This window comes from Micromonospora sp. MW-13, from assembly GCF_003434305.1.
GTDB lineage: Bacteria > Actinomycetota > Actinomycetes > Mycobacteriales > Micromonosporaceae > Micromonospora.
In genome coordinates this window covers 633,001-821,499 of sequence record NZ_QKKX01000009.1, presented here as the reverse complement: position 1 = coordinate 821,499, position 188,499 = coordinate 633,001, and the positions used below count along the sequence as shown (strand labels likewise).

At 74.3% G+C, this 188,499-nt stretch carries 165 protein-coding genes, 6 tRNA genes and 5 pseudogenes (1 of these 176 only partly in view); 77 read left to right on the top strand and 99 right to left on the bottom strand.

Going from position 1 to position 188,499, the window contains the following annotated elements:
• The coding region (locus C5N14_RS33750) for a helix-turn-helix transcriptional regulator (protein WP_133305761.1) at positions 1–111 on the bottom strand (111 nt) is incomplete at its 3' end.
• Between the two features lie 469 nt (positions 112–580).
• Here C5N14_RS33750 and C5N14_RS31700 point away from each other — a divergent pair.
• Complete coding sequence (locus C5N14_RS31700) at positions 581–1,219, top strand: hypothetical protein (protein WP_128763530.1); 639 nt, start codon at positions 581–583, stop codon at positions 1,217–1,219.
• 2 nt (positions 1,220–1,221) lie between these two features.
• Here C5N14_RS31700 and C5N14_RS31695 read toward each other — a convergent pair whose 3' ends face one another.
• Complete coding sequence (locus C5N14_RS31695; RefSeq protein WP_128763529.1) at positions 1,222–2,016, bottom strand: hypothetical protein; 795 nt, start codon at positions 2,014–2,016, stop codon at positions 1,222–1,224.
• A gap of 2,337 nt (positions 2,017–4,353) precedes the next feature.
• On the opposite strand from C5N14_RS31695, the gene C5N14_RS07805 reads away from it, so the two are divergent.
• The 3 genes from C5N14_RS07805 to C5N14_RS07795 are packed head-to-tail and all read left to right on the top strand — an operon-like array spanning position 4,354 to position 7,306.
• Positions 4,354–5,892, top strand: coding sequence for a replication initiator (locus C5N14_RS07805; protein WP_371685811.1), 1,539 nt, complete (start codon positions 4,354–4,356; stop codon positions 5,890–5,892).
• Positions 5,889–6,086 (top strand): excisionase family DNA-binding protein, encoded by a 198-nt coding sequence (locus C5N14_RS07800; RefSeq protein ID WP_117667012.1) that lies wholly within the window; start codon positions 5,889–5,891, stop codon positions 6,084–6,086. The genes C5N14_RS07805 and C5N14_RS07800 overlap by 4 nt, the downstream gene beginning before the upstream one ends.
• The gene (locus C5N14_RS07795) at positions 6,086–7,306 is read left to right on the top strand and encodes a site-specific integrase (RefSeq protein ID WP_117666849.1); all 1,221 of its coding nucleotides are present in this window, start codon (positions 6,086–6,088) and stop codon (positions 7,304–7,306) included. Before C5N14_RS07800 ends, C5N14_RS07795 begins: the two co-directional genes overlap by 1 nt.
• A 77-nt stretch (positions 7,307–7,383) precedes the next feature.
• On the opposite strand, the gene C5N14_RS07790 is transcribed toward C5N14_RS07795, so the two are convergent.
• Positions 7,384–7,455 (bottom strand) — tRNA-Val (locus tag C5N14_RS07790).
• A gap of 50 nt (positions 7,456–7,505) precedes the next feature.
• Positions 7,506–8,081 (bottom strand): TIGR02611 family protein, encoded by a 576-nt coding sequence (locus tag C5N14_RS07785; RefSeq protein WP_117666847.1) that lies wholly within the window; start codon positions 8,079–8,081, stop codon positions 7,506–7,508.
• Between the two features lie 274 nt (positions 8,082–8,355).
• Here C5N14_RS07785 and C5N14_RS07780 point away from each other — a divergent pair, with 274 nt between their 5' ends.
• Complete coding sequence (locus C5N14_RS07780) at positions 8,356–8,787, top strand: SsgA family sporulation/cell division regulator (RefSeq protein WP_007457244.1); 432 nt, start codon at positions 8,356–8,358, stop codon at positions 8,785–8,787.
• A gap of 71 nt (positions 8,788–8,858) precedes the next feature.
• On the opposite strand, the gene C5N14_RS07775 is transcribed toward C5N14_RS07780, so the two are convergent.
• Positions 8,859–9,635 carry a glucose 1-dehydrogenase gene (locus C5N14_RS07775; protein ID WP_117667010.1) on the bottom strand — a complete coding sequence of 259 codons (777 nt, stop codon included), beginning with the start codon at positions 9,633–9,635 and terminating at the stop codon, positions 8,859–8,861.
• A 171-nt stretch (positions 9,636–9,806) separates the two neighbouring features.
• Between C5N14_RS07775 and C5N14_RS07770 the strand changes: the two genes are divergently transcribed.
• Together C5N14_RS07770 and C5N14_RS07765 are read left to right on the top strand one after the other, a co-directional pair.
• Positions 9,807–11,051 carry an AraC family transcriptional regulator gene (locus C5N14_RS07770; protein ID WP_117666845.1) on the top strand — a complete coding sequence of 415 codons (1,245 nt, stop codon included), beginning with the start codon at positions 9,807–9,809 and terminating at the stop codon, positions 11,049–11,051.
• 7 nt (positions 11,052–11,058) lie between these two features.
• A complete protein-coding gene (locus C5N14_RS07765) occupies positions 11,059–11,514 on the top strand; it encodes an Rrf2 family transcriptional regulator (protein WP_117666843.1) in 456 nt (151 codons plus the stop codon).
• A 117-nt stretch (positions 11,515–11,631) separates the two neighbouring features.
• On the opposite strand, the gene C5N14_RS07760 is transcribed toward C5N14_RS07765, so the two are convergent.
• On the bottom strand, positions 11,632–12,195 hold the full coding sequence (locus C5N14_RS07760; RefSeq protein ID WP_117666841.1) for a flavin reductase family protein: 564 nt from the start codon (positions 12,193–12,195) through the stop codon (positions 11,632–11,634).
• A gap of 570 nt (positions 12,196–12,765) precedes the next feature.
• On the opposite strand from C5N14_RS07760, the gene C5N14_RS07755 reads away from it, so the two are divergent.
• Both C5N14_RS07755 and C5N14_RS07750 read left to right on the top strand, forming a co-directional pair.
• Positions 12,766–12,945 (top strand): DUF4236 domain-containing protein, encoded by a 180-nt coding sequence (locus C5N14_RS07755; RefSeq protein WP_007075522.1) that lies wholly within the window; start codon positions 12,766–12,768, stop codon positions 12,943–12,945.
• A 112-nt stretch (positions 12,946–13,057) separates the two neighbouring features.
• Positions 13,058–13,579: a potassium channel family protein gene (locus tag C5N14_RS07750; RefSeq protein WP_117666839.1), complete on the top strand. Its 522-nt coding sequence runs from the start codon at positions 13,058–13,060 to the stop codon at positions 13,577–13,579.
• On the opposite strand, the gene C5N14_RS07745 is transcribed toward C5N14_RS07750, so the two are convergent.
• Both C5N14_RS07745 and C5N14_RS07740 read right to left on the bottom strand, forming a co-directional pair.
• A complete protein-coding gene (locus tag C5N14_RS07745; protein ID WP_117666837.1) occupies positions 13,545–14,549 on the bottom strand; it encodes a hypothetical protein in 1,005 nt (334 codons plus the stop codon). The genes C5N14_RS07750 and C5N14_RS07745 overlap by 35 nt on opposite strands.
• 60 nt (positions 14,550–14,609) lie before the next feature.
• Positions 14,610–15,131 (bottom strand): VOC family protein, encoded by a 522-nt coding sequence (locus tag C5N14_RS07740; RefSeq protein WP_117666835.1) that lies wholly within the window; start codon positions 15,129–15,131, stop codon positions 14,610–14,612.
• Positions 15,132–15,181: 50 nt separating this feature from the next.
• Between C5N14_RS07740 and C5N14_RS07735 the strand changes: the two genes are divergently transcribed.
• Positions 15,182–15,640, top strand: a complete 459-nt coding sequence (locus C5N14_RS07735) for a MarR family winged helix-turn-helix transcriptional regulator (RefSeq protein ID WP_117667009.1) — start codon at positions 15,182–15,184, stop codon at positions 15,638–15,640.
• A 60-nt stretch (positions 15,641–15,700) separates the two neighbouring features.
• Positions 15,701–17,473: a tetratricopeptide repeat protein gene (locus C5N14_RS07730; RefSeq protein ID WP_117666833.1), complete on the top strand. Its 1,773-nt coding sequence runs from the start codon at positions 15,701–15,703 to the stop codon at positions 17,471–17,473.
• 74 nt (positions 17,474–17,547) lie between these two features.
• Here C5N14_RS07730 and C5N14_RS07725 read toward each other — a convergent pair whose 3' ends face one another.
• Positions 17,548–18,174: an SGNH/GDSL hydrolase family protein gene (locus tag C5N14_RS07725; protein WP_117666831.1), complete on the bottom strand. Its 627-nt coding sequence runs from the start codon at positions 18,172–18,174 to the stop codon at positions 17,548–17,550.
• A 221-nt stretch (positions 18,175–18,395) separates the two neighbouring features.
• Between C5N14_RS07725 and C5N14_RS07720 the strand changes: the two genes are divergently transcribed.
• Positions 18,396–20,612, top strand: coding sequence for an AAA family ATPase (locus C5N14_RS07720; protein ID WP_207892644.1), 2,217 nt, complete (start codon positions 18,396–18,398; stop codon positions 20,610–20,612).
• A 78-nt stretch (positions 20,613–20,690) separates the two neighbouring features.
• Here the strand turns inward: C5N14_RS07720 and C5N14_RS07715 are convergent, their stop codons facing one another.
• Positions 20,691–21,098 (bottom strand): hypothetical protein, encoded by a 408-nt coding sequence (locus C5N14_RS07715; RefSeq protein ID WP_117667007.1) that lies wholly within the window; start codon positions 21,096–21,098, stop codon positions 20,691–20,693.
• Positions 21,099–21,388: 290 nt separating this feature from the next.
• Here C5N14_RS07715 and C5N14_RS07710 point away from each other — a divergent pair, with 290 nt between their 5' ends.
• Positions 21,389–21,760, top strand: a complete 372-nt coding sequence (locus tag C5N14_RS07710) for a hypothetical protein (RefSeq protein WP_117666828.1) — start codon at positions 21,389–21,391, stop codon at positions 21,758–21,760.
• Between the two features lie 67 nt (positions 21,761–21,827).
• On the opposite strand, the gene C5N14_RS07705 is transcribed toward C5N14_RS07710, so the two are convergent.
• Together C5N14_RS07705 and C5N14_RS31690 are read right to left on the bottom strand one after the other, a co-directional pair.
• Positions 21,828–22,880: a sporulation protein gene (locus C5N14_RS07705; RefSeq protein WP_117666827.1), complete on the bottom strand. Its 1,053-nt coding sequence runs from the start codon at positions 22,878–22,880 to the stop codon at positions 21,828–21,830.
• Between the two features lie 19 nt (positions 22,881–22,899).
• A complete protein-coding gene (locus C5N14_RS31690; protein ID WP_128763528.1) occupies positions 22,900–23,745 on the bottom strand; it encodes a hypothetical protein in 846 nt (281 codons plus the stop codon).
• 370 nt (positions 23,746–24,115) lie between these two features.
• Here C5N14_RS31690 and C5N14_RS33935 point away from each other — a divergent pair, with 370 nt between their 5' ends.
• Both C5N14_RS33935 and C5N14_RS32905 read left to right on the top strand, forming a co-directional pair.
• The gene (locus C5N14_RS33935; RefSeq protein WP_371685805.1) at positions 24,116–25,429 is read left to right on the top strand and encodes an ice-binding family protein; all 1,314 of its coding nucleotides are present in this window, start codon (positions 24,116–24,118) and stop codon (positions 25,427–25,429) included.
• 180 nt (positions 25,430–25,609) lie between these two features.
• Positions 25,610–25,948 carry an alpha-galactosidase gene (locus C5N14_RS32905; protein WP_243639243.1) on the top strand — a complete coding sequence of 113 codons (339 nt, stop codon included), beginning with the start codon at positions 25,610–25,612 and terminating at the stop codon, positions 25,946–25,948.
• Positions 25,949–26,090: 142 nt separating this feature from the next.
• On the opposite strand, the gene C5N14_RS07685 is transcribed toward C5N14_RS32905, so the two are convergent.
• Positions 26,091–27,449 (bottom strand): cellulase family glycosylhydrolase, encoded by a 1,359-nt coding sequence (locus C5N14_RS07685; RefSeq protein WP_117666821.1) that lies wholly within the window; start codon positions 27,447–27,449, stop codon positions 26,091–26,093.
• A 405-nt stretch (positions 27,450–27,854) separates the two neighbouring features.
• Between C5N14_RS07685 and C5N14_RS07680 the strand changes: the two genes are divergently transcribed.
• Positions 27,855–28,817, top strand: a complete 963-nt coding sequence (locus C5N14_RS07680; protein WP_117666819.1) for a TIGR03557 family F420-dependent LLM class oxidoreductase — start codon at positions 27,855–27,857, stop codon at positions 28,815–28,817.
• Positions 28,818–28,861: 44 nt separating this feature from the next.
• The gene (locus tag C5N14_RS31675; RefSeq protein ID WP_128763526.1) at positions 28,862–29,065 is read left to right on the top strand and encodes a hypothetical protein; all 204 of its coding nucleotides are present in this window, start codon (positions 28,862–28,864) and stop codon (positions 29,063–29,065) included.
• Between the two features lie 71 nt (positions 29,066–29,136).
• On the opposite strand, the gene C5N14_RS07675 is transcribed toward C5N14_RS31675, so the two are convergent.
• From C5N14_RS07675 to C5N14_RS07645, 7 genes are all read right to left on the bottom strand, one after another.
• Positions 29,137–29,820: a hypothetical protein gene (locus C5N14_RS07675; protein ID WP_117666817.1), complete on the bottom strand. Its 684-nt coding sequence runs from the start codon at positions 29,818–29,820 to the stop codon at positions 29,137–29,139.
• 82 nt (positions 29,821–29,902) lie between these two features.
• A complete protein-coding gene (locus C5N14_RS07670) occupies positions 29,903–30,706 on the bottom strand; it encodes an endonuclease/exonuclease/phosphatase family protein (RefSeq protein WP_117666815.1) in 804 nt (267 codons plus the stop codon).
• A 9-nt stretch (positions 30,707–30,715) separates the two neighbouring features.
• On the bottom strand, positions 30,716–32,206 hold the full coding sequence (locus tag C5N14_RS07665; RefSeq protein ID WP_117666813.1) for a phosphatase PAP2 family protein: 1,491 nt from the start codon (positions 32,204–32,206) through the stop codon (positions 30,716–30,718).
• A gap of 80 nt (positions 32,207–32,286) precedes the next feature.
• Positions 32,287–33,288, bottom strand: coding sequence for a YihY/virulence factor BrkB family protein (locus tag C5N14_RS07660; RefSeq protein WP_117666811.1), 1,002 nt, complete (start codon positions 33,286–33,288; stop codon positions 32,287–32,289).
• Complete coding sequence (locus C5N14_RS07655) at positions 33,281–34,285, bottom strand: diacylglycerol kinase family protein (protein ID WP_117666809.1); 1,005 nt, start codon at positions 34,283–34,285, stop codon at positions 33,281–33,283. Before C5N14_RS07655 ends, C5N14_RS07660 begins: the two co-directional genes overlap by 8 nt.
• Before the next feature lie 133 nt (positions 34,286–34,418).
• Positions 34,419–34,997, bottom strand: a complete 579-nt coding sequence (locus tag C5N14_RS07650) for a Clp protease N-terminal domain-containing protein (RefSeq protein WP_117666807.1) — start codon at positions 34,995–34,997, stop codon at positions 34,419–34,421.
• The gene (locus tag C5N14_RS07645) at positions 34,997–35,233 is read right to left on the bottom strand and encodes an HTH domain-containing protein (protein WP_117666805.1); all 237 of its coding nucleotides are present in this window, start codon (positions 35,231–35,233) and stop codon (positions 34,997–34,999) included. Before C5N14_RS07645 ends, C5N14_RS07650 begins: the two co-directional genes overlap by 1 nt.
• Positions 35,234–35,485: 252 nt before the next feature.
• On the opposite strand from C5N14_RS07645, the gene C5N14_RS07640 reads away from it, so the two are divergent.
• The 3 genes from C5N14_RS07640 to C5N14_RS07630 all read left to right on the top strand — a co-directional run bounded on the left by C5N14_RS07640 (position 35,486) and on the right by C5N14_RS07630 (position 39,763).
• Positions 35,486–36,349, top strand: coding sequence for a universal stress protein (locus C5N14_RS07640; protein ID WP_117666804.1), 864 nt, complete (start codon positions 35,486–35,488; stop codon positions 36,347–36,349).
• A gap of 122 nt (positions 36,350–36,471) precedes the next feature.
• Positions 36,472–38,874 (top strand): phosphoketolase, encoded by a 2,403-nt coding sequence (locus C5N14_RS07635; RefSeq protein ID WP_117666802.1) that lies wholly within the window; start codon positions 36,472–36,474, stop codon positions 38,872–38,874.
• 40 nt (positions 38,875–38,914) lie between these two features.
• Positions 38,915–39,763: a universal stress protein gene (locus tag C5N14_RS07630; protein WP_117666800.1), complete on the top strand. Its 849-nt coding sequence runs from the start codon at positions 38,915–38,917 to the stop codon at positions 39,761–39,763.
• 39 nt (positions 39,764–39,802) lie between these two features.
• Here C5N14_RS07630 and C5N14_RS07625 read toward each other — a convergent pair whose 3' ends face one another.
• Positions 39,803–42,124 carry a heavy metal translocating P-type ATPase gene (locus C5N14_RS07625; protein ID WP_117666798.1) on the bottom strand — a complete coding sequence of 774 codons (2,322 nt, stop codon included), beginning with the start codon at positions 42,122–42,124 and terminating at the stop codon, positions 39,803–39,805.
• A 201-nt stretch (positions 42,125–42,325) separates the two neighbouring features.
• On the opposite strand from C5N14_RS07625, the gene C5N14_RS07620 reads away from it, so the two are divergent.
• Together C5N14_RS07620 and C5N14_RS07615 are read left to right on the top strand one after the other, a co-directional pair.
• Entirely contained in the window at positions 42,326–43,399 is a 1,074-nt protein-coding gene (locus C5N14_RS07620; protein WP_207892628.1) for a nitroreductase family protein, read from the top strand.
• A gap of 115 nt (positions 43,400–43,514) precedes the next feature.
• Positions 43,515–45,188, top strand: coding sequence for a GAF domain-containing protein (locus C5N14_RS07615; protein WP_117667005.1), 1,674 nt, complete (start codon positions 43,515–43,517; stop codon positions 45,186–45,188).
• 76 nt (positions 45,189–45,264) lie between these two features.
• Here the strand turns inward: C5N14_RS07615 and C5N14_RS07610 are convergent, their stop codons facing one another.
• Entirely contained in the window at positions 45,265–45,903 is a 639-nt protein-coding gene (locus C5N14_RS07610; protein WP_117666794.1) for a response regulator transcription factor, read from the bottom strand.
• Between the two features lie 186 nt (positions 45,904–46,089).
• Here C5N14_RS07610 and C5N14_RS07605 point away from each other — a divergent pair, with 186 nt between their 5' ends.
• Positions 46,090–47,064 (top strand): nitroreductase, encoded by a 975-nt coding sequence (locus C5N14_RS07605; RefSeq protein WP_117666792.1) that lies wholly within the window; start codon positions 46,090–46,092, stop codon positions 47,062–47,064.
• A 7-nt stretch (positions 47,065–47,071) separates the two neighbouring features.
• Here the strand turns inward: C5N14_RS07605 and C5N14_RS07600 are convergent, their stop codons facing one another.
• From C5N14_RS07600 to C5N14_RS07585, 4 genes are all read right to left on the bottom strand, one after another.
• The gene (locus C5N14_RS07600; RefSeq protein WP_117666790.1) at positions 47,072–48,100 is read right to left on the bottom strand and encodes a reductase; all 1,029 of its coding nucleotides are present in this window, start codon (positions 48,098–48,100) and stop codon (positions 47,072–47,074) included.
• A gap of 97 nt (positions 48,101–48,197) precedes the next feature.
• A complete protein-coding gene (gene recQ, locus C5N14_RS07595) occupies positions 48,198–50,033 on the bottom strand; it encodes a DNA helicase RecQ (RefSeq protein WP_117666788.1) in 1,836 nt (611 codons plus the stop codon).
• Between the two features lie 145 nt (positions 50,034–50,178).
• A tRNA-Val gene (locus tag C5N14_RS07590) sits at positions 50,179–50,253 on the bottom strand.
• A 63-nt stretch (positions 50,254–50,316) separates the two neighbouring features.
• Positions 50,317–50,389: transfer RNA gene (locus C5N14_RS07585), tRNA-Gly, on the bottom strand.
• A gap of 193 nt (positions 50,390–50,582) precedes the next feature.
• Here C5N14_RS07585 and C5N14_RS07580 point away from each other — a divergent pair.
• Positions 50,583–50,822, top strand: coding sequence for a DUF6458 family protein (locus C5N14_RS07580; protein WP_117666787.1), 240 nt, complete (start codon positions 50,583–50,585; stop codon positions 50,820–50,822).
• Between the two features lie 176 nt (positions 50,823–50,998).
• Here the strand turns inward: C5N14_RS07580 and C5N14_RS07575 are convergent.
• The 3 genes from C5N14_RS07575 to C5N14_RS07565 form a co-directional block, all read right to left on the bottom strand.
• A tRNA-Val gene (locus tag C5N14_RS07575) sits at positions 50,999–51,073 on the bottom strand.
• Between the two features lie 13 nt (positions 51,074–51,086).
• A tRNA-Cys gene (locus tag C5N14_RS07570) sits at positions 51,087–51,157 on the bottom strand.
• 35 nt (positions 51,158–51,192) lie between these two features.
• Positions 51,193–51,265, bottom strand: a tRNA-Gly gene (locus tag C5N14_RS07565).
• Between the two features lie 402 nt (positions 51,266–51,667).
• Between C5N14_RS07565 and C5N14_RS07560 the strand changes: the two genes are divergently transcribed.
• Positions 51,668–52,339 carry a TetR/AcrR family transcriptional regulator gene (locus C5N14_RS07560; protein WP_117666785.1) on the top strand — a complete coding sequence of 224 codons (672 nt, stop codon included), beginning with the start codon at positions 51,668–51,670 and terminating at the stop codon, positions 52,337–52,339.
• A gap of 66 nt (positions 52,340–52,405) precedes the next feature.
• Here C5N14_RS07560 and C5N14_RS07555 read toward each other — a convergent pair whose 3' ends face one another.
• Positions 52,406–52,576: a hypothetical protein gene (locus C5N14_RS07555; RefSeq protein ID WP_243639241.1), complete on the bottom strand. Its 171-nt coding sequence runs from the start codon at positions 52,574–52,576 to the stop codon at positions 52,406–52,408.
• Between the two features lie 86 nt (positions 52,577–52,662).
• Between C5N14_RS07555 and C5N14_RS07550 the strand changes: the two genes are divergently transcribed.
• The 4 genes from C5N14_RS07550 to C5N14_RS07535 all read left to right on the top strand — a co-directional run bounded on the left by C5N14_RS07550 (position 52,663) and on the right by C5N14_RS07535 (position 56,513).
• A complete protein-coding gene (locus C5N14_RS07550; protein ID WP_117666783.1) occupies positions 52,663–53,331 on the top strand; it encodes a methyltransferase in 669 nt (222 codons plus the stop codon).
• A gap of 9 nt (positions 53,332–53,340) precedes the next feature.
• The gene (locus C5N14_RS07545) at positions 53,341–54,504 is read left to right on the top strand and encodes a cytochrome P450 (RefSeq protein WP_117666781.1); all 1,164 of its coding nucleotides are present in this window, start codon (positions 53,341–53,343) and stop codon (positions 54,502–54,504) included.
• A 243-nt stretch (positions 54,505–54,747) separates the two neighbouring features.
• The gene (locus tag C5N14_RS07540; RefSeq protein WP_117666779.1) at positions 54,748–55,716 is read left to right on the top strand and encodes an ABC transporter ATP-binding protein; all 969 of its coding nucleotides are present in this window, start codon (positions 54,748–54,750) and stop codon (positions 55,714–55,716) included.
• Positions 55,713–56,513 (top strand): ABC transporter permease, encoded by an 801-nt coding sequence (locus C5N14_RS07535; protein ID WP_117666777.1) that lies wholly within the window; start codon positions 55,713–55,715, stop codon positions 56,511–56,513. Before C5N14_RS07540 ends, C5N14_RS07535 begins: the two co-directional genes overlap by 4 nt.
• A 3-nt stretch (positions 56,514–56,516) precedes the next feature.
• Here the strand turns inward: C5N14_RS07535 and C5N14_RS07530 are convergent, their stop codons facing one another.
• The 4 genes from C5N14_RS07530 to C5N14_RS07515 all read right to left on the bottom strand — a co-directional run bounded on the left by C5N14_RS07530 (position 56,517) and on the right by C5N14_RS07515 (position 60,993).
• Positions 56,517–57,206 carry a response regulator transcription factor gene (locus tag C5N14_RS07530; protein ID WP_117666775.1) on the bottom strand — a complete coding sequence of 230 codons (690 nt, stop codon included), beginning with the start codon at positions 57,204–57,206 and terminating at the stop codon, positions 56,517–56,519.
• Positions 57,207–57,234: 28 nt separating this feature from the next.
• On the bottom strand, positions 57,235–58,935 hold the full coding sequence (locus C5N14_RS07525) for a sensor histidine kinase (RefSeq protein ID WP_243639239.1): 1,701 nt from the start codon (positions 58,933–58,935) through the stop codon (positions 57,235–57,237).
• Between the two features lie 84 nt (positions 58,936–59,019).
• Complete coding sequence (gene bioD, locus C5N14_RS07520) at positions 59,020–59,724, bottom strand: dethiobiotin synthase (protein ID WP_117667001.1); 705 nt, start codon at positions 59,722–59,724, stop codon at positions 59,020–59,022.
• 132 nt (positions 59,725–59,856) lie between these two features.
• The gene (locus C5N14_RS07515; protein ID WP_117666773.1) at positions 59,857–60,993 is read right to left on the bottom strand and encodes an 8-amino-7-oxononanoate synthase; all 1,137 of its coding nucleotides are present in this window, start codon (positions 60,991–60,993) and stop codon (positions 59,857–59,859) included.
• Between the two features lie 294 nt (positions 60,994–61,287).
• Here C5N14_RS07515 and bioB point away from each other — a divergent pair, with 294 nt between their 5' ends.
• The 5 genes from bioB to C5N14_RS07490 all read left to right on the top strand — a co-directional run bounded on the left by bioB (position 61,288) and on the right by C5N14_RS07490 (position 66,110).
• Positions 61,288–62,283 (top strand): biotin synthase BioB, encoded by a 996-nt coding sequence (gene bioB / locus C5N14_RS07510; protein ID WP_117666771.1) that lies wholly within the window; start codon positions 61,288–61,290, stop codon positions 62,281–62,283.
• An 11-nt stretch (positions 62,284–62,294) separates the two neighbouring features.
• Positions 62,295–62,486 (top strand): hypothetical protein, encoded by a 192-nt coding sequence (locus C5N14_RS07505; protein WP_117666770.1) that lies wholly within the window; start codon positions 62,295–62,297, stop codon positions 62,484–62,486.
• A gap of 11 nt (positions 62,487–62,497) precedes the next feature.
• The gene (locus C5N14_RS07500) at positions 62,498–63,004 is read left to right on the top strand and encodes a GNAT family N-acetyltransferase (protein ID WP_117666999.1); all 507 of its coding nucleotides are present in this window, start codon (positions 62,498–62,500) and stop codon (positions 63,002–63,004) included.
• Between the two features lie 339 nt (positions 63,005–63,343).
• Positions 63,344–64,120: an LPXTG cell wall anchor domain-containing protein gene (locus tag C5N14_RS07495; RefSeq protein WP_117666768.1), complete on the top strand. Its 777-nt coding sequence runs from the start codon at positions 63,344–63,346 to the stop codon at positions 64,118–64,120.
• Between the two features lie 424 nt (positions 64,121–64,544).
• Positions 64,545–66,110 (top strand): aldehyde dehydrogenase family protein, encoded by a 1,566-nt coding sequence (locus C5N14_RS07490; RefSeq protein ID WP_117666766.1) that lies wholly within the window; start codon positions 64,545–64,547, stop codon positions 66,108–66,110.
• Between the two features lie 112 nt (positions 66,111–66,222).
• Here the strand turns inward: C5N14_RS07490 and C5N14_RS07485 are convergent, their stop codons facing one another.
• Positions 66,223–67,284, bottom strand: coding sequence for a GNAT family N-acetyltransferase (locus tag C5N14_RS07485; RefSeq protein WP_117666764.1), 1,062 nt, complete (start codon positions 67,282–67,284; stop codon positions 66,223–66,225).
• A 252-nt stretch (positions 67,285–67,536) separates the two neighbouring features.
• Positions 67,537–68,244, bottom strand: a complete 708-nt coding sequence (locus tag C5N14_RS07480) for an amino acid-binding protein (RefSeq protein WP_117666762.1) — start codon at positions 68,242–68,244, stop codon at positions 67,537–67,539.
• 194 nt (positions 68,245–68,438) lie between these two features.
• Here C5N14_RS07480 and C5N14_RS07475 point away from each other — a divergent pair.
• Positions 68,439–69,554, top strand: a pseudogene (locus C5N14_RS07475) (phosphotransferase family protein); the annotation flags it as partial.
• Positions 69,554–70,765 carry an acyl-CoA dehydrogenase family protein gene (locus C5N14_RS07470; RefSeq protein WP_117666757.1) on the top strand — a complete coding sequence of 404 codons (1,212 nt, stop codon included), beginning with the start codon at positions 69,554–69,556 and terminating at the stop codon, positions 70,763–70,765. The pseudogene C5N14_RS07475 and the gene C5N14_RS07470, both read left to right, overlap by 1 nt.
• 174 nt (positions 70,766–70,939) lie before the next feature.
• Here the strand turns inward: C5N14_RS07470 and C5N14_RS07465 are convergent, their stop codons facing one another.
• The 5 genes from C5N14_RS07465 to C5N14_RS07445 form a co-directional block, all read right to left on the bottom strand.
• Entirely contained in the window at positions 70,940–71,986 is a 1,047-nt protein-coding gene (locus C5N14_RS07465) for a LacI family DNA-binding transcriptional regulator (protein WP_117666755.1), read from the bottom strand.
• Between the two features lie 84 nt (positions 71,987–72,070).
• Entirely contained in the window at positions 72,071–73,504 is a 1,434-nt protein-coding gene (locus C5N14_RS07460) for a GH1 family beta-glucosidase (RefSeq protein WP_117666753.1), read from the bottom strand.
• Positions 73,501–74,400, bottom strand: coding sequence for a carbohydrate ABC transporter permease (locus C5N14_RS07455; RefSeq protein WP_117666751.1), 900 nt, complete (start codon positions 74,398–74,400; stop codon positions 73,501–73,503). The genes C5N14_RS07460 and C5N14_RS07455 overlap by 4 nt, the downstream gene beginning before the upstream one ends.
• Before the next feature lie 13 nt (positions 74,401–74,413).
• The gene (locus C5N14_RS07450; RefSeq protein ID WP_117666750.1) at positions 74,414–75,400 is read right to left on the bottom strand and encodes a carbohydrate ABC transporter permease; all 987 of its coding nucleotides are present in this window, start codon (positions 75,398–75,400) and stop codon (positions 74,414–74,416) included.
• A 152-nt stretch (positions 75,401–75,552) separates the two neighbouring features.
• Positions 75,553–76,866, bottom strand: a complete 1,314-nt coding sequence (locus tag C5N14_RS07445) for an ABC transporter substrate-binding protein (RefSeq protein WP_117666749.1) — start codon at positions 76,864–76,866, stop codon at positions 75,553–75,555.
• Positions 76,867–77,308: 442 nt separating this feature from the next.
• On the opposite strand from C5N14_RS07445, the gene C5N14_RS07440 reads away from it, so the two are divergent.
• Positions 77,309–78,088, top strand: coding sequence for a pyrimidine reductase family protein (locus tag C5N14_RS07440; protein ID WP_117666748.1), 780 nt, complete (start codon positions 77,309–77,311; stop codon positions 78,086–78,088).
• A 160-nt stretch (positions 78,089–78,248) separates the two neighbouring features.
• On the opposite strand, the gene C5N14_RS07435 is transcribed toward C5N14_RS07440, so the two are convergent.
• Positions 78,249–79,775, bottom strand: coding sequence for a M4 family metallopeptidase (locus tag C5N14_RS07435; protein WP_117666746.1), 1,527 nt, complete (start codon positions 79,773–79,775; stop codon positions 78,249–78,251).
• 357 nt (positions 79,776–80,132) lie between these two features.
• On the opposite strand from C5N14_RS07435, the gene C5N14_RS07430 reads away from it, so the two are divergent.
• The 6 genes from C5N14_RS07430 (at position 80,133) to C5N14_RS07405 (ending at position 88,551) form a co-directional block, all read left to right on the top strand.
• On the top strand, positions 80,133–81,887 hold the full coding sequence (locus C5N14_RS07430) for an ATP-binding protein (RefSeq protein WP_117666744.1): 1,755 nt from the start codon (positions 80,133–80,135) through the stop codon (positions 81,885–81,887).
• A gap of 80 nt (positions 81,888–81,967) precedes the next feature.
• Positions 81,968–83,116 (top strand): exonuclease SbcCD subunit D, encoded by a 1,149-nt coding sequence (locus tag C5N14_RS07425; RefSeq protein ID WP_117666742.1) that lies wholly within the window; start codon positions 81,968–81,970, stop codon positions 83,114–83,116.
• A complete protein-coding gene (locus C5N14_RS07420) occupies positions 83,116–85,590 on the top strand; it encodes an AAA family ATPase (protein WP_117666740.1) in 2,475 nt (824 codons plus the stop codon). The genes C5N14_RS07425 and C5N14_RS07420 overlap by 1 nt, the downstream gene beginning before the upstream one ends.
• A gap of 50 nt (positions 85,591–85,640) precedes the next feature.
• The gene (locus C5N14_RS07415) at positions 85,641–86,594 is read left to right on the top strand and encodes a hypothetical protein (protein ID WP_117666997.1); all 954 of its coding nucleotides are present in this window, start codon (positions 85,641–85,643) and stop codon (positions 86,592–86,594) included.
• Positions 86,594–87,451, top strand: coding sequence for a spermidine synthase (locus C5N14_RS07410; protein ID WP_117666738.1), 858 nt, complete (start codon positions 86,594–86,596; stop codon positions 87,449–87,451). Before C5N14_RS07415 ends, C5N14_RS07410 begins: the two co-directional genes overlap by 1 nt.
• 182 nt (positions 87,452–87,633) lie before the next feature.
• Entirely contained in the window at positions 87,634–88,551 is a 918-nt protein-coding gene (locus tag C5N14_RS07405) for a DNA-3-methyladenine glycosylase (RefSeq protein WP_117666736.1), read from the top strand.
• A gap of 36 nt (positions 88,552–88,587) precedes the next feature.
• Here the strand turns inward: C5N14_RS07405 and C5N14_RS07400 are convergent, their stop codons facing one another.
• The gene (locus C5N14_RS07400; RefSeq protein ID WP_243639236.1) at positions 88,588–89,121 is read right to left on the bottom strand and encodes a DUF1990 family protein; all 534 of its coding nucleotides are present in this window, start codon (positions 89,119–89,121) and stop codon (positions 88,588–88,590) included.
• A gap of 53 nt (positions 89,122–89,174) precedes the next feature.
• Between C5N14_RS07400 and C5N14_RS07395 the strand changes: the two genes are divergently transcribed.
• Entirely contained in the window at positions 89,175–89,669 is a 495-nt protein-coding gene (locus C5N14_RS07395; RefSeq protein ID WP_117666735.1) for a GNAT family N-acetyltransferase, read from the top strand.
• On the opposite strand, the gene C5N14_RS07390 is transcribed toward C5N14_RS07395, so the two are convergent.
• Together C5N14_RS07390 and C5N14_RS07385 are read right to left on the bottom strand one after the other, a co-directional pair.
• Positions 89,644–90,066: an SRPBCC family protein gene (locus tag C5N14_RS07390; RefSeq protein ID WP_117666733.1), complete on the bottom strand. Its 423-nt coding sequence runs from the start codon at positions 90,064–90,066 to the stop codon at positions 89,644–89,646. The two genes, C5N14_RS07395 and C5N14_RS07390, sit on opposite strands and share 26 nt — an antisense overlap.
• Before the next feature lie 233 nt (positions 90,067–90,299).
• Positions 90,300–90,518, bottom strand: a complete 219-nt coding sequence (locus C5N14_RS07385) for a hypothetical protein (protein WP_117666731.1) — start codon at positions 90,516–90,518, stop codon at positions 90,300–90,302.
• A 134-nt stretch (positions 90,519–90,652) separates the two neighbouring features.
• On the opposite strand from C5N14_RS07385, the gene C5N14_RS07380 reads away from it, so the two are divergent.
• Entirely contained in the window at positions 90,653–91,771 is a 1,119-nt protein-coding gene (locus C5N14_RS07380) for an ATP-dependent DNA ligase (protein ID WP_117666730.1), read from the top strand.
• Between the two features lie 51 nt (positions 91,772–91,822).
• Positions 91,823–93,385 carry an alpha/beta hydrolase gene (locus C5N14_RS07375; protein WP_371685810.1) on the top strand — a complete coding sequence of 521 codons (1,563 nt, stop codon included), beginning with the start codon at positions 91,823–91,825 and terminating at the stop codon, positions 93,383–93,385.
• Between the two features lie 4 nt (positions 93,386–93,389).
• Here C5N14_RS07375 and C5N14_RS33745 read toward each other — a convergent pair whose 3' ends face one another.
• Positions 93,390–93,878: a potassium channel family protein gene (locus C5N14_RS33745; RefSeq protein WP_117666725.1), complete on the bottom strand. Its 489-nt coding sequence runs from the start codon at positions 93,876–93,878 to the stop codon at positions 93,390–93,392.
• A gap of 76 nt (positions 93,879–93,954) precedes the next feature.
• On the opposite strand from C5N14_RS33745, the gene C5N14_RS07365 reads away from it, so the two are divergent.
• Entirely contained in the window at positions 93,955–94,407 is a 453-nt protein-coding gene (locus C5N14_RS07365) for a GNAT family N-acetyltransferase (RefSeq protein ID WP_117666723.1), read from the top strand.
• Between the two features lie 162 nt (positions 94,408–94,569).
• Here C5N14_RS07365 and C5N14_RS07360 read toward each other — a convergent pair whose 3' ends face one another.
• From C5N14_RS07360 to C5N14_RS07345, 4 genes are all read right to left on the bottom strand, one after another.
• Entirely contained in the window at positions 94,570–95,286 is a 717-nt protein-coding gene (locus C5N14_RS07360; protein ID WP_117666721.1) for an ABC transporter ATP-binding protein, read from the bottom strand.
• Positions 95,283–96,275 (bottom strand): ABC transporter ATP-binding protein, encoded by a 993-nt coding sequence (locus C5N14_RS07355; RefSeq protein WP_117666719.1) that lies wholly within the window; start codon positions 96,273–96,275, stop codon positions 95,283–95,285. Before C5N14_RS07355 ends, C5N14_RS07360 begins: the two co-directional genes overlap by 4 nt.
• Before the next feature lies 1 nt (position 96,276).
• Positions 96,277–98,964 carry an FtsX-like permease family protein gene (locus tag C5N14_RS07350; protein ID WP_117666717.1) on the bottom strand — a complete coding sequence of 896 codons (2,688 nt, stop codon included), beginning with the start codon at positions 98,962–98,964 and terminating at the stop codon, positions 96,277–96,279.
• Positions 98,965–99,232: 268 nt separating this feature from the next.
• Entirely contained in the window at positions 99,233–102,406 is a 3,174-nt protein-coding gene (locus tag C5N14_RS07345) for an FtsX-like permease family protein (protein WP_117666715.1), read from the bottom strand.
• Between the two features lie 167 nt (positions 102,407–102,573).
• Here C5N14_RS07345 and C5N14_RS07340 point away from each other — a divergent pair, with 167 nt between their 5' ends.
• Positions 102,574–102,870, top strand: coding sequence for a hypothetical protein (locus C5N14_RS07340; protein WP_207892627.1), 297 nt, complete (start codon positions 102,574–102,576; stop codon positions 102,868–102,870).
• A 78-nt stretch (positions 102,871–102,948) separates the two neighbouring features.
• On the opposite strand, the gene ligD is transcribed toward C5N14_RS07340, so the two are convergent.
• Entirely contained in the window at positions 102,949–103,977 is a 1,029-nt protein-coding gene (gene ligD, locus C5N14_RS07335; protein ID WP_117666713.1) for a non-homologous end-joining DNA ligase, read from the bottom strand.
• Positions 103,978–104,024: 47 nt separating this feature from the next.
• On the opposite strand from ligD, the gene msrB reads away from it, so the two are divergent.
• The 4 genes from msrB (at position 104,025) to C5N14_RS07310 (ending at position 106,661) form a co-directional block, all read left to right on the top strand.
• Positions 104,025–104,435, top strand: coding sequence for a peptide-methionine (R)-S-oxide reductase MsrB (msrB, locus tag C5N14_RS07330; protein ID WP_117666711.1), 411 nt, complete (start codon positions 104,025–104,027; stop codon positions 104,433–104,435).
• A 250-nt stretch (positions 104,436–104,685) separates the two neighbouring features.
• Positions 104,686–104,946: a Prokaryotic metallothionein gene (locus C5N14_RS07320; protein WP_117666709.1), complete on the top strand. Its 261-nt coding sequence runs from the start codon at positions 104,686–104,688 to the stop codon at positions 104,944–104,946.
• A 45-nt stretch (positions 104,947–104,991) separates the two neighbouring features.
• Positions 104,992–105,447, top strand: a complete 456-nt coding sequence (locus C5N14_RS07315; RefSeq protein ID WP_117666707.1) for a GNAT family N-acetyltransferase — start codon at positions 104,992–104,994, stop codon at positions 105,445–105,447.
• Between the two features lie 128 nt (positions 105,448–105,575).
• Positions 105,576–106,661: a lytic polysaccharide monooxygenase gene (locus C5N14_RS07310; protein WP_117666705.1), complete on the top strand. Its 1,086-nt coding sequence runs from the start codon at positions 105,576–105,578 to the stop codon at positions 106,659–106,661.
• Between the two features lie 191 nt (positions 106,662–106,852).
• Here the strand turns inward: C5N14_RS07310 and hemQ are convergent, their stop codons facing one another.
• The 3 genes from hemQ to hemE are packed head-to-tail and all read right to left on the bottom strand — an operon-like array spanning position 106,853 to position 110,062.
• Complete coding sequence (gene hemQ, locus C5N14_RS07305) at positions 106,853–107,554, bottom strand: hydrogen peroxide-dependent heme synthase (protein ID WP_117666703.1); 702 nt, start codon at positions 107,552–107,554, stop codon at positions 106,853–106,855.
• On the bottom strand, positions 107,551–108,960 hold the full coding sequence (hemG, locus tag C5N14_RS07300; protein ID WP_117666991.1) for a protoporphyrinogen oxidase: 1,410 nt from the start codon (positions 108,958–108,960) through the stop codon (positions 107,551–107,553). The genes hemQ and hemG overlap by 4 nt, the downstream gene beginning before the upstream one ends.
• A gap of 10 nt (positions 108,961–108,970) precedes the next feature.
• On the bottom strand, positions 108,971–110,062 hold the full coding sequence (gene hemE, locus C5N14_RS07295; RefSeq protein ID WP_117666701.1) for a uroporphyrinogen decarboxylase: 1,092 nt from the start codon (positions 110,060–110,062) through the stop codon (positions 108,971–108,973).
• A gap of 134 nt (positions 110,063–110,196) precedes the next feature.
• Between hemE and C5N14_RS07290 the strand changes: the two genes are divergently transcribed.
• Positions 110,197–110,769: a DUF3000 domain-containing protein gene (locus C5N14_RS07290; protein WP_117666699.1), complete on the top strand. Its 573-nt coding sequence runs from the start codon at positions 110,197–110,199 to the stop codon at positions 110,767–110,769.
• Between the two features lie 108 nt (positions 110,770–110,877).
• On the opposite strand, the gene C5N14_RS07285 is transcribed toward C5N14_RS07290, so the two are convergent.
• Together C5N14_RS07285 and C5N14_RS32890 are read right to left on the bottom strand one after the other, a co-directional pair.
• Positions 110,878–111,945, bottom strand: coding sequence for a hypothetical protein (locus C5N14_RS07285; RefSeq protein ID WP_243639281.1), 1,068 nt, complete (start codon positions 111,943–111,945; stop codon positions 110,878–110,880).
• A gap of 76 nt (positions 111,946–112,021) precedes the next feature.
• On the bottom strand, positions 112,022–113,278 hold the full coding sequence (locus tag C5N14_RS32890) for a S1C family serine protease (protein WP_243639234.1): 1,257 nt from the start codon (positions 113,276–113,278) through the stop codon (positions 112,022–112,024).
• A 201-nt stretch (positions 113,279–113,479) separates the two neighbouring features.
• Between C5N14_RS32890 and C5N14_RS07275 the strand changes: the two genes are divergently transcribed.
• The 3 genes from C5N14_RS07275 (at position 113,480) to C5N14_RS07265 (ending at position 118,344) form a co-directional block, all read left to right on the top strand.
• Positions 113,480–114,820, top strand: coding sequence for a ribonuclease D (locus C5N14_RS07275; RefSeq protein ID WP_117666697.1), 1,341 nt, complete (start codon positions 113,480–113,482; stop codon positions 114,818–114,820).
• 204 nt (positions 114,821–115,024) lie between these two features.
• Entirely contained in the window at positions 115,025–116,245 is a 1,221-nt protein-coding gene (locus C5N14_RS07270) for a thiolase family protein (RefSeq protein WP_117666695.1), read from the top strand.
• A complete protein-coding gene (locus C5N14_RS07265) occupies positions 116,242–118,344 on the top strand; it encodes a 3-hydroxyacyl-CoA dehydrogenase NAD-binding domain-containing protein (protein WP_117666693.1) in 2,103 nt (700 codons plus the stop codon). The genes C5N14_RS07270 and C5N14_RS07265 overlap by 4 nt, the downstream gene beginning before the upstream one ends.
• A 156-nt stretch (positions 118,345–118,500) precedes the next feature.
• On the opposite strand, the gene C5N14_RS07260 is transcribed toward C5N14_RS07265, so the two are convergent.
• From C5N14_RS07260 to C5N14_RS07245, 4 genes are all read right to left on the bottom strand, one after another.
• The gene (locus tag C5N14_RS07260) at positions 118,501–118,884 is read right to left on the bottom strand and encodes a VOC family protein (protein WP_117666691.1); all 384 of its coding nucleotides are present in this window, start codon (positions 118,882–118,884) and stop codon (positions 118,501–118,503) included.
• A gap of 247 nt (positions 118,885–119,131) precedes the next feature.
• Positions 119,132–121,672, bottom strand: a complete 2,541-nt coding sequence (locus tag C5N14_RS07255; protein WP_117666987.1) for a malectin domain-containing carbohydrate-binding protein — start codon at positions 121,670–121,672, stop codon at positions 119,132–119,134.
• A gap of 312 nt (positions 121,673–121,984) precedes the next feature.
• Positions 121,985–123,166 (bottom strand): cell wall metabolism sensor histidine kinase WalK, encoded by a 1,182-nt coding sequence (locus tag C5N14_RS07250; RefSeq protein ID WP_117666985.1) that lies wholly within the window; start codon positions 123,164–123,166, stop codon positions 121,985–121,987.
• A gap of 71 nt (positions 123,167–123,237) precedes the next feature.
• The gene (locus tag C5N14_RS07245; RefSeq protein ID WP_117666689.1) at positions 123,238–123,906 is read right to left on the bottom strand and encodes a response regulator transcription factor; all 669 of its coding nucleotides are present in this window, start codon (positions 123,904–123,906) and stop codon (positions 123,238–123,240) included.
• A 147-nt stretch (positions 123,907–124,053) separates the two neighbouring features.
• Between C5N14_RS07245 and C5N14_RS07240 the strand changes: the two genes are divergently transcribed.
• Positions 124,054–125,250 (top strand): C39 family peptidase, encoded by a 1,197-nt coding sequence (locus tag C5N14_RS07240; RefSeq protein ID WP_117666687.1) that lies wholly within the window; start codon positions 124,054–124,056, stop codon positions 125,248–125,250.
• 63 nt (positions 125,251–125,313) lie between these two features.
• On the opposite strand, the gene C5N14_RS07235 is transcribed toward C5N14_RS07240, so the two are convergent.
• Positions 125,314–126,603: a PQQ-binding-like beta-propeller repeat protein gene (locus C5N14_RS07235; protein ID WP_117666685.1), complete on the bottom strand. Its 1,290-nt coding sequence runs from the start codon at positions 126,601–126,603 to the stop codon at positions 125,314–125,316.
• A 236-nt stretch (positions 126,604–126,839) separates the two neighbouring features.
• On the opposite strand from C5N14_RS07235, the gene C5N14_RS07230 reads away from it, so the two are divergent.
• Positions 126,840–128,651 (top strand): hypothetical protein, encoded by a 1,812-nt coding sequence (locus C5N14_RS07230; protein ID WP_243639274.1) that lies wholly within the window; start codon positions 126,840–126,842, stop codon positions 128,649–128,651.
• Between the two features lie 110 nt (positions 128,652–128,761).
• On the opposite strand, the gene C5N14_RS07225 is transcribed toward C5N14_RS07230, so the two are convergent.
• The 3 genes from C5N14_RS07225 to C5N14_RS07215 all read right to left on the bottom strand — a co-directional run bounded on the left by C5N14_RS07225 (position 128,762) and on the right by C5N14_RS07215 (position 132,989).
• On the bottom strand, positions 128,762–129,190 hold the full coding sequence (locus tag C5N14_RS07225) for a hypothetical protein (protein ID WP_117666681.1): 429 nt from the start codon (positions 129,188–129,190) through the stop codon (positions 128,762–128,764).
• A 170-nt stretch (positions 129,191–129,360) separates the two neighbouring features.
• The gene (locus tag C5N14_RS07220) at positions 129,361–131,202 is read right to left on the bottom strand and encodes a hypothetical protein (protein ID WP_117666679.1); all 1,842 of its coding nucleotides are present in this window, start codon (positions 131,200–131,202) and stop codon (positions 129,361–129,363) included.
• On the bottom strand, positions 131,202–132,989 hold the full coding sequence (locus C5N14_RS07215; protein WP_243639272.1) for a hypothetical protein: 1,788 nt from the start codon (positions 132,987–132,989) through the stop codon (positions 131,202–131,204). The genes C5N14_RS07220 and C5N14_RS07215 overlap by 1 nt, the downstream gene beginning before the upstream one ends.
• A 433-nt stretch (positions 132,990–133,422) precedes the next feature.
• Between C5N14_RS07215 and C5N14_RS07210 the strand changes: the two genes are divergently transcribed.
• Positions 133,423–134,616: a hypothetical protein gene (locus C5N14_RS07210; RefSeq protein WP_165878043.1), complete on the top strand. Its 1,194-nt coding sequence runs from the start codon at positions 133,423–133,425 to the stop codon at positions 134,614–134,616.
• A 123-nt stretch (positions 134,617–134,739) separates the two neighbouring features.
• On the opposite strand, the gene dxs is transcribed toward C5N14_RS07210, so the two are convergent.
• The 4 genes from dxs to C5N14_RS07190 form a co-directional block, all read right to left on the bottom strand.
• Positions 134,740–136,695 carry a 1-deoxy-D-xylulose-5-phosphate synthase gene (dxs, locus tag C5N14_RS07205; protein ID WP_117666673.1) on the bottom strand — a complete coding sequence of 652 codons (1,956 nt, stop codon included), beginning with the start codon at positions 136,693–136,695 and terminating at the stop codon, positions 134,740–134,742.
• A gap of 73 nt (positions 136,696–136,768) precedes the next feature.
• Positions 136,769–137,932, bottom strand: a complete 1,164-nt coding sequence (locus tag C5N14_RS07200; RefSeq protein ID WP_117666671.1) for an anhydro-N-acetylmuramic acid kinase — start codon at positions 137,930–137,932, stop codon at positions 136,769–136,771.
• A 5-nt stretch (positions 137,933–137,937) separates the two neighbouring features.
• Positions 137,938–139,239: a class I SAM-dependent RNA methyltransferase gene (locus C5N14_RS07195; RefSeq protein ID WP_117666669.1), complete on the bottom strand. Its 1,302-nt coding sequence runs from the start codon at positions 139,237–139,239 to the stop codon at positions 137,938–137,940.
• Positions 139,236–141,308: an APC family permease gene (locus C5N14_RS07190; protein ID WP_117666666.1), complete on the bottom strand. Its 2,073-nt coding sequence runs from the start codon at positions 141,306–141,308 to the stop codon at positions 139,236–139,238. The genes C5N14_RS07195 and C5N14_RS07190 overlap by 4 nt, the downstream gene beginning before the upstream one ends.
• Before the next feature lie 159 nt (positions 141,309–141,467).
• On the opposite strand from C5N14_RS07190, the gene C5N14_RS07185 reads away from it, so the two are divergent.
• Both C5N14_RS07185 and C5N14_RS07180 read left to right on the top strand, forming a co-directional pair.
• Positions 141,468–142,133, top strand: coding sequence for a TrkA family potassium uptake protein (locus C5N14_RS07185; RefSeq protein WP_117666664.1), 666 nt, complete (start codon positions 141,468–141,470; stop codon positions 142,131–142,133).
• 2 nt (positions 142,134–142,135) lie between these two features.
• Positions 142,136–142,825, top strand: coding sequence for a TrkA family potassium uptake protein (locus C5N14_RS07180; RefSeq protein ID WP_117666662.1), 690 nt, complete (start codon positions 142,136–142,138; stop codon positions 142,823–142,825).
• Between the two features lie 79 nt (positions 142,826–142,904).
• Here C5N14_RS07180 and C5N14_RS07175 read toward each other — a convergent pair whose 3' ends face one another.
• The 4 genes from C5N14_RS07175 to dut form a co-directional block, all read right to left on the bottom strand.
• Positions 142,905–143,588, bottom strand: a complete 684-nt coding sequence (locus C5N14_RS07175; RefSeq protein ID WP_117666660.1) for a DUF3159 domain-containing protein — start codon at positions 143,586–143,588, stop codon at positions 142,905–142,907.
• Between the two features lie 31 nt (positions 143,589–143,619).
• Positions 143,620–144,003 (bottom strand): OB-fold nucleic acid binding domain-containing protein, encoded by a 384-nt coding sequence (locus tag C5N14_RS07170; protein WP_117666658.1) that lies wholly within the window; start codon positions 144,001–144,003, stop codon positions 143,620–143,622.
• A gap of 179 nt (positions 144,004–144,182) precedes the next feature.
• On the bottom strand, positions 144,183–144,848 hold the full coding sequence (locus C5N14_RS07165; protein ID WP_117666656.1) for a DUF3710 domain-containing protein: 666 nt from the start codon (positions 144,846–144,848) through the stop codon (positions 144,183–144,185).
• A gap of 25 nt (positions 144,849–144,873) precedes the next feature.
• Positions 144,874–145,380 carry a dUTP diphosphatase gene (gene dut / locus C5N14_RS07160; RefSeq protein ID WP_117666654.1) on the bottom strand — a complete coding sequence of 169 codons (507 nt, stop codon included), beginning with the start codon at positions 145,378–145,380 and terminating at the stop codon, positions 144,874–144,876.
• 84 nt (positions 145,381–145,464) lie between these two features.
• On the opposite strand from dut, the gene C5N14_RS07155 reads away from it, so the two are divergent.
• Positions 145,465–145,956: a DUF3093 domain-containing protein gene (locus C5N14_RS07155; protein ID WP_117666652.1), complete on the top strand. Its 492-nt coding sequence runs from the start codon at positions 145,465–145,467 to the stop codon at positions 145,954–145,956.
• A gap of 46 nt (positions 145,957–146,002) precedes the next feature.
• Here C5N14_RS07155 and C5N14_RS07150 read toward each other — a convergent pair whose 3' ends face one another.
• Entirely contained in the window at positions 146,003–146,989 is a 987-nt protein-coding gene (locus tag C5N14_RS07150) for a hypothetical protein (RefSeq protein WP_243639232.1), read from the bottom strand.
• Positions 146,990–147,165: 176 nt separating this feature from the next.
• Positions 147,166–147,462, bottom strand: a complete 297-nt coding sequence (locus tag C5N14_RS07145; protein WP_007075406.1) for a DUF4193 domain-containing protein — start codon at positions 147,460–147,462, stop codon at positions 147,166–147,168.
• Positions 147,463–147,897: 435 nt separating this feature from the next.
• Between C5N14_RS07145 and C5N14_RS07140 the strand changes: the two genes are divergently transcribed.
• Positions 147,898–148,413 carry a LytR C-terminal domain-containing protein gene (locus tag C5N14_RS07140; protein ID WP_207892626.1) on the top strand — a complete coding sequence of 172 codons (516 nt, stop codon included), beginning with the start codon at positions 147,898–147,900 and terminating at the stop codon, positions 148,411–148,413.
• 114 nt (positions 148,414–148,527) lie between these two features.
• Here the strand turns inward: C5N14_RS07140 and C5N14_RS07135 are convergent, their stop codons facing one another.
• Entirely contained in the window at positions 148,528–149,352 is an 825-nt protein-coding gene (locus C5N14_RS07135) for an inositol monophosphatase family protein (protein ID WP_117666648.1), read from the bottom strand.
• A 502-nt stretch (positions 149,353–149,854) separates the two neighbouring features.
• On the opposite strand from C5N14_RS07135, the gene C5N14_RS07130 reads away from it, so the two are divergent.
• From C5N14_RS07130 to C5N14_RS07115, 4 genes and pseudogenes are all read left to right on the top strand, one after another.
• Positions 149,855–150,328: a hypothetical protein gene (locus C5N14_RS07130; protein WP_128763525.1), complete on the top strand. Its 474-nt coding sequence runs from the start codon at positions 149,855–149,857 to the stop codon at positions 150,326–150,328.
• A 136-nt stretch (positions 150,329–150,464) separates the two neighbouring features.
• A pseudogene (locus C5N14_RS34115) lies at positions 150,465–150,729 on the top strand (hypothetical protein); the annotation flags it as partial.
• A gap of 269 nt (positions 150,730–150,998) precedes the next feature.
• Positions 150,999–152,597 (top strand): RNA polymerase sigma factor, encoded by a 1,599-nt coding sequence (locus tag C5N14_RS07120; RefSeq protein WP_117666642.1) that lies wholly within the window; start codon positions 150,999–151,001, stop codon positions 152,595–152,597.
• A 244-nt stretch (positions 152,598–152,841) separates the two neighbouring features.
• Positions 152,842–153,075: a hypothetical protein gene (locus tag C5N14_RS07115; protein WP_074474066.1), complete on the top strand. Its 234-nt coding sequence runs from the start codon at positions 152,842–152,844 to the stop codon at positions 153,073–153,075.
• Positions 153,076–153,268: 193 nt separating this feature from the next.
• Here C5N14_RS07115 and C5N14_RS07110 read toward each other — a convergent pair whose 3' ends face one another.
• The 3 genes from C5N14_RS07110 to C5N14_RS07100 form a co-directional block, all read right to left on the bottom strand.
• A complete protein-coding gene (locus C5N14_RS07110; protein WP_117666640.1) occupies positions 153,269–155,002 on the bottom strand; it encodes a DEAD/DEAH box helicase in 1,734 nt (577 codons plus the stop codon).
• 208 nt (positions 155,003–155,210) lie between these two features.
• Positions 155,211–155,861, bottom strand: a complete 651-nt coding sequence (locus tag C5N14_RS07105) for a trimeric intracellular cation channel family protein (protein WP_117666638.1) — start codon at positions 155,859–155,861, stop codon at positions 155,211–155,213.
• Positions 155,862–155,901: 40 nt separating this feature from the next.
• Positions 155,902–156,120, bottom strand: a complete 219-nt coding sequence (locus C5N14_RS07100; protein ID WP_117666632.1) for a DUF3039 domain-containing protein — start codon at positions 156,118–156,120, stop codon at positions 155,902–155,904.
• A gap of 87 nt (positions 156,121–156,207) precedes the next feature.
• Between C5N14_RS07100 and C5N14_RS07095 the strand changes: the two genes are divergently transcribed.
• Positions 156,208–157,140: a pseudouridine-5'-phosphate glycosidase gene (locus C5N14_RS07095; RefSeq protein ID WP_117666630.1), complete on the top strand. Its 933-nt coding sequence runs from the start codon at positions 156,208–156,210 to the stop codon at positions 157,138–157,140.
• On the top strand, positions 157,137–158,036 hold the full coding sequence (locus C5N14_RS07090) for a carbohydrate kinase family protein (protein WP_117666628.1): 900 nt from the start codon (positions 157,137–157,139) through the stop codon (positions 158,034–158,036). Before C5N14_RS07095 ends, C5N14_RS07090 begins: the two co-directional genes overlap by 4 nt.
• A gap of 64 nt (positions 158,037–158,100) precedes the next feature.
• Here C5N14_RS07090 and C5N14_RS07085 read toward each other — a convergent pair whose 3' ends face one another.
• On the bottom strand, positions 158,101–158,457 hold the full coding sequence (locus tag C5N14_RS07085; RefSeq protein WP_117666626.1) for a DUF3099 domain-containing protein: 357 nt from the start codon (positions 158,455–158,457) through the stop codon (positions 158,101–158,103).
• A gap of 105 nt (positions 158,458–158,562) precedes the next feature.
• Between C5N14_RS07085 and C5N14_RS07080 the strand changes: the two genes are divergently transcribed.
• Entirely contained in the window at positions 158,563–158,850 is a 288-nt protein-coding gene (locus C5N14_RS07080) for a hypothetical protein (RefSeq protein WP_117666624.1), read from the top strand.
• Between the two features lie 12 nt (positions 158,851–158,862).
• Positions 158,863–159,174 carry a hypothetical protein gene (locus tag C5N14_RS07075; RefSeq protein WP_117666981.1) on the top strand — a complete coding sequence of 104 codons (312 nt, stop codon included), beginning with the start codon at positions 158,863–158,865 and terminating at the stop codon, positions 159,172–159,174.
• Positions 159,175–159,192: 18 nt separating this feature from the next.
• On the opposite strand, the gene C5N14_RS07070 is transcribed toward C5N14_RS07075, so the two are convergent.
• The 3 genes from C5N14_RS07070 to C5N14_RS07060 form a co-directional block, all read right to left on the bottom strand.
• A complete protein-coding gene (locus C5N14_RS07070) occupies positions 159,193–160,116 on the bottom strand; it encodes a hypothetical protein (RefSeq protein WP_117666622.1) in 924 nt (307 codons plus the stop codon).
• Positions 160,116–160,385 carry a hypothetical protein gene (locus tag C5N14_RS07065; protein WP_117666620.1) on the bottom strand — a complete coding sequence of 90 codons (270 nt, stop codon included), beginning with the start codon at positions 160,383–160,385 and terminating at the stop codon, positions 160,116–160,118. Before C5N14_RS07065 ends, C5N14_RS07070 begins: the two co-directional genes overlap by 1 nt.
• A 279-nt stretch (positions 160,386–160,664) precedes the next feature.
• Positions 160,665–161,249: an HhH-GPD-type base excision DNA repair protein gene (locus C5N14_RS07060; RefSeq protein ID WP_117666618.1), complete on the bottom strand. Its 585-nt coding sequence runs from the start codon at positions 161,247–161,249 to the stop codon at positions 160,665–160,667.
• A 145-nt stretch (positions 161,250–161,394) separates the two neighbouring features.
• Here C5N14_RS07060 and C5N14_RS07055 point away from each other — a divergent pair, with 145 nt between their 5' ends.
• Positions 161,395–162,879: a methyltransferase gene (locus tag C5N14_RS07055; protein ID WP_207892625.1), complete on the top strand. Its 1,485-nt coding sequence runs from the start codon at positions 161,395–161,397 to the stop codon at positions 162,877–162,879.
• Positions 162,879–163,301 (top strand): D-aminoacyl-tRNA deacylase, encoded by a 423-nt coding sequence (dtd, locus tag C5N14_RS07050; protein ID WP_117666616.1) that lies wholly within the window; start codon positions 162,879–162,881, stop codon positions 163,299–163,301. The genes C5N14_RS07055 and dtd overlap by 1 nt, the downstream gene beginning before the upstream one ends.
• 118 nt (positions 163,302–163,419) lie before the next feature.
• Here the strand turns inward: dtd and C5N14_RS07045 are convergent, their stop codons facing one another.
• Positions 163,420–164,208 (bottom strand): sporulation protein, encoded by a 789-nt coding sequence (locus C5N14_RS07045; protein ID WP_117666976.1) that lies wholly within the window; start codon positions 164,206–164,208, stop codon positions 163,420–163,422.
• A gap of 238 nt (positions 164,209–164,446) precedes the next feature.
• On the opposite strand from C5N14_RS07045, the gene sigB reads away from it, so the two are divergent.
• Entirely contained in the window at positions 164,447–165,463 is a 1,017-nt protein-coding gene (sigB, locus tag C5N14_RS07040) for an RNA polymerase sigma factor SigB (RefSeq protein ID WP_117666614.1), read from the top strand.
• 104 nt (positions 165,464–165,567) lie between these two features.
• On the opposite strand, the gene C5N14_RS07035 is transcribed toward sigB, so the two are convergent.
• From C5N14_RS07035 to C5N14_RS07025, 3 genes are all read right to left on the bottom strand, one after another.
• A complete protein-coding gene (locus tag C5N14_RS07035; RefSeq protein WP_117666612.1) occupies positions 165,568–168,126 on the bottom strand; it encodes a bifunctional GNAT family N-acetyltransferase/acetate--CoA ligase family protein in 2,559 nt (852 codons plus the stop codon).
• Positions 168,127–168,156: 30 nt separating this feature from the next.
• Positions 168,157–169,338, bottom strand: coding sequence for an acetoin utilization protein AcuC (locus tag C5N14_RS07030; RefSeq protein ID WP_117666974.1), 1,182 nt, complete (start codon positions 169,336–169,338; stop codon positions 168,157–168,159).
• Between the two features lie 161 nt (positions 169,339–169,499).
• Positions 169,500–170,348 carry a sulfurtransferase gene (locus tag C5N14_RS07025; protein WP_117666610.1) on the bottom strand — a complete coding sequence of 283 codons (849 nt, stop codon included), beginning with the start codon at positions 170,346–170,348 and terminating at the stop codon, positions 169,500–169,502.
• Positions 170,349–170,445: 97 nt separating this feature from the next.
• On the opposite strand from C5N14_RS07025, the gene C5N14_RS07020 reads away from it, so the two are divergent.
• Positions 170,446–171,126 (top strand): metal-dependent transcriptional regulator, encoded by a 681-nt coding sequence (locus tag C5N14_RS07020; RefSeq protein ID WP_243639230.1) that lies wholly within the window; start codon positions 170,446–170,448, stop codon positions 171,124–171,126.
• A 90-nt stretch (positions 171,127–171,216) separates the two neighbouring features.
• Here the strand turns inward: C5N14_RS07020 and C5N14_RS07015 are convergent, their stop codons facing one another.
• The 8 genes and pseudogenes from C5N14_RS07015 to nrdR all read right to left on the bottom strand — a co-directional run bounded on the left by C5N14_RS07015 (position 171,217) and on the right by nrdR (position 179,819).
• Positions 171,217–171,768 carry a hypothetical protein gene (locus tag C5N14_RS07015; protein ID WP_117666606.1) on the bottom strand — a complete coding sequence of 184 codons (552 nt, stop codon included), beginning with the start codon at positions 171,766–171,768 and terminating at the stop codon, positions 171,217–171,219.
• An 81-nt stretch (positions 171,769–171,849) separates the two neighbouring features.
• Complete coding sequence (locus C5N14_RS07010; RefSeq protein ID WP_117666604.1) at positions 171,850–172,092, bottom strand: DUF5522 domain-containing protein; 243 nt, start codon at positions 172,090–172,092, stop codon at positions 171,850–171,852.
• A gap of 289 nt (positions 172,093–172,381) precedes the next feature.
• Positions 172,382–174,040, bottom strand: coding sequence for a hypothetical protein (locus C5N14_RS07005; protein WP_128763523.1), 1,659 nt, complete (start codon positions 174,038–174,040; stop codon positions 172,382–172,384).
• Positions 174,041–174,536: 496 nt separating this feature from the next.
• Positions 174,537–175,058, bottom strand: coding sequence for a hypothetical protein (locus tag C5N14_RS32885; RefSeq protein WP_243639229.1), 522 nt, complete (start codon positions 175,056–175,058; stop codon positions 174,537–174,539).
• A 218-nt stretch (positions 175,059–175,276) separates the two neighbouring features.
• Positions 175,277–177,712 (bottom strand): annotated as a pseudogene (locus C5N14_RS34110) (vitamin B12-dependent ribonucleotide reductase); the annotation flags it as partial.
• A gap of 177 nt (positions 177,713–177,889) precedes the next feature.
• A pseudogene (locus tag C5N14_RS34105) lies at positions 177,890–178,771 on the bottom strand (LAGLIDADG family homing endonuclease); the annotation flags it as partial.
• A pseudogene (locus C5N14_RS34100) lies at positions 178,772–179,239 on the bottom strand (vitamin B12-dependent ribonucleotide reductase); the annotation flags it as partial. It lies immediately after the preceding pseudogene.
• A gap of 64 nt (positions 179,240–179,303) precedes the next feature.
• Positions 179,304–179,819: a transcriptional regulator NrdR gene (gene nrdR / locus C5N14_RS06990; RefSeq protein WP_117666598.1), complete on the bottom strand. Its 516-nt coding sequence runs from the start codon at positions 179,817–179,819 to the stop codon at positions 179,304–179,306.
• Positions 179,820–180,396: 577 nt separating this feature from the next.
• On the opposite strand from nrdR, the gene lexA reads away from it, so the two are divergent.
• Positions 180,397–181,182 (top strand): transcriptional repressor LexA, encoded by a 786-nt coding sequence (lexA, locus tag C5N14_RS06985; RefSeq protein WP_117666596.1) that lies wholly within the window; start codon positions 180,397–180,399, stop codon positions 181,180–181,182.
• Positions 181,183–181,344: 162 nt separating this feature from the next.
• Here lexA and C5N14_RS32020 read toward each other — a convergent pair whose 3' ends face one another.
• Positions 181,345–183,117, bottom strand: coding sequence for a hypothetical protein (locus C5N14_RS32020; protein WP_165878042.1), 1,773 nt, complete (start codon positions 183,115–183,117; stop codon positions 181,345–181,347).
• A gap of 166 nt (positions 183,118–183,283) precedes the next feature.
• Positions 183,284–184,735, bottom strand: a complete 1,452-nt coding sequence (gene hflX / locus C5N14_RS06980; RefSeq protein ID WP_117666594.1) for a GTPase HflX — start codon at positions 184,733–184,735, stop codon at positions 183,284–183,286.
• Positions 184,736–184,941: 206 nt separating this feature from the next.
• Here hflX and C5N14_RS06975 point away from each other — a divergent pair, with 206 nt between their 5' ends.
• Positions 184,942–186,408, top strand: coding sequence for an NAD-dependent malic enzyme (locus C5N14_RS06975; protein ID WP_117666592.1), 1,467 nt, complete (start codon positions 184,942–184,944; stop codon positions 186,406–186,408).
• Between the two features lie 51 nt (positions 186,409–186,459).
• On the opposite strand, the gene dapF is transcribed toward C5N14_RS06975, so the two are convergent.
• The 3 genes in view from dapF to C5N14_RS06960 are tightly spaced (at most 7 nt apart) and all read right to left on the bottom strand, a layout consistent with a single transcriptional unit that may run on beyond the window.
• The gene (dapF, locus tag C5N14_RS06970) at positions 186,460–187,299 is read right to left on the bottom strand and encodes a diaminopimelate epimerase (RefSeq protein WP_117666590.1); all 840 of its coding nucleotides are present in this window, start codon (positions 187,297–187,299) and stop codon (positions 186,460–186,462) included.
• Positions 187,300–187,306: 7 nt separating this feature from the next.
• The gene (gene miaA / locus C5N14_RS06965; protein WP_117666588.1) at positions 187,307–188,245 is read right to left on the bottom strand and encodes a tRNA (adenosine(37)-N6)-dimethylallyltransferase MiaA; all 939 of its coding nucleotides are present in this window, start codon (positions 188,243–188,245) and stop codon (positions 187,307–187,309) included.
• A protein-coding gene (locus C5N14_RS06960; RefSeq protein WP_117666972.1) for a hypothetical protein crosses the window boundary here: on the bottom strand, positions 188,242–188,499 show its 3' portion. Its footprint extends 462 nt past the window's final position; the window shows 258 of its 720 coding nt (coding positions 463–720); its start codon lies off the right edge, out of view; its stop codon occupies positions 188,242–188,244. Before C5N14_RS06960 ends, miaA begins: the two co-directional genes overlap by 4 nt.

The following is a 188,499-nucleotide window of genomic DNA, read 5'->3' as shown; positions in this document are numbered from 1 at the left end:
GATCATCGAAATGTAAGAGGCGGTCACACCTACCCGGTCGGCCAGTTGCTGTTGCGTCATCCCGGCGGTGTCCCGCCAACTGGCGACGCGCAGCCCAATGTAGTCAGCCATGACTCCTCCTGCACGAGGTCGACGACTTCCGGCGTAGAGCATGCACAACGGACGGTACGTGGGGTCACGCTTCGCGGCCAGCCCAACACCGCACGCGCGCTGCCAGGTCACCACCAACCGCCAGCCCTCCGGTGCGCCGACCTCTCGCTTGTAAGGGGCCTTGTTGCTGTCACTGTTGCTGTCGAGAACAACAGGGGCAGCATGCAGAGTCAGCGTTGCTCGTAGCAAGATCGCGGATGGCTGGCACAGTCGTTCGCTGGACGGCGCTCAGTAGAGTTGCTCTATGAGCCATGACGGCGTGCGCGAACACGCTGATGACCCAGTTTCTACATCGGCCACCCCTTCGCCACGGCCTGCGAGGGCCAATGCTGAGGCGTCGCAAGGCGCAGCGGAGTCCTTCTTCTCGACGCACCTCGCGTTGTCACTGTCAGCGATTCCCGTTCTCCTTGTCTTCCTGCGGGTCGGTCGAGTGGCGGGCTTCGAGCCGACAACGCTCATCATGCTCATTGAAACCGTGGACGTGTTTCGACTAGCTCTCACGACGCTTATCCAATGGGGACCGCCTTTGATCTTAATGGCCATCGGACTCTCCTTCGTCTCGATGTCTAGGCTCGAAGCCCCCCAAGCAAGCGATAACGTCAGAATTAACACGGCAGTTCGGCATCTGTTCGCAACGGGCCTTCTACTGTGCATCCTTACAACATCGCCCACTATGCTGGCCGCCGTGGCGGCGTTCGTTCTGATAAACGCGCTCACGGAAAGGATCTGGAAATTCATCGATCGCCGCCGCAGGAGGCCGCCAATCTACGCCGATCTCGGCGCCATCTACTTCACACTTGCAGCGCTGCTTTTGCTTGCGCCAAATTCAATGTGGCTGCCGGCCGAGAACATTCACACAGCAGGAAGTAGCGCCGTCACGGGCTACGTTTTGAAGGAGAATGACGATCGGACCACAGTCCTAGTTGACTCCGATCGCCGCATTATTGTCATCCCGAGTGATTCAATTACCACAAGGGAGCCATGCCGACTCGACCCGACCACAAAGCCACTTGCCGCCTACATAGGCGGCGCTACCGCCAGCGTTCCCCAGTGCCCGAAATCTAGATGAGACTATGGGAAGGGAATGAGATCGGACAGCTTATTTCCAATGACGCCTAGAATGAGAGCGCCAGCGACGCCCGCAATCGCCTTCGTCCGCTTATTGGCGTAAACCGATTTTGCTAGCACCCTCCACTGTTGCATCCGGTTATCGGGAACGCGCACAAGCAGCACGAGTGCCTGATTGACCTGGAGCCTTGGCCCACTGAAAGCAAAAAGCGAAAAGCCACTCAGAATTGCCACAGTCAAGAGCCCCAAACGCGCGGGTACACTCGCGTCACTTTGCTGCACAGCCCAAGATACTAGTATCATCGGGGCTATTCCGGAAAGCATCCAAAACAGCGCCCGTAGACCACCCATCCGGTCGACATATCCAACCATCATGCGTCGGAACGCCAGTTCAGACGCTCCCAGCACCGCAGCTGACTCATTGCCCTCCACCCGTAGCACGAGGCCAGGTAGCTTCTGTCGAGCCACGAGGGTCGCCTTGGTCCCGCTATCTGTCCTCACTGAGATGCGAACAGCCAAGACCTCGGCGAGACGCTCGGGAGCCAGAAGCTCTCGCAGGCTGTCAAGCTCATTTGCTGCCGAACTTGTTCCGTCGGTCCAGGAGACGCAGGCCAAAGCAGCCTCATCCTCGGAACCCATAGGGTTCCTGGATAGTTGCTCTAGGACGCTGCAAAGTTCGTCCACTGTCCCGCTCCAACACTCCACGTAAGCGCTGGCCCCGATTACTCCGGTGTTTTGCACACGGTCAAGGGCCGGTGCGCTTGCGTAGGCCCCACGGGTCCACTTGGGTTCCCTCATGGGAGGAGGATTGCATGGGCTCGATCAAGACGACAACACAGTGCCGCCCACGCTTGCCACCATCCCGATGCTCCTATGGATGTCAACCCAGCGACTCCTTGACCCCCAGGCAACCGACAAGACTCGCTGACCTGCCACACAGCACGCGGCTAGCTGCGACATCCGTCCACGGTCGTCCGTGCGCGTCCATCGTCGCTTGGGTCGGTGGTCACCCAGTTAGTCACTCAGGTATCTGGGAGCTGCTCTGACTGCTCCGTACGGCGGAGGCGAACGGGTTGAACTTCGCTCGACGGGATTCTTCTACCTCCAGGTCCCTGCTGAGCACTGCGATCGCACACCTCTTGGAGCAGGTCACAGCAGCAAGGTTCTTCTGAACGACATGACTGCCATTGTGACCATCCGTAACCAGCATTGTCTGCTCGACCTGGACCCAGCTCGTCCAACGGCTTGAGTCCCACCCCATGTCGTCGGGGCACTCGGGGTTTGCACAGGTGGCCACGTCACCCTCCCTAGTAGTGCGACAGAGCCTACCCCGCGTACCGCCACCATCCACGATGCCGCACGCTGTACGTGCGAGGCACCCCGCGCGGAAGCTCCCTGGTCACCCCTTCCTGACCAGTCTGCCTGGTTCGCAGCGGGAGCGAACGACGTAACGCCTCGACAGTGGTCTACCCTCGGCGCATGTCAGGAGCTGCGCCGGGATGGGTTGCGTACGTCGCCCTGGGGACATCCACGCTAGCTGTCCTTGTATCGGCGGTGGCCGCACGCGTCGCCTATCTAAGTTATCAAGCGAGCGGCCCAAGGCTCCGACTCCAAGTGGTCCACGAGAAGACAGATCCCTCGGCAAGGCGCGTCGTGATGGCCTTCACTGTCACCAACGAGGGTCGAGGAGACGTCAGTATTCAGGGCTTCCGCATCACGCCCTATGGCCACCGACGGCCTGTCCTGGACGTGACAGAAGTGGAAGGCCCTACGCTTCCTGCTCGCCTTGAGGGCAGCTCAAGGGCCACTTGGCATGCGAATGTCCTGCCAGTGGCACGCGAGTACGATCAGGCGCTAAGATCCGGAAAAATTAAGCCCTACTCGTCCTGGCCCTCGCAGTTCTATTTCACACTTTCGGCCGGAAACGGCACGAACGTGCACGATCGAGCACATCAGTTCGACGCCAGAAGGATCATCGCAGATGCCTTTCCGTCGGACTAATCGAGTGCTGAGCCAACACGTGTAGCCGTTATGACCATGCTCGCCGCTGTGCCATCCCGTCTGCCGTCGACCCGCACTCCATGTGGAGCGGGCCGCCGCCCGGCCCGCCAGTCAAGACGGCCTTGACGGCTCGTACGGACGCTGGCGGGTCGGGCGGTGGTCTGCTCGGCTCGCCCGGGTCGACGGCGGGCGGGATGGCTCCCCACCGCAACCACCCACGGACCGCGAGCCGCCGACGGCCCCCCGGCCATCCTGGAGCCGGAGCGCCCCCGCCGGAGGCGCAGTAACCGCAACCCCGCCAACCAGCCCGCCGGCCGCCGACGGACCCGGCGTCGCTCCCCCACGCCGCGCGGGTGTCGGCCGCGCGGCCCGGCCGGCTGCCGGCCCACCACCCCCACCGGGAAACGGCCGGTCGTCATGCGGCGGCCCACCGGGCTACCCGCTGTCCGCGCCAGCCGCCGGGCGTGTTGCGTGACCGGAGTCGGAGCGTCAGCGGAGCGACGGGCGCGCGCCCTGGTGGCGGCGCGTGCGGCCCGTTCAGGGCCGCCTTGATAGACGTACAGAAAGTCCTCCCACACCGGCTGGCAGGCTGGCAGCCCGGCCGGATCAGCCCCGGCACCGGACTCACGGCGGGTTGACGTGTCCGTACCCGGTGCTACTCTGGCCTTCGTCGAACACGCCAGCGCGGCCTTCCTGCCGGATCGCTGGACTCGACCCCGGAGATGCTGAGCGGCCTTCCTGCCGCTGATGCGGGCCACGTCCCGCCGGCTCTCGATCGCACCGGCCGCTGTGCCGGCCCCGGAATCCGCTGAGTGGTCCAGCACGGCCTTCCCTGCCGTCCACGATGGCCCGGGTTCGTTTCCCTCGACGGGTGGAGATCGCCTGCGGCAACTTCCCGGATGCCGACGATCAGGCACCCCCCCGTCCCGGCATCACACAACGTCCAGCAACCGGAAGGACGCATCCCAGCGGCGGTCGGTGGCCGATAGCCATGCTTCCGCCCTCCGGCGTCAGCCGCCCTCCCAGGCGGTGCCAGGAGACACCACGGACACCACCGACGGACACCGCTCCGGCGTCCGGTGGCAGTTCGTCGCCCGTCCCTGCCACCCGCCTTGAGGAGAATCCGTGTCCACCCTGCCCACCCTCGCCGCCGGCCGTGACGCCCAGGCCCTGCACCGAGCCGCCACGCCGGACTTCTTCGGCTGGCTGGAGCACACCCGCTCCGCCGGTGGCTGCACCCGCCCGATCCGCCTGACCGGCACCCTCACCGCCGTCGAGACCGACACCGGCCGCGTCCTGGAGCAGCGGCACACCGACGAACTGCCCGACCGCACGCTCTACAAGGCGTGCGGCAACCGGCGTGCCGCCCAGTGCCCCGACTGCGCCTGGGTCTACGCGGGCGACGCCTTCCAGGTCGTCCGCTGCGGCCTGACCGGCGGCAAGACCGTCCCCGCCACGGTCGCCACGCATCCGGTCGTCTTCGCCACCTTCACCGCCCCGTCCTTCGGCCCGGTCCACCACCGGCACATCCCCCGGCACACCTGCGCCGACCGGCGGCGCTGCGACTGCCGACCGGCCCCCTGCCACGCCCGCCGCACCGCCGGCACCTGCCCTCACGGGCAGCCTGCGGCGTGCTTCGCCCGCCACGACAGCGATGATCCGCAGCTCGGTCGGCCGCTGTGCCTGGACTGCTACGACCACGACCACCAGGTCGTCTGGAACGCCTTCTCCGGCGAGCTGTGGCGGCGCACCAAACAGGCCATCGAACGCCACCTCACCGCCCTGTGCCGCCAACGCGGCATCGGTCACGTCCAAGTCGCCACGGACACGGGCCGAATCCGCCGGGTGCCGCCGGTGCGGGTGTCACACGGCAAGGTAGCCGAGATGCAGCGCCGGGGCGCGGTGCACTTTCACGCCCTGCTGCGCCTCGACGGCGTCGACCCCCACGACCGGCACGCCCTGGTACCACCGCCGGCCGGGATGACCGTTGACGACCTGGACGCCGCCGTGCACGCCGCCGCCCGGCAGATCACCCTCACCACCCCACCGCACCCCGACCGGCCGCACGGCTGGCCAATCACCTGGGGCGAACAGATCGACGTCCGCCACATCGGCACCAGCGACGGCGACATGACCGACGGGAAGGTGGCCGCCTACCTCGCCAAGTACGCCACCAAGTCCACCGAGGCAACCGGCCACTGCTCCACCCGACTCACCGCCGACACGATTGACGCCTACGCCGACCCCGAAGGCGACCACCTCGCCCGCCTCATCGACGCCTGCTGGCGACTCGGCCGCCCAACTCACCACCACACCACCCCCAAGGCCACCCCGGCCGACGAGCGTCAAGGCGACCTTGACACCGAACCCAACGCCTACGCCGGGCTGCGCCGCTGGGCGCACATGCTCGGCTACGGCGGTCACTTCCTCACCAAGGCCCGCCGCTACTCGGTCACCTTCGGCCTGCTCCGCGACACCCGCGCCACCTACCGCCGCGCCGAGGAAGGCACCGCCGACACCGTCACCGTCGGCTCTCTCACCTTTACCGGCTCCGGCTGGCTGACCGACGGGGATGCCCTGCTCGCCAACACCGCCGCTGCCCAACACCGGGAACGCAGACGCATCGGCCGGGAAGAACTCGCCCACGAGGCGTGGTCGGGGGTGGCGGCTTGAGCAGGAACCTCACCCCGCGCTGGTACTCCCCCGCCGAGGTCGCCGTCCTGCTCGGCTTTGGCCTGTCCAAGGTCAAGATGAAGATCGCCACCGGCGAACTGCGCTCCATCAAGGACGGCAAGTACCGCCGCATCCTCCCCGAATGGGTCGACGACTACATCCACGAGCAGGTCGAACGGCAGGAGGCCGCCTGATGCCCGGACGCGCACGAGCCAACGGCGAAGGCTCCATCTACGCCTACCGAAACGGCTTCGCCGCCTACGTCTGGGTCACCAAGCCCGACGGCAAACGCACCCGCAAGTACGTCTACGGCCCCACCCGCGAAATCGTCCACGACAAGTGGATCAAGCTGCACCAGCAGGCCAAGGCCGGGCCGGTGGCGACCAGTGTCCCGACGGTCGGCAGCTTCCTCACCTACTGGCTGACCGAGATCATCGAGCCGAACCGGGCACCGCTGACCTACGCGACCTACGAGACGTTCGTCCGCCGATACCTCGCCCCGGGCCTCGGGGCCAAGCGGCTCGACCGGCTCCAGCCGCGCGACGTGCAGACCTGGATCAACCAGGTGGCCCGCACCTGCCAGTGCTGCGCCCAGGGCAAGGACGCCGCCCGTCGCAAGGACAAGCGGCGCTGCTGCGCGGTCGGCCGCTGCTGTCAGGCCGTCCCCTCGACGCGGACGGTCAGCGACATCCGGGCCGCGCTGCGGGCCGCCCTCACCCACGCCCAGGCCGAAGACCTCATCACCAGGAACCCGGCCGTGCCGGTCACCCTCGCCACGGTCCGCCGCCGACGCGGTAAGTCCTGGTCGAGCGACGAGGCCCGCAAGTTCCTCGAATCGGCTCGCGCCGACGAGGACCCGCTCTACGCCGCCTACTCCCTGGTCCTCGTCACCGGCCTGCGCAAGGGCGAGGCATTGGGGCTCACCTGGGATGACATCGACCTCGACTCCGGAGAGCTGACCATCGGCCGGCAACTGCAACGCGTACGGGGAAAACTGCTCCACCGCGACACCAAGACCCAGGCGTCCGACGCCACCCTCCCGCTCCCCGACATCTGCGTGACCGCACTCAAGCTGCGAAGCGCACAACGCGACGAGGCACGAGAAGCCGCCGGAAAGGCGTGGCAGGAATCCGACCTCGTATTCACCACCCGTTATGGCACGCCCATCGAACCGCGCAACTTCCAACGCTCCTGGCGGACCCGGTGCGACAAGGCGGGAGTCAAGCCGATCACCGTCCACGACGCCCGCCGCACCTGCGCCACCCTGCTCGCCGACCTCGACGTACACCCGAGAGTCGCCATGCAGATCCTCCGGCACGCCCGTTTCTCCGTGACGATGGAGATCTACACCCAGGTCTCGTCGAAGGCGACCCGGGAAGCCCTCAAGCGCCTCGGCGACTCGCTCGGCCGCTGACGCCGTTGCTGTACTTCGCTGCTGTACGACAGCAGAAAGGCCACCTCCCGTTTCCGGGAAGTGGCCTTTGACCTGCGTGGGCGATGCTGGTATCGAACCAGCGACCTCTTCGGTGTGAACGAAGCGCTCTCCCACTGAGCTAATCGCCCTCAGCGCCGATGACTCTACCCGATCGAGGGACCGGACTGCGAATCCGGGGTCAGTGCGTCGCGAGGTAGTGCAGCAGCCGGGCCAGCAGGTCGATGCCGAGGCTGTACTTGAGCGAGAGCCAGAACACCACGGCGACGAAGACCAGGCCCACCGACCCGAGCACGAACCGCACCGGCAGGGACCGGCTGGTGGCCCACCGGGTCCAGCCCTGCACGTGCCGGCGGGTGAAGTTGAGCAGCCGGCGGGCCCAGTGGAACTCCACGGCCCAGATGCCCAGCCCGGCGATCACCAGCAGCCAGCCGGGGCCGGGCAGCGGGATCAGGGCGACACCGATGGTGACGACCAGGGCGCCGGCGATGGAGATGAAGATCTTGAGGGTGACCCGGCCGGTGGGGTTGGCGCGGATCAGGTCGAGGGTGCTGACCAGCCGCTGCCGCCAGCGCCTCGGGCGCCGCTCCGCGACCGCCGTCCCGCCCCCGGACGAGGAGGCGTCGACGCCACCCCGACCGCGCCGGTCGCGCTGATTCTTCGGCACTGCGTACCCCCGCCTTTCGGCTGCTCGGACCCCTCCTTTCGGGGGGCTGGGCCGGGCCGGCCCATCCACTGAGGATCGGTTCGTGACCATTTCGTCCTCCAGTGTCGCCCCGGCCCGTCACTCCATCGGACCACTGGACGTTACCGGAGTAAGTCGACGTCTGAACCACCCCGATGCCGGGCGGGATCACGCACTGGGCAGAACCGGATATCGTACAAGAATTTTCACATTCTAGCGGCGTTTCCGACCCCCTTCCCACCACTGGGTGAAGTCAGCGTATGGCGGAGCGTAGCCAGGAGTAGCACCTGAGTATGGGAAAAGCGGGACACGCGCGTTCCGCAGCGGTGCCGGGGGGAGAACGTCCATGAGTGTCATCCGACCGACGACCGTAGAGGTCGAGACGTCGCTAAGGCTCGTCGCGCCTGACGCCACCGCATTGCCGGTGCGTGCCAGCCTGCGTTACGACCCTGCTGATCCGTATGCGGTCCATGTCCTGTTCCACGCCGAATCCGCCGGCGGCGAGGCGGTGAGCTGGTCGTTCGCCCGCGAGCTGCTGGTCACCGGCCTGGACGAGCCGGCCGGCATCGGCGACGTCCGGGTCTGGCCGTGGGCCACCCCGCGCGGCGACTTCGTCGCGCTGGCGCTGTCGTCACCGGACGGCAACGCCCTGTTCGAGGTGCCGCGCAGCGTCCTGGTGCGCTTCCTGCGGCGGACCTACGTCGTCGTCCCACGCGGCCGGGAGGCCGAGCACCTGGACGTCGACACGGCGGTGAACCGGCTCCTCGCCGGTCGCTGACACGACGCCGGCCGGGGCCGCGCGGATCTGCCGAGTCCGCGCGGCCCCGGCCGCTGCTGCCGGGTACACGCTCAGCCGTGCGTCGTGATCCCGCCGTCGACCGGGATCACCGCGCCGGTCAGGTACGCCCCCGCCCGCGACGACAGGTAGATCGCGGTGCCGGCCATGTCCTCGGGGCGCCCGATCCGGCCGAGCGGGACCTGCTGCTCGATCGCCGCCCGGGCCGTCGGGTCCTCCAGCGCGAAGGCCATCATCTTGCTCTCGAACGGCCCCGGCGCGATCGCGTTCACGGTGATCCGCTCGCCGGCGAGCTGGTGGGCGAGGCCGCGGGTGAGCATGTGCACGGCCGCCTTGGTGGCCGAGTACGCGTACACCTCCATGGACGGCACCCGGATGCCGTCGATCGAGCCGATGTTGATCACCCGGGCCGGGTCGTCGCCGGTGGCCGCCGCGCGCAGCGCCGGCAGCAGGGCGGTGGTGAGCCGGAAGACGGCCTTGACGTTGACCGCCCAGAGCTTGTCGAACGCGCTCTCCGGGTACGACTCCAGCGGTGCCCCCCAGGTGGCCCCGGCGTTGTTGACCAGCACGTCGAGCCGGTCCACCCGCTCCCGGACGGCCGCGGCCAGGCCCTCGGCCCCCGCGTCGTGGCCCAGGTCGGCGGGGATCGCCGCGCAGCGGCCCTCGGCGGACAGCTCCTTGGCCACCGCCGCGCAGACGTCCGCCTTGCGGGAAGAGATGATCACGTCCGCTCCCGCCCGCACGAAGCCCCGGGCGATCATCAGCCCGATCCCCCGTGAGCCGCCCGTGACCAGGACCGTCTTGCCTTCGACCGAGAACAGATCCGTCATGCCCATCCCATCGCCGTTCGGGGCCGCCGGTCTGTCCGCCGAACCCGGCGCTACCGATCGGTAACCTAGCCTGGTCGCCGCGCCCCGACAAGCCGCCGGGCCGGGGTGCGGCGGGGCGACCCGGGCCTTGTCGGGATGCGACCTGCTCGGACGCGGGCTACCGTCGCAGCGATGGTCCCCTCCGGTCAGCCCTCCCCGGCACCCCCCACCGACCAGGCGTCGACCCGCTCCGACCTGGCGACGGCCCGTTCCGCCCCCGCGCCCCGCACCGAGCCCGCCGCCCGCGCCGCCGGCATCGCCGCCCTCGCCCTCGGCGACCTCGCCCCGGAGGACCCCGAGTGGCGACGCCCGGTCCTGCTCGACGCGGACCTCGTGGTCCTGGTCACCCGTGGCCACGGCACCGCCGAGCTGGACTTCCGGCCGCTGCCCTGCCGCCCCGGCACCCTGCTGCGGGTCCGCCCCGGCCAGGCGCTGCGCTGTGCCGGGGAGCAGCTCGACGCCGTGGTGCTGCGCTGGACGCCCGCCGCCCTGCTGCGGAACCCGGGCCTCGACGCCGACGGCGACGACGTGCCGGCGCACCGGCAGCTCGCCGGCGAGGACGAGGACGCGGTGATCAACGAGGTGACCCAGCTCGTGGTCGACCTGCGGCGGCAACCGGACGTGCCCGCCGCCCGCGCCCTGCTCCGTCACCAGCTCACCGTGCTGCTGCTGCGGCTCACGCTGCTGCCCGCCGACCCGGCGGACCCGGCGCCGGCCGGGCGGCGCGCCGAGGGTGCCACGTTCCGGCGGCTCTGCCAGGAGGTCGAGCGCGGCTACCAGCACACCCGCCGGGTGGAGGACTACGCGGCTCGGATCGGCTGCTCGGTGCGTACCCTCACCCGGGCCTGCCTGGCGGTGACCGGGCGCAGCGCGAAGCAGGTGATCGACGAGCGGGTGGCCCTTGAGGCCAGCCGGCTGCTCGCCGCCACCGACGAGCCGATCGCCCGGATCGGCCGCCGGATCGGCTTCCCGGAGCCGACCAATTTCGGCCGGTTCTTCACCCGCGAGGTGGGGGTGAGCCCCGGCGCGTTCCGGGCGGCCCGGGGCCGGGCGACGCCCGCCGGGCGGCAGCAGCCGCCGGGCCGAAAGGGCCCCGCCCCGGCGCCGCACCGCCACGACCGGGAGCCGGCGTCGCCCCAGCACGACCGGGAGCAGGCGTCGTACCACAACGGCCGGGAGCAGCCGCCGGCCGGGCGCGCGGGGGGCGCCCGCCGGCCGGACGCGCCGGGCGGGTCGTCGCGCAACAGCCGGGAGCATGCGGCGGGCCTTCGGGAGCGTCCAACGGGCCCCGGCGGCGGGCGGGACGGGGCGGCGGCAGGCCGGATCGTCCGGCCACGGCCGCCCACCGATCCGACCTGGCCGGGCAGGCGGGCATGATGAGGGGGTGCAGATCTCCGCGCGCGGCGACTACGCGGTACGGGCGGCCCTGAGCCTCGCCACCGCGTACCCCTCCCTGCTGTCCACCCAGGCCATCGCGGCGGAGCAGGACATGCCGCGCAAGTTCCTGGAGGCGGTCCTGGCCGACCTGCGCCGGGCCGGGCTGGTCCGGGCCCAGCGGGGTGCCGAGGGCGGCTACACGCTGGCCCGCCCGCCGAAGGAGGTCACCATCGGGGCGATCCTGCGGGCCGTCGACGGTCCGCTGGCCGGGGTGCGCGGGATGCGCCCGGAGGAGACCAGCTACGAGGGGGCGGCGGAGAACCTGCCCCGGCTCTGGGTGGCCGTCCGGGCGGCGGTCCGGCAGGTGGTCGACGAGGTGAGCCTGGCCGAGCTGACCAGCGGTCGGCTGCCCGGCCACGTGCGGCGGCTGATCGCCCGGCCGGACGCCTGGGAGCCCCGCTGACCGCCCGGCCGGGCCACGCCGGGGAGCCCCGCTGACCGCCGATCCCGCACGGGCGCGGCGCGGCCCCGGCCGGCGGCACGACCCCGGCGGCTGACCCTCCGGTACGGGCCGGCGCGCTCAGCCGAGGGCGTCCCACGGGCCGGCGGTGGTGCTGAAGCCGCCCCGGTGGTGCACCAACGGGTTGCCGTCCTCCCCCGACCCGAGGGCCAGCGGCTCGGCGATGACGATGGTGTGGTCGCCGGCGGTCACCCGGTGCACCACCCGGCAGAGCAGCGCCGCGAGCGCCCCGTCTACCAGCGGCACCCCGAACGGGCCGACCGTCCAGCCCGGGTGCGCGGCGAAGCGGTCGATGCCGCTGGTGGCGAAGGTGCGGGCCACCTGTTGCTGCCCGGCCGCGAGCAGGTGCACGGCCACGTGCTCCGCGCGTTCGATGGTCGGCCAGCTCGACGACGCCCGGGCGAGGCAGAACGACACCAGCGGCGGCTCCAGCGACACCGAGGTGAACGAGGCGGCGGTGAACCCGGCCGGCGGCAGCGGTGGGCGCCCCCGGCCGGCGGAGGGCCCCGGTGCGGTGACCACGGTGACCGTGGCCGCCTGCCGGCGCAGCAGGGCGCGGAACAGGTCGGTGTCGACCGGGCGCAGCTCGACGGCGCCGGCCCCGGGCCGGTGCACGGTGGTCACGCCGGCACCGCCCGGTGACCTCCGGCCCGCGGAGTGGGCGCGGCTGGGGTGGGCGGCAGCGGACGCGGGGATGGGGACACGGCTGTCTCCTGATCTGTCCACGAGGGAGGTGGGTCCACGATCGGTGGAGCGCGTTCCGGCGGGCGGGACCTGGCGGCACGCCGCCCCGCGGTGAGCGGACGGGCGAGCGGGGCACGGTGCCGGGGCTGAGCCGACCGACCGGTCAGCTCAACAGAGCGCGCTCGCGTGCCGGGCCAGGTCGACGTGCACGCGAGCAGTGCGGAGAACCTCGTCCCACTGCGACATCCGCTCATCGTGCCGGTGTCCCGCGCGGCCGGTCAACGACCTTCCACAGTTTGAGATCCACATCTCCATGACCGATGCCCACCGCTTCCACCAGCACCGGTCGCCCCCCAAGACCCATCCGCTGAGTAGAGATTGTCGCGGCGCGCGCAGACGGGGTCCAGTGGAGACACGGGAAGGTTTCGCGAATCGTCGGTTCGGGCATGTCCGATCTCGACACGGCAGGAACTCGACACGGCAGGAAACGGTGACGAAGGGAGGCCCGCGATGGGCCTGATGTTCCGCAAGCGCAAGAAGTACGGCCCGATCATCCTGAACTTCACCGAGAACGGCTTCTCCTCGTGGAGCATCAAGATCGGCCGATGGTCCTGGAACTCGCGGGCCAAGGCGCACCGCGTCGACCTGCCCGGCCCGCTGTCGTGGAAGCAGGACAAGTCCCGGGCCTGACCTCCCGGGTTCGAGCGGGGCGCCGGCGGTTCGCCGGCGCCCCGCTCGACGTCCCGGCCACGGTGGGCCGAATTGCCACCCGGCGGCGGGGCACGGGCGGAGAATCACCCGCATGACGCAGGACCGGCCCTACCGACGGGAACGCCGCCGCGCGGCGCTGGCCTGCCTGCTGCTGGCCGTCGCCTACTTCCTGGTGCCGGTCGAGCAGGACCCGAACGAGCTGCGGCTGGTGCTGCGCGGGGCGGCTACGGCGGTCCTGGTCGCCCTCATCTCCTGGCTGGTGACCGGCCTGGTGCGTCGACAGCTCCTGGTCGCGGACGACCCCGGACAGGTACAGCTCCGGCCACTGGTCAACCTCGCGGTCGCCCTGGTCGCCGGCCTGTTCACGTTCGCGCTCGCCGACCTCGTCATCGCCCGGTCCGCCCCCGGGCAGTTCGTCAATCTGACCACCCGGATCGACGCGATCTACTTCGCCCTGGCCACCCTGACCACCGTCGGGTACGGGGACGTGCATGCCGAGGGGCAGGTCGCCCGGGTGGCGGTCAGTCTCCAGATGGTCTTCAGCATCGGCGTGGTCGCCACCGGGGTGTCCATCGTGCTCAAGCAGCTGACCCGCCGCCCGGCCCGGCGCTGATCACCACGTCCCCGCCGAGCCGGCCGTGCTCCGGGGCGCGGGTCACCGCACCGGAGTCGAGCAGGCCGGTCACCGCCCGGGTCGCGTCGGCGGCCCGGTAGGGCGTCGCGGTGAGGGCGTGCCGGCGCAGCTCGGTGACCGTACGCGGGCCGCGGCGACGAAGCTCGGCGAGCAGCTCCCGGCCCAGCGGGCCCGGGTCCGGCTCCGGCCCTGCGGCGAGGGACCGGCCCTGCGGGTCGGCCGGGTCGCGGTAGCGCAGGCCGGGGGTGGGCCTCACGGCCCAGAGCGCGTCCTTGAACGCCTGGAGGCTGCGGTCCGACGCGGTCGCGAACGCGACCCGCCGCCCCTCGACGGTCCCGCCGGGCGGGGTCGCGTCGGCCGTCTTCCCCGCCGTCGCCATCGTCGCCTGTGCCAGGCCGGCCGCCGTCTCGCCGACCGCCGAGACCGGGCCGGCCTCGGCCGGCGCGACCAGGTCGACCTCGGCCACCAGCGGGAAGCCGGCCGCGTCCAGCACCGGCCGCAGGGGCGCGCCGGGGCCGGTGACCAGCAGCAGGTCGGCCGGGCGGCCGGTGCGGGCGGCGGCCAGCAGGGCCGGCGTCGGGTCCGCGCCGTGGACCACCGTCAGCAGCGGCGCGCCGGCCGCCCCGGCCGCCTTGAGCGCGACCGGCAGCCGCCCCGGGTCGCCGGGCATGACGTGCACGGCCACCTCGGCGGGCAGGGTCGCCTCGACCGCGCCCAGCCGGGCCGGCAGCGCCGCGTCGCCCTCGGCCAGCACCAGGACGGTCAGCCGGAACCCGCGCAGCCGGTCGGCGAGGTCCGCCACCGCCCGCAGCGCGGCGTCCGCGCCCCCCGCGTCGGTCCCGGCGTACGCCAGGGCGAGGGTGGCCCGCCGGGCGCGGTGCAGCGCCACGGGCAACCAGGCGTCGAGCTGTCGGACGAGCAGCTCGCGCAGGACGGTGTCGGTCGGCATGGTGTCGTTCTACCGCACCGCCCACGGGGCCGGGACACGGCTCCCCACCCGGGCGGGTGCTCAGGCCGGAACGGAGATGCCCACTCCGCCACGGGTCTGACCGCCGTAGCGCTTGCGCTCGCGGTCCAGGTCGAGGCGGCCGATCCGCTTGCGGGCGGCCAGGGCGTCGTCGTCGAGCCGGTCGGCCGGGATCAGCCAGACGATCTCGAACTCCAGCCCGTCCGGGTCCTGCCCGTAGAGGCTCTTGGTGGTGCCGTGGTCGGAGCTGCCGACCAGGGCCCCGGCGGCGGCCAGCCGCTCGGCGGTGACGGCGAGCTCGTCGAGGGTGTCGACCTCCCAGGCCAGGTGGTAGAGGCCGACGGTGGACCGGCCGGCGGGCGAGCGGCCGGCGGCCCGGCCGAGCTCGAACAGGCCGAGGTCGTGGTCGTTGGTGGAGCCGGGGGCCTGGAGGAAGGCCGCGCCCCGGAACCCGTCGGGGGTCATCGGGATGACCCGGAAGCCCAGCACGTCACGGTAGAAGGCGACGCTGCGGGCCAGGTCGGAGACGTAGAGGACGGCGTGGTTGAGGCGGTGGATTCCCATGCCCTCCAGGCTAGCGCCATTTGGTTGAGCGTTCAACAAGAGTGGCTATGATGAGGGCCATGACCCGCTGGCTGGACCCTGACGAGCAGCGCACCTGGCGGGCGTACCTCGCCGCCTCCCGGGCGCTGATGGACACGCTCGACCGCGAGCTGCAACGCGACGCCGGCATGCCGCACGCGTACTACGAGATCCTGGTCCGGCTCTCGGAGGCGCCCGACCGGCGGCTGCGGATGGGCGACCTGGCCGACGCGGCCGGCTCCTCGCGCAGCCGGCTGTCGCACGCCGCCACCCGGCTGGAGGCCTCCGGCTGGATCCGGCGGGAGGACTGCCCGACCGACCGACGCGGGCAGGTCGCCGTGCTCACCGACGCCGGGTTCGCCGCGCTCGCCGCCGCCGCGCCCGGCCACGTCGAGGGGGTGCGCCGGCACCTCTTCGACGCGCTCAGCCCGGCCCAGGTGGACCAGCTCCGCCGGATCAGCGAGGCGCTCGCCGACCACCTGACCAGATGATGGCCGAATCGCGATAGTCGGGGGGTTGTACATATTGTCGCGGGACGGCCACGATGGGGCGTGTCCTCCGCCTTCGGTGATCTGACCGGCCAGGCGCACCACCTGGTGTCCGCCGGCGACCTGGCCGGCGCGCAACAGCTACTCTCCGACGCGCTGAGCGACGCCGATCCGCGCCCCGACCACGCCTCCCCCGAGCTGGCCGACGCCGCCGGCCTCCAGGCCCGGGTGCTGGTCGCGCTGGGCGAGCCCCACTCGGCACGGGGCTGGGCCGCGTTCGCCTACGCGGCGACGACCCGGCTGTACAGCCGCTCCGACCCGCGTACGGTCTCGGCGGCGGCGACCCTTGCCGCGGTGCTGCACCGGGTCGGCAGCTACGCCCGCGCCGCCCGGCTCTACTCCGACGTCATCATCGAGCTGACCGCGTCCGACGGGCCGGAGTCGCTGCGGGTGCTGGCCGCCCACGCCGACCTGGCCACCGTGGAGTACGCCCGCGGCCAGTGCGAGGTGGCCCGGGAGCGGTTGCAGGACGCCTGGGAACTGCACCGGGAGGTGTACGGGGACGGCCACCCCAGCGGCATCAAGATGCTGGCCCGGCTCGGGGCGATGCAGCGTGACTGCGGCGAGTTCGCCGAGGCGCACGACCACCTGGCCCTGGCCCGGGAGCTGTGCCGGCAGCACCTCGCCCCGGACGACCCGCTCGCCGTGCAGGTGGCGGGCCTGGCCCGGGCCGCCGCCAACCCCGACCACGTCTGCGCGCGGACGCCCCCGGCCGACCGGGAGGAGCCCGCGGAGGCACCCGTGGTCCCGGCGGCCCGCGTCCCGCCGGCCGCCGAGGGGCCGCCGACGTACCAACCGGCGTGGCCGCCGGAAGACGACCCGCACCCGCCGGGCGTGCCGGCTCCCCGGACGCCCCCGGACGAGGCGGCCCAGCACACCGCGGCAGGGGCCGCCGCGTGCCCCGGGGGCGACGAGGGATGGCCCGGGGAGGCTCCCGGCCGCGCGGCCGACGACGACCCGTGGACCCGGGACCCCGCCGCACCCGAGACCGCCGAGGACGACCCGTGGGTCCGGGAACACGCCGCGCCCGGCGGCCCGGCCCGCGCCGACGACGAGCGGTGGGCCCGCGACGGCGACGCGCGGGGCGGCCAGTCGTACCCGGCGGACGACGACCGGTGGCCGGACGAGCCGGGATGGCCGGCGGCGAACTCGCTGCCCCCGACGGTCGTCGGCCTGGCCGGTGCCGCCGACGAGCCGGCCGGGGTGCGGGCCGTGCACCCGCCCGTGACCCGGGAGGACCGCTCCCGGCTGCTCCCGGTACTGGTCCCCCGCCCGCCCGCACCACCACAGCGCCGACTCACCCCGCTCGTGGTGCTCGGCGGGGTGACCGTGGTGGTGCTCGGCGCGGCGGCGGTGATCGCCGGGGTCGCCCGGGTCGACGGCCCGACCCCCGGCCCGTCGACCTCGGTCACCGGCACGCCGGGCTCCGGCGCCCCGGGCAGCGACCCGTCCGGCGTCTCACCGTCCGGCGGAGCGCCGGCCAGTCCCCGGGCCGCCGCGTCCCCCGGCACCCCGCCGGGCGGGTTCACCCTCCGGGACAACCGGGACAACATCGCGCTGCGCTGGACGTACCCGGCCGGCGCGAACGGGCCGGTGGTGCTCGCCCGGGGCCAGTCCGGGCAGGAGCCGCGCGCGTTCGAGACCCTCCCGCCGGGCAGCACGAGCCTGCTGGTCTACGGCCTGGACCGGACCGCCGACTACTGCTTCACCGTCGCGGTGGTGTGGTCGGTGGAGACGGTCGGCCGGACCGGCCAGGTCTGCACCAACCGCCGCTGACCGCGACGCGCGGCCGGCGGACCGGGCGACCAGGGCGGGCCGGCCGGGCCTCAGGCGGCAAAGGCGGGCGGGCCTCAGGCGGTCAGGGCGGTCAGGAAGGCGTCCGCGATCACCGCGTGGCCGGGCAGCCCCGGGTGCACCCGGTCGTCGGCCCAGCGGCTCGACGGGCTGTGCCGCAGCACCCGGTCGAAGGCCGCCTGGGTGGCCACGTGCACCGCCTCGAAGTCCTTGGCGAGGGCGGCCACCACGGCGGCGTACCGGTCGGTCTCGGCGCGCTGCGGCTCGTCTACGTCCGCCTCGATGAGGAACGGGTCGGCGAGGACCAGCCGGCACCCGGTGGCGTCCACCGCCCGGCGCAACAGCGTGCGCAGGGTGCGCTCGTACTCGTCGATCGGCACCGCCTCGGCCTCCCGGCCGGGGCTGAACGCGCGCCAGATGTCGTTGATCCCGATCATCACGACGAGCCAGTCGGGGCGCTCGCCGATCGCGTCGGCGTTCCAGCGGGCCGCCAGGTCCCGGACGGTGTTGCCGCTGACGCCCCGGTTGACCCAGGTCAGCTCGCGCTCCGGGTACCGGGCGTCGACGAACGCGCGGACCAGGCTCAGGTACCCGTTGCCGTAGGGAGCGGCGGCGTCCCGCCGGCCGCAGTCGGTGATGCTGTCCCCGATGAAGACGATCCGCTGACCGGCACCCAGCAACATCGCGCGACTCCGTCCCCGGCGGCGTGGCCCCGCCCGACCGCTTGGTGGGAGAGGTCGTCGCGCGGTATCTTTTGCAGTTCAGGCACAAAAAAAGAACGGCTGATAATTGCCGTTCCGATTGGAATTTTAATCACTAGGGAGACGGCTTGTCAAGGCACTCCGCGGGTCCCGACGAGCTACGGCACGACGACGAGATCGGCCCCGAGCAGGAGTACGTCTCCATGCTCTACAACCGGCTGGACGGCATGCGGGAGCAGGCCGCCCGACGGCTCGCCGAGGAACTGCGCACCACCGGCGGCACCCTCCAGGCCCGGTCCCAGCGGGACAGCTCCGTACGGATGTACGCCGAGCAGGTCGAGCAGTTCTCCGCCGTGGAGAACGGGCTCTGCTTCGGCCGGCTGGACACCGACGACGACGCCCGCCACTACATCGGCCGGATCGGCATCTTCGACACCGACGGCGACTACGACCCGCTGCTGATCGACTGGCGGGCCCCCGCCGCCCGGGCCTTCTACCTGGCCACCGCGGCCAACCCGCAGGGCGTGCGGCGGCGCCGGCACCTGCGGACCCGGCAGCGCAAGGTGACAGCCCTCAACGACGAGGTGCTCGACCTGGCCACCGCCTCCCCCACCGCGCACGAGGAGCTGACCGGCGAGGCGTCCCTGCTCGCCGCGCTCAACGCCGGTCGGACCGGCCGGATGCGCGACATCGTCGAGACCATCCAGGCCGAGCAGGACCGGATCATCCGGGCCGACCTGCCCGGGATGCTGGTGGTCCAGGGCGGCCCGGGCACCGGCAAGACCGCCGTCGCCCTACACCGCGCGGCGTACCTGCTCTACACCCACCGGCGGGAGCTCTCCAGCCGGGGCGTGCTGCTGGTCGGCCCGAACGAGACGTTCCTGCGCTACATCTCGCAGGTGCTCCCGGCGCTGGCCGAGACGGGCGTGCTGCTGCGTACCCCCGGCGACCTCTTCCCCGGGGTCAGCGCCCGCCGCGACGAGTCGGCGCGGGCCGCGGCGGTCAAGGGCCGCGCCGAGATGGCGCAGGTGCTCGCCGCGGCCGTGCGGGACCGGCAGTGGGTCCCCGACGAGCCGCTGGAGATCGAGGTCGAGCGGGAGGTGCTGCGGCTGGCACCGGAGACCGTCCGGGCGGCCCGGGACCGGGCCCGCCGCACCGGCCGCCCGCACAACCTGGCCCGCGCGGTCTTCGACGTCGAGATCGTGCACGCCCTCGCCGACCAGGTGGCCGAGCGGATCGGCGCGGACCCGCTGGGCGGGGAGAACCTGCTCGACGAGGCCGACATCGCGGAGATCCGCCGCGAGCTGCGCGAGGAGTCCGGGGTGCGGGACGCACTGGACCGGCTCTGGCCGGTGCTCACCCCACAACGGCTGCTCGCCGACCTGTACGCCGACCCCGACCGGATCGCCGCCGCCGCGCCCGAGTTGACCGACGCCGAACGGGCCCTGCTGCACCGCCAGCCGGGCGGCTGGACGCCGGCCGACGCGCCGCTGCTCGACGAGGCCGCCGAGCTGCTCGGCGAGGACGACCGGGCCGCCGCCGCCCGCCGGCAGCGCATCCGCGCGCTCCAGCGCGAGTACGCCGAGGGCGTGCTGGAGATCGCCCGGGGCTCCCGCTCCATCGACGTGGAGGACGAGGCCGACGGCGGCGAGATCCTCGGCGTCACCGACCTGCTGGACGCCGACCGGCTGCTGGAGCGCCAGGAGGAGTCCGACGGGCTGACCACCGCCCAGCGCGCCGCCGCCGACCGGGGCTGGGCGTTCGGGCACGTCATCGTCGACGAGGCGCAGGAGCTGTCGCCGATGGCCTGGCGGCTGCTGATGCGCCGCTGCCCGAGCCGGTCGATGACGATCGTCGGGGACGTGGCGCAGACCGGCGCGCTCGCCGGCACGCCGAGTTGGGCGGACGCGCTGGAGCCGTACGTGGCGCAGCGGTGGCGGCTGGAGGAGCTGACCGTCAGCTACCGCACGCCCGCCGAGATCATGGCGCTGGCCGCCGGGGTGCTGGCCGAGATCGACCCGCAGCTACGCCCGCCGCGCTCGGTGCGCCGCAGCGGGGTGTCGCCGTGGGACCGCACGGTCGCCGGGGACCGGCTGGCCGCCGAGCTGACCGACGCCGCGGTGGCCGAGGCTGCCGGGCTGGCCGACGGGCGGCTCGGGGTGATCGTCCCCGGCGGCCGGGTCGACGAGCTGGGCGCCGCCCTGGTCGCGGCGCTGCCGGAGGCGGCCGTCGGCGAGCACCCGGAGCTGGAGAGCCGGGTGGTGCTGCTGACCGTGGGGCAGGCCAAGGGGCTGGAGTTCGACACCGTCCTGGTGGTCGACCCGGAGCGGATCGTGGCCGAGTCCCCGCGCGGCCACAGCGACCTGTACGTCGCCCTCACCCGCGCCACCCAGCGCCTCGGCGTCCTGCGCGTCGCCTGACCCGACCTCCGTGGATCCCGGACAGTCACCGTCCTGGCGGGACGGTGGCTGTCCGGGGTGATGCCCAGGCCAGGGCGGTCACTCGGTGGTGAAGTCGCCCACCTGGCTGGCGCTGCTCGACTGGTCACTCGTCGAGCCGCCCGCCGGGGTGCTCAGGCCGCCCGTGGTGGCGTCACCGGTGGTGGTCGGTGCGACCTTGCCCGGGTGCCGCTCCGGCTGGCGGGCCACCCGCCGGGCGCTCGCCGGGCCGGCGGTGCCGCCGGTCGTGGTGAGCGCGCCCTGACCCCGGGTCGGGCCGCCGTCGCGCAGCACCTCCGGGTCGATCGGGACGTGCGCCGGGTCGTCCGGGTCCTCCTCCTGGAGGATCCGCGTCTCGTCGGTCTGCGGCACGGTGACCTCGTCGAGGGCCCCCTCGCCGTACACACCGCCGGCGATCCTTTGCTCGGCCTTGCGGGCGGACTCCCGCATCGTGTCGTCCTCACGCACGTCCATCACCTCCGCAGAACTGTCGGATCGTCCTGCGTGCCCGGGGACCGGCCGGCCAAACCCCGCGCCCTCCGCCCGCAGCAGAGCCCGGATACCTCGCGGATCGGACGTACGCCCCGCACGGTGCGGTACGGGCGCCGCCATCCGAGGTTCCGGCGGGTGTTACTTCGCCGGCACCCCTGGGTAGTCGGGAGGTGCCCCCGCCGAGAGAGCGAACCGTGCCGTGGCCGAACCGCGGTAGCGGGGCGAGGGAGCGCAGGTAGGACTCATCGCATCCTGAGGAGGACAAGATGAGCACGCAGGCTGCATCCACCAGGCCGATGAACCGGACCCAGGAAGCGCCGAACCGCGCGATGCAGGAGGCACCCACCCGCCCGATGCCGATGATGCACGACGGGCACCGCGAGCCGATGCAGGCGCCGGGCACGGAGACGAAGCAGGCCTTCCTGACGACGGAGTTCTGGGTCTACGCCGCCGCGGTGATCGGCGTGCTGGCCGCGTCGTACCTGGTGGGCAAGAACTCGGTCGGCGTGGACATCTTCCGCGCCCCGCAGGCCTGGTTCTTCATCACGCTGCTGACCATCGGTTACCTCGGTAGCCGGGGCCTGGCCAAGGCCGGCAGCAACTTCCGCAGCGGCGCGGAGCGCAAGGCCCGGCACTGACCGGACCGATCAGCTCCGAGCAGCACGGTGGCCCTCCGGGATTCTCCCGGAGGGCCACCGTCGTACGTCACTCCTCGTCGCCGCCGAAGCCCCAGTCCTCGGCGAAGTCACCCTCGACCGCGTCCTCGATCATCTCGCCGGCGACCATTCCGCCGACCGCGCCGAGCGCCGCGCCCGCGACGATGCCGCCCATCCCCACGCCCCGGCCGTGGCCCCCGTGCCCGTGGCCGTGGCCGTGGCCGTGGCCCCCGTGGCCGTGCTGCGTCGGGTAGCCGTGCGGGGCCCCGTAGCCGGGGGGCGCGCCGAAGCCCTGCGGGGCGCCGAAGCCCTGGGCGCGCAGGCCGCCGTAGTGGGACGTGGTCTGCTGGAGCCAGCCGTCGACGACCTGCACCCAGTCGACCCGGTCGGCGTCGGTGTGCGCGACGGTGTACCGGCCGAAGACGTCGTGGCCGGCGCTGAGGAAGCCGCCCCGCTTGTCACACTCCAGCACGACCTCGATCCCCTGCGGGCTGGTCACGAAGGTCAGCTCGACCTCGTTGATGACCTGCGCGTACTGCGGCGCGGCGAAGAACTCGATCTCCTGGTAGAACGGCAGCGTCTGGTGCACGCCGCGGATGTGGCCGCGCTCCAGGTCTGCCCCCTTGAACCGGAAGCCGAGCCGGGCGAAGGCGTCCAGGATCCGCTCCTGCACGGGCAGCGGGTGGACGTTGACTTGGTCGAGGTCGCTCTTGTCGACCGCCCGGGCCACCGCCACCTCGGTACGCAGCCCCATCGTCATGCCGTGCAGGCGCTGGCCGTAGACGTCAGTGATCGGGGTCTCCCACGGCACCGGAAGCTGGAACGGGATCGAGAGCTGCTGCTTCGGGGCCAGCTCGAACGCCCCGGAGACCGGCAGCCGGTGGAACTCCATCACGCCGGCGTACTCGCCGTCGCCGCTCTCCATCTCGACCCGGGTGACCAGGCCGACGACGATCTGCTCGATGGCCGCCGGCGCGTCCCCGCCGACCAGGTTGACTCGACCGTCGAGGGCGAGACCCGGCCGGGTGTTCGGGTTGACCAGGACTGTGTCCACGGTGGGACCGCCCACGCCGAACGCGCTCAACAACTTCTTGAAGACCATCGAACCCTCCGCGGGACGGTCACCACGCTCCACCGTGGAACGCTGGCGGCTGACCAGGGAAGACTAACCGGGACCGCTGTGAATTGTCTGGGAAGCCAGAAGCAGGCGCGCCACCTGCCCTGGCGCCTGCCGTCGCGGGAGCAGAACGGGTGGACCGTACGCGGCCAGAAGGTGAGTCCCAGAAAACCACCACGACGCGGCGGGTCTCGACCGACCGGTTCGCGCAGAAGCCGACGATCACCAGCAGGCTGACGATCCAGATCCCGGCGTCGGTGACGTAGGCGGCGAGCACCGCCGTACCGTTGTGTTGCCCGCTGAGTTTCGTCACGAGTTGGGTGGGGCCGATCCCGATCCCGATCAGGTCGAGGACGATGGTGGCCAGGCCCAGCGAGGAGATCGCGAAGAACGCGACCAGCGTCGGGCCCAGTTCCTCGGTGACGTGGGACTTCGCGATGGCCTTGCGCACCGCGTGGAGCCGGGGTGCCGCCTCCCCGGGCACGTGCGGGTAGTCCTGTTCGACGGCGTGTTTGGCCAGGTCGCGTCTCCGCCTTCGGCTCAGAGGCAGCGTGGCGGCGCCGCGGTGACGATCAGGAGCGTGATGAGTCCGGCCAGTGCGGCCCACCAGTAGGCGGCCGGCGGTTCCAGGGGGCCGATAGCCGGTGGGTTCGGCCGGATCGAGTCGGGGATGTAGCCGCGGTCGAGTTGGTCGGCGACCCGGAAAGACCAGGGTGGCGGTGAAGGCCGCGGCGACGCTCACCGACGCCGCCGCCACGATGGGCGTACCGAGGCCGCGCAGGAAGGGGCGGGCCTCGGCCGGGGCCGCCCGTTGGTGGACGAACGTGACGACGGCGAGGGTGACGAGCAAGACGCCCTACGTCGTGACCAGGCCGGCGGCGCGAGAAGATCTACGACGCTAACGACCTCGTGCATGGTTGTAAATCCTTGAGTATCGATGATCGTTGTTTCGGCCATGGTGGGTGCTGTGATCATGACGAACCAGCGCACGTCGGCCGATCGCGGGACGAGCCGGCCGGGACCGGTTCGTCTCCGGCAAGACCCGACTCATACCAGCAAAACCCTGGTGATCTGCGACCTCGGGCGACTGTCCGCGTCCGGCCGCCGGCGGCTGTCACTGTCGTGACCCCCGTTGCTGCCGACCGCCACGCAGCGCATCGCTCGCCCGTTCGACAGCCGTTGCAGCGCAGTGGGCGGCGCTCTCCAGTCCAGTCCCTATCGTGAAGCTTGCGGATTGTCCTGTTTTCACCACTTCGGCGAGCAAAAGGTGGTGTGGTAGTCACTGCGCCGGTCTGCGCTATATATACCGCTTCAGGCAGGACGCGACTTGCGAGGCGCCTCCTGCGAGTAGTACCCACGGAGGGTGTTCTGTGATAGTTAAACCCATTCATCGCCTTAGACGGGCAGTCCCGCCAGCGCTCGCGGTTTCCGCGGCTGCCGCCGTGGTCGTCGCCTTGCTGGCCTTCAACTCGACTGCGGCCAACGCGCAGGAGGCGCCGGTGGGCCTCGGCACGGCTGGCAACTTCTCCGTACTGGCCGGGGCCGAGCCCACCAACACTGGCCCAAGCTTCTTGGGTCAGAGCCTCGGGAGGTACCCAGGGAACACTGCGTCGGGCTTCGAGACGGCAACCATCGGCGGTGAGGTTCACCTCGGCGACGCGGTCGCCCTACAGGCCCAGAGCGACCTGACCACGGCCTTCAACGACGCCGCCGGCCGGACCCCATTCACCAACCTGCCCGCAGAGCTCGGCGGCAACACCCTCAACCCCGGCGTCTATCGGATCGGGGCAGCGCAGCTGACCGGGCCGCTGACGCTCAACGCCCAGGGCAACCCCCAGGCCGTGTTCATCTTCCAGGTCGACTCCGCGCTGACGACGGCGTCGAACAGCAGCGTCGTCCTGATCAACGGCGCTTCGCCCTGCAACGTGTTCTGGAAGATCGGCAGCTCGGCGACGATCGGCACGGGCACCACCTTCGTGGGCACCATCATGGCTCAGGCGTCGATCACGATGGCCACGGGGGCGACCCTCCAGGGCCGTGCGCTGGCTCGAACCGCCGCCGTCACCCTCGACACCAACGTCATCACCGCACCTGTGTGCGCCGGCCCGTCTGGCCCACCCGGCCCGTCTGGCCCACCCGGCAGTCCCGGTGCTCCCGGCAGTCCCGGTGCTCCCGGCAGTCCCGGTGCTCCCGGTAGCCCCGGTGCTCCCGGTAGCCCCGGTGCTCCCGGCAGCCCCGGTGCCCCCGGCAGCCCCGGTGCCCCCGGCGCCCCCGGTAGCCCCGGCGCCCCTGGTAGCCCCGGTGCACCCGGCAGCCCCGGCGCCCCCGGCGCCCCCGGTAGCCCCGGTGCCCCCGGTAGCCCCGGTGCGCCCGGCAGCCCCGGTGGGCCAGGCGGTCGGGGTGACGACTCCGGAATGCTGCCGGTAACCGGTAGCGGTCTGGTACCGGCCCTGACGGGCACGGGAAGTGTCATTGTCGCCCTGGGTGGGTTCATGCTCTTCCTCTCCCGGCGTCGTCGAACACACCAGTCCTGATCGGAGGCCCGGCCGGTGACCTGCCGGCCGGGCCCCTCCAGCTATCGGCGCGGCAGGTTTCGAACCTGGGGCCAGCACCGTCGACATGGCCGCCCGTGCCCGACCCAATGCGCGTATCGCGTACCTGAAGTGGGACCACAACCGGGACCTCACCGAGGCCGGCCACGCCGGGCGGCCAGGGTGCACGAGCAGACCCTCGCCGTCTACCGGCTGCTCGACGAGCTGCGTCGCCGCCACCCCGGGGTGAAGATCGAGAGCTCCTCGTCCGGCGGCGCGCGGGTGGACCTGGAGATCCTGCGCCGCGCCGCCCGGGTCTGGGCCAGCGACTGCAACGACGCCCTGGAACGGTTCTCCGTCCAGCGCTGGACGGGGCTGCTGCGAGCACACCTGTACGAGCTGGCCGGCGACGCGCCGCGCGCCGTCACCCACTACCGGGCCGCCGCGGACCGGACCACGAGCCTGCCGGAGCAGCACTACCTGCGGATGCGGGCCGCCCGCCTCGCCGGACCGGCCGGCTGAGCCCGGTGGCCAGCCGTCGGGCACGTCTTTGGCTGCCGGGCGACAGCAGCACGCACCCGACGGAACAGGTGGCGCGCGGCCCGCGTACCGGAAAGGCAGGTGGCCGGGCCCGGGCGGGCCCGGCCACCGGTGGTGCGGTCGGTCAGCTCGCCGTGCAGGTGACGGCGGGGACGGCGGTGGTGCCGCCCGTGCTGCCGACGAAGCCGAAGCTGGTGCTGGCCCCGGCGCCGAGCCTGCCGTTGTAACCGACGTTGGTGGCGGTCACGCTCGACCCGCTGCTGGTCACCGTGGCGTTCCAGGACTGGCTGACGCTCTGGCCGTTGGCGAACGTCCACCTCGTCGTCCAGCCGTTGATGGCGGCGGAACCGGCGGTCACCCTGACCTCGCCCTGGAAGCCGCCCTGCCACTGGTTGACGATCGTGTACGTGGCCGTGCAGCCGCCGTTCGGCGGGGGCGTGGTCGGCGGCGGCATGGTGGGCGGGGCGGTGGTGGGCGGCGGCGTGGTCGGGGTGACCCCGCCGTACACCGACGCCTCCCTCGCGGTCGCCTTGATGCCGTCGGCGCCGTTGAAGATCCGCTGGCCCCAGGTGGTCAGGGCGGCCGGGTTGAAGTTGGTGGTCATGTCGAGGTACTCGACGCCGCCACCGTTGCCGCTCCACGACCAGCCCAGGTAACCGATCCCGTTGGCCTGGGTGTAGGACAGGATGGTGTCCTCGTCCGGGTTGCCGTCGGAGTGGTCGAAGCCGAACTCGCCGACCACGATCGGCAGCTTCGCGGTGCGGAACCGGCCGAGATAGTCGCTGATCTCCGCGGCGGTGTCGAAGACGCCGTACATGTGGATGGAGAAGACGGTGTTCTTCTGCGGGTCGGCCGCGAAGACCGACGCGGCGTTGTCGCGCATGGTGAACGACCAGTCCTGGCCCCAGTTCGGGGCGTCGACCATGATCGTGTGCGCCAGGCCGGCGGTACGCAGCCGCTTGATCGCGTTGGCCGAGTCGGTCGCCCAGGTGCCGTAGCCCTGGTTGCCGTACGGCTCGTTGCCGATGTTGACGATGACGTACTTCTCCTGGCCGGCGAGGGCGCTGGCGATGCTCAGCCAGTAGTCGACCGCCCTGTCCAGGGTGATCGCGCCGCTCTGCTCGCCGTACCCGGTGGTGTCGTGCACCTCCAGCACGCAGATCAGCTTGTTGGCCCTGCACAGCGAGATGACGTTGGCGACATCCGCCGTGTCGTTCTTGGCCCAGCGGTCGCCGCTGGCCAGCACCACCCGCACGGTGTTCGCGCCGAGCGCCTTGATGTTGGCGAAGGAGCTGGTCTGATGCTGGTACCAGGTGTGTGCGTGGTTGACGCCGCGCATGACGAACTCGTTGCCGTTGGCGTCGTACAGCTTGCCGTCGGCGACGGAGAAGCCGGCGGCGGCGTGCGCCGGCGGCCCGAAGGCGAACACGGCGGCGAGGACCGTCAGCAGGGCGACGCCCGCGACGGAGAGACGTTTTCTCATGGCCTTCCTCAGGGAGGGTCAAGCCCCGTGCCCAGGGGGGTGCGGTGGTGGTGACGTAGGAAGGCGGCCGGCCCGGCAGCCGCCGTCCGGCTCCCGGCGGCGCAGGGATCAGCGTAGGCCGATCGACCGTTTCGGGGCAACCGGTTCAGTGAATGGCCGCCCGGAGTGACCAGCCCCGTGGCGGCCCGCACGCCTGCGGGCCGCCACAAGGGCGGTTCATCCCCACCACAGGTTGCGGCGCCCCGGCCTGAACCGGTTAAGGCGGCACACCATGCAGCCCGGCGCCGGCCGCCAAGGACCCGCCGGCCGGGAGGCGCGACCCGCAGGGGCGAAGCGGACCCCGAGGGTTGACGACCGCCGGTCGGGGTATCCGGTGACGATCGGGAGAGCGAAGGAGATACCGCGATGGTCAACATCGGCTACACCCTGATGTGCGAGCAGACCGGCCCCAAGGAACTGGTGGACCACGCGGTACGCGCCGAGGCGGCCGGCTTCGACCAGCTCGTGATGTCCGATCACTACTACCCCTGGCTGGACTCCCAGGGCCACTCCCCGTACGCCTGGTCGGTGCTCGGCGCGGTCGCCCACGCCACCAGCCGGGCCGCGCTGATGTCCTTCGTGACCTGCCCGATCCGCCGCTACCACCCCGCCGTCGTGGCGCAGAAGGCCAGCACGATCGGGGTGCTCTCGGACGGCCGGTTCACCCTCGGCCTGGGCGCCGGGGAGAACCTCAACGAGCACGTCGTCGGCGGCTGGCCGCACGTGCAGCAGCGGCACGAGATGTTCGAGGAGGCATTGCAGATCATCCGGCCGCTGCTCAACGGCGAGACGCTGACCTTCTCCGGCAACCACTACGACGTGCCCGACGCGTACGTCTGGGACCGGCCCGGCCGCCCGGTGCCGATGGCCGTCGCCGCGTCCGGCCGGCAGTCGGCGGCGCTGGCGGCCGACTACGCCGACGGGATCGTCGCCACCGAACCGGACCCGCACATCATCGCGCTGTACGACGAGGCGGGCGGCGCGGGCCGGCCCCGGTACGGCCAGGTGGCGATCTGCTACGGCCCGGACGAGGCGGAGTGCCGCAAGATCGCGCATGACCAGTTCCGCTGGTTCGGGTCGGGCTGGAAGGTCAACGCGGAGCTGCCCGGGCCGGACTCGTTCGCCGCCGCGAGCCAGTTCGTCCGCGAGGAGGACGTCGCCGAGGGGATCTCCTGCGGCCCGGACGTCGACCGGCACGTGGAGGCGTTCAAGAAGTTCGTCGACGCCGGCTTCACCCACGTCGCGCTCGTCCAGGTCGGCGGTGACACCCAGCCGATGTTCCTGGACTGGGCCCGGGAGGAGCTGCTCCCCCGGCTCCGCGAGCTGTGACGGCGACGGTCCGGCCGAGGGGCCCGTCCGCTGGGGTCTCGCCGGTGGGGTTCCCCCCGGCGCACCTGCGGCTCGCCCTGGCCGCGCCCCGTACCCCCTGCCCGCCCCGTACCAGGACAAGGACCGTCATGCGCATCGGCAACACGGAGATCCGCCCGCTCGGCGGTGGCCTCGGCTGCCTCTTGATGATCCTCTTCTCGGTCCTGGCCTCGATCGCCCTGACCGTCCTCCTCAACCTCCTCCTCTAACCCACCCCACCCCTGTCCAGCCCCCGCCCCCGCTCCCCGCGATCTTGCGCTTCCGGCCCCCGCGATGTGGGTCAGCGGCGGAGGCCGAGGGCGGTCAGGAGGTCGCGGGTGGCTTGGCGGATCGGGGTCAGGATCGCGTCGCGGAGCCAGCGGACTGTCGGGGTGACCGTGACCCGCCAGGCGGCGCGCAGGGCCCGTCCGAGCGGGACGGCGGTGTGCCGCCACACCCAGCCCAGCGCCAGGCCGACCGGACGGAGCAGCAGCCGGTAGAGGACGTTGACGATGCGGCCCGTGAGCCGCCAGGCGTAGGCGAGGGCGCCGGCCACCAGCCGCAGCAGCCACCACAGCCCGCGCCCGACGGCGGCCAGCGCCGGGCCGAACGCCCGCCTCACCAGCTCCACCAGGGGCACCAGCACGTGCCGGATCAGCCAGTCGACCACCTTCACGAGCACGCGCGCCACGGGCCGGACCAGCGTGCGGAGGAACCAGACCAGCGGGTACCACAGCAGGTGCTTCGCCAGCCAGGCCAGCGGTACCCAGACCAGCCGGTGCAGGAGCCAGGCCAGCGGGCGCAGCACCCAGGCGCGCACGGCCCGGCCGATCGGGCTGAGCAGCCAGCGGTCCACCCACCGCGCGGTGCCGGCCAGCAGCTCCCAGAGCAGCCGCACGGGCAGCACCACGACCAGGGCGACGCCACGGGCGATCACGACGATCAGCGGGGGCGGCCCCTGTCGCCCCGTCGACGTGACGTTCATGGGGGTGAGCGTAAGTGCCAGCGGCAACGGTGCTCCATCGACGTCGCCCGGCGGACCGGGGGTCCCGCGGCGGGGCGGGCGGTCAGGCCGGGCGCAGGTCGAGTTCGGCGAGCACCGGGTAGTGGTCGGAGGCGTACTCGGTGTCGCCGCCCCGCCGTACCTCGCAGGAGCGGACCAGCCGGGCCAGCGCCGGGGTGCCGAACAGGTAGTCCAGCCGCATGCCGGAGAACTCCGCCCCGCCGCCGTGCCGGGTGGGCGCGGTCAGCCCCTCGTCGCCGGGCACCAGCGCGCCGTACAGGTCGACCAGGCCGGCGGCGGCCAGCCGGGCCACCGCCCGGGTCTCCACCGTCCGGCCGTCCCGACGCAGGTGACGGCGACGGTACGCGGGGGACAGCCGGGCGACCCGGTCGGTGTGGTCGGTGCCCGGGTCGAGGGTGTTCAGGTCCCCGGCCAGCAGCGCCAGTTCCCCGGGGGCCCGACGGACGGCGGCGGCCAGCCAGCCGGCCTCGATCCGCCGGCGCAGCCCCCGGTACGGGTCGAGGTGGGCGGCGAACACGGTGACCGGGCCGGCGTCGGTGGCCACGGTGACCCGTACGGCGGCGTGGTGGAACGGCCGGCGGACCGTACCGGCCGCGAGCACCCGCAGCGGCGGGCGGACCAGCACGGCCACCGGCTGGCCAAGGCAGGAGCGGCCCAGGTACGGCCACATGCCCACCTCGGCGGCGAAGGCGGCCAGCCGGTCGCCGCGGTCGAAGCCGCGCAGCTCCTGCGCGGCCAGCAGGTCCGGCCGCTGCGCGGCGACGACCCGGGCCACCCGGTCCAGCCGGCCGGGACCGGTCCGGTCCCGGCCGCCGGTCCGGATGTTCCAGGTCATCACCCGCAGCATGGCGCGCGGTCAGTCCGGCCGGCCGGCCTTGGCCAGCTCGTCGTCCAGCTCGTCGACCTGCTCCGAGGAGATGGCCGGGCGGTTGCCCTCGGCCAGGTCGGCGTTGGGGCGGATCGCCCAGTGGAGCAGGCCGACCCACAGGGCGCTGAGCAGGATCGCACCCATGAAGTCGGTGGGGTGGTGCATGCCCCGGTACATCCGGGAGACGGCCACGCCGACCGGCATGATCACGGCCAGCGCCACGAAGATCCACCGCCACCAGCGGTCGGTACGGGGAAACACGACGACCGCGATGGCCAGCCAGAGGCAGATGGTGGCAGCGATGTGCCCGGACGGGAAAGACGAGGTGGGCAACTGCCCGTCCAGGTTCTCCACCGGCGGGCGGGGCCGGTCGACGGCGCGGGCGGAGGCGAGGAAGAGGGTCAGCTCGCCGAACATCGCCAGCGCCACGAAGAGCACCGGCCGCCAGCGCCGCCACACCGCCAGCACCAGCGGGCAGAACACCAGCGACACCAGCAGGATCGCGTGGGTGTCGCCGAACTTGCTCCACCACCAGCTCACGTCGGTCAGCGTGTCGGTGTGCCGCCCGGCGAACCAGCGCGGGATCTCGGTGTCCAGGGTGCCGAGGACGGTGTCCTTGGCGTGGTAGCTGACGAACTCGCCGAAGGCGTACAGGGCGCCGAACACCAGCACCCAGCCGACCAGCAGCTCCGCGACGACCGAGCGGGGGTGCTCCAGCACGTGCTCCTCGGCCGGGGCGGGGGCGATGTCGCGCCCCGCCTCGGGCTCCAGGCCCTCGGTCAGCGGCGGCACCGGCCGGCCACGCTCGCGCCGCCACAGCCGGAAGGCGTACGCGGTGACGCCCAGCCAGGCCGCGCCGAGCAGCCAGCCGCCGATCACGTCCGAGACGAAGTGCACGCCCAGCGCGATCCGGGTCAGCCCGATCAACGCCACCAGCACCGCGCCGATCGCGATCGCCGGCTTGCGCCAGCGGGGCGCCATGGCCGGCAGGAACACCAGCAGCAGCGCCCCGTACGCGACGAACGAGCCGAGGGCGTGGCCGCTGGGGAAGCTGTTGCCGGGGGCGCTGGCGACGGGCACGTCCACCACCGGGCGGAGCCGGCCGACCAGGGTCTTCAGCGACGGGTCGAGGATCAGCCCGCCGACCCCGGTGATGATCAGGTAGGCCGCCAGCCGGGCCTGACGCCGGATCAGTAGCCCGATCACGGCGACACTGACCAGCCAGATCAGCACCGGCCGGCCGCCGAGGTCGGTGATCGCCTGGAGCACGGTCACCAGGGCATGATGCGGAGCGACGAGCCCGTTGAACCACTCCGCGACCTCGTGGTCGGCGTCGTTCAGCGGGCTCCAGCGGAGGCGTACGAGCATCAGCAGCAGGCCGAAGGCGACCCCCGCGCCGGCGACGGCCGCCAGCCCGGCGATGCTCCGCTCGGCGAAGTGGCCGAGTGGCCGCCGCACCACCTCTTTGACCGCGGTCACCCCGCACCTCCCTTGTCCGTCCTGGCGAGGCGCTTTACCCGATCCGCGTCGCGCGTACACCGGGGGTGTCGCCGGCGGGGTCAGAGCGCGGTCATCTCACCGGTGTCGTGGATCTCCTCGCGCTCGGCCTCCGGCTGCCACAGGTCCGGCTGGGCCGGCTCCCGCACGCCGATCCGCATCGCCTCGAGCTGGGCGGCGAAGGCCAGCCCGCCGAACAGCGCCATCCCGGTGAGGTTGGCCCAGAGCAGCAGCGCCATCATCCCGGTCAGCGCGCCGTAGGTCTGACCGAAGCCGTCGCTGAACCGCACGTACGCGGCGAGCAGCAGGCTGGCCAGCCACCACAGCGCGGTGGCGATGCCGGCGCCGAAGAGCAGCCAGGACAGGCCGGGCTGCTTGCGCCGGGGCGCGTGCCGGAACAGCAGGGCCACGGCGAGCACGGTCAGCCCGAGGCTCAGCGGCCAGCGGACCGCGTCCCACGCGCCGTTGGCGAACGTCCCCCACGCGTAGTGCCGGCGTACCGAATCGCCCATCGCACCGCCGCCGACCAGGATCAGGAACCCGGTCAGCGCGGGGACGCCGGCGACGACGGCGAGCACGGCGGCGCGCAGGTACTTCCACAGCGCCGGGCGGTCCCGTTCGACGCCGTAGATCCGGTTCGCGCCCCGCTCGATCTGCGCCATGGTGGTGGTGAGCGCGACCAGGCCGGTCAGCAGGCCGAGGGTCAGCGCCAGTTGGCCGGCGCGTTCGGTGCGTTCGCCCTCGCCGAGCAGTTCCTGCACCATCTGCTCGCTCTGCCCGGGGGTGAGGGCGAGCACGGTGTCGGCGACCACCTGGCCGCCCTCCTCGACGCCCAGGCCGGCGATCAGGCCGGTGAGGGCGATCAGGAACGGCACCACGGCGAGGCAGAGCTGCAACGCGAACGCCCGGGAGTGGCTGAACCCGTCGCCGTAGCGGAACCGGATGAACGCGTCCCGCAGCAGGCGCCAGCCGCCCTGCCGGCGCAGGGTGTGCCAGGCGTCGTCGGCGGCGAGTTCCTCGTCGGACATCAGCCGGGTCTCCGGCACGATCCTGGTGCTACTCACGGCGCGCCTCCCCGACCAACTCCTCGCCCCGCTCCCCGGCCGCGGACGCGTCGACGGCCAGGTCGGGCGCCTGCTCGGGCTGCGGCACGCAGAGCCACAGCGCGCGGGGGCGGATCTCCGCCGTGAGTCGCCGGCCGGGGGAGATGAGGTCGCCGTCCAGCTCGCGCGGCTGCGCCCGGTTGCTGGTGATCTCCACCCGGCGGGCCCGGAAGACCTCCATCCGGGGCACGCTGCCCCGGCGCCGGACCAGCGCCCAGCCCATGGCCAGCCAGTGCCGCAGCGTACGTGGGGTGAGCACCGCGACGTCGAGCCAGCCGTCGTCCGGTTCGGCGCCGGTGAGCAGGGTGACCCCGCCCTGGAGCCGGCCGACGTTGGCGACCAGCACCGAGCGGGCCCGGCGGCGCAGCAACGGCCGGTCGTCGATGCGGATGGTGACCCTCATCGGCCGGTCCCGCAGGTGCCGGGCGGCCCCCACGACGTAGGCGGGCCAGCCGATGCGGGCCTTGGTGGTCTCCGAGGTGGCGTCGAGCATCTGCGCGTCGAAGCCCATCCCGGCCATGACGGTGAAGTAGTTGTCCTCGACCGCGCCGACGTCGAGCTGCCGGCGGCCCCGTTCGACGGCCACCTCCAGGCCGGCGGCGAGGTCGCCGGTGAGGCCGAGGTTGGCGGCGAGCAGGTTGCCGGTGCCCTGGGGCAGGACGGCCAGGGCCACGTCGGTGCCGACCAGGCCGCTGACGCAGGACATCACGGTGCCGTCGCCGCCGCAGGCGAAGACCACGTCGACGCCGGCTGAGACGGCCTCCTCGGTCTGGCCCCGGCCCGGGTCGTCGGGGGTGGTCTCGAACCACAGCGGCGGGGGCCAGCCGGCGGCGGTGAGGGCTGCGTCGACGGTCTCGCGCAGCTCGTCGAGATCGGTCACCTTCACCGGGTTGACCACCACCGCGGAGCGCAGCCCGCCGTCGGCAGCGGTCGATCGCGTGTCCTGCTCGGCATCCACGGCGCCAGTGTGCAGCAACTCTGAACAGGCGGCGAGCCGGCGACCGGTGAGCTTGCGCGCACCGAAATCAGGTTTGCGGGCGGACGGGACGCTGGTCGACACCGGGCGTCGGCCAGCGGCCCGTCCGCCCCCGTCAGGCCGCCGCGCGCAGGGCGGTCTCCACCCGGCGGCGCAGGTCGGCCAGGTCCAGCCCGGCCTCGGTGAGCACCAGCGCGGCCAGCCCGCCGCCCTCGCGGAACAGCCCGAGCAGGATGTGCTCGGTGCCGATGTGCCGGTGCCGCAGCCGGAGCGCCTCCCGCAGCGCCAGCTCCAGCACCTTCCTGGCGCGCGGCGAGAAGGCGCCGACGGGGTGCGGCCGGCGTCCCCAGCGGCGGCGCGGGCCGGGGGTGGCCTCGCGCAGCGCGTCGGGGCCGAAGGACTCCTCGATCCGGGCGACCACGGCCGAGAGGTCGATGCCGATCTCGCGCAGCGCGGCGACGTCCGCCTCGGCGAGGCCGGCCCCGCCGTCGGCCGTGTGCCGGGCCACGGCGGCCCGCAGGTCGACGGCGCGGACGCCGGCCTCGCGCAGCACCCGCACCGCGAGGCTGTCGGCGTCGGCGAGGATCCCGAGCAGCAGGTGCTCGGTGCCGATCGGGCGCCGGCCGGTGGCCCGCGCCTCGTCGCGGGCCGCCCGGACCACCTCGCGGGCCCGTTCGGTGAACCGTTCGAACATCACGCCTCCCAGGAGCTCGGGACCGCCGGTCGCCCGGCGTGCTTCTTGTGGACCGCCTGCCGGCTGACCTCGAGCGCGTCGGCGATCTCCTGCCAGGACCAGCCCTGTCGACGGGCGTTGTCCACCTGGAGCACCTCCAGCCGTTCGAGCAGCCGGCTCAGGGCGCGCACGGCGCGCAGGCCGATCCGGGGATCGGTGCTGCCGGCCGCCGCCGCGAGTTCCGTCGCCTGACTCATGTCGTCAACTTACGTTGACAATCCCCGCGTGTCAACCCTAGTTGACGAACTGGCGCAAGATCTCGGCCCTCGCATGGCGACAACACGCACCGACCCGATCGACACCTGGGGCCGAGGTGGCTCCGGTGGAGTTCGCCGGGCGGATCCGGGTCCCGACGGCGTCCTCGCACCGCCGATCCGGCCCCGCCAGCACACCCACGCGACTACGCTCAGTCACAGAATGCGTGACGGGCGCCGGGGAGGTGAGGCCGGATGACCCCACCCGCCGACGCGCCGGTGGTGGCCGCGCTCGGCTCGTCGGATACGGACCTCCAGGTCGTCCGGCTGGCCGCCCGGGAGGCCGCCGGCCGCGACCGCCCGCTCACCCTGCTGCACGCCTTCAACTGGGCGGCGGCGCTGGAGGCCCCCTCGGTGGCCGGTCCGCGCGACGAGGCCGAGTACCTGATCGAGCGGGCCGCCGGGGTCGCCGGCGAGGTGGCCCCGGCGGTGCCGGTCAGCGGGGAGATCGTCGAGGGATCCCCGGTTGCCGCGCTGATCCGCCGCTCCGAGTCCGCGTTCCTGGTCGCCGTCGGGGACGGCGGCATGACCCACCGCCAGAGCGGCGTACCCGCGGACGCGCCGGCGGTGCTGCTCGCCGCCCGGGCCGGCTGCCCGGTGCTGGTGGTCCGCACCGAGCCGCCGCCGCAGGGCCCGGTGCTGGTCGGCGTCGACGGCTCGGCGAGCTCCTGGACGGCGCTGGGGTTCGCCTTCGACTGCGCGGCCCGCCGGTCGGCCCGGCTGCTCGCCGTCCGGGTCACCGAGCCGGCCCGACCGGCCGGGGACGGCGGCTCGGCCGAGTCCGCCGCCGAGGACGCCCGCACCGAACTGGCCGAGGCGGTGGCCCGGTACGGGCGGCGGCACCCGGCGGTGCCGGTCGAGTGCCACAGCGTCGTCGGCGATCCCGGCGGCGTCCTGGTCGACCGGTCCCGCTCGGCGCAGCTCGCGATCGTCGCCGCCCGGGGCGACGAACCGCTGCGCGGGATGCTCGGCGCGGTCAGCCAGTCCCTGCTCTACCACTCCCCCGCCCCGGTCATCGTCGTGCGTGGACTCGTCTCCACCGCGCCGGACGGGGTATGACTCCCGTACGGCCCGGGACCTACGGCCCTGCCCTCTCCCCGGTTGGGCGACGAGGCTGGACGTGCCGGGAAGGCCGGGACACCGGATGCGAAAGTCCCCGATCCGCGAGAGGCTGACGCAGCATGAACACCGCTGTAGACCTGCAAGGCCCCCTGACCGAAGACGAGCTGCGCCGGCTGGACGCGTACTGGCGGGCGGCCAACTACCTGACCGTCGGCCAGATCTACCTGCTGGACAACCCGTTGCTGCGGGAGCCGCTGCGCCCCGCGCACATCAAGCCCCGGCTGCTCGGCCACTGGGGCACCAGCCCCGGATTGAACCTGCTCTACGCCCACCTCAACCGGATCATCGTCGACCGGAAGCTGCCGACGATCTTCATCACCGGCCCCGGGCACGGCGGTCCCGCCCTGGTGGCGAACACCTGGCTGGAGGGCACCTACAGCGAGCTGTACCACTCGGTCAGCCGCGACGAGACGGGCATGCAGCGGCTGTTCCGCCAGTTCTCCTTCCCCGGCGGCATCCCGAGCCACGTCGCCCCCGAGGTGCCGGGTTCGATCCACGAGGGCGGCGAGCTGGGGTACGCGCTGAGCCACGCGTACGGCGCCGCGTTCGACAACCCGGACCTGCTGGTCGCCTGCGTGATCGGCGACGGCGAGGCCGAGACCGGCCCGCTCGCCGGGAGCTGGCTGTCCAACGTCTTCCTCAACCCGGCCCGGGACGGGGCGGTGCTGCCCATCCTGCACCTGAACGGGTACAAGATCGCCGGCCCGACGGTGCTGGCCCGGATCCCCACCAAGGACCTGCTCGACCTGATGCGCGGCTACGGCTACCAGCCGTACGTCGTCGCCGGCGACGACCCGGCGACCGTGCACCAGCTCCTCGCCGCCACCCTGGACCGGGTGGTCGACGAGATCGCCGACATCCAGCGCCGGGCCCGCTCCGGCGGCGCGGTCGAGCGCCCCCGCTGGCCGATGATCATCCTGCGTACGCCGAAGGGCTGGACCGGCCCGGACACGGTCGACGGCAAGCAGGTGGCGGGGACGTTCCGCGCCCACCAGGTGCCGGTCGACGAGGTACGCGACAACCCGGCGCACCTGGCCGAGCTGGAGCGCTGGCTGCGCAGCTACCGGCCGGAGGAGTTGTTCGACGCCACCGGCGCCCCGGTCGCCGAGCTGACCGCGCTCCCCCCGAAGGGCGACCTGCGGATGAGCGCCAACCCGGCCACCAACGGCGGTACGGTGCTGCGCGACCTGACCCTGCCGAACTTCCGGGAGTACGCGGTCGACGTCGAGCGGCCCGGCACGCCGGTGGCCGGGGCCACCGGCGTGCTCGGCGCGTGGATCCGCGACGTGATCGCCGCCAACCCGCAGACGTTCCGCCTGTTCGGCCCCGACGAGGTGACCTCCAACCGGCTCGGCGCGGCCTTCGAGGTCACCGACCGGGCGTTCGTCGCCGACACCGGGCCCGGCGACGACCACCTCTCCCCCGGCGGCCGGGTGATGGAGGTGCTCTCCGAGCACCTGTGCCAGGGCTGGCTGGAGGGTTACCTGCTGACCGGCCGGCACGGCATCTTCACCAGCTACGAGGCGTTCATCCACATCGTCGACTCGATGGTCAACCAGCACGCCAAGTGGCTCAAGGTAACCCGGACCATCCCCTGGCGGCAGCCGGTGGCCTCGCTGAACTACCTGCTCTCCAGCCACGTCTGGCGGCAGGACCACAACGGCTTCTCCCACCAGGACCCGGGCTTCATCGACCACGTGATGAACAAGAAGGCCGAGGTGGTCCGGGTCTACCTGCCGCCGGACGGCAACACCCTGCTGTCCACCATGGACCACTGTCTGCGCAGCCGGCAGTACATCAACGTGGTGGTGGCCGGCAAGCAGCCCGCGCCGAACTGGCTGACCATGGAGGAGGCGATCCAGCACTGCCGGCGCGGCCTGGGCATCTGGGACTGGGCGAGCAGCGACGACGGCGAGGATCCGGACGTGGTGCTCGGCTGCGCCGGGGACGTGCCGACGCTGGAGACCCTGGCCGCCGCCGACCTGCTCCGCCAGCACCTGCCCGGGCTGAAGGTGCGGGTGGTCAACGTGGTCGACCTGATGCGCCTCCAGCCCCCGTCGGAGCACCCGCACGGCCTGCCGGACAACGAGTTCGACACCATCTTCACCCGCGACAAGCCGATCATCTTCGCGTACCACGGCTACCCGTGGCTGATCCACCGGCTCACCTACCGCCGGGCCAACCACGACAACCTGCACGTGCGCGGATACAAGGAGGAGGGCACCACCACCACGCCGTTCGACATGGTGATGCTCAACGACCTGGACCGGTTCCACCTGGTCATCGACGTGATCGACCGGGTGCCGGGGCTGGCGTCGCGCGCCGCCCACCTGCGTCAGGAGATGGTGGACGCCCGGCAGTCCTGCCGCGACCACACCCGCCGCTTCGGCGAGGACGACCCGCGGGTGGCCGAGTGGCGCTGGATCCGGGAGACGGACCCCGAGGGACGGAGCGGACAGTGAGCCTGCGCGCCCCCGCAGCCACGAACGAAAGGCGGACACGATGAGTGACGAGATCCTGGTCGGCTACGACGGTTCCGCCGACGCCACCGTCGCCCTGAACTGGGCGCTGGACGAGGCGGAGCGCAGCGGACGGCCGGTCCGCCTGGCGTACGTCTTCGAGTGGGTCACCGTGGCCGGGTGGATCGGCCCCGGGGTGGCCCCCGGCATCTGGCCGGACGAGACCGCCCGGCGACAGGTGGAGGAGCTGGTCGGCACGGCCGCCGCCGACGCCGCCACCGCTCGGCCCGGGTTGACCGTGCGCGGCGAGGTGTTCGACGGGCCGCCGGCGCTGGTGTTGGCGGAACGCTCCGCCGAGGCCGGCCTGCTGGTGCTCGGCAGCCGGGGCCACGGCGGGTTCGGCGGGCTGCTCGTCGGCTCCACCGCCGTGTCGGTGACCGCGCACGCCCACTGCCCGGTGGTGGTGGTCCGCGACGGCGACGCCGGCCGCGCCGGGCGGGTGGTGGTCGGGGTCGACGGGTCACCGACGTCGCTGCTGGCCCTCGGGTTCGCCGTCGAGCGGGCGGCCCAGCGGGACGTACCGCTGCACGTGGTGCGGGCCTGGGAGCCGGCGGACGGCGGCCTCGCCCCCGACGACGCGGTGGCGGCGGAGCGGACGGCGCTGGCGGAGCCGCTGGCGAAGTGGCGAAAGACGTTCCCCGACGTCGAGGTGACCACCGACGTGGTGACCGGCCGCCCGGCCCGCGCGCTGGTCGAGGCGAGCCGGGACGCCCAGCTCGTGGTGGTCGGCACCCGGGGCCGGGGCGGGCTGCGCGGCATGCTGCTCGGCTCGGTCGGCCAGCAGCTCATCCAGCACGCCCACTGCCCGGTCGCGGTGGTCCGGGAGCGCTGAGGACGCCGGAGGGGCCCTCGTCGGCGCGGGCCCCTCCGGTCACTCCCGCAGGGAGAAGTAGTTCTCCTCCTCCTGGGCGAGGTGCAGACGCAGGACGGCGTCCAGCCCGTACAGGGCGGCGAGCAGGTCGGGTACCTGGTCGGGGCGCGGCGGCCCGGCGCCGGCCTGCGCGAGGTGCCCGCCGATCCGGTCGACCAGCCGGCGGATCTCCACGTGGCCCCGGCTCATCGTCGAGGTCGCCTCGTCGCTGCCGAGCGGCCCGGCCAGCGCCGGATAGAGCTGCCGCTCCTCGGCGGCCTCGTGCGGCAGCACCCGCTCGGTGAGCCGGCGGTGGACCTCCCGCAACGCGGGCCCGCAGTCGGGCGAGTCGGGGCGGGTGGCGACCAGGTCGGCGGTGTCCCGCAGCGCGGCCAGCACATCCCGGACGTCGCCGTGCTCCCCCGCGTACCGGTCGAGCAGCTCGCGGGTGTCCGCCGGGACGTCCCGGCGGCGCAGCCCGCCGCCGAGCGCCCGCAGCGCGTTGAGGATCACCACCACGTCGATGCCCTCCTGGAGGAACGCGCCGGCCACCGGGGGCAGCCGGCCAGCCGCCGCGAACAGCATCGCCAGCACGGCCAACCCCATCCCCACGACGGCGCTCTGGGTGGCTATCCGGCGGGCGTGCCGGGCGATCTCCACGGCGTCGGCGAGCCGGTCGAGCCGGTCGACGGTGAGCACCGCGTCGGCGACGTCGGCGGAGGCAGTCGCCCCGGTGGCCCCCATCGCCACCCCGACATGCGCCTCGGCCAACGCCGGGGCGTCGTTCACCCCGTCGCCCACCATGACGGTGACGGCCCGCCGCGCCTCGTCCCGGACCCGGCTGGTCTTCTCCTGCGGTGAGCACCGGGCCAGCAGGTCGTCCACGCCGACGGCCAGGGCGACCTGCTCGGCGGTGGCCGGCCGGTCGCCGGTGACCATGACGACCCGGCTCAGCCCCGCCTCGCGCAACCGCCGGACGGTCCGGCGGGCGTCGGGGCGCACCGGGTCGTCCAGCAGGATCGCCCCGATCGGCCCCCGCTCGTCGCCGACCCAGACCACGGAGCGGCCGGCCAGCTCGGCACGTTCCCGGGCCCGGGCCGCCCACTCGGGCAGCTCACCCGCGAGCTGGCCGACCCGGACCAGCCGCCCGTCGACCCGCCCGGTGACGCCGCGCCCCGGCTCCTCGGTCACCTCGGTCGGCTCGGCCAGCGCCAGCCCCCGGTCCCGGGCCTGCCGGACCAGGGCGGCGGCCAGCACGTGCGGGGAGAGCTGCTCCACGGAGGCGGCCAGCCGCAGCACCTCGTCCCGGTCGCCGCCGGGGGCGACCACCGTCTCGGCGGCGTGGGGCCGGCCGGTGGTGAGCGTGCCGGTCTTGTCGACCAGCAGGGTCCGGGCCCGGCCCAGCAGTTCCAGGGAGCCGCCGTCGCGGACCAGCACCCCACGCCGGGCCACCCGGGACAGCCCGGAGACGATCGCGATCGGGGTGGCCAGCAGCAGTGGGCAGGGCGTGGCCACCACGAGCACCGCCACGGCCCGCACGAACTCCCCGGACAGCAGCCAGCCCAGGCCGGCCAGGACCAGGGTGAACGGCACGAACGCCGCCGCGTACCGGTCGGCCATCCGGACGATCGGAGCCTTGCGCGCGGTGGCCTCCTCGGCGAGCCGGACGATCCCCGCGTACGTGCTCTGCGCCGCGTTCCTCGTGGCCCGCAGCCCGAACCCGGCCCCGGCGTTGACCACGCCGCTGGCCACCGGCTCCCCCGCCGCCCGCCCGACGAGCTGCGACTCCCCGGTGACCGCCGACTCGTCCAGCGTGGCGGCCTCCTCGACGGTCCCGTCGACCGGCACCACGTCCCCCGGCCCGACCACCAGCCGGTCGCCGACCGCGACCCGGTCCAGCGGGATCGTCTCGATGCCGCCACCCGCCCGGCGCCGCCGCGCGGAGCGCGGGGCCCGTTCGAGCAGGGCGCGCAGGTCGCGGGTGGCCCGGCGCTGGGCGTACGACTCCAGCGAGCGGCCGGTGGCCAGCATCGCCGCGATCACCGCGCCGGCCAGGTACTCGTGGACGACGAGCGCGCCGGCCAACGCCAGCACGGCGATGACGTCCACCCCGAACTGCCGGCGCCACACCTGGCGCAGCGTCGACCAGGCGGCCGGGGCCAGCGCCGCCACCGTCGCCGCCGCCCAGATCCCGTCCGCCGCGCCGCGCCGCCCGGCGAACCACAGCCCCGCCCCGATCAGCACGCCCACGGTCAGCGCGGCCAGCAGCCCCCACTCCCGCGCGGGAGTCCACCGATGCCGCACCGGCTGCTCCGGTACGCACTCCCGCGGCTTGGTCCCCACCTGCGGATCGTCTCAACGACACCGCCCGCCGGCCGGGGCAACCGTCGAATCCGCCCCCGGGACGGCGGCGACCCGGCCGGGTCGCGGCCGAGCCGGCGGACACCGATCGCCGGGCACGGCGGGCCGGCCGCCGGCCCGGATCGAAGGGCCCGGGTACGACGGGTCCCGCGCACCGTGCGACGGTGGGGCCGATGCCGCACGATGGAGCGGCAACCCCGCCCGGGGCACCGCCGGGTGGGGCACGATGGGAAGAGACGAAAGGTCGTGCCGATGAGCCACGAGACTCCGGACCGCCCGCTGACCACCGCGCTCGCGGAGGCCGCCGCGACGGCCGGGCGCGCCCCCTCGGTGCACAACACGCAGCCGTGGCGCTGGCGGGTCCTACCCGACGCCCTGGAGCTGCGCGTCGTCCGGGACCGCCAGCTCACCGCCGCCGACCCCGAGGGGCGGCTGGTGGCGCTGAGCTGCGGCGCGGCGCTGCACCACGCCCGGGTGGCGCTGGCCGCCGAGGGCTGGGCCGCCGTGGTCGAGCGGGTGGACGACCCGAGCGATCCGGAGCTGCTGGCCCGGCTCACCGGACTCCAGCGCGTCAAGGCGGACCCGGAGGCGATGCGCACGGTGCAGTGCATGCAGGTCCGGCACACCGACCGGCGACCGGTCAGCGACGAGCCCGTGCCCGTCGCCACGATCGACGACATCACCAAGGCGGCTGCCGACGAGGGCGCCCGGTTGCACGTCCTCAACCCCGACCAGGTGATGGAGCTGGCCGCGGCGGCGGGGCACGCCGACACGGTGGAGGCGAAGGACTCGCAACTGCGCGAGGAGCTGGACTACTGGACCAGCCGGACCGGCACCGGCACCGGGCTTCCGCCGGAGGTGCTGCCCGAGCAGCCGCCGCAGACCACCGTGCCGGGCCGGGACTTCGGCCGCTCCGGCACCCTGCCGGTCGGCCCCGGCCACGACCGGGCGGCGGTGTACGGGCTGCTCTACGGCGACGAGGACGAGCGGAACAGCTGGCTGCGGGCCGGCGAGGCGCTCTCCGCGGCGTGGCTGACCGCCACCCGGCTGGGCGTGTCGATGGTGCCGCTGTCCGGCGTGGTGGAGGTGGAGGGCACCCGGCAGACCCTGCGTCGGGTGCTCGCCGGCCTCGGGTACCCGTACCTGGTGCTGCGGATGGGGATCGCGGACCCGGAGCACGCCGGGCCGCCGCACACCCCGCGGCTGCCCACCGAGCAGGTGGTGGACACCTCCGCGGTGCGCGCCGGGGAGGCGTGACGGCCGGTGGCGTAGGTCGCCGGGCGGTGTCGGGGCGATCGCCGGGCGATAGCATCCCCCGGTGGCCAGCAGCGCACCGAACCCGAGATATGAACACGTCACCCCGTCGCTCGGGCTGACCCCGCTGTCCCGGGTCCGCCTCGACGAGCTGCTCCAGGAGATGCTGGACCGGGTCGGCGAGGTGGTCACCAGCCGGGAGCGGCTGCGTGCCCTGCTCGACGCGGTGGTCGGCATCGGCACCGACCTGGACCTGCGCAGCACCCTGCAACGGATCGTGGAGTCCGCCTGCGAGCTGGTCGGCGCCCGGTACGGCGCGCTCGGGGTGATCGGCCCCGACCGGCTGCTGCACGACTTCATCGTCCACGGCATCGACGACGAGCTGCACGCGCGGATCGGCGACCTGCCGCACGGGCGGGGCGTGCTCGGGCTGCTCATCGACGACCCCCACCCGGTGCGGATGCCGGACATCACGAAGCACCCGCAGTCGTACGGCTTCCCGCCGCACCACCCGCCGATGCACAGCTTCCTGGGCGTGCCGGTACGCATCCGCGACCAGGTGTTCGGCAACCTCTACCTGGCCGAGAAGCAGGGCGCGGCGGAGTTCACCGAGGACGACGAGGAGATCGTGGTGGCGCTGGCCGCCGCGGCCGGTGTGGCGATCGAGAACGCCCGGCTGTACGCGCTGGCCCACCGCCGGGAGCGCTGGCTGGCCGCCGCCGCCGAGATCACCTCGGTGCTGCTCGGCGAGGTGCGGCGCACCGACGCGCTGACCCTGGTGGCCCGCCGGGCCCGCGAGGTCGCCGAGGCGGAACTGGCCATGGTGCTGCTCTACGACGAGGACGCCGACCAGTTCACCGTGGAGGTGGTCGACGGCGCCGACGAGCAGGGCCGGGAGCTGGTCGGCGCGGTGCTGCCGGCCGACGAGACCAGCTTCGCCGGGGCGGTCACCCGACGGCGGCACGAGCTGGTGGAGAACCTGGCCGAGACGGCGCCCTGGCCGGCCCCGGTGACCGCCGGGCCGGCGGTGGTCTCCCCACTGGCCGCCGCCGACACCCTGCACGGCGTCCTGGTGATCGCGTACGGGCCGGACCGGGGCGGCGCCACCGACGACGACGTGGCGTTGCTGGGCAGCTTCGCCGGGCAGGCCGCGCTGGCCATGGAGCGGGCCCGGGGGCAGGAGGAGCGGGAGCTGCTGGTGGTCCTGGAGGACCGCGAACGCATCGCCCGCGACCTGCACGACGTGGTGATCCAGCGGCTGTTCGCCACCGGCCTGCAGTTGCAGAGCGGCGCGATGAACGCCCGCCCCGAGGTGGCCAAGCGGATCAACGCGGCCGTCGACGAGCTGGACGCCACCATCCGGGACATCCGGCGGACCATCTTCGAGCTGCGTACCCCGATGAGCGCGGCGCTGCGCACCGAGATCCGCGAGGCGGTCGACGTGGCCGCCGGGTCGCTGGGCTTCCGGCCGACGCTGGAGCTGACCGGGCCGATCGACAGCGCCGTCCCGGAGCCGATCCGCCCGGACCTCACGGCCGTGCTCCGCGAGGCGCTGTCCAACGCGGTACGCCACGCCGAGGCCAGCCGGGTTTCGGTGGCGGTGCGGGTCGACGGCGGCTGGGTCACGGTCACGGTCACCGACGACGGCCGGGGCTGCGACCCGGCCGCCGCCCGGGGCGGCCTGGTCAACCTCCGGGAGCGCGCCGAACGCCACGCCGGCGACTTCGAGGTACGCCCGGCCACCCCGCACGGCACGCAACTGCGCTGGTCGGTCCCGCTCCGCGACGACTGACCGGAGGTGGGGTTAGTCGCTGCCACTCCGCTTCGCGAAGCGGCCCTAATCGGGAGGAAGTAGTTCTACTTCCGAGTTAGTGGCGGGGGCCCAGGAGGCGGGTGGCCAGGACGGCGGCCTGGGTGCGGCGCTCCAGGCCCAGCTTGGCCAGCACGCTGGAGACGTAGTTCTTCACCGTCTTCTCGGCCAGGAACATCTTGCCGGCGATCTCCCGGTTGGTCAGCCCCTCGGCGACGTACTCCAGGATCCGGCGCTCCTGCTCGGTGAGGGCCTTCAGCTCGCTGGGCTGCTCCACGCCGCTGCGGATGCGCTCCAGCACCCGGGTCGTGATCGCCGGGTCGAGCAGCGACTGTCCGGCGGCCACCCGGCGCACCGCGTCGACCAGGTCGGTGCCCCGGATCTGCTTCAGCACGTACCCGGACGCGCCGGCCATGATCGCCGCGAACAGCGCCTCGTCGTCCTCGTACGAGGTGAGGATCAGGCCCTTGATCGACGAGTCCACGGCCCGGACGTCCCGGCACACGTCGATGCCGTTGCCGTCGGGCAGCCGGGCGTCGAGGATCGCCACGTCGGGCCGCAGCGCGGGAATGCGGCGGGCCGCCTCCTGGGCGGAACCCGACTCCCCCACCACCTCGATGTCGCCGCTGGCGGTGAGCAGGTCGGCAAGGCCACGACGGACGACCTCGTGGTCGTCGAGCAGGAACACCCGGATCATCCCTCGTTTCTACCCTCTCGCGCCGCCGCCCGCACGGGCCGAAGGTCCCAACCCCCGCCCACGTGCCGCCGGGCAGGGGGTCCCGGGGCAGAGGGGACGTCCGGCCCTGCTCGCGTGCCGCCCCGGTGACGCACCGTGGAGGTGGACCGAACGGGGCGGCAGGAACCACGGGAAGGGAGCACCACCATGGGAACCGACTTCACCGTCGAGCAGCTCAGGGCCGCCGCGGCGGACGCCGTCCGGGCACCCTCGCTGCACAACGTCCAGCCGTGGCGGTTCCGCCTGCGCGACGGCGGGATCGAGGTGACGCTGGACCGCACGCGCCGGCTGCCGGCGACCGACCCGAGCGGCTGGGGCGCCCGGATCGCCTGCGGGGCGGCCCTGTTCAACCTGCGGCTGTCCCTGGCCGTGGCGGGCACCCCCGCGAGGGTGCGGCTGCGCCCGTACCCGGCGGAGCCCGGCGTGCTGGCCCGGCTCACCCCCGACGCGCCGCGCCGCCCCACCCCGGCCGAGCAGACCCTGTACGCGGCCATCCCGCGCCGGTTCAGCAACCGCACCCCGTTCTGGCCCGACCCGGTGCCCGCCGACGCCCGCTGGCGGCTCGGCGAGGCGGCCCGCGCCGAGCAGTGCTGGCTGGAGCTGGTGATCGGGGTCAGCGCCGTCAACGCGTTCGCCGAGATCGCCCGCAGCGCCAACCGGGTCCTGGAACGCGACCCCGCCTACCGCGCCGAACTGGCCGACTGGGTACGCGCCGCGCCCGCCCCCGACGGGATCCCGGCCGCCGCCGGCGGCCCGCTCGGCGAACCGCAGGACCTGCTGCCCAGCCGTGGCTTCGGCGGACGCGACCGGGCCCCCGGGCGGGACTTCGAGCCGGAGCCGCTGGTCGCCGTGCTCGGCGCGACGGGCAACACCACCACCGACCAGGTGATCGCCGGCCAGGCCCTGCAACGGGTGCTGCTCACCGCCACCGACGCCGGGCTGAGCGTGTCGATGCTCTCCCAGCCGATCGAGGTGCCGGGGGCGCGGGAGGCCCTGCGGCTGTCCCTGGGCCGGTTCGGCACCCCGCAGATGGTGATGCGCATCGGGTACGGCCAGCCGGGCTCCCCGACCCCCCGCCGCAGCGTCGACGAGGTGCTCGACCTTTCGGTCACGAGGGCGTGATCTGGCCTCAGGAAGGCGTCGTCGCAATCGGCGTCGACCGGTCAGCGGCGGCAAGCAGTTCCGCCTCCCGCTGCGGGGCCAGGCCCACCGGCGGCCGGGGCGGGCGGCCGGCGCGCGGCGGCACCGCCCCCACCTCGCGCAGCCAGGCCCAGGTGTCGGCGACGGTCTCGGCTGCCGGCCGGCAGGCCAGCCCCGTCGCGTACGCCCGCTCGACGTCCCGCTCGTGCAGCATGCGGTACTCGTGCCCGACGGGGATCCAGATCGGCAGGTCGTTCCAGGGCTCCACGCCGGCGGCGAGGATCGACTCCGGCGCGGTCCAGCGCAGCCGGGCCGTCGACCCGGTGGCCGCGACGCAGGCGTCGAGCAGCTCACCCATCGTCGCGTGACCGGTCCGCGACACCACGTTGTACGCCCCGCCGGCCCCCGCCACGCCCCGGTCCAGCAGCCAGATCGCCAGGTCACGGACGTCGACGTACTGCACGGGCAGGTCCGCGGGGCCGGGGGCGAGGACGTCGCCGCCCCGGGCGATCCGGGTCAACCACCAGGGCAGCCGCCCGATGTCCTCGCCCGGCCCGAGGATCAGCCCGGCCCGGGCCAGCAGCGCCCGGTCACCGAACACCTGCACCGCGGCCCGCTCCCCGCCGGCCTTTAGCTCCGGGTACCCGCCGCCGGTGGCGTCCGGCTCTGCGGCCACGACCGGCGCGCCCTCGGCCGCGCCGAGCGGGAACGGCAGGGCGTAGACGGAGCCGCTGGAGACGTAGCCGTACCAGCCCACCGAGCCGTGCAGCGCCCGGGCCGCGTCCCGCACCGCGCGCGGCGCGCCGTCCCAGGTGTCGACCACCAGGTCCCACTCGCCGCCGGCCAGCGCGGCCAGACCGCCGGGCGCCGTCCGGTCACCCCGCACCAGGTGTACGCCCGCCGGCGGCGCGCCGTGCAGCCCCCGGTTGAACACCGTCACCGACCAGCCTCGGCGCACCGCCTCGCCGACCGTCGCCCCGCCCACGAAGCCCGTGCCACCCAGCACCAGAAGTCTCATCCGCCCACAGTGCCGGCCCGCTGGCCGTGGCGGCGACGGTGTTCACCGGCAGCGGATCTGCCGACGGCAGAAGCCCCGGCCGGTCCTCTCGTGGGGATCAGTCGGCGAGGGCGGCGAGGATCTGCTCCCCGTACCGGGCGAGCTTGGCCTCCCCCACCCCGTTGACCCGGGCCAGGTCGTCGAGCGTCGACGGCGGGTCGGCGGCGATCTGGCGCAGCGTCGCGTCGTGGAACACCACGTACGCGGGCACCCCCTGCTCCTTGGCGGTGGCCGCCCGCCAGGCGCGCAGCCGCTCGAACACCGGCTCGGCCGCCGGGGACAGCTCGACGGCCGGAGTCGCGCCGGGACGGGTCTTCGCCGCCCGGGTCCGCGCCGGCCGGGCCGCCTCGCGACGCATCGGCACCGGCCGGCGCCGGCCCAGCACCTCGGCGCTGGTGTCGGTGAGGACCAGGGTGCCGTAGTCGCCCTCGACGGCGAGCAGGCCCTGGGCGAGCAGTTGCCGGACCACGCCCCGCCACTCGGCCTCGCTCAACTCCTCGCCGATGCCGAACACGGTCAGCGTGTCGTGGCGGTGCTGGGTCACCTTCTCGGTACGCCGGCCGAGCAGGATGTCGACGCACTGCCCCGCGCCGAACTTCTGATTGCGTTCCCGGTGCAGCCGCAGCACCGTCGACAGCAGCTTCTGCGCGGCGACCGTGCCGTCCCAGGACTCCGGCGGCTCCAGGCAGGTGTCGCAGTTGCCGCACGGCCCGCTGTCCTGGCCGAAGTAGCTCAACAGCCGCACCCGGCGGCACTCCACGGTTTCGCAGAGGGCCAGCATCGCGTCGAGGTGGGCGGCGAGCACCCGCCGGTGGGCGAGGTCGCCCTCCGAGGAGTCGATCATCTTGCGCTGCTGCACCACGTCCTGGAGCCCGTACGCCAGCCAGGCGGTCGACGGCAGGCCGTCCCGGCCGGCGCGACCGGTCTCCTGGTAGTAGCCCTCCACGGAGCGGGGCAGGTCGAGATGGGCGACGAACCGCACGTCCGGCTTGTCGATGCCCATCCCGAACGCGATGGTGGCGACCATGACGAGGCCGTCCTCGCGCAGGAACCGCTTCTGGTTCGCGGCACGGGTCGCCGCGTCCAGGCCCGCGTGGTACGGCAGCGCGGAGACGCCGTTGGCGACCAGGAACTCGGCGGTCTTGTCGACCGAGGCCCGGGACAGGCAGTAGACGATGCCGGCGTCGCCAGGGTGTTCGGTGCGGATCAGGTCGAGCAACTGCTTGCGGGGCTCCCGCTTGGGGGCGATCCGGTACTGGATGTTGGGCCGGTCGAAGCTGGCCACGAAGTGCCGGGCCTCGGTGAGGCCGAGCCGGGTGGCGATCTCGGTGGCGGTCGCGGCGGTGGCCGTGGCGGTCAGCGCGATCCGCGGCACGGCGGGCCAGCGCTCGTGCAGCATCGACAGCGCCAGGTAGTCGGGGCGGAAGTCGTGGCCCCACTGCGCCACGCAGTGCGCCTCGTCGATGGCGAACAGCCCGATCCGGCCGCGCTCCAGCAGCCCGACGGTGGCGCGGCTGCCCAGCGCCTCCGGGGCGAGGTAGAGCAGGTCCAGCTCCCCGGCGAGGAACGCCGCCTCGACCCGCCGCCGGGCGTCGAAGTCAAGGGTGGAGTTGAGGAAACCGGCCCGCACCCCGACGGCGGTGAGCGCGTCGACCTGGTCCTGCATGAGGGCGATCAGCGGGGAGACGACCACCGCGACGCCGTCGCGTACCAGCGCGGGGATCTGGTAGCACAGCGACTTGCCCCCGCCGGTCGGCATCAGGACCAGGGCGTCGCCGCCGCCGACCACATGGTCGATGATCTCCTGCTGCTCGCCGCGGAAGGCGTCGTAGCCGAAGACCCTGCGGAGCACGCCCAGCGGGGTCTCGGTGAGCGTGTCGCTGGGGGAAGTCATCCGGGGAGTCTACGAGGACTCCCCGACACCGTCCCGGCCGACGCCGAACCGCCTGCTGACCTGGGCGTGTCCGCCCCGCGTGGTGGCGGCCGGCCAGTGGCCAAGGAAGGGAGGAAGGGAGGAAGGGAGGAAGGACCCTGCGGTCTGGTGGGCGATACTGGGTTTGAACCAGTGACCTCTTCCGTGTCAAGGAAGCGCGCTCCCACTGCGCCAATCGCCCGCGCGCGCCCGGCCCGGAGACGTCGGGGCCCGGCGGCGGTCGGCCCCAGCGGGGCGGATCGCGAGCGGACGACGGGATTCGAACCCGCGACCCTCACCTTGGCAAGGTGATGCGCTACCAGCTGCGCTACGTCCGCGTGTCGCCGATGTTCGTCGGCGACGGGTGAACTGTACCCGACGACAAGATCGCCGACGGCACCGACCCACGGCGTACGACCGGCACCGGAGGAGACCCCACGGACCGCCTCCCGGTGCCGGCCGATTACGCAGGTCGCCGGCGGGGTACTTCCCTCCACCGACAGCACACTGCATCCCCCGAAGGAGGCTGTCGTGGGTATCGGTACGAGCATCTTCCTGATCGCGGTCGGCGCGATCCTCACGTTCGCGCTCGACGCCAATCTCGGCGGCGTCGACCTGGACGTCGTCGGCTGGATCCTGATGGCCGCCGGCGTGCTCGGCCTCGTCATGACCACACTGGTCTGGGGCCGCCGCCGCCAGGTGGTCACCACCACCGAGCCGGTGGAGTACCGCCGGGTCGAGGAGCGCCGGGACGTCACGCCGCCGCTGTAGGCGACCGTGGGTCGACCCGCGCCTCCGTCGACCCACCGTGCACCGCGCGCCCTGGCCGACGGAGCTGAACGGTCCAGGCGCCGGCGACGAGGTGCCGACCACCGGCGGCGGCCGGCACCTCGGGTAGCAGAATGACGAAGAGGCCCGGCACCGTGACGGTGCCAGGCCTCTTCGTGTGGTGGGCGATACTGGGTTTGAACCAGTGACCTCTTCCGTGTCAAGGAAGCGCGCTCCCACTGCGCCAATCGCCCTCGTCAACTGCCGAGGTGGAGACGGGATTTGAACCCGTGTACACGGCTTTGCAGGCCGTTGCCTCGCCTCTCGGCCACTCCACCGAGGTTGCCCCCGAACATGCGTGGCGGCAGCTCCGAGCGGACGACGGGATTCGAACCCGCGACCCTCACCTTGGCAAGGTGATGCGCTACCAGCTGCGCTACGTCCGCTTGTCTCCGGCGTTAACCGGTGACGGATGAGAACTTTAGCCGAGTCCGGGAACGGTTGCCAACTCGGGGTGCACCCCGGCGCGCCCCCGCACCCCACCCCCCACGCGGGCGCACTGGGCGCGCCCGACGCGCCGGCGCAAGATCTCACGCAGATTCGGAGAATTAGTGGCCTCAGCCGGGCCGGGAGGCCACTAATTCTCCGAATCTGCACTCGCGGGGCCGGAGCGGGGGCTCAGTCCGACGAGGCGGTGGGCTCAGCGGGTGGGCTTCCTAGGAGCCTGGGTAGGATCAGTCGGGGCAGGCCCGGCAAGAGGGAAAAACTGTCTGTCTTCCGACTCTCTCGGTGTGAATCAACCGCGGCGGTAACTGTTTGTGCACGAACGGATAGGTTACGGTAGCGGCGTGACGAGACGTGCCGCCGAGATCCGCCTGGATGCCCTGTTGCGCACGGCCTGTGACGTGATCACGGAACGAGGGCTGGCCAACACCCGTACGGCCGATGTGGCGCAGGCCGCCGGGGTCAGTCAGGCGCTGGTTTTCTACCACTTCGCCACCAAGGAGCGACTCCTCGCCCAGGCCTTCGAGTACGCGGTGGAACAGGACCTGGCCCGGCTCGACGCCGTGATCCGGTCGTCCGCCTCCCCCCTGGTCAAGCTCCGCAGGATGCTCAAGCTGTACGCCCCCACCGGGCGGTCGACCTCCTGGTCGATGTGGATCGACGGCTGGTCGGAGTCACTGCGCGCCCCCGAGCTGGAGAAGGTCTCCCGCCGGCTGGATCTGCGCTGGCGGGAGGACCTCACCGCAGTGATCAGCGACGGGGTGCGCGAGGGCACCTTCGAGTGCGCCGACCCGGCCGGCGCGGCCTGGCGGATCAACGCGGTGATGGACGGCCTCGCCGTGCAGCTCGCGGTCCACGAACGGGTGATCTCCCGCCGCCAGTCCGCCGAGTGGATCCGGCTGGTGACCGCCCGCGAGCTGGGGCTGGACCCGGCCCAGCTTGAGTGGTCCGCCCCGGCGCAGGAACGTTCCCGCCGGGCCGAGCAGCCCGAGCCACAGCCCGACGGCGTGGGCTGAGCGCACGCCGCAGCCCGGTACCGTCGACTCAGTTGTAAAGTCGCCGATCTTCGTTCGCTGGGCGGGTCAGCGGCGTGCCCGGGGCCACCGCCCCGGTGGGGCGGCCCGCTCCCAGTCCAGGCCGGCCGTCGGCGCGGCGCTCCCGGCGGTCGAACGCAGCACGTGGCACAGCCGCAGCAGCAGTCCGGCCCCGAGCGACAGCAGCAGCGCGCCGAGCAGGAAGGCCGCCTGCACCATCCCGAACCCGCCGGTGGAGGACGGTCGGTCGCGGGGTCGCCGGCCCCCGACCGGCGACGGCCGGGCGGGCCGGGGACAATCGGCGCGTGTCCGAACTCTCCGCGGCCTTCGTGAAGCTGCACGCGCGGCTCGCCCCGGTGACCTTCGTCCCCGAGGTCCGCCTGCACCAGGCCGACGAGCCGATCGGGCTGTGGGAGCTCACCGAGGGCGAGTTCCGCAGCTCCCAGCCGCCGCCGTTCTGGGCGTTCGCCTGGGCCGGCGGGCAGGGGCTCGCCCGGTACGTCACCGACCACCCCGAGCTGGTCGCCGGCCGCCGGGTGCTCGACCTCGCGTCCGGCTCCGGCCTGGTCGCCATCGCCGCCGCCCGCGCCGGCGCGGCGGCCGTGCGCGCCGTCGAGGTCGACGAGCGCGCGGTGGCCGCGGTCGCCCTCAACGCCGAGGCCAACGGGGTACGCGTCGACGCCGAGTTGGGCGACATCCTCGACGGCGACGCCGCCGACGCCGAGGTGGTGCTCGCCGGGGACGTCTTCTACAGCGAGGCGATGGCCCGGCGGATGCTGCGCTTCCTGCTCCGGGCCGCCCGGGCCGGCGCCCGGGTGCTGGTCGGCGACCCGGGCCGGGCGTTCCTGCCCCGGGAGCGGTTCCGCGAGCTGGCCGCCTACGACGTGCCGGTGCCGGAGGCGCTGGAGAGCGTACGGGTGAAGCGCACCACGGTGTGGGAGCTGGACCCGGCGCCGCCGGGGGCCGCCCGCTAGGTTGACGCCGTGCTGTTCCGGGGGTGGGGGGACGCCGTCGACGGGCGGTGGCCGGACGTGGCGACGGTCGTGGACCACGTCGGCGTCGGACACCTGGTGGTGACCCGGCACTCGCTGGTCCGGCAGGTGCTCGCCGACCCGGTGGCCTTCCGGCCCGACAACGCCCTTGACGCGGTCACCCCGTTGCCGGTGGCCGCCCTGCGGGTGCTCGCCGGGCACCGGTTCAGGCTGCCGCCGACCCTGGCGAACAACGGCGGGGCGAGCCACCCGGAGATCCGCGGCATCGTCGCCGACGCGCTGCACCCGACCCGGGTCGCCGCGCAGCGGCCCTGGCTGACCGGGCTGGTCCGCGAGCGGGTCGCCCGGCTGCGCGCGACGCTCGACGCGGGCGTACCGGTCGACCTGTACGCCGACCTCGCCGCGGACCTCCCGCTGCTGGTGCTGGCCCGGCTGGTCGAGCTGCCGGACGCCCCGGTCGGCGCGGTGAAGGAGTTCGCCCGCGCGGCGCTGGAGCTGTTCTGGGCCCCGCTCGACGAGCCGCGGCAGCGGGCGCTCGCCGCCGAGGTGGGCCGCTTCCACACCGTGCTGCGGGGGTTCGCCGCCACCGGGGGCGGCCTCGCCGCCCGGCTGCGGGCCGCCGGGCACTCCCCCGACGTGGTCGTCGGGGCGCTGTTCTTCCTGCTGGTCGCCGGCCAGGAGACCACCTCGCAGTTCCTCACCCTGCTGCTGCACCGGCTGACCGGCGAGCCGACGGTGCGCGCCGGGCTGCGCGCCGGCAGCGTCGCGGTCGCCGACGTGGTCGAGGAGGGGCTGCGGCTGGAGCCGCCCATCGTCACCTGGCGGCGGGTGGCCGCCGTGGACGCCACCCTGGGCGGGACGGCGGTGCCGGCGGGGACCAGTGTGGTGCTCTGGCTGGCCCGCGCCGGCCGGGACCCGGAGGTGGTGCTTGCCCCGGACGAGTTCCGCCCGGGGCAGCGTGGCTCCCGCCGGCACCTGGCGTTCGGGGCGGGGGCGCACCGCTGTGTCGGCGCCCAGTTGGCCCGGCTGGAGGCCGCCGTGGTGGTCGCCGAGGCCACGCCGCTGCTCGACGGGGTGCGCGTCGTCCGTCCGCCGTGGTGCCCGGACAACCTGACCTTCCGGATGCCGGACGCCTTCGTGGTCGCCCGCCGCTGACCGCCCGCACGAGCCGGCTTCCGGGCATCCGCGAGCCGCGCCGGGCCGGTCCAGCCGGCGCCGGTCAGCGGACGGCCGGAAGCCGGCGGGGCGGGCAGTGCCGGTCAGCGGACGGCCGGAAGCCGGCCGGGTGGGGGCTGGCCCGACGTAGGGGCGGGGCGCGGGCGGAACTGACGAAAGTGGGGGTGGGTAGTCGCCGATCGGCAGCGGCGGGCGGACCGCCCGGATCCCTACCGTCGATCCATGATCACACTACGTGGCCTGACGAAACGGTTCGGCCCGACGACCGCCGTCGACGACCTGACCGTCGACATCGCACCCGGCCGGGTCACCGGGTTCCTCGGCCCGAACGGCGCGGGCAAGTCCACCACCATGCGGATGGTCCTCGGCCTGGACCGGCCCACCGCCGGCCGCGCCCTGGTCGACGGTCGGCCGTACCGGGAGCTGCGGCACCCGCTGCACACCGTCGGCGCGCTGCTGGACGCCGGGGCGATCCACCCGGCCCGGTCCGGACGCGCCCACCTGCTGGCCACCGCGCGCAGCAACGGCATCGGCCGCCGCCGGGTCGACGAGGTGCTGGCCCTGGTCGGCCTGGACGACCGGGCCGCCGCGAAGCCCGGCCGCACCCTCTCCCTCGGCATGGGCCAGCGGCTCGGCATCGCCGGGGCGCTGCTCGGCGACCCGCCGGTCCTGCTGTTCGACGAGCCGGTCAACGGGCTCGACCCGGACGGGGTGCGCTGGATCCGTCAGCTCACCCGCTCGCTCGCCGCGCAGGGCCGGACGGTGCTGGTCTCCAGCCACCTGATGAGCGAGATGCAGCAGACCGCCGACCACCTCGTCGTGATCGGCCGGGGCCGGCTCATCGCCGACGCGCCCACCTCCGAGGTGATCGCGGGCGGCTCCGCCGCCGCCTCGGTGCGGGTACGCGGCCCGCAGCCGGCCGGCCTGGCCACGCTGGCCCGGCGGCTGGCCGGCGACGGGGCTGTCGTCGAAGCCGACGGGCCGCACGGGCTGATTGTCACCGGGCTGACCGCCGACCGGGTCGGCGACCTCGCGTACGAGCTGGGGGTGGCCCTGCACGAGCTGACCCCGGTGGCCGCGTCGCTGGAGCAGGCGTTCATGGCGCTCACCGACGGCAGCGTCGAGTACGCCGCCGCCCCGGCCGCTCCCGCCGGCTCCCCCGCCACCCACCACCGGATCGAGGCCCGATGAACGCGCGGACCGCCACCCGCACCGCACCGACCGCCGGCCCGCTCGCCGGGGCGGTCGCCGCCGAGTGGACCAAGCTGTGGTCGGTGCGGTCCACCTGGTGGACGCTGCTGTCGGCGGTGCTGCTGTCGGCCGCCGCCGCCGGCCAACTCGCCATCTACGCCGCCAACGCCAACACCAACGACGACCCGGCCGACGACCGGGGGATGGTCACCCTCGGCAGCGTCGTCATCGATTCCCTGGAGCTCACCCAGTACGCCGTGCTGGCCATCGGCCTGCTCGCGGTCACCGCCGAGTTCGGCGCCGACACGCTGCGGACCACCCTGCGCTGCACGCCGTCGCGCGGGCGCGTACTGCTGGCGAAGGCCGCGGTGAGCGGGGCGGTGACCTTCGGGGCGGGCCTGCTGCTCGGCGGGGTCGGCGCGCTGGTCGCCGGCGCGGTGCTCGGCGAGTGGGGCGACGCCCCGGTCGGCGGCACTATCCGCGACGTGCTGGCGTCGGCGACCTACCTGGCGCTGGTCGGGGTGCTGGCGCTCGGCCTCGGCACGGTGCTGCGCAGCGCGGTGCTGACGGTGATCGTCCTGCTCGCGGTGCTGATGATCGTTCCGTTGTCGCTCCAGGAGCCGGGCATCGCCGTGCTGACCCGGATCGCCGACGCCTTCCCGGGCGTCGCCGGGGGCCACTTCCTCGCCGGGGACGCCGACCCGTACCCGCCGGTGGTGGGGCTGCTGCTGCTCGCCGGCTGGGCCGCCGCCGCGCTGGTCGCCGGCCGGGCCGCCCTGCGCCACCGCGACGCCTGAGGCTCACGTCTCGACGAGGCCGGCCTCGTGGGCGAGGACCGCCGCCTGCACCCGGTTGCGCACCTCCAGTCGGGTGAAGATGCTGGTCAGATAGCTCTTCACGGTGCCCTCGACGAGGTGCAGGCGGCGGGCGATCTCGGCGTTGGACAGGCCCGCGCCGACCAGGGCGAGCACCTCCCGCTCCCGGTCGGTCAGCCCGGCGGTGCGGTCCCGGGCCGCCGGGCGGCGGGCCAGCCGGGCGCCGTTCAGCTCGATCACCCGCCGGGCGATCCGCGGCGACAGGTACGCCCCGCCGTCGGCCACCGCCCGCACGCCGGCGATCAGCTCCTGCGGGTCGCCGGCCTTGAGCAGGAATCCGCTCGCACCGTGCCCGAGCGCCCGGGCAACGTGGTCGTCCTCGCCGAACGTGGTGAGCATGACCGTGGCCGTGCCCGGCGCCAGCCGGCGGATCTCGGCGGCGGCGGCCAGCCCGTCCAGGCGGGGCATCCGGATGTCCAGCAGCGCCACGTCCGGCCGGTACGCCCGGACCAGCTCGACGGCCGCCGCGCCGTCGCCGGCCTCGCCGACCACCTCGATGCCGGGGTCGGTGCCGAGGATCGCCCGGACCCCGGCCCGGATCATCGCCTCGTCGTCGGCGAGCACCACCCGCACCGGGCGGACGTCCCCCGGCCCGTCGTCCCACCGGTCCGTCATCACTCGATCCGCTCCTTGCCCACGACCATCACTCGATCCGCTCCTTGCCCACGAGTCGCCCGTCCGAGAAGCAGAGCCGCCAGGTGGCCCGCGCGAGCGGGAAGTTGCCGTCGGTGTAGTACTCGCAGCCGGGGCGCACCCCGGCCGGCGGCTCCGCCTGGCGACGCGGCAGGCCGGCCAGCTCCTGCCGGGCGGCACCCAGCGGCAGCCGGTCGAAAGTCACGGCGTCGAGGACCGCGCCCGCCGTGGCGAACGGGTAGTAGACCAGGGTCAGCACCAGCCCGAGGACCACCGGGGCACCGAGCGCCGCGGCCAGGCTGCGCCGGACCCGGCGACGGGCCTCGCGCAGCCGCCGCTCCGCCTCCGCCGGCCGTCCCTCCGCCGGGCCGGCATCGGCCGGATGAGCATCCACCAGGTGGGCATCGGCCGGGAGGGCATCTTCCGGGAGGGCCCGCGCCGGACCGTGCCGCGGTGGGCGGGCCTCCGCCGACGGGGGGTCGAGCGGCGGGGTGGGGGCGAGCGGGAGTCGGGCCAGCACGGCGAAGCCGCCGGCCGCCCCGGGTCCTGCGGTCAGCGTGCCGCCGGCCAGGCGTACCCGCTCCCGGAGGGCGAGCAGGCCCGAGCCGCTGGACGGCGGACCGGGCAGCGGGCCGGCCGGCGGCGGGGCGTTGGCCACGCCGACCTCGACCCGGCCGTCGAGGCGGGCCAGGGTGACGGTGACCGGCGCGCCGGGGGCGTACCGGGCGGCGTTGGTCAGCGCCTCCCGGACCACCCGGTGCGCCGCGTGCCCGGCCATCGCGGGCAGGTCGAGCGGGTCGCCGTCCAGCCGCACCGCCATCCCGGCCTCCCGGGCCCGGTCGACCAGCTCCGCGACGCTCTCCCCGGCCGGCTGGGTGGACGCCGTGCCGCCGCCCTCCTCCCGGAGCACCCCGATGATCTCGTGCAGCCGCTCGGTGGCCCCGGCGACGCTGGCGCGCAGCTCCCCGGCCGCCGTCCGGTGCCGGGCCGGCAGGTCGTCGGCCAGTTCGAGGGCGGCGGCGCGCAGCGCGATCAGGCTCAGCTCGTGGCCGAGGGAGTCGTGCATCTCTTGGGCGATCCGGGCCCGCTCCCGCAGCCGGATCCGCTCCGCCGCGCCGCGCCGCTCCCGGGCCACCGCCTCGGCGTGCCGGTCCCCGGCCACCACCAGCTCCCGCTGCTGCCGCCGGTACCGGCCGACCAGCCACGGGAACACCCCCGCGAAGAGCAGCACCGAGGCGAGCAGGAACCAGGTCGCGGCGCCCGCGCCGAGCAGTCCCACGTTCAGGACGGTGCCGCCGGCGGCGATCACCCCGAACACCACCGCGGCGGGGGCGGGTCCGGGGCTGCGCCGCCCGGCCAGGTAGCTGAACACCGGGATGGCGAAGACGAAGTTGCCGTCGAGCAGGGAGCCGAGCACGACCAGCACCAGCGCGGGCAACGGCCGGCGGTGGCCCAGCCGGACGGCTACGGCGAGCAGCAGCAGGGCACCGAGCCCGAACGGCACGCTGTACCCGTCGTACGGCGGCGTGAGCCGGGCGAAGCCGATCGGCGCGGCGACCACCGCCCAGAGCAGCCCGTCCCCCAGCAGCCCACCCCGCGACAGTCCGTCCCGCAGCGACCGGGAGCGCGCCGGTCGGGACCGCGACGACGGGGGCCGCGCCGGCCCGCCCCGGCCGCCGCCACCCCACCGTCCCCACCGTTCCCGCCGCACGTCGGCCAGGCTACCGACAGTGGTCGGGCCCGGGCACCGACGAAAGTCAGGTGGCCGCTCGACGGACCGTGGCCGGGCCGGTGGTCAGCTACTGTCCTCGGCCCAGGCGCGCCAGTCGTCGAGCACCCCGTACAGCGCCGGGGTCAGCCAGCCCGGGGCGGACCGGCGGAACACCCCCGGGTCCATCGCCCCGGCGCCCGCCGGCAACGCGCCGAACAGGTTGGGCACCAGGTCGGTCAGGTTCGCCCAGTGCACCAGCTCCGGGGTCGCCGGCCAGGCGCCGATCACCACTCCGGCCGGCACCGCGCGCCGCTCGAGCGCCTCGAGGGTCAGCGCGGTGTGGTTGAGGGTGCCCAGCCCGGCGCGGGCCACCACCACGGCGGGGGCGCCCAGCGCCACCGCCAGGTCGGCCACCGTCCAGGGCTCCCCCGAGGGGCGCAGCCCCATCGGTACGAGCAGCCCGCCGGCCCCCTCGATCAGCACCAGGTCGTGCTTGTCGGCCTCCTCGCGGACGGCGTCGACGGCGGCGTACAGCTCCAGCGGTTCCAGCCGGGCCACCCGGGCGGCGGCGAGCGGGGCGAGCGGGTCGGGGTAGCTGGCCAGGGTCCGGCCGGTGAGCGGGGCGGCCAGCCGGGTCACCGAGTCGACGTCGCCCGGGTCGCCGGTGGCCGTACCCGTCTGGCCGGGCTTGACCACGGCGACCCGCAGGCCGGCGGCCTGCGCGGCGGCCGTCACCGCCGCCGTCACCACAGTCTTACCGACCCCGGTGTCGGTGCCGGTGACCAGCACCGGTCCGGTCCACGCCCCGCTCACGACGTCACCTCCACCCGTTCCTGCGGGGCACGCCGGCCCCAGCCCTGTCCCGCGCGCCCGGCGTCCCGACGCCCGCCACGGCGGCCCCGGCGCGACCGGGCCGGCCGGTCACGGGGCGCACTCCACGATCACGTCGAGGGCCCGCTCGAAGTCCGCCCGGGGCACCCCGGCGCTGATCGTCAGCCGCAGCCGGGACCGGCTGTCCGGGGTGGACGGCGGACGGAAGCAGCCGACGGCCACCCCCCGGTCGGCGCAGTCGGCGGCCCAGGCGGTCGCCGCCTCCGGGCCCGGAGCGGTCACCGACACCACGGCGGCGTCCGGCGCGGAGACGGTCAGCCCGGCGGCGCGCAGCCGGCGTACGGTCTCCGCGGCCCGCTCGGCCAGCTCGGCGCGCAGGTCGTCGCCGGCGCGGGCCAGGTCCAGCGCGGCGCGGACCCCGGCGGCCACGGCCGGCGGCAGGGCGGTGTCGAAGATGAAGGTCCGGCCGGTCTCCACCAGGTGCCGGACGAACTCGGCCGGCCCGGCGACCACGCCACCCGCGCCGCCCAGCGCCTTGGACAGGGTCGCGGTGACCACCACGTCCGGCTCGCCGGCGAGCCCGGCGGCGGCCACCCCGCCCGCGCCGGCCGGGCCGGTGACGCCGAGCGCGTGCGCGTCGTCGACCAACAGCAGGGCGCCGTGCCGGCGGGCCACGGCGTGCAGCTCGGCGAGGGGGGCGAGGTCGCCGTCGACGGAGAAGACCGACTCGGTGACCACCACGGCCGGGCGGCCGGGCGCGGCGGCCAGCGCGGCGGCCACCGCCGCCGGGTCGGCGTGCGGGGTGACCACGGTCTGCGCGCCGGAGATCCGGCAGCCGTCGATCAGCGAGGCGTGGTTGTGGGCGTCCGAGACGAGCAGGGTACGCGGCTGCACCAGCGCCCGGACCGCGCCGAGGTTGGCCAGGTAGCCGGAGGAGAAGACCAGGCTGGCGTCGGCGCCGAGCCAGCCCGCGAGGGCGGCCTCCAGCCCGTGGTGGACGTCGGTGGACCCGCGCACCAGCCGGGAGCCGGTCGCGCCCAGCCCGTACGCCGCGAGGGCCCGCCCGGCCGCGGCGGTGACCTCGGGGTGGGTGGCCAGGCCGAGGTAGTCGTTGCCGGCGAGGTCGACCACGGCGTCGCCGGCGGCCCGGGGGCGCAGCCGGCGGGTCAGTCCCGCCTTCGCCCGCAGCTCGGCACGGCGGTGCAGCGCCGCCAGCCAGTCCGCCACGCCCCGCTCCCCACGTCCGCCGGTCCCGGCCGTCCGCCACGGCCGCTTACGCCGGGCGAAGTTACCACCCGCGGCCCACGGTCCGGCGTGGCGCGGCTACGGCACGCGGGACCACCGGCGGTCCCGACCGGGGTGGCACCAGGGACCGCGCGCGGCGCGGGTACGGCGGTCGGGCGGGGTCGCGGCGGTCGGCGCGCGGGGTCGCCCGGCAGCGGGCCGGGGGTGGCGGGAGCCGCCCGGACGTGCGAACTCGGGCGTTTCTCCGGGCCGGGGTGGCCTTGTAGGGTACGAGCCATGCCAGAGATCCTCGACCAGGCCCGGACCCAGGTTCTGGAGAACGGCGTCGGCCTCGACGAGGCCGGTGTCCTCGCCGTGCTGAACCTGCCCGACGAGCACCTCCCCACCGTCCTCCAGCTCGCGCACGACGTGCGGATGCGCTGGTGCGGCCCGGAGGTCGAGGTCGAGGGCATCGTCTCGCTGAAGACCGGCGGCTGCCCGGAGGACTGCCACTTCTGCTCGCAGTCCGGGCTGTTCACCTCGCCGGTCCGCTCGGTCTGGCTGGACATCCCCTCCCTGGTGGAGGCGGCGAAGCAGACCGCGGCGACCGGGGCGACCGAGTTCTGCATCGTGGCCGCCGTGCGCGGCCCCGACGCCCGGCTGATGAAGCAGATGCGCGAGGGCGTCGCCGCGATCCGGGCGGAGGTCGACATCCAGGTCGCCGCGTCGCTCGGCATGCTGAGCCAGGAGCAGGTCGACGAGCTGGTCGACATGGGCGTGCACCGCTACAACCACAACCTGGAGACCTGCCGCTCCTACTTCCCGAACGTCGTCACCACCCACTCCTGGGAGGAGCGGTGGGAGACGCTGCGGATGGTCCGCGAATCCGGCATGGAGGTCTGCTGCGGCGGCATCCTCGGCCTCGGCGAGACGGTGGAGCAGCGCGCGGAGTTCGCCGCGCAGCTCGCCGCGCTGGACCCGCACGAGGTCCCGCTGAACTTCCTCAACCCGCGCCCGGGCACCCCGCTGGGCGACCGTCCGGTGGTCGAGGGCAAGGACGCGCTGCGCGCCATCGCCGCGTTCCGGCTGGCCATGCCGCGCACCATCCTGCGGTACGCGGGTGGCCGGGAGATCACGCTCGGCGACCTGGGTACCCGGGACGGCCTGCTCGGCGGCATCAACGCGGTCATCGTCGGCAACTACCTGACCACGCTGGGCCGGCCGGCGACCGACGACCTGGCGCTGCTGGACGACCTCAAGATGCCGGTCAAGGCGCTCTCCGCGACGCTGTGACGCCGACGCCGATGACCACGACGCAGGTGTGGTGCGACCGGTGCGGGGAGCCGGCCGACACCGGGAGCCACGCCGCGTGCCGGGCGGCGCGCGATCTGGAGCCGCCCCGGTTCTGTGCGCGCTGCCGGCGGCGGATGAAGGTGCAGGTGCTGCCGGTCGGTTGGGCGGCGGTCTGCGTCGAGCACGGCGAGTTGCGGGGCTGAGCCCGGTGCCGGTGCTACGGGGCAGGGCGGTCACGCTACGACCGGCGACGGACGCCGACGTGCCGGTCCTCGCGGCGATCCGGTCCACGCCCGAGGTGCGGCGCTGGTGGCGCGGTAGCGACGACCTGGCCGGGGCGGTACGCGCCGACCTGGCCGACGACGTGCTGACCGTGTACGCGATCGAGCACGACGGCCGGGTCGTCGGCGCCATCCAGTGGTACGCCGAGGGCGATCCCGACTACCGGCACGCCAGTTTCGACCTCTTCCTCGACCCGGAGGTACGCGGTGGCGGGTTGGGTGGGGACGCCATCCGCACCCTGGCCCGGCACCTGATCGACGACCACGGCCACCACCGGTTCACCATCGACCCGGCGGCGGCCAACACCGCCGCGATCCGCGCGTACGCGAAGGTCGGCTTCCGCCCGGTCGGGGTGCTGCGCCGCTACGAGCGCGGCGAGGACGGCCGCTGGCACGACGGCCTGCTGATGGACCTGCTCGCCGACGACCTGCCCGACTGACGCGTCGTCCCGCCGACCCGGCCGTCCGGCGCCGACGACCGTCCGGGGCCGAGGACCGAGTCGTGATCGACACGGTGTCCGTGACATGGCGGTGTCGGGTCACCGGGAGGCGCCGATGTCAGGGACACCGTGTCGATCATTGGCCGGTTCCGGCGGCAGGGCCGGCGTCGGCGGGGCCGAAAGCGTTACCCCGACACGCCGCCCAGTGACGATAATCTCCCGCCAGAGAGGGGGATTCGACGCGCGTCGCCCCAGCTCAGGCCATTCGCCCGATGCCCGCAGCCGGCCCGCCGCGTGCGATCATGAGACGACCCCTCGTCTTTCCCCGGAGGAATCCCCATGCCTCAGCGTCGGCGCCTTGCGCGCGCGGCCCTGTCCACGACCGCTGCCGCGGCCTCCCTCGCCCTCGCCACCCCGGCGTGGGCGTCGAGCACCATCGGCCTCAACCCGGCCCACGAGGGACAGACGGCGTCCCACTTCACCCAGGTCTGCGACGACGAGCGCTTCGCCGGCCTCCCGGCCGGCGACGACGGCTGGCACTTCGTGCTGCCGGGCAAGGAGTCCGGCAGCTTCGAGAGCCTGACGCTGACCTTCGACGACGGCACGGCCGCCGTCACGGTCAGGATCCCGGACGGCTCGGACGCGTACCCCGACTTCTTCTACTCCACCGGCGGCCGCGCCCCCCGGCAGATCCACGCCTACCTGTTCACCCCGGCGGGGTGGACGCTGGTCGGCGGGTCCGCCACGGTCAGCGGGACCGGCACCAAATTCAACGTGAGCCACACCTGCGCCGGCGAGGCGTCGACCGAGTCCCCCTCGCCGTCGCCGTCCCCGTCCACCCCGGAGTCGCCGCAGCCGTCGGAGTCGCCGTCGACCTCGGCGTCGCCGTCGGGCTCCCCGTCGGCGACGGAGTCGCCCGTGCCGTCGGGCTCGGCGTCCCCCTCGGAGTCGGCGACCGCCCCCGCCTCCCCGTCGGGCGGCACGGGCGGCGGCGACCTGCCGCTGACCGGCGCGGCCGTCACCGGCATGGCGCTCACCGGCGTCGCGCTGATCGGTGGCGGTGCCGCCCTGATGGTCCTGCGGCGCCGCCGGGACCGGATCACCTTCACCAGCTGACCCTCGGACAGCACCCGCGGCCATCGGCCGACCGCTTCCGGGCAGCGCCCGCGACCGGCCGCCGGACCTCCGTCCGGCGGCCGGTCCGCGTGCCCGTGAGTGCCGGGGTCGCCCCGGGGCCCGCCGCGCCGGATCGCCCCGCACGGTCGCCCAGGCCCCCGGCATCGATCCGGGCGAGGCGCAAGAGCGGCCAACGTCACTCCGAACGGGATCACATTATCGATCAGACCCGATTCCATGGCCGCGTACCCGCTGGTCAGGGCCGGTCGGCACGGCCCGGCTGGCGCGCGGCCGGCGGCCGGGAGGCCGGCTGACGTCCTGAGATACGAACGTACTGTTGCCGCCGCCCCGCCGGCACGCCACAGTACGGCCACCAGCGGTGCCATCGACGCCGCCGCTCCCCGGTTCACCCTGAGGAGACCCGATGGCTCTACGACTCGCCGACGGTACCGCCTGGGCCGAGACCCTCGCCCGAGCGGTGGCCGCCACACCCGAGGCCTTCGGGCCCGAGGCGGACGGCGTGACCACCCTGCGCAACCTCGTCGAGGGCGACTGGCGGGCGGTCGGCGTGCCGCACCCGGTCCGCACCCCGGTCGACAACACGGTCCTGGTCAACCTGCCCCGGCTGGACGCCGACGCCGCCCGCGCCGCGGTCGCCTTCGCCTCCGTCGCGCATCGCGACTGGGCGCGGACCCCCCTCGCCGAGCGGACGGCCCGGGTCACCGACGCCCTGGACGCCCTCACCGCCCACCGTGACCTGCTCGCCCTGCTGCTGGTCTGGGAGATCGGCAAGCCCTGGCGGCTGGCCTGCGCCGACGTGGACCGGGCCCTCGACGGCGTCCGCTGGTACGTCGCCGAGATCGACCGGATGCTGGCCGACGGCCGGGAGCCGCTGCCCGGCCCGGTCAGCAACATCGCCAGCTGGAACTACCCGATGAGCGTGCTGGTGCACGCCGAGCTGGTGCAGCTACTCGCCGGGAACGCGGTGATCGCGAAGACCCCGTCCCAGGGCGGCGCGGTCTGCCTCACCGTCGCGCACGCGCTGATGCGCCGCGCCGGGCTCCCCGCCACCCTGGTCTCCGGGGGCGGCGAGGAGCTGTCCGAGGTGCTGGTGCGGGCGCCGGAGATCGGCGCGGTGGCGTTCGTCGGCGGGCGGTCCAACGGCGGCAAGGTCGCCGCCGCGCTGCTCGACTCCGACAAGCGGCACTTCATCGAGCAGGAGGGCCTCAACGCCTGGGGCATCTGGGAGTTCTCCCAGTGGGAGCTGCTCGGCGGGCACCTGAGGAAGGGCTTCGAGTACGGCAAGCAGCGGTGCACCGCGTACCCCCGGTTCGTGGTCCAGCGCGACCTGGTCGACGAGTTCCTCGACATGTACCTGCCGGTGGTCCGCTCGATCCGATTCGGCCATCCACTCGCGGTGGACGAGAACTGGCGGGCCGGCGACCCGCTGCCCGAGCTGGACTTCGGCCCGCTGATCAGCGGGGCCAAGGCCGACGAGCTGCGCCGCAAGGTCGACGAGGCGGTCCGCGGCGGCGCCGTCCCGCTGCACCGGGGCAAGCTGGCCGGGGCGCCGTTCCTCGACGGCCAGGACACCTCGGCGTACGTCGCCCCGTCGGTGCTGCTCGCCCCGCCCGGCCGGTCCCGGCTGATGCACGCCGAGCCGTTCGGGCCGGTCGACACGATCGTGGTGGTGGACACCACCGACGAGCTGCTGGCCGCGATGAACGCCTCCAACGGCGCACTGGTCGCCAGCCTCGCCTGCGACGACGAGGAGCTGGCCGGCAAGATCGCGGTCGACCTCCAGGCGTTCAAGGTCGGCATCAACAAACCGCGCTCGCGCGGCGACCGGGACGAGCCGTTCGGCGGCCGGGGCGCCTCCTGGAAGGGCGCCTTCGTCGGCGGCGACCTGCTGGTGCAGGCGGTCACGGTCGGCGGCGAGAACCGCCTCTACGGCAACTTCCCCGACTACAACAGCTACCCCGCCACCTGACGCGGTGCCCGCCGGGCCCCTGCCGACGCCCCCGGCGCGGCAGGGGCCCACCCGGCGGCGGTAGCGCCACCGGGTGGCCGCGATCGAGCAGGTCCCCCTGAGTCGACCCGGGTCACCGCCGCTGGACGGGCACCACCCCGGGCACCGCGGCGGCGGCGAGCGGCACGGTGACGGTGACCACGGAGCCGTCCCGCTCCGCCGCCGTCGGCCGGGCGAGCCGGGCCAGCGTGCGCAGCATCGGCGCGTTCTCCGCCTGGACGTGCAGTTGCAGGGCCGCGAGGCCGGCCCGCTCGGCGTGGCCCACCAGCCGGCGCAGCAGGGCCGAGCCAAGTCCCCGCCGCTGCCAGTCGTCGCGGACCAGCAGTGCCACCTCGGCCTCGTCCCCCTCGGCGAGCAGGTTCGCCAACGCGACGACCGGCTCCGCCGCCCCGCCGGAGCCGATCGTGGTCACGACGAGGGTCAGGCCCTGGATCGGCTCCAGCAGCCGGCGCAACCGGGCCGGCGTGGGCAGTGCCGCCCCGCTGAGGTACCGGCGCTGCCGGGTCCGAGCCGAGCACCGCTGGTGCAGCTCCAGGACGCCGGCCAGGTCGTCGGCGCTCGCCGGCCGGACGACCAGCTCGGCGCCGTCGGGCAGCACCAGGGTGACCTGGCCGGCGGTCCGGTGGGCCACGGTCGCAGCGAGTTCGGCGAGCGCCTGCGCCCGGGCGTACTCGGCCGGGGTGAAGGTCGGCGCGGCCCGGTTCAGCTCGTACGACCCGCCGGTCGGGTCGGGCAGCGCCATCGTGGTGCCGGTGACGCCGCCGCCGACCGGGGTGGGTCGCCAGGTGACCTCGTCGGCGCCGAGCAGGGTGCGCAGCGCCTCCCCCGTCGCCCCCGGGTCCCGGACCAGCCGGGTGGCCAGGCCGAGCACCCGGGTGGGCTGGTCGGCCAGGCCGCGCGCCTCGCTGCGGGCCACCCAGCAGTCCCGCCCACGGCCCCGTTCCACGGCCGCGACCAGCTCCGCCTCGTCGAGCGAGTCGGGCGCGTCGACGAGAAAGTCGTCGACCGCGCCCACCTCGGTCGTGTGCACCTGCACGGTGAGGATGTTGACCCCGCGCAACGCGAGGCTCGCCGTGAGCACCGACAGGTAACCCGGCCGGTCGTCCACGGTGGCTCGGATCCGCCACAGCGCCATGGTTGTCTCCCTTCCCCGCCCACGACGATGCCGGGCCGCTGTTGCCGGGCCGTTGCCCGGCGGTGACGGCCCGGGAACCGCCGGCATGACCCGCGCCACAGGCCGTGACCGGCGCCACGAGTGCGGGCCGGCCACCGGCGCAGGCGCAGTACGGACCCGGCCGCATCGGCCGGGTCCGTACTGTTTCCGCCGGTCCGCGTCCCGCGTCGGGACCCGGACCGGCCGACGGGCCCCGCACCGGGGCCCGGTCGCTCAACCGCCGGCCACCACCGGCGGGGCACCCACCAGGTCCAGCCGGTCGCCGAGGATCACCGCGCTGGCCCGGACCAACTGGGCGAGGCGGTCCACCTCGGTGGAGTGGAACGCGGCGGGGGTCAGCATCTCGGTCTGGTCCCGGGCCACCACGAGCACCAGGCCGGCCCGACCGAACGGCGCGATCGCGTAGTGGGTGCCGTCGGTGCTGGTCAGCGCGCGGGCCCGCAGCGGGGTGACCTCCGGCAGCGCGGGCGGGCCGGGCGCCCGCCAGCTCGCGTGCGCCACGGTGGCGTCGCCACTGCCGGAGCCGGTGCGCGACGCCCAGTCCAGCGGGACCACCGCGGCCACCGCCCAGTCCGCGGCGAGCAGCCCGGGCACGGCGTCGACCAGCGTGGCCGGCCCGTCGGCCGGGTTGCCGGCGACCTGGGCCAGCAGCTCCGCGTCCTGCCCGGTGGTGGTCGGCGCGCCGATCGCCCGCCAGACGCCGTCGACCCGGACCCCGGGGATGGCGGCCAGGCCGGCCAGCAGCCGCTCCACCCGGGCGACCCCCGGCCAGACCACGGTGAAGTCGTCGACCGCCCGCCCGCCGAGCCGTTCCAGGACGACGACCTGGACGATGTCGGCACCGGAGACGCCGAGTGTGCGGGCCACCTGGCCGAGGGTGCCGGGACGGTCCGGCAGGGTCACCCGAACTCTCAGCAACATGGTCGTCCCTCCGCTCGGCGGGCCGGCACGGGGCGGCCGGCAGGCTGGGGCCCAGCCTGCCGGTTGACCATTTCGCCCCTGTTGCCGTGGCATGTCCCCGGGGAAAATCCCGCCTTGACAAGAAGGCTGAGGTGCCATCAACTATTCGGATGACCGATCCGGCCGTCGCCGACGCGGGCAGCGCTGCCGGTGCCCCGAGAGGGCTGGACCTCGACCGGCTCGCCGGTTACCTGGCCGCGCGGCGCCCCGAGCTGGCCGCCGCGCCGTTGCGGGCCCGGCTGATCGCCGGCGGCAAGTCCAACCTGACCTATCTGCTCCGCTCCGGCGGGCACGAGGTGGTGCTGCGCCGGCCCCCGCTCGGGCACGTGCTGGCCACCGCGCACGACATGGCCCGGGAGCACCGGATCATCTCCGCGCTGGCCCCGACCGCCGTGCCGGTCCCCGAGGCGCTGCTGTTCTGCCCCGACACCGACGTGATCGGCGCGCCCTTCTACCTGATGGAGAAGGTCGACGGCGAGGTGTTCCGCAGCCGGTCGCAGACCGACCCGCTGACCGACGGCCAGCGGCGCGACCTGGCGACGGCGATGATGGACACCCTGGCCGCCCTGCACGCGGTCGAGCCCGCCGCGGTCGGGCTGGCCGACTTCGGCCGCCCCGAGGGCTTCCTGGGTCGGCAGGTCCGGCGCTGGGCCGGCCAGCTCGACCAGTCCCGCAGCCGTCCGCTGCCGGGCGTCGACGAGCTGCGCGACGCGCTCGCTCGCTCCGTCCCCGAGGGCGCGAACGCGGGCCGGATCGTGCACGGCGACTACCGGCTGGACAATCTGCTCGCCACCGTCGCGGCCGGCCCGACCGGGGCCGGCACGCACTCCGCCGCAGCCGCGACCGGCACCCCCGACGCCGCGGGACCGGCCGGCCCGCACCCCGGCCCGGTGTCGGTGCGGGCCGTGCTGGACTGGGAGATGGCCACCCTCGGCGACCCGCTGGCCGACCTCGGGCTCCTGCTGACGTACTGGACCGTGCTCGGCGACAGCGACGCGGCCGTCGACAATCCGGTCGCCGACGGGCTCGGCCCGCGCGCCGGCTTCCCCTCGGGGGCCGAGCTGATCGACCGGTACGCCGGCCGCAGCGACGTCGACGTCGGCCCGCTGCACTGGCACGTCGCCCTGGGCTGTTTCAAGCTCGCGGTGATCTGCGAGGGTATCCACTACCGGCACACCCTCGGGCAGACGCTCGGCGGGGGCTTCGACCGGATCGGCGAGCTGGTGGCGCCGCTGGTCGAGCACGGGCTGCGCGCAGTCAGGGAGAATTGATGGACTTCCAGTTCGACGCCCGCACCGAGAAGCTGCGCGCGCGGCTGACCGCGTTCCTCGACGAGTGCGTGTATCCGGCCGAGGCGGTGCACGCCGCGCAGGTCGCGGCGGCCGGCGACCCGTGGTCGCGGTCGCCCGTGCTGGCGGAGCTGAAGGCCGAGGCACGCCGACGCGACCTGTGGAACCTCTTCCTCCCGGACCCCCGCTACGGCGCCGGGCTGACCAACCTCCAGTACGCGCCGCTGGCGGAGCTGACCGGGCGCAGCCCGCACCTGGCCCCGGAGGCGGTCAACTGCGCCGCCCCGGACACCGGCAACATGGAACTGCTGGCGGAGTTCGGCTCCGAGGCGCAGCGGGCGCGCTGGCTGAAGCCGCTGCTCGACGGCGAGATCCGCTCGGCGTTCTGCATGACCGAGCCGGAGGTGGCCTCCTCCGACGCCACCAACATCGCCACCCGGATCACCCGCGACGGCGCAGAGTACGTGGTCGACGGCCGCAAGTGGTGGTCGTCCGGAGCGATGGACCCGCGCTGCGAGATCTTCGTCGTGATGGGCAAGACCGACCCCGACGCCGACCGGCACCGCCAGCAGAGCATGATCCTGGTGCCCCGGGACACCCCGGGGGTGACCGTGCGGCGCGGGATGACGGTGTTCGGCTACAGCGACGCGTCGCACGGCGGGCACGCGGAGATCGACTTCACCGGCGTCCGGGTGCCGGCGGAGAACCTGGTCGGGGCCGAGGGCGCCGGCTTCGCCATCGCCCAGGCCCGGCTCGGCCCGGGGCGAATCCACCACTGCATGCGGCTGATCGGGATGGCCGAACGGGCCCTGGAGCTGCTGTGCCGCCGGGCCAACCAGCGGATCGCGTTCGGCCGGCCGCTGGCCGAGCAGGGCGTGGTCCGGGAGTGGATCGCCGAGTCGCGGGTCCGCATCGAGCAGGCCCGGCTGCTGGTGTTCAAGACCGCCTGGCTGATGGACACCGTCGGCAACAGGGGCGCGCACACCGAGATCCAGGCCATCAAGATCGTCACCCCGGCGATGGCGGAGTGGGTGATCGACAAGGCCATCCAGGGGTACGGCGGCGCGGGCGTCAGCCAGGACACCCCGCTCGCCGCCCTCTGGGCCCAGGCCCGCACCCTGCGGCTGGCCGACGGCCCCGACGAGGTCCACCGCTCCTCCCTGGCCAAACGCGAACTCCGCCGCTGGCCCTGAACCCCCCCTCCCCCTCCCCCTCCTCCACCCCTCGGCATCGATCATGGACTTGTGGCGCCCCACGAAAGGGGCATGACGGGGCACACCGGGCACCATCGCTCCATGATCGACGCCGAGAGGTGGCGAGAGGGGGTGGCGAGGGGTGGCGAGGGGGGGTGGCGGGGCAGGGGTCGGTCAGGCCGAGGCGCGGCGGACCATGTGGGTGTCGAGGAGGATGTGGTTGGCCTGGAGATCCTCGCCCCGGATGCGGGCGACCAGCAGGTGGGCCATCTGCCGGCCCATCTCCTCGACCGGCTGGAAGACCGTGGTCAGCGGCGGGTCGGCCTGCCGGGCCACCGGCGCGTCGTCGAAGCCGACGACCGCCACGTCCTCCGGCACCCGCCGCCCGGCCGCCCGCAGCGTCCGCAGCGCGCCGAAGGCCATCAGGTCGGAGGCGACGAAGACCGCGTCGAGGTCCGGGCAGACCTCCAGCAGCCGGCGCATGCAGGCCGCCCCGCTGCCCTCGCTGAAGTCGCCGTACGAGATCAGGTCGGGGTTGAGCCCGGCCCCGGTGGCCTGGACCGCCTCCCGGTAGCCGGTCAACCGGGCCAGGCCGGCGCCCATGTCCTGGGTGCCGGCGATGGTGGCGACCCGCCGCCGCCCACGGTCGAAGAGGTACTCCACCGCATGCCGGGCGCCGCCGACGTTGTCCACGTCGACGTAGTGCGCCGGCTGCGCGCCCGGTTGCAGCATCCGGGCCGGCCGGCCGCCGAGCACGGTCGGCAGGCCGCGCTCCTCCAGCAGGGTGGGCAGCGGGTCGGCGTCGTGCAGGGAGAGCAGCAGCACGCCGTCGACGTGCTGGTTGGTCAGGTGGTGCTCGACCCGCTCCCGCTCGATCGGGGACTGCACCATCGCCAGCCAGAGCTGTAGGGGCGTCTCCAGCAGCCCGGAGCTGACCCCCCGGACGATTCCGGCGAAGAAGGGCTCGGTGAAGACCCGGTCCCCGGACTCGGAGACGACCAGCGCCACCGAGTCGGTCCGCTGCGTGACCAGCGCCCGGGCCGCCCGGTTCGGCACGTACCCCAGTTCCGCGATGGCCTGCTGCACCGCGGCCCGCGCCTCGGGGCTCACCTGGGGCGAGCCGTTCACCACCCGGGAGACCGTGCCACGCCCGACGCCGGCGCGGGCGGCGACCGCGTCCAGGGTCGGACGCCCGAGCGACCGCGTGCGCTGCGTTGTCATGTCTGCTCCTCCGACATCGGGCGGCCCGGCGCGCCCCCGCGTCGGGGGTGAACGCCGGGTCCGCCCGTCACTGGCTGGCCCCGCCTATTGTGCGGCCAGACCGTTGCGTCGGATCACCTCGGCGTACCACCTGGCGCTGGACTTGGGGATGCGGGCCTGGCTGTCGTAGTCCACGTACACCATGCCGAAGCGCTTGGTGTACCCCCAGGCCCACTCGAAATTATCCAACAGCGACCAGGCGAAGTAGCCCCGTAGGGGCACCCCGGAATCGATCGCGGCGTGGGCCGCCCGCAGGTGGGAGTCGAAGTAGGCCAACCGGTCGACGTCGTCCACCTGACCGTCGACCACCGCGTCGACGAACGCCGAACCGTTCTCGGTCACGTAGAGCGGCAGGTCGGTGTACTCGCGGTGCACCCGCTCCAGGGTCTCGACCAGCCCGGGGGCGTCGATCTCCCAGTCCATGTCGGTCACCGGGATCCCCCGGGTGACGAACCGGACGTCCTCGCTGCCCGGCCAGCAGGTCGACGCCCGCCAGTAGTCCTGCGGCTGCTCCCCCTCGACCGGGGCGGCCACCACGTGCCGGCTGTAGTAGTTGATCCCGACCAGGTCGAGCGGGGTCGAGATGATCTCCAGGTCGCCGTCGCGCACGTGCCCGAAGTCGGTGACCGGCGCCAGGTCCCCCCGGAGGTCGTCCGGGTACGACCCGCGCAGCACCGGGTCGAGGAAGAACCGGTTGGCCAACCCGTCGATCCGCCGGGCCGCGTCCACGTCGGCGGGCGCCTCGCTGGCGGGGTCGACCGGGTAGAGGTTCACCGTGATGCCGAGCTGGGCGTCGGGGCGGGCCGCCCGCAGCGCCCGGACGGCCAGCCCGTGCCCGAGCATCAGGTGGTGCCCGGCCCGGACCGCGTCCGCCCCGTCGGTGCGCCCGGGCGCGTGCGCGCCCGAGCCGTACCCGAGGAACGCCGAGCACCACGGCTCGTTGAGCGTGGTCCAGTAGCGCACCCGGTCGCCGAGCGCGTCCGCGACGAGCCGCGCGTAGTCGGCGAACCGGGCCGCGGTGTCCCGGGCCGGCCAGCCGCCGGCGTCCTCCAGCGGCTGGGGCAGGTCCCAGTGGTAGAGGGTCAGCCAGGGCTCGATGCCGTGGCCCAGCAGCTCGTCGACCAGCCGCCGGTAGAAGTCCAGCCCCTCGGGGTTGGCCGCCCCCGAGCCGCCCGGCTGCACCCGGGGCCAGGACACCGAGAACCGGTACGACCTCAGGCCGAGGTCGGCCATCAGTCGCACGTCGTCGGGCATCCGGTGGTAGTGGTCGCAGGCCACGTCGCCGGTGTGCCCGGCGATGGTCCGCCCCTGGGTGTGGCTGAAGGTGTCCCAGATCGACGGGGCGCGTCCGCCCTCGGCGGCGGCCCCCTCGATCTGGTACGCGGCGGTGGCGGCCCCCCAAAGGAAGCCGGGCGGGAAGGGCCGCGCGGGGCCCTGGTCGAGGACGCCGACGGCAGGCGGGCGGGTCGGCTCGGTCACGACTTGACGGCACCTTCCATGATCCCGCCGATGATCTGGCGGCCGAACAGGACGAACACGATGAACAGCGGAAGCGTGGCGATCAACGTGCCCGCGAAGATCTGCGAGTTGTCGGCGAAGTACGCCGTGTTGAGGCTGCGCAGCGAGATCTGCACGGTCGGGTTGGCCGGGTCGGCGAGCACCACGAACGGCCAGAAGAACTGGTTCCACTGCTCCATGAAGGTGAGCAGGCCGAGCACCGCCGCCGCCGGCCGCAGCGCGGGGACGACGACGTGCCAGTAGACGCGCCAGGTGGAGCAGCCGTCCACCCGGGCCGCCTCGATCAGCTCGTTGGGGACGGCCTGCTCGGCGTACTGGCGCATCATGAAGATGCCGAAGCCGCCGATGAGGAACGGCACGGTGACCGACGGCATGGTGTTCAGCCAGTCGAGCTCGGCCATCAGGATGTACAGCGGCAGCACGCCGAGCTGGATCGGCACCATCATCGAGGCGAGGATGACCAGCAGCATCGCGTTCTTGCCGCGGAAGCGCAGCTTGGCGAACGCGAACCCGGCCAGGGAGCCGAAGAAGACCGTGGCGATGGTGATCGTCCCGGAGACCAGGAACGAGTTCATCAGCCCCTTGACGATGTTGGCGTCGCCGTTCTCCAGCACCCGCTGGATGTTCTCGCCGAGCTTGCCGCCGGGCAGGAACGGTGGCGGCCAGGAGTTGGCGGCGTCGTTCGTGCGGGACGCGATGACGATCATCCAGTAGAACGGGAATAGGGAGAGGATCACGCCGAGGACCAGCCCGAACCAGGTCAGCGGGGTGGCCTTCCAGAGCCGGTCGGCCTGGTGGGCGTCGCGCGGCGCCTTCGCGGCCGGGCGTACGGGTGGGCGGAGCGTCGTGGTCGTCATCTGGGCGCAACCCTCACTTGTCGGAACTGATGCGGCGGGCGAGCAGGTAGTTCACCAGCGACACCAGCGCGATGAGCAGGAACAGCACGAGCGCCACGGCGCCGGCGTACCCCCAGCGGAACCGGGTGTTCATCACGTCGAGCAGGTACATGGTGATGGTCTGGAACTGCCCCTCGGAGCCGCCGGAGATGCCCCCGGAACCGCTGGTGAACAGCAGCGGCTCGGTGAAGAGCTGCAACCCGCCGATGGTCGAGATGATCAGCGTGAAGATGATCGTCGGGCGGAGCTGCGGGATGGTGATCGACCAGAACTGGCGGCGGCGGGACGCGCCGTCCAGCGCCGCGGCCTCGTACATGTCCTTGCTGATCGACTGCATGGCGGCCAGGTAGATCAGGGCGTTGTAGCCGACCCAGCGCCAGTCGACCATGGTCGAGATGGCGAACCAGGAGGCGAGGCGGTTGGCCCGCCAGTCGATCGGGCCGAGGCCGACCAGGTCGAGCAGCCAGTTGACCAGGCCGAAGTCCTTCGCGTAGATCATCGAGAAGATCAGCGCCACCACGGCGGTGGAGGTGATGATCGGCATCGCGATGGCCATCCGGAAGAAGGTCTGCGCGCGCAGCTTCCGGTTCAGCGCGTTGGCCAGCACCAGCGCCAGCAGGAGCTGCGGCACGGTGGAGAGCACGAACATGCCGAACGTGTTGACCACCGCGTTCCAGAACTGCGGGTCATCGGTCAACAGCTCGACGAAGTTGTCCAGGCCGACGAAGCTGATCGTGGCGTTCAGCGGCGACCGGTCGGTGAGCGCGATCCAGACGGTGTAGCCGATCGGGTACGCGCTGAAGACTGCGAAGATCGCGAAGAACGGCAGGACGTACAGGTACGGGGAGTACTTCAGGTCCAGCCGGGTGAGGGAGGCCGGGCGGCGGTGCGCGGCGCGGGCCGGGCGGGCGCGGTCACCGCCCCCGCCGGGGGGCGCTGCGGTGTCAAGGTCCAGGCTCATCGACGGTCCTTCTCGTCGGTCGGCGCGACCCGTCGCGCGGGCGGCGCCGGGGGCTTACCGGCCGGCCGCGCGGGCGGCGCCGGGGCTTACCGGGCACCGCGGGCGGCGCCGACAGTCGCACTGTCGGCGCCACCCGTGGTCGGTTCGGCCGGTCACTTGCCGGCGGCGGCGCCGTTCTTCAACGCCGACTGCCACTGCTCGGCGGCGGACTTGCCCTGCTCGACGGCGCGCAGGGTGTTCTCCACGGCCGTGCGGACCGCGTTGTTCTTCGGGCCGAGGTAGACCGGCTTCAGGTCGGTCGCGCCGGCAGCGAAGATCTTGCCGACCGGGGCCTTGCTGAAGTACTCGTTGGTCGAGTCGGCCACGGCCGGGTCGGCCAGGGCCTGCGGCGACGAGGGCAGGTTGCCCACCTTCTTGAACGCCTCGGTCTGGCCCTTGGCGCTGCTCAGGAACTTCGCCAGCTCGGCGGCCTCCTTGGTGTGCTTGCTGGACTTCGGCACGGCCAGGAAGGAGCCGCCCCAGTTGCCGCCGTTGCCCGGGGCCTTGGCGACGTCCCACTTGCCGGCCGCCGCGTCACCGGCCTGCCCCTTGATGACACCGGTCATCCAGGCGGGGCAGGCGATGGTGGCGAAGGTGCCGTTCTTGAAGCCGGCGTTCCACTCGTTCGAGAACGACTGGAGGTTGTTCGACAGGCCGGCGGAGATCATCTTGGTGGTCAGGTCGTACGCGGTCCTGATGTCCGCGTTCTCGCCGATGACCAGCTTGTTGCTCTTGTCGTAGTAGGTGTGGCCGGAGCCGGAGCCGGCGATCTGCATCAGCACGACGTTGTAGAAGTTGGTCGCCGAGTCGACGAACTTGTGCTTCTTGTCGGCGGCGGCGAACTTCTGGCCGGTGGCGATGAACTCGTCCCAGGTCGGCCAGAGGGCGGCGACCTGCTCTCGGTCGGTCGGCAGGCCGGCGGCCTTGAACAGGTCGCTGCGGTAGCACAGCGCCATCGAGCCGACGTCGGTGCCGAGGCCGAGGACCTTGCCGTCCGGGGTGGTGCCCTGCTCCCACTTCCACGGCAGGAAGTTGCCCTTGAGGTCGTTCGCGCCGTGGTCGGCCAGGTTCACGAACTTGTCGGACTGGGCGTAGAACTGCACGATCGTGCCCTCTTCGAGCGCCACCACGTCGCCGGCGCCGGAGCCCGCGGTGATCTGCTGGGTCAGCCGGGTGTTGTAGTCACCGAGGCCGAGGCCCTTGCCGCGCTCCTGGATCTTGACGTTCGGGTGCTCCGCTTCGTACTGCTTGTAGAGCTCGTCATAGCCGAAGCCCTGGTCGCCGAAGACGTCGACGACCAGCGTGACCGGACCGTCGCTGCTGCTCGTTTCCGACGAGTCGTCGCCGCAGGCGGAGGCGGTGGCGATCACCGCGACGGACGCGAGCGCGATGGCCGCGAGCCGCCGACGACGGATTGGGACGCTCATCCGAGACCCCTCTTTCAGTGGTGAGGCTGTGTCGTGTGGTGGGGTGCTGTGCAGTCGCGCGCCGCCGAGGACGGGCCCGCGGAGGGCGCCCGGTGTGCTCGGGGAGAGATCCGCGACACAGGGCGGGAGCGCTCCCATGAGAGAGCCGGCGAGTCCGGGAGGTGTCAATAAGCCTTTGGGAGCGTTCCCAGATCGTTACCGCCGTGTATCGGACCTCCCACCACGGCGGCCGTCGACGTCCTCCGGCGGGCAGGCCCGCTCACCTTCAGCTGGAGGATCCGCCGGGCCGTGCGCTGTCCCGTCCCTCCCCGGCATAGGCTGCCGGCATGATCTGCCGAGCCTGCCGGGAGCGGCGGCACGACGACTGTCCGGGCCGGAACTGGTGCGACTGCCAGCACCGCACCCCCGAGCCCACCCCTCCGGTCACCGGTCCGGCCGGCGAATGAGCGCCGGTAGCCCGATCTCCCGGCTGTGGCCGGCCCCGTCCCCGGCACCGCTGGACGACGCGGAGCTGACCGCCCTCTACGGCCGGGCCGCCGGTCCCCACCTGCGGGTGAACTTCGTGACCAGCGTCGACGGCGCGGTCGCCGTGGACGGCTACTCCGCCGGGCTCTCCGGCGAGCCGGACAAGCGGGTGTTCGGGCTGCTGCGGATGCTCTGCGACGGCCTGCTGGTGGCCGCCGGCACCCTGCGGCACGAGGGCTACGGCGCGGTACGACTCAGCGGGCCGCGCCGGGCCTGGCGCCGCGCGCGGGGGCTGGCCGAGTACCCGACCCTGGTCGTGGTCTCCGGCTCGCTGGACCTGGACCCGGCGCAGGCCGCCTTCGCCGACGCGCCGGTGCGACCGGTCGTGCTCACCCATGCCGCCGCCGAGGCGCCCCCCGGCCTGGCCGAGGTGGCCGATCTGGTGCGCTGCGGGACCGACCGGGTGGACCTGGCCACCGGTCTCGCCGAGCTGCGCCGGCGGGGCCTCGGCCAACTGCTCTGCGAGGGCGGCCCGCACCTGTTCGGCGCGCTCACCGCCGCCGACCTGGTCGACGAGGTCTGCCTCACCGTCGCGCCGCTGCTCGCCGGGGCGGGCCCGGGGCGGATCACCGCCGGGGCCCCCAGCCCGCACCGGGAGCTGCCGCTGCGGCACGTGCTGGCCGCCGCGGACGGCGTGCTGATGCTCCGGTACGCCCGGGACGCGGAGCCGGCCCCGGGAGCCGGGCCGGCCGGGTAGTCGCACGGCCGCACGCCCGGCCACCCGCTGGCCGGCGGCGCACCCCACCCGGACGCCACAGGCAGCGGCAATCCGCCCGGACGCCACGAACGGCGGCAACGCCAGCCGGACGGGGGCGGCCCGGGCCGCCCCCGTGGTGCGTCGTCGGCCAGTCGGTGGGTCAGTTGACGTTCACGGCCGACCAGGCGGCGGCGACCGTCTGGTACTCGGTGCTGCCGCTGCCGTACAGGTCGGCGGCAGCCGACAGGGTGGCGGTGCGGGCGCCCGCGTAGTTGGTCCGCGAGGTCATGTAGGTGGTCAGCGCGCGGTACCAGATCGCCCCGGCCTTGGCGTTGCCGATGCCGGTGACGGTGCTGCCGTTGCAGGTCGGGCTGTCGCCGTACGCGGAGGCGCCGCTGCCGACAGCGAGCAGGTAGAAGAAGTGGTTCGCCACGCCGGAGGAGTAGTGCACGTCCAGGAAGCGGAGGGAGCTGGACCAGCAGTCGGCCGACGAGCCGTCCCTGGAGGGCTTGTCCATGTAGCGCAACGGCGTGCTGCGCAGCTTCTCGCCGATCAGGTAGTCGCCCGGGTCGTTTCCGTTGGCCGCGGAGAACTCGACCAGGGTCCCGAAGATGTCGCTGGTGGCCTCGTTGAGGCCGCCGGGCTCACCGCGGTACACCAGCCCGGCGGTGTTGCTGGTGACGCCGTGGGTCATCTCGTGCCCGGCGACGTCCAGGGAGGTCAGCGGGTACCAGCCGGAGCCGCCGTCGCCGTAGGTCATGCAGAAACAGGAGTCGCTCCAGAACGCGTTGGCGTAGTTGGAGCTGTAGTGCACCCGGCTGTACGCGGCGACACCGTCGTTGCGGATGCCGTTGCGGCCGAAGGTGTTCTTGTAGAAGTCCCAGGTCACGGCCGCGCCGTAGTGGGCGTCGGCGGCGACCGTCTGCCGGTTGGCCAGCGTCCCGTCGCCGAAGACGTTCGTGGCGCTGCTGACCAGGGCGCCGGTGCCGGTGGTGCCGCCGTTCAGGTCGTACGTCTTGTGGCCGCCCCGGGCGCCGTCGTTGAGCTGGTACGTGCCACCGGCGGCGGTGGTGCCCAGCGGCACGGTACCGGAGTGGAAGGTGTTGCCGGTGCCCTCGCGCTGCACGCCCTCCCAGGAGTCGCGGACCGCGCCGGTGCTCGCGTCGACGAGCACGTGCAGCTCGCTCGGGGTGCCGTCGGCGTACATGCCGCCGACCACCACCTCGTAGGCGAGGGCGGTGCCGGTGTCGCCGGCGTCGTACACCAGTTGGGTGCCGGCGACCCGGCGGGCGGTGGCGGTGGAGGCGGCGAGCGCGACCTGGCCGGCGGCGGCCCGGCCGACGGTCGCCTTCGCGCCCCGGCGCGGCGCGGCCGTCATGCTCTGGCTGGTGCCCCGCCAGGAGTTGCCGCTGCCGAGGTGGACCACCAGGTCGCCGCCGAGGACGGGCAGCCCGTCGGCGTACCGGTGGAGCCGGACGTGCTGGGCGCCGTCCGCGTCGGTGACGACGTCGCGGAGCGTGAAACTCTGCCCGTCGTCGACCAGGGTGCTGCCGGAGTGTGCCTTGAGCTGGGCGACGGCGCGGGTGAACGCGTCGGCGGCGGGCGCGGCGGCGGCCGCGCCCGGCAGGGCGGCGGCGGCCAGCAGCGCGGCCGTGGCCAGCCCGCCCAGGACGGTGGTACGACGCATGGGGTTCCTGCCTTCCCTCGGACGGCCGGTCGGGGGGTGCCGACCGGCGACGACCCGGCGGCGGTGGCCGGCGGGCCGACCGGCGGCGCACAGGTCACGAGCCGCCGGGGCACCCGATCGCATCGATGATTGGAAGATCGTCGATGGGTGTCGTGCCTATTCTCGCCCCGCCCCACCCCCACCTGTCACGCCCCCCGGCCAAGATTTTCGCAACCGGGCGTGTTTGGTCGGACGCGCTGCGCGACCGCGCTCCGGCCCGGCGGGTGGCGTCCGCCGCGTCGCGTGGCAACGTGTCACATCCCTCGGGCAGGATGCTCACGTGTGCCGTGACCGAGACCAGCTGACCGGAGCCCGTGGATGACCGACGACCAGTTCGACGGCCCCGGCGAGGGGGTCGGCCGGGTGCTCGGCACCGCCGACGCCACCCCGCTGACGTTCTGGACGGCCGTGGCCCCCGGCAGCTACCTCCAGCTCGACGACGTGGTGGTGACCCGCCGGGAGCTGCCCGACCGGGAGCCGGTGACCATCGCCGGGGTGGTGACCCAGGTACGGGCCCGGCACGAGGGCGCCCAGTTCGACTCGGACGTCTTCGCCATCGCCGACGGCACCCTGCCGGCGATGGTGCAGGAAGCGGCCGAGATCACCACCACCCGGGTCGACCCGGAGCTCTACGTCCCGCCGACCCCGGGCGCGGTGGTGCACCGGGCCGAGGGCGACGCCCGGGCCCGGGCGCTGCACTTCGACCGGATGGAGCGGCGGGTCCCGATGGGGATGGGCCGCGACGGAGTGCCGGTCTACCTCAACGCCGACTTCCTCGACGGCAGCCGGGGCGCGCACGTCTCCATCTCCGGCATCTCCGGGGTGGCCACCAAGACCAGCTTCGCCACCTTCCTGCTCTACTCGGTCTTCCGCTCCGGGGTGCTCGGTGGGGACGCGGTCAACGCCAAGGCGCTGATCTTCAACGTCAAGGGCGAGGACCTGCTGTTCCTCGACCACCCCAACACCCGTCTCGACGACGCCACCCGGGCCGGCTACGCGAAGCTCGGGCTGGACGCCGGCGCCTTCCCCGACGTGCGGGTGTACGCCCCGCCCCGGGTCGGCGACTCCTCCGGAACGCCGGACGTGAGCAGCCGACTGACCGGGGTGGACAGTTTCTACTGGACGCTGAGCGAGTTCTGCGCCGACCGCCTTTTGCCGTACGTCTTCGCCGACGCCGACGACGAACGCCAGCAGTACACGATGGTGGTCCACTCGGTCGCCGCCCACCTGGCCCGCTACGCCCAGCCCGCCGACGGCGGGGTGAGCGTCGACGGGGTCCGGCTCGGCTCGTACACGGATCTGGTCGACCACATCGTGGAGCAGCTCAACGACGACGAGACCCGGGGCGACTGGGCGGGCAGCGCGGTCGGCCTGGGCACGGTCAACGCGTTCGCCCGGCGGCTGATCGGCAGCAAGAAGGACCTGGGCCGGCTGATCCGGGGCGACCTGGCCACCCGCCGCCCGCACTCGATCAACACCGCCGAGAGCGCCCAGGTCACCGTCGTCGACCTGCACAACCTGCCCGACCGGGCGCAGCGTTTCGTGGTCGGCGTGACGCTCAAGAGCGAGTTCGAGCGCAAGGAGAAGGCCGGCACGGCCAAGCCGCTGCTCTTCGTCGTCCTCGACGAGCTGAACAAGTACGCCCCCCGGGAGGGCTCCTCGCCGATCAAGGAGGTGCTGCTCGACATCGCCGAGCGGGGCCGCTCGCTCGGGGTGATCCTGGTCGGCGCCCAGCAGACGGCGAGCGAGGTGGAACGGCGGATCGTCACCAACTCGGCGATCCGGGTGGTCGGCCGGCTCGACCCGGCCGAGGCGTCCCGCCCGGAGTACGGTTTCCTCCCGCCCGCCCAGCGGCAGCGGGCGCTGCTGGCCAAGCCGGGCACCATGTTCGTCAACCAGCCCGACATCCCGGTGCCGCTCTGCCTGGAGTTCCCGTTCCCGGCCTGGGCCACCCGGGTCTCCGAGGCCGGCCGGGCGCCCTCGGAGACGCTACGGTCGATCACCGGGGCGGCCGACCCGTTCGTGGTGGTCGGCTCGGGCGGCGGCACGAGCGACGACGACATCCCGTTCTGAGGGGGCGAGAGACCCGTGAGCGCGAGGAACGCCCGAGCGAAGCGAGGAAGTCCCGCAGTCGCGAACGAAGGGCCCGCACGGTGAAGATCCTGCACACCTCGGACTGGCACGTCGGCAAGGTGCTCAAGGGGCAGTCCCGGGCCGAGGAGCACAAGCAGGTCCTCGCCGGGGTGATCGACGTCGCCCGGCAGGAGCAGCCGGACCTGGTCATCGTCGCGGGCGACCTCTACGACACGGCCGCGCCCACCCCGGAGGCGACCCGGCTGGTCACCCGGGCGCTGACCGCGCTGCGCCGCACCGGCGCGGACGTGCTGGCCATCGGCGGCAACCACGACAACGGCCAAGCCCTCGACGCGCTGCGGCCGTGGGCCGAGGCGGCCGGCATCACCCTGCGCGGCGGGGTCCGGGAGAACCCGGACGAGCACGTGATCGACGGGGTCACCGCCGGCGGGGAGCGGTGGCGGGTGGCCGCGCTGCCGTTCCTGTCCCAGCGGTACGCCGTCCGCGCCGTGGAGATGTACGAGCTGACCGCCGCCGAGGCCACCCAGACGTACGCCGACCACCTCGGCCGGGTGCTCGGCCGGCTGACCGAGGGCTTCACCGAGCCGGACCGGGTGCACCTGGTCACCGCCCACCTCACCGTGGTCGGGGCGGCCACCGGCGGCGGCGAGCGCGACGCGCACACCGTCCTCGGGTACGCCGTCCCGGCGACGGTGTTCCCGGGCACCGCGCACTACGTGGCGCTGGGCCACCTGCACCGCTCGCAGCGGGTGTCCGGCCCCTGCCCGATCCGGTACAGCGGCAGCCCACTCGCCGTGGACTTCGGCGAGCAGGAGAACGTCCCGTCGGTCACCATCGTCGAGGTGACGGCGACGAGCGCGGCGCGCATCCGGGAGGTGCCGGTCCCGGCGGCCGTGCCGCTGCGCACGGTGCGGGGCACCCTGGCCCAGCTCGCCGAGGTCACCCCGCCGGAGGGCTGGCTGCGGGTGTTCGTCCGGGAGCAGCCCCGGGCCGGGCTGCGCGAGGAGGTGCAGGAGCTGCTGCCCCGGGCCCTGGAGATCCGGATCGACCCGGAGCTGGTGCCGGTCCCCGGCAGCGGGACGCGCACCGCCCAGCGGGCCGGCCGGTCGCCCCGCGAGCTGTTCGCCGACTACCTGGACAGCCGGGGGCACGCCGACTCCGGCGTCCGGGAGCTGTTCGACGAGCTGTTCGAGGAGGTGGACCGCTGATGCGCCCGATGCGGCTGGACATGGCGGGCTTCACCGTCTTCCGCGACGAGACCACCGTGGACTTCACCGACGCCGACTTCTTCGCCCTGGTCGGGCCGACGGGCTCCGGCAAGTCGACGGTGCTGGACGCCATCTGCTTCGCCCTGTACGGCACGGTGCCCCGCTGGGGCGGGACGCGGGGGCTGGCGAACGCGCTCGCCCCGTCCGCCACCGAGGCCCGGGTCCGGCTGGTCTTCGAGTCGGCCGGGGACCGCTACGTGGCGACCCGGGTGGTCCGCCGGGACGGCCGGGGCAACGTCAAGACGGCCAACGCCGGGTTGCAGCTCATGCCGGCCGGGTTCGACGTGACCAAGCTGGACACCGGGCTCAGCCCGGAGGACCTCGGCGAGGTGGTGGCCGGCACCCCGGCCGAGATGGATCGGGCGGTGCTGGAGGCGGTCGGGCTGCCGTACGAGCAGTTCACGAGCTGCGTGGTGCTGCCGCAGGGGCAGTTCGCCGACTTCCTGCACGCCCGGCCGGCGACCCGGCAGCAGATCCTGGTCAACCTCCTCGGCCTCGGCGTCTACGAGGACGTGCAGAAGCGGGCCACCGAGCGGGCCGGTCAGGCCGAGGCGAGGCTGGAGGCGGTCGACCGGATGCTCGGCGGGCTCGCCGACGTCGACGACGCGGCGCTGGCCGACGCGCAGGCCCAGGTCGGCCGGGCGCAGGAACTGGCCGGGGCGGTCGCGGCGGCCGTACCGGAACGGGAGCGGGCCCGGGCGGCGGCGCGGGACGCGCACGCGGCGCTGGCCGCCCTCGACGCCGAGCTGGCCGGGCTCGGCGCGGTGCGGGCACCCGACGGGGTGGCCGAGGTGGCCCGGGCGGTGGCCGCCGCGCGGGTTGGCGCCGACGAGGCGGCGGCCGGGGTGGCGCTGGCCGAGGAGCGCGAGGAGAAGCTGCGCGGGGAGCTGGCCGGCGCGGGCGACGAGAGCGCGCTGCGGCTGCTGCTCAGGGCGCACGCCGATCGGGACCGGCTGGCCGGCGAGGCCGGGTCGGTGGCCACGGCGGTGACCGCGGCGCAGGGCGAGCACGACACGGCGGTGGCCGCGCTGGCCGCGGCGCGGGCGGCGGTCGGGCGGGCCGAGGCCGACCTGGAGGCGGCGTTCCGGGCACACGAGGAGGCGAAGGCCACCGACCAGGCGGTGGCGCTGCGGGCGCACCTGGTCGACGGGGCGGCCTGCCCGGTCTGCGAGCAGGTGGTGCCCCGGGTGCCGGCGGTGCCGGCCGGCTCGGCGGTGGCCAGGGCCACCGCCGCCGGGAAGGCGGCCCGGGCGGCGACCCAGGAGGCGCAGCGGGCGGTGCAGGAGCGCGACGTGGCGGCCCGCGACCTGGAGCGGGTGCTGCTACGCGCCCGGGCCCAGCACGACCAGCTCCGGGGCCGGCTGGCGGAGCTGGACGACCAGCTCGCCGGTGCCGCCGCCCCCGAGGCGCTGCGGCACGACCTGGCCGAGCACGCCCGGCTGCGCCGGGAGCTGGACGAGGCGGCGGGCGGGGTGCGGGCCGGCCGGGAGGCCGCCCGGCGGGCCCGGGCCGCGCTGGACGCCGCCGAGGAGCGGCTGCGCGCCGCGTGGCGGGAGTTCGACGGGACCCGGGACGGGTTGGCCCGGTTCGGCCCGCCGGCCGCCGACCGCGACGACGTTGCCACGGCCTGGGCGACGCTGACCGGGTGGGCCGACGCGGAGGCGCTCCGGCGGCGGACGGACCGGGTGGGGCTGGCCGCGGCGGTCGCCGCGGCGGAGGCCGCCGAGGCGGCCGTGGAGGAGCGGATCGGCGAGGTCTTCGCCGCCGCCGGGCTGACCGCCGGGGACGACCCGGTGCGGGCGGCCACCGTCGCGGTGGAGCGCGCCGAGGCGGCCCACCGGCGGCTGGTGGAGCGCCGCGAGCAGGCCGCCGGGCTGCGCGAGCAGCGGGCCGGCCACGAGCAGCAGGCCCGGGTGGCCCGGGCCCTCGCGGGACACCTGCGGGCCAACAACTTCGAGCGCTGGCTGCTGGCCGAGGCGCTCGACCTGCTGGTCGACGGCGCGTCGGGGATCCTGCGCGAGCTGTCCGGCGGCCAGTACGACCTGGTGCACGACAAGGGCGAGTTCTTCGTGGTCGACCACCACGACGCGGGGCTGCGGCGCGGGGTGCGCACCCTGTCCGGCGGGGAGACGTTCCAGGCGTCGCTGGCGTTGGCGCTGGCGCTGTCGGAGCAGCTCGCCGGGATGTCCACCACGGCGGCGAGCCTGGAGTCGATCGTCCTGGACGAGGGATTCGGCACCCTGGACGCGGCCACCCTGGACACGGTGGCGGCCACCCTGGAGAGCCTGGCCGCCCGGGGCGACCGGATGGTCGGGGTGGTCACCCACGTGCCGGCCCTCGCCGAGCGCATCCCGGTCCGGTACGAGGTCCGCAAGGACGCCCGCTCCGCCCGGGTGGAACGGACCGGCCTGTGACGGGGCCGACCGGGCCGGCCGGGCCGGCGCCGCAGGTCGCGGCCCCGGAGCTGTTCGTCGACGTCTGGGACCCGGGCTACGGGGCCTCCTTCGAGGCGGTCCCCGGCGGGCCGGCCACGCCGAGCAGGCAGCAGGTCGACGCCGAGGTGGAGCTGCCGGCGGTGGACTGGCGGGCGATCGACGTCCGGGCCGGGGTGCGGGCACCGGACGTGGTGCTGCTGGTCGACGGGGTGCGCCGGATCGACGCCAGCGTCTGGACGGCCGAGGCCGACGGGGCGTCGTTCCCCGGCGTGGCCGCCTCCTACGCGGCCGGGGTGGTCCGCTGCGACCTGGAGCGGGGCGCGGCCCGGCTCGCCGGGACGCAGGTACGGCGGGGGCTGTTCACGGCCAGCCCGTCGGCCCGGGAGGTGCGGGCCGGGACGGTGCGCTACCCGGTGCACCGGGTCGGCGGCACCGGCGAGCTGAACAAGCTCCAGGCGGCCGTGCAGGGGCCGCTGACCGCGCTGGAGGTGGAGGTCTCCGGGGCGGCCCGGGTCGACGGGGACCTGCTGGTGGTCGACGGCCCGCTGCGCAGCCGCCGGCAGTTGCCCCGGGCGCTCGGCTACGTCAAGACCCAGCACAGCCAGTACCTCGACGCCCGGCTGACGGCCGTGGTGACCGGGCTGCGGGCGGGCCAGCGGTCCCCGGTGTTCAAGCTCGGCACCGCCTGGGGCGGATACTCCTGGTACCTGCGACTGCCGGGGGCCGGCGGCGCGCCGTGGGCCGGCATCGTGCGGGTCGAGTGCTCGGCCGAGCTGGCCGAGTCCGAGGCGATCGGGCTGGCCGACCTGTCGCTGGTCACCCTCCCCCGGTTCGCGTCCACCCCGTACAAGGACCCACGGGCCCCGCAGAACCTGATCCCGATCGCCGGTTTGGAGCGTCGCCTGCGGGCGCTGCTCGGCGACGCCCGCCTGCTGCACCGGGCGCTGACCGCCGCGGCCCGGGGCCGCGGTCCCCGCCACTGATGGGCCGCCGCCGGGGTACGGACCGGATCGTGGCGCGGGTGGACACCGGCGAGGCCGAGCTGGTCCCGGACGCGGACCGGCCGCGCTCGTTCACCCTGCTGCTCGACGGCGCCCCGCAGTCGCACGTGGACCTCGCCGACCCCACCCACCTGGAGTTCGAGTACGTCCGGCGGCTGGCCGCCGCCCTCGACCTGGTCGCCCCGCCGGGCGCGCCGCTGCGGGTGCTGCACCTGGGCGGCGGCGCGCTGACCCTGCCCCGGTACACGCAGGCCACCCGGCCCGGCTCGACCCAGCGGGTGTCCGAGGTGGACGCCGCCCTGGTCGGCCTGGTCCGCCGGGAGCTGCCCTGGCCGGCGGACCCCCGGCTGAAGGTGCGGGTCGCCGACGCCCGGGCCACCCTGGAGTCCGCCCGGGACGGCAGCTACGACGTGGTGGTCGCGGACGTCTTCGCGGGTGCCCGCACCCCGGCGCACCTGACCAGCGTGGAGTACGCGGCCGAGGTGGCCCGGGTGCTCCACCCCGGCGGCTGGTACCTGGCCAACATCGCCGACGGCCCGCCGCTGCGGCACGCCCGCGCCCAGGTCGCCACGGTCCGCGCGGTGCTGCCCCGGGCCTGCCTGATCGGCGACGCGGCGGTGCTACGCGGCCGGCGCTACGGCAACCTGGTGCTGGTCGCGGGCCGGGTCGAGCCGCCGGTGCCGGAGCTGACCCGCCGGGCGGCCGGGGACTGGTTCCCCGGCCGGGTGCTGGCCGGCGACGAACTCGACCGGTTCGCCGGCGGGGCCGCCGTGGTGCGCGACGCCGACGCCACCGACTCCACCCCGCCGCCGCCGGGGATCTTCTCCGTCCGCCGTTGATCCGTTGACGCGGTGGCTCCGTACCATCGGGCGGCCATGCCCGTGGGGGGCGGGCTGATGTCATCGGACACCCGGAGGCCGGAAGCCAGGACAGCTCGGACGCGGGCGGCCCCGGCTACCCGTACCGACCCCGAGGCCCGGTGGCCGGTCCCCGCCGGGGACGGTCGTGGCAGAGTGTCGGGGTGACCGAACCCGCCGCCCGCCGGACGCTGCGCCCGCCGGCCGGCTACCGGCTGGCCGCCTCGGTCCGGTCGCTCACGTTCAGCACGTACGACCCGTGCGCCCGGATCGCCGCCGGCACGTTCTGGTGGGCCACCCGCACCCCCGCCGGCCCGGCCACCCTCGCGCTGCGCCCGGCCGGCGGCGGGGACCTGCTCGCCGAGGGGTACGGCCCCGGCGCCGACTGGGCGGTCCAGCGGGCCGAGGCGGTCGCCGGGCTGCGCGACGACCGCACCGGCTTCGCCGAGCTGGCCGGCGCGCACCCGCTGGTGGCCCGGCTGGCCGCGCGGCACGTCGGGCTGCGGATGCCGGCCACCGGCCAGCTCTTCCCGCGCGTGCTGCGGGCGATCCTGGAGCAGAAGGTCACCGGCACGGAGGCGTACCGGTCGTACGCGGCGACCGTGCGCCACTTCGGGGAGCCGGCGCCTGGGCCGTTGCAGCCGCTGCTGCTGCCGCCCGAGCCGGCGGCGGTGGCCGCCGCGCCGTACTGGGTCTTCCACCCGTTCGGGGTGGAGCAGAAGCGGGCCGACACGCTGCGCCGGGCCGCCGCCGAGGCTGACCGGCTGGAACGCTGCGCCGACTCCGCCGAGGCCACCCGCCGGCTCACCGCGATCCGGGGGATCGGCCCGTGGACCGCCGCCGAGGTGGTGCGGATCGCGTACGGGGACCCGGACGCGGTCAGTGTCGGCGACTACCACGTGCCGAACACGGTGGCCTGGGCCCTGGCCGGGGAGCCGCGCGGCGACGACGCCCGGATGCTGGCGCTGCTGGAGCCGTTCCGGGGCCACCGCGGCCGGGTCTGCCTGCTGCTCGCCGCCGAGGGCGTGCACGCCCCGCGATACGGGCCGAGGATGCCGATCCGCTCCTTCGCCCGGTACTGACGCCGGGCGCAGGGTCGGGCGGGTGGCGCGTCCGGGTCAGGGCCGGGCGCAGAGCCGGCGCAGGGTCCGGCCGAGCCACCAGGCGTACCCGCGCTGGAAGGCCCGGGCCGCCGGCCCGGCCGCGCGCATGAACCAGCGGTCCGGCCGGCTGAACGCGCGCACCTCGAACCAGACCGCGCCGGTGTCGTCCCGGCTCACCACGAACGCCTCCTCGCCCCGCGCGGGGTGGCCGGGCAGGGTGCCGTACCCGAAGCCGGCCCGGCGGGCGTCGTCGGCGGCCCAGACCACCGCGCACGGCGCGGCCAGCCGCAGCGGGCCGACGCCCAGCCGGGAGACGACGGTGACCCCGGGCGCGGCCCGGGGCGCGTCGGCGTCGATCCGGATCCCGGCGGTCCGGTGCAGCCGCCAGCCGAGCACCGCCGTGCCGGCCGTGGCGAAGCAGCCGTCCGGCAGCCGCACCCGGTGCCGGACGTGCCGCCAGCCCGCGGGCAGCTCGCCGGCGTCGGTGGCCCCGACGTGCGGGTAGGTCAGCTCGGGCACGATCGCCGCCTCTCCCCGGGTCTGCGACACCGCCAGGGTACGGCGCTGCGCGCCGGGCGCCGGCGGTGTGGTGGGCTGGGGTCGTGACCACGCCACCACTGATCACCCCGGCCACCCCCGCCGACGCCGGCGAGATCCTCACCGTGCAGCGGGCCGCCTACGTGACCGAGGCCCAGCACTACGCCGACCCGTTGCTGCCGCCGCTCACCGAGACGCTCGACGAGATCCTGGCCGCGCTGGCCGGCCCGGAGACGGTGCTGGTCGCCCGGGCCGGGCACCGGCTGGTCGGCTCGATCCGGGCGCGGGTCGCCGAAGACACCGCCCACGTCGGCCGGCTGGCCGTGGCCCCGGACCAGCAGGGCCGGGGGATCGGGGCCCGGCTGCTGCGCGCGGTGGAGGCGGCCTGCGCCGACCGGGTGTCCCGCTTCGCGCTGTTCACCGGGGCCGCCAGCGAACGGAGCCTGCGGCTGTACCGGCGGCACGGCTACGAGATCGTCGGCAACCGGCCGGACGCCAACGGCATCCCCCTCGCCGTGCTGGAGAAGCGGCTGGTCAATGCCGCTCGCAGCGGCGCCTGAGGCCGTCGGCCTCCAGCCGGAGGTACCGGCGGGTCAGCCCGCCGTAGAGCCAACCGACGGGTGCGGCGAGCGGGCCCGACTGCTCCAGCGTCAGCTCGACCCGGACCCGGCCGTCCGGCAGCGGGACGATCCGGTGGTCGCCCCGGCTGCGGACGCCCGGGGCGGTCGACACCCAGGCGAAGCGGTACGGTGCCTCGACCTCGACGACCCGCCACACGGCGGGAGGCAGCCGCGGCTGCTCCAGCCGCGCGGTCGAGCCGACCGTCAACGGCCCCGGTTCCAGCCGCCGGGCGCGGGACACCGAGGCGGTCCACTCCGACCACCGGTCGATGTCGGACTGCACCCGCCAGACCCGCTCGGCGTCGGCGTCGATCTCGGTGACTGCTGCGAAGCGCACGGTCCCTCCCCTGTCGTCGAATCCTGTCGCTCGACGATCCCCGTCGGCGGCCCGCCCGGCGGCCCGGCGCGCCGACGACGCGCCGCGCGGCTTCCCCGGATCGGCGTGTTCCGGCGACGCGGTACGCCGCCGCCACGGGGGCCGCCGCCACGATGACGAGCCGGCGCACGCAATCGTGACCGGACAGCACGGCCCGGCCGACGTCGAGACGGGGCGGGGCGGGGCGGGGCGGGTCAGGCCGGTTCGGTCTCGTGCAGGTCGGCGAGGGTGAGCGGGGTGCGGCGGCGCAGCAGGTCGTCCAGCTCGGCGACCGTGCCGACCTCGCCGAGCACGTCCTTGCCGCCGCCGAAGCGGGCCGGGTAGCGGCGCACCAGGCGGTAGCGGTACCGGCCGCGGATCAGCTCGACGCTGACCCGCCAGCGCCCGCAGCACCCGCATTCCCACTCCCGCATCCGGCGAAGTTAGCTCTGAGCTGCGGAAACACCATCCGGTCCCGAGGGAGGAGCGGGACGGAACGGGACAGGTCGCCCCGCCACCCCCGGTGATCTGCCTCACGACTGTCGGTGCCGTCTGGTTGACTGACGCCGTGGACCTGCCGATCAACCCGCCGGTCGAGCCGATGCTGGCCAAGGCCGTGCCGCGACTGCCCACCGACCCCGGCATGACGTACGAGCCGAAGTGGGACGGTTTCCGCTGCATCGTGTTCCGCGACGGCGACGAGGTGGAGCTGGCCAGCCGGGGCGGCAAGACGATGACCCGCTACTTCCCCGAGGTGGTCGAGCAGGCGCTGCGGCAGCTCCCGGAGCGCTGCGCCGTCGACGGCGAGCTGATCGTGATCCGCCGCGACGGCCCCGGCGGCCAGCCCCGGCTCGACTTCGAGCTGCTCGCCCAGCGCATCCATCCCGCCGCGTCCCGGGTGAAGCTGCTGGCCGAGACCACCCCGGCCGACTTCGTCGCGTTCGACCTGCTCGCCCTCGACGACGAGCTGCTGACCGACCAGCCGTACCCGCGCCGCAGGGCCCGGCTGGAGCGGGCCCTGGCCGGGGTCCGCCCGCCGGTGCACGTCACCCAGGTCACCACGGACCCGGAGACGGCCCGCCGCTGGTTCGACGTGTTCGAGGGCGCCGGGCTCGACGGGCTCATCGTCAAACCGGCCGACCTGCCGTACGAGCCCGGCAAGCGGCTGATGTTCAAGGTCAAGCATGCCCGCACGGCCGACGTGGTGGTGGCCGGCTTCCGCTGGCACAAGACCGGGCCGGTGGTCGGCTCGCTGCTGCTCGGCCTCTACGACGAGGCCGGCGTCCTGCACCACATCGGCGTCAGCTCCTCGTTCACGGCCGCCCGCCGCAAGGAGTTGCTGGACGAGCTGGCCCCGTACCGGGACGTCGGCGACGAGCATCCCTGGGCGCACGGCGACCACGAGCGCGGCCAGCGCATCCCCGGCGGGGTGAGCCGGTGGACCGGGACGAAGAACCTGGAGTGGGAGCCGCTGCGCCCGGAACTGGTGGTCGAGGTGGGCTACGACGCGATGGAGGGCGATCGGCTCCGGCACACCGCGCGATTCGTCCGCTGGCGGCCCGACCGCGACCCCCGGTCCTGCGGCTACGACCAGCTCGACCGCCCGATCCGGTACGACGTCGACCAGGTCCTGCGCGGCGATCCGGCGGCGACCGCCGAGGCCGCTCCGGGGCCGGGCGTAGCCTGAGCCGTCGACCCGACCACGAGAGGCGCGCCGGTGACCCGCTTTCCCGACCGGATCCGCCGGGTCCGGCTGACCCTCGCCGGGCTCGTCTCGGCGGCGGTGGTCGCCGCCGGCTGCACGATGCCGGCGTTCGCGCCGCGCACCGAGTCCGAGGGCGCTGCCGCACCGCCGGGCGCCGCGCCGACCTGGCGGGCCTGTCCCGAGGTGGCCGACGAGCTGGTGGGCCGGGGCGCCCCGGACATGCGGTACGACTGCGCGCGGATCTCGGTGCCCCGCAACTGGGGCTCCGGCACCGGTGCCACGGCCGGCCCGGGCAGCGGGGAGACCTTCGAGATCGCCCTGCTGAGGGCCCGGTCGACGAAGCAGCGGGGCCGGATCGGCTCGCTCGTGATCAACCCCGGCGGCCCCGGCGGCTCCGGGGTGGACACGGCCGTCTACCTGTCGTTCGGCCCGACGTTCGGAGGGCTGCCCCCGTCGGTCACCGAGCGGTTCGACATCGTCGGGTTCGACCCGCGCGGGGTGGCCCGGTCCAGCCCGGTCAAGTGCATCCCCGACGCCGACCTGGACGCCAGCTTCGGCTACGACCCGGACCCGGAGTCCCCGGCGTCCTTCGACGGGTTCGTCGCGCTGAACCAGCGGATCGGGCGCGGCTGCGGCGACAGGTACGGCGACCAGCTCCCGCTCTACGGCACCGAGCAGGCCGCCCGGGACATGGACGCGGTGCGCGCGGCGGTCGGCGACGAGAAGCTGACCTACCTCGGCTACTCCTACGGCACCCTGCTCGGGGCGACGTACGCCCAGCTCTACCCGCAGCGGGTCCGGGCCCTGGTGCTCGACGGCGCGGTCGACCCGACGCAGGACCTGGTGGCCGGCTCGGAGAGCCAGGCGAAGGGCTTCGAGCGGGCGTTCGACAACTTCACCCGGTGGTGCGCGGCCAACACCGGGCGCTGCCCGCTCGCCCCGGACGCCCGGGCCGCGGTGACCTCGGCGATCGACAAGGCCAAGGTCTCCCCGGTGAAGGCGGCGGACGGCCGGGAGGCCACCTCCGGCTGGGTCTTCTACGCGGTCATCTCCTCCCTCTACACGGAGTCGGGCTGGCAGGAGCTGGCCCAGGCGATCGACCGGCTCGACGGCGGCGACCCGGCCGAGGTGTTCCGCCTCGCCGACGCGTACGCCGGGCGGGAGGACGACGGGCGGTACTCGAACCTGTTCGACGCCAACCTCGCGGTCAACTGCACCGACGAGTCGGAGAAGCCGACCCTGCAACGGGTCCGTCAGCTCCAGTCACAGTGGCGGGAGAAGTACCCGCTGTTCGGCCCGGCGCTGGCCGTGGGCATGCTCGGCTGCGTCGAGTGGCCCGGCGGGCGGGACCCGTACCCGACCGGCAAGGCCGTCGGCGCCCCGCCCATCGTGGTGGTGGGCACGACCGGGGACCCGGCGACCCCGTACGAGCAGACCGCGAAGCTGGCCTCGATGCTGGGCGTGGGCCGGGTGCTGACCTGGGAGGGCGAGGGGCACACGGCGTACCCGCAGACGCGCTGCGTGACGGACGCGGTGGACGCGTACCTGATCTCGCTGACGGTGCCCGGGGAGGGGCTGCGCTGCCCGGCCCGCTGACGGCTCACCCGAGGCGGCGGCCCCGGCCGCGCCTTCCGGCCGCCCCCGGCGGGGCGGGTGAGGGGGCCGGCTCGGCCGGCAGGACGATCCCGTGCCGGGCCGCCAACTCCTCCAGCAGCGCCCGCATCCGCCGCACGTCGGCCTTCAGCTCCTCCTGCTCGGCGTGCTCGAAGGCGTCGTCGTCCACGATCAACTGGCTGGCGAAGTGCGCGGTGATCAGCGGGATGACCAGCAGCACCATGGTCGAGATGAGCAGCGCCGCGAGGGCGCGCCCCGCGCCGGTGGTCGGCGAGATGTCGCCGTACCCGACGGTGGAGGCGGTCACCACCGCCCACCACACCGAGTCGGTGGCGCTCTTGTGCTCCACGTGGCTGTAGATGACCCCGGCCACCATGATCATCAACAGGTACGACGCGATCAGCGTCCGGGGCGAGTTGGCGAACCAGACCAGCCCCCGGTAGACCCAGCGGAACGGCAGCAGCAGGACGTCCATGCCGCATCATGCTGCCCCCTGCCGGCAAACCCGGTCGCCGGGGCATCGCCCCGGGTCGCTGTGCCAGGCTGACGCCATGCGCACCCTGATCCTCCGGGAGGCGGTCCGGGCCGACCTGCCGGCCGTCATCGCCCTGCTGGCCGACGACATGCTGGGCAAGACCCGCGACTTCACCGAGGTCGACGAGGCGTACGAGAGGGCGTTCGCGGACATCTCCGCCGACCCCCGCAACCACCTCGTGGTGGCCGACGAGGACGGGGTGCTGGTGGGCTGCATGCAGATCACCTACATCCCCGGGCTCGGCCGGCACGGGGCCGAGCGGTCGCTCATCGAGGCGGTGCGGGTGCGCTCGGACCGCCGCGGGCAGGGGCTGGGGCGGGAGATGATGCGCTGGGCGATCGACCAGGCCGAGCGGCGTGGCTGCGCGCTGGTGCAGCTCACCACGGACAAGAGCCGCCCGGACGCGCACCGCTTCTACCGGGGCCTCGGCTTCACCGCCAGCCACGAGGGCATGAAGCTCACCCTCTGACGCCCCCTCCCCCTTCTCCCCCTCCCCCCTCCCCTCACGCGCGCCGATCATGGAGTCGTGGTGCCCGGTATACGCCGTCGCACCCCTTTCACGGGGCACCACAAGTCCATGATCGACGGGGCGGGGGGTGGGGTGAGGGTGACGGGGCGGGGGTGGGGTGGGTTAGGTGGGGAGGAGGTGGCCGTCGCGGAGGGTCAGGGTGCGGTCGGCCAGCTCGATGAGGGCCGGGTCGTGCGTGGCGACCAGCGCGGTCATCCCGCGCGCGTGGACCACCGCCCGGAGCAGGTCCATGATCGACCGGCCGGTCTCCGAGTCGAGCTGGCCGGTGGGCTCGTCGGCGATCAGCAGGTCCGGCTCGTTGGCCAGGGCCCGCGCCAGTGCCACCCGCTGCTGCTGCCCGCCGGAGAGCTCGTACGGCCGCTGCGCGGCGTGCCCGCCCAGCCCGACCAGCTCCAGCAGCACCGACACCCGCTCCTCCCGCTCGGCGGCGGGCACCTTCGCCAGCCGCAGCGGCACCCCGACGTTCTCGGCGGCGGAGAGGATCGGGATCAGCCCGAAGGTCTGGAAGACGAAGCCGACGGTGCCCCGGCGCAACCGCAGCAGCTCCCGCTCGCCGGCCGCGCCGAGGTCGTGCCCGGCCACCCGGACCTGCCCGGAGTCCGGCCGGTCCAGGCCGCCGACCAGGTTCAGCAGGGTGGTCTTGCCGGCGCCCGACCGCCCCCGTACGGCGACCAGCTCACCCTTGCCCGCGGTGAACGAGACGTCCCGGACGGCGTGCACGGCGCGCTCACCCCGGCCGAAGGTACGGCTCAACCCGGAGACCCGCACCACCTCCTCGGTGGTGGCGGCCGTCGGGCGTGGGAACGGCTGCTCGGTCATGCGTCACTCCGTTCGGCTTCGGTCCGGTCGCCCGGCCGCACCTCGACGTGGTCGGGTTCCAGGTTGAGTCGTACCCGGTCGCGCAGGGCCAGCGCGTCCACGAAGGACGCCGGGAGTTGCATCCGGCCCGTGCGGTCGAGCACCGCGTACTCCTCGCTGACCAGCTCGGTGGCGCCGTCCGCGCCGATCCGGGCGGTGCGGCGTACCTCGGAGGAGGTCCGGCCGTCGCGGATCGCGACGGTCCGGCGGACCTGGGTGGCCACGGCCTGGTCGTGGGTCACCACCACCACCGTCACCCCCAGCTCCGCGTTGATCTGCCGCAACGCGGCGAAGACCTCGGCGCCGGTGGCCTCGTCCAGCTCGCCGGTCGGCTCGTCGGCGAAGAGCACCTCCGGGTCGTTGGCCACCGCCACCGCGATCGCGCAACGCTGCTGTTCCCCGCCGCTGAGCTGCCCCGGCCGCCGGTCGGCGAGGTGGCCCACGCCGACCAGGTCCAGCAGCTCCCGGGCCCGGTCCCGGCGGACCCGCCGCCCGCGCCGCCCGGCCAGCTTCATCGGCAGGTCGACGTTCTCCAGGGCGGTCAGGTACGGCAGCAGGTTGCGCCCGGTCTGCTGCCAGACGAAGCCGGCCATCTCCCGGCGGTAGCTGAGCCGGCGGCGGGCGGAGAGGGCGAGCAGGTCGTACTCGGCGACCCGGGCGATGCCGGCGGTCGGGGTGTCCAGCCCGGACAGGATGTTCAGCAGGGTCGACTTGCCCGACCCCGACGCCCCGACGATCGCGACCAACTCGCCCCGGTCGATGACCAGGTCGAGGCCCTGCAACGCGACCACCTCGACGCCGTCGCTCTTGAAGATCCGCACCAGGCCGTCGCAGACGATGTGCCCGCGCAGCCGGTCCTGCCCGCCGGCCCGCTCGGCCGCGCGCTGCGCGGCCCGCTGTTGCAGGGCGGCCAGGTCCGGTACGGCGGACGCCTCCACGGTGGCTGTCATCTCAGCTCTCCTCTCCGAGCCGCAGCACCTCACCGAGGCGCAGCCGGCGGTTGTTCAGCGTCTCCACGGTCACCGCGAGGGCCAGCGCCACCGCGCCGACCACGAGCACGGCACCGACCAGCCCGGGCGAGAACGCGACCCGGACCGGCGCGCCCCCGGTGAACGCGGCCAATCCGAGCGCCGGGGTGAGCAGCAGGGGCAGCAGCGCGCCCGTCACCGCGCCGGTGAGCAGCGCGACGGCGACCAGCGGCGTCAGCTCGACCAGCAGCAGCGCGCGCCACTGGCGACGGGACAGGCCGAGGGTGCGCAGCCGGGACAGCACCTGACCCCGGGCCCGCGCCCCGGCGAGCACCGCGAAGGCGATCGCCAGCAGGCCGAGGACGGCCCCGCCGGCCGCGCCGGCGGCGAAACCGAAGACCAGCAGGCCGTTCGCGCCGCCCCCGCCGAGCGAGTCGCGGGCGTCCCGCCAGGTCGTCACCTCGGCGCCGCGCGGTCGCTCCCCCGCGACGACTGCGCCGCCGGTCTGGTAGCGGCGCTGCCCCTCGTCGCCCGCCTGCCGCAGCGCCTGCACGTCGAACCCGTCGCCGGCGACCAGGAACGCCGTCGGCACCGGGCCGGTCGGGCCCGGGGCGGGCAGCGCCTGCCAGGGCAGCACCACGAACCGGTCGGTGGCGGGCGGGACGAGCGGGAAGTCCTCCGCCGTGCCGGCCACCCGGAACGGGTAGCCGCGTCCCTGCACGGACACCAGGGCCGAGGAGTCGAGGCCCCTGCGGGCCAGGTCCGCGGCGAGCGCCGGGGAGACCAGCGCGGGCGCCGGCCCGGGTGCGGGGTCGCCCCGCAGCAGCGGCGGCACCGAGACCGCCAGCCCGGCGTCCCGGGCCGCCTCGGCGAGCCCTGGCCCGTCGACCAGCAGCACGGAGACGGCGGCGAGGCCCGCGTCGGCGCCGCGCGGGTCGGCGATCCGCAGCGCGGTGTCCCGCACGATCGGGGTGGCCCGCCGGACGCCGGGCAGCTCCCGGAGGGCGGCGCCGGTGTCGGGGGCGAGCCGCTCGCCGTCGACCAGCGCGGACGCCGGCACGGCCAGCGTCGCCGTCCGGTCCCGGCCGGCCTCGATCCCGGTGGCCACGACGGCGCAGAACGCCGCCGTCGCGATCGCCACCACCACGACGACCACCGGGGCGGTGGCGGCCGACCGGCTCGCCTGGGCGGCGCCGAGGAACGTCACGCTGCCCCGCAGCCGGGCGGCGACCCGGCTCAGCAGCCGCAGCGGCCAGGGGTAGAGCCGCAGCGCGAGCACCGCCGCCGCGACGGCCAGCAGCACCGGGACCGAGGTGAGCAGCGGATCGACCGACCCCGGGGTCAGGCCCCGGCGTCGCAGCAGCACGACGGCCAGCACGGCCAGCGCCACTACCAGCAGTTCCACGGTGAGCCGGCGGACACCGGGGCGGGCGGAAACCAGGTCGCGCCGGCCGCCCGGGACGGCCGAGACGGCCAGCGCGGCCAGCGGCAGGGCCAGGGTGGCCAGGGTCGCCGTGGCCAGGACCAGCCAACCCGTCCCACCGCCGGAGCCGGGCAGCAGCCGGCCGAGCAGCCAGCCCAGCGCCGCAGCCGGCGGGACGACCAGCAGCGACTCGGCCAGGCTGCGCAGCGCGCCGCTGGTCGGTGCGCCGCCCCGGGCGACCAGCAGGGCGAACTCGGTCTCCCGGCGGCGGGCCGCGAGCCGGGCGGCGAGCCCGATCAGCCCGGCCAGGGTGGCGAGCACCCCGGCGGCGATCACCGCGAGCAGCGTCCGCGCGGCGGAGAGCGCGTCGAGGAACTGCTGCAACGGGACGTCCACCGCCTGGGTGACGTTCAGCCCCGCCGGGGGCTCGCGGACCAGCAGCCGCACGCCGTCGATGACGCCGCGCAGGTCGGCGACGTCCATGCCGTCCCCGGCCAGCCGGTACCGCCAGGAGAACCGGACCGGCCCGCCGGTGGCGGCCACCGCGTCCAGGCCGGCGTCGCCGGTCACCGCCACCATCTCGTACGGCTCCCCGTCGCCGGCCGGTTCGGTCACCCGCAGGACCGGCGGCAGCGTGTCCCAGATCCCGTCCGCCGGTCGGGTCGGCTCGAAGACGCCGACCACGAGCAGCGACAGCGGCGCCGTCCCCTCCCCGGCCCAGCCCAGGCGGCTGCCGGCGCGCAGGTTCACCTTCTGCGCCGTGTCGGCGGCCAGCGCGACCTCGACCGGCCGGCCCGGCCCGGCCGCCTCGGCCGGCCAGCGCCCCTCGACCAGGGTGGCCGCCTCCGCGACGCCGTGCATCGCGCGCAGCCGGGACACGACGAAGAGGTTCTTCGCCGCCAGGTCCGGCCCGGTCAGCCCGCCGAATGCGGTCTCCGCCACGTACCAGCGGCTGTCCACCGCATTCCGGACCGGGGGCGGCATGCCCGCCTGGAACGCGTCGAGGTCGCGGCCCCGCGCCGCGCTGACCGGCCCCTGGCTCCGGTCGACCGGCTCCTCGGCGGTGCTCAGGGTCAGGTCCCGCTCGGCGACCGGGCGGCCGGCGATGTACTCCCGAAGGCCCTGCTGCGCGAGCCCGTCGGCGACGCGGGGGATCCCGGTCACCAGCAGGACGGCCACCAGGGCCAGCACCCCCAGCAGCAGGAACTGCCCGCCGAAGGCCCGCACCCGGCGGGCGGCCCCGGTCATCGGCTGCCCGCCCCGGGACGCACGGTCGCTGCACTCACTGCTCTCCCCCGATCCGGGGCCGCGCCGCCGCGGCCCACCGGCCCGCGCCGGGCCGCGACCGCGCCGACGTTGTTGACTGATCCCCGCCGGACCGCGACCGCGCCGCCGGACCGCGCCGGCCCCCGCCGGACCGCGACCGCACCGCCGGACCGCGCCGGCCCCCGCCGGGCCACGACCAGGCCATCGGACCGCGCCGGCCCCCGCCGGGCCGCGACCAGGCCATCGCCGTTCACTGGTCACCGCCGAACCGCAGCTGCGCCGCCGCCACCCGCTGGCGCAGGCCGGCGGCGAGCGCCGTGCTGAACGCGAGCGCCGCCAGCAGCAGGCCGAGGGCGGTGCCGACGACCGGCAGCCAGGGCAGCGCGAAGGCCGCCTCCGGCACCGGTCGGTCCGCCGCCCGGGTGAGCACCACGAGGGGGGCCATGGTGGCACCCACCCCGGCGCCGACCAGCAGCCCGACGCCGACGCCGATCCCCGCCAGGAAGGTCTGTTCGGCAAGCAGGGCGCGGGCCAGCAGCCGTGGCGTCGCGCCCAGAGTGTGCAGAACGGTCAGCTCCCCGATCCGCCGGCGCGCGGTGGCCCAGACGTCCACGCCCAGCCCGACCAGGGCGAGCAGGACGGAGCCCAGCGCCGCCGCGAGCAGGCCGGTGCGGGTGCCGAGCCAGTACGGGTCACGGTCGGCCTCCGCCGCCGTCGCCCGCCGGTCCAGCACGGTGACCCCGGGCAGGTCGGCGACCGCCCGCACCGCCTCCGGGTACCCGCCGGGGTCGGTGCGCACCCACCACTCCGAGACCGGCCGGACCGCACCCTTGGCGCGGATCAGCCAGTCGACCGCGGCGGGCAGGTCCAGCAGCATGCCGGCGGCCGATCCGGTGGCCGGCACCGCCTCGACCTCGCCCACCACCTGGACCGGCAGGGTGGCCCCGGAGAGACTGACCTGCATCGTGTCGCCCCGGCCGACGCTCAGCGCCCGGGCCACCTGCGGGGTGATCAGCGCCGGAACGGGCGAGCCGTCCCCAGCCGGCACGACGGCGAACCGGCTGGATGGCTGCGACGCGAACCGGCCGCCCGCGACGATGTCGATCCTCCGGCCGGCGCGCAGCTCCCCGTCGCCGACCCGGACCGGCTCGCCCTGCTGCGGGCCGTCCGTCCGGGTCGTCCAGTCGCCGGTCAGCCGTACCGGGCTGGCCGTCCCGGCGGCGTCCAGCGCGCTCAGCCCGGTCACCTCCAGCCGGTAGCCGGAGCCCAGCGCCGGGCCGCCGGTGACCTCGAAGCCGGCCAGCCGGAAGGCCCGGCCGCCGGTGTCGGGCAGGTCCACCGCCGCCGGTACGGGCCGGCCGTCGCTGCCCGCGTCGGCCAGCGGCAGCGCCCAGGCATCGCCGTCGGCGGTGGTGAGCAGCACGGACACCGCGATCCGGTGCGGACGCAGCGCGCCGGCCACCGGGGTACGGACGGTGCCGGCGAGCCGGCGGGCGGTGGCCGGCAGTTCGACGCCGGCGGGGGCGGCCCGGCCGCGTGCCTGCCGGTCGAGCAGGGCCCGGGCCGGCTCGTCGGCGAGCCGGACCACGTCCGGTGCCGCCGCCGCGTCCAGGCTCAGCACGCTCACCGGCAGGTCCTCGCGGCCCACCCGGATGTCGTCGCGCCAGGCGGGCAGCACCCGGTCGACGCCGGGCACCCCGGCCAGCCGTCCCGCCCGGTCGGCCGGCGCGGCGCCGGAGCGCTCGACCAGCCGCAGGTCGGCGCCGACGCTGTGGTCGGCCTGGTCGACGTGCGACCGTTCCCCGGTGGTGACCAGCGACCAGGCCAGGGTGCTGCCGCCCACGGCGAGCGCGAGCAGCAGCACCGGGCCGGCGTGCGGACGCCGGCCGGCCTGCCACATGCCCAGCATCGTGGCGGTCCAGGGCCGGGTGTCGACGAACCGCTCGGCGAACCGGGTGGCCGGCGGCAGCAGGCGCAACGCGACCACGGCGCCGGCCAGCACGCCCAGCGTCGGCGCCGCCACCAGCAGCGGGTCGACGCCGAGCCGGCCGCCCGCGCCGGCCAGCGGGGAGGAGTACTGCCGTAGCTGGGTCCAGGCGAGCACGGCCAGGCCGACCAGGGCCAGGTCGGCGCCGGCCCGCTGGGCCGTGGCGGCCCGGCTCGGGCGGGACCGGGCCGCCAGGTCGGCGACGTACGTGCCGGCCCGGCGCATCGCCGGCAGCACCATCGCCACCAGGCAGCCGGCGGCCGTGGCGGCGGCGACCGCCCAGGTGAGCGTGCTGCCCGCGGCCGACGGGTCGGCCCACGCCTGGCCCCGGCCGACGTGGCGCAGGGCCTCGGCGGCGAGCGGCGGCCCGAGCAGCGCGGCCGGGAGGACCACCAGGGCCGCCTCCCGGGCGGCCAGGCCGGCGATCTGCCGCCGGGCCGCGCCCCGGGCGCGCAACAGCGCCGTCTGCGCGCGGCGGTCCTCGTTGAGCAGGGCGGCCACCAGCACCAGCGCGTAGCCGCCGAGGACCAGGATGAGCAGCAGCGGGGTGAGCAGCGAGGAGCGGCCCACCAGGTCGGCGCGGCCGAGCCGGTCGATCAGCCGGTCCATCGTGGTGACGGTCTGAGCGGACGAGCCGAGCCCGCTCGCCTCGGGCAGCTCGGCGACCTGGGTGGCGACGGCCCGCTTCACGGCCTCCAACCGACTCGGCTCGACGGCGGCCAGGTCGGGCTCGACCAGCCAGGACGCCGACGTGGTGCCGGGGAACGTCCGGTCGAAGTCGGTCGGGTCGAGCAGGAACGGCCCGTACGACGTGGCGGAGCCGGCGGCGACGGCACCCGGCGCGAGCCGCCAGTACGACTCGGCCGGGTCCCGGGGCCGGAAGAGCCCGACCACCTCCACCTGGCTGGTCCGTTCGCTGGCCCGGTCCCGCAGCGGCACCCGCTCGCCGACGGTCAGGCCGAGCAGGCCGGCGACCCGTTCCGGCAGCAGGGCCTGCATCGGCTCGGCCCCGCGCTCGGGCTGCCGCCCGGCGACCAGGTCCGCGTGGCCGGTCAGGCCCTCCAGCGTGGCCAGCGCGGCGAAGACCGGATCGGTGCCGACCCGGGCCGCCCCGAGGTCGCCGGTCAGCTCGCGCCCGGTGCCGAACCGGGCCCCGCGTACCGCTACGGGCGCACCGCCGAGCCCGGCGGCGAAACGCTCCCGGACGGCCCGGTCCCGGGCGGTGTAGGCTGCCCGGTCCGCGCCACCGGAGCCGCTGACCAGCAGGCTGCGTTCCTGCGCCGGGGACGCGGCGAGCACCGCCCGCTGCCCCGCGTCGACGGCCCGCCGGTTGTAGTCGGCCAGCCCGGTGACGAGGGCGATCGCCACCAGGGCCGCCGCCACCGCGGCGAGCAGCAGTCCCCGGGCCGCCCGGGCCCGCCTCCACACCATCGCCATCGCGCCGCCTCCCTGGGCCCAGCGGGCCGACGATCACAATGACCCGCTGCGGGCCCGGAAAGGTTCGCGCCCGTTATCCGACCGTTATGGTGGTGGTGCGGCGCGGCCGACCGTATTGCCCCGCCCGTGGTCACCGGTCCGGGCGTCGAACTGCTTGGATGGCGGTCATGGACATCGCCCTCGCCGTGCTGATCATCGCCGTCGTACTGCTGCTGGCCGCCCAGCTCGTCGGGCCCCGGCAGGACCGCAGCACGCCCCGACGGCTGGCCGAGATCGAGCGACGCCTGCAACTGGTGATGGACCACCTCGGGGTGGTGGACGAGCGGCCGGCGCCGCCCGGGGTCCGCGAGTACCTGGCCCGCGGCGAGAAGCTCAAGGCGATCAAGGCGTACCGGGCGGCGACGGGCACGGACCTGCGGACGGCCAAGGAGGCCGTGGAGGCGATGATGGGCCCGCTCCGTTGAGCCGGGGCCGGGGCCGGACGACGTGAGCGACGGGCGTCCACCCGGTCGACGTGAGCGGCCCGGGTGCTCCGCAGGCGGTCAGCGCGGGCGGTCGCGGTCCTTGGAGGGCTGCACCCGCTTCGGCTCGCCCGGCATCTTCGGGTGGTCCGGCGGGTACGGCATGTCGCCCTGGCCCGCCGTGGCGTCCCGGTCGGCCCACTCCAGCAGCGGGGTGATGTCCCACGGGGCGTCGTCGATGCCGGCGTGCGGGTCGCCCCGCTCGGCCAGCCGGGCCGGGACGCTGCCCAGGTGGAACTCGTCCGGGTCCACGTCGGGCAGTTCGTCCCAGGTGACCGGGGTGGACACGGTGGCCCGGGCGTTGGCCCGCAGCGAGTACGCGCAGGCGATCGTGCGGTCCCGGGCCATCTGGTTGTAGTCGACGAACACCCGCTCGCCCCGCTGCTCCTTCCACCAGGCGGTGGTGACCAGGTCGGGGCGGCGGCGCTCCAGCTCCCGGGCCAGCGCGATGGTGGCCCGCCGCACCTCGGTGAACGTCCACCGGGGCGCGATCCGCAGGTAGACGTGCACGCCTCGGCCGCCGGAGGTCTTCGGCCAGCCGGTCGCGCCCAGTTCGCCGAGCAGGGCGCGCACCTCGGCGGCGGCGGACGTCGCGTCGGCGAAGTCGGTGCCCGGCTGCGGGTCGAGGTCGATCCGCAGCTCGTCGGGGTGGTCGACGTGGTCGGCGCGCACCGGCCACGGGTGGAACACGACGGTGCCCATCTGGGCGGCCCAGGCCACATGGGCGAGGTCGGCCGGGCAGAGCTCGTCGGCCGTCCGGCCGCTGGGGAAGCTGATCCGGGCGGTGCGCACCCACGGCGGCACACCCCGGGTGGGCACCCGCTTCTGGAAGAACATCTCCCCGGCGATGCCGTCGGGGAAGCGTTGCAGCGTGGTGGGGCGGTCCCGCAGGGCGCGCAGGATGCCCTCGCCCACCGCGACGTAGTAGCCGAAGACGTCCGCCTTGGTGAAGCCCCGCTCCGGGAAGATCACCCGGTCCGGGCTGGTCAGTCGAACCGTGTGGCCGGCCACCTCGATCTCCGTGGCCGTTGCCTTCGTGCTGCCGCCCATTCCGAGACCATATGCCACGGCACCGACACCCGGCGTACCGTTGTCGGGTGAGTCTTGACGAGAACGAGCTGCCCCGAACCGAGGACGAGTGGCGGGTCCGGCTGAGCCCGGAGGAGTTCCGGGTGCTGCGCGAGGCCGGCACCGAGCCCGCGTGGACCGGCGAGTACGTGGACACGAAGACCCCCGGCGTCTACCACTGCCGCGCCTGCGGGGCACAGCTCTACCCCAGTGACACGAAGTTCGACTCGCACTGCGGCTGGCCGAGCTTCGACGACGCGCTCCCGGGCGCGGTGAAGGAGATCGAGGACGACAGCCACGGCATGCGGCGTACGGAGATCCGTTGCGCGCGCTGCGACAGCCACCTCGGCCACGTCTTCCGGGGCGAGGGGTTCACCCCGAAGAACACCCGGCACTGCGTGAACTCGATCTCCGTCCGGCTGGAGCCGGCGCAGGGCTGAGGCGCGGGCGCCCGCCGGCCGGCCGGCGCGTCCCGGGGCAGGCAGAACGTGACGCGGGTCTGGTTGCCGGAGAGCCTGCTGCGCCTGATCATGTCATCCTCCGGGGTTCGGGGCTCCCACCAGGCTCAACGGCCGACACGCCGGCCCGACACGCCGCCGCGACGGTCGGCTTCGGCCGTTCCGGCCGCCCGGATCGGGCCGCTGCCGCACGCTGTGGGGACACACATGTCCTTTCTCGGGGGGTCCGGCCATGGCGACGTGCGAAGTCTGCGGCAACGACTACTGGATGGCGTTCGAGGTGCGTACGGTCAGCGGCGACGTGCACACCTTCGACTGCTTCGAATGCGCGGCGCACCGTCTGGCGCCGATCTGCGAACACTGCCAGGTCAAGATCGTCGGCCACGGGGTCGAGGTCTCGGGGCGCTTCTTCTGTTGCGCCCACTGCGCCCGGCAGGAGGAGGGCGACCGGGGCGCGGAGATCCGCGACGCCGTCGGCGGCCGCCCCCGCTGAGCGGGCCACCGCGTCCCGCCGGGCCCGGGCACCTACCATCACCGGATGCCGCCGCAGACCGTCGAGGCCCGACTCGCCTCCTTCGCCGAGCTGGACGCCCGCACCCTCCACGACCTGTTCCGGCTCCGCGTCGACGTGTTCGTGGTGGAGCAGGCGTGCCCGTACCCGGAACTGGACGGCCGGGACATCGAGCCCGGCACCCGGCACCTGTGGCTGACCCGCGACGGCGCCGTCGTGGCGTACCTGCGGATCCTGGCCGACCCCGGCGGCGTGGCGCGGATCGGCCGGGTGGTGGTGGCGCCGGACGCCCGGCGCGGCGGGTACGCCGGGCGGCTGATGGCCGAGGCGCTGGCCGTGGTGGGCGACCGGCCGTGCGTGCTGGACGCGCAGTCCCACCTGGCCGGCTTCTACGCCCGGCACGGCTTCGCCGTCAGCGGGCCCGAGTACGTCGAGGACGGCATTCCGCACACCCCGATGCGCCGGGAAAGCGCCATCCATTGACATAAGCGAATGGATGTGGAAATCTGCGCGAGCAGGAGCCGCCACGGGATCAGCACGAGCCGGCAGGGAGGGGCAACTCCCGCCGTCCGGGCGTCGTCGCAGTCCGAACCTCTCACCCGGAGGCTCCCATGCCCACCCTTGTCCGCAGGCGGTCCACGCCGCTCCTGGCAGCCTGGCTGCTCGCCGCCGGCGCGGTCGTCGCGCTGCTGCTCACCACCGCCCTGGCGAACTCCGCGTCCGCCCACGGCTCGGTCGTCGACCCCGCGTCCCGCAACTACGGCTGCTGGCAGCGCTGGGGCGGCGACTTCCAGAACCCGAACATGGCCACCCAGGACCCGATGTGCTGGCAGGCCTGGCAGGCCGACCCGAACGCCATGTGGAACTGGAACGGCCTGTTCCGCGAGGGCGTCGCCGGCAACCACCAGGCCGCCATCCCGGACGGCCAGTTGTGCAGCGCCGGCCACACCTCCAGCGGCCGGTACGACGCGCTCGACACCGTCGGCGCGTGGAAGACCGCGCCGGCCACGAACAACTTCCGCATCAAGCTGTACGACCAGGCCAGCCACGGCGCCGACTACATCCGGGTGTACGTGACGAAGCAGGGCTTCAACGCGCTCACCAAGCCGCTGGCCTGGAGTGACCTGGAACTGGCCGGCCAGATCGGCAACACCCCGGCGGCGCAGTGGACGCCGGAGACGCAGGGCGTGTCGATCCAGGTGCCGGCGAACGCGCCGGGCCGCACCGGCCGGCACGTCGTCTACACCATCTGGCAGGCCAGCCACCTGGACCAGTCGTACTACCTGTGCAGCGACGTGGACTTCGGCGGCGGCCCGACCACCCCGCCGCCGACGACCACCCCGCCCACGACGGCCCCGCCCACGACGGCCCCGCCCACCACGCCCCCGGCGACCGGTGGTTGCGCGGCGGCCTACCGGGTCACCTCCTCCTGGGCCGGCGGGTTCCAGAGCGAGGTCGAGGTGACCGCCGGCGCGTCGGCCATCAAGAGCTGGACGGTGACCTGGACGTACGCCAACGGCCAGCAGGTCAGCTCGTCGTGGAACGCCACCGTGACCAGCAGCGGGTCCACGGTGACCGCCCGCAACGTCGCGTACAACGGGACGCTGGCCGCCGGGGCGAAGACCGCCTTCGGCTTCCTCGGCTCCTCGACGGGCACCAACACCGCGCCGACGCCGACCTGCACGGCGACCGTCTGATCCCCACCGACCGACCAGGCACGACCGCCCCAGCCGGGCTGGGATCCACGCCCCCCACCGGCAAGATCGCGCCTGATTCACGGAATCAGTGGCTGTCCCGGCCGGGACAGCCACTGATTCCGTGAATTTGCACGGACCGCACGGTCGGCGGGGTTGGTGGTGGCCTCAGGTGTCGCGGCCAGGGCCTGCGCTCACATCAGGCAGGAGACGATGTCGGCGATCGGGCGGCGGCGGCCGGTGTAGAACGGGATCTCCTCCCGGACGTGCCGGCGGGCGCCGGACCCCCGCAGGTCGCGCATCAGGTCCACGATCCGGTGCAGTTCGTCGGCCTCGAAGGCGAGCATCCACTCGTAGTCGCCGAGGGCGAACGAGGCGACCGTGTTGGCCCGCACGTCCGGGTAGCCCCGGGCCATCTTGCCGTGCTCGGCCAGCATCTCGCGCCGCTCGGCGTCCGGCAGCAGGTACCACTCGTACGAGCGGACGAACGGGTAGACGCACAGGTACGCCCGGGCCTCCTCGCCGGCCAGGAACGCCGGGATGTGGCTCTTGTTGAACTCCGCCGGGCGGTGCAGCGCCATCTGCGACCACACCGGGGTCATCGCCCGGCCCAGCGTGGTCCGGCGGAACCGCAGGTACGCGTCCTGGAGCGCGTCGCTCGACGACGAGTGCCACCAGATCAGCAGGTCGGCGTCGGCGCGCAGCCCGGCCACGTCGTACGTGCCGCGAATTGTCACGTCCTTGCCGGCCAGCTCCTCGAACAGGGCCTCGACCTCGCCGGTGACGTTCTCGCGCAGCGAGGGCAGCGGGCTGGTGGCCCGGTACACCGACCACATGGTGTAGCGGATGCTGTCGTTCAGCTCCCGCAGCCGTGCCGCGTTGGTCTGCTCGGTCATGCTGCCGATCCTCCCAGTGCTGTGATGATCTCCTCGGCCGCCGTCGCGCCGGAGCGGACGCAGACCGGGATGCCGACGCCGTCGTAGCCGGCGCCGGCCAGGGCCAGCGTCGGGTGCGCGCCGCGCAGTGCCGCCCGGACGGCGGCAACCCGGTCGGCGTGCCCCGGGGTGTACTGCGGCAGCGCCCCGCCCCACCGCTGCACGTGGCTGGCCACCGGCGCGGGCAGCGCGGCGCCCAGCACCTTCGACAGCTCCCGGTGCACCGTGTCCACCAGGTCGGCGTCGGCGACCTGGAGGGACGCCTCCTCGCCGTACCGGCCGACGGAGGCGCGCACCAGGGCCGGCCCGTCCGGCCGGGCCAGGTGTCCCCACTTGGTGGTGAAGAACGTCGACGCCTTGATCAGCAGCCCCTCGGTGGCCGGCACCAGGAACCCCGACAGCGCCGGCAGCGCCGGCTCGGGCAGGGCCAGGGTGATCAGGGCGACGCTGGCGTAGTCCAGCGCGCCGACGGTCGCGGCGGCCGTCGGCGCGACGCCGGCCAGCAGCCGGGCGGCCGGGCGGGCCGGCACGGCCAGCACCACGGCGTCCGCCGCCACCAGCTCCGGGTCGCGGGTCGGGCCGACGGTCAGCCGCCAGCCGGTCGCCGTCGGGGTCAGCTCGCGCACCGCCGCGTCCCGGCGGATCGTCGCCCCGCTGGCCGTGGCGGCGGCCTCGACCAGCCGGCTCAGCCCACCGGCCAGGGTGCCGAAGACCGGGGCGCCGGGCGCGCGCGGCGCGGCGGCCTGCGCGGCCCGGACCGCGCCGACCAGGGTGTGCTCCGTGCGGGCCGCGCGGGCCAGCGCCGGCATCGTGGTGACCAGGGACAGGTCGTCGGCCCGGCCGGCGTAGACGCCGCCGAGCATCGGGTCGACCAGCCGGTCCACCACCTGGTCGCCGAGCCGGGAGCGGACCAGCGCCCCGACGGAGACGTCCGCGCCGGGGGCCAGCAGCGGGCGGCCGGCGTCCCGGTCGGCGTCCGCGGCCGGCTGCGCGACCGTCGTCACCTTCGCCAGATCCCCGGGTACGCCCACCAGCGTCCCGCCCGGGACCGGGCGCAGCCCCCCGTCGACGGCGAGGGCGGCCTGCCCGACGGTCGGGTGCACGATCTCGCCGGCCAGCCCGAGCCGGCGGGCCAGGGCGACGGCGGCGGACTCCCCGCCGGCCGGGTCGCGCATCAGGAACGACTCGGCGCCGAACTCCACCGGCTGCCCGGCCAGCTCACCGGTGCGCAGCTTGCCGCCGAGCGCGCCGGACTGCTCGTACACGGTGATCTCGGTGCCGGCGGGCGCGCGGGCGCGCAGCCGGACGGCGGCGGCCAGCCCGCTGATCCCGCCCCCGACGATCGCCACCCGCCACGGCTGCCGCACGGTCACTCCCTCACTCCGCCGGACGCGCGGACACCTCGTGCACCAGCGCGACCACCCGGGTCAACACGTCCGGGTCGGTCTCCGGCAGCACGCCGTGACCGAGGTTGAACACGTGGCCGGGGGCGGACCGGCCCTCGGCGAGGATCCGCCGCACCTCGGCCTCCACCACCGGCCACGGGGCGAGCAGCACCGCCGGGTCCAGGTTGCCCTGTACGGCCTTGTCGGCGCCGATCCGGCGGGTCGCCACGTCCAGCGGGGTACGCCAGTCCACCCCGACCACGTCGGCCCCGGCCTCGCCCATCGCGCCGAGCAGCTCGGCGGTGCCCACCCCGAAGTGGATCCGGGGCACCCCCGCGTCGGCCAGCCCGGACAGCACCTTCGTCGAGTGCGGCAGCACGTACCGCCGGTAGTCGGCCTCGGACAGCGCGCCGGCCCACGAGTCGAACAGCTGCACCGCGGACACCCCGGCGTCGACCTGCACCCGCAGGAAGGACAGCGTCACCTCGGCCAGCCGGGCGCAGAGCGCGTGCCACAGCTCCGGCTCGCCGTACATCAGGGCCTTGGTCCTCGCGTGGGTGCGCGACGGGCCGCCCTCGACCAGGTAGCTGGCCAGGGTGAACGGCGCGCCGGCGAACCCGATCAACGGGGTGTCGCCCAGCTCGGCGACGAGCAGCCGGACCGCGGAGTCCACGTAGGAGACGTCGTCGCGGCTGATCGGCCGGATCCGCTCCACGTCGGCGGGGGTGCGCACCGGCTCGGCCACCACCGGCCCGGTGCCCGCGACGATGTCCAGGTCCACCCCGGCGGCGGCCACCGGGACCACGATGTCGCTGAACAGGATCGCCGCGTCGACCCGGTGCCGGCGCACCGGCTGGAGGGTGATCTCGGCGACCAGGTCGGGGCGGCGGCAGGACTCCAGCATCCCCACGTTCTTGCGGATCTCGCGGTACTCCGGCAGCGACCGGCCGGCCTGGCGCATGAACCAGACCGGGGTGTGCGGGCCGTCCTCGCGCCGGCTGGCCCGGACGAACGGGGAGTCGGCCGGTCCGCCGCGGCGGGGTTCTCCGTCTCGGGCTGCGGTGCCCGTGGTGTCGGTGGTCATCGCGGCAATCGTGCCACGCCCCCGGTGCCGCTCCCCCACCCCCGCCACCTTTTGTGACCCACCCCCGCCCGGCGGGGCGGCCCGTCGGCGTGCCGTTACGGCGGCGGGGGCGGCAGGCGGCATAGGCTGCCCGCATGGCCCCCCCGATCGCGCTCCCGGAGACCTTCGCCCGCGCGGTCGCCGGACTGCGGTCGGCCGCGCCCCGGTCGGAGATCGTCCTGGAGGAGGTCGGCGCGCCGCAGCGGCTCGCGCCGTACGCGTTCGCGCTCTCCGCGACGGTGCTGCGCGACGACGACGAGGTCGCCACCGGGCGGTTGATCCTGCTGCACGACCCGGCCGGTCACGAGGCATGGCAGGGCACCCTGCGGCTGGTCACCTACGTCACGGCGGAGCTGGAGGCCGACCTCGCCGCCGACCCGCTGCTGCTCGGGGTGGGCTGGACCTGGCTGACCGACGCGCTGGACGCCCAGGACGCCCCGCACCGGGCGATCGGGGGCACGATCACCCAGACGATGTCGACCCGGTTCGGCGACCTGGCCGGGCCGCCGACCGTCGCCGACATCGAGATCCGGGCCTCCTGGACGCCGCTCGGCGAGGACCTGAGCCCGCACCTGCTGGCCTGGTGCGCGCTGCTCGCCTCCACGGCGGGCCTGCCGCCGCCCGGGGTGACGGCCCTCCCGGAGCGCCGCCCGGCCGGCGCCGCCTGACCCGCGCTGGGCCGGTGAGCGACCCGGCGGGACGGACGGGGCCGGAGACGACGCGGGCCACGCCAACCGGACCGGGGTCCGGCGGCGCGGCCCGGGCGGGCCTACCCGTCAGAGGTAGTCCTCGGCCTCGTCGCAGACCTTGTTCATCCCCTGGGTGGCCTTGTCGTACGCGGCCTTGTTGTTCGCCGCCGCCGCGGCCAGCGCGCTGGTGAGCTTGTCCAGGCAGGTGGCGATGACCTTCTTCTGCCGGGCCTGCTCGTCGCGGTCGTTGCGGGTGCCGGTGAGGTCCTGCTCGGTGGTGGAGAGCTTGTCCCGCACGCCCTGGAGGTCCTTCTTGAGCTTCTCGATCTCGGTCTTGTTCGCCGTGATCGTGCCGTCCCGCTCGCTGACCTGGGCGGTCAGCCGCTTCTCCGTGCGGTCCAGCTCGTTGCCTTTGGTCACGTAGAGGCCGGTCATCACGCCGCCGAGGACGAAGAGCAGCCCGGCCACCAGGGCCAGCACCAGCACGCTGCGCCGGCCCTTGCCGGCGGCGGGCGCCGCCGGGCCGTACGGCGGCGCGCCGGGCGGGCCGGACATCGGCTGGCCGAAGCCCGGCCCGGAGGCCGGGGGCACCGACATCGGCTGGGCGTACCCGGGGGCGGAGACCGGCGGGGTGGAGACCGGCGGGCCGAACGGCGGGGCGGACTGCGGCGGCTGCTGGCCGTAGGCCGGCGCGGGCGGGGCCGACTGCGGGGCGCCGTAGGCCGGCGCGGGCGGGGCCGACTGCGGGGCGCCGTAGGCCGGCGCGGGCGGGGCCGACTGCGGGGCGCCGTAGGCCGGCGCGGGCGGGGCCGACTGCGGGGCGCCGTAGGCCGGCGCGGGCGGGGCCGACTGCGGGGCGCCGTAGGCCGGCGCGGGCGGGGCCGGCTGCGGGGCGCCGTACTGGCCCGGCTGCGGCGCGCCGTACTGGCCGAACTGCTGGGTCGGCTCGGCGGGTGGCGGGGGGTTGCCGTACTGGCCGAACTGCTGGGTCGGCTCGGCCGGCGGCTGGGGGGTGCCGTACTGGCCGGGGGCGAACTGTCGGGTCTGGTCGGCCGGCTGGCCGGTCGGGCCGTACTGCTGGGGCACGGGCTGGCCGGGGCCGGCCGGCGGCGGGTAGGGCGGCTGGTCCCCGGACCCGGTCGGTGGCTGGGACATGTTTTCTTCCTCCAGGTGACTGGCCCGCTCTCGGACGACGGCGACGGAGCGGGCTGGTACGAGGGCGACGGCCGGGTCAGCAGATCTGGAAGCCGTCGCAGGCGACCTTGATGGGTACGGCGAGGCCGATGCCCTCGGCGTCGCGGGCCTTGGCGGTGGCGATCCCGACGACCTGCTTCTGGCCGTTGATCACGGGACCGCCCGAGTTGCCGGGGTTGATCGGTGCGTCGAACTGGATGACCGGTCCCGAGCCCTGTCCGGCCTCGCGGAAGGCGCTGACCACACCGGTGGTGACGCTGTCCTGGAGGCCGAGCGGGGCGCCGACCACGACGATCTGCTGGCCGGACTTGACCGCGGTGGACGCCGTCACCAGGCCGGTGAACTTGCTGGTGGTGCGCAGTTGGGCGATGTCGTTGGCCTCGTCGACCCGGACGATGGTGGCCGGGTAGCGCTGGTCGGTGCGCTCCAGGAAGACCTCCCGGCCGCCGCCCTGCCAGACCGACTCGACCACGTGGAAGTTGGTGAACAGGTTCGTCCCGCCGCCGCTGGCCGGCTTGCCGACCGCGAAGGCCGTGCCGGTGAACTGCCCGGCCCGGACCCGGAACACGCTGGGCAGCACCGCGCTGGCCACCGCCTCGGGGTTGAACTGGGCCCCGGCCTGCTTCTCCAGGACCTGGGTCCGCTGGTCGAGGTCGTCGAGCCGGGTGCCGTCGCCCTGCTGCGCGGCGGCCAGCCGCCCGTCGGTGTCGGCGAGCCGGCCGGAGAGCCGGTTGAGCTGGTACGCCTGCACGCCGGCCACCACGGCCAGCACCACGGCCAGCCCGAGCGCGACCAGGGTGAGTGCGCGGCCCCGGGCGCGCGGGGCCGGGGCGGCGGCCGGGGCCGGTGCGGGCCAGGCCGGCCCGGGGTGGGGAGCCGGCGCGCCCTGCGGCGGGTACGCCGGACCGGGGCCCGGGGGCGGCCCGGCCGGAACGCCCGACGGGGCCGGCTGCTGCCCGTGGACCGGCGGGTACTGGCCGGCGGCGGGGGCGGCCCCCCCGCCCCACTGGCCGGCGTTCGGCGGCGGGGACCAGGCGGCCTGACCGGGAGTGGCAGCCTGACCGGGGGCGAGGGCCTGACCGGGGGCTGGGGGCTGGACGGGGGCCTGGCCGGGGATGGCGGGCGGGTACGGGGCGGCGGCGCCCCGGGGCGGGACGATCCGTGGTGGCAGCGGGCCGGGCCGGGCCTCGGCGTCCCGCGCCTCGGCGGCACGGGCCGGGTCCGGCCAGCCACCCCCGGAACCATCGCCGGGCCCCTGCCCCGCGCCCGTCGGACCGTACCCAGCCGTCGTCATCGCCACGCCCTCCCCGTAGACGCCCCCGGTGCCGCGCCGGCGCGGGTTCGTCCCCGGTCGGCGGCCCGAAGACCGTACCTGCGCTGTCGCGCATTGTCTCCCCCGGTGTCCGACCCTGCCATGCCGGGTCAAGCCGCCGGCACCGACACGCGCCGTACCCGGCTACGCGCGCCGGATCGCCCGGCGCACTAGGGTTGTCAGGTGACCGACGAACCACCCCTGCGCCGTCGGGCCGCCGCAAGCCGCACCGGAGACGAGCCGCACCACCCGCCGTCGGCAGCACCGGAGCCGGTGGACGCGGGGCCCGAACCGACCGACGGCGGGCCCGTGCCGCTGACCGCCCCCCACGACGGCACCCCCCTGCCCGTGTCCACCGAGGCCGAACTCGCCGAGGTGGTGGCCCGGTTCGCGGCCGGCACCGGCCCGGTCGCCCTGGACGCCGAGCGCGCCTCGGGATACCGCTACAGTCAGCGCGCGTACCTCGTCCAGCTGAGGCGGGCCGGTGCGGGGACAGCGCTGATCGACCCGCTGCCGCTGCCCGACCTGAGCACCCTGGACGCGGCGATCGCCGACACCGAGTGGGTGCTGCACGCCGCCAGCCAGGACCTGCCCTGCCTGGCCGAGGTGGGGCTGCGCCCGCGCCGGCTGTTCGACACGGAACTGGCCGCTCGGCTGGCCGGATTCGAGCGGGTCGGCCTGGCCGCGCTGACCGAGCAGCTACTCGGCTTCAGCCTGGAGAAGCACCACTCGGCGGCGGACTGGTCGAGCCGGCCGCTGCCGGAGTCGTGGCTCACCTACGCCGCCCTGGACGTCGAGCTGCTGACCGACCTGCGTGACGCCCTCGACGCGGAGCTGACCCGGCAGGGCAAGTCGGCGTGGGCGGCGGAGGAGTTCGCCGCGCTGGTGCGCAACGGCGCCCGCCCGCCCCGGGTCCGCGCGGAGCCGTGGCGGCGCACCTCGGGCATCCACCGGGTGCGCGGCGCCCGCGCCCAGGCCCGGGTCCGCTCCCTCTGGTACGCCCGGGACCAGATCGCCGCCCGCCGGGACGCCGCGCCGGGCCGGGTGCTGCCGGACTCGGCGATCGTGGCCGCCGCGGAGCTGGACCCGCGGGACGAGCAGACCCTGCTCACCCTGCCCGGGTTCGGCGGCCGGTCGGTGCGCCGGTTGGCCCGCACCTGGCTGACGGCCCTCGACGACGCCCGGGGGCTGCCGGACGACGCGCTGCCGGTCACCCCGGCGGTGGAGGGGCCGCCCCCGCCGCACCGCTGGGCGGAGCGGGACCCGGTGGCGGCCGGCCGGCTGGCCCGGTGCCGGGAGGTCGTGGTCCGGATCGCCGGCGCGCACACCCTGCCGCCGGAGAACCTGATCGCCCCGGACTCGATCCGCCGCCTCGCCTGGACCCCGCCCGACGAGGTCACCGAGGACACGGTGGCCGAGACGCTGCGCGGTTTCGGCGCCCGCGAGTGGCAGATCGCCCTCCTGGTCGACGACCTCACCCCAGCCCTGACCCCCCACCTCCCACCCCCCGACCTCCACCCCTGACCCCCAACCCCCGCCGGCCGGCCTACGGCCGCCCGGCGGGGGTTGGGGGGTGGGTGTGGGGTGGGACACAGTGGGGTGGGTGCCAGCGGTGGTTACTGGCGAGTAGCATCCGAGGGACCACGCCCGTGCCGGCGACCTTCGTTCGGTCCGCAGCGCCGCCTGTCGGCGCGGAGGCCGAATCGTGGTCGAAAAGGAGGCTCACAAGTGCCCCGTGAAGTCCGGGATGTCGTCTTCGTCGACGGCGTCCGCACCCCGTTCGGCAAGGCGGGTGGCATGTACGCCAACACCCGCGCCGACGACCTGGTGATCCGCTGCATCCGCGAGCTGCTGCGCCGCAACCCGCAGCTACCGCCGGAGCGGGTCGAGGAGGTCGCCATCGCCGCCACCACCCAGATCGGCGACCAGGGCCTGACCATCGGGCGCACCGCGGCCCTGCTGGCCGGCCTGCCCAAGACCGTCCCCGGCTTCGCCATCGACCGGATGTGCGCCGGGGCGATGACCGCCGTCACCACCGTGGCCGGCGGCATCGCCATGGGCGCGTACGACATCGCGATCGCCGGCGGCGTCGAGCACATGGGCCGGCACCCGATGGGCGAGGGCGTCGACCCCAACCCGCGGATCGTCGCGGAGCAGCTGGTCGACCCGTCCGCGCTGGTCATGGGCGCCACCGCGGAGAACCTGCACGACCGGGTCCCGCAGGTCACCAAGCAGCGCGCCGACGCGTTCGCGCTCGCCTCGCAGCAGAAGACGGCGAAGGCGTACGCCAACGGCAAGCTCCAGGGCGACCTGGTCCCGATGGCGATCCGTGACGCCGACGGCGGCTGGGGGCTGGCCGCCGTCGACGAGGCGCCCCGGGACACCTCGCTGGAGAAGCTCGCCACCCTCAAGACCCCCTTCCGCCCGCACGGCAAGGTCACCGCGGGCAACGCCGCCGGCCTGAACGACGGCGCCACCGCGAGCCTGCTCGCCGCCGAGGACACCGCCCGCGAGCTGGGCCTGCCGGTCGCCATGCGGCTGGTGTCGTACGGCTTCGTCGGCGTCGAGCCCGAGGTGATGGGCGTCGGCCCGATCCCGTCGACCGAGAAGGCGCTGCGCATCGCCGGCCTGAGCATCGGCGACATCGGCCTGTTCGAGCTGAACGAGGCGTTCGCCGTGCAGGTGCTCGCCTTCCTCGACCACTTCGGCATCGCCGACGACGACCCCCGGGTCAACCAGTGGGGCGGCGCGATCGCCATCGGCCACCCGCTCGCCTCCTCGGGCGTGCGGCTGATGACCCAACTCGCCCGGCAGTTCGCCGAGCACCCCGAGGTCCGCTACGGCCTCACCGCCATGTGCATCGGCATCGGCATGGGCGGCACGGTCGTCTGGGAGAACCCGCACTGGACCGGTTCCGCCGCGCAGGCTGCACAGGAGGGCAACAAGTGAGCGCGCTCGCCGCACCGAACGAGGTGGTCACCCGGGCGCTGCTGCGCCAGGTGAACGTGCCGGGGCTGGACCGGCCGGCCGCCCTGATCACCCTGGACAACGGCTTCGACCACACCAAGCCGAACAGCTTCGGCCCGGGCGGCCTGACCAGCCTGGACGAGGCGATCACGGCCGCCCTCGCGGCCGATCCGGCGTTCGTCGCGGTCACCGGCAAGCCGTACGTCTTCTGCGTGGGCGCGGACCTCACCAGCCTGCCGCAGCTCGCCGACCGGGCGCAGGCCCTGGAGATCGGCCGGCTCGGCCACCGGGTCTTCGCCCGGCTGAAGGACAGCCAGGTCCCGACCTTCGCCTTCGTCAACGGCGCGGCGATGGGCGGCGGCCTGGAGCTGGCCCTGCACTGCCACTACCGGACCCTGTCCGGCGGGGCCTCCGCGCTCGCGCTGCCCGAGGTCTCCCTCGGGCTGGTCCCCGGCTGGGGCGGCACCCAGCTCCTGCCGAACCTGATCGGCATCCCGGCCGCGACCCAGGTGATCCTGCAGAACCCACTGATGCAGAACAAGATGCTCAAGCCGAAGCAGGCCGCCGAGCTGGGCATCGCCGACGTGCTGCTGGAGCCGGCGGACTTCCTGGAGCGGTCCCTGGAGTGGGCTGCCGGCGTGGTCCGCGGCGAGGTCACCGTGACCCGGCCCGAGGTCGACAAGGACATGTGGGCCGGCGTGCTCTACTTCGCCCGGCAGACCCTGGACCAGCGGCTGCACGGCGCGGTCCCGGCCGCGTACCGGGCGCTGGACCTGCTGGAGACGGCGAAGGACGCGGACTTCGCGACCGGCACCGCCGCCGAGGACGAGGCGCTGGCCGACCTGGTCTTCTCCGAGGAGCTGCGCAGCGGGCTGTACGCGTTCGACCTGGTGCAGCGGCGGGCCAAGCGGCCGGCCGGCGCGCCGGACAAGGGCCTGGCCCGCCCGGTCACCAAGGTCGGCATCGTGGGCGCCGGCCTGATGGCCAGCCAGCTCGCGCTGCTGTTCGCCCGCCGCCTCCAGGTGCCGGTCGTCATGACCGACCTGGACCAGGGCCGGGTCGACAAGGGCGTGGCCTACGTGCACACCCAGATCGAGAAGGCCGTCTCCAAGGGCCGGATGGACAAGGGCACGGCCGCCAGGCTGTACGGCCTGGTCGGCGGCTCGCCGAAGGCGGAGGCCTTCGCCGCGTCGACGCCGGGCCAGCTCACTTCGTTCGCCGACTGTGACTTCGTCATCGAGGCCGTCTTCGAGGATCTGAACGTCAAGAAGCAGGTCTGGGCCGAGCTGGAGAAGATCGTTTCCCCGGAGGCGGTGCTCGCCACCAACACCTCCAGCCTGTCGGTCAGCGCGATGGCCGAGGAGCTGGCGCACCCGGAGCGGGTGGTCGGCTTCCACTTCTTCAACCCGGTCGCGGTGCTGCCGCTGCTGGAGATCGTCCGGGGCGAGCGGACCGACGACGCCACCCTGGCCACCGCGTTCGCGGTCGGCAAGCAGCTCAAGAAGTCCTCGGTGCTGGTGTCCGACGCCCCGGCGTTCGTGGTGAACCGGCTGCTCACCCGCTTCCTCGGCACCGTCTTCGCCGCCGTGGACGCGGGCACCCCGCTGGACGTGGCGAACGCCGCGCTGGACCCGCTGGGCCTGCCGATGCGCCCGCTCGCCCTGCTCCAGCTCGTCGGCCCGGCCGTCGCGTACCACGTGGGCGGCACCCTGCACGCGGCGTTCCCCGACCGGTTCGGGGTCAGCGAGAACCTGAAGCGGATCGCCGAGTCCGGTCAGCCGATCGTGGTCGACGACCAGATCAACGACGAGGTGGCCAAGCTGCTCGTGGTCGGCGACCAGCCGCTGACCGCCGAGCAGGTGCGGCAGAACGCGCTCGACGCGCTGGCGCAGGAGATCTGGCTGATGCTCGACGAGGGCGTCGTCGCGGAGGCGCAGGACATCGACCTGTGCATGATCCTCGGCGCCGGCTGGCCGTTCCACCTGGGCGGCGTCACGCCGTACCTGGACCGGACCGGCACCAGCGAGCGGGTCACCGGCCAGCGGTTCCTGCCGCCCGGCGCGGCCAGCCTGCCCGCCTGACCCAGCCCGCTCAGGCCAGGGCCGAGTTCGTCGTCCTGCGCGGCGAGATCGAGCAGCGGTCCTGAGCCACGCGTGACCGGGCCCCCCGCGCCGTCGGCGCGGGGGGCCCGTACCGTCCGGCGGATCACCCCGACGGGGCCCGGTCCGCCGGGCGGGTCACGCCGTCGCGGCCCGCTCGGCCGCGCTGCGCAGCACGCAGAACTCGTTGCCCTCCGGGTCGGCGAGCACCACCCAGCCGGTGCCGTCCGACTGTCGCCGGTCGTCGACCTGGGTGGCGCCGAGCGCGAGCAGCCGCTCGACCTCGGCGTCCCGGGGCCGGTCGGCCGGTTCCAGGCACAGGTGGACCCGGTTCTTCACCGTCTTGTCCTCCGGCACCTGGAGGAACAGCACGGTCTCTCCGGCGGGGGTGAGCACCATCGCCTCCGGGTCACCGGGGAAGTCGTCGGGCTGCCGCTCGGAGCCGAACACCTGCGCCCAGAAGCCGGCCAGGGCGTAGGTGTCGTGGCAGTCGAAGCTGATGTTCCTGATCCGTGCGCTCACGGTGTTTCCTCCGTGGTGGAGTGGAGCGCCCCGCATGATCGTCAGAGGTCAGCGGCGGGTGGAGCGGGGCGCGGGACTGGTCGTGGACATCAACCGCACCTCCCTCCGGCCGTCGGGCTGACGCGGCTGATCCTGCCAGCCTCCGGCGGTCCCTGCAACGCCTTTGCGGCGTACCCGGGAACCGGACCGGCCCGGCCCCGCGCGGACGCGGGACCGGGCCGGGATGCCCCCGTGGTGCGACGGGGGTCTACGGGCCGACGAAGACGGCCTTGGCGCGCCAGTCCACCCCGTCCACGTCGGGGCCGCTGACGGTGGTGAACGCGCCGGTGGGCGCGCCGCCGGCCCACGCGGTCGAGGCGAGCGCGCCGGTCGAGCGGCTGACCCGGTACAGGGTGCCGCCGGCCAGGAGGACCGCGCCGGTGTCGGCGAATCCGGTCACCCCCGCGACGGTGAACTTCTCGGCGCCGACCGCGCCGCTGTCCGGGGTGAACCAGCGCCAGTACAGCCCGCCCTGGCCGGCGAGGGTGTAGTAGAGCCGGCCGGCGGTGTACAACATGCCGGTGACGTTGCCGATCTCGGGGTAGAAGTTGCTGGTCACCCCGACGTAGGTCTGTCCGGCCGGCCCGGAGTCGGTCTGCACGGTGTCCCAGTACGCGTCGTGGTACGGGTCGACGAGGCTCGGCGGGCCGAAGGTGGTCCCGTCGAAGGTGCGCCGCTGGAGCGCCCCGTTCATCGCGTAGAACAGGGTGCCGCCGACCCAGAACGCGCCCCTGGCGGTGGACCACGCGGTGTTGTCCGGGTTGGCCACCGGGGCCGGCGCGCCGACCGTGCCCGCCCCGTCGTACGCGCGGGCCTGCACCTCGTCGCCGGTGCCGGTGGGCGGCGGGCCGGTCTTGACGATCTCGATCGCGTTGACGAGCGGGTTCTCCACCACGTGCCCGAAGTCGATGTCCACGGTGCCGTCGCTGACCACGGTGAACGACCGCATGGTGCCGACGTTGTGCCCGACCGTCCCGGACAGGTCCAGGTCGTCGAGCACGAGCGTGCCGTCCAGGGTCACGTCGAAGACCCGCGAGCCGGGGGCCGACGTGCCGTCGTACCGGTTGGCCAGGTAGAGCCGGACCTCGACCTCGGTGCCGACGGGCACCGGGAAGTTCCACTCCATCTCCGGCCCGCCGCCGGAGTCGTACCGCTCGTCGGTGTAGAGGGCGGCCGGGGTGCCGGCCGGGACGGTGGCGTCCAGGTTGCCGACCGGCGCGAAGCCCGAGGCGCTGCTGCCGGCGTTGTGGTACGGGCTGGGGCTGCCGGGGTCGTCGGCGCTCCAGTCCGGCCCGCCCACGGTGGACCCGACGGTGGGGCCGCCGGCGTTCACCCGGTACAGCACGTTGGTCGGTGCCGGCACCCCGGCCTGGTAGACGGTTCCCGGCAGGCCGGCGGTGGTGCTCGGGTGCGGGGCGTTGCCGCCGGTCAGCGGGAAGAACGCGATCCGCTCCCGGCGGTAGGTGAAGTTGCCGATCCAGGACTGGTCGGAGCCGAGCCAGATGCCCTGCGGGGTGACCAGCAGCTCGGCCACGCCGTAGCCGCGCGGGTGCCGGCCCGGGTTCCAGGACAGCGGCAGCCCGTTGCGCGGGTCGAGGGCGGCGATGCTGGCCCGGCCGATCGCGCCGGCCTGCGCCGAGTCCCCGCCGAAGCTGTTGTTCAGCCAGCGCAGGTGCCCGCCGACGTAGACGGCCTGCTCGCTGATCCCCACCGACAGGAAGGTGTCGCCGCCGGAGTAGTCCACCCAGGTGGGCTGCTGCCCGTCGCCGGTGGCGGCGGCCTCCCAGCGGGCGGCGGTGTCGCACAGGGTCCCGCCGTACGCCCCGCCGGTGGTGACCACCACGAAGTAGCTGCCGTCCGGGGCGAACGCCACGTCCCGCATGTACGTGTCGAACGCCCAGTGCGAGCAGCGCGGGGTGTACCGGCTGGTGTTCCAGTCGGCGACGGTCGCCGCCGTGGCGCCGAGGTCCAGCTTCACGATCTGGTCGTGCAGCACCCCGTCGGCCTTGCGGAAGTTGCCGATCACCACGAGCTGGGTGCCGTCCGGGGACAGCGCGAGCTTCTCCGCGCCGACGCCGGCCTTGGCGCCGCTCACCCCGTCGTAGTTGTGGTTCTCGGTGAGGGCGGTGGTGAGGTAGCCGTCCAGCGCTCCGGTGGTGGCGTTGAGCGAGGCGAGCCCGCCGCGCGGGTTGGCGTTGCCGGCGGTGGTGAAGATCCCGCCGACCAGCAGCCGGTTGCCGGCCACGGCGACGTCGTCGATCAGGCCGTTGAACGCCGGCCCGGCGAAGCTGGTGACCGTGGCGCCGGTGGCGAGGTTGACCAGGGCCAGCTTGCGCCGGGTGACCCCGTTGACCGTGTTGAACTTGCCGGCCAGGTAGACGGTGTCGGCGGTCGGGCCGGCCGCCACCGCGCTCACCTCGTTGTCGACGACCGGGGCGAACGCGGTGTCCACCGCGCCGGTGGCCTTGTCGAAGGCGAGCACGTAGTTGCGGGTGATGTCCACGTCGGAGTTGCGGTTGCGCACCCGGGTGAACGAGCCGGCCGCGACGATCTTCGTGCCGGCGTCGTGGATCGCGAACACCGTGCCGTCCTGGATGTTCGGCGACGCGGCGGACGGGACGGCGGAGACCACCGTGCCGTGGTTGGGCGCGGCGCTCGCGGCACCGCCGGCGGCGAGTCCGCCGGCGGTCAGGGCGACCGCGGCGAGCGCAGCCAGGGTTCGGCGGGGCAGGGCCGAGGGATGGGTCACGGGCAACTCCCGGAGCACGGGCGGACGGGGGAGGCGACCACGTACGTTGGACGGGCTGAGGCGCGGCCGGTCCGGGGCACGCGCCGCGGGTGACATGGCGCCACCACACTTTCACCCACCGGTGGGCGGCCGTCCAGCACGGGTGGCGCTTTCTGCCCGACCGCGTGGTGGCTCTGCCCGACCGCGTGGTGGCCCCACCCGAGCACCCGACGCCGCCCCGACCGCCCGACGTCCGCCGCCCCGCCCACCCGGCACCGGCCGCGCCGGGTCAGCCGGGCCGGGCCCACGAAAAGCTGACCGCCGGCCGGCGGGTCACCGGTCGGTCGCGGACCGCCCGCCCTGGGTCGGGCCGGTCAGCACCGGCGTGGCGTCGGCGGCGGGCAGGGTCACCGTGACCTCCAGGCCGCCGCCGGGCTGGGCGACGACCCGCACGGTCCCGCCGTGCGCGTCGCAGACCGCGCGGACGATGGACAGCCCCAGCCCGGAGCCCCGGGCCCCGGTGCGTTCCTGCCCGCCCCGGCGGAACGGCTCGAACAGCCCCGGCACGTCGGCCTGGCTGACCTCGAAGCCCGTGTTGGCGACGACCAGCCAGGACGTGCAGCCGTCCGTGCCGGTGCGCACCTGGATCCGGCCGTGCAGGTGGTTGTAGCGGACCGCGTTCTCGATCAGGTTGCCGGCCAGCCGGTCCAGCAGCCCGGGGTCGCCGACGACCGGGGCCGGCTCCAGGGAGGTCTGCACCCGCAGCCCGATCCGCTCCACCTCCCGGCGCACGGCCGAGAGCGCGTTGACGGTGCCGGTGGCCAGGTCGCACTCGGTGCGCCGACCCAGCCGCCGGCCGGCCTGGGCCTCGCTGCGGGCGAGCACCAGCAACGCGTCGACCAGCCCGTTGGCCCGCTCGGAGGCGTCCCGGACCACGGTGGCCATCCGACGGTATTCAGCGGCGTCGGCCTCGTCGTCGCTGAGCGTCACGTCGATCTCGGTCCGCATCACCGCCAGCGGGGTGCGCAGTTCGTGCGAGGCGTTGGCCACGAAACGCTTCTGCGCCTCGAACGCGGCGGCGATCCGGTCCAGCATGGCGTCGAACGTCTTGGCCAGCTCGGCCACCTCGTCGTCCGCCCCGGACCAGCCGATCCGCTGGTCGAGGGTGGCCTCGCCGAGCCGCTGGGCGGTCGCGGTGACCTGGTGCAGCGGGCGCAGCGCCCGCCCGGCCACCGCGTACGCGCCGGCCACCCCGACCACGCTGATCGCCAGCAGCGCCCCCAGGCCCTTGGCCAGCAGCTCCTGCGACGCCGCGTCGACGAGCTGCTGCTGCCACTGCCCGGCGTCGAGCAACCGGCCGTCGGCCAGCAGCACGGTGGTGCCGGGCACCAGCTCGTCGGTGGGGCGCAGCGCGTCGCGGACCAGCAGCCAGGCCAGCAGCACCAGGATCGCCCCGGCGCCCACCAGCAGCACCCCGTTGAGCAGGGTCAGCCGCAGCCGCAGGGTGGGCCGCAGCCGGACGGCCGGGCGGCGCAGCGACGGCCGGGGCAGGGTGCGGCGGCGGGCCGCGGGGCGGGGCGGGGCGCTCACGCCGACCCCTCGGCGGTACGGTAGCCGGCCCCGACGACCGTCTCGATCAGCGGCGGGTCGCCCAGCTTCTTGCGCAGGGTCATCACGGTGACCCGGACGATGGTGGTGAACGGATCGGTGTTGGCGTCCCAGACCCGCTCCAGCAGCTCCTCGCTGGAGACCACCGCCCCGCGCGCCTTGAGCAGCTCGGCCAGCACCCCGAACTCCTTGTTCGTCAGGTCGACCGGTTCGCCGCCCCGGGTCACCAGCCGGCGGGCCGGGTCGAGCACCAGGTCGGCGACGGCGAGCAACGGCGGGGCCGCCGGGGTCGCCCGCCGGCCGAGCGCCTGCACCCGGGCCACCAGCTCGTCGAAGGCGAACGGCTTGGGCAGGTAGTCGTCCGCGCCGAGCTGCAACCCCTCGACCCGGTCGGCGACCGTGCCGCTGGCGGTGAGCATGAGCACCCGGGTCAGGGTGCCGGAGGCGGCCAGCTCGGCGCAGATCTGGTCGCCGTGCATGCCGGGCAGGTCCCGGTCCAGCACCACCACGTCGTACCGGGTCACGAAGGCCAGCTCGTGGCCCGAGTTCCCGTCGTAGGCGACGTCGACCGCCATGCCACGCTTGCGCAGCCCGCGCGCGATCGCGTCGGCGAGGTTGCGCTCGTCCTCGACCACCAGTACCCGCATGCCCGACCTCCTCGCCGGCTGACCTGCCGACAAACCTAGTGCCGGCCACCAAACCGGCGTCGCGCCGCCCGCACCGGGGCCGTCATTGCAAAAAACCTTCAGGTAGGGGATGCTTCCCGGCGCTGATGTGCGGCGGAGGGAGCGGCGATGACCGGACCGGCCCCGACCACCCGGCGGGACGTCGTCCACCGGCGCTTCCGGCTCCCGGCCGACCTGGCCGCCGGGGCCGGCGACGGGGTCCGCGCGGACGCCGCCGGCGCGGTCCTCGCCGCCCCGACCGGCCGGCTCGCCCACCCCGACGACCCCACCCGCCGGTACGACGCGGCGAGCTGGACCTCGCCGCCGGTGTCCACCGGGTTCGCCGTCGCCGAGGTGGTCCCCTCCTGGGCCGCCGACACCCCCGACGGCTGCGGGATCCTCGTCGAGCTGCGCGGCTGGCACGCCGACGCCCCGGCCACCGGCTGGTACCAGCTTGGCCGCTGGGCCGCCGACGACGAGCCCTTCGGCCGTACCTCGGTGCCCGGCCAGCGGGACGCCGACGCCCGGGTCGACACGGACACCCTGGTCGTCACCGGCGCGACGGTCACCGGCTGGCAGGCCCGGGTGACGCTGCTGCGGCCGGCCGGCGGCACCGCCACCCCGCTGCTGCGCGCGCTCGGCGCGGTCGCCTCCGGCCCGCGGCCGGCCACCCCGGTCGGCGCGCACCGGGCCGCCGAGGGCGACCGGGCCGGCTGGGGCCGGGTGCTGGACGTGCCCCGGTACTCGCAGCGGCTGCACGGCGGGGCCGAGCGACGCTGGGGCGGCGGCGGGCACTCCTGGTGCAGCCCGACCAGCGTCTCGATGGTGCTGGACTTCTGGGCCGCCGGCCCGGCCCCCGACCGGTACGCCTGGGTCACGCCGCCCGGCCCCCGGCCGGTGGTGGTGCACGCCGCCCGGCACTGCTACGACCCGGCCTTCGACGGGGCGGGCAACTGGGCGTTCAACGCGGCGTACGCCGGCGGGCACGGGGTGGACGCGTTCGTCACCCGGCTGCGGTCGCTGGCCGAGGCCGGGGCGTTCGTGGCCGCCGGGGTGCCGCTGGTGCTCTCCGCCGCGTTCCGCCGGGGCGAGGTGCCGGGGCTGGACTACGACACCAGGGGGCACCTGATGGTGCTGGTCGGGTTCACCGCCGACGGCGACCCGGTGCTCAACGACCCGTACGCCCCGGACGACGCCGACGTGCGCCGCACCGTGGACCGGGACCGGTTCGAGGCGGCCTGGCTGGGCGGCAGCGGCGGGATCGTCTACGTCATCCGGCCGCCCGACGTGCCACTGCCCCCGCCGCCGGACCAGCCCAACTGGTAACCCGGGCGCGCCGGACCACCGGTCGCGACCCGGCGCGGCCCGGCTGCCCGCGCCGGACCCGGGTCACCGGGGCAGCCGCCACCAGCCGTACGTCCCGCCCGGGCGGCGGCAGACCAGGCCCCGGCCGGCGGAGCGGCACTCCCCCGCCGCGTCGGGCAGCACGTCGAGCCGTCGGGCCACCGCGCGCGCCGGGTCCAGCTCGGCGACCAGCAGCCCGCCCTCCCGGGTCTGCCGGACGCCGAACCGCGGCTCGTCCGGGGCCTGGTTGTCCACCAGCTCCCAGCGCCCCAGCTCGGCGACCGTCCGCCCGGTGGCGGCGTCCAGCACGGCGAACTCCAGGGCCGCCGCGCTGCCGGGAGCGGCCGCGAGGAGCCGGCCGCCCGGAGCCGCGACGAACCACGGCCAGCGCGGGTTGGCCCACCTGGTCCGGCCCGTCGCCGGGTCGAGCGCCGAGACCCCGACGTCGCGGACGGCGGCGCAGAGCAGGTCGCCGCACCACGTCACGTACGCCGACAGGTCGAGCTCCCAGCGCCGGTCCAGCGCGTCCAGCCCGTACGCGGTGACCCGGCCGGCGTCGACGCTGTCCTCGACCGTCACCAGCAGCAGGTCCCCGACGACGTTGGCGCTCGGGTACCCCCGCCCGGCGGGACCGGCCTCGCGGGCGACCAGGACCGCCCCGGACCCGGCGTCCCGCACTTCGGTCCGCCCGGATCCGCTGATCAACACGACCCGGTCGGTCTCCGCGCCCCGGCGGCGCTCGGCCATCAGGCCCGGCGTGGCCGGCGCCGACCACCGGGCCCGCCCCGACGCCAGGTCCACCACGTGCACGGAGCCGGCCGTCTCGTCGTCGCCGCCCCCGAGCAGGAGCAGCCCACCATCGACGGTGGGGGCCGGGAAGCCGGGCTGCCGCCACCGCTGCCGGCCGGTCGCCAGGTCCACGACGACCGTCTCGGTCGCCCGCCCGTCAGGGCCTCCGGTGAGGAGCACGAACCCGCCGTGCTCCCGTACCTGGAACGGGCCGGTGCCGCCGGGCGCCGTGGTGTGCCACAGCGGCCGGAGGGAGCCACCGGGACCGGCCGGCGTCGTGTAGGCGGCCACCTCGCGCGTGCCGTCCGAGCCCGCGGCCACCTGCTCCACCACGTACATGCGGTCGCCGATGAGGAAGACCTCGACGCCGGGGCCGCCGGGTACGACCGCCGAGACGGGCCGCGCGACCGGCGCGGACGCGGCCAGGGTGAGCAGCGCGACGGCCCCGGCCAGCGCCACCCGCAGCGGCCGGCCCACCGCCCGGGGCGGGCGGGGCGGCTCCGGCTCGACGGCGCCGCGCAGCTCACCGAGGTCGATGACGGTCACTGGTGTTCCTCCCCGAGCTGGCTGCCGGCCCACCCGGTCGGCACCGGGGCGCACCGGCCGGGCGGCGCCACGCGGCGACGTCTGTACGATGGCCCGTCGTGGCTGTGCCGGTGGTAGACCCCTCGCTGAACTCCGACTCCGCACCCGTCGCGGCGCAGGCCGCGCCGACCGGACCCGACGGGGCGGGCACAGGCACACCGCGTCGGCCCCGGCGGCGACCGACCCGCGCCGACGTCCTGGCCATCGGAGCCTATGTGCTGCTCGGCGTCCTCGTGTGCCTGAACTACTGGGGGGACGTCCAGCACCGGGTGTCGTCGCACCTGCCGACCGACCACAGCTGGTTCGAGTGGCTCTTCTCGCACGGCGCGTACTCGCTGCGCCACCTGGAGAACCCGCTGTTCTCCATGCGGCAGAACGCCCCGGACGGGGTGAACATGATGGCGAACACGTCGCTGCTCGGGGCCACCCTGCCGCTGGCCCCGGTGACGTGGCTGTTCGGGCCGCAGGTGACGTACGCCCTCTACCTCGGCGGGGCGCTCGCGGCGACGGCCGGCACGGCGTACTGGATGCTGTCGCGGCACCTGGTGCGCTCGCGGGCGGCGGCGTTCGTCGGCGGCGCGTTCCTCGGCTTCGCGCCCGGCATCGTGCACCACGCCAACGGGCAGCCGAACTTCGTCTCGAACTACCTGCTGCCGGTGATCGTGGCCCGGGTGCTGCGGCTGGGTGAGCCGGGGCGGAGCTGGCGGCGCGACGGGGTGGTGCTCGGCCTGCTGGTGGCGTACCAGGTCTTCATCAACGAGGAGATGCTGCTGCTGACCGCGCTGGGCTGCCTGGTGGTGGTGGCCGCGTACGCGGCGCAGCGACCCCGGGCGACGCGGCAGCGGGCCGGCGGCTTCCTGGCCGCGCTCGGCCTCGGCGGCGGGCTGACGCTGCTGCTCACCGCGTACCCGATCTGGTTCCAGTTCAACGGCCCGCAGTCCTACCGGGGCCTACAGGGCGGGGTGTTCCACAACTGGGGCGAGGACCTGGTGGCCTTCGTGACGTTCGCCCGGGACACCGCCGCCGGGGACGAGGCGGTGGAGAAGACCATCGGCCTGACCGAGCAGAACACCTGGTTCGGCTGGCCGCTGGTGCTGCTGGCGCTGGTCGCCCTGGTGCTGCTGGTCCGCCGGTCGCTGGCGGCCCGGATCGTCGCCGTGCTGGTGGTGGTCTTCACCGTCGCCTCGATCGGCCCGGTGGTGCGCTTCGACGGCGCGGAGACCACGATCGACGGTCCCTGGGCGTACATCCCGGACGACCTGCCGCTGGTGGAGATGATGATGCCCACCCGGCTGGCCCTGGTGGTGGCCGCCGCCCTCGGCGTGCTGCTCGCCCTGGCCTGGGACGCGCTGGCCCGCACCGCACCGGCCCCCTCGCCGGTGGTGCCGGCCCCCCGTTCGGCCGCCGGCACCACCGGCTCGGCGGCCCCGGCGCGGGCCGCCGGGACCCGGACCGGCCCCACCGCCGCGCCCGCCCGGTCGCGCCGCTGGCTCCGCCCGGTCGGGTACGCCGCCATCGCGCTCGCCGTGCTGCCGCTGGTGCCCCGGCCGTTGCCGGCCCAGCAGATCGACCCGCCGCCGAGGTTCATCACGGCCGGCGGCTGGCGGCCCTACGTGCCAGCGGGCCGGACCCTGGTGCCGGTGCCGATCCCCAGCAACGTGCACGGCCTGCCCACCCTGCGGTGGAGCGCGCTGACCGGGCACGCCTTCCCGGTCCCCGGCGGCTACTTCATCGGCCCGAACGTCGACGGCGAGGGCGTCTTCGGTGCCCCGAACCGGCCGACCAGCACCCTGGTCTACTCCACCATGGACTCGGGCACGCTGCCGGCGCTGACCCCGGAGAACCGCCGCCAGGTGGTCGAGGACCTGCGCTACTGGAAGGCGTCGGTGGTCGTCCTCGGCGCGCACCCCCGCGAGGCGGTCCTGCGTGACCTGATGACCGCCCTGCTCGGCCCGGCGCGGCGGGTCGACGACGTCTGGCTCTGGGACGTCCGTCCGCTCGTCGGGTGAGGTCGGGCACCGCGTTCGCGCTGGTGCTCGGGCAGTGTGCGGAACGGCCCCCGCCGACGCGTGGCGGGGGCCGGCCGGGGCGCGGTCGACCGCGCCCCGGCGGGACGACGTCAGCAGACCTTGCTGGTCGAGCCACCCGTGGAGTTGAGGTAGCCGGTGACGTGCGTGCAGTGCGCGGCGGTGTTGGCCGGCGCGCCCCACAGCTCCGCCCGGGTGGTGTTGTTGAGCTGGCCCACCCCGTAGTCCGAGCCGCTGTCCGAATGGTCGATCACGTGGACGTACAGGTCCCAGTTGGAGTGGGTGTCGCGGTACTGCTGCCACACGTAGATGTAGGCGTAGTTGTAGCCGCAGCCGTAGTACTGCTTCACCGACGCCGCCTCCATCCCGCCGACGGTCAGCACCCGGGTGGTGCCGATCTGACGGACGTTGGAGCAGCTGGCCGGCGTGCTGGCCAGGGCGGGCGAGGCGTTGACCAGCGACGCGGCGCCGACGGCGGCCAGCGCGGTGGACACGGCGAGGGTACGGCGGAGGGTCGACATGACGTCCTGCTTTCTCTGGTGGACCCGGTCGGTCGATGGTCAGGAAACCAGGTGCGGAGGTGGTGTCGAAAGGTGACGAAGCGGCCCCCTTTTCCTCCCCGTGCCCCCGGGGTCCGTCCCGCGCCCCGGGCGAGCCACCCCACCGCCCGGCCGAGCCGGCGGCGGGCGGGTCAGCCGACCAGGCCGCGAACGTCCCAGACCCAGGCTCCGTCGATCTCGCGGCCGGGGCCGACGAGCTGGTCGACGGTGCGCCGGACCGGGTCGCCCCGGCGCAGCCCGCCCTGCACCAGCACGGCGGCCCGCCAGTGCCGCAGGTCCACCGCCGCCTGCCGGCGGTCCGCGTCGGTCAGCACCGGGACCTGGCCGGTCTCGGCCACCCGGCGCAGCAGCAGGGCCGTCGGGCGGTCCGGGGCGCCCCAGCGGGCGGTCGGGTCGTCGGCGGCGCGCGGGCCGATGAAGTAGCCGCCCGGCGCGGTGAACGCCAGCCGGGTCCGGGCCGACCAGAACGTCGCCGGGCTGACCCCGGCCCCGGTCACCGGCGGCACGGGCACCAGCGTCCGGCCGGCCGGCACGTACGCCCGCCAGCCGCCGTCGGCCACGAAGGCCGGCACCGGCCACGCCGGCACGGTGCGGATGGGGGTGGGCGCGAGCGGGAGCAGCGCGGCGGCCACCGCACCACCCCACAGCAGCCGCACCGGCACCGCTGGCCCGCCGGCCGGTCCGTCGCCGCCGGGGGCGGCGGCCGACCGGAGCCGGTCCAGGGAGAGGGCGACCAGCACCCCCAGCACCGGTACGCAGACCAGCGCGAACCGGGCCGGCACCACCAGGTCGAGCAGCGGCACCCCGGCGACGAGCCGGTACGGCCCGGGCAGCCCGGTCGACGCCCCGTCCACCAGGACGGTGGTGCCGAGGGAGAGCAGCGCGGCGAGCGTGCCGACCACGGCCAGCGCCCGGACCAGCGGGCGACGCCACAGCCAGACCACGATCACCACGGCGAGCACCAGCAGGCCCGGCCCGAAGAACGAGTTCTCCTCGGTCGGGTTCGGGGCCAGCAGCCCGGGCAGGCGGTCGTCGCCGAGCACCGTCTGCCGGGCGGAGGCGGTGAAGGAGGCGGCGTCGAGCCGGAACCCCGGCGCGTCGAACGGCATCCCCCGGTAGTGGCCCGGCCCGGCGAACTGGAACCACAGCGGGTACGCCAGCAGCGCCCCCGCCACCAGCGCCCCCACCCCGATCCGGCCGAGCAGCGCGGGCGCCAGCCGGCGGGCCGCCGCCCGGTCGGCGAGACCGTACGCGAGCGCCAGCACGCCGGCGGCGAGCGCCAGGAACACCAGCACCTCCTCGCCGAGGAAGACCTGGTACGCCACCAGCAGCCCGAGCGCCACCCCGCGCCGGCCGACCCGGCCGACGGTCGGCCGGAACACCAGCGCCAGGATCGGCGGCACCAGGAACTGGGCGGCCATGTGCAGGTGGGCCCCGGCCTGGGCCACCATGCCGGGGGCGAAGCCGCAGACCAGGCCGCCGACGGCGGCGGCGACCCGGGAGCCGACGAGCCGGCGGGCCAGCAGCGCGTACCAGGCGGTGGCCGTGCCGGCGAGGCAGGCGACCACCGCCACCAGGAACGCCGGCTGGGTGCCGAACAGCAGCGTCACCGGGGTCAACGGCACGCCCAGCCCGAGCACCGAGGTGTTGGCCATCAGGTTGACCCCGTCCGGCGCGTTCAGGGCCGTGCTGTGCAACGGGTTCTCCGGGCCGGTGACCGCGCGGGCCGCCCGGGCCAGCATCCACTCGAACAGCATCTGGTCGTTGTCCTGGTGGAACAGCCGGTCGGGGCGTCCCCACTGCCCGCCGGTGAGCAGCACGGCCAGGCCCAGGTAGCCGGCGACCACCGCGACGTCCACGCCGCGCGGCCGCCACCGCCGGCGGGCCGGCCGCGCGTCCGCCGGCGCCCGGCCGGACGCCGGGCCCGGCTCCGGTGCGGGACCGCGGGAGACGGGCGCGGCCGGGGCTGCCATCAGGCCGGCGGGTCGGTCAGCGCCCGGACGTCCCAGACCCACACGTCCAGCTCACGGCGGCCGGGGCCGACCAACTCCTCGACGGTACGCCGCAGCGGCTCGGCGTTGTGCTGGCGCACCGGCAGCACCAGGACGGCGGCCCGCCAGTGCCGCAGCTCGTCGAGGGAGCGGCGGCGCTGCCGGTCGTCCAGCTTCGGCGTCCGACCGGTGGTGGCCACCTCCTCCAGCAGCTTGCCGACCCCGCTGGGCCGGCCGCCGAAGCGCCCCGGGTCGCCGGTGTTGCCGTTGCGCGGGGAGAGGAAGTAGCCGCCGGGGATCTTGAAGTCGAGGTTGGTGGACGCGGCCCAGCGCATCCCGTGGGTGTTGCCCATGCTGGGCACCGGGATCGGCACCAGGGTCTGGTCCGCCCCGACGTACTCGCGCCACCGGTCGGCGGTGATGAACTCCGGCACCGGCGGGCGCGAGGTGACCGCCAGCGGCATCGGCGCGATCGGCAGCAGCGCCAGCGCCAGCGCGCCGACACCGAGGGTGCGCACGGTGCGGGCCTCGGCCGGCCGCAACGACCAGATCCGCTCGACGGCGAGCGCCAGCAGCACGCCGATCACCACCGTGGTGATCATCCCGAACCGGGTCGGCACCACCGCGTCCAGCAGCGGCACCCGCACCAGCAGCTCCCACGGGCCGGTGAACAGCTCCCGGTCCCACCAGGAGACCCGCTCGCCGAGGGAGAGCACCGCGAAGAACGCCCCGGTCGCGGCGAGCGCCCGGACCACCGGCTCGCGGCGCAGCCAGAGCACGATGCCGACGGACAGCAGCGCGAGGCTCCAGCCGAAGAAGGCGTTCTCCTCCGAGTAGTTCGGGGCCAGGTTGATGTTGGCCCGCTCGTTGCCGCCGAGGGTGGGCGAGCCCGGGGCGAAGAAGGCCGCGATGTCGTTGCCGTAGTCCCGGACCGCGTCGCTGAGCCCGTGGTACGCCATCGGCCCGGCGAACTGCACGTAGAGCGGGTACGCCAGCAGCGCCCCGGCCAGCCCGGCGCACACCGCCACCGCGACGCCCAGCGGTCGCCACGCCGCCGACCACAACGCGGGCCGCTGCGCCAGCACGGCGATCAGGAACACCCCGCAGGCCAGCGCGGTGAAGAGCAGGATCTCCTCGTTGATGAACGCCTGCACGGTCACCAGCAGGGCCAGCAGCGCCCCGTCCCGGACCGGCCGGCGCGACCGGGTGATCACCAGCACCCGCCAGACGATGAACGGCAGCAGGAACTGACTGATGATGTTCGGGTGCCAGCTGGCGTGCGAGAGCATCGCCGGGGAGAAGCCGCAGAACCAGCCGCCGACGGCGGCGGCCAGCGGGGTGCGCACCACGTGCCGGGAGAGCACCCGGTACCAGGCGGCGGCGGTGCCGGCCAGGCCGAGGGTGACCAGCACCACGAAGGACACCGCCGGCCCGAAGAGCAGGGTCACCGGCACCATCGGGATGCCGAGCGCCAGGATGGCCGTGTTGGCCATCAGGTTGACCCCGTCGGGGAAGTTGAACTGGTCGGTGTAGAACGGGAACTCCCCGTGCAGCACCACCCGCACGCTGTGGGCCAGGAAGAACTGCACCTGCGCCGGGTCGCTGCTGTACAGCGACGCGACCCGGCCCGCCGGGTCGACCCAGATCCGGCTGGTCACCCAGAGCGCGGCGAGCAGGAAGAGGCCGTACACGGCGAGGTCCCGCCGCCGGGTGGTCCACCGCCAGCGCCGCCTACGGGCCCCGCCCGGCTCCGCCGCGCTCCGGGACACTTCCGCGGGCCCGGCGGAGGGCGGGACGGCGTCGGCAGCCGGGGCCGGCGTGGCCGGGGCGTCGGCGGGGGCCGGCTCCGCGACGGCCGGAGCGGCGACAGCGGCGGCAGCCGGGGGGGCCTCAGCGGCGGGGGCCGGGGCGAGGGTCGGTGCCTCCGTGGCCGCGGGCCGCTCGGCGGTCGCCACCGTCGTCCGGGCGGCGGGCCCCACGGGAGCGTCGGGAACCGGGGGGAATTCTCCACGGGGCTCGGCAGGGGTCACAGTCGGCGGAGTCTACCGGAGCCGGCGAAAGCCCTGAAATCACCGGGCGGTCCTATGTGGTCGGTCCCGCCGCAGCTCACGGGACGGTGCGAGGTGCCGGTCCGCGCGGTCCGGACGTCTCGTACCATGTGGGGCGCGAACACGACCGGACGACGCGATCGGGGGCGTACAGGTGGCTTCAGTCCGCCGGCGCGGCATGACGGCCACCGCACTGCTCACCGTGCTGCTGACCGCCGCCGCCTGTGGGCCGGTGGCCGACCGGAAGCCGGACGTCCTTCCCGTCGGCTACGACAGCCTGGACGGGACGCTGCGGGTGTGGCCCGCGCGGGGGCGGTTGGCCGGCGACAGCACCGCGACGGCGGCGGTCACCGAGGCGGTCCGGGCCTGGCGTACGCCGGCCGACGACCGCGCGCACCTGCCCTCGTCCGGGATCCTGTGGTCCGGTGAGGTGGACGGCGCCCCGCTGGCCCTGGTGGCCGCCGACGTCCCCGGGGAGAGCGCCTCCTGGCTGCTCCAGCTCACCCGCGACGGCGACCGGTACGTGGTCGACCGGGCCAGCGAGTACACCGAGCCCGGCTACCTCGTCTACTCCGACGTGCTGCCGGTGCAGACCGGCGACGGGCGCCGGTACCTGCTCTCCGGCCGGGTGGAGCGGCTGCTCGGCCCCAAGGGCCGGGCCCTGGCCAGCCGGGACGGGCTGACCGACCCGGTGGACGTGCCGGCCTGCCGGGCCGTGGCGCTGACCGCGACGCTGCGGGCCACCCGGTCGCTGCCGCGCGGCCGGGCCGCCGACCGCCTGCTCGACCTCGGCACGGCCACCACGGACCCGCGGTACCCCCTGGTCCGGGACGAGACCGGCTCGGGTCGGCGGGCGCTGGACGGCCTGGACACCTGCGTGCTCGCCGACGAGCAGGGCCCATTCGGCAGCGTCCCCCGCCGGATCGGCGACCGGGACGCGCCCCGCTCCGTGCCCGAGTCCTGGCCGATGGCGAAGCTGAGCGTCCGGGCGCTGGGCGAGGTGGCACTGGGCGGGGGCGACCCGGCCGACCTGGAGCAACTGAGCTGGGAGACCGACGCGGGCACCATGACCGCGGTGGTGTACCGGCCGGCCGACGGCGGCGACCCGGTGGTCTCGCCGGCCGACCGGGCCAACACGTTGCAGACCTACGTGCTGCCCGTGCCGGGGCAGCCGCTGGTGGTGCTGAGCTGGCGGTCCAGCCGGTACAGCTCGCTGTCGGTGCCGCCGGGCACCCCCCGGCTGGTCGACCGGCCCGGGCTGGTGGTGGTGCCGCAGCCGGTGAGCAAGGCCACCTTCAGCCTGGCCGGCGCGGAGAAGACCTACTACCGCTCGGTCGGCGGTCGCTGATCCCGGCCCGTCCCCCTCGCCGGTCGTCGGCTTGATCGAATCGGTGTGCGGCACATCGGGGCATCCCAGCACAGGGGGACCGCAACATGCCGCACACCGAGTTGATCAACCGGGACGGTCGGATCAGTTGTGCGCGCCGCTCCCGCCGGCCGGCAGGCTCACCGGCTCGTCCTGCTGGGCGTCCAGGCGGGAGATCCACCCGGTGACGTCCCGGGCCACGTCCTGGGCGGTGAGACCCAGGTCGGCGAGGATCTGTGCGCGGGTGCCGTGCGGGTGCCAGTCGGCCGGCACGCCCAGGTCGCGCAGCGGCACCCGGACGTCGGCGTCCCGCATCGCCTGGGCGAGGGCGTCGCCGACCCCACCGACCCGGACGCCGTCCTCGACGGTGACGACGAGGCGGTGGGCGGCGGCCAGCTCGACCAGCTCGGCCGGGACCGGGCGGACCCAGCGCGGGTCGACCACGGTCACCCCGTAGCCCTGCTCGGCGACCCGGGCGGCGACCTCCATGCCGAGCTGGCCGAAGGAGCCCACCGCGACCAGCAGCACGTCGACGCGGGCCGACTCGGTCAGCACGTCGACCGGGCCGACCCGGCGCACGGCCGGCAGGTCGGCGGCGACGGTGCCGGTCGGGAACCGGACGATGGTCGGGCCGTCGTCCACGGCGACCGCCTCGCGCAGCTCCTCGCGCAGGCTGGCGGCGTCCCGGGGCGCGGCGATACGCAGGCCCGGCACCACGCCGAAGACGGACATGTCCCACATGCCGTAGTGGCTCGGCCCGTCCGGGCCGGTGATCCCGGCCCGGTCCAGCACGAACGTCACCGGCAGCTTGTGCATCGCCACGTCCAGCAGGACCTGGTCGAAGGCCCGGTTGAGGAAGGTCGCGTAGACCGCCACCACCGGGTGCAGCCCGCCGAGCGCCAGCCCGGCGGCCGAGGTGACGGCGTGCTGCTCGGCGATGCCGACGTCGTACACCCGCCCGGGGTGCTTGCGGGCCAGCTTGGCGATGCCGGTGGGCTCGGCCATCGCGGCGGTGATGCCCACCACGTCGGGCCGGGAGTCGGCGATCGCGACCAGCTCGTCGGCGAAGACGTGGGTCCACTTCACCGAGGGGGCGGCGACCAGCTTGCCGGTCTCCACGTCGAACGCGCCGCCAGGGCCGTGCAGGCAGTCCGCCTCGTCCTCCTCGGCCGGGCGGTAGCCGTAGCCCTTCCGGGTCACCGCGTGCACGATCACCGGGCCGCCGAAGTTCTTCGCGGCCCGCAGCGCGGACTCGACCGCCTCCAGGTCGTGGCCGTCGACCGGGCCGACGTACTTGATGCCCAGGTCCTCGAACATCGCCTGCGGGGCGACCGCGTCCTTGATGCCCTTCTTGACCGCGTGCAGCACCTCGTACATCGGCCGGCCGACCAGCGGGGTCGAGCCGAGGGCGTCCTTGACGGTGTCGAGGATCTTCTCGTAGCCGGGGTTGAGCCGCAGCGAGGAGAGGTGGTCGGCCAGGCCGCCGATCGTCGGCGAGTAGGAGCGGCCGTTGTCGTTGACCACGATCACCAGCGAGTTGCCGGCGGTGGCGATGTTGTTCAGCGCCTCCCAGCACATGCCCCCGGTCAGCGCGCCGTCGCCGACCACGGCGACCACGCTGCGCTGCTCGCCGCGCAGCGCGTACGCCTTGGCCAGGCCGTCGGCGTAGGACAGGGCGGTGGAGGCGTGCGAGTTCTCGACCAGGTCGTGCTCGCTCTCGGCCTGGCTCGGGTAGCCGGAGAGGCCGCCGCGCTGGCGCAGCCGGTCGAAGCCGTCCTGCCGGCCGGTGAGGATCTTGTGCACGTACGCCTGGTGGCCGGTGTCGAACAGGAGCCGGTCCCGGGGGGAGTCGAAGACCCGGTGCATCGCCAGGGTCAGCTCCACCACGCCCAGGTTGGGCCCGACGTGCCCACCGGTGCGGGAGACCTTGGCGATCAGGAAGTCGCGGATCTCGGCGGCGAGGATGTCCAGCTGCTCGGCGGTCATCCGCTTCACGTCCTGCGGACCCCGCACCGTGCCCAGCAGCCGGCCGTGGATGGCCGTGTCCTCTTCAACGCTCATGAGCGAAGAGTCTATCGGCCGTCCGGTAGTCCGCAGCCTGGCCGGGCAACCACCCGCCTGACCCGGGGGACAGTCAGCCCGTGATCACCAGCCGGCGGGGCGGCACCGCCGGCGGCGCGCGGCGGGCCGGTCCGGCCGGCGTCCAGGAGCCCAGCACGGTGGCCTCCCGGGCCCCGGTGACCGACGGGATCGCCCCTGGCAGGCCGTGCCAGGAGAGCCAACCGAGCAGGGCGAACGCGTACGCCTCCCTGGCCTGGGCCGGCACCCCCAGCTCGTCGCTGGCCCGCAGCCGCCACCGGCCCCCGCCGAGCGCGGCCAGCCGGCCCAGAAGTGTGGGATTGCGCACCCCGCCCCCGGCGGCCACCACCTCGGCCACCCCGTGCCGGTCGCACTCGGCGGCCACCGTCCGGGCGGTCAGCTCGGTCAGCGTGGCCAGCACGTCGTCGGCGGCCACCGGTTCGCCGAGCGCGGCCAGCCGGTCGTCCAGGTAGCCGGCGTGGAACAACTCCTTGCCGGTGGACTTGGGCGGCGGCGCGGCGTAGTACGGCTCGGCGAGCAGCAGCTCCAGCAGGGGCTGATGCACCCGGCCGGCCGCCGCCCGGGCCCCGTCGAGGTCGCAGGGGCGGCCGAGGAACCGCCGGGCCGCCGCGTCGAGCAGGGCGTTGGCCGGGCCCACGTCGTACCCGAGGACCGGGGCGCCCGGCGCGACCACGGTGAGGTTGGCGATGCCGCCCAGGTTGAGCGCCGCCCGGGGCGGCCCGGCCCGGCCGCCCAGCAGCAGCGCGTCGAAGGCCGGCACCAGGGGCGCGCCCTGCCCGCCGGCCGCGACGTCCGCCGACCGCAGGTCCGACAGCACCGGTACGCCCACCCGCGCCGCCACCCGGGCCGGCGCGCCGAGCTGGAGGGTTCCCCGGGCCCGGCCGCCGTCGACCCAGTGGAACACGGTCTGCCCGGGCGAGACGACCGCGTCGACCCGTCCGCCGGCCAGTTCCACGCCGCGCGCCGCCGCCTCGGCGAACACCTCGCCGAGCCGGTTGTCCAGCCGGCAGACCGCCTCGATCGTGGTCGGGTTCGGCGGCAGCAGCGCCCCGATCTCCGCCCGCAGCCCGTCGTCGTGGTCCACGCTGGCGAACCCGAGCGGACGCAACCGCAGGGTGTCCCCCTCGGCGGCGAACTCCACCGCCGCCACGTCCACCCCGTCGTACGACGTCCCCGACATCAGCCCGACGATCCGCACGGCCGCTACCTCCCGACGGCCGGGGGCAGCAGCAGCCCGACCAGCTCGACGTGCTGGGTCATCGGGAACAGGTCGAAGCCCCGCAGCTCCGCCAGCCGCCACCGGGCCCCGGCGAACGTGCGCACGTCCCGGGCGAAGGCGGCCGGGTCGCAGGCCACGTACGCCACCGCGCGCGGGGCGGCGGCCAGCACGTCGCGCACCACCTGCGCGCCCGCCCCGGTGCGCGGCGGGTCCAGCACCACCAGGTCCACCGGTCCGGTGATCCGGCGGCGGGCCAGCGCGGTCTCCACCCGGGCCGCCACCACCTCGACCTGGGGCAGGTCCCGCAGGTTCTCCCGGGCGGCGGCGACGCCGGACGCGGCGGACTCGACGACGGTGATCCGGGCGTCCGGGCCGACCCGGCCGGCCAGCGCGGCGGCGAACAGCCCCGCCCCGCCGTACAGGTCCCAGGCCGACTCGCCCGGCCTCGGGTCGAGCAGGTCGAGCACGGCGTCGACCAGGGTGTCCGCCGCCGCCGGGTGCACCTGCCAGAAGCCGGACGCGGGCAGCGTCCACTCCCGGCCGGCGGCCACCTCGCGCACCGCCGTCGGCCCGTCGACCGGCGTGGGCAGGCCGTCGGCCAGGGCGGTGACGGCGACGTCGCCGCCGGTGGAGGCCACCGTCTCCACCGCGTCCGCCGCCGGCCAGCGGGCCCCGCTCGGGGCGAGCACCGGCAGCTCCTGGATCGCCGGATGGGCGATCAGGCAGCGGTCGACCGGCACCACCTCGTGCGAGCGGTGCTTGAGCAGCCCGGCCCGGCCGGTGGCGTCCACCGCGTACCGGACCCGGGAGCGCCAGCCGAGCGGCCCGCCGGGCAGCGCCGCGATCCGGACTCCGAGCCGGTCGATCTCGGCGTCGGTGAGTCCGGCGAGCCGGCTGAGCTGCTCGCGTACCACCGCCGTCTTCCAGTCGAGCTGGGCCTGCGGCGCGACGTGCTGGAGGTCGCAGCCGCCGCAGCGGCCCGGCCGCGCGTACGGGCAGGGCGGCTCGACCCGCTCCGGGGCGGCGTCGAGCACCGTCACCGCGTCGGCCCGGACGAACCCCCGGTGCACCTCGGTCACCTCGGCGACCACCCGCTCCCCGGGCAGCGCGTGCCGGACGAACACCACCTGGCCGTTCACCCGGGCCACGCAGTGCCCGCCGGGCGCGACCGCGTCGACGGTCAGCTCGACCCGCTCGGCCTCCTCCAGCCCGCGCCGGTCGCCACCGGCCGGCCCGGTCTCCCCCGGGCCCCGCCGGTCGTCGCCGTCGTCCACCGGTGCGGTCATCGCTGGCTCCCCTCGGTCGGGCCGCTCTCGCCGGGCGGGGCCGGGACCACCGGCGCCACCGGTGGCGGCAGGGTGCTGCGCGGGGCGACCCGGGGGCCCCGGGCGGGGCCCCGGCTCAGGGTCGCGTCCAGCCGGTCGAGGTTCTTGCCGGCGGTGGAGGCGAGCTGCCACGGGACGCTGGTCACCATCACGCCCGGTTCGAACAGCAGCCGGCCCTTCAGGCGCAGCGCGCTCTGGTTGTGCAACAGGTTCTCCCACCAGCGGCCCACCACGTACTCGGGGATGAAGACGGTGACCACGTCGCGCGGCGACTCCCGGCGGGTGTTGGCCACGAAGTCGAGGATCGGCCGGGTGATCTCCCGGTACGGCGAGTCGATCACGGTGAGCGGCACCGGCAGCTCCCGCCGCTCCCAGTCGGCCTGGAGGTCCCGGGTGTCCTTGTCGTCGACGTTCACCGTCACCGCGGTCAGCGTGTCCGGCCGGGTGGCCCGGGCGTACGCGACGGCCCGCAGGGTCGGCTGGTGCAGCTTGCTGACCAGCACGATGGCGTGGTTGCGGGCGGGCAGCACGCCCCGGGCCTCGGTCGGCTCCAGCTCGGCGGCGACCCGGTCGTAGTGCCGCCGGATGGCCAGCATCAGCACGTAGATCAGCGCCATCGCGACGATGGCGATCCACGCGCCGAGCAGGAACTTGGTGAGCAGCACGACGACCAGCACCCCGCCCGTCATCGCCATGCCGAAGGTGTTGATCGCCCGGGACCGGATCATCCGACGCCGGGCCTGGACGTCCCGCTCGGTGCGCAGGTGCCGGTTCCAGTGCCGGATCATGCCGGCCTGGGAGAGCGTGAACGAGACGAAGACGCCGACGATGTAGAGCTGGATCAGCTTCGTCACCTCGGCCTGGAAGCCGACGATCAGCACCACGGCGAAGACGGCCAGGAAGACGATGCCGTTGGAGAACGCCAGCCGGTCGCCCCGGGTGTGTAGCTGCCGGGGCAGGTAGCGGTCCTGGGCGAGGATCGAGCCGAGCACCGGGAAGCCGTTGAACGCGGTGTTCGCGGCCAGGAAGAGGATCAGCGCGGTCATCCCGGCGACCACGTACAGCAGCACCGACCCGGAGCCGAACACCGTCTCGCCGAGCTGGGCGGTGACGGTCTTCTGCACGTACCCGTCCGGGCCGGAGAGGATCTGCTGCACCGGGTCCTCGACGAACTGGAGCCTGGTCAGCCGGGCCAGCCAGATGATGCCGACCAGCATGCCCACCGAGATGGTGCCGAGCAGCAGCAGGGTGGTGGCGGCGTTGCGGCTCTTCGGCGTCTTGAACGCCGGCACCCCGTTGGAGATCGCCTCCACGCCGGTGAGCGCGGCGCAGCCGGAGGAGAAGGTGCGCAGCAGCAGGAAGACCAGGGCGAACCCGGTGACGCTGTGCTCGGCCTGGATCTCCAGGCCGGCGCTCGGGGCGCGCAGGTCGTCGCCGAGGACGAAGACCCGGACCAGGCCGGTGAGGATCATCCCGCCGATCACGATCACGAAGCCGTACGTCGGGATGGCGAACGCGGTGCCGGACTCACGCAGGCCGCGCAGGTTCATCGCGGTGAGCACCACCACCGCGCTGACCGCGACGAGCACCTTGTGGGTGGCCACGAACGGCACCACCGAGCCCAGGTTGGCCACCCCGGAGGAGACCGACACGGCGACGGTGAGCACGTAGTCGACCAGCAGGGCGCTGGCCACCGCGAGGCCGGCCCGGGGGCCGAGGTTGACCGTGGCCACCTCGTAGTCGCCGCCGCCCGAGGGGTAGGCGTGCACGTTCTGCCGGTAGCTGGCCACCACCGTCAGCATCACCACGACCACCGCGAGGGCGATCCACGGCGAGAAGAAGAACGCCGACGCGCCCGCGATGGACAGCGTCAGCAGGATCTCGTCCGGGGCGTACGCGACGCTGGACAGCGCGTCGGAGGCGAAGACGGGCAGCGCGATGCGCTTCGGCAGGAGGGTGTGCTGGAGCCGGTCGGACCGGAACGGTCGACCGACGAGCAGCCGCTTCAGCAGCGAGGTGGGACTGGCCACAAGCGCTAAGGGTACGACCACCGTCCCGCTGTCGCCCGGGGTGGCTGAGCGTGGGGTGGGGACCGGGCGCGGTACCGTCGTGCCCCGCCGGTGACCCGGACGTGGCAGGCTCGCAGTCGACAGGTCACCGGCGGGTGCGCGCACCTTGGGAGGGACACCGTGCATGTCGTGATCATGGGGTGCGGCCGGGTCGGCTCGACCCTGGCCCAGAGCCTGGAGTCCCGGGGGCACTCGGTGGCGGTGATCGACCAGGACGCCGACGCGTTCCGCCGGCTCAGCCCGGACTTCGCCGGCGTCACCGTCACCGGGGCGGGCTTCGACGGCGAGGTGCTCCGGGAGGCCGGCATCGAGCGGGCGGACGCCTTCGCCGCGGTCTCCAGCGGCGACAACTCCAACATCATCTCGGCCCGGCTGGCCCGCGAGACGTTCGGCGTCTCCCGGGTGGCCGCCCGGATCTACGACCAGCGCCGGGCCCAGGTCTACGAGCGGCTGGGCATCCCCACCGTGGCCACCGTGCGGTGGACCGCCGAACGGATGCTGCGGCACCTCGTCCCCGAGGGCAACGTCGAGGTCTTCCGGGACCCGACCAGCACCGTCTCGATCGTCGAGGTGCCGGTGCACAAGGACTGGATCGGCCGGCCGCTGCGGGCCCTGGAGGAGGCGGCCGGCACGCGGGTGGCGTACCTGACCCGCTTCGGCATCGGCACGCTGCCCACCGGGTCCACCGCCGTACAGGAGGGCGACCAGGTCTTCATGCTGGTCACCGACGACATCGTGGCGTCGGTCACGTCGGTGGCGGGCAGCCCGCCGGAAGGAGCGCACTGAAGATGCGGATCGCCATCGCCGGCGCCGGCAACGTGGGCCGCTCGATCGCCCAGGAGCTGATCGACAACGGCCACCAGGTGATGCTGATCGAGCGCCAGCCCCGGATGCTGCGGCCGGACCGGGTGCCCGCCGCCGACTGGGTGCTCGCCGACGCGTGCGAGCTGGCCAGCCTGGAGGAGGCCAACATCGCCGGCTGCGACGTGGTGGTCGCGGCGACCGGGGACGACAAGGTCAACCTGGTGGTGTCGCTGCTGGCGAAGACCGAGTTCGCGGTGCCCCGGGTGGTGGCCCGGGTCAACCGGGCCGAGAACGAGTGGCTGTTCACCGAGCAGTGGGGCGTCGACGTCTCGGTGAGCAAGCCGCGGGTGATGGCGGCCCTGGTCGAGGAGGCGGTCACCGTCGGCGACCTGGTGCGGCTGATGACGTTCCGCCAGGGCGAGGCGAACCTGGTGGAGATCACCCTGCCGCCGACCGCCCCGTACGTGGGGCAGCCGATCCACGCGGTGCCGATCCCCCGGGACGCCGCGCTGGTGGCGATCCTGCGCGGCAAACGGGTGCTGGTGCCCAGCCCCGACGACCCGATCGAGGCCGGCGACGAGCTGGTCTTCGTCTGCACCGCCGAGGTGGAGGACGACGTCCGCGTGGTGATCCTGGGCCCGGACAGCGTCGAGCGGACCCGCAGCGCGGGCTGAGCGGGCTCTCTGGGGGGCCGAGCGGGGCGGCCGGCGGGTTCTCGGGGCCAGGGTCCCGCCGGCGCGGGTCGCGGGCGGCTCAGGCGCCGGGCAGCGGCTCCGGGGCGGTCTCGCGGGTCACCCGGCGTACCGTCCACACCGTGATCAGCAACAGCAGCGCGTACGGCGGGTAGCCCAGGGCCAGCCGGGCGACGCCGAGCGCGGTGTCCTGGTGGGCGAGGTAGAGCCCGGCCTGCACGCCGACCTTGGCCAGCCACACCACGCCCCAGAGCACGGTGAGCTGGGTGAAGGTGCGCACCAGGCGTGGGTCGTCCCGCCACTCCGAGCGCCCCTTGGCCACCAGCACCGACCAGATCCAGCCCACCAGGGGCTGCCGGATCGCCGCCGACGCCAGCAGAGCCAGGCCGTACCCGATGCCGTACAGGATGCCCGGCAGGTAGAAGTCGCGCTCGTCGCCGGTGCGCCAGGCGATCGCCGCGCCGATGCCGACGCCGACGAGGCCGTTGACCGCGTGCCGCACCGGCCGGCGCTGGGCCAGCCGCAGCCCGGCGATGAGCAGGGCCACGGCCACCGAGGCGATCACCGCGGGGCGCAGCTCGCCGATGATGTTGGCGATCACGAAGACCACCACCGGGATGCTGGACTCGACCAGCCCGCGCCAGCCGCCGAGCTGGTCGGCCATCTGCTCGGCGAGGCTCGGCAGCTGCTCGGAGTCCTCCGGGCCGGTTCCCGGTTCGGTCGCCCGGTGCTGTCCGGTGGTCATCGCGTCTCTCCCGTTCCCGGCGTCCGCGCCGTCACTTCGGCGACTCCAGCTCGTAGTACGGGTTGTAGATGACCTTGCGGTCGTCCCGCACCGCCACCCGTCCACGGGCGGTCAGGTGGCGCCCCGGCTCGATGCCGGCGATGTGTCGCCGGCCGAGCCAGACCAGGGTCACCACGTCGCTGCCGTCGTACAGGTCGGCCTCCAGCGTGGGCAGGTTCGTCCGCGGAGTGTAGACCACGGTACGCAACCGGCCGGTGACCGAGACCACCTGGCCGCGCGTGCACTGCCGGGCCGGCGTGCCGCCGGACTGCGCGCTCTCCCGGCGCAGCTCCTGCGCCTCGATCTCGGCCTCGCTCGCGGTGAGCCGGTGCAGGAGCCGCCGCAGCGACACCCTGCTGCCCTCGTCGGTCGTCATGACCTCCGCGTCACCCTCTCCTCCGCCGGCCGGCACGCGTCGGCACCGGTGCGGCCCCGAGCGTGCCGGGCCGTCCCGCCAGCGTACGCCGCGCGGCGTACCGGGGGGACCACCCGGCCGCCCGGGACGGGCCGCCGGCAGCGCGCCGACGGGCCGGCCCGGGCTCGGAGGGACGCCGGTCAGGCCCCGATCGGGCCCGGGGCGCCGGGGTCACCCTCGCCGGCCTGGTCGGCGACCTCGCGGGGCAGCCGCAGCGGCAGCGGCTCGCGCACCGGCTTGGCCTCCTGGCCGCGGTCGACGACCAGCCCGTCCAGGCACTCGGCCAGCGGGCCGGCGGTGGCCGGGTCGGTGGCGGCGGCGCCCTGGTAGACGCCCCGGACCATCCAGCGCGGGCCGTCCACGCCGACGAACCGCAGGTCGGTCAGGCCGTCCGGGGTGCGCACCCGGGCGCGCAGCTCGGGGCCGTACTCGCCCTGCACCTCCTGAGCCGCCACGCCGTCGTTGAACAGGGACTGGCGGATCTCCTCGCGTACCTCGTCCCAGATGCCCTCGGAGCGGGGCGCGGCGAAGACACCGAGTTGCAGGGCGCTCTCGCCGTGCACGAGGACGACCTGCTGGATCACGCCCTGCGGGTCGGCCTGCACGCGCACCTCGACGTCGGCCACCGCCGGAATCTGGAGGCTGCCCAGGTCGAGCCGCTGCACCCCGTCCGGGGCCTCGGCGACGTCGTACGGGCCGCGTTCCGGCCCCGACGAGCCCTCGGCGTCGTGCCCGTCCAGGACCTCGGTGGCCCGCTCGTCACGGCCCTGCCGACCGCCACCGGCCCGCTTTCGGGAGAAGATCACTGCGCCCGCCCTCCGCTGTTCGCACTCACCCTGCCACCTCTTCCGACTGGCCGCCGGCCCGGTCCGCCGGCGGCGGGACGAGCCCGGCGTGTCCACCGGTCGAGCCGTGCCCGCCGGCGCCCCGGCGGGACGGCGGCAGCTCGGCCGCCGGCCGGAAATCGACCCGCTCCACCCGCTGGACAACGAGCTGCGCGATCCGATCGCCACGGGAGATCTTCGCCGGCGCCTCCCGATCATGATTGATCAGGTTGACGAGGATCTCACCCCGGTAGCCGGCGTCGACCGTACCGGGCGCGTTGAGCACCGTCACGCCGAGCCTGGCCGCCAGGCCGGAGCGGGGGTGCACCAGACCGACGTAGCCCTCCGGGAGGGCGATCGCCACGCCGGTGGGGACCAGGGCACGCCCGCCGGGGGGCAGCTCCATGTCCGCCGCGGACATCAGGTCGGCCCCGGCATCGCCGGGATGGGCGTACGCCGGCAGCGGCAGCTCCGGGTCGAGCTGCCGTACGGGCACGGGTACGTCGTCGGTCACGATCTCCTTCTTCCGTCCGGTTCGTGGGGTGCCCCTGCCATCCTGCCGGGTCGGCCGCCCGTCGTGCGCCGTACCCTGGCAGGAGTGAGCCGATCGCCGTCCTCGCCGCCCGCCGCCACCTTGACCACCGCCTACGCGGAGCGGCTCGGCCTGCCCTGGTGGGCCTGGCTGGCCGGCCTGGCGCTCGGCGGCTTCCTCGCCGTGGAGCTGTGGATGGGCGCGACGGGGGTGCGCGGCTGGCTGCCGTTCGTGGTGCTGCTGCCGGCGGCGGCGGCCGTCCTGTGGTGGCTGGGGCGGATCCGGGTCGCGGTGGCCGACGGGGAGCTGCGGGTCGACGACGCCCGGCTGCCGGTGCGGTTCGTGGCCGACGCCGTCGCGCTGGACGCCGCAGGCCGCCGCGAGGTGCTCGGCGTCGGGGCCGACCCGCTCGCCTTCGTGGTCCAGCGCCCGTGGATCGCCGGGGCGGTGCAGGTGGTGCTCGACGACCCCGCCGACCCCACCCCGTTCTGGGTGATCAGCACCCGCGACCCGGTACGCCTCGCCGCGGCGCTCCTCGCCGCCCGCGCCGCCGCCTGAGCCGCGCGGGCTTCAGGGCATCGCGGGGTTCAGGGCAGCGCGGGGTTCAGGGCAGCGCGGGTGGGGTGCGCCCTCCGCCAGGCAGCGTCCGGCGCTGCCGGCGCAGGTCGGCGCGGAGCTCACCGGCGAGGGAGCGGGTGGCCCGCCGGTTGAGGTAGCTGGCCACCACCGCCCCGGTCAGGAACGGGCCGAGCGTGGTCAGGTTGCGGCCGAACCGCTTGAGCAGGGTGTCCCGCAGTTCCTTGCGAGCCGCCGTGCCGAGCACCGCGCCGACGCCCACCCCGGGCAGCATCGGGTTGATCCCGCGCTGGCTGGCCCAGGACTGGACCACGGCCACCGCCCGCTGGCTGCCGCCGATGGGCAGCGGGGCACCGTACACCTCGTGCAGCTCGCCGATCAGCTTCAGCTCGACGGCCACGACCGCGACCGTCTCGGCGGCCAGCAGCACCGGCGCGGAAAGAAGCGTGGGGGCGACGGTCCACTCCACGGCCGCGACCCCACCGCCGGCCGCGCCGATCCCGGCGGTCGTCCGGGCGGCGTTGCGGACCAGCCGGTCGGCCAGCGCCTCGTCGTCCAGACCGGGGAAGTGCCGGCGCAGGGTGGCCAGGTCACGGACCGGCACGTGCGGGGCGATCTCGGCGACGGCGTCGGTCATCCACCGCACGGCGGCCCTCGGCTTGAACAGGTCGGCCAGCCCCCGGACGCGGACCTGCCCGACGAGCCGGGTCAACAACTGTCGCCGCCGGGCCGGCTCGATGTCGTCGGCGGTGAGCGCGGCCACGGTGGCGCCGAGTTCGGCCCCACCGCCGGTCGGCCCGTCCCCGCCGGTCGGCTCCGCACCGCCGGTCGGCCCGTCCCCGCTGTCCCTGCCGGCCCGGCCCCGGTCGTCGGCGCCGGGTGCCGTCCCGCCGGGTCGGCCCGCCCCGGGGCCCGCCCCCGGACGCCCGGACCCGCCGGGCTCGTCGACGTCAGGCGTGGTGGGGCCGCCGGTGACCGGGCGACCGCCCGTGCCGTCGTCGCTGCGCTCGCCCATGCGTCGACCTCCCCGGTCCGTCTGGGTGGAAGCTGCCGAGACGAGTCAAGCAGTTCCCCGCTACCGGCGCACGGCGGCGCCGTGCGCGGGCGGGGCGTTGGCGGGCGTACGTGAGATGGCGGCTCTCCCCGCGGCGGCCTCGTCAAGGAGGCCGCCGCCGGGATGCCGCGTCGAGGTCAGACGCATTCGCGGCAGATCAACTCACCGTTGCGCTCGACCGCCAGCTGGCTGCGGTGGTGGACCAGGAAGCAGCGGGCGCACCGGAACTCGTCCTGCTGCATCGGTAGCACCTTGACCGTGAGCTCTTCGTCGGCCAGGTCGGCACCGGGAAGCTCGAAGCTCTCGGCCACCTCTGCCTCGTCGACGTCCACGGCGCCCGACTGTGAGTCGACCCGCCGGGCCTTGAGCTCTTCCAGGCTGTCCTCGCCGAGGTCGACCTCGTCGCGACGCGGGGCGTCGTAGTCGGTGGCCATCGGTTTCACTCTCCCATATCGATATGGTCGCTTCCGGTTGTAACGCCGGACGACGCTGTTTCGGTTCCGCTGGCCGGCCACCAATTTGTGTCGGTCACCCGACCCGACGGCCGGTCGGGACGGGGTCGCCAAAGGAACTCCCCCAGCGAGCGCGGTACCTTACCCCCCTCTGGGCGAGGCATGTATACCGCCCTCGTGGCTCAGATGTACGCCCCAGCCGTCGAAGTTGTTCCCAATGTGACTCAGGCGACACGAAGATAGGGGTAGTAGTACCCGCTTCCCGGTTGGCGCGCCGGCATGTCGGACTGTTTCCACGCGACCGCCGGACAACCGTTAACCTCAGCGGCGTACTCGACGGCCGGCGGGACGGCCCGACCGCCGACGGCCGCCGCCACCCACCCATCGTCCGGGAGCGCCCAGATGAGTTTTGCGCGAGTGCGAGCACTCGTTGTCGTCGGTCTGCTGGCGGTCGTCGCCCTAGTCTTCGTGGTCGTCGCCGTGGTCCGCGACACCCAGGGCGAGGCCGGGCTGGCCGGCGGCTGTCCCGAGGACGCCCCGCTCGCGGACGTCACCCTGCGCGAACGCAAGGACGTGAAGATCAACGTACTCAACGGCACGGACCGGCCCGGCCTCGCCTCCCAGGTCGCCGACGAGTTCAGCAACCGGCAGTTCCAGGTCAAGAAGACCGCCACCGAGAAGAAGCAGATCGACGACGTCGCCATCCTCCGGTACGGCCCGAAGGGCGTCGGCTCCGCGCACCTGCTGCGCGCGTACTTCCTCAACAACGCCAAGGACGGGTACGACGCCAAGCGCAAGGACGACACCGTCGACGTGGTGCTGGGCAACAGCTTCCAGCAGCTGGCCACCACCACCGAGGTGAACCAGTCCCTCGGCGATCTGGGCGCCCCGGTCGCGCCGCCCGGCTCGTGCCCGATGCCCGTCGACAAGTGACCCGCTGACCCCGGCCGCCGCCCGCCCGCCGGGCCCTGACGGACGCCCGACCATCCACCGGACGCGGCGGCCCGCTCAGGGCCCGCCACGGGGCGACGGCGGGCCGGGCGGCGGTCAGGGCCCGCCCGAGGCGTCCAGGGCGGCCAGCCGGTCGTGCAGCGGCCCGAACAACGCCGGCGGGGCGGCGATCACCAGGTCCGGCCCGGCGGCCCGCCCGCCCAGCCCACCGACCCGCAGCCCGGCCTCGGTGGCGACCAGCGCCCCCGCCGCCTGGTCCCAGGCGGCCAGCCCCTTCTCGTAGTACGCGTCCAGCCGGCCCTCGGCGACCAGGCAGAGATCCAGGGCCGCGGCGCCCTGCCGGCGGATGTCCCGCACGTGCGGGATCAGCTCGGCGAGCACCCGGGCCTGGTGCGCCCGCCGCCCGGCGTCGTAGCCGAACCCGGTGGCGACCAGCGCCTGGCCCAGGTCGGTCTCGCCCGAGCAGCGCAGCCGCCTCCCGCCGCGGTACGCGCCGCCACCGGCGGTCGCCGTCCACTCCTCGCCGGTCGCCACGTTGCGCACCACGCCCGCGACCACCTCGCCGTCCACCTCGGCGGCCAGCGACACCGCGCAGTACGGCAGCCCGTAGAGGTAGTTGACGGTGCCGTCGATCGGGTCGACGATCCAGCGCACCCGGGCCGCGCCGGCCGCCGGGGCGCCGTCGCCCGCGCCGTACTCCTCGCCGAGCACCGCGTCGTCGGGGCGGACCCGGCGCAGCGCGTCGACCACCTGCCGCTCGACGGCCCGGTCGGCGGCGGTCACCACGTCGGTGACGGTGGACTTGGTCGCGGCGACGAAGACCCCCTCGGCGCGCATCCGGTACGCGGTGCCCGCCGCGTCCCGAGCCGCGTCGATCGCGATCTTGAGAAGTTCCTGAGGCGTCGGCGCCAAACTGGTCATGGTTCGCTCCCTTCCCGCACGCCGGCCGCGTGAATGGATGACCGGCCAGGTCTTCGAAGATCAACGGTTGTCGACGCCATGTGAAGTCCTGGAGGAAACGCGCCCGCTGTCTCATCATTGACCATCCCCGCCGTGACACCGAACGCCGGTCCGGCGGGACTGGACGACGCCACGGCGTTGAGTCTCACGCGGTTAGCGACGCGGTGACACCCGGTCACTCTGCTCGCCGCGGGCAGGCAGCGACGGCGCGACCATTCACTGCCCCGCATAGCCAACTGGGCAAGCCTCCCGCAGAGCATGACACCGCTGCTCGCCTGACCGATGGACAATAGGCCGACCACCCCGTACCGGAATCGACCGCAGTAACGGTCACGGCCGCAACGAACACCATGCCGGCTGCCTGACCACCGCCACCGGCATCAACCTCCCACGCCAGAGCGATACAGGCCTATGCATTGACACATTCGAGTATGCAGAGTACGGTCTCGATCATCACTAGTTGATGCCCGATGCCAACCTGGCAGACAACTCGAGAAACGGGGATGAAGTGGCAGAGACGCGGCTCGAGAATGCTCAACTGTGGGGGAAAAGGACTGCCGTCGGCGCCGGAGTGGCGCTGGCGGCGATCCTCGGAACGGGGACCGCAGCCAGCGCCGCCACAACGCACCAGTACGCGTACTACGGCAACCAGACCAAGATTTATGGTGAGGTGTGGTTCAACAGTGGTGCTTGCTGTATCCCCCAGCGCAACTCCTTTACGGTCAAGGACCGGGTCGCGGATGGCACCCGGATCAAGGTCTACTGGAGTGGCGCTCGGACCGGCAATTACACTTTGCCGGACGGGGCGGGGAACGAGGAGACCTTCAGCATTGAGTCCAACAACGTCGCACGCGCCGTCATCCACTGGAAGGCCTGCACCCTAGTGAGCGGTGGCGTCGAATGGTGCAACAACCTGATGAACGATTACATCGACTGAAGCTGACAAATCTGCTCGAGCAATCGATTCGAGCAACATGACGCACCGCTAATCGTCGGCGCGGTCACTATCCTGGCAACGGGTGCAGTGACCGCGCCGTCGCCCTTCCTTGCACCTTTAGGGCAGAGTTTGACCGATACGTCCGGTCGCAGTTGGTATTGTCCGTCACGTGCCCACCTCCCGGTCCGTGGCGCCCGCGCCCGCCCGCGCCCGCCCACACCACCGCGGCCCACCCGCGACCGTCGCACCAAGCCTCGCAGGGCGGGCGACCAGTCGGGCTCTGGCGGGACTCGAACGGCCGGGCGATCACGATCCTCGCCCTCGACCTCGCCGCCACCGTGCCGGCCTGGTACTGGCTGTTCAACCGGCAGTTCGGGCGCAGCCCACTCTCCGCCGGCCTCGACAGGTGGAACCCCCCTTCGCGCGCCGGTATCCTCCTTACAAAGTCCACATCTACGTCGAATCGGCGGTCCCGATCGTTGGTACGCCGTGCGGCGCAGGATGATCGCCGCAGACGGCGTTACAATTCACCCCTGCCCACGCGCCACGGACCGCCGACGACCGGCCGGCCCGGGACACGGGGGTTCCTCAACCACATCGTCCGGCACCGTGCACCGTGCTGCGCCGGACAACCCGGCCGTGCTCGCTCTTCGCCTCCGGAAGGTCATTCGTGACAGAACCCCGCCAGACCGGCGCCGACGTTCGCTCGCTCACCGACACCCTGATCGCCCACGCGCAGAGCGCGGGTGGCCAGCTCACGTCGGCCCAGCTCGCGCGCACCGTCGAGTCCGCCGAGGTGACTCCGGCCCAGGCCAAGAAGATCCTGCGGGCGCTCGCGGAAGCGGGGGTGACCGTGGTCGTGGACGGCTCGGTCGGCCCCCGCCGCCGGGTCGCCGCCGCCCGGTCGGCCACCCCGGCGTCCCGGGCCACCACCGCCAAGACCACCAAGAAGGCCGCCGCGCCGGCCCCGAAGCAGGCCGCCGCCGCCGACGAGGCCCCCCCGCCGGCGCGCAAGGTCGCCGCGCGCAAGGCCACCACCGAGGCGGTCGCCAAGGCGGCCGTCCCGGCGAGGGCCGCGAAGTCCACCCGGGCCACCAAGGCGACCGTCGCCACGGCCGCCGGCAAGCCCGCCAAGGCCGCCGGCAAGGCCAAGGGCGAGGGTGCCGAGGGCGACATCGACCCGGAGGAACTCGCCGCCGAGATCGAGGACGTGGTGGTCGAGGAGCCGGCCGAGCTGGCCCAGGCCGCCGCGGCCGACGCCGCGAGCTCCGCCACCGACAACGACTTCGAGTGGGACGACGAGGAGTCCGAGGCGCTCAAGCAGGCGCGCCGCGACGCCGAGCTGACCGCCTCCGCCGACTCCGTCCGGGCGTACCTCAAGCAGATCGGCAAGGTGCCCCTGCTCAACGCCGAGCAGGAGGTGGAGCTCGCCAAGCGGATCGAGGCGGGCCTCTACGCCGCCGAGCGGCTGCGCGCCGCCGAGGAGGGCGAGGAGAAGCTGGTCCGCGAGATGGTCCGCGACCTCGGCTGGATCTCCCGGGACGGCGAGCGGGCGAAGAACCACCTGCTGGAGGCCAACCTCCGGCTGGTGGTGTCGCTGGCCAAGCGGTACACGGGCCGGGGGATGGCGTTCCTGGACCTGATCCAGGAGGGCAACCTGGGCCTGATCCGGGCGGTCGAGAAGTTCGACTACACCAAGGGCTACAAGTTCTCCACGTACGCCACCTGGTGGATCCGGCAGGCGATCACCCGGGCCATGGCCGACCAGGCCCGCACCATCCGCATCCCGGTGCACATGGTCGAGGTCATCAACAAGCTCGGCCGCATCCAGCGCGAGTTGCTCCAGGACCTGGGCCGCGAGCCCACCCCGGAGGAGCTGGCCAAGGAGATGGACATCACACCGGAAAAGGTGCTGGAGATCCAGCAGTACGCCCGGGAGCCCATCTCGCTCGACCAGACCATCGGTGACGAGGGCGACAGCCAGCTCGGCGACTTCATCGAGGACTCGGAGGCCGTTGTCGCGGTCGACGCCGTCTCCTTCTCGCTGCTGCAGGACCAGCTCCAGCAGGTGCTCCAGACGCTCTCCGAGCGCGAGGCGGGCGTGGTCCGGCTCCGCTTCGGCCTGACCGACGGCCAGCCACGTACGCTGGACGAGATCGGCCAGGTCTACGGGGTGACCCGGGAGCGGATCCGGCAGATCGAGTCCAAGACGATGTCGAAGCTGCGTCACCCGTCCCGTTCACAGGTACTCCGTGACTACCTGGACTGAGCCGTTTCGTCAACCAGGCGTGTCGGTTTGATCACCAGCCGTACAACACCCGATGGTGATCGGTCGGTTGCACGATTGTGATCGTTGACGTGGCACCCTTGGTGCACGGCACACTGTTGCTGCCATGTGTGACCTCGGTCCCCCGCGGGCACACAGGGAAGGCAGGGCCCGAGTTGGGTGTTGCACGATAGGTGAGCAACGACCGAAGAGATTGTTCATCGGTGACGACCAGAGGAGGAAGGCGATGACCCCGACCCTCACGCCGCCGCCCGAGACGGTGGCTCCCCCAGCCGCCGATGAACGGTGCGACCGCTGCAACGCTGCCGGCAAGCTCCGTATCACTCTGGCGGGCGGGAGCGAGCTGGTGTTCTGTGGGCACCACGCGAACAAGTACGCGGAGGATCTCGTGAAGATCACCGTGCGGTTCGCGACGGACCCCGAGTTCAGCTGGCGTGGCGCCGATCTTATGGCGAACTGAAAACGCGTAACACCAAAACCGACATAGCCGGCCGGAGGTGCCCTACGGGGCCCCTCCGGCCGGCTTTCGGCACTCCGCCCCCACCCACCCCACCCCGGCCCGCCGCGTGGATCAAGAGGTTTGCGTCGCGGGTGGGGTCCCGGGACGACGCAAACCTCTTGGTCACCGCAAAAGACCCCCGGGGGTGGTGAAGTTAGAGGGTTTGGACCGTGGCTATGCGTTCCTCTAGCTGTTCGATGGTGGCCTGGGCGCTCGGCGGGCCGCCGCAGAGGCGGCGCAGCTCGGCGTGGATCTTGCCGTGTGGCAGGCCGGTGCGGTGGTGGCGGGAGGCCACCAGGGCGTTCAGCTGCCGCCGTAGCGCCACCCGACGCTGGGCCGCGCTCATCGGCGGCGGGGGCGCCGCCGTGGCCGTAGCGGCCGGCTGAGCGGTCCGCTCGGCGGTCCGGCGACGCTGGGCGGCCAACTGCTCGGCCTGCCGCTTGGTGAGCAGCAGGGAGACCTGGTCGGCGGTGAGCAGCCCGGGCAGGCCGAGGTACTCCTCCTCCTCGGGGGTGCCGGCCTGGGCGGCGGTGCCGAAGGAGGCGCCGTCGAAGATCACCTGGTCCAGCTCGGCCGTGGCGGAGAGGGCCAGGAACCGCTTCTCCAGCTCGCCGCTGGCCTGGTCGTCGCGCTGGGCGCGCTCCAGCAGGTCGTCGTCGAAGCCCTCGCGGTCCTTCGGCTTGCCGAGCACGTGGTCCCGCTCGGCCTCCATCTCGCTGGCCAGCCCGAGCAGGTGCGGCACGCTGGGCAGGAAGACCGAGGCGGTCTCCCCCGGGCGGCGGGCCCGGACGAACCGCCCGATGGCCTGGGCGAAGTAGAGCGGGGTGCTGGCGCTGGTGGCGTAGACGCCGACGGCGAGCCGGGGGATGTCGACGCCCTCGGAGACCATCCGGACCGCGACCAGCCACCGCTGCCCGGACTCCGCGAACGTCGCGATCCGGGCGGAGGCCCCCTGGTCGTCGGAGAGCACCACTGCGGCCTTCTCACCGGTCACCTGCTCGATCAGCCGCGCGTACGAGCGGGCGGTCTGCTGGTCGCTGGCGATGATCAGCCCGCCGGCGTCGGACATCCCGGCGTTGCGCAGCACGGTCAGCCGGGCGTCGGCGGCCCGCAGCACCTGCGGCATCCAGTCGCCGGCCGGGTCCAGGGCGGTACGCCAGGCCTGCGCGATCAGGTCCTGGGTCATCGGCTCGCCCAGCCGGGCGGCCAGCTCGTCGCCGGCGTTCGTCCGCCACCGGGTCTCCCCGGAGTACGCCAGGAAGAGCACCGGCCGGACCACGCCGTCGCGCAACGCGTCGGAGTAGCCGTACACGGCGTCGGCGCGGGAGCGGAGCAGGCCGTCGCCGCCCCGCTCGTAGGTGACGAAGGGGATCGGGTTGTCGTCGGAGCGGAACGGCGTGCCGGTCAGCATCAGCCGGCGCACGGCGGGCTCGAACGCCGCCTTCACCCCGTCGCCCCAGGTCCGGGAGTCGCCGGCATGGTGGATCTCGTCGAGGATGACCAGGGTGCGCCGGGTCATGGTGCGCCGCCGGTGCACCTGGGGCGCCATCCCGACCTGCGCGTACGTGATGACCGCGCCGTGGAAGTCGGCCGAGGAGTGCAGGTCGGCGTTGCGGAACGCCGCGTCGAGCTGGATGCCGACCCGGGCCGCCGCCTGTGCCCACTGGGTCTTCAGGTGCTCGGTGGGGGCGACCACGGTGACCGCCTCGACGGTGCCGTCGGCGAGCAGCTCGGCGGCGATCCGCAGGGCGAAGGTGGTCTTGCCGGCCCCGGGGGTGGCGACGGCCGTGAAGTCGTCGGTGCGTCGTCGCAGGTACTCCACCAGCGCCTTGCGCTGCCAGGCGCGCAGTGGTGGGAACGTCTCGAGCACCGGCGTCCGGGCTGCCACGCGTCAGGCTCCTCTCCGACCGCCACGACGGCGGACCCCGGCCGAGGGCCACGGGTACCGCCGCCCATGAAAAGACCCTCGCGCATCGGTTGCCGCGAAGGCCGAATCAGCATAACCAGCGCGCGCCGGTCGGCCCAGGCGACGCCACGCTGGTCACATCCGCACCGCCCGGCACCCGTACCGATTGCGCCTCCGCCCTCACCGTGCGTCAGGAGCGGGGGCCGCGGGTGCCGGTGCGGGGCGGGCGGAGCGTGGCCACCGGCGCGGACCAGCGCCGCCGTAGCGCCACCAGGCGCAGCGCGAAGACGAACACCGCCGCGGCGGTCAGCCCAGCGGCGTTGGCGTGCCCGGACGCGTCGAGCGCCGCCACGGCGACCGAGCCACCGAGCGCGGCCACCGCGTAGATCTCCCGGCGCAGCACCACGGGGATCTCGCCGGTGAGCAGGTCCCGGGCGAGCCCGCCGCCGATGGCGGTGAGCATGCCGATGAGGCAGGCCCCGACCGGCGGCACCTGGGCGTCGAGCGCCTTGAGGGTGCCGGTGACGGTGAACAGCCCGAGGCCGGCGGCGTCGAGCACCAGCACGGTGGTGCGCAGCCGGGCGAGCTGGGGGTGCAGCCAGAACACGGCGGCGGCGGTGACCGCGGCCGTGGCGGCGTACCGCCAGTCGGCGAAGGCCAGCGGGGGCACCTCGTCGATGACCAGGTCGCGGAAGATCCCGCCGCCGAGCGCGGCGATGAAGCCGACGAAGGCCACGCCGAACAGGTCGAGCCGCTTGACCACCGCCGCGGAAGCGCCGGAGGCGGCGAAGACCGTCACCCCGGCCAGGTCGGCGAGGAGCAGGGCGGTGGAGGTGGTCACCGCCGAAGGTTACGTGGGCGGCCGGAACGGCCCCCCGTGGTCACGCGCCCCAGGAGTCGTAGATCTCCTTGCACTTCGGGCAGACCGGCGAGCCCGGTTTGGCCGCCTTGGTCACCGGAAACTTCTCCCCGCAGAGCGCGACGACGAAGGTGCCCATGACGGCACTCTCGGCGATCTTGTCCTTGCGGACGTAGTGGAACATCTCGGGACCGGTGTCGGCGTCCTTCAGTTCCGGACGCTCGAGAACCTCTGTGCTCACGACTGCACCTCCAACTTTGCAGTTTGACAGGTCGGCCTGACCGGGTCCACCGGAGGCCACCGCGCGACGGCCCGTAACGTTAATGACGTGAACAGCTTCCATATTCGTCACGGCGCCGAGGTGGCCGACGCCCTGCGTGAGCACCGCCCGGTCGTCGCCCTGGAGAGCACAATCGTCTCGCACGGCCTTCCCCGGCCGGACAACCTGCGGGTGGCCCGCGAGATCGAGCAGGCGGTACGCGACGCCGGCGCGGTCCCGGCGACCATCGGCATGGTCGGTGGCCAACTGGTGGTGGGACTCGACGACGCGGAGCTGACCCGGCTCGCCACCGTCGACGGGGTGAGCAAGCTCTCGGTCCGCGACCTGGCGGTGGCCGCCGCGATCGGGGCTGACGGGGCCACGACGGTCGCCGCCACCAGCGCGGTCGCCGCCGCCGCGGGGATCGGGGTCTTCGCCACCGGCGGGCTGGGCGGGGTGCACCGGGAGGCCGCGCAGACCTTCGACGAGTCCGCCGACCTGGGCACCCTGGCCCGGACCCCGATCGCGGTGGTCTGCGCCGGGGTCAAGTCGATCCTCGACGTCGGGGCCACCCTGGAGCGGCTGGAGACCCTCGGTGTCGCCGTCGTCGGCTACCGCACCCGACGGTTCCCCGGCTTCTACCGCACCGACTCCGGGTTCGACCTGGACTGGTCGGTCGACTCCCCGGAGCAGGTCGCCGACGTGCTGGCCGCCCGCGCCGGGCACGGCGTGCACCACGGCGGGCTGATCGTGGCCAACCCGCTCCCGGTCGACGAGCAGCTCGACCCGGACCTGCACGACCGCACGCTCGCCGAGGGCCTGGCCCGGCTGGAGCGCGACGGGGTGACCGGCAAGGCCGTCACGCCGTACCTGCTGGCGTACTTCCACTCCGCCACCGCCGGCGCCAGCCTCGCGGTGAACGTGCGGATCATCCTGCGCAACGCCGACCTCGCCGCCCGGGTCGCGGTCGCCGCAGCGGGCCGCGGCGACTCCGCCGCATGACCGCTCCGTCCCGCATCGTCGTCGTCGGCGACCTGATCACCGACGTGGTCGCGGTGCTCGGCGGGCCGCTGGCGACCGGCTCGGACACCCCGGCCACCATCCGGGTCAGCGGCGGCGGGCAGGCGGCCAACACCGCCGCCTGGCTCGCCGCCCAGGGCGTCCCGGTGACCATGGTCGGCGCGGTCGGGGACGACGACGCGGGACGCGACCGGGTGACCGAGCTGGAGCGCGCCGGCGTGGACTGCGCGATCGAGCGGCACCCGGGCCGCGCCACCGGCACCGTCATCGTGCTCACCGGCGCCGGGGAGCGCACGATGGTCACCGAGCGGGGCGCGAACCTGTGGCTCGCCGCCGGACACGTGGAGCAGGCCCTGGCCGGGGTGCCCGACGCGCGGCACCTGCACCTGTCCGGGTACTGCCTGCTGGACGACGGGTCGCGCGGGGCCGGGCTGCGCGCGCTGGCCGCGGCGCGCGAGCGCGGGCTCAGCACCAGCGTCGACGCGGCGTCCGCGGCGCCGCTGCGGCAGGTCGGCGCGTCGGTCTTCCTGGCCTGGGTACGCGACGTCGACCTGCTTCTGGTCAACGCCGACGAGGCGGCCGTGCTGGCCGGCGGGCTGGACCCGGCGGCGCAGGCCCGGGCGCTGTCGGCGACGGCCCGGCGGGTGGTGGTCAAGCGGGGCGCGGCCGGGGCGGTCTGGGCCGACCGGACGGCTACGGTCAGCGTCGCCCCGGCGCGGCGGGTGGCGGTGGCCGACGTCACCGGGGCCGGAGACGCCTTCGCCGCCGGGCTGCTGTCCGCCTGGCTGGCCGGGGCCGGGCCCCGGGCGGCGCTGGACCGGGCCGGCGACCTCGGCGCGCTGGCCGTCTCCACGGTCGGCGCCCGGCCCGCGCCCTGACCGGACGCGCCGGCCTGGACGGGACGGGTCCGGGACGGGCGCGCCGGCGGCTCGGCCGGGCCGGTCAGGGCTCGGCGTCGATGACCTTGTGCGGCCGGTCCTCGGCGGTCAGGCTCATCGGCGGGGTCTCGTCCCGGCTACGGGGGTGGAACCGGTTGGCCAACCGGTGCCGCTCCTTGGGCGGCCGGTCGTTGGCCAGCAGCACCGCCAGCCACGGGATGAGCACCATCCCGAGGCCGCACAGCGGCAGCCAGAGCCAGAGCATGGGCGCCTGCGCGCCGACCAGGATCGCGCCGCCGATCACGCACGCCACCCGGACGGCCATCATCACGACGTAGCGCCGCTGCCGGCTGTTGAGCTGGTCGCCCTGGCTGCGGGCCGCGTCGGTGATCAGGATCGGTTGGTACGCCTGACGCTTCACCACGGACCTCCAAGAGGGATTGCCCCCATCCTGTCACTCCCGCCGGATGATCAGCGAGAATCGCGTCATTCCGGCCCGTGTTACGCACGTGGTACGCTCCGCCCCGTGGGCAGCCGGTTCAGCTTCACCGACGAGGCGCTGGCCAACCTGCGCGTCTACGGCGTCACGCCGGGCGAGGTCTGGGAGGCGCTGCACAGCCCACGCCGGGTGATCCGGCACCTCGGCGACGACGTGATGGTGGTCTACGCCGCGGCCCGCCACGGGCGGCGGCTGGCCGTGCTGCTCGCCGAGGCCGACGGCGCCGACAACGACTGGGACGTCCTGTCCGCCCGGGAGCTGAGCGACGTCGAGGCCAAGCGCTACGACGAGGCCGTCCGCAGATCCCGCCGATGAGGAGGCGTGGCGATGAACCGCAACGACGCGACCAAGCAGTTCCACAGCGGCGACGACCGGCTCGCCGAGCTGGTCGACTCCAGCCAGCCGGTGGAGCTGCCCACCCCCGACACCGACGTGCCGATGGTCAGCCGCTCCGTGCGGCTGCCGCTGGAGACGTACGAGCGGGTGCGGGCCGCCGCCGACGCCCGTGGCATCGGGGTGACCACCCTGATGCGGCAGTGGATCGAGGCCGGCCTGGCCGAGCTGGACGACTCGGCGACGGTCTCGCTGGCCGACGTCCGGCGGGCCCTCGCCGCGCTCTCCCGACCCACCGCCGCCTGAGCCGTCCGGCGCCGCGCCTCAGCCCGTGAGCTGCCCGAACGCGGCCCGCTCCGCGTCGCGCACGTACGTCCGCCCCGACGGGTACGTCAGCGTGGCGTCCAGGTCGCAGTCGCCCCGGTAGAACCACTCGACGTACGGCACGTCGGGCTGCGCCCGCAGGTGGGCCATGTTGTCCCGCATCGCCTGCGCGCAGACGACCCCGTCCGGGTCGTACGACGTCCCGTCGTTGAGGGTGGGCTTGCGCCTGATGCCCCACTCCGGGACCACCAGCGGCTTGCCGACCCGCCTCGCCTGGGCGAGCGCGAACTCGTTGCGCTCGACCGGGGTGCGGTACCGCTCGTAGCCGGTGTCGTAGATGTCGAACCCCACCGCGTCCACCCCGGGGTGGCTGGCGACCACCCCGAAGTCGGCCCACCAGGACGCCTGCCGCCGGGCGGCGTACTCGGTGAACACCGGCACCAGCCAGACCTCACGGCGGCGGGGGTGCCCGGCGAGCGCGCCGACCAGTTCCTGCCACTGCTGCCGGAACGCGGCCGGGGCCGCGTCGCCCCCGGACTGTTGCTCCGGCTCGTGGCCGAGCGTCACCAGGTCCACCACCCGACGGCGGTTGGCCGGCCGCGCCGAGAGCCAGTCGCGGACGGCCGCCGCCGAGGTGCCGGCGGTCCAGTCCTTGAAGCTGTAGTGCAGCGCGCAGTCGGCGGGTACCTGGGCGAGGAGCGCCGACGACCAGGACTCCAGGCCGGCGCCGGGGCCGGAGTAGAGCCGCACCGTCCTCGGGCGGGGGTACCGGGCAAGCATCGCCTGGAGCGCGGCGACCGAGCTCGCCGGGGGTGCCCAGCCCAGGGCCGTCGGCACCTCCACCCTGACCGCGGCACTGACGCTGGTGGTGTTGCCGACCGCGTCCGCCACCCGCGCGGTCAGGGTGACCGTACGGGTGAACATCAGACCCGGACCGAGAAGCGCCCGGGCGCCGCCGGGTCGGCGACGATCGTCACGGCCGGATCGGTCGTGGTCAACTCGAACTTCAGCGGGTCGCCGACGGTCAGCGTGGTGGTGGCGGTCGCCACGTGCCCGGCCACGTCGGTGACCTTCCCGGTCACGGTGACGGTGCGGGCGTCCGGGTCGTAGGCGTCGATCACCACCTGGGCGGTCTGGCCGGGCTGGAGCGTGCCGGGGGTCGCGGTGATCGACCGGATGACGGGATTGGCCATGATGCCCTCCGGGGGCGGCTGCGGGCCTGAGCCCAGGCGATCGGGGTCAGCCGCGGGCCGCCCACCCTTCCCGGTGGACGCACCCGACCGGCAGGCCCGTGCCGTCGCGTGCCGGACGACCACCCGCTGCGCCGTTGCGGCGGGATGGGCGTCGCCCGATACCCGCTGCTCTGGTTGCAGAATGCCACGTCAGCGCCCCTACGGGTAGCCACCGACGGGACGAGACCCACGCCCGACCCCGCCCGCCGTACGGGCGACGAGTCCGGTGGGCGGGTCGCGTCAGCCCTTCGCGGCCTTCGCCTCCGCCTTCATCCGCTGCTTGTACTCCCGCACCCGGCGCAGCGACTCCGGGTCGGTGACGTCGGCGACCGACCGGTACGCGTCGGCGTCGCCGTACCCGCCGGCCGCCTCGCGCCAGCCGTCCGGGTTGACGCCGAACCGCTTGCCGAGCAGGGCGAGGAAGATCTGCGCCTTCTGCCGGCCGAACCCGGGCAGCCCGGCGATCCGGGCCAGCAGCTCCCGCCCGTCGGCGGCGTCGGCCCAGAGCCGGGCGGCGTCGCCGTCGTACCGGTCCACCAGGGTCCGGCACACCTCCTGCACCCGGGCCGCCATCGCCTTCGGGAACCGGTGCAGGGCCGGCGGCTGGGCGAAGACCGCGACCAGCTCGTCCGGGTCGTACCCGGCCAGCTCGCGGGCGTCCGCCTCGTGCCCGAGCCGCTGCGCCAGCACGTACGGCGAGGAGAACGCCTTCTCCATGGGGACCTGCTGGTCGAGCACCATCCCGAGCAGCAGGGCCAGCGGGCTGCGCTCCAGCAGCCGGTTGGCCTCGGGGTCGATGGGGAGCGAAACCGTCATGCCGTCCATCCTGCCCGCAGCCGCCCCGGAAGCGACGGCGACTCCCCGGGCGCCCCGCCTCACGACGCCGACGCCGAGCCGCGCCCGCTCCCCGGCGGGCGGATTTGCGGGCGGCGGTGACGGGTCGCCCGGGCACGGGGGGCAGGATGGCAACGTGGACGAACACGACATGCTGCTCTCCCCCGCCGGCGTCGAGGCGCTCCGGACGGCGCTGAGCCGCGCCGCGTACACCTCGAACGGGATCGCCGACCGGCTCGGCCCGCAGGCCACCGGCGGGGTGGCCCGCAACGACTTCCGGGCCGCGCTGCGGGCCACCGAGGACCGTGACCCGCTCGGCACGCTGATCCGGGTGTTCATCTGCGACCAGACCGAGTCGGAGGCCGCGGTGGCCGCCGCGCTCGCCCCGCTGACCGTCGCCGAGGCACTGGCCGGGGGGCTGGTCGAGCGGCACGGCGACGGCCTGCGGGCCGGGGTCGACCTGGAGCCGTACGGGGACGACTGGTGGGTCCTCGCCGACCTGCCGGCCAGTTCCCGGCCCGGCCGGCCGCTGCACTCCGAGCACGTGCTCGGCATCGGCGGGGCGACCCAGACGCTGATCGGGGCGGCCGTGCGGCGGCCGGTGGAGACCGCGCTGGACCTGGGCACCGGCTCCGGGGTGCAGGCGCTGCACCTGTCGGAGCACGCCCGCCGGGTCACCGCCACCGACCTCTCGGCGCGGGCGCTGCGCTTCGCCGCCACCACCGCCGCGCTCAACGGCCAGGACTGGGAGCTGCTACGCGGCGACCTGGTCGCCCCGGTGGCCGGGCGGCGGTTCGACCTGGTGGTCAGCAACCCGCCGTTCGTGGTGGGCCCCGGCACCACCACCCACGTCTACCGGGACTCCGGGCGGGCCGGCGACGCGATCGGGTCCGAACTGGCCGCCGCCGCCCCGGGCCTGCTCACCGAGGGCGGCACCATGCAGTACCTCGCGAACTGGGTGCACGTGACGGGCGAGGACTGGGGCGAGCGGGTGGCCGGCTGGTTCGCCGGTACCGGCCTGGACGCCTGGGTGATCCAGCGCGAGGTCGCCGACCCGATGGCGTACGTGAACCTGTGGCTGACCGACGTCGGCGAGGCCGCCGACCCGCACCGGATGGCGGCCTGGCTGGACTGGTTCGACGCGCACAAGGTGGAGGCGATCGGCTTCGGCATCGTCTCGCTGCGCCGCGCCGGGCACGCCGACCCGGTGGTCCGGGTGGAGGACCTGCGGCAGCGGGTGCAGCCGCCGATGGGCGACCGGATCGCCGCCTGGTTCGACCGCCAGGACTGGCTGCGGGTACGCGACACCGAGGGGCTGCTCGCCGAGCGCTACCGGGCCGCCGAGGGGCTCCAGCTACGCCAGGAGGCCACCATGGGCGACGAGGGCTGGGCGGTGGACCGGCAGGTCCTCGCCATGCCGCACGGGCTGCGCTGGACCGAGGAGATCGACCCGCTGGTGCTGGCCCTGGTCGGCGGAGCGGACGGCCGGTTGCCGCTGCGCGACCAGCTCGCGCTGCTCGCCGCCGCGCACGACGTGCCGCCGGAGGAACTGGCCGAGGCGGCCGGCCCGATCGTGGCGCACCTGGTGGAGCGCGGCATCGTCGAGCCGGTCACCGCCTGATGCGGGCGGTGGTGCAGACGGTCGGCCGGGCCAGCGTCACCGTCGACGGCGAGGTCGTCGGCGCGGTCGCCGACGGGCTGCTGGTGCTGCTCGGGGTGACCCACACCGACACCCCGCAGACCGCGCGGACCATGGCCCGGAAGATCCACGAGCTGCGCATCCTGGACGACGAGCGCAGCGCGGCGGACACCGGCGCCGGCATCCTGGTGGTCAGCCAGTTCACCCTCTACGGCGACACCCGACGGGGCAGAAGGCCGAGCTGGACCGCGGCAGCCCCGGCAGAGGTGGCGGAACCCCTGGTCACGACGGTCGTCGAGGCGCTACGCGAGCGCGGCGCGCCGGTCGAGACGGGCCGCTTCCGCGCCCACATGCTGGTGGAGAGCACCAACATCGGCCCCCGCACCCTCCTCCTGGACCTCTGACCCCCCACCCACCCCCTGCCCAGGTTGATCAAGAGGTTGCGTCGTCCGGAGCCCGGATCCTGACGCAATCCTCTTGATCAACGGGGCTGGGGCGGGTGGGGTCGGTGGGGGCCGGGGGTCAGAAGAACAGACCGCGGCGTTGGATGGACTGGCGGAGCCAGCCGTCGAGCTGGGCGGCCCAGTCCGTGTTGTGCGCCGTGGCGTGGGGGACGGTGAAGCGACCGAAGGCGTCCCGGCCCTCGGTGAAGACGCCGCCCCGCTTGTCGATCTCCAGCACCACCTGCACCTGCTGCGGGTCGGTGACGAAGGTGACCTCGAGCTGGTTGATCGCCCGGGCGTACTGCGGCGCCGGGTGGAACTCGATCTCCTGGTAGAACGGCAGGGTCTGTCGTACCCCGTAGATGTGGCCCCGCTCGTTGTCGGCGCGGGCGAACCGGAAGCCCAGCCGCAGCAGCGCCTCCAGCAGCGCCTCCTGGGCCGGCAGCGGGTGCACCGCCACCGCGTCCAGGTCGCCCTTGTCCACCGCGCGGGCCACCTCCAGCTCGGTGCGCAGGCCCATAGTCATCCCGTGCAGGTGCTGCCCGTACAGCTCGGTCAGCGGGGTCTCCCACGGCACGTCGAAGCGGAACGGCACGTCGTAGCGCTGCCCCGGCTCCAGCCGGAACGCGCCGGTCACCTGGCGGCGGTGGAACTCCTGGGTGGTCTCGTAGTCGCTGTCCCCGCTCTCCACCTCGACCCGGGTGACCAGGCCCAGCGCGACATACTCGATGTCCACCGGGTGCTCGCCGCCGGCCACGTGGACGGTGCCCTCCAACTGCCCGCCGGGGCGGCAGTTCGGGTTCGCCAGGATCGTCTCCACCGACGGGCCGCCCACGCCCATCGCCTGCATGAGCCGCTTGAAGACCACGACACCCTCCAGTTCCTCGGTGACCGGCCGCCGCGGCGACCGACCGTGTGACCGGCCCGAACGGCCGACCGCTGGCACGGTAACCGGGCTCGGCAACCAACAGGGGTACGGACACCCCTATCCCGTGTCGGTTCCCCGATCGCCTCACTCCCGTTTCACGCCCGGCTTGCCAGAGTGTGTGTCACCGGCGCCACTGGGCCGGCGACGCGGCACCGACGTGGACACGGGGAGAACAGAGATGGTCCTGCAGATGATCGAGAACCAGATCGGCCCGGCCGTCACCATCGACGCCGAACTCGGCACCGACACCTTGACCGACCTGGACGCCACCGACGAGCGCGGCGTCTCCACGGACCTGGTCCGCGCCTACCTCAACGGGATCGGGCGCACCAAGCTGCTCACCGCCGCGCAGGAGGTCGAGCTGTCCCGCCGGATCGAGGCCGGGCTGTTCGCCGAGGAGAAGCTGGCGACCTGCACGCCGGTGTCCACCGAGCTGCGCTCCGACCTGAAGCTGATCGTCGCCGAGGGCCGCGCGGCCAAGGACCACCTGCTGGAGGCGAACCTGCGCCTCGTCGTCAGCATCGCCAAGCGGTACACCGGCCGGGGGATGGCGTTCCTGGACCTGATCCAGGAGGGCAACCTGGGCCTGATCCGGGCGGTCGAGAAGTTCGACTACACCAAGGGTTTCAAGTTCTCCACGTACGCCACCTGGTGGATCCGGCAGGCGATCACCCGGGCGATGGCCGACCAGGCCCGCACCATCCGCATCCCGGTGCACATGGTCGAGCAGGTCAACCGGATGGTCCGGGCCCGTCGCGAGCTGGCCGTCACGCTGGGCCGCGAGCCCAACGTGGCCGAGGTCGCCCGGGCCATGGGCGTCCCCGAGTTCCAGGTCATCGAGCTGATCTCCTACGACCGGGAGCCGGTCAGCCTCGACCAGGCCGTCGGCGAGGACGGCGAGAGCGCCCTCGGCGACTTCGTCGCCGCCGTGGACCCGGCCGCCGAGCCGGGCGAGGCCGCCGCCGACGGCGAGCTGCGCAACGAGGTGCGGATCGTGCTGGCCACCCTGTCCCAGCGGGAGCAGGCCGTGATCCGGCTCCGGTTCGGCCTGGACGACGGCCGGCAGCGCACCCTCGACGAGGTGGGCAGGGAGTTCGGCCTGTCCCGGGAGCGGATCCGGCAGATCGAGAAGGTGACGCTGCTGAAGCTGCGCGCCCCGGAGCGGGCACAGCGCCTGGAGGCGTACGCCTGCTGAACGGTCGCGTCGAAGAAGGGCCCCGGCGGTTCGCCGGGGCCCTCGCGCGTGGGCGGCTCCGCCGGCCGGGCTCCTGCGGCGCGGAGGCGTCGGACGCCGTCCCCTCACAGCCGGCGGGGGCCGGTGTCGGGACGGGCGCCAGCGGCACCGGTGCGGACGGCGGCGTGCAGCACGGAGACGCCGTCCGGGCGGGCCAGCACCGGGTTGAGGGTGAGCGAGCGGACCCGGGGCTGCTCGTCGGCGAGCCGGCCGACCCGCAGCAGCAGCTCCGCCAGGGCCGCCCGGTCCACTGGGGCGGCGCCGCGGTGCCCGCGCAGCAGCGGCGCGGCCCGGGGCGCGTCGACCAGCTCGGCGGCGTCGGAGTCGGTCAGCGGCACCGCCCGCCAGGCCCGGTCGCCGAGCAGCTCGGTGGCGACGCCGCCGAGGCCGAACCCGACCACCGGCCCGAACGCCGGGTCCTCCACCAGCTCCACCACGCAGGGCACGCCGGGCGGGACCATCGCCTGCACCAGGACGTCCGCGCCGAAGGTCGCCGCCAGCTCCGCGTACGCCCGGCGCAGGGCCGGCTCGTCGGCCAGGTCGAGCCGGACCGCGCCGAGGTCGAGGCGGTGCCGCAGCCCGGCAGCGGCGGCCTTCAGTGCCACCGGCCAGCCGAGCACCCCGGCGGCGGCCACCGCCTCGTCGGCCGAGCGCGCCGGCGCGGAGGGCACCACGTCGATCCCGTACGCGCCGAGCAGGCCGGCCGGGTCGGCACCGTCGGCCCGCAGCGCGGCCTGGGCGGCGGCGAGGTCGATCCGGGGCAGCTCGGGCAACGCGCCGGGCGGGCGGCGTAGCCAGTCCGCGTACGTGGCGACCCGGCCCAGGGCACGTACGGCCTCCTCCACGCTCGGATACGCCGGCACCCCGGCCGGGGGCCGCCCGACGAGGAAGGTGGCCACCACCGGCCGGCCGACGCCGAGCGCCCCGGGCAGGGCCGCGGCGAAGTCGGCCTCGGTGTCGGTGAGCTGCCCGGGCAGCGGCGGGGCGAAGACCGCGACGAGGGCGTCCACGCCGTCGTCGGCGGCGGCGGCGCCGAGCGCGGCGGCGAACTCGGCCGCCCCGGCCCGGGGTCCCACGTCGGACGGGTAGCCGGCGGCCACGGTCAGCCCCTGCGCGGCGCAGGCCGTGGCGGCCAGCCCGGTCAGCGCCGAGGAGTTGCCCACCACGCCGACCCGCCGGCCGGCCGGCAGGGGCTGGTGGGCCAGCAGCACGCCGACGTCGAGCAGTTCGGCGACGGTGTCCACCCGGATCACCCCGGACTGGGCGAACAGGGCACTGACCGCGACCGCGTCCGGGCCGGGGGCGTCGGCGTTCAGCCCGGGCGGGCGGGCCGGCGAGGCGAGCGCCACCACCGGCTTGTCCCGGCCGATCCGCCGGGCCAGCCGGGCGAACTTGCGCGGGTTGCCGAACGTCTCCAGGTACAACACGATCACGTCGGTGCCCGGGTCGTCGCGCCAGTACTGGAGCAGGTCGTTGCCGGAGACGTCGGCCCGGTTGCCGGCCGAGACGAAGCTCGACACGCCCAGGCCGCGCCGGTGCGCCTCGGCGAGCAGGGCCACCCCGAACGCCCCGGACTGGCTGAAGACACCCACCCGGCCGGGGGCCGGCAGCGCCGGGGCGAGGGTGGCGTTGAGGCGTACCGTCTCGTCGGTGTTGGCCACGCCGAGGCAGTTCGGGCCGATCACCCGCATGCCGGCGGCGTGCGCCGCGCGGACCAGGGCCCGCTGGGCCGCCGCGCCCGCCGCGCCGGCCTCGGCGAAACCGGCGGAGATCACCACCAGGCCGTGCGCGCCGGCCGCCGCCGCGTCGGCCACCACCGCGCCGACCGCCTCCGGGGTCACCGCGACCACCGCCAGGTCGATCGCCCGGCCGGCGTCGACCGCCGAGGGGTACGCGGGCAGCCCCGCGACCGTCGCCGCGCTCGGGTGCACGGGCACCACCGCCCCGGTGAACCCGCCGTCGCGCAGGTGCCCGAGCAGCGCCGCGCCGACGCCCTGGCCGGTGGCGCTGGCCCCGTAGACGGCGACGCCCCGGGGGGCGAGCAGCCGGGCGATGGAGCGCGCCTCGGTGCGGTGCTCCCGGCCGCGCTGCACCTCCAGCGTCTGCTCCGTCGGGGCGATCGGGAAGCTCAGGTGCACCACGCCGTCGGCGAACTGGCGCTGGACCTGGTAACCGAAGTCGGCGAAGACCCGCAGCATCGCCCCGTTGGCCGGGAGCACCTCGGCGACGAAGTGCACGATCCCGGCCCGCCGGGCGGCGTCGGCCAGGTGCTCCAGCAGCACCGAGCCGATGCCGCGGCCCTGGTAGGCGTCCTCCACCACGAACGCCACCTCGGCCTCGGGGCCCTGCGGGCCGAGCCGCTCGTACCGGCCGACGGCGACGATCCGCTCCCCGGCCAGCACCACGAACGCCTCCCGGTCCCGGTGGTCGACGTGGACGAACCGGCGCAGGTCCCGCTCCGGAATGCGCGGATACGGCGAGAAGTAGCGCAGGTAGCGGGTGCGCTCCGAGAACCGCGCATGCATGGCCACGATGCCCGGCGCGTCGTCCGGGCGGATCGGTCGCAGCCCGACGGTCGTGCCGTCGCTGAGCAGCACGTCCACCGGCTGGTCCACAGTGGTCACGCCTTCGGTCCCCTCCCCGGGTGCGCCGGCTCAGTCGCGCGGGTCGTGCGGGTCGAGCCCGAGCAGCGGGAACACCGCCTTGCGGCTGGCCGCGATGGCCCGGTCCACCGAGTTCGGCTCGCCGGTCGGCTGCCACGGCTCGTACGCCGGGTCGACGTCGTCGGTCATCCGCAGCGGCACCTCCCGGCCGGGCCGGCGCTCGGCGGCCAGCCGCCGCCAGCCGGGCGGGGTCGGCGTCGCCGGGTCGACCGGGTCGCCGGTGGCCACCGCCAGCAGGTGGGTCCACGCCCGGGGCACCACCTCGACCAGGGCGTACCCGCCGCCGCCGGTGGCCACCCAGCGACCCTCGCACAGCTCGTCGGCGAGCGCCCGCAGGGCGAGGTAGGTGGCCCGCTGACCGTCGACGGAGAGGCGCAGGTCGGCGAGGGGGTCGATCCGGTGCCCGTCGGCCCCGCACTGGGTGACGAGGATCTGCGGCCGGAACACACGCAGCACCGACGGCACGATCGCGTGGAACGCGCGCTGCCAGCCGGTGTCGTCGACGCCGGGCGGCAGCGGCACGTTGACGGCACTGCCCTCCGCGCCGGGGCCGCCGGTCTCGTCGGGGAAGCCGGTGCCGGGGAACAGGGCCAGCGGGGTCTCGTGCAGGCTGATCGTGAGCACCCGGGGGTCGTGGTAGAAGGTCTCCTGCACGCCGTCGCCGTGGTGCACGTCCACGTCCACGTACGCGACCCGCTGCGCGCCGAGGTCGAGCAGCCGGGCGATGGCCACCGCGGGGTCGTTGTAGACGCAGAAGCCGGCGGCCCGGTCCGGCATGGCGTGGTGCAGCCCCCCGGCCACGTTGACCGCGCGCCGGGCCTCGCCCCGCCAGACCGCCTCCGCGGCGGCCACTGTGGCCCCGGCGATCAGCGCGCTGGACTCGTGCATCCCGTCGAAGACCGGGTTGTCCGAGGTGCCCAGCCCGTAGCCGGCGAAGAGCGGGTCGCGGGGGGCGCGCCGGACCGCGTTCAGGTAACGCGGGTCGTGCACCCGGGTGAGCAGTGCGTCGTCGGCCGGCTGCGGGGCGACCAGGCGGACCCCGGGCCGGTCGAGGACACCCAGCTCGCGGGCGAGCGCGACGGTCAGCTCCACCCGGACCGGGTCGAGCGGATGGTCACCCATGTCGTAGGCGAGCAGGGCCTCGTCCCACACCACCACCGTGTCCTCGGACATGGGCTCATCGTCGCACGAGCACCGGCGGTAGCCCATCACACGCGCTGGCCCGCGGCCGGTGTCGTGCCGGGCCGGAGCGCCGCCCCGGGCGAGCTGACGGCCCGGCGCGGCGGCGGGCGGCCGGGCGAGCCGACCGACCGGGTGGGCCGCAGCCCCGGCGATCAGCCGCCGGTGGCCACGGGGCGGGACGGGTCGGCCACCCAGTTGCTCCACGATCCGACGTAGAGCGCGGCGTCCGGGCGGCCGGCGAGGTGCAGGGCGAGCACGGCCTGCGCGGCGGTCACCCCGGAGCCGCAGTACGCCCCGACCGGCGCGGCGTCGCTGACCCCGGCGGCGGCGAACCGGTCCCGCAGCACCGCCGCGGCGGGGAACCGCCCGTCCGGCTCGACGTACCCGCCGGCGGGCAGGTTCACCGCGCCCGGGACGTGCCCGGCGACGGGGTCGACCGGCTCGGCCTCGCCCCGGTAGCGCGCCGCGGCCCGCACGTCGAGCAGCACCCCGGAGTCGGCGGCGGCGAGCGCGGCGGCGGCGCCGGTGTCCAGCACCGGCAGCTCCCCCGGCCGGACCGGCACGTCGCCGGGCACCGGGGCGGGAACCTCGGTGGACACGGGCAGCCCGGCGGCCACCCAGGCCGGGAAGCCGCCGTGCAGCAGCCGCACCGGCCGGTGCCCGGCCCAGCGCAGCGTCCACCAGGCACGGGCGGCGGCCATCCCGTCGCCGCCGTCGTACACGACGACGGGGTGACCGGCGCGGACCCCGGCGGCCCGCAGCGCGGCCTGGAGGGCGGCGGGGTCGGGCAGCGGGTGCCGGCCGGCGGCTCCGGGCGGCCCGCACAGGTCGGTGTCGAGGTCGACGAAGACCGCGCCGGGGAGGTGGCCGGCGGCGTAGTCGTCGCGGCCGGGCGGGCCGGCGAGCCGCCAGCGGACGTCGAGCAGGGTGGGCGGGTCGGCGTGGTCGAGCTCGGCGGCGAGCCGGTCGGCCTCGACCAACGGTTCCTCGGTACCGGACATGCCGTCCAGTCAACACCATCCGGGCAGCCGCCTCGCGTTTCACCTGCGGGGGATGTCCGACGGCCGGGGTACCATCGACCTCGGGAGGTCCGCTGCCGTGAATGACCTGGTCGACACGACCGAGATGTACCTGCGCACCATCCTCGAGCTGGAAGAGGAGGGGGTGCCGCCGCTGCGTGCCCGCATCGCCGAACGGTTGAGCCAGAGCGGTCCCACCGTCAGCCAGACCGTCGCCCGGATGGAGCGCGACGGGCTGCTCACCGTCGAGGGCGACCGGCACCTGACGCTGACCGCGCTGGGCCGTAACGCCGCCGTGTCGGTGATGCGCAAGCACCGGCTCGCCGAGTTGCTGCTGGTCAACGTCATCGGGATGCCCTACGAGGAGGCCCACGAGGAGGCCTGCCGGTGGGAGCACGTGATGAGCGACGCGGTGGAGAAGCGGGTCTACGACCTGCTCAACCGCCCGACCCGCTCGCCCTACGGCAACCCGATCCCGGGGCTGGAGGAGCTGGGCACCCCGGAGGCGCAGGCCGACGGCAGCGAGGGTGAGCGCAACCTGGCCTTCCCCGGGCTGTCCGGCCAGGTGGTGGTGCGACGCATCTGCGAGAGCGTGCAGACCGACGCGGGGGTGCTACGCCAACTGCACGCCGCCGGGGTCGACCCGGGGGCCACGGTGACCGTTGCCCAGGAGCGCGACGGCGTCTTCATCGACCGCTCCGGCGACCGGATCCGGCTGCCCCGCGAGGTCGCGTCCCGGGTGTTCGTCGCCGCCCGCTGATCCCCCTGCCGCTGGCCCTCTGCGCTGTCCCTGCCGCGCCCGGTCGGTTGCCGGGCGGCCCCACGCCGCCGGCCCGCCCGGGTCGAGGGCTCACAGGGCCCGGGTGTCGACCGTCTTCGCCAGGCCCACGAGCCGGTCCGCCAGCTCGTCCGCGGCGGCGCGGTCGGCGCCCTTCGGCAGCGTCCAGCGCAACGTGGCGAGCCGGCCCCCGGCGGCCAGCCAGCCGACCTCGGCGACCGGCCCGTGGCCGTCGGCGGCGTTGGCCGTCCGCCGGTAGCCGGCCTGGCCCAGGTTGCCGGCCTTGCGGGCCCCGCCCGGCAGCACGTCGGCGGTGAAGCCCGCCGCGTCGATCGAGGTGTCGCTGACGGTGAGGGCCAGCTCGGGCAGCAGCACCCGCTCCGCGCGGACCACGCAGGTGTGCGTGTCGCCGCGCGAGCTGGACGCCGCCACGTCGAACCGTTCCCCGGTGTGCTCCTCGATCACCGCGAAGTCGAGCAGCCGACACGCGCCGCCCGAGGAGGCCGCCGGGACGTCGAGCACGACCGGCTCGGCCCGAGGCACCGCCACCGGCTCGGGGTCCTGGGCGGCGCACCCCGCCACCATCAGCACCGCCACGCCCGCGAGGCAGATCCGACCGCGCACGCGCCACCTCCGCAGTCCCCGGCGGGCTCCCGCCGCTTGTCGTCGGACACCGTACGGGCTGTCCGCGTTGGACGGAAGCCCTCAGTCGGTCACATAGGGGCAGTGCCGGCAGCCGCGTCCGCAGCAGGTGCCCCGCCGGGCCAGGAAGCCGGCGGTGAGCACGAACAGCCCGGTGTCCGGGTCGAGATAGCCGGCCTCGCCGGTGGCCAGCGCGGCGGCGTGCGCGGCCAGCACCCGCTCCCGGTGCGGGTGCTCCGGCGACAGCCGGGACGGGTGCGGCTCGGTCAACGGCCGGGGCGCCAGCGGCAGCCGCTCTCCACTCACCGCAGCAGTGTAGGAAAAGGCCTCGGTCCACGCCCGGCGTCACCGACCAGCTCGGCGAACGTGGCCAGCATGGCCCGCTCCAGCGGCTTCTCCCGGGCGGCGGGCCGCCCGATGTCAGTGACCCGGAGTCGATCAAGAGACCAACGGAGGCACGATGTCATCGACATTGCGCTTCCGTTGCCTCCGGACACCCCGATGTCACTGACCTCGTGTCGAGAGCCCCGGGCGCGCCATCGCCCGGGGCTCGCGACCTTCTGTACTGGTGCAGTGAAAATATTCGGGGTATGCACTATTCCTGGTCGCTGGCCAGGTCCGGTGACGCAGCGAGGGAGCAGACGAGTACACGACCGTCCAGGGTGCCGATCGCGAGGCGGCCTGGACTCAGCCGGACAAGTGAGAGCGGGACGACGCGGTGGCCGTTGACCCGCAGCTCCTGCCGAGCCTGCACCGCGCCGTCCTCCGCGCGTAGGAGCACAAGTTCCCCTGAATTGAACGTGACGTAGACAAAGTCGCCGTCGGCGTCGAGCGCAGTGGCCTGATGGTCGGCCGTGAAAACCCATTGCAGCTCACCGGTCGGGTAGGCACGGCGAACCACGAAGGCCTTCCCCGGCAGCAGGCCCGCACCGTCGTGGACTGCGCCGGTGTGCACGAGCGCCGGTCCGGACCGGTCGTCGAGGTACGCACCGCAGCCGCCGAACAGGTGGCCTGCGCGCGAGGCATCCCATTCGAGTGGGAACAGGCGTCGTACTGAGCCCTCGGGTACATCGACGGCGACCACCCACTTGTCTTGCCAGGGCTTGTCTGCCCGGCCCTGGAGGAACGGCAGGTCCGGCGCATACCGGATGTCGAAGAAGTGGTTAAACAGGTCATACCGGCCGAGACTGACGGTTGCTGCAGGCGCACCGTCCGGCGATCGAAGCGTGATCTCCTCGGGCGTCGCCTGGCCGGTGTGCTCGGTGCCGCGCAGCGCCCACCAACCGTCGGCCCGGGACACCACGATCGCAGGCCAGGCGGGCTCGTGGATCGTCTCGACCGCACCGGTATCCAAATCGACCTGGGCCACGACGCTCGGATCGATCGTCCACCGCCGGTCTTCGAATCGGCGCGCTGTCTGCGTCACCGCCAACGCCGTCCGCCCGTCCGGCAGCACGTTCACCTGGCAGCCCGCCCCATCGGTCGGCAGTCGCCACAGCGGTTCCTCCGCTGCCGGAGACCAGGATTCAAGGCGGACTCCCTCAAGCGCGGCGATGATCCGACCGTCGGGTAGCGAATCCACCGCCCACACCCCGCGTCGGACCTTCCAATTCAGTCCACGTTGCCGGCAGAGCCGCTCGATGATGGTGGCGGCGAGCGCCAGGTCGGTCCGCGGTCCATCCGGAACCGGCGTCTCCCCGTAGGGCATCCGGAGCATGGCGGTGGTTGCGCGATCCCAATCGTCGCGCTGAATCGAACACGCGAGGGACGTCGTCCCAAAGCGCTGCTCGTCTTCGTCGCAGGGAATGGCCAGCACCAGATCAAGTGTCTGCGGATTGCCCCACGTGACCTGTCGGACCTCACGGGGATAGGTGAGCACCGACACCGTGGTACCGGTGCTCAGGTTCAGCAGGAGCAGTTCACCCTCGTAGGCCCATCCACCGTCATACGCGCCGGTGCCGATGGCCACCAATGGCAGCGTCGGGTGGAATGCGATCGTGTTCGCGGGCCAGCGAGTCGTGAAGTGGGTCACACAGGCCAGGTCGCCGGACCGGTACACCGCCGCCGGATACCAGCCTGAATGTGGTCGGGACCGGCCGGAGACGTCACGTCCCTGCCACTGGGGTCGGACGAGCGCGCCAGCGACCACAATGACCTCGCCGTCAGGGTGAGTGGCGACGACGCGTGGTTGGCCGATCTCACGGAACGGACCAGCGCCCAAGACTCGATCCGTCCGGATCTCGAAGGCGCTCACCGGACAGAGGCGGGTTCGATTCTTTCGATCATGGCTGGAATGATGCCGTCCCTACCCGCGAACGGCAAGGCCGCTCCGGGTCGGCAGCCAAGTCGTCGAACTCCACCAGGTGCGTGACGTAACTGTGGCGTAGGCAGTGCAGGTCAAGCTCGGAAGGCAGGCCGGCGGCGTCACGGGCGGCCTCGAACGCCGCGTTGATCCTCCGCCGCGCCAATCGACCTCAGCGCTCCGTAACCCACATGGCGGGATGGGCACCGGGTGAGAAGGCCGGCCGAAGCTTCACCCAGCCAGTGCTCCAGCACAGGAACGATCCAGTCCATCTCCGGAATGGTCAACACGGTCCGGCGCTTCGGCGGGCTGCCGTTCGAAGACTTCCCGTACCGGACGAACACCGCTCCGTGCCGCCCGAATGCCGGTGCCTTCGGGTTGTGCCGGAAGTCAGCCAGATCCAGGCCCCACGCCTCTCGACGACGAAGGCCGAACGCGTAGATTGTCTTCAACAGCGCGGCGTCCCGCAGCGCGGCCAGCGCACCCTTGCGCCCCGCGAACGGATCACTCCCACCCGCGCATCGGCGGCGTCGAAGAGTGCCTGCACCTCGTCATAGGTCAAGGGACGGCGGTGCGGCTGCCCCTCGTACTCGGTGACATGCACGATCGTGTTGGCCTCATGGAAGATCTGCGACGGTGCCTGGCCAAAACGCTGGTGGCATACCATCGGCCAGGAGTACCGCGCATCCGTGACGTACTCCATGAACAGCCGAAGCGTGGTCTGATAACCGCGCGCGGTGGACACCACGATTGGCCGCGGCCCGGACCGCAGATGATCGAAGAACGCCTCAACCTCCGCGGGGCGCCACTGCCACGGGTACTGGTTGGAAAACTCGACCAGCCGGCGCACCAACGCCACCCGCGCCGCGATGGTGTCCGCCTTCAAAAACCGAGCACGCTGCTGCGTCTCCCAGCCCTCCACCATCGCGACGAACACCGCCGCCGCCGGATCAAGATGGGACAACCCCATCAGGCAGCAGCGCCGCCGCAGAACCCGGCAAGTGAGCACTACCCCGCACGTTGCACTCAACGCAACATCGTTGAATCAGTTACGCGGGCCTACAGCGGATCCCTTGCTCCACCACGGAAGAGGAGCCGGGACAACACCCGACTCCCCTTCCGTTCCAACAACTCTCACACTCGATCAGTGAGTGCCGAATGTTGCCTCAGACGCAATTCGGCCCAGTTTCAGCTACAGCCGCTGGTGGAGCCGCAGCCCTCGCAGACGTAGCAGCTACCCGCCGGGCGCATCTTCGTGCCGCAGGTGAAGCAGAGCGGCGCGTCGGCGGCCTTGCCGATCACGGCCTCCAGCAGTTCGGTGCTGGAGCCGACCGACGGCGCCGGCTTGGCGGCGGCGACGTCGGCGACCTCCCGCGCCGGCTGGGCGACGGGGCCGGTCTTCGTCTCCGGCGCCTCGACCGGGGCGGAGGAGGCCATCGCGGTCAGCTCCGCACCGCTGACCGACGCACTCTCCGCCTCCGCCTCGGCCCGCAACTGGGCGGCCCGCTCCTTGGCGGTGAAGATGCCCAGCTCCGCGCGGCGCTCGTACGGCAGGAAGTCCAGGGCCAGGCGGCGGAAGATGTAGTCCATCACCGAGGCGGCCATCCGCACGTCCGGGTCGTCGGTCATGCCGGCCGGCTCGAAGCGCATGTTGGTGAACTTGCTGACGTACGTCTCCAGCGGGACGCCGTACTGGAGGCCGATCGAAATGGCCACCGAGAAGGCGTCCATCACGCCGGCCAGGGTCGAGCCCTGCTTCGACATCTTGAGGAACACCTCGCCGAGGCCGTCGTCCGGGTACGACGACGCGGTGAGATACCCCTCGGCACCGCCGACGGAGAAGCTGACCGTCTGCGACGGGCGCTTCTTCGGCAGCCGCTTGCGCACCGGGCGGTACTCGACGACCTTCTCCACCACCGGCTCGACGGCAGCGGTCGCGGCCGGGGCCTCGGCCACGGCCTTGTTCGGCTTGGCCACGGACAGCGGCTGGCCGACCTTGCAGTTGTCCCGGTAGATGGCCAGCGCCTTGAGACCGAGCTTCCAGCCCTCGAAGTAGATCTTCTCGACGTCCTCGACGGTCGCCTGCTCCGGCATGTTGACCGTCTTGGAGATGGCGCCGGAGATGAACGGCTGGACGGCCGCCATCATCCGCACGTGCCCCATCGGCGCGATGGACCGCTCGCCCATGGCGCAGTCGAAGACCGGGTAGTGCTCCGGCTTGAGGCCGGGGGCGTCCACCACGTGGCCGTGGTCGGCGATGTGCTCGACGATCGCCTCGACCTGCTCCTCGGGGTAGCCGAGGCTGCGCAGGGCGCGCGGGACGGTCTGGTTGACGATCTGCATCGAGCCGCCGCCGACCAGCTTCTTGAACTTGACCAGCGCCAGGTCCGGCTCGACGCCGGTGGTGTCGCAGTCCATCATCAGGCCGATGGTGCCGGTCGGGGCGAGCACGCTGGCCTGCGCGTTGCGCCAGCCGAACTTGTCGCCGACCTTGTTGCCCTGGGTCCACTGCTTGGTGGCCTCCCGCTGGATGGCGGTGGCCACGGTGCCGGCCGGCTTGATCGCGTCGTTGGCGGCGGCGTGCTTGCGCATGACCCGCTTGTGCGGCTCGGCGTTGCGGGCATAGCCGTCGTACGCGCCGACGATGCCGGCCAGCTCGGCCGAGCGGCGGTACGCGGTACCGGTCATCAGCGAGGTGATCGCGGCGGCGACCGAGCGGCCCTGCTCCGAGTCGTACGGCAGGCCCGACGCCATCAGCAGCGCGCCGAGGTTGGCGTACCCGATGCCGAGCTGCCGGTAGGCGCGGGTGGTCTCGCCGATCTTCTCGGTCGGGAAGTCGGCGAAGCAGATCGAGATGTCCATCGCGGTGATGACGAACTCGACCGACCTGACGAACTTCTCCACCTCGAAGTTGCCGTCGGCGCGGAGGAACTTCATCAGGTTGAGCGAGGCCAGGTTGCACGAGGAGTTGTCCAGGTGCAGGTACTCCGAGCACGGGTTCGACGCGGTGATCCGGCCGGTCTCCGGGCAGGTGTGCCAGTCGTTGATGGTGTCGTCGTACTGGAGGCCGGGGTCGGCGCACTCCCAGGCGGCCTGCGAGATGGTGCGGAACAGCTTCTTGGCGTCGATGGTCTCGATGGTCTGCCCGTCGAGCCGGCCGCGCAGGTCGAAGCCGCCGCCGCTCTCCACCGCCGACATGAACTCGTCGGAGACCCGGACGGAGTTGTTGGCGTTCTGGTACTGCACGCTGACGATGTCGTTGCCGCCGAGGTCCATGTCGAAGCCGGCGTCCCGCAGCGCGCGGATCTTGTCCTCCTCGCGCGCCTTGGTGATCACGAACTCCTCGATGTCCGGGTGGTCCACGTCGAGGATGACCATCTTGGCCGCGCGCCGGGTGGCCCCGCCGGACTTTATGGTCCCCGCGCTCGCGTCCGCGCCGCGCATGAAGCTGACCGGGCCGGAGGCGGTGCCGCCGGAGGAGAGCAGCTCGCGGGAGGAGCGGATCCGGGACAGGTTGACCCCGGAGCCGGAGCCGCCCTTGAAGATCAGCCCCTCCTCCTTGTACCAGTCGAGGATCGAGTCCATCGAGTCGTCGACGGCGAGGATGAAGCAGTTGTGCACCCGGAGGTTGCCGGCGAGGAACTCGCCGCTCTCCGTCTGGATGTCGTAGACCTCCATCGTGCCGAGCGGCTCGACGTGGTCGATCTCCAGCCGCTTGACGTCGTTGGCCGGCCGACCCGGCTTGGCGAAGCTTTGTTCGAGCTTGGCCATCTTGTCGGCGCCGATGAACCCGATGTGCGTGGCGAACAGGTCCCGGTCGCCGTCGTTCTGGATCCGGACCGACCAGCAGTCCTTGCGGTCCGGACGTGGGTCCGGCTTGTGCCCGACGCGGGAGAAGATCCCGAAGCGCAGCAGCAGGCTCTGCACGCCACGGATCAGCTTCTCCGAGATCATGTCCACCGCGACGAGCGTCGACTGCTCGCGCGCCGAGACGTAGCCCTCGGCCTGGAAGATGCTGCGCAGGTACGCCGCCACGACCGGCAGCGGCGCGGTGAAGAGTTGCTCCGGCACCTCCATCCCGACGCCGCGCGTGAGCAGGTCCCACTTCTCCACGAACGGACGCAGGCGCTCGCCGTAGAGGCGGGTACGCCGACAGTCCAGCTCGTCGCTCTGCGTCGCCACCGTGCGCTCGTGCCGGTGAGCGCCGCCGAAGATCTCGTCGAGGGTACCGGTGACCCAGTCCAACTCGTCGTCGTTGACCGTCATCGCCTCGATCGTCAACGACCGGTTCGTGCCCTCGTCGTACTGACCCACGAACCCGTCGGACTGCAACCAGCCGGCGAGCGCGGCTTCGCGGATCTCCCGCAGGTCGATCTCGCTCTCGCCGTAGGCGTACGTGCGGTGCCACTCGAGTTGGTCGCCAGCCGTCAGCGTGCCGGCCTCGACCCAACGGCCCGTCCCGTCACCCGTGCTCTTCCACACCACGTGGTCCGGCGTGACGTCGAGCCGGTAACCCGCCTTGGTGTGCAGCCGGATGACCTCGCGCACCCCGTTGGCCTTGACGGCGACGATTTTGGTCAGGCTGTTGCCGTCGTACACCTTGGTCCCGACGGCGTTCTCTTCGACCAGCTTGCCGATTGGCACCAGCCCGCTGGGCGTGCTGACCAGCGAGTCGTACGGCAGGCACGCGGATACCTGCTGGGGCGACGGCGTGCCGACGTTGAACCAGACCGGCGAGTTGAAGCTGAACACCTGGTGCAGCAGCATCCAGGTCAGCTCGTGGGCGAACACCTCGGCGTCGGCCTGGGTGGCGAAGTAGCCGTGCTCCTCACCGGCCTTGCGGTAGGTGCTGACCACCCGGTCGATGAGCTGCCGCAGCGACCACTCCCGCTCCGGGGTGCCCACCGCGCCCCGGAAGTACTTGGTGGTCACGATGTTGGCCGCGTTGACGCTCCAGGACTCGGGGAACTCGACCCCGCGCTGCTCGAAGTTGATCGAGCCGTCCCGCCAGTTCGTCATCACGATGTCGCGACGTTCCCACGTCACCTCGTCGTAGGGGTGGACCCCGTCGGTGGTCCACACCCGCTCGATCTTCAGCCCCGCGCCGGCCTTCGTCCGCGTCCGGCTGGTTGTCACGCCGTCCCCCGCCATCTCATCCGCCCCCTCGTCTGCGCGGTCACCCGCCGCGCGTCGAACTGTCAAAAACCAGAAGAAATCAGTTGGTACGGCCAGCGGCCCCCGCCGCCGCCCCGGCGTCGCCGTCCGCCCCGGCGCCCTCCCGGGCGCGGGCGGCGGCCCGCAGTGTCTCGATCTCGCGCTCGAAGTCGGCCAGCGAGTCGAAGGAGCGGTAGACGCTGGCGAAGCGGAGGTACGCCACCTCGTCCAGGTCCCGCAGCGGGCCGAGGATCGCCAGCCCCACGTCGTGGCTGGGGATCTCGGCGGCCCCCCTGGCCCGGACGGTCTCCTCGACCTTCTGGGCGAGCAGGGCGATCGAGTCCTCGTCGACCGGTCGCCCCTGGCACGCCTTGCGCACCCCGCCGCTGATCTTGGTGCGGCTGAACGGCTCGGTCACCCCGCTGCGCTTGACCACCGCGAGCACCGCCTCCTCGACGGTGGTGAACCGCTTGCCGCACTCCGGGCAGGACCGCCGTCGACGGATCAACTGGCCGTCGTCGGCCTCCCGCGAGTCGACGACCCGGGAGTCGGCGTGCCGGCAGTACGGGCACCGCATCGCCTGACCTCCTTCATCGACGGCGGGCACACCGGGCACCCCCGGACGCGCGGAACCACGGCACCGGTCCCCGCGCGGGGACCGCCACCGGGTGCGGTAGCAGGGAGTGCGGTCGGTAGTCGAACCCAACCTGTAGGCGACTTACGCCCATGTGACTACTACATCTAGGGGTCGACCGTATGCGCCCGGCGAACCGAAATCAAGTTCGCCGGCATGCCCGGCGCGTCATCAGGATCACGTCGCACACTCCCCCTCCCCGGCTCGCCGAAAGCCCCAACGCGGGACCGCTCCCCCCGGTCACGGCCGACCCGCCGAGGCCCGGGAAACCCGGGCCGGGAACGCCGGGACTCGAACTGACGTTCGAGAGCCGCGTACCATTTACCAGAACAGGCGTTCGGATTTCCTGCTTTCCCGCTCCGACACGCCGGTGAAGGTCGTACAGATGTTTGAAAATGACCGATCCCACCTATACGGTCAAGAACAACCGGGCGCGGGTGGTTCCATCCCGACCGGTCGCCATACCCCCGCACGCACCACGAGCCGCCGAGGCACCCAGCGCCGACCAGGGAGGACGGACGTGACCGAGGACCGGGCCAGCCGGCCGAAGAACCCGCAGCAGATCGCCGAGGCGGGTCCGCCGGCCACTCGGCGCCCCCGCGCCGCGCGCAGCCGGACCGGGCAGCCGGCCGTGCGCCCGGTCACCCCGGTGGTCAGCAGCTTTCCCGACCCGGCCACGGTCGACCTCACCGCCCGGCAGCGCCGCATCCTGGAGTTCATCCGCAACTGGGTCGAGCGGCACGGATACCCGCCGAGCGTGCGGGAGATCGGCGAGGCCGTCGGCCTGGTCTCCCCGTCCAGCGTCGCCTACCAGCTCAAGGAGCTGGAGAAGAAGGGCTTTCTGCGCCGCGACCCGAACCGGCCGCGCGCGGTGGACGTCCGGGCCCCCAGCGACGTGATCGACGACGAGGCCAGCCGCTCGCAGCGGCCCACCCCGGCGTACGTGCCGATGCTGGGCCGGATCGCCGCCGGTGGGCCGATCCTCGCCGAGCAGGCGGTGGAGGACATCTTCCCCCTCCCCCGCGAACTGGTGGGCGAGGGCGAGGTCTTCATGCTCCAGGTCAAGGGCGACTCGATGCTCGACGCCGCGATCTGCGACGGGGACTGGGTGGTGGTCCGGCAGCAGCCGACCGCCGACTCCGGCGAGATCGTCGCGGCGATGCTCGACGGCGAGGCGACGGTCAAGACCTACCGCCACCGGGACGGCCACGTCTGGCTGATGCCGCAGAACCCGGCCTTCGACCCGATCCCCGGCGACGACGCCACCATCATGGGCCGGGTCGTCGCCGTCCTGCGCCGGATCTGACCGCCCCCGGGCAGCGGTCGCCACGGCGGCCGTTGCCCGGGCGACCGCCGCCCCCGACGGGGCCTCGGCGACGATCGTCGACCATGCGGCCGAACGACCGGGCCCCCCGGGATCCGTGGCCGCACCGGGCGGTCACTCAGTCAGTGGTCAGTCAGTGGTCAGTCAGTAGCGGTCGCCGCGATACTCGCGACCGCTGCCGGGCGGCGGGCCACCGTAGCCGCCCGGCCCGTCGTCAGGCCCGCCCTCACCGTGCCGGCCCGCGCGGGGGTCGCGGGGATCCCGAGGGTCCCGCCCCCGTCGGGGCGGTTCGGCCCGCCCGCCGCCGGGTTCGGCCCGCCCGCCGCCGGGTTCGGCCCGCCCGCCGCCGTAGGCCCCGCCGCGCACCGGCCGGCCGTCCCGGCCGGGCTGCCTCCCGCCGGGTTGCTGCCCCCCGCCGGGGGGGCCGCCGGCGGGCTGTCCGCCGCCGCCGTACACGCCGCCGCCGGCCGGGCGGCCCCCACCACCGCCGCCGTAGACCCCGCCGCCCTGGGGACGGCCACCGCCACCGGCGGGCCGGCCGCCACCGCCACCGTAGACCCCGCCGGAGGAGGCCCGGGCCGGGCCGGCGGTCGCCGGGGCCCCGCCGTAGCCGCCACCGCCGGCCGGCGCGCCGCCGTAGAACCCGCCCCGCGAACGGTCCCCGTCCCGTGCACGGCCCCCGCCCGGCGGCGGGCCGTCGGCGGGGCGGCCGTAGCCGCGCTCGGCCGGGCCGTCGTCAAGCGGGAACTCGTCCCGCTCCGGCCCGTCGGGGCCGGCCTTCGGGTCGTCGGCCGGGGCGGGGCGCTTGCGTGCCCGCACGATGCCGACGATGCCCGCGCCGACCATCAGCGCGCCGACCACGCCGACTGCGGCGATCAGGTAGGTGATCTCGTCGAGGCTCAGCCCCTCCATCCAGGACTTCTCCGCCGCCGGCTTCGGCGGGCCGCCGTCGCCACCGGTCAGCGCCTCGGCACCGGTGCTGGCGGGGGTGTAGCCCAGGATGTCGATCGGGTCGTCCGGGGCCAGTTCCCCGCCGTCGGAGACGGTGACGAACGACTTGCCGTCCGGGGTGTAGGAGATCGCCTCGCCGAACGGGTCCGTCAGCGGGGTCACCCGGGGCTTGCCGCCGGTCAGCGCGCCGACGATGTCGCCGTCGGAGACGTCGTACTCGAAGGCGTCCGCGTACGTGCGCAGCACCACCTTCGTGCCGTCCGGGGACCGGGCGGCACCGGTGATCGCGACCCGGCCGATCGTGTTCAGCACGTTCGGGGTGTTCGTCTTCGGCAACGAGACCTCGCCGACCCCGGTCATCGGCACGGGCTCGGTGTCGCCGGTCCTGAGCGCGCCCGACGGGGCGAATATCTGGGCCTTGCCGCTGGCCACCTTGGTGATGATCAGCGGCTTTCCGTCGTCGCCGATCAGCAGCGCCTCGGCGTCGTGCGGCTTGCCCTGCGGGTAGGAGAGCCGGTGCAGCACCGGCTTGGCCGACCCGTCGGCCGGCATGCTCCACACCGCCACCCGCTCCCGCCGCTGGCTGCTGGTGATGTTGTCGCCGGTGTCGGCGATCCACAGCTTCTTGCCGTCCGGCGAGAGCGTCAGGTCCTCGGTGTCGAACGGGCCGTTGCCGGAGTAGCGGACCGGCTCCCTCGCCAGCTTGCACTTGGTGTCGAGGAAGAACACCCGCTTGCGGCTCTCGACGTCGGTGCCGTCGTTGATCACGACGTAGCCGCTCTTGGTCGCCACCAGGCCGGAGAGCTCCCGCAGTCGTTCGTCGGTCACCGTGCAGCGCTTCTTGCCGGGGGTCGGCTGAGGTGCGGCGGCCCCCGGTGCGGGCGCGGCCAGGGCGGCTCCGGAGAGCGCCACGGTCGCCCCGATCAGGCCGAGGGCAACCGTGACCGAGGAAACAGCACGGCGCATGGAGTCAGTGTCGCATGTCTGGATGAACAGCAGGGTCACGCCGGGACGCCGACGTTGAGTCGCCACTCACGCCCGCCGCCGCATCAGGGACGTGGCCTGCGCGCCGCCACCGGCCCGCACGCCGGGCGCATCCCGGGAGCCGGCGCGCCGGCTCCCGGGACACCGCTCACCGGGTGCGGGCGACGACGGGTGCCTCGTCGGCCGCGTACGGGGTGAGCTCGGCGGCGAGCGCCGCGCCGACCCGCACGTGCAGCAGCGTGCCCTCGGGCAGGTGGGCGGTGCTGAGCACCTCGCCCTGCCGGTGCACCCGGGCCACCAGGTCGCCCCGGTCGTACGGGAGCACCGCGCGGACCTCCACCGCCGGGCTGGGCAGCCGCTCCTCGATGGCCGCCCGCACGCCGTCGATCCCCCGCCCCGAGCGGGCCGAGGCGAAGACGGCGTCCGGCCAGAGCCGCTTGAGCCGCAGCAGGGTCTCCTCGTCGGCCGCGTCGGTCTTGTTGACCACCAGCAGCTCGGACAGCCGGTCGGCGCCCACCTCGGCGAGCACCTCGCGGACCGCCCGGACCTGCTCCTCCGGGTCCGGGTGGGTGCCGTCGACGACGTGCACCACCAGGTCGGACTCGGCGACCTCCTCCAGCGTCGAGCGGAACGCCTCGACGATCTGGTGCGGCAGGTGCCGGACGAAGCCGACCGTGTCGGAGAGGGTGTAGATCCGGCCGTCGGCGGCGGTGGCCTTGCGGGTGGTCGGGTCCAGGGTGGCGAACAGCGCGTCCTCCACCAGCACCCCGGCCCCGGTGAGCCGGTTGAGCAGGCTGGACTTGCCGGCGTTGGTGTAGCCGGCGATGGCCACGGCGGGCACCGAGTTGCGGGAGCGGCGGGCGCGCTTGGTCTGGCGTACCGTCCGCATGCCCTTGATCTCCCGGCGCAGCCTGGAGATGCGGTGGCGGATGCGCCGCCGGTCGGTCTCCAGCTTGGTCTCACCGGGACCGCGCACGCCCACGCCGCCGCCCGCGCCGCCGCCGCGGCCGGAGCCACCGGTCTGCCGGGACAGCGTCTCGCCCCAACCGCGCAGCCGGGGCAGCAGGTATTGCAGCTGGGCCAGCTCGACCTGCGCCCGGCCCTCCTTGCTCTTGGCGTGCTGGGCGAAGATGTCGAGGATCAGCGCCGTGCGGTCGACCACCTTGACCTTGGTGCGCTGCTCCAGGTTCCGTAGCTGGGACGGGGACAGCTCCCCGTCGCAGATCACCGTGTCGGCGCCGGTGGAGAGCACCACCGAGCCGAGGTCGTCGACCTTGCCCCGGCCGATGTAGGTGGCCGGGTCGGGGCGGCTGCGGCGCTGGATCAGCCCCTCCAGCACCTGCGATCCGGCCGTCTCGGCCAGCGCCGCGAGCTCGGTGAGGGAGTTCTCGGCGTCGGTCTGGCTGCCCTCGGTCCAGACCCCGACGAGGACGACCCGCTCCAGCCGGAGCTGGCGGTACTCGACCTCGCTGATGTCGGTGAGCTCGGTGGAGAGGCCAGGGACCCGCCGCAGCGCCTGCCGCTCTGACAGCTCGAACTCGCCGGTGGTGGCGTCGAGCTCATCGTCCGAGAAGGGTACGTAGGTCTCCTGGTCGCGCAAGCTGCGCCTCCTGACCGTTCTGTAGCGGAGCGACGGCTTTCCGTCGCGTACGAGCAATCCTGACACGTGACAACGCCGGACGCACCCGCTATATGCCCGTAGCGAAGACCACCAAAAGTGGGGGCGAATGCGACGCGACCTGTGCGGGCGAGTAGAAATGCGGGGCGACATACGACCGGCCGATCAGCGTTGACGGAGGCATTCCCGTGGCCATCACCCGACTTCCGAGTGCCGGGTTCTCGATCACCATCCGGATCGCGGTGCCCGCGGACGCCTCCTCGATCGGCCGGCTGACCACCTCGGTCGGCGAGGCCGGGGCGATCGTCACCGCGCTGGACGTGGTCGACTCGGACCCGACGCACGTGCTCGTCGACCTGACCTGCGACACCGCCGACGCCAGCCACGCCGACCAGGTGGTCGACGCGCTCACCGCGCTCGACGGGGTGGACGTCCGCAAGGTCTCCGACCGCACGTTCCTGCTGCACCTCGGCGGCAAGATCGAGGTCAGCTCGAAGGTGGCGCTGCGCAACCGCGACGAGCTGTCCCGCGCGTACACCCCGGGGGTGGCCCGGGTCTGCATGGCGATCGCGGAGAACCCGGCGGACGCCCGGCGGCTCACCATCAAGCGCAACACGGTCGCGGTGGTCAGCGACGGCTCGGCCGTGCTCGGCCTGGGCAACCTCGGGCCGGCCGCCTCGCTGCCGGTGATGGAGGGCAAGGCGGCGCTGTTCAAGCGGTTCGGCGGGGTGGACGCCTGGCCGGTGGTGCTGGACACCCAGGACACCGACGAGATCGTGGCGATCGTCAAGGCGATCGCGCCCGCGTACGGCGGGATCAACCTGGAGGACATCGCCGCCCCGCGCTGCTTCGAGATCGAGGCCCGGCTGCGCGAACTGCTCGACATCCCGGTCTTCCACGACGACCAGCACGGCACTGCGATCTGCGTGCTGGCCGCGCTGACCAACGCGCTGCGCGTGGTGGGCAAGCAACTCGCGGACGTCCGGGTGGTCGTCTCCGGGGCCGGCGCGGCCGGCACCGCGATCATGAAGCTGCTGCTGCGCCAGGGCGTCGGCGACATCATCGCGTACGACCGGCAGGGTGCCCTGCACCGCGGCCTGACCGGGCTCAACCCGGCCTGGCAGTGGCTGGCCGAGAACACCAACAAGGAGAACTACTCCGGCGACCTGCCCGGGGCGGTGCGCGGCGCGGACGTGTTCATCGGGGTGAGCGCGCCGAACCTGCTCACCGGCGACGACATCGCCACCATGGCCAAGGGCTCGATCGTCTTCGCACTGGCCAACCCGGACCCGGAGGTCGACCCCCGGGAGGCGCGCAAGCACGCCGCCGTGGTGGCCACCGGCCGCTCCGACCAGCCGAACCAGATCAACAACGTGCTCGCCTTCCCGGGCGTGTTCCGGGGCATGCTGGACGCGCACGCCGAGGAGTTCACCGAGGAGATGGCGATCGCCGCGGCCCGGGCGATCGCCGACGTGGTCGGCGAGGACAAGATCAACCCGACGGTCATCGTCCCCAGCGTCTTCGACTCCCGGGTCGCCCCGGCGGTGGCCGCCGCCGTGCGCGCCGCCGCCCAGTCCCCGGCCCCGCCCCCGGCCGCCGACCCGGGCCCGTCCGACCTCCCGGAGATCGCCGCCACCGCCAGCGCCACCCCCTGACCTCCTGACCCCCCTGCCCCCAATTTTGGCCCGGCCAAAGGGGGCAGGGGGTCAGGAGGGGGGGAGGGTTATGGTGCCGGTGGCGATCAGGAGGGCTGGGCCGGCGAGCCAGCAGGAGTCGTCGGTGACCGTGACCGTGAGGCGACCGCCGGGGACGTCGACCGTCGCCGTGCCGGTGTCCCGGCCGGCGTCGCGCAGGGCGACCGCGGCGACCGCGCACGCGCCGGTGCCGCAGGACAACGTCTCGGCGGATCCCCGCTCGTAGACCCGCATGAGCACGTGGACGTCGGTGCCGCCGACGGGGTCGCCGGGGGCGGTGAACTCGACGTTCACCCCGCAGGGGAAGACCCCGGCGTCGAACACCGGCGCCCGGGTCAGGTCCAGGCCGGCCAGGTCCAGGCCGCCGGGAAGGGCGCAGACCAGGTGCGGGTTGCCGACGTCCACGGCGGTGCCGGGCAGGGTCAGCCCGCCCAGGGCGGCGGTCGCCGCGGCGTACGGCCGGGGGCGGCGCATCTCGACCGAGACCGTGTCGCCCTCGACCAGCGCGCGCACGACGCCGGCCCGGGTGGCCACCGGCAGCGCCGCGCCGGACGGCGTGGCCAGCCCGGTCTCCAGCAGGTAGCGGACGAAGACCCGGGCGCCGTTGCCGCACATCTCGGCGACCGACCCGTCGGCGTTGCGGTAGTCCATGAACCACTCGGCGTCGCCGGCCAGCGCGGCGCCCTCGGGGTGCTTGGCGGCCCGCACCACCCGCAGGACGCCGTCCGCGCCGAGGCCCCGCCGCCGGTCGCACAGCGCCGCGACCATCCCCGGGGTCAGGTCGAGTGCGCCGTCCGGGTCGGGAAGGATGACGAAGTCGTTGCCGGTGCCGTGCCCCTTGGTGAACTCCACGCCCCCATCATCGCGCAGCGGCGGAGACGAGCCGCAGGGCGTCGGCGACCAGGCCCGGGGCGGCCGAGTCCAGCCAGTGGATCCGGGGGTCGCGGCGGAACCAGGAGCGCTGCCGGCGGACGAACCGGCGGGTGGCCCGGACCGTCTCGTCGTGCGCCTCGGTCTCGGTCAGCTCTCCGGCGAGCAGGCGCAGCACCTGGTGGTAGCCGAGCGCCCGGCTGGCCGTGCGGCCCTCGGGCAAGCCGCGCCCGGCCAGGGCCCGGGTCTCGGCGACCAGGCCGTCGGCCCACATCCGGTCCACCCGAAGCGCGATCCGCTCGTCCAGCGCCGTGCTGTCCAGGTCCACCCCGAGCTGCACGGACGGGTAGTACGGGGTGGGCTCGGGCAGGGACGCGGTGAACGGCGCCCCGGTCAGCTCGATCACCTCCAGGGCTCGGACGATCCGCCGGCCGTTGCCGGGCAGGATGCCCTCGGCCGCGGCCGGGTCCGCCGCGCGCAGCCGCGCGTACAGGGGGGCCGGGCCGGCCTCGGCCAGCTCCGCCTCCAGCCGCTCCCGCACGGCCGGGTCGGTGCCGGGGAACTCGAACCGCTCCAGCACCGCCCGCACGTACAGGCCGGAGCCGCCGACCAGCAGCGGCACCCGGCCCCGGGCCAGGACGTCGTCGACCGCCGCGCGGGCCAGCCGCTGGTACTCGGCGACGCTGGCCGGCTCGGTCACCTCCCAGATGTCGAGCAGGTGGTGCGGCACGCCCTCCCGCTCGGCCGGGGTGAGCTTCGCGGTGCCGATGTCCATCCCCCGGTAGAGCTGCATCGAGTCGGCGTTGACCACCTCGCCGTCGAGGGCGTGCGCGAGGGCGATGCTCAGCGCCGACTTGCCGGCGGCGGTCGGCCCGACCACCGCCACCACCGTGCCGCCCGGTGCGCCGCCCGGGTCCGCCGCACTCACGCCGGCTCCCAGTTGGCCACCAGGTAGGCGACGCCGTAGGGCGCCTCGTGGTGGCCCAGTTCGCCGCGCCAGTCGCCGCCCGCCGCGCGGACCGCTCCGGCCAGCACCTGCCAGGGCGCCCGGCCGGCGACGCTCAGCTCCGCCGACAGCGCCGGGTCCAGGCCGAGCAGGGCCTCGGCGTCCGCGTCGGCCAGGGCCCCGGCCACCCCGTCGTCGTACACCCGCGCGCGCGGGTCGTCGTAGCCGGGCGCCTT

Excerpts from the sequence above, each read along its gene's own strand:
- C5N14_RS31695 (WP_128763529.1), bottom strand. The coding sequence starts at position 2,016 with ATGAGGGAACCCAAGTGGACCCGTGGGGCCTACGCAAGCGCACCGGCC.
- C5N14_RS07795 (WP_117666849.1), top strand. The coding sequence starts at position 6,086 with ATGCCCGGACGCGCACGAGCCAACGGCGAAGGCTCCATCTACGCCTAC.
- C5N14_RS07785 (WP_117666847.1), bottom strand. The coding sequence starts at position 8,081 with ATGGTCACGAACCGATCCTCAGTGGATGGGCCGGCCCGGCCCAGCCCC.
- C5N14_RS07780 (WP_007457244.1), top strand. The coding sequence starts at position 8,356 with ATGAGTGTCATCCGACCGACGACCGTAGAGGTCGAGACGTCGCTAAGG.
- C5N14_RS07775 (WP_117667010.1), bottom strand. The coding sequence starts at position 9,635 with ATGACGGATCTGTTCTCGGTCGAAGGCAAGACGGTCCTGGTCACGGGC.
- C5N14_RS07770 (WP_117666845.1), top strand. The coding sequence starts at position 9,807 with ATGGTCCCCTCCGGTCAGCCCTCCCCGGCACCCCCCACCGACCAGGCG.
- C5N14_RS07755 (WP_007075522.1), top strand. The coding sequence starts at position 12,766 with ATGGGCCTGATGTTCCGCAAGCGCAAGAAGTACGGCCCGATCATCCTG.
- C5N14_RS07750 (WP_117666839.1), top strand. The coding sequence starts at position 13,058 with ATGACGCAGGACCGGCCCTACCGACGGGAACGCCGCCGCGCGGCGCTG.
- C5N14_RS07745 (WP_117666837.1), bottom strand. The coding sequence starts at position 14,549 with ATGCCGACCGACACCGTCCTGCGCGAGCTGCTCGTCCGACAGCTCGAC.
- C5N14_RS07740 (WP_117666835.1), bottom strand. The coding sequence starts at position 15,131 with ATGGGAATCCACCGCCTCAACCACGCCGTCCTCTACGTCTCCGACCTG.
- C5N14_RS07735 (WP_117667009.1), top strand. The coding sequence starts at position 15,182 with ATGAGGGCCATGACCCGCTGGCTGGACCCTGACGAGCAGCGCACCTGG.
- C5N14_RS07725 (WP_117666831.1), bottom strand. The coding sequence starts at position 18,174 with ATGTTGCTGGGTGCCGGTCAGCGGATCGTCTTCATCGGGGACAGCATC.
- C5N14_RS07720 (WP_207892644.1), top strand. The coding sequence starts at position 18,396 with ATGCTCTACAACCGGCTGGACGGCATGCGGGAGCAGGCCGCCCGACGG.
- C5N14_RS07710 (WP_117666828.1), top strand. The coding sequence starts at position 21,389 with ATGAGCACGCAGGCTGCATCCACCAGGCCGATGAACCGGACCCAGGAA.
- C5N14_RS07705 (WP_117666827.1), bottom strand. The coding sequence starts at position 22,880 with ATGGTCTTCAAGAAGTTGTTGAGCGCGTTCGGCGTGGGCGGTCCCACC.
- C5N14_RS07685 (WP_117666821.1), bottom strand. The coding sequence starts at position 27,449 with ATGAGAAAACGTCTCTCCGTCGCGGGCGTCGCCCTGCTGACGGTCCTC.
- C5N14_RS07680 (WP_117666819.1), top strand. The coding sequence starts at position 27,855 with ATGGTCAACATCGGCTACACCCTGATGTGCGAGCAGACCGGCCCCAAG.
- C5N14_RS07675 (WP_117666817.1), bottom strand. The coding sequence starts at position 29,820 with ATGAACGTCACGTCGACGGGGCGACAGGGGCCGCCCCCGCTGATCGTC.
- C5N14_RS07670 (WP_117666815.1), bottom strand. The coding sequence starts at position 30,706 with ATGCTGCGGGTGATGACCTGGAACATCCGGACCGGCGGCCGGGACCGG.
- C5N14_RS07650 (WP_117666807.1), bottom strand. The coding sequence starts at position 34,997 with ATGTTCGAACGGTTCACCGAACGGGCCCGCGAGGTGGTCCGGGCGGCC.
- C5N14_RS07645 (WP_117666805.1), bottom strand. The coding sequence starts at position 35,233 with ATGAGTCAGGCGACGGAACTCGCGGCGGCGGCCGGCAGCACCGATCCC.
- C5N14_RS07640 (WP_117666804.1), top strand. The coding sequence starts at position 35,486 with ATGACCCCACCCGCCGACGCGCCGGTGGTGGCCGCGCTCGGCTCGTCG.
- C5N14_RS07635 (WP_117666802.1), top strand. The coding sequence starts at position 36,472 with ATGAACACCGCTGTAGACCTGCAAGGCCCCCTGACCGAAGACGAGCTG.
- C5N14_RS07630 (WP_117666800.1), top strand. The coding sequence starts at position 38,915 with ATGAGTGACGAGATCCTGGTCGGCTACGACGGTTCCGCCGACGCCACC.
- C5N14_RS07620 (WP_207892628.1), top strand. The coding sequence starts at position 42,326 with ATGGAGCGGCAACCCCGCCCGGGGCACCGCCGGGTGGGGCACGATGGG.
- C5N14_RS07610 (WP_117666794.1), bottom strand. The coding sequence starts at position 45,903 with ATGATCCGGGTGTTCCTGCTCGACGACCACGAGGTCGTCCGTCGTGGC.
- C5N14_RS07605 (WP_117666792.1), top strand. The coding sequence starts at position 46,090 with ATGGGAACCGACTTCACCGTCGAGCAGCTCAGGGCCGCCGCGGCGGAC.
- C5N14_RS07600 (WP_117666790.1), bottom strand. The coding sequence starts at position 48,100 with ATGAGACTTCTGGTGCTGGGTGGCACGGGCTTCGTGGGCGGGGCGACG.
- recQ (WP_117666788.1), bottom strand. The coding sequence starts at position 50,033 with ATGACTTCCCCCAGCGACACGCTCACCGAGACCCCGCTGGGCGTGCTC.
- C5N14_RS07555 (WP_243639241.1), bottom strand. The coding sequence starts at position 52,576 with ATGGTGCAGGCGGCCTTCCTGCTCGGCGCGCTGCTGCTGTCGCTCGGG.
- C5N14_RS07540 (WP_117666779.1), top strand. The coding sequence starts at position 54,748 with ATGATCACACTACGTGGCCTGACGAAACGGTTCGGCCCGACGACCGCC.
- C5N14_RS07535 (WP_117666777.1), top strand. The coding sequence starts at position 55,713 with ATGAACGCGCGGACCGCCACCCGCACCGCACCGACCGCCGGCCCGCTC.
- C5N14_RS07530 (WP_117666775.1), bottom strand. The coding sequence starts at position 57,206 with ATGACGGACCGGTGGGACGACGGGCCGGGGGACGTCCGCCCGGTGCGG.
- bioB (WP_117666771.1), top strand. The coding sequence starts at position 61,288 with ATGCCAGAGATCCTCGACCAGGCCCGGACCCAGGTTCTGGAGAACGGC.
- C5N14_RS07505 (WP_117666770.1), top strand. The coding sequence starts at position 62,295 with ATGACCACGACGCAGGTGTGGTGCGACCGGTGCGGGGAGCCGGCCGAC.
- C5N14_RS07495 (WP_117666768.1), top strand. The coding sequence starts at position 63,344 with ATGCCTCAGCGTCGGCGCCTTGCGCGCGCGGCCCTGTCCACGACCGCT.
- C5N14_RS07490 (WP_117666766.1), top strand. The coding sequence starts at position 64,545 with ATGGCTCTACGACTCGCCGACGGTACCGCCTGGGCCGAGACCCTCGCC.
- C5N14_RS07485 (WP_117666764.1), bottom strand. The coding sequence starts at position 67,284 with ATGGCGCTGTGGCGGATCCGAGCCACCGTGGACGACCGGCCGGGTTAC.
- C5N14_RS07480 (WP_117666762.1), bottom strand. The coding sequence starts at position 68,244 with ATGTTGCTGAGAGTTCGGGTGACCCTGCCGGACCGTCCCGGCACCCTC.
- C5N14_RS07470 (WP_117666757.1), top strand. The coding sequence starts at position 69,554 with ATGGACTTCCAGTTCGACGCCCGCACCGAGAAGCTGCGCGCGCGGCTG.
- C5N14_RS07465 (WP_117666755.1), bottom strand. The coding sequence starts at position 71,986 with ATGACAACGCAGCGCACGCGGTCGCTCGGGCGTCCGACCCTGGACGCG.
- C5N14_RS07455 (WP_117666751.1), bottom strand. The coding sequence starts at position 74,400 with ATGACGACCACGACGCTCCGCCCACCCGTACGCCCGGCCGCGAAGGCG.
- C5N14_RS07450 (WP_117666750.1), bottom strand. The coding sequence starts at position 75,400 with ATGAGCCTGGACCTTGACACCGCAGCGCCCCCCGGCGGGGGCGGTGAC.
- C5N14_RS07445 (WP_117666749.1), bottom strand. The coding sequence starts at position 76,866 with ATGAGCGTCCCAATCCGTCGTCGGCGGCTCGCGGCCATCGCGCTCGCG.
- C5N14_RS07440 (WP_117666748.1), top strand. The coding sequence starts at position 77,309 with ATGAGCGCCGGTAGCCCGATCTCCCGGCTGTGGCCGGCCCCGTCCCCG.
- C5N14_RS07435 (WP_117666746.1), bottom strand. The coding sequence starts at position 79,775 with ATGCGTCGTACCACCGTCCTGGGCGGGCTGGCCACGGCCGCGCTGCTG.
- C5N14_RS07430 (WP_117666744.1), top strand. The coding sequence starts at position 80,133 with ATGACCGACGACCAGTTCGACGGCCCCGGCGAGGGGGTCGGCCGGGTG.
- C5N14_RS07420 (WP_117666740.1), top strand. The coding sequence starts at position 83,116 with ATGCGCCCGATGCGGCTGGACATGGCGGGCTTCACCGTCTTCCGCGAC.
- C5N14_RS07410 (WP_117666738.1), top strand. The coding sequence starts at position 86,594 with ATGGGCCGCCGCCGGGGTACGGACCGGATCGTGGCGCGGGTGGACACC.
- C5N14_RS07385 (WP_117666731.1), bottom strand. The coding sequence starts at position 90,518 with ATGCGGGAGTGGGAATGCGGGTGCTGCGGGCGCTGGCGGGTCAGCGTC.
- C5N14_RS33745 (WP_117666725.1), bottom strand. The coding sequence starts at position 93,878 with ATGGACGTCCTGCTGCTGCCGTTCCGCTGGGTCTACCGGGGGCTGGTC.
- C5N14_RS07365 (WP_117666723.1), top strand. The coding sequence starts at position 93,955 with ATGCGCACCCTGATCCTCCGGGAGGCGGTCCGGGCCGACCTGCCGGCC.
- C5N14_RS07360 (WP_117666721.1), bottom strand. The coding sequence starts at position 95,286 with ATGACCGAGCAGCCGTTCCCACGCCCGACGGCCGCCACCACCGAGGAG.
- C5N14_RS07355 (WP_117666719.1), bottom strand. The coding sequence starts at position 96,275 with ATGACAGCCACCGTGGAGGCGTCCGCCGTACCGGACCTGGCCGCCCTG.
- C5N14_RS07350 (WP_117666717.1), bottom strand. The coding sequence starts at position 98,964 with ATGACCGGGGCCGCCCGCCGGGTGCGGGCCTTCGGCGGGCAGTTCCTG.
- C5N14_RS07345 (WP_117666715.1), bottom strand. The coding sequence starts at position 102,406 with ATGGCGATGGTGTGGAGGCGGGCCCGGGCGGCCCGGGGACTGCTGCTC.
- C5N14_RS07340 (WP_207892627.1), top strand. The coding sequence starts at position 102,574 with ATGGACATCGCCCTCGCCGTGCTGATCATCGCCGTCGTACTGCTGCTG.
- ligD (WP_117666713.1), bottom strand. The coding sequence starts at position 103,977 with ATGGGCGGCAGCACGAAGGCAACGGCCACGGAGATCGAGGTGGCCGGC.
- C5N14_RS07320 (WP_117666709.1), top strand. The coding sequence starts at position 104,686 with ATGGCGACGTGCGAAGTCTGCGGCAACGACTACTGGATGGCGTTCGAG.
- C5N14_RS07315 (WP_117666707.1), top strand. The coding sequence starts at position 104,992 with ATGCCGCCGCAGACCGTCGAGGCCCGACTCGCCTCCTTCGCCGAGCTG.
- C5N14_RS07310 (WP_117666705.1), top strand. The coding sequence starts at position 105,576 with ATGCCCACCCTTGTCCGCAGGCGGTCCACGCCGCTCCTGGCAGCCTGG.
- hemQ (WP_117666703.1), bottom strand. The coding sequence starts at position 107,554 with ATGACCGAGCAGACCAACGCGGCACGGCTGCGGGAGCTGAACGACAGC.
- hemE (WP_117666701.1), bottom strand. The coding sequence starts at position 110,062 with ATGACCACCGACACCACGGGCACCGCAGCCCGAGACGGAGAACCCCGC.
- C5N14_RS07290 (WP_117666699.1), top strand. The coding sequence starts at position 110,197 with ATGGCCCCCCCGATCGCGCTCCCGGAGACCTTCGCCCGCGCGGTCGCC.
- C5N14_RS07285 (WP_243639281.1), bottom strand. The coding sequence starts at position 111,945 with ATGTCCCAGCCACCGACCGGGTCCGGGGACCAGCCGCCCTACCCGCCG.
- C5N14_RS32890 (WP_243639234.1), bottom strand. The coding sequence starts at position 113,278 with ATGACGACGGCTGGGTACGGTCCGACGGGCGCGGGGCAGGGGCCCGGC.
- C5N14_RS07245 (WP_117666689.1), bottom strand. The coding sequence starts at position 123,906 with ATGCGGGTACTGGTGGTCGAGGACGAGCGCAACCTCGCCGACGCGATC.
- C5N14_RS07240 (WP_117666687.1), top strand. The coding sequence starts at position 124,054 with ATGACCGGACCGGCCCCGACCACCCGGCGGGACGTCGTCCACCGGCGC.
- C5N14_RS07225 (WP_117666681.1), bottom strand. The coding sequence starts at position 129,190 with ATGTCGACCCTCCGCCGTACCCTCGCCGTGTCCACCGCGCTGGCCGCC.
- C5N14_RS07220 (WP_117666679.1), bottom strand. The coding sequence starts at position 131,202 with ATGGCAGCCCCGGCCGCGCCCGTCTCCCGCGGTCCCGCACCGGAGCCG.
- dxs (WP_117666673.1), bottom strand. The coding sequence starts at position 136,695 with ATGAGCGTTGAAGAGGACACGGCCATCCACGGCCGGCTGCTGGGCACG.
- C5N14_RS07195 (WP_117666669.1), bottom strand. The coding sequence starts at position 139,239 with ATGACCGCACCGGTGGACGACGGCGACGACCGGCGGGGCCCGGGGGAG.
- C5N14_RS07180 (WP_117666662.1), top strand. The coding sequence starts at position 142,136 with ATGCGGATCGCCATCGCCGGCGCCGGCAACGTGGGCCGCTCGATCGCC.
- C5N14_RS07175 (WP_117666660.1), bottom strand. The coding sequence starts at position 143,588 with ATGACCACCGGACAGCACCGGGCGACCGAACCGGGAACCGGCCCGGAG.
- C5N14_RS07170 (WP_117666658.1), bottom strand. The coding sequence starts at position 144,003 with ATGACGACCGACGAGGGCAGCAGGGTGTCGCTGCGGCGGCTCCTGCAC.
- C5N14_RS07150 (WP_243639232.1), bottom strand. The coding sequence starts at position 146,989 with ATGGGCGAGCGCAGCGACGACGGCACGGGCGGTCGCCCGGTCACCGGC.
- C5N14_RS07145 (WP_007075406.1), bottom strand. The coding sequence starts at position 147,462 with ATGGCCACCGACTACGACGCCCCGCGTCGCGACGAGGTCGACCTCGGC.
- C5N14_RS07135 (WP_117666648.1), bottom strand. The coding sequence starts at position 149,352 with ATGACCAGTTTGGCGCCGACGCCTCAGGAACTTCTCAAGATCGCGATC.
- C5N14_RS07130 (WP_128763525.1), top strand. The coding sequence starts at position 149,855 with ATGCCCGATGCCAACCTGGCAGACAACTCGAGAAACGGGGATGAAGTG.
- C5N14_RS07115 (WP_074474066.1), top strand. The coding sequence starts at position 152,842 with ATGACCCCGACCCTCACGCCGCCGCCCGAGACGGTGGCTCCCCCAGCC.
- C5N14_RS07090 (WP_117666628.1), top strand. The coding sequence starts at position 157,137 with ATGACCGCTCCGTCCCGCATCGTCGTCGTCGGCGACCTGATCACCGAC.
- C5N14_RS07075 (WP_117666981.1), top strand. The coding sequence starts at position 158,863 with ATGAACCGCAACGACGCGACCAAGCAGTTCCACAGCGGCGACGACCGG.
- C5N14_RS07070 (WP_117666622.1), bottom strand. The coding sequence starts at position 160,116 with ATGTTCACCCGTACGGTCACCCTGACCGCGCGGGTGGCGGACGCGGTC.
- C5N14_RS07065 (WP_117666620.1), bottom strand. The coding sequence starts at position 160,385 with ATGGCCAATCCCGTCATCCGGTCGATCACCGCGACCCCCGGCACGCTC.
- C5N14_RS07060 (WP_117666618.1), bottom strand. The coding sequence starts at position 161,249 with ATGGACGGCATGACGGTTTCGCTCCCCATCGACCCCGAGGCCAACCGG.
- dtd (WP_117666616.1), top strand. The coding sequence starts at position 162,879 with ATGCGGGCGGTGGTGCAGACGGTCGGCCGGGCCAGCGTCACCGTCGAC.
- sigB (WP_117666614.1), top strand. The coding sequence starts at position 164,447 with ATGGTCCTGCAGATGATCGAGAACCAGATCGGCCCGGCCGTCACCATC.
- C5N14_RS07030 (WP_117666974.1), bottom strand. The coding sequence starts at position 169,338 with ATGTCCGAGGACACGGTGGTGGTGTGGGACGAGGCCCTGCTCGCCTAC.
- C5N14_RS07025 (WP_117666610.1), bottom strand. The coding sequence starts at position 170,348 with ATGTCCGGTACCGAGGAACCGTTGGTCGAGGCCGACCGGCTCGCCGCC.
- C5N14_RS32885 (WP_243639229.1), bottom strand. The coding sequence starts at position 175,058 with ATGGGGTTGTCCCATCTTGATCCGGCGGCGGCGGTGTTCGTCGCGATG.
- nrdR (WP_117666598.1), bottom strand. The coding sequence starts at position 179,819 with ATGCGGTGCCCGTACTGCCGGCACGCCGACTCCCGGGTCGTCGACTCG.
- C5N14_RS32020 (WP_165878042.1), bottom strand. The coding sequence starts at position 183,117 with ATGCGCCGTGCTGTTTCCTCGGTCACGGTTGCCCTCGGCCTGATCGGG.